The following is a 169,637-nucleotide window of genomic DNA, read 5'->3' as shown; positions in this document are numbered from 1 at the left end:
GTTGGCTAGTGCTGGTTGGCTACGTACGGAAGGGATAACCGCTGAAAGCATCTAAGCGGGAAGCCTGTTTTAAGATGAGGTTTCGTTAAGGTCCCCTAAAGACGATAGGGTAGATAGGCCAGACCTGGAAGCACTGTAAGGTGTGAAGGCTACTGGTACTAATTGACCACAACAAACACCAACACACTAAGTGTGTACCGACAAAAACAAATAGGAAAAGCAAGAAATAGTCACTGTCGTGACCGCGTCCACTATGCAGTATCTGACACAACACCCACCCACAGGGTGGGCACCCAAAAAAAGGGGTGTGTGCTTCGCATGTTTGTCGGTGGTCAATAGCTGCAGGGAAACGCCCGGTCCCATTCCGAACCCGGAAGCTAAGCCTGCACACGCTGATGGTACTGCAACCGGGAGGTTGTGGGAGAGTAAGTCACCGCCGACACCAAACAACAAAAACAACTCAATAACCCAAGAAAGGGAAGAGAACGGAACACCACCGTCCTCTTCCCTTCTTTCACGTTTTACGGACGCAGGCGTCATGCAACAGTACTCGTGGCGAGCTGCACGCCGCCGCCTTTCGTCGGCGTTAAAGTTTTTAGCCATCAGGCGCCCTAGGTGAACACTTCAGGACTCGCAACTTGCTGCGTCCCCGCACCCAGCTGTGCTTATTGTCAGGGATTTACGGGACAGGGAATGGCTCGGTGACTTTTCTTTATCCACTCCTAGAATGCGCCCGCTATGGTCCTACGTTTCCCGACGTGACAGTTCTACGGTCAACGCAATATGACGGCTAGGGGTGATCGATTTAGTGGTGCGTATAGAAAGGGGCCCGACCCCTGGAAAGTAGAAACAGGGGTTTCATCAGGAAGCACGTTTTAGGATAGCAGGACCTTGAGTTTCAAATCCCGCAGGCGCGAGATAGCCACATCAGGAATGCCTAGGTTTTGTGTTGTACCTGGTGCACCATCGAAATACCTCCCGACGGCGCACAAGCTAATTGGCAAACGTTTTGGTATTTTGCATCACTTCCCGTTTGAGCGTGGCATTAAACGACTCCGCCAGCGAATTATTCGCACGGACCTGACTTGGTGTAAACGACACAAAGTTGTCCCATAAAGCTATAGTCGAACTACCTATCTCTGTAGCTCACCCTGCTTCGGCGAGTCCGTACTGGAATTCAAACAAAGCGATAAGGTAGCGTGCTCAATCTTCTTTGATCAGCATGTTTATTAATCTCCCAGCAAAGATTTCTCTAAAAACTGCCATTCTAAGATTCAAATACTCGCGTTAACTGCGGGTATTCTTATGCCCAAAACGCGGGAAGCAAAAAGTGCTGAAACCAAGCGCATGCTTAGAAATTGAGATTCCACCCCCGAAAAGTGCTGAAACCTAGCAAAGGAATCTTCATAATCCCAGGTTAAACAGGCGTTTTAGTCCCCGCTATATGCCCGATAGGACATAAAGAACATATAGAACCGGTAGATCCTTCAGGAATTTGAGGGGAATACACAATCGCTAACCGCAGCACAAATCAGTTGGTTGCGTCCCCTAACGTGGTGTATCTGTAGCCCGCGGTAAGTCTTGTGCCGGTGTGCATGAAGGCGACCATCGCGGGTACCTTTCGAATCAACTCTTACCTATCCTCGAAAGGAAGTACCCTGCGATGGCCGCTGACCCTCATCATATCGATCCGACCGCGTATCTCGAAGAGCTACTGACTCAAGCGTCCCCAGATTTGATGCGCCAAATGCTCACTGACTTCATCAACCAGATTCTTTCCGCCCAAGCAGACACCGTCTGCGGGGCTGATTACGCCACCGTGTCAGCCGAGCGCACCAACACACGTAATGGCTACCGTCATCGCCAACTTGATACCCGAGTCGGCAGCATTGATGTGGCAATCCCGAAGCTACGCACCGGCGCATTTTTTCCTGACTGGCTGCTAGAGCGCCGCAGCCGCACCGAGCGTGCCCTGACCACAGTCATCGCCACCTGTTACCTGAAAGGAGTCTCCACTCGCAGGATGAACGACCTGGTGGCCACCCTTGGGATCAACAACTTGTCGAAGTCTCAGGTCAGCCAGATGGCCAAAGAACTCGATGACATGGTCGATGACTTCCGCACCCGCCGGCTTGACCAAGGCCCCTACCACTTTGTCTCCTGCGACGCGCTGACAATGAAGGTGCGGGAAGGAGGACGTGTCGTAAAGACCAGCGTGTTGCTGGCCACAGGTGTCAACGCTGACGGCTACCGAGAGCTTTTGGGCATGCAGGTTGCCACCGCGGAATCTACCGCGTCGTGGACCGGGTTCTTTCGGGACCTCATCGCCCGTGGCCTGACCGGGGTATTCCTCGTTACTAGTGATGCCCATCTTGGTATTCAAGCAGCCGTGGGTGACTGCCTGCCGCAGGCTTGTTGGCAGCGGTGTCGGACGCACTTCGCGAAGAACCTCTCGGCCCAGGTTCCCAATACCCAATGGCCGACTCTGTCAGCGATGTTTCACACAATCTTTCAGCAACCCGATGCCGCTAGTGTGTGGGCCCAAGCTCGTGAGGTTATTGAATTCTGCCAGCAGAAATTCCCTCACGTTGCCACCTACCTCGAGGAGTGTCTCGACGAGCTGTTGGCGTTTACCGCTGCGCCGAGAGCGGTGTGGACCAAAATCTGGTCGAATAACCCCACTGAACGGCTCAATAGGGAGATCCGCCGGCGTACCGATGTCGTAGGAATCTTCCCAAACCGAGACGCTGTTGTGCGCCTTGTTGGGGCGGTTTTGGCCGAACAGCACGATGACTGGATCCAACAGAAGCGTTATATGTCACTGACCAGCCTGGCACAGACCAAAGAGATCATCGCCGCTGGGGTCATCGACGAGGACCGCGACAACAACCAGGAGATCGCCGCGTGAATACCCTCACCCCTTATCCCCGAGATGGCCCCTAAACCACCGCCATGAAACTAACCCCAGATTCGAAAACAGATACACCACTACCCAGGACTTGACCAATCAGTTTTACAGAGAATGCTCCATTCATGCTGGTGATAGGCATAAAATGAAGCTTTAACCTAAGTTGGGTGAGTTTAAGCAACTAGCGCAAAGCGCTGCCAGTAAGTTCACTGACAGCGCTTACATTCAACCTGCTATACCGAGGCTTACACGTTGGGTTCCACTATTCTTTAGCGATTTGTTCTACGCCTTTCTTTACAGCAGGCTTAACAGCGGCCTTGACCGGTTGCGTGAGGGTCTTCTTAAGAGATGCAGTAATCACACCGCCTGGCACAGCGCCAAATACACAATCTACGGCTGCTCCAACAGCAATATCCGTAGCTTCATCTACAGAAGCTCCTTCTTTAAGAGCATTCTTAATTTGGGTTTTCCCTTCCCCAACAACTACACCTCCGGCACAGCCAACAACTGCAGCTGCTGCCCACAAAGGCAGGGCTCGCGTGCTTGTACCATCGTTGTCACCAGAGTCTGGAGACTCCGCGAGTTCCAGCATTTGATTCGCTTCTTCTTCGCTTACTTCGCCTGACTTCTGGGCTTCTTCTATGCCACGGACGTAGTCCTGAGTCATCTTATCGGCATCTGCACGGGTCAATCCAGCTTCTGCGAGATCAGCTTCGCTTGGGTTCTTAGGAAAATCATTTCCTGCTTCGTAAGATCCTTGACTCTCAGTACCTTCATTTGCGTGTGCGACAGTTGAGCCAGAAATAGCAAGAGATGAAGCGAATACTATTGCCAGAGCCTTACGTCGCATTGAGGTTTTTCAAGAATCCATATGAAGTCAATCCTTTCTTCGGAGGTTGTGTAACGTACGACACCACCGTAACGTTCCGTCTAATGGAAAAGGAGCTCACTATGCAGAAATGTTTCACCTTTGTTGTACTACTGTTATCTTCGTTCTCTCTCGGCTTGCTCTACACAACTGTCACTATGATGATGGATTCTGACCCTCGAGCCCCCATCCCTCTAACCACTTTTCTGATAGCAGCACCTGCAACGATATTCCTCTATTTCGGCGGAAAACTCCTTGATAGAAATGTCAACATCGGTACTGTAATCAGCAGCAATCTGCAACTTTTTATGGTTTCTGCGAGTTGCTTAATGTTAGTCTTTCTCCCCTCTTCGATTGCGCATAATCAGACACTGCAAGACTGGGGAATTGATGCAATATTTGCAGTCATTTTATCGGCGCTTGCGACCTTTACTGTCTCACGCTTTATTAAAAAAATCGTGAGTGATGGCCTATAGACCGTTACCTCCCGACCTTCTCCAAGAGCCAATTCTCAAGGGACACGACTGTCATTTCACTATTCGTTCACTCTGGCCCACATCTTAAGAACCCGAGGCTGTCTCTACTATCCAGTAGCCCTGAAGCGCCCCGAGTTTTGTTCCTAGGCATTTGCCTTGATTTCTATTATTTCCTGTGGCGGGTTCTGCCTTCAAAATTCGGGTTCCACCTCGACCGGGGTTCGGTATCCCAAGCTTTGGTGGAGCCTAGTCTCGTTCCACCATGACACCCACTCGAACGTCGCGATTTCTACCTCGACAACGTCTTCCCACCTGCGAGCATGAATCAGCTCATTCGTGTAGGAGCCGTTAACGTTTTCAGCTAGAGCATTGTCATAGGAGCCACCAACCGTCCCAGTAGAAGCGGCAATCCTGTGCTGAGCAAGTCGCTCGTTGTAGACAACGCTGACGTACTGCGAGCGGACCCGACCCCCGTTAGGTAGACACCTGATATCCAGCCCGGTTGGGTTGGGAAGAAAGGTAATCTACCACCATGCCTAGGTACTCCGAACAGTTCAAATGTGATGCTGTGGCCCTCTACGAAAACAATGAGGACCTCTCACTTCACACGGCTGCAGCAGAGCTAGGAATCAATGGTTCTTCACTTTATTCCTGACTTAAGCAGCACGCCACCGGCAAACGTGCCCGCTCGAAGAACATGCGTGACAAGGCCCAGGCGACGACTGATTCCGAACGAATCCGCCAGCGAGACAAAAGAAAACGCGAAGCTGCGCGAAGAACGTGACATCCTGCGCAAGGCCGCGAAGTATTTTGCCGAAGAGACACGCTGGTAATCCGCTTCCAGTTTGTCTATGACCACCGAACCGAGTACTCGGTCAAGCGGATGTGCCACGTGTTAAAGCTCAATCGCTCCTCGTTCTACAAATGGGTCAACACCCGCGCAAAACGCAGGTTAAAGACGTGCTCCGATGCCCTTCTTGGTGCGAGAATCAAGACCATTTTCGATGACGAGCACGGGCTTTATGGCGCTAAACGCATCGCTGCAAGCCTCAACAACGATACGGACTTTCCCCCGATAACCCATAAGAAGGTCGCACGCATCATGAAATCCATGGGACTGAAAGGCTTTACTAAACGGCGTCGATGCATCACCACCCGGCGCAAGCCTGGCCACCGAGTCATGCCAGAAAAGTCCGCGGAAGCCTTAAAGGGGCAATTTTCCATTCCGATCACGGCAGTGTGTACACCTCACAAGCATTTCGGGACCACTGCACCCAGCTTGGTGTACGCCAATCCATGGGAGCGGTGGGAACGAGTGCCGATAATGCCCTGGCAGAATCATTTAACGCCAGTCTCAAGCGTGAAGTTCTGCGTGATCGGAAAGTGTTTGACAATCACATCATCTGCCGCCAAGAAGTCTTCCGGTGGTGCATGCGCTACAACACGCGCAGACGGCACTCCTGGTGCAACCTTCTAGCCCCCGATGACTTCGAAGCGCTTAATTCAGCTACACTGACTCAAGCAGCATAGCTAACCCCCGACGTGTCTACTTTCCGGGGGTCAGGCCCGAGGAAGGGCGGACTCGAACGCCCGTTTCTTCCCGCTGATGGGGTCAGTAAATTCGATGTGGCTTGCTGTGAGATGCATTGGGATACGCATATCCTCCGCGTCCTCAGGATAGATTACTGGATAGACGGGATCACCTAGGATGGGTATTCCAGCTTGCCACATGTGAAGACGCAATTGATGGGTCTTGCCCGTGGTGGGTTTAAGCGTGTATTTGCCTAATTGCGGCAGGGCGCCATGGATCCTTTCATACGGGGCGTTGTCTATTAGTTCTACTGCGGCCAGAGTAGTAAAAGCGTTGGGGGTGCCACGACCTATTCGTCCTTGGATTTCGCCAGGGGTTTTGGTGAGGTGGGAGGCCCATTGGAGGGGCGTCGGAAAGCGGCGGTATTCGGCGATCGCCTGATAGGTCTTTTGTACCTTCTTTTCCGCGAAGAGGGTTTGGAAGGCGCCGCGAACCTCGCGATGTTTGGTGAATAGCAAAATTCCGGAGGTAAGTCTGTCTAGGCGGTGCGCTGGGGCAAGCTCGTCGTTACCTGTCATTCGCCGTAGCTGGACCGTAGCGGTCTGTACGATGTGGCGGGCGCGTGGCATGGTTGCCATAAACGGTGGCTTATCTGCGACGAGGATATGTTCATCCTCGAAGAGGATGGGGACGTCGTAAGGCACCGGTGTTTCAGGCGCCGGCATGCGGTAGAAAAAGACATCCTCGTCCTGGCTCAATATTGAGTCCGGACGGAGCTTGGTTTGATTGCGTAGGACAACCTCGCCGGAGTCGAAACGCGCCTGGAGTGCCGAAGCGTCGTCCTCGGGGTGTCGGTGGCGTTGTGCCGAGATGACTGCACTAAGAAACTCCCAGGCAGTTATGCCTGCCTCGGAGGTGCGCACGCGGGTTGGATTCAGGCCGTCTTTAATCGGTAAAGGCGTGAAACCTTTTCTGCGATGTATTAATGTTTTGTCCATGGAATTTAACTCTCTCATTGAACCGGTTGTCGCCTTTTTCTCTGAAGGCATTGGCGCTGTAATTCGTAACGTGCTGGAGTTTGTTTACACTGTTATGTTCCCGTCGAATTCCGAGGCTGCAACCGTCAACCCTCAAGCCTAATCCGTACTACAATTAAGGTATAACCACCGAAAGGACACATCATGGCTAAGGAAGACATTGTAGTCGTTGCCGTTGACGGTTCGGATGCATCGAAGAATGCAGTACGTTGGGCCGCAAATACGGCTATGAAGCGCGAGATTCCACTGCGAATCGCATCCAGCTACACCATGCCACAGTTCCTGTACGCAGAGGGTATGGTTCCGCCAAAGGAGCTTTTCGACGACTTGCAGGCCGAAACGCTCGAGAAGATCGAGGAAGCTCGCGCCATCGCTCATGAGGTAGCCCCAGAGCTGAAGATTGGTCACACTGTGGCCGAGGGCTCCCCGATCGACATGCTGCTAGAAATGTCGCACGATGTCACCATGATCGTCATGGGCTCCCGCGGCATGGGTGGCCTGTCCGGCATGGTGATGGGTTCTGTCTCCGCTTCGGTTGTGTCCCATGCCTCTTGCCCGGTGGTCGTCGTTCGAGAGGATAATCATGTTACGGACTCCACCAAGTACGGCCCTGTCGTCGTTGGTGTGGATGGTTCCGAGGTATCGCAGAAAGCTACTTCTTACGCATTCCGAGAGGCACAGGCCCGCGGTGCTGCTTTGATTGCCGTGCACACTTGGATGGATATGCAGGTGCAGGCTTCCTTGGCGGGGCTTTCGGCCGCCCAGTCCGAGTGGGCTGATATTGAAAGGGAGCAGAGCGAGCTTCTGACCGAGAATCTGAAGGAGCCGCGTGAAGAATACCCAGAGGTTGAGGTAAAGAAGCTCATTACCCGTGACCGTCCAGTGAGCGCTTTGACCGAGGCTGCAGAAGGCGCGCAGCTATTGGTTGTTGGTTCGCACGGTCGTGGCGGCTTTAAAGGTATGCTCTTGGGCTCGACCTCTCGCGCACTGTTGCAGTCCGCACCGTGCCCGATGATGGTTGTCCGTCCGGATGAGGAAGGCTAAAAGCTGCTGTCATAGAGCGCTTCGCCCCCTGGGCGGGGCGCTCTTGTTGTTCGGTATCCTCTTAGGTAGCCTGCGCTCGTGTAGGCTAAGGTTTACCCACTAATTTAGGAGGAATATATGAACTTGGGTTTGGGGCTTTTTAGCTCGATCATTATTGGTATCATCGCCGGCTGGTTGGCAGAAAAGATTATGAAGCGCGATCATGGCTTGCTGACCAACCTTATCGTTGGTGTGCTTGGCGGTGTTATCGGCGGCATGATTATCCACTTCCTGAATATTGAGGAAGGCGGTTGGATCTTCTCGTTGCTTGCCGCTACTGGTGGCGCCTGTATCCTGCTGTGGATTGTGGGGCTCATTAAGAAGTAACCCGAATATAATTCGCGTACATACCGGTTTGTCTATAAAGTATAGATGAACCGGCTTTGTCGTTTTAGAGAGGAACCCATGGCAGAGAAGAAGTCGCGCCGCAATCGGCCCAGCCCGCGCAGCCGGCTGCTGGAATCAGCGACCAAGCTTTTTACCACCGAGGGCATTCGCGTTATCGGAATTGACCGCATCCTACGCGAGGCAGATGTGGCTAAAGCTTCTTTGTACTCCTTATTTGGTTCCAAAGACGCGCTCGTTATCGCTTATGTAGAAGCTTTGGATGAGAAGTTCCGCCAAGATTGGGAACAGCGTACCGCGGAGATGACGGATCCGGATCAAAAGATCCTGGCCTTTTTTGATAAGGCGATCGAGGAAGAACCCACGCAGGAATTCCGCGGCTCCCACTTCTTGAATGCGGCCGGAGAGTATCCGCGCCCCGAAACCGAGGCGGAACACGGTATCGTGGCTGCCTGCGTTGAACACCGTAATTGGGTGCATTCCACACTGACCGCCTTGCTAACCGAGCGCAATGGTTACCCATCGTCCTCGCAGGCGAGCCAGCTGTTGATTTTCCTGGATGGCGGCCGTGCGGGTGCTCGGCTCACCAAGGAGATTGGGCCGCTGCAGACGGCCCGCGACCTAGCTACTCAGATGCTTTCTGCTCCCCCTGCTGATTATTCGATTTAAGGTACTTTCGCGCCTCCATACGTAGCTGGCTGACCCGCTTCTTCTCCTCCTTGGAGAGGGCGGGTTCTTTTTCGCGCTTGCGCCAGCGGCGAATGCTTTCGCGGCGCATAGCGTGGACATCCTCAGTAAGCGGGTAGTCGCGGTGCAAAATGATCTCAAAGATAGCGGTTTGGATCAGCATGAAGAGATAGGCGCAGCCCCAGTAAAGGATGATGGCCACTGGGATAGGTCCGGTTTGGGCTAGGTGCCACAGGAAGAATGGGATCACCAGGAGCAAAAAGCCCATGAGAATGAAGACGCGGCGGTTGACCTTCTGATCAAATTGAGTGGTGCGGAAACTGCGCACGAGGGAAATGACGGAATTAGCCATGGTAAAGGCGATGGCGGCAATGAGGATGGGATTGATGAGGTCGCCGTGCTCGCGGGCGAAATCCGTCAGCGGAGCGCCGTAAAAGGTGGTTTCGCGGAAGGCCGAGACGTCGGAGGCATTCAACATGCCCACGGTGGTGGAGCCGCGCTCAATATTGGACATGCGCAGGAGCACTTGATAGAGGCCGATGAAGGCCGGAATCATGATGAGCGGGGGAACACAACCAGCTGCGGGGTTGTAGTTATAGCTCTTCATGAGGTTCTTTTCCTCTTGCATGAGCTCCGCCATTTCCTCGGTGGTGGTGGCGTTATTCATCTGCTTTTTGATGCGGTTATTCTCCGGGCGGATGAGTGCGCCGATGCGGGCGGAGCGTACGGATATCCAGTTCAAGGGAACAACGACGCCGCGCACGGTGATAACCAGCAGGATGATGGAAATCAGCCAGGCCGTAGATTCACCGACGAAGCTGCTGATGAGCCAGTGCCAGAATTTCATGATTCCGGAAACTGGGTACATGAAGACTTCGTACATGCTCAACCTTTCATGGGCAGTATGGTCTAAGGCATGACTAAAGTTCTAGGGGAACTCATGCTAACCATTGGCGTGGTTCTTTTACTCTTTGCATTCTATGAAGCCTATTGGACAAATGTAGAATCCGGTCAGCTGCAGGAGGAGGCGAGCGCCCACCTCGACGAGCAATGGCGCAATCCGCGGCAGAAGTTGGAGCCGGAGTTGGGTGAGGCGTTCGCGCAGCTTTATATTCCCACGTTCGGTTCTGACTACCGCTTCGCCATCATTGAGGGCACCAATGAAGATGATCTGCTGCGAGGCCCGGGGCGCTACCTGGATTCCCAGATGCCGGGAGAGATGGGCAATTTTGCGGTTGCGGGCCATCGCGTGGGCAAGGGAGCTCCCTTTAATGACTTGGGCAAGCTAGAGACCTGCGATGACATCGTGGTGGAGACGCAGAAGGAGCGAATTACCTATCGCGTATTGCCCATCGATGGCGAGCAGGCGGATTGTTTCAATGGAATTCCGCCGGAGTATTCCCATGTGGCTGGGCGGCATATTACGACGCCTGGCGACGTCTCGGTGACCAACCCCGTGCCAGAGTCGGACGCCGAGCCGAGCCGCGAGATCTTGACCTTGACCACGTGTCACCCGCAGTTTTCCAACGCGGAGCGCATGATTGTGCACGCTATGGAAGTAGAAAAAGAGGAGAAATAATGTATCGCGCTTTGTGGAATCTCTTGCCGGGGCCCACACCGGTGAAGGTCATCTTGGCCATTGCTATTGCGGTGGGAGTCTTTTTCCTGCTGATGGAAGTGGTATTCCCGTGGCTGTCGCCGATGATGCCGTACAACGACGTCGCGGTTTAAAGGCCCAAGTTGGCGATCGCTTCGTGGGCGATCTGCTCTGATTTAACGGTTTGTTGCTGGTTGCTCCACACCAGCACCGCGTGCGTGTCCTTCTGGACGGCGTACACGGCGTGCTCATTGACTACGCCCCGGCCACCTTCCCAGCCGTCGAAGGAGGCCGGTTCGGTGGCGTCGATAGGCGCGGCCCAATCCACTGCGGCGCGGGCGTCGTCGACCGTGGGCATATCGCGCACGATGACGGTGGCTTGTGGGTCGTCCTGGTAGGACCAAAAGACGCAGGCCGGGGTGGGAAAGCGCGTGTCGATGCCCTGCTTGGTCAGGCGCTGGCCGTTGGTTTCTTCGAGCCAGCCAGGGCCGATGTAGGGGCAATCGCTCCAGTCATTGACTTCCGCGGTTTGGGCCACGTTAACCTCCGGTGCCTCCGAAGCCTCCGGAGTCACCGTAGTGGTTGGTGCAGGGGTGGGTGCGGATGAATCGCAGCCGGCGATCCCAAAAGTGGCTAAGGCGAGTAGGGGAAGTAGGCTTTTGCGCATGAGCCCCACAATAGACCGGGATACCGATGCGTTGCGCACCGGCATCCATATCCTGACCGCTGGCCTGCTGGTGGTAGGCATTTTTACCTCCGCACGAATGCCGCTTTCGCAAGCGATCATCAACCTGCTGCTCTTGGTGGGCTTTGCGGCCGTGTACTTCGCAGGCTCGGTATACGGGGAATATTGGGCCCGGCCTGTGCGCTACCTGTGGCTGTGCATACTCTCGGTGCTGTGGGTTGCGGATCTGTTCGTGGCCCCCGCGGCAATCTATTTGGTTTTCGCCATGTTCTTTTTGTACCTCACGGTGCTGGACATGGCGGCGGGCATCGCGTGCGTCATCGTTGCCTCGATCATCACCGTGGTGGTGCAGATTCCGCAGGGTCTGACCTTCGGCGGCGTCATGGGGCCGGCGGTCTCGGCGCTGGTGACGATAGCGATCACCTACGCCTTCCGGACACTGTCGCGGATGAATAAAGAGTTGATTGAAACCCGTTCGCAGCTGGCAGCCACGGAGCGCGATGCCGGCATGGTGGCCGAACGTCAGCGCATTGCGCACGAGATTCATGACACCCTTGCCCAGGGACTGTCTTCCATTCAAATGCTCCTGCATTCGGCGGACCGTGATCTGGATAAGCAGGACGCGGGCAAAGCGCGAGAGCGCATCGAGCTGGCCCGCAGGACGGCCGCGGATAATTTACACGAAGCGCGGGCAATGATTGCCGCTTTGCAGCCGCCGACGCTCAATGAGGCATCCCTTGAGGCCGCGTTGACCCGTATGGCGGAAAATTTCGGCGCTACCGGAGATATCCACGTCGAGGTGGAATCCGAAGGAGAGGTACAGCAGCTGCCCATGAAGGTAGAGGCGGCGCTGCTGCGGATTGCGCAGGGCGCTGTGGGGAACGTCGTCAAGCATGCAGAGGCAAGCCGCGCCCGGATCACGGTGACCTATGAGGGCGATGAGGTGCGCCTGGACGTGGTGGATAACGGCAAGGGCTTTGATCCAGCCGCGGTGGAAAGTACCCCGGCAGGGCTGGGGCATATTGGGCTGGCCGCAATTAGGCGCCGGGCACAGGAGCTAGGTGGGGAGGTCATTATTGAATCCGCACCGGGGGAGGGCACTGCCGTGTCAGTTAGTATGCCCTTAGGCAACCGGGTAGATTAAACTTTTGGTTGACAATGACATCGATAGGAGGAATGTCGTGATTCGGGTCCTATTGGCAGATGACCACGAAATCGTCCGCCTGGGTCTGCGCTCCGTGCTTGAGGGCGCAGAGGATATCGACGTCGTAGGGGAGGTCGCTACGGCCGAAGCTGCGGTGTCGGCAGCGCAGGCGGGCGGCATCGATGTCATTTTGATGGACCTGCGCTTCGGCGCGGGCGTGGAAGGAACCCGCGTTATGGGCGGCGCGGAGGCAACCGCGCAGATTCGCTCCGCGATGGCCACCCCGCCCAAGGTCCTCGTGGTTACCAACTATGACACTGATGCGGATATCCTCGGCGCTATCGAAGCTGGCGCCGTGGGCTACCTGCTCAAGGACGCACCACCGCACGAGCTGCTGGCCGCAGTGCGCTCGACTGCGGAGGGTGATTCGGCGCTATCTCCCATCGTGGCCGATAGGCTGATGACTCGCGTGCGTACGCCACGCACCTCGCTCACGCCGCGTGAGCTTGAGGTCTTGCAGCTAGTTGCGGCGGGTGCGTCGAACCGGCAGATTGGCCAGGATCTCATGCTGTCTGAGGCCACGGTGAAGTCCCACCTGGTGCACATTTATGACAAATTGGGCGTGCGCTCGCGCACCTCTGCTGTGGCGGCAGCGCGCGAGCAAGGCGTGCTTTAATTAGCGGCGTTATACGCCTCGATAACGTCTTGCCGGATCTTTCCGCGGTGCGCCACTGGCAGGCCTTGGGTGCGGGCCCATTCGCGGATTTGGCTGGGGTTTGCCCGCTGCGCATCGTGCGCGGGGGGCTATGCGGGCGGCGTCCACGTAGGGGGCGAGCAGATTATGGAAATGCCGAGCATTATCCGTGGAGAGATCGATAAGGTAATTTTGACCGTTTACGCTGAAGCTAACGACTTCTAGCTGGTCTTCGGGGATTAGGGTGTGGCCCAAGTCGTCGTAAAATTGGGTCACTTCACGGCGGGAAATATTTCCTCCACTTTTAAAAATTGCACCAAGCACAGAGAGCATAAACGGTGCTAAAGGGGTAGGGCGGTGAGAAGATTATCAGCAACTTTTTCTGGCCGAAAATACTTTTCCCGAAAAATCCCGGATCTTTATAGAAAAAAATTAAACGCCACCACCGAATAGGAGGCGGTGGCGGCGTGTATCTCTTTTACTGGGCCAGGCGCTGCTGGATTTCCGCAGTAATGGAGTCAATTTCCGAGCTAATGGTCTTGTGAGCGCGGCGGCGCTGCTGCTCGGTCATGAACTCGGCATTATCGATGGCGGAGTCCACTTCTTGCAGGCGGTCACGCACATCGCGCTTGAAGCCGGCCGGAACGTCCGTGTTATCGAGGGAGTTGCGGATGCCGGCGGTGCGGGCCTTGAGCGGCGCACCGTAGCCGGAGAAGGAAGCCATCTGATCCGAGCTCACGCCGGCCTTAGCGGCCTTGCGCTTTTCGCCCTCGGTCTTCAGGCCCACGTAGCCGCGGTAGAGGAGCGGCAGCAGCAGGGGTGCGGCGGTGCGCAGTGCACCGGCATAACGCTTGACATTATCGGAGTTAAAGCGGCCGGCCTTGAGCTTGGCCAGCTCGTTCTTGGCCATCTTCTCCTCATGCTTGCGGCGCTTCTTGAGGCCCTTTTCCTCCGACTTAATGAGGTGCTTTTCCTGCTTGGCCAGGAGCTTTTGCTGGCGGCGACGGTCCTTAGACTGGGCCTTTACCTCTGCCTTGGCACGGGTCTTGGCGGCCTTTGCCTGTGCGCGTGCTTCTTGGCGGGCCTTTTTAACTTTCTTCAGAATGCTCATAAAATTTCCCTCACGTTTGATCGAGTCTGGATTCAACTTTACCTTGCCGTTCTATTAAGCTCACCCGGTGTGGAGGATGTGGTTGTTGCTTCGGACCTTGTGGGGTGCCGCTACCGCTTAGTACAGCGGCGCGCGCACCCCGAGATGCCGCGTATCCATGCCTCGATTGCCCGAGCAGAACGCCACGCGGCCGCAGTGGAGGCCGTCATGGAGATGTTTCCCCGCAAGGGCTCTGCCCGGTTCCGCCGCATCGATCTGGAAGGCGATGAGTGGGAGCGCTCCATGCGCACCCTTGAGGCCTTAGCTTCCGGGTATACGCACATCACCAACGCGGTCTTCGCCACCGAGGAGTGGATGGTGCGCGTAGATTTGCTGCTGCGCGAGGGCGATAAGTACACCCCAATTATCGTGTCCAATCACCGTGTGGCCCGCAAGAACGACACCAAGACGACGCCGGCGGTGCCTACCCACCGCTTGGGCCTGAGTGAGCCGCTCGAGGCGCCGTATAAGCTGCGCCATCATGCGGTAGATGGTTACCGCTTAGCGTTTGCCGCCCGTGCTTTGCGGGATCTCGGACTCGATTCCGGCCGGGGCGGGGCCATCGGCCAGGACCGCACCCGGGCATTTTTTACGGAAACAGCCAAGTTTGATCTGGAACGCGCCTGGAATCAGCCGCTTCCTACCGCCCCGGTGCGGGTCAAGGAGTGTGCGAGCTGCCGCTTTTGGTCTTTGTGCGAGCAAGAGCTGGTGGCGGCGGATGAAATTTCGCTTTTCCTATCCGGCGACCGCGCTAAGCCTTACCGCGAGCGCGGGATTACTACCGTGCAGGCGCTTATCGACGCCGACCTGGGCGAGCCCTCCCGCCTTGCTGCTGCTTGGCGCGCCGGGGAAGTGTTGCTGCGCCGCGGCGACGTGCACGTTCCGCGCGCAGACGTGGAGGTGGACGTGGATATGGAAGCCTACCTGGACCAGGGCGCGTACCTATGGGGAGCCTGGCACGACGGCAACTACGTCCCGTTCGTTACGTGGGAGCCGTTGGGCGGGCGCGCCGAGGCGGAAAACTTTGCGGCCTTCTGGCGCTGGTTGATGGATGTGCGTGCTAAGGCCCATGCGGAGGGCAAAACCTTTGCTGCATATTGCTACTCGGCCCACGGCGAGAACCATTGGATGCGGATGTCCGCGCAGCGCTTCCGCGAGGTGGATGAGCAGGAGGTAGAAGAGTTTATCTCCTCACCGGAGTGGGTGGACATGTTCGCCCACGTCAAACGATCCTTCGCCGGCCCCTTTGGCCTAGGCCTGAAGGTAGTCGCTCCGGAAGCGGGGTTTACCTGGCCAGAAGAAGACTTCGACGGCGAAGAATCCGTGAACGCGCGCCGCGAGGCGCTAGCCGGTGACCTCGTGGCGCGGCAGCGTTTGCTGGACTATAACTCCGGCGATGTCCAGGCCACCCGCGCGGTCCGCGAGTGGATGGACGTCGGCGCGCCGGGTACTACAGCGCTGTAAATAGGGCGTAGACGACCGCGAGGATCGCTATGCCCGCATAGACCTGGTTCCATTCTGGCCCCGGCTTCGGATCCGGGCCCTCCGCCTTCTTCATCAAAACCTGCTTTTGGGCCTTGACCGCCCGGGCGATGAGCACGGGGTAGACCGCTAGGGGCAGGATGCACAAGAGGGAGGCGACCACCTTAAGCAGGGAAATATCGGTACCTATCCAGATGAGCAGCCCACCGTTGACGAAGGTGGCGCGCAGGAGACCGAGTTTGTCCAGCTGCTGCAAGCCCGCCCGGACGGCAGCGGGGCCGCCACCCATGGTGCTGGGCAAGAGGTAGCTCATCACGCCGATGAGCAGTTGGCCGGCAAACCCCACCAGCAAGGCGAGGGTGGGCAGCGCCGGCTCGGGCATAAAGAAATGCTGCACCGTGTAATACACCAAAGACAGCACCAGCCATAGCGAGGCCATGAGCACGGAGACTGAGGCAAAGGTGATGCGATCGCGCGGGTCCTTAGCCACCGTCAGTACATTAGCGAGCCACTGCTGCAAGCTCAGCGCCCAACCGCAGCAGTAGGCGATAAGTCCCAACTCGGGGAAGCCGAGGAAAGCGCCCACGATGGTGGCAACCACACCGACTGCGAGCAGCGCAAAGGAGGAGTGCATGTGGCGATTAATACCTTGGGTGCGCCAGATGGAGGGGAAAAGGATGGTGAGAGAACCGGCCGCGGCCAAGCCGATGAATCCTCCGATATTAGCGGCGATATGGGCGAGCAGTAGCGTGGGGTGGCCGGGGTAGACGGCCAGCAGGCCGCCAAAGATGGCACCCACCGGCAGGCACAGGGCGGAAAGAACATAAGCGCCCACCACGGGGCGGAAGCGCTTATCTTTGGCACCGCGCCATTGCTGGAAGAGCGATGCCGCATGCCAGAGCATCATCAGTGCAATGAGTGTGGCGCCCACCTGGGTGACAATCCAGTGCTGGGACCAGAACTCCATGAGGATTTGGCCGATTAACGCGAGGATGATTCCGGCATTGAGGCCATAGATGCGGGCCAATTGGGCAGGTCGAGTGGATTCGGGGAGGCGCTGTTGGGTGAATTTCTCCGTGAGGTGCTGGGACCACACGATGATGCTATTGCTCACCAGTCCGAGGGTGAATAGGTGGATGAGCACCCACCGGTAGTTCGGGACCAAGGTATGCGTTGCACCCACGAGGATGAAGACCATCATCCACAGGGATACGGGACGGGAGGCCTTGCGGTGCCATGTCCGCGCCGACCACTTATTCTCAGGCATAAAACCGATTTTAGTCGGTTTTAATCTTGGTCCAAGTCAGCGCAGTAAGGGCGAGGGCTACGGCGGTGAAGAAGGCGATGAAAAGGGGCCACGACAGGACGTCGAAAAGCAGGCCGGCACATGCGCCCACCACAGAAGAGCCAAAGTAATAGCAGAACACGTACATCGAGGAAGCCTCCGCGCGGTCGTGGGTGGCAATCTGGCCCACCCACCCGGAGGCGGTGGAGTGTACGGCGAAAAAGCCCACGGTAAAGGCGATCATGCCGAGAAGCGTCAGCGGAAGGCTACCGGCGCACAACGCGATGCCCACAGTAAAAAGCGCGGCCGAGCCGAACAGGGTTTTTCCGTGGCCGATTCGGGCCACTAGCGCTCCAGCTCGAGCCGAGGACCAGGTGCCAGAAAGGTAGAACAGGAAAGCCAAGCCGGCTAGCGAAGGGGCCAAGCCAAAATCATCGATGAGCCGGAAGGTTAAGAAGTTATACATGGAGACAAACGTGCCCATGGACAGGAATGCGGTGAGAAAGAGCAAGGCCAAATCCCGGTTGGCCCAATGACCCAAGAGCGCCCGGCTTTCGGTCTTGAGATGGATGGATTTAGGCCGGAAATTGCGTTGGGTAGGAAGCAGCAGCCACGACGTAATGGCAAAGGCGAGTGAGACCAGCGCCGAGCCGAAGAGCGCCCAGCGCCACGTGGAGATTTCCACCAATCCGGTGGGGATGAGGCGGCCGGTAAGGCCACCGACGGAGGTGCCTGCAATGTATAGGCCCATAGCCCGCGGCAGGGCTTTGTCATCGAGTTCTTCAGAAAGCCATGCCATTGCGGTGGCGGGGGGCGCCAGAGAGCAGCGCACCCTGCAGGCCGCGCACCACGATGAGCTGCCACCCCTCTTGGGCGAAGGGAACAATGAGCCCCACGCCGGTCGCGGCAACGGCCGAAATGAGCAGGATGCGTCCGCGGCCGAAACGCTCGGAGAGGATCGATGCGGGCACTACGCATAGGGCCAGCGCGCCCGTGGCGGCCGATACGGTCATGGCCGCCTCGGTGGAAGAAAGGCCCATGTTGTCTACCAGCGTGGGAAGAATGGCTTGGGTGGAATACAGGCTGGAGAAAATGGCCAAGCCCACAAGGAGCATGGCTACCGTGGCGCGCCGCGTTCGAGTCATAGCATTTAGCCTGCCCGGACATGCAGCATGTGTAAAATGTGGAAAATTACACTAATCGATGCGGAGTATGCATGAATGTGGAGGATGTCCGCGGCTTCCTCGCCGTGGTGGATCATGGCCGCGTGGGCGCTGCGGCCGATGAACTGGGGATCTCCCAATCCGCGCTGACCCGCCGCGTACAGCGCGTAGAAGCTAGTCTTGGCGCCCGTCTTTTCGAGCGCACTGGGCGCACCCTGCATGTGAACTCGCGCGGGAGGGCCTTCGCTGTGGCCGGGCGGGACATGCCCCGCGCCTACCAAGTTGGGCGGGACGATGTTGCCCGCCTCATGGATCCAGAACGCGGCACCGTGCGCCTAGATTTCATGCACTCGCTGGGCACCTGGCTGGTTCCGGACCTGCTCAAGAGCTATCGCGCGCAGCACCCGCACGTGGATATTCGACTGCATCAAGGCGCGGCGCAGGAGCTGGTGAGCAGGGTGGAAAACGGCGAATCCGACCTTGCCCTCGTGGGCCCGCGTCCTGATGCAGCCCTGGGCTGGCACCAGATAAAGGTGCAGCGACTAGGCCTTGCGGTGCCGGAAGGCCATTGGGCAGCGAACCGGCGGGAGGTGAAGCTAGCGGAATTCGCTGCAGAACCGTTCATCAGCATGCTCCCAGGCTATGGCACGCGCATGCTTCTCGATGCCCTCGCGGACGACGCCGGCTTTAGCCCCCACCTCGTCTTCGAGTCAATGGAGCTTACTACCGTTGCGGGGCTGGTAGCGGCAGGACTCGGGGTGGCGCTCTTGCCGCTGGATGATCCCTATCTGCAGGTGGGGAGCCTGATCCCCCTCACGCCGCCAGCGTACCGCGAGCTCGGTTTGGTGTGGCGCGCCGGGGACGATGCGCCCCCAGTGCGGCAATTCCGGGAATTTATCCGGGCATAGAAAAAGCCGCCCCCGGAGGGGCGGCCGAAGTAACTAAAAGGAGTTACTTGGTGGCTGCAGCGAAACGCTCAGCAACGTCATCCCAGTTGAAGACGTTCCATACGGCCTTAACGTAGTCAGCCTTAACGTTCTTGTACTGCAGGTAGAAAGCGTGCTCCCACATATCCAGCATCAGCAGCGGGGTGAAGTTGATGGAGGTATTACCCTGCTGGTCAGTCAGCTGCTCGATGATCAGGCGGCCAGCAATGTGGTCGTAGCCCAGAACGGCCCAGCCGGAGCCCTGCAGGGAGGTAGCAGCGGCGGAGAAGTGAGCCTTGAACTTCTCAAAGGAGCCGAAGTCGCGGTTGATGGCCTCTGCCAGCTCGCCGGTAGGCTCGCCGCCACCGTTCGGGGACAGGTTCTTCCAGAAGATGGAGTGGTTGGTGTGGCCACCCAGGTTAAATGCCAAGTTCTTGGAGAGGGCGCGGATGCGATCCGGGTTAGCCTCACCGTTGCGCTCTTCCTCGAGTGCCTCGAGTGCAGCGTTAGCGCCAGCAACGTAGGTTGCGTGGTGCTTATCGTGGTGGAGCTCCATGATCTCTGCGGAGATGTGTGGCTCCAGTGCGTCGAATGCGTATGGGAGGTCAGGAAGTTCGTAAACAGCCATTTGTTAAATCCTTTCTTCGGGTACGTGTCCCGATGATAGGCACGGTTGAAAGATTTCGCCATGATTAATTCGAAATGTGGAACTAGCGCGAATATTAACTGGCCGCGGAATAGCTTTTCGCAGTACAACGTTGGGAAGAAGGAATAAGGAAGGAGCTATACCTCATGTGGATGTTTAAGCCGGAGCCCAAACTCGTTGCTGCAGATGAGGCTCTGCCGGGTCGATCCGAGCCGATCCTAGCCCCCGCCCCGCACGCCGTTCTAGGGACACCGATTACCGGACCGTGGAAGGACGGGCAGCGTTCCATTCTCATTGCGTTGGGATGTTTCTGGGGCGCGGAGAAGATGTTTTGGGAGACCGAAGGCGTGGAATCCACCTCGGTGGGCTATGCGGGCGGTACCACCCCGAATCCCACGTATTACGAGGTCTGCCGTGGGTTGACCAACCATGCCGAGGCGGTGGAGGTGGTCTATGACCCGCAGCGCATCAGCCTGCGCGATCTTGTCGTACAAGCCCTAGAAGCGCACGATCCCACGCAGGGCTTCCGCCAGGGCAACGATGTAGGAACGCAATACCGCTCTGCTTTCTACCCACGCACGGAGGAAGAGCGGGCAGAAATCCAGGGCATCGTGGATTCCTATGCAGAAAAACTCAAGGAATTCGGATTCGGGGATACCACTACGGAGGTCAAACTCCTCTCCGATACTGATTCTGGGGAGTACTACCTGGCTGAGGATGAGCATCAGCAGTACCTATATAAGGTGCCCAATGGGTACTGCCCGCATCACAGTACTGGGGTGAAATGCGACTAAGCGTCGCGCCGGATAAAGCGGGCAATCTTCTTGGCCAACTTCGGCGTGAGCGATTGGCGGGATTGGGAGCCTAAGACCTCATCCCAATACCAGAGCATTTCCTCAAAATAGTTGTGTCCGTGCCCGCCAGGGACGTTGAGGGAATTGATCTGGTCCAAGCCAATTTGCCACCAGGTAATAAAAGGCACCCAGTGTAGCTGCCGGAAGGTATCCGCGTGCAGCGCTTCCGGCTGCGGCTCATGGATCCAGGTGGGCCTGCGCACGAGAAGGTTAAGATCCCACCACACGATGGCGTCGGAAGCATGCTGGGCAATGAGCATGCGGGGTCGGCGCCAGGTATGGGCGTAGTCATTGCCAAAGGCATCGTGCAGCGTATGGTCAGGAGCCGCCGCGTAGCGCACATGCTTGCCGCCATCGATAACGGGCAGGCGTTCTAGGGAACCAATATCCCGGCGCAGGCGCTGAGTAAAGTGCGTCATGCGCGGAGGCCCAGAAAAGACCGCGCCATTGCACGCGGAAAGTAGGTCCTCCACATTATGGTAATTATCCATAATGGCGTAGGCGCCAAGCGATTCACCTGCGAAATAAAGTCGCGGGCGGTTTTCTTCCGGCAGCCTATCTATTTCTTCTTGTACCACCCGAATCAATTCGCGGGCCGCTTGCTTCGGTGCATTCTTATCCACGAGGTAGGAGAAAACCGAAGGCAGGTAGGAGTACTGCATGGTGACGGTGACGCAATCACCACCGGTCAAAAACTCATAGGAGCACGCACCCCAGTTATTGATCCATCCCGAGCCGGCGGGCATCTGGATAACAATAGTCTCTCGCCGCAGGGCACCGGTGCGTTCGAGTTCGGCGCGAATCTTTTCCGCGGATTGTTGGAAGGAGCGCCCTGGAATGTATCCGGCGTAGATGCGGATGGGTTCCTTTGCATCGGTTCCCGTCACTGTGCGGATATCGCGGGCGCGGGGGCCATTGGAGACAAAGCGGCGTCCCTGTTGTCCCAACGCCGACCACGGCTCGAGAGACCATGGGCTGCCGGAGCGCTCCGGCTCCCACGGCATGGAGGTGCCGGGGAAAATCTGCTTATTTAACCGCTGCGCTTGGTGCGATAGCGAGCGCAGCCAGCGTCGAAAGACCACGCGGTCAGAAAGGGCAAACGCCGTAAGGCTCAGTCCCGCGGTAACCACCGGCCACGCAATGAGTGCAGGCACCCAGCGGCCTAGCTGGCGTGACAGTTTGGTGACGGCAAGCTGCGTGGCCTCCCCGATGAGTAGGAGCGTGCCGTAGCCTGCGGTGCCTGCGGCCAAGCCGATGGCCGCCGTTACGGGCCCGCGCACGAGCTGCTTATTGACCAACTCCGCCTGCTTTTTCTGGTTGCGCAGCGAAAGCACGGCATTAAATGCAGTCCCGGCGCCAATAGCAAGGTGCACAATTTGTCGATGTTGTGGGCCGAGGCGGTCCTGCGGGCGCTTGCCAATGCTATTGAGCACGAAGCTTGTCGACGCCGCGCCTAGATGCCCAATGCCTTGCCCGATTGCCACGTTGGCGGCGGTCACCCACCACGGACGGGGCAGTAAGGAAGGCGAAACAGCAGCCCACGTCGCTAATTCCGCACCCAAAATTCCAGCCGACATATTGGGCGGTAAGGTTTGCCGGCTGGTCATACGGACGATGGGCGTGAGATCCGCGGCTACGCCAAGAGCGATTAGTGCAGCGCGGCGGAGTGCGCGTTTCATAATGCCCGATTCTCCCAGATTTCGGTGGGAATTTCAGTGTGAGACTTAGCCCGTGCAAAAATCTCCACAAAGTTGCACAATGGGGTCATGGCAAATCATGTAGGAAACAAAGTCGTTCTCATCGGCGCCGGCGATGTGGGAGTCGCTTACGCCTTCGCTCTCATCAACCAAAGCATCGTTGACCACCTGGCAATCATCGATATCGATGAAAAGAAGCTAGAGGGCAACGTCATGGACCTCAACCACGGTGTTGTCTGGGCCCCCACCCGCACCCGCGTCACCAAGGGCACCTACGCCGATTGCGCAGACGCCGATATGGTCGTCATCTGCGCCGGTGCCGCACAGAAGCCGGGCGAGACCCGCCTGGACCTGGTGGGCAAGAACGTCAAAATCATGAACAGCATCGTCTCCGATGTCATGGCGAATGACTTTGATGGCATCTTCTTGGTTGCCTCCAACCCGGTGGACATCCTGACCTACGCCGTATGGAAGGCTTCCGGTCTGGACCACAAGCGCGTCATCGGCTCCGGCACCGTGCTGGACTCCGCTCGTTTCCGCTACATGCTGGGCGAGCTGGAAGATGTTGCACCGAAGTCCGTACACGCCTACATCGTGGGCGAGCACGGCGATTCCGAGCTGCCGGCCGTCTCCACCGCCAATATCGCCGGTGTCCCGATGTCCAAGAAGCTGGACTCGGATCCGGAGTATGCAGAGCGCATCGAGAAGATCTTCGAAGATACCCGTGATGCCGCCTACTCCATCATTGACGCTAAGGGCTCTACTTCCTTTGGCATCGGCATGGGCCTGGCCCGCATCACCGCCGCCGTCATCCAGAACCAGGACGTGGCACTGCCAGTATCTGCTTACCTGCAGGGCGAGTACGGCGTAGAGGATCTCTACATCGGCACCGCTGCCATCATCAACCGTTCCGGCATCGTGCGCGCGATTGAGCTGCAGCTCAGTGAGCACGAAAAGGAGCGCTTCGATGCTTCTGCTAAGACCCTGAATGACATCAAGGAAGAGTTCTTCGGCTAGTGAAGATTGTCGCTCATAGGGGATACTCCGGAAAATATCCGGAGCTATCCCCTCTAGCTTTTGAAAAAGCCCTAGATTTGCCAATTCACGGCGTCGAGTGCGATGTGCGCTTGACGCGCGATGGAAAAGTAGTGGTTCAGCACGATCCCACGTTGGACCGCACCGCGGGGCGCCCCGGCCGCATTTCCAAGATGGACTGGGAAGAATTGCGCGGCGTTGACATCGGTTCGGGCCAGCGCATGATGCTTCTCGACGAACTCTTGGAACTGCTCGAGGGCACACCGCACCACCTTTATATCGAGACTAAGCACCCCTCCGGGCAGGGCGACATCCTGGAGGAGCAAACGGTGTTGCGCTTGCGTTATGCGGGGCTTTTTGACGACCCCCGGATCCACGTCATTTCCTTTTCCCACCACGCCATCCGCCGCATGCAGAATTTGGCGCCGCACATGGACCGGATTTATCTTCGTCGCGATTGGGAGCGCCACGTCAACCGTCCCGATGTAATGCTGTCCAAGCCCACCGCGCTCGGTGTATCGTTGCTGCGCGCGAAGCTGCAGCCGGCAATTATCGGCGCGCAGGGATTGCCCACCTACTTGTGGACCGTAGACAAGCCGGAGGACATGAAGTGGGCGTGGGCTAACGGGGTAGATATGCTCGCTACCAACCAACCCGAAGTGGCCCTACATGCCATTGAGCTCTAGTAAGCAGGTATCTTGGAGGCATGGCCAAGAAGAAAAAGAACAAGGAACAGCTGCCTGAGGGCATGTCCCGCCGCCAGGCAAAGCTCGCTGCCCGCGCCAAGGAGCGCGCCGCCCTGGAAAAGGATCCCCGCCCCTACGGCGGACTTGCTGCGGAGGCCTCCCTGGTCGCCATGCAGGAGTTCGTCCCCTCCGCTTTTGCCAAGCTTGAGGTCAAAGGCTGCGATAAGAACGTGTATGTAGCCACCGTCCTGCCGGGTGCTTCTGCCGCGCTTATTCGGGACACCGAATTTGGCGGCGATGCTTTCGTAGGTCTGCAGGTGCAGTCCCACACCCACAACCCGGGCCGCGACCTCGCCTTTGCCCTTAACTGGGTGAAGAATAACGAGCCGGGCGCCACACTGGAATCCACCGCGGCCGACGGCTCGGAGCCGAAGCTGGAGGAGCTTATCGATGCCTCCGCTACCCTCGACGTGCAGGTTCACCAGGACTTCGAATGGTGGATTCCGGAGGGAGCACAGGTCACCCCGCAGATTGCGCAGTCCCTACGCGCGGCTAATGATTCCGTTATCGAGTCTCACCAGGTAGGCGAGAACATCACTGGTGCGGCCTTCTGGGCAAATGCCGGCGGCGGCAAGGCCCACATTCGTTGGGTCCGCCCGAATGACGATGAATCTGCATTCCTGAACGCACTGGCGCGCGTCGCTGCCCGCGGCGAGCTGAACTTGGGCGAGGGCACCAAGTTCGCTGGTGTTTTCCGCACCCACGGTCTCATCGCTCCAGTCTTCGACTTGGATCCAGAGGTTGACCACGCTTCCTATGAGGAGCACCTCACCCGCGTGGACAAGGCCTTGGAGGAAGAAATCTCTAATGATGCCCAGCTGAACGCCGATGAGCGCAAGCAGCTAGAAAACATCAAGTCCCGCCAGGTGACCCTGCGCTAAAGACAGGAAATGGCCCTTCCCCGGTAGAGGAAGGGCCATTTTTTAATCGCTATTTGAGAGAATCCCACAACCCGGCGGCTGCTTCATCGTCCCAGAGGACGACGTTGCCAACCTCGGTATCTTGGAAACCGCCGATGGGGACGGTTTCAGTGTCTACACCGGAGCCCATGGCCAGTGCCACGCGGGCGAGGTGCCAGACGTGGTCGCCCTCGTCCACGATGAACGAGGAGGCGGTGTGGTTGACCAAGGAGAAGGCGCGGAATGGGTTAATCAGGGTGGCTGGGGAAGCAACCTTATCCAGTAGGGCGGAGAAGAATTCGCGCTGTCGCTGCACGCGGTCAAGGTCACCCATGGCGGTAGCACGAGTGCGCACGTAACCGAGGGCGTCGCGGCCCTTGAGCTTCTGGCAGCCATCTTGGAGATCAATGCCGGCCAGCGGGTCATTGATGGGTTCCTTTACGCACACGTCTACGCCGCCGACGGAGTCGACCACATTGGCTAGGCCACCCATGCCGATCTCGGCATAGTGGTCGATGTGCAAACCGGTCGTGCCCTCAACGGTTTGGGCAAGCAGCTGCGGTCCACCGTAGGTAAAGGCGGCATTGATCTTGTCCATGCCAAAACCGGGGACTTCCACGTAGCTATCGCGTGGGATGGAAACGAGCTTGGCCTTGCCGGTGCGAGGGATGTGCAGCAGCATGATGGTATCGGTGCGGCCCTCGCCCACATCTCCACCGGTGCCTAGCTCCGCCTGCTGTTCCTCGCTGAGTCCTTGGCGGGAATCGGAACCGACGAGCAACCAATTGGTGCCGGCGGTATTAGACACTTGTTCTTCTGGCAGCGCCTCCACGCGGGTGAGGCGGGCATCGGTCCAGAACATGAAGACGAGGTTGAATACCAGCAGGACAACGAGCGCCAAGCCAACGCACCCGAGGGCACGCTTGGCCGGATTGACCTTTTTGCGCCGGCTATGCGGGCGCTGCCGGGGCGCCGGGCGCGGTTCGGTGCGACGAGGCGGGCGCTGCTGTGCGCGGTACTGGCTGGGGTAGCGGCTCGGTGTTGGCGGCGGAGTGCGACGCGGGGGCTGTTGCTGCCGCTGTGGTTGCGGAGCGCGGAAGGATTGTTGCTCGGATTCCACCCGCCGCGGCGCCGGGCGGGCGGAGGAACGGCGTCGAATGGGGCGGCCGTATCGATCCTTGAGGGGACGTCCATCGGCCCCAAGGACGAATTCAGTGGAGGCATCGTCGCCGGCGCGGCGGGCCTCCCTATGCGGATCTCGTCCTGATTCAGTCATGCGCTATACCTTACAAGGAGCAGGGAGCAACGCCTGCTTCGCGACGTCCCCTACAGGCATTTTCACAGGAAGGAATAACCCACGAAAGCGACGGCGTCGATAAGAAAATGCGCTATGACCAGCGGCCATACCCGCCCCGTGCGGTGGTAGTAGTAGCCGTAGATTAAACCCATGATGATATTGCCACATCCAGCGGAAACACCCTGGTAGAGGTGGTAAGAACCGCGGAGAATGGAGCTTGCGGCCAGCGTGGCTGGCAGCGACCAGCGGGCCTGGCGCAAGCGCGTCATAAGCCACATCACCACCACGGTTTCCTCCGCGAAGGCGTTGGCAGCGGCCTTGAGGAGGGAAACGGGGATTTCCACCCAAGCATTGGCGAAGTCGCCCGGGATGACTTCCTTGCTCCACCCCAAGTGCACCGCCGCGAAATACAAGGCGAGCCCCGGGATGCCAATGAGGGCGGCAAGCCCTGCGCCTTCGAGCCAGTCGCGGGCGCGGTGGGGCCGGGGCATTATGTGATCCTTGGCCAGCAGGAAAAGCGCTAAGGCTCCATAGGAAAAGAGAACAGCAGTGGAGCACAGCTGCAGGCCCATATCCACCCAGGCAAGAGGAGATTGGCTGGAATTGAGCGTGACCGATTGCTCGTTGAGCCGGTGCGGAGAGGCCAGGGAATTGATGAGGTTTAATACCGCCCGCACCCCGGAAATACCAAAGGTGAGGGTGAGGACGATGAGCAGCTCGGCACGTAAAGACTTGGTCATGGGTGCAGGATGTGGGCGAGGCCGAGGAGGGCGGCGTCGGAAAGCGTAATGCCTCCCAGGTGTACGCCCACCGGCGGGTGATTGGGTACGGCCCACGGTACGGAAATGGCTGGCAGACAGGCCATGTTGAACAGGGAACCCCACGGAGACCACCGGGTCTGGGCCGCGAAATTCTCCGCATGGGGCAAGGACAGGAACGAACCAATACGCGGCGGGTCCGTGGTGAGCATCGGGGTGAGGATGGCATCGACGCCCCATTCCTGGGCCAGCAAGTCGGGCAGCTGCCGGACATGCGCCCGCGCCGCGGCCAGCTCAGCGGCGCTTACGCGCCGGCCCTGCTGAGCAATCCACTCGGCGTAGCCTGCCGCCGGGTTGAGCCCCGCCAAACGGGAGGTAAAGGTCGTGCGGAAATGCGCAAAGGTGGCCCGGGCCTGCGGATACGGGGAAATGGGCACCACGGTGAAGCCGGCAGCCTGTAGGCGTTGGGCGGCCTCGCGGGCGGCGCGCAGGTGGTGGGCATCGACGTTGGCATCGCAAAACAGCGGCTCCACCAGCAGGCCGATGCGGGCGCGCGGGGTGATCATGCGGTGGCCATGCAGAAAGGCATTATCGGCCACTGTACGGGTAATAAAGCCTTGCACACCCAGTTCATCACCTGCCGGTTTGAAGCCCACCACGCCGCAGGCCGCGGCCGGCACTCGGATGGAACCGCCGCCATCGCTGGCGTGCGCCGCGCGCAGCAACCCCCTCGCGACCTGTACCGCCGCACCGCCCGAGGAACCACCCGGAGTGCAGCCGGGAAAGAGGGGATTATCGGGATGGGGCAGGCCTACTGGTTCCGTATCTACGCGCAGACCCAACTCCGGGGTGGAGGACTTACCGATGATGTGCGCACCCTGCTTCTCCAAGGCCTCAATAAAGGCATCGCTGTGCTCGGGGTAGTAAGTGCGATCGACATTTCCCAAGGTAGTAGGCATGCCGCGGACATCGCAGAGATCCTTAGCGGAGAGGACCCAGCCGCTCAGCCGGCCTCGGCCGGAGGGCTCGCGGTCTACATCCAGGTAGGTGAAACCGTGCTCCTCGGGGGTAAGGCCGTGCAGATCCGCGCGGAGTTGTTCTACGGAAAAGTCCATGGGGCACCAGTCTAGTGGGCTAAGGTGACGTGCATGACTACCACCATCGCCTTCCTGGGGCCGGCCGGCACCTTTACGGAAGCGGCCGTGCATAAGTTTGCCGCGCACCTGCCGCAGGCAGAGACCATGCCGGTTGGCTCGCCTTCGGAGGCCGTGGCCGCCGTGCGCGCCGGGCACGCCGAGTACGCCGGCGTAGCCATTGAAAATTCCGTTGATGGCGCTGTGACCACCACCTTTGATGCGCTGGTTGAAGCCGAACCCGTGCAGATTTACCGCGAGGTGGATATCCCCGTGGCTTTTAGCATCATGACCCGGCAAGGCGCGGGCGACATTGCGCGGCTGAGCACCCACCCGGTGGCATTCCAGCAAATCCGTGGCTGGGTAAAGGACAATCTGCCGGAGGTAGAGTTTGTGCCGGCCAGTTCCAATGCCGCCGCGGCCGAGGCTGTAGCCCGTGGGGAAGCGGATGCGGCCGCAGCGCCGGCGCGGGCCGCCGAGATCTTTGGGCTGGAGACCATCGCCCAGGACGTGGCAGATGTTGAAGGCGCCGCAACGCGCTTCGTCCTGGTGGGGCGTCCGGGAAAACCCACTGCAAGGACTGGCCAGGACCGCACCAGCGTCATCTTCACCTTGCCAAATGAACCGGGCAGCCTGGTGGGGGCGTTGCAGGACTTTGCGCACCGTGGGGTGGACCTGTCCCGGATTGAGTCGCGCCCCACGCGGGAGGCCTTTGGTACGTACCGCTTCTACGTGGACCTCATCGGGCACATTGACGATCAACCGGTGGCAGAGGCGCTGCGGGCCTTGTGGTTGCGGGCAGAGGACTTACATTTCCTCGGCTCCTGGCCGGCGGCAACGCCCGCGGGCAAGCCACCGCGCGATCTGGCGGCGGCGGATGATTGGGTAGCGCGGGCACGCAGGGGCCAATAATCTAGAAGCATGCCCGGAAGAATTATCCTGCTGCGCCACGGCCAGACCTATTCCAATATTTCCCGCTTCCTCGATACCCGTCCGCCCGGGGCAGAACTTACCGAGCGCGGGCGCGACCAAGCCACGGAGGTAGGCCAGGAGCTAGCGCAGTTGGTGGGCGAGCGCGAAGTGGAATTTAAATGCTCCATTGCGCTGCGCGCTCAGCAGACCGCGATGCTGGCGGCACGCGCCTTTGAGCAGGAGCGCGGCATGCCGGAATTTTCCCAGCGCGTTGACGTAGTTGCCGGCGTGCACGAAATTTTCGCCGGTGACTGGGAGATGGACGGTAGCGAGGATGCCCATAGGTCGCACATGGTGGCCATGCGTGGCTGGTGCGATGGCGAGCGCGGCGCCGGGATGGAAGGCGGCGAGACCTTGGATGATGTGCTGGCGCGCTACCAGCCGGTGCTGGAGGGCATTGCGGAGCAGCTTGCCGACGACCAGGATGTCATCCTTATCAGCCACGGCGCCGCCATCCGCGTGGTCACCAAGCACGCCACGGGTATTGACGCCGACTTTGCCTATACCGGCTACCTGGACAATTGTCGCTTTATGGTGATGGAACCGCGCGGCAAGGACTTTGGTGAGTGGACGTTAACCCGGTGGGCGGATACGGAGCTCTAGCCCCAGCCCAGGCGGTGCAGCTCCTCTTCTTCGAGGCCAAAGTAATGGCCGAGTTCGTGGAATACGGTGACCTTAACCTGCTCTGCCAATTCTTCCTCGCTGCTGGACCAGCGCTGCAGCGTGTTGCGGTAAATGAAGATCGCATCGGGCAGGAAACCGGTGTGATCGAAGGTGCGGTGCGGTAGTGCGACGCCCTCGTAGAGCCCTAGCAACATAGGATTATCGGGATTTTCATCTTCAACCAAGATGACGAGGTTGCGCATGCGGCGCACGAATTCCTCGGGGACTTGGTCCAGCGCCTCGTTGACCATCTCATCGAAGCGCTCTTCCGATACCTCCACCATTAGGGCGCTGGGGCCGGTGCGGGGGCGGCGGACTCGGGCGCCGGGTTATTGTCCTTGTTCTCACGCAGTGGATTGCGCTCAGGGCGTTCCTCCGGCGGTTGGCCGTCGATAGTCAGCGCTTGGCGGCCACCGGTAGCGGAACCGGTGATGGCAGAGAAACCGCCGCCTGCGCGGGCATGCACAAGGGAGCAATTGACGGACTTGGTGCCGCCATTCCACGAGGCTTCGGTGATAGAGCCCCAGAATGGTTGCAGCGTGGACTGGTAGAGCTGCTCCTCGCCGCCAAGGTAGTCCTCAGTAGCGGCGGTACACGTATCGGATAAGAACTTGTCCATATCCTTGCCGTCCGGGTAACCGTCAGGGAACTGCTTGCCCACATCGATGACGGAAACGGTCTCCATTTGGTGGGGCTTGGCGCAGTCGACGACGTGCGGAACCTGCTTGTCATCGATGGCCAAGCATTCGCCCGGCTTGGCGAGGTTAGCCTGCTCGGAGGCCTCGACGTTGCCGGTAGTAAGCTGCGGTACGCCGTGATCATCGGTGGTTTGCAGGCCGCACAGCAAGGTGCGGTCGCCGCGATCCCAGGCGGACTGCGGCGGCAGAATGGACGCCACATCGTACTTGCCATTCGGATCCCATTTACCGTGCAGGTAGCCCACAGTGGCGGATTCGCACAGCTCATCGCGCAATTGGTGTTGGCGGGTAAGCGCTGGGCGGGTGGCATCAGGGCCGAATTCGCTGGTGGGGTAGACGCTGAGGTCTTCGGTCTTGGAAACCTCGAAGCGGTGCTGATCGGAGCACGGTACTTCCTTGAACCCGGTGGCGGAGCCATCCTGGGCGATGTCCCACGTCAAGCAAGCGCCGGCGGCCGCAGCGGTGAAGGGCTCCGGTTTAGGAGCGGCGGTTTCTGAAGTATCCCCGCTATTGTGCTGCTGGGCAGCGGTAGTGTCTTCGCCGCCCGATTTGTGGGAGCTGATAACGCCATAGATGCCCATGAAAACGGCCGCCGCGATTGCCGCAATCAAGACAATCTGGACGGCCACAGCGGAACGCCACGCAGGTGATTTCTTCATAAGGCCTTTAATCTTACCTTTTAAGCAGGGTGCTGGCTAGATACTGTTCTCCCTAGCCACCCGGGTAGTCAGGCGGTAGCGGTCGGTGCGGTAGACGGAGGAACACCACTCCACCGGCCTATCGCCCGAGCGGGAGTAGCGCACGATGTGCAGCAGTGGGGTGCCCACGGGGACGTCGAGAAGCGGGGCAGTGTCCGCATCGGCTGAAATCGCCGAGACCGTTTGATCCGCATCGGTGATGGGGATATCAAAGACGGAGTCGAGGATGGCGTAGACCGAATTGTAGGTGTCATTTTCTAGCAGGCTGGGCGCATACGTGGAGTTATACCAACCGTCATCAATGGAGTAGGGCTCGCCATCGCCCAAGCGCAGGCGGCGCAGGTGAATATGTTCGGTTTGGGCAGGCGTATCAAAAAAGAGGGCGGCATCCTCCGGGGCGCTGCTGCGTCCGCTGGTAAGGATTTTGGAGGAGGCGGTGACGTCTTGTGCGCCCATCTCATCCGAGAATGAGGCCAGGTGGAGCCGGGAGACAAGGGGATTGGGCGCTACGAAGGTGCCCTTTCCGCGGACGCGGCGCAATTTTCCGGCCGCGACAAGATCCCCGATGGCGCGGCGGACCGTGATCCGTGACACGCCATAGGTTTCTTCAAGAAGCCTCTCGCCGGGCAGGATATCGCCGGGTTTGAGGGTCGTGCGGCACAATTCTTCGAGGATATCGTGCAATTGGGTGTGTTTTGGAACGGGACCGTCCGTAATTGTGCGGGCGGGGAGCTGAACGGCGGACATAAAGCCATCATAATTCGCTGGTTATTACCACCGCAAGGTGTTGCCAATACGCTAAACTTACATTCGTGATTGATCTCAAGCTACTCCGCGAAAACCCCGACGTTGTCCGTGCTTCCCAGGTGAACCGAGGTGAGGATCCCTCCCTCGTAGACCAGCTTTTGGAAGCTGATGAGCAGCGCCGCGCTGCTATCCAAAAGGCCGACGAACTGCGCTCCGAGCAGAAGGCTTTTGGCAAGAAGATTGGCCAAGCCTCCCCGGAGGAGCGTCCGGCACTGCTGGAGGGCTCTAATGAGCTGAAGGCCAAGGTCAAGGAGGCGGAAGAGGCACAGTCTGCCGCTGAAGCCAAGGTGGAAGAGCTGCAGTACAAGCTCGATAACGTGGTCGAAGGTGCCCCGGCCGGCGGTGAAGATGACTTCGTAGTGGTCGAAGAAGTCGGCCAGATTCCTGAGTTCGACTTCGAGCCAAAGGATCACCTTGAGTTGGGTGAGTCCCTCGGCCTTATCGACGTCAAGCGTGGCGCCAAGGTAGGCGGCGCTCGTTTCTACTACCTCACTGGCGATGGCGCCTTCCTGCAGCTGGGAATGCTGATGCTCGCGGCGCAGAAGGCGCGCGAAGCTGGCTTCAAGCTGATGATCCCGCCAGTTCTGGTTCGCCCAGACATTATGTCCGGCACCGGTTTCTTGGGCCAGCACTCCGATGAGATTTACTACCTACCGGCCGACGATATGTACCTGGTCGGTACCTCTGAGGTGGCCCTTGCCGGTTACCACAAGGATGAGATCATCGACCTCTCCAATGGCCCGCTGCAGTACGCCGGCTGGTCCTCCTGCTTCCGCCGTGAGGCTGGCTCTCACGGTAAGGACACCCGCGGTATCCTGCGCGTCCACCAATTCGACAAGCTGGAAATGTTTGTCTACTGCAAGCCGGAAGACGCGGAAGAAATGCACCAGCGCCTTCTGTCCATGGAAAAGGACATGCTTGCGGCCATGGAACTGCCCTACCGCACCATCGACATCGCCGGTGGCGACCTCGGTTCTTCGGCGGCCCGCAAGTTCGACAATGAGGCTTGGGTTCCTACCCAAGGCACCTACCGTGAGCTGACCTCCACCTCGAACTGCACCACCTTTCAGGCTCGCCGCCTGTCCACCCGCTACCGCGACGAGAACGGCAAGACCCAGACCGCAGCTACCCTGAACGGCACTCTGGCGACTACCCGCTGGCTCGTTGCCATTCTGGAAAACCACCAGCAGGCCGACGGCTCCGTCGTTGTCCCTGAGGCTCTGCGCCCGTTCGTGGGCAAGGATGTCCTGACCCCGCAGTAAGTCCGCCGTCGTCCTGGAGAGTTATGAACGCTGCGACGAATTTCCTGTACCGACAGATCACCCACATTGGCAGGGGGGTGACTCTGGCACAGGGATTAAAAATGCGCCTTTCGGGGGAAGAAAATATCCCCGATAAGGGCGGCGCGGTGTTGGTCTGCAACCACACCGGCTACATGGATTTCCTCTTCGGCGCCTTTTTGGCCTATCGCAAGAAGCGTCTGGTGCGCTTCCTGGCTAAGGCTGGAATCTTTAAAGCACCGGTGGCGGGTCCGTTGTTGAAGGCCATGCATCACGTGCCAGTTGACCGTATCGATGGCAGCGCCTCCTTCCGCCAAGCGGTACAGCTGGCCAAGGACGGCGAACTCGTGGGCGTGTTTTCTGAAGGCACAATTTCCCGCAGCTTTGAAATTCGCAGCATGAAAAGTGGCGCCTCCCGCATTGCCTATGAGGCGGGGGTGCCGGTAGTCCCACAGGTCATTTTTGGTTCGCAGCGCCTGTGGACCAAAGGACACAAAAAGAACCTGGGACGGACCAAGACCCCTGTCTTTATTACCGCCCTCGAACCGTACTATCCCACCGGCGATGCGGAAGCTGATACCGCGGAGATTCGACGCCGCATGCAAGAGGCATTGGAAGGGCTATGGGAACAGTACGAAGCCGAATTTGGGCCCATGCCTGCCGGTGAATACTGGGTGCCCGCCCGTAAAGGTGGAGGGGCTCCTACCCTTGAAGAGGCAGAAGCTCGAGATGCTGAAGTAGAAACCGAGCGTCACCGCGTACGCCGGTTGCGCGACGATCTAGTGGGCCTCAAGGAACGCGTCTCGGTTACTACGGTTGACTTGGTGCGCAACCACATGGCCGCCGCCAAGGGAGCGGACGGGGAGGAGCCAAAGAATAAGGCGCGGACCGCCCCGGAGACCCTGGAGTGGATCAAGAACAACCTCAACGCCGTGGTAGAAGAGGCAACCCGCGGCTTGGATGAAGGTCGCGATAAGGTCGCGGATATCATGGCGCAGCTGAAGTCGGATGTGGCGCAAACCCAAGCGTCCATCACGGCCAGCAGTAAGGAGATATGGGCTGGTTCCGTAGCAGAGCAGGGCCTGTTGGCGGCAGCCACCCAATCCCGGCTTATCGTTTCGCGCTTGCCGCACCGCATGAAGGCGCAATTTTCTTCCATCCCCCGCGTGGTAGTGGCGCAGAGCAGCGCGCTGAATTGGGAAGATGGCGCGCTAACTCCGCGATTGCACAAGGCTTTGGCAGATATCTACCCGGCGGCCGAAGTCCTGATCGTGATATCACCCGCCGGTGAAGTGGAAGTTCCGCAAGCCGTGTGGAGCGTTGTCGTTGATGAGGACGCTGTGCAGCCGCGACTCGATACCGATGCACTGTCCGTCACTGCCGCGACTGCGGTACAAGGCGTGGAGCGCATCCTCGAGGATCTGAAAGCTAAGCCGGAGGAGGCCCTGGTTTTTGCTAACGAGCCAGGAGATGAGGATTTCCTAGACCGGTTGCCGGTGGTGGCGTTGGAAACTGCCCCTATTGAGGTGGTCAAAGGCGCTCAGGCGGTCACTTATTCTGCCGAGAAAGCCGGAATGTCCGAAGTGCTTGAAGCAATGGCGCGGTTAGCGCAGAAATAGCGAAGGATTTTCGTCCGCTTTGCACCCCCGCGAGGGGGTGGTTTTTCTTTTTGAATGTCTAAGTATTTTAAGAAAACTGACTGCTTACGGGCCTGAAACTTACGTGTGAGTAACCACATGTGTAACTCGCGTCCGTGACTCCTAACATAGATTTCAGGAGATAAAGTCTCTGCAGCCGCGGTGTGATACTTTCCACCGAAACCACAATTCACTGCTTTTGGCTGTGCTTTTGCCATCTCATTCATGGATTTATGGCGCAGGCACATGCAAGCACCAAGGAAGGAGATGCGGTCAGTAATGACCCAGCAAAGCAACCAATCCTTTAACCCCGAATACTTTGAAAATCTATGGAATGGGTACGCGGATGAGGACTACGACGTAGTCATCATCGGTGGCGGTTCCGTAGGCGCTGGTGCGGCAGCGGACGCCGCTACCCGCGGCCTCAAGACCGCCGTCATTGAGGCGCGCGACTTCGCCGCAGGTACCTCTTCTCGCTCCTCCAAGATGTTCCACGGTGGCCTGCGCTACCTGGCCATGTTTGACTTCCGCCTGGTGGCGGAGTCCCTCAAGGAGCGCGAGCTGAACATGTCCACCCTGGCGCCCCACCTGGTGAAGCCGCTGAAGTTCATCTTCCCACTAACCCACCACGTATGGGAGCGCGTGATGATGTTCGGTGGCTTTACTCTTTATGACCTCATGGGCGGCTCGAAGAGCGTGCCAATGCAAAAGCACCTCACCCGCAAAGGCGTGCTGAAGGTGACCCCGGGTCTGAAGGACGATGCCATTGTGGGCGGCGTGCGCTACTACGACACCTTGGTTGATGACGCCCGCCACACCATGACCGTGCTGCGTACCGCCGCCGAGTACGGTGCCGACGTGCGTACCAATACCGAGGTCATTGGCTTTGACAAGGACCGCGGCGGCCGCATCGTAGGCGCCAAGGTGCGCGATACCGCCACCGGCCGCGAGACCACCGTGCGCGGCAAGGTCTTTATCAACGCCACCGGTGTGTGGAATGACAAGATTCAAGAGATGGCCGGCGTGGAGGGCAAGTTCACCGTGCACGCCTCCAAGGGCGTGCACATCGTCGTGCCGAAGGATGCGCTCGATGCAGACGCAGCCCTGTGCTTCGTCACCGAAAAGTCCGTCCTCTTCGTTATCCCGTGGGGCGAGTACTGGATTATCGGTACCACCGATACCGATTGGGAAAAGGGCCTATCTTTGCCAGATCCGGCACCAACCAAGTCCGATATCGACTACATCTTGGACCAGGTTAACCAGCGCGTTCGCCGCAAGATCACTCGCGATGACATCGTGGGCGTCTACTCCGGCCTGCGCCCGCTGCTGTCCGGCAAGTCCGATTCCACCACCAACCTTTCCCGCAACCACGCGGTTGCGCGCGTGGCCCCATGTATGGTCTCTGTCGCCGGCGGTAAGTACACCACGTACCGCGTCATCGGTAAGGATGCCGTGGACCTGGCAGTGGAGGAGCTGGATACCAAGGTCCCAGAGTCCATCACCGAGCAAACCCCGATCCTGGGCGCCGCCGGCTATCACGCCTTGGCCAACCAGGTCCCATCCTTGGCTCGTCGCTATAACCTGAGCGAGAAGTTCATTGAGCACCTGCTCGGCCGCTATGGCTCCCTGCTGGGTGAGGTTTTGGCACCGGCAGCAGAGGATGCCTCCCTGCTCGAGCCAGTTCCGGGTGCCGAGTCCTACCTGTGGGCCGAGGTCCGCTACGCCGTCACCCACGAGGGTGCATTGCACTTGGAAGACATCTTGTCCCGCCGCCTGCGCATCGCCATCGAGTACGGCGACCGCGGTGTGAATGCCGCCCCGGCCGTTGCTGATTTTGTAGCACCGCTGCTGGGCTGGAGCGACGCCGACAAGGAGCGCGAGGTATCCCAATTCAAGGCCCACACGCAGGCCGAACTTGAAGCAGAAGCTGCGGTAACTGACCGTGAGGCCAATGACATTTTGGTGCGCGCAGGATCCGCCCGACCCACCCAAAACGAGGTATAAGTTATGACCGGATTTGATGCATTCCTGTGGGAGTTTATCGGCACTGCGTTGCTGCTCCTTCTAGGCAACGGCGTATGTGCGCTGGTAAACCTGCGCACCTCTGGCGCACGCGGCTCCGATTGGATCGTTATCGCCCTGGGGTGGGGCATGGCGGTCTTCGTCGGCGCGAGCGTGGCCGATCCCACGGGCGGGCACCTTAACCCCGCCGTCACCGTAATGTTGGCCGTCAATGGCTCGCTCGAGTGGTCTCTGGTGCCGTACTACTTCCTGGGCCAGATCCTCGGCGCTATCCTCGGTGCCATCCTGGCATGGGCTGCCTTCAAGCAGCTTTTCGACGCCAATAATTACGACGACGCCGGAAATGTCACCGGCGCCAATAAGGACACGAACGGTATCTTCTTTACCAAGCCGGCACATCCTAAAAATGGCTGGAATGCGGTGACGGAGTTCATCGCTACCTGCGTGCTGTTGATGTTCATCGCCTTCGGCCCCACCGGCGGCGAGCTTGGCCCAATGAGCTACTTTGCCGTTGCTTTCGTTGTGGTGGCGATCGGCCTGTCCCTGGGTACCCCTACAGGTTATGCCATCAATCCGGTCCGTGACCTGGGCCCGCGAATTGCTTATGCATTCATCTTGCCCATCCAGGACAAAGGCAGCGCGAACTGGGGTTATGCTTGGGTCCCCATCGTGGCCCCATTGGTCGCGGCCGTAGCCGTTGGCCTGTTGTCCGTTGCGCTCTAATTCCATCTTCGTATAGGAGACTAGACACATGACTAACAAGAAATACGTCGCCGCTATCGACCAGGGAACCACGTCGACGCGCTGCATCATCTTTGACCACAACGGCGAGCAGGCTGCCGTTGGTCAGCTCGAGCACGAGCAGATCTTCCCGGAAAAAGGCTGGGTAGAACACGATCCGGAAGAAATCTGGAGCAATACTCGCCGCGCCGTCGGTGAGGCTCTTGCCAATGGCGACATCACCGTGGAAGACATTGACTCGGTAGGTATCACCAACCAGCGTGAGACCACCGTGGTGTGGGATAAGCACACCGGTAAGCCGGTCTACAACGCTATTGTCTGGCAAGATACCCGCACCACCTCCATCTGTAAGGAGCTCTCGGGAGAGGAAGGCCCGGAAAAGTGGCGCCGCCGCACCGGTCTTTTCATCAACTCCTACCCGGCCGGTCCGAAGGTGAAGTGGATCCTCGATAACGTCGAGGGCGCACGCGAGCGCGCCGAGGCCGGTGATCTGCTCTTCGGCACCATTGATAGCTGGCTGTTGTGGAACCTCACCGGCGGTGCCGAGGGCGATGCCGGCCGTGAGGCTCTGCATGCTACCGACGTCACCAATGCCTCCCGCACCTTGCTTATGGACATCGAAAAGCTGGAGTGGGATGAGGAACTGTGCAAGGAGATGGGCATCCCCATGTCCATGCTGCCGGAGATTCGCCCGTCCCTGGGTGATTTCCGTACCGTGCGTGAGCGCGGCTCGCTTTCCGGCGTGCCTATCCGCGCCATCCTGGGTGACCAGCAGTCCGCGATGTTCGGCCAGGGTTGCTTCCGCGCAGGTTCCGCAAAGAATACCTACGGAACCGGATTGTTCCTCCTGCTGAATACGGGTACCACCCCGAAGTTCTCCGAGAATGGCCTGCTGACCACCGTCTGCTTCCAGCGTGAGGGCGAGCGCCCCGTCTACGCTCTGGAAGGCTCCGTGTCCATGGGCGGTTCCCTGGTGCAGTGGCTGCGCGATAACCTGCAGATCATCCCGAATGCTGCCTCCATCGAAAACCTGGCGCGCGAGGTTAAGGACAACGGCGGCGTTTATATCGTGCCGGCCTTCTCCGGACTCTTCGCTCCGTACTGGCGCCCGGATGCCCGCGGCGTCATCGTGGGCCTGACCCGCTTTGCTAACCGCAAGCACTTGGCTCGCGCCGTGCTCGAATCCACCGCGTATCAGACGCGCGATGTCGCCGACGCCATGGTGGCGGACTCCGGCGTGGAGATTACCGAGCTGCGCGTGGATGGTGGCATGACCATGAATGAACTGTTGATGCAGTTCCAGTCCGATATCCTCGGCGTGGAAGTACACCGCCCGAAGAATATCGAGACCACCGCCACCGGTGCTGCCTTCGCGGCAGGTTTGGACCATGGCTTCTGGGATGACCTCAGCGTCTTGGGCAGCCAGACCGGAGACATGAAGGTATTCAAGCCGAAGCGCGAAAAGGAAGAGGTAGAAGGGCTCTACCGCGACTGGAAGCGCGCTATTAAGCGCTCCTTGGAGTGGGAGGACAACGAGGACGAGGACCTGAACATCTAAGTCCTGACGTAAACTCGCGGGTATGGAGAATTTCCCAGCCCGCGCGCCTCGCCTCATCGCGAGCGATATTGACGGCACCCTGCTGGACCGCAACCATCGCGTCCCGCGTCGCAACCGCGACGTCGTGGCGCGGGCGGTCCAGCAGGGTGCCTATTTTGCGCTATCCACCGGCCGTCCGTTCCGCTGGATTGCCCCGGTGCTGGAGCAGCTGCCCGTGCGGCCGGTATGCGTAACCTCGAACGGTGCTGTGTTGTATGACTCCGCGGAGGATCGGGTGATGTCTGCCCATGAGCTTTCGCCCGCCGCGTTGGCGGAAGTGGTGGACGTGGCCCAGACGGTACTGGGCACCGTAGGCTTTGGCGCGGAGCGGGCAGGGGGCTCGCTTGCCGACGCCGTCGAGGACCTCTTCGTAGTCGAGCGCCACTATTCCGAAAACGCCCTGTTTGAGGGCTTCGGCGTGGTCAGCATGGGCGAGCTAGTGGGGCAGCCGGCGGTAAAGTTCCTCATCCGCAACACGGACTACTCCGCCCCAGAGCTCTATGAGCTCATTGCGCCGCACATCGATCCGGAGCTTGCGCACCTGACCTATTCCATGCAGGAAGGAATCTTGGAGGTTGCCGCGCCCAATGTGACTAAGCGCCGCGGGGTGGAATGGCTGGCGGAGCACACCGGCGTCGCCCAGCAGGAGACTATTGCCTTTGGGGATATGCCCAACGATATAGAGATGCTGACGTGGGCCGGCTGTGGTGTGGCTATGGAAAACGCCCACCCGGAGGTTAAGGCGGCCGCGGATGCGGTCACCGTGGCTAACCACCAGGCGGGCGTCGCTAAGGTGCTAGAGCGCTGGTTCTAGTCGGTGAAGATGTCTACCTTTTCCGTTTCGGTGTTGTAGACAATCTCGCCACCCTGGAACTTCACGCGGATTTCCTTGCCATTCTTTTCCTCGTTGGAGGTAGGCAGGCCGAGCTTGGAGGCATTATCGCCCTCGGACCACTTCTTGGCAATCTCACCCGTCAACGCCTTGGTACCGGACTCCTTGGAGGAGAGCACCACGCCATTTTGGAAGAGCTGGTAGAGGATCTTGCCGCCGTCGGTGGTATCCGGGCCTCCGACTGCCAGGCCTAGGACCGGGCCGAAGGCATTGAGCACGGAGGTCCAGGATTCCTTCAATCCCTCGTTGTTGGAGACCTGGACAACCTTATTGACAATCTCCGGGATATCGCCGGTGGTCAGGTTGCCTGCCACCTTCTGATCGGTATCAGGCTTCTGCAGGCGCTCATTGGCGATGAGCACCCCGAAGACGGCGGCAGCGATGCCGGCAAGGGCGGAGATAGTGGAGACCGGTACCTCAAAATCGCCTAGCGAGGACATGATTTTCCCGCCCACTTGCTGCGGGGTCTTGGGGGTATTTGGCTTCGGAGACTCTTGCCAGTTCAGGTCCGTGCTGTTCTTGCCGGACTTGATGGCATCCGCCTTGCGCTTGGTGTTCTTACGGATTTCATCCCAATGGCGCGTGGTGTACTGGCCCGGGCAGGCCGTGTAGTGGAAATCATTATGGCCCGCGAAGGCCGGCACGGTGGCCGTGGTTCCTGCAGGGAACTTGGAGCCGTTGAATCCGCCGGAGTACAAGCTGGCCTTGCCCATTGGATCGATGCCAGAAATAGCGGCCTTCCAGCCGGCAATCTCCGCCACGGAGTTGAGCATCTCACGAGACGGCTCTGCCGTCTCGTAGTTGCCAATCATGGAAATGCCCCAGTTATTGGAGTTGAAGCCACCCACGTGGGCGCCCTGTACGGCCTTGTCCAGACCGCCGTAGCGGCCTTCGTAGATGGTGCCGAATTTATCCACCAGCACGTTGTATCCGATATCGCACCAGCCCAGGGTTTGCGCGTGGTAGTCGTAGGCACCGCGTACCTGTGCCGCTGCCTGTGCGCGGGTGTAATTATTGGTACCCGCGGTGTGGTGCAGGGTCAGGGCTTTCAAGCCATCGTCGTAGGTTGGCTGCTGGCAGCGCTTAGATTCGTCTGCTCCCCAGCCGGCGCGGGTGACTACCTTGGGCATGCCCGCGGTTTCTGCGGTGGGCTCGATGGCTTCGCCTTCTTGGGCGTTGCCGTCGATAAACACGGCGTCGAGATCCGCAACCTGGGTGCGCTCATCGGCCACGGGGGAGATATCGCCGACGTTGTACGCAAGCGGCGCGGGGCGGTTGGCATCAGCGCCCTTGGCGGCCTTGTCCAGGAGGGAGTCTTCCTTCTTATCCAGGTTGGAACCGGTCACGAGGTCAACGTTGGCCATAGAAACCTGCACATCGTTGGTATCGCCCACGAAGATGAGTTCGGTGCCGTTCTTGCCCTCGGTGTAATTCATTGCATCCATGGGCAGCCACTCGCTCCAGGAACCGTCCTGCTGCTTGGAGCGGACGAAGGAGTTGATATCTCGCTTGCCCTCCCAGGTGACGGCGAACATGTTGAAGGTTTCGTCGCGGTGGAACTGCTTGACCGCGCGGCGGCTTTCGCCGTCGCCCTGAGCGGCTACGGCTGGGTCATCGACGACGATGGATTCGCCGTCACTGAAGCTAGAGGAGGAATTTTTGACCTCAATGGGACCGCCGTTGCCGGAGTCTTGGGTCTTGAGAACTTGCTGTCCGCCGAATGCGGCCGTTACGGCGAGTGCGATGGAGGTGACCGCCGCGATGACGGGGGTGGACCACTTTGACCTGGTGGGTACTAGTCGACGTCGTTGTTGCACTGTTATCTCCCTGGGGTTGTGCAGCTGTAAAAACGGTTGCCAAAAGTTAAGAGTTGATAGTGATGGTACGTTTGTGACTTCTGTGAAATCTGTTGCGACACGCCGATGCGCCGTGTCGGCTGCCGTAGTGCAATAAAGTGGAGGCCATGACTTCTTATGACCTCATCGTTGTTGGCTCTGGATTTTTTGGTCTAACGGTTGCCGAGCGCGCCGCTAGCCAGCTGGATAAGAAGGTGCTCATTGTGGAGCGCCGCAATCACCTCGGCGGCAATGCCTACTCCGAGGCCGAACCCACCACCGGAATCGAGGTGCACAAGTACGGTGCACACCTCTTCCACACTTCTAATAAGCGCGTGTGGGATTACTGCAATAAGTTCACCGATTTCACCGACTACCAGCACCGCGTGTTTGCCATGCACGATGGCACCGCCTACCAATTCCCAATGGGACTGGGTCTTATCAACCAGTTCTTCGGCCGCTACTACTCCCCGGATGAGGCCCGCCAGCTCATTAAGGACCAGGCTGGCGAATTCTCCCCGGAAGAAGCGCAAAACCTGGAGGAGAAGGCCATCTCGCTCATCGGTCGCCCGCTGTATGAGGCCTTCATTCGCGATTACACCGCAAAGCAGTGGCAGACCGATCCGAAGGAGCTGCCGGCCGCGAATATCACCCGCCTGCCGGTGCGCTATACCTTCAATAACCGCTACTTCAACGACACCTATGAGGGCCTGCCGGTCGACGGCTACGCGGCATGGCTAGAAAACATGGCTGACCACGACAATATTGAGGTCCGCTTGGATACCGATTGGTTCGAGGTTCGCGAGGAGCTGCGCGCCGAGTCTCCGGATGCGCCCGTGGTCTACACGGGCCCACTTGACCGCTACTTTGATTTTGCCGAGGGCGAGCTGGGCTGGCGCACCCTCGACTTCGATCTGGAGGTGCTGGATACCGGCGATTTCCAGGGCACGCCGGTGATGAACTACAACGATGCGGACGTGGACTATACCCGCATCCACGAATTCCGCCATTTCCACCCGGAGCGCAAGGATAAGTACCCGAAGGACAAGACGGTCATTATGAAGGAATACTCGCGCTTCGCCGACAAAGGCGATGAGCCGTACTATCCAATCAATACCCCAGAGGACCGTACCAAGCTGGAGGCCTACCGTAAGCTCGCCGCCCAGGAGTCGAAGGATAATAAGGTTCTCTTCGGCGGCCGCCTGGGCACCTACCAGTACCTCGACATGCACATGGCCATTGCCTCCGCGCTGAGCATGTTCGACAACAAGCTGGCTCCGTTCTGGAACGAGGGTAAGGCGCTTGAGCAGGAGCGCGGCCACTAAGCCGAACTCCGTCAACAGAACACTTAACACTCAACACACCACCCAACACACCACACTATGGAGTGTTGGGTGGTGTGTTGTATGTAGTGTTGTGTAGTGTCGCGCAGACCGGGAAAATATGATTGACCTGCGAAATCATCCCGTACTGTGAGAATTTCGGACAAGGAACGCGCATGAACACTACACAACACCCCACAGTGTGTGTAGTGTTTGAGGGTGTTCAGGAGCGTTGAGCGCTGATAGGGGGTGAGTGATTGTGGTCTGGGACGATGACCAGGCGGAAATCGCCGAGATCATTGGAAGCCTGCGATCTCAGGACACCGATACGCGCGCCGTCGAGGTCAAGGCAGCTGCGGGAGGTTTTCCCAAGAAGCTCGTTCGCTCTATCTCTGCCTTTGCTAACGGGACCGGTGGAATCATCATCTTGGGGCTGGATGAAGACAACGGGTTCGTTACGGTACCAGGCTTTGATGCTACTGCCATGGCGGATGCCCTGGCTGGCGCATGCGCAGACCACGTGACCCCGTCGGTTCGCGCCCAGATCGACATTGTTGAGTGGGAGGGCGCGAGCATTGTCGTTGGCACCATTCCCGAATGTGCTCCTTTTGAGAAGCCTTGCTGGGTCGTTTCCCAGTCGAAGTATCACGGCAGCTATATCCGGGTCCATGATGGGGACCGCGTACTAAAGCCATACGAGATTGACCGGCTGGAGGAAAACAAGACCCAGCCGGAATGGGATCTGGAGCCGGTTCCGGCTGCTGACATCGACGATCTGGATCCTGACATTGTGGCCGAGATCTTGGCCCGCGAGCGCTCCATCCATGAACGCATTTTTGGACGGTTGAGCGATGAAGAGGCGATGTTAGCGCTCCACTTGATTACCCGGAACGACAACGGAAAACTAGTGCCAACTTTGGGCGGGCTAATGGTAGCGGGCACTTACCCGCAACAGTTTTTCCCGCGGCTCAACGTGACCTTTGCAGCATATCCCGGCACTGATAAAGCGGCCGGGATGGGCAAGCAGCGCTTCCTCGACAACGAAAGTCTGGTGGGGCCCATTCCGATGCTGGTCGCGGATGCCGTGCGGGCAGCCCGACGCAATATGCGCGTCGGAGGCGTAATCGAGGGAGTCTTCCGTAAGGACTTGCCGGACTATCCTCCGGAGGCCGTGCGTGAGGCAGTCGCTAATGCGCTTATGCACCGTGACTATTCGCCGCAGGCGCGGGGCACGCAGGTACAAGTGAACCTGTATGCCGACCGGCTGGAGATCCTCAACCCCGGTGGTCTTTATGGAACGGTCACCGTTGATCGATTGGGCACTGCGGGTATGTCTAGCGCGCGCAATCAGCATTTGTCTGCGTTGCTGGAGGTGACTCCTGCCGGTGACGGGGATGGGTACGTTGCGGAAAATCGTGGTACCGGATATATCGAGATTCTCGACCAATTGGAGCAGCAGCTGCTGCCGCCGCCGGTACCACGGGATTCATTGACCGAATTTGAACTCACCTTTGCGCGGCGAAATCCGACTACCCCGGAGCGCACCGCGGCGTCGGGCGGCGGAACCCGCGGGCGCGTGCTCGACTATCTTCGCGAACACAGGACAGCGTCCAGCCGCGAATTGGCAGGGGCTGCAGGGCTGTCCCTCAACGGAGTGCGCAGGATCATCAACGAACTTGTTGAGGAAGGCGTCATCGTGCGCACTGAGCCGCTGAAGAGCCCGAAGCAGCGCTATCGGCTGCAGGGCTAACCACGGTGTTCAACGTCACCTTGTTCGCGCGCCGCCGCTGAATACCGTGGCGCGAATTTCTCCATCTGTTCAAGCACGAACTTGATGGCCTCCGGCGCCTTGTCCGGTGGATACTTGTAGTCGCGTAGCAACCTGCGGACCGAGCGGCGTAGTTTCGCACGTACGTCGTCGCGTACTGTCCAGTCGGTCTTTGCATCGCGCCGCAGCATGGAAACGAGCTGGCGTGCGATTTCAGCAAGAACTTCGTCGTCCATGAGCTCGGTTGCGGATTCGTTTGTCGACACCGCGTCGAAGAAGGTGAGCTCGTCATTGCCTAGTGGCGGGGTGAATTGTTCACCGCGTTTGCTTTCCTTGACGATCTCCTTGGACAGGCGGATGAGTTCGGCGATGATTTCAGCGGCCGTGAGCTGCTGATTGGTGTACCGATTCATCAGCTCGGTGATCCGCTCGGAGAACTGCTTGGAGCGCAGCTCGTTGTTTCCTGTGGCGGTGCGGGCTTCCTGCTGGAGCTGGCGGCGCAACGCATCAATGAGCAACGAGACCTCCGAGGGGGATTGTTTGTCCTTGAACAGGTCGACGGTGAGATCCTGCAAGTTCGGAATCTCAATCCCGGCCTGGCGGTAGATGTCGATGACACCGGTGGCCTCAGCCGAATCAACGACCAGCTTGCCTAGGGCGTTGCGGATGGAGTCGCTAATTGGCTCGCCATTGGCCACGCGGTCGCCCGCATCGAGCTTGATGAGCCAGTTCTTGACCTCGGAGTAGAACCGCACGCTGTCGCGGTATTCCTCGGCGTCGGGGCTGCCCGAAGCTAGTGCCCAGGCACGCGCGAGTCTTCCAGCCTGACGTTTGAACTCATCAGCGACGGGACGCGCGTTTGGCTTCTCGGGGTCGTAGTTGCCTTCGGTTCTTGGATTGCGCAGGAAACCAGTGACATCGAGCAAGGCGCGGCGGAGGTTGGCGTCATCGATGAAAGCGGTGTTCTTCCATTCGATTCCCACAATGTCGTCGAGACGAGCCAGGAATCCCTTCGCCAGATTGAGCGCTTCCTCAACGTCCTGGCCTGTGACCTTGGTTCCGTCGTCGGAGGGGTTGAGCGTGAACTCAGCCAGCGCCTTCTCCAGGTTCTCGACCAACGGAGCATAGGCGACAAGGAGGCCATCCTGCTTGTCGCGGAACGTGCGGTTGACGCGAGCGAGGGTCTGCATCAGCAGCGCGCTCTTGAGCGAGCGGTCAATGTAGAGCGTGTGTAGCGGCGGCGCATCGAAACCGGTGAGCATCATGGACTGAACGATGGCGATTTCCAGCTCGTCGTCGACGTCCTTGATGCGGTTCTTCACGGCCTTGAGCGCACTCGGGCGGCGCATATGGACCTTGAGCTCATCCGGGTCTGACGGCGCGGCAGAGTAGATGACCTTAATTCTTCCCTTGTCATCGGCATCCGAATGCCACTCAGGGCGCAGCGCCACGATCTTGGAGTAGAGGCGTGCCGCAATGGAACGCGTGGCGGTGACAATCATCGCTTTGCCCGGTGCACCGATGAATTCCCGCATGTTTTCGCGGCGGTCTTCCCAGTGACGGACAAAGTCTTCTGCTAGGGCATCGAGGCGGTCGTCGGAGCCGTAGACGACTTCAAGGGCGGCGACAGAGCGTTGAATCCGCTCGCGCTCCAACTCATCGAGACCCGTGAGCACTTCCTCAGCGGTGTCATCAATCTCGTCATCGGTAATCCCAGCAATGCGCTTGAGTGGGATGAGGCGCGGTTCGAAATACACGGGAACGACGGCACCGTCCTCGACGGCGCGGTTCATGTCGTAGATGTCGACGTCATCACCGAAGACCTTGCGCGTATCGCGGTCCCATTCCTTGAGCGGGGTACCGGTAAACGCCAGCATGGTGGCATTCGGCAGCGCATTACGCAGGTGCTGTGCGTAACCGTCAGCCGCGGTGTCGCCAAAACCATAGTGGGAACGGTGTGCCTCGTCGACGATGACCACGATGTTGCTCCGGTCAGAGAGCAACGGGTGCTCGGTCTCACGCAACTCACCCTGGCCGTTCAAGCCAAACTTCTGGAGGGTAGAGAAGTAAATACCACCAGAGGTCTTCTGTGACAGCAGCTCACGTAATTCAGCACGCGACTCGATATTGCGCGGTGCCTCCGGCAGGATGGTGGACCGGTTGAAGGTCTCAAAGAGCTGCTCATCCAGTTCCGTGCGGTCATTGAGCACGATGACGGTCGGGCTGAGCATCTCCGACCGGCGCATGATCTTGGCGGTGTAGAGCTCCATCTCCATGGACTTGCCCGCACCCGTCGTGTGCCAGATGACGCCAGCGCGCTTGTCGCCGCGCGCCGCCGTGATCGTGGAACCCACAGCCTTGGTCACCGCGAAGTACTGGTGCGGCTTCGCTATGCGCATGACCAGGCCCTCGGCCGTGTCATCGAACGCCGTGAAGTCACTGTAGAGCTGCCCAAAACGCTCCACATTAAACAGACCATCAAGCAACAGGTCCAGCTGCGTGACCGGCTCGCCGGCCACAACCATGTTGTTGGGGTCTACCGGGCTGCCGTCCTCATCCACGTTCCACGGCGCAAAGTGGTTCCACGGAGTAAACGGCGTGCCGTACTTCGCGCTGAGGTCATCCGAAGGAATCACAATATTGGCAAAGCGGAAGGCCATGCCGAATTCCTTGACGTAGGTCTGCAGCTGGTTGTACGCGCCCTCGACGGAGGTATTCGCGCCCGTCTTCTTCAGCTCAATAAACGCCAGCGGCATGCCGTTGACGTAGCAGACCACATCGAAGCGACGCTCGCCGTCCAGGTTCGCAATGGTGACCTGGTTGAGTGACAAGTAGTCATTCTTGTGGGGCTGCGAGGACAGAAAGTAGATGGTCGGGTTCTGGATATTGCCCTCGTGGTCGATGTACTCGATACCGCGATAGCCTTCCACCAGAATCTGGTGAATGCGCCGATTCTCCGCAATCGCGGACTGTGACTTCGGCGTGATGACCTCACCGATCGCCTGGTCGAGGTACTCCTCCGGTACATCTGGGTTGAGGTTGCGCACGGCATTGCGCAAACGCCCGCGCAGCACGATGTCATTCCAGGCGTCGCGCTCGCCGGAGCCCGGCGCAAAGTCCGGGCCGTGGCCGGCCTGCCATTCCAGTTCCGCCAGGTGGTCCTGAACAATGAGTTCGAGGGATTCTTCGCTCAGCATGAGCTTCTCCTTAGGAGTTGTAGGGATAGGGGTGCTTAGCTTTCCGATGCCGCCGTGCCTGCAACGTCCGCAGCCTCCTCCGCTTCACCGACTGTGATCCGGCCGCTCATGAGTAGGGGGAGGAGCTCGTCGCGGGTGCGGGCGAGAACTTGGTTTTCATTCCGAAGCGTCGTTGCTTTTTCGACCAGCGCGTGGGCGAGCAGCCTGTACTCTGCCAAAGAACTCTCTGCGGGCCAAGGAACGGCAATTTCTTTGAGATCGCCGGCTGCAATTCGTTGGCGTCCCGAGGTACCGGTTAGCGCTTTATACCCAAATCCTCGGAACTCAGGACTAGCGATAATGGCATGGATTGCAGCGGCAGGGATGCCTTCCTTGGGACGGAAGACGATGTACTCGGTAGAGCCCATTCCCACTTCGTCATCCTCCAGGAAGTCGACAATTGCCATCTTGCCGTTCTCAAAACACGGGGTGATGCGCGCGAGAAGGACATCACCGTTTTTGAACTTGGTGCCTCCCTTAGTTGCACGGCTTGCCCAGTGGTCCACGATCAATCCGAATTCCGGAAGGTCCTTCATTTCCAGGAAACTGCATTCACCACGATGCGGCTTCGGCATGCGGGGATTGACATCAGCGATACTGGAAATTGGCTGAGTCGAACTAGCTCCGGTGCTGGTGATGGCGTGCCACTTTGCGTGTAGCAGAGCATGTATCTTTTCAATCACCAGTCGGTTTGCAACTATTTTGTCATCGAGTGCGCCTAGAACCTTTGCAATCCCAATTTGCTCCGAGAGAGGCGGAAGGTAAATCTCCAAGGCGTGGGCGTCGCTTCGATTGAGCCCAGGAACAGCGCTGTCGTTATTTAGTTCTCGTAAATGGAGCGTGTGTAGTAAGTAATAGCCGAAGCGAAGGTCACAGGCATCTGTTTCTGTTGCAAAGAATGTTGTATCGGTTGGCCAAACGGGATTGGGGCAATAGGTGAGGGAACCAATTGTTCCCTTTCTTCCGATGACTATGGACGGGACGTGTACATATGCCTCGTTGTGGCTATCGACAACACCTGCAGAAGTAACTACATCGAATTCACCTGAATGGCTGCGAGTTTTAGCGGGGAGATTCTTTCCGTAGGAAAAGGGAAGTGTCTCTCCAAGTGTGGTGGTGCGCCAATTAGAATGCATTACTTCAACCTCCCCAGCTGTTCGCGGACGACCTTGTCGAGGCGGGCGGCGTCGTCAAGCGCTGCAGTGAGCTCGCCGGTGAGGCGGGCAATTTTCTCGTCGATAGGCTCGTCGTCTTCTTCGGCCTCGGCGAAGCCGACGTAGCGGCCGGGGGTCATGGCGAAGTCGGCGTCGTGGATGTCGTCGAGCGAAGCGGACTTGCAGAAGCCGGCGATGTCTTCGTAGGCCTCGCCCTCAGGTGCGGAGGTGCGGCCGCGCCAGAGGCGGAAGGTGTTTGCAATCTTCTGGATGTCCTCGTCGCTGAAGGAGCGCTCCGTGCGGTCAATCATGTGGCCGAGCTCGCGGGCATCAATGAAGAGCACCTGGTTGGTGCGGTCGATGGTGCCTTTGGAACCGGCCTTCTTGTCCTTGGCGAAGAACCAGACGCAGACCGGAATCTGTGTGCCGCGGAAGAGCTGTGCAGGAAGTGCGATGACGCAGGAGACGATGTCGTCTTCGACCATGGTCTTGCGGATGTCGCCTTCACCGGAGGAGTTCGACGTCATCGTGCCATTAGCCATGACGACGCCGGCCTCACCCTGAGAGGTGAGCTTCGAGATGATGTGCTGCATCCACGCGAAGTTCGCATTGCGCTTGGGTGGGACGCCGTACTTCCAGCGAGTGTCTTCCTCGTTGCGCGACCAATCCTTGATGTTGAACGGTGGGTTGGCCATGACGTAGTCCATCTGCTTGTCCGGATGGATGTCGCGGGCGAAGGTGTCGGCCCAGCGCTCGCCGAGGCCAGCGGAGCTAATAGCGTGGATAGCCAGGTTCATCTTGGCCATGCGCCACGTGCGCTCGTTGAGCTCCTGACCATAGATGGCCAGAGCAGTGCGGTCCTTCTCCGTGGTTTCGAGAAACTTTTCTGCCTGCACGAACATGCCGCCCGAGCCACAGCAAGGGTCGTAGACGCGACCCTGGGTCGGCTCCAGGATTTCTACGAGAGTGCGGACGACGGGGCGCGGGGTGTAGAACTCGCCGCCACGCTTGCCCTCAGCACGGGCGAACTTCTCCAGGAAGTATTCATAGACCTCACCCAGCAAATCGCGGGCGCGCTCAGGACCCTCCGCGGTAAAGCGTGTGGTGCTGAACAAGTCGATGAGTTCGCCCAAACGACGCTGGTCAACGCTATCCGAGGCGAAGTTCGTAGGCAGGGTACCTAACAGCGACTCATTGTCCAGCATGAGCTGCTTCATCGCGTTATCGATGAGCTTGCCAATGGACTGGTACTCCTGGCCGGCGTCGGCCGTCTTACCCTTCGAGTTGTCGCGCAGGAAGGTCCAACGAGCGATGGGGTCGACCCAGAAAACGTTCTTCTCACGGTAAGCGTCGATATCCTCCAAGTCTTCCTGGATGTACTCTTCGCTATCGCCTCGCTCCTCGCCTTCAGCACGCAGCTCCGCGCGCCGGGCATCGAAAGCATCAGTGACGTACTTGAGGAACACCAGTCCTAGGACGATGTCCTTGTACTGGGATGCGTCCATGGAACCGCGCAGCTTGTCTGCTGCCTTCCATAAAGTGTCCTTGAGCTCTTTGAGGGTGGTGGCGGAGGCAGACTCGACGTTCTGCTCATCCTTGACTGAGTTAGTCATTTTTCTCCTTACATATAACGGTGTTTGTGTGTTTGAATGTTGAACTCTGTTATTAGCCTGGCGGGGATTGTCCACGAGATTCAGCGATGGTGACAGCCCCGGTACCTATCGACATGACGAGGCCGTGCTCAAGTTCATCGAGGCTATGTAACTGTTCTAAGAGCTGCTGGCGTCGTGCGCGGAGCTGGTGTTCCACCGAGCCGAGGTGCTTCGCATTCCCACGTGGAAAGACGGGGAAGTACAGCGAGCTCAGCTCCGAGGATGTGGCCTCGTTGATGGCTTTCGCTACGAGGTACGGGACGCAAACCTTCTCAAGGGGAGTCTTGCTGCGCCCGCGGAAGGTACGGCATCGTAGTGCTTGAGCCGGCGCAGTGACTAGCTTGCCGCCTTCCTCATCGATGAGCGCGCGTGGTCTTGGGCTCTTGATGAAGACCACGTCCCCTGGCTCTGTGAGGGTGCCGCGCGGTGCAATGTCTTCCAACCGGAGACGATCGATGCAACGCGCGCCCTGTGGAATGCTCCCCAGAATTTCGGGTTCACCGATGAGTTCCAGTTTTGCTACTGCTTCAGGGGCGAGATCACGTTCGGCAATGCGGGAGCCGCTGAGTTTCTGCAGTACTCCAGTGCGAGCGTTGGTTGCGGCCTTCCACGGTAGGTACTCAAGGCGCGTTGCCCCCGATTCAGCGCGCATACCAATCTTTGGCTGCGCGTCCTCCAACCCTGCTGAACTGATGTCTAATCCTGCTTGATGCGCGGTGTGCATGAGATTGGCGGCGGAGGACGTCGACGTAGAAGAAAAGACCGAGTCATCGAGAGAATGAGTACGACTGCGCCAGGCATCAGCGGCGCGAAGAATACGACCACGGACAAAGGTGTGCTTGCGCGCTTCATCCGGTGTGGTGAGCATGGTTGCCCAGTCTGAGACGAGACCGGGTGTCTTAAGGTCCGGCACGTCAGCGATAACGGCAGCAGCATCGGCAGGGTTGCCTATGGCCTTGCGATTAGGGCGCTTGAGAATCCATAGTGCGCCCTGCTGCTGTCCGCGGTCCGGAAAAATGCCTCGGGGCAGCCGTGCGCTGTAACGCAGCGGTGCAATTGCACCGGTTTCAGTCGGTGCGAGGAAGCTCCGTCGGACGACCTGCGCTAAAGAGTCCTCGATAAGCATGTCTGCGGTGGAAATGCAGAACATTGCGCCGCGCTCGTTCAGGTTGTCGAGCAAGTCCTGGAGGTGCTCGAAGTATTCGGGTGCATTCTTGAGAGGGGAAGGAGCAGCGTGGACGATGAGAGAATTCGCTGGGATCTCCTCGCTAGCGTCGATGAATTCCACGTTTCGGCACGCTAGTTCGGCCCAATAAAGAGAGTCTGGTGCGCAGTCCTTTCGATATCCGATGTTGAGCGCTAGCGTTTCCTCGAGTTCCCGGGCGAGTCCAGTGACGAAACCTAGGCTGTATTCATCAGTAGGGATGATAGGTGGAGTTGGGTCCTCTAGCGTGAGGGCTTCCGATACTGCTTGCATAGCGCGGGAAGTAAACCGGGAAGAGAGTGTTATTTGACGCTGAGCACTGAGGTCATCTGCAAGACGGGCGAGCGCGGTCGCGGGCCCGAAAGCTGCCTCGGCTACCTGCTCTGCGGCTTGTGCGATGTCAGCTTCAGGGTCATCAGAAGGAATGTTGTCTGCTGCGCGCTGGTACGCCGCGGTAAGAGAGTCGATTACTGCAGCAGAGGGCGAAAAATCCTGAGGGGAGAGAGCCGTGTTGCAGTTTAAAAGGCCCAAGGCCGCGCGTGCCGGATTGTGGAGCAGCATTCGGTAGAGCGAAGAATAGAAGAGGGCATCTTCAACGGCTGTGTCGCGGCGGCCGAGCTTAGTTGCTCGCAGCCAGTCTTGAATTTCGGTGATGGCGTAGTAGGGGTGGCCATCATGTTCTCCGTAAGGGGAGGGGAAGGGCGTGATGGATTCTGAGTTAAAGCGCTGAATCCACTCGTTGACCGCGGGGCGCGTAACGCCGGTCAGCCGGGCGACATCGGCGAGTGTCAGTGTTGCGGTCACTTGAGGCCTCCTTTCATAGGGTAGTGATGGGGAATAAGGGTGAGCGGTCATTGCTGATTGCTCTGCCCAATACGTTAAACGAACTCGAGTGGAGTGCCCAGCTTTTAGTCTGTTAATCGTCCTGAAGGGGTCTTAAGGCTGGGTAATTCAAACTACAAGAGTGTCGCCCAAGAGTGGTTCGGTTTTCGTGGGGATCGGGCTTCAAAAGCGCATGACTTGCTGACGTGTTCGGTCAGGTTCGGTGCTAAAGCGGGGGATTGATGTGCACTTTGTGGCCGATTTCCTGCTGGTGAACGTGTTGGCTCGGGCTGTCTGTCGACGTCGATATGTGCATGGTTATCGTCTCCGCGCTGAGTATGTTCGACAACAAGCTGGCTCCGTTCTGGAACGAGGGCAAGGCCCTTGAGCGGGAGCGAGGCCACTAGAAGCTATGCTTAATCACCTCTGAGGAAAGGAGGTGACGGTATGGCTGACCGCCGCATGTGGAAAATGTCGCCGGAGCGGCTGCAAGAGCATTTGAAATTGCGTAGCCGGGCATCGCGCATTCCCGATAAAAAGAAGGAACAGTCCAAGAAGGCCTGCCGGAACTCCCGGCGGGCCTTTCCGCTTTTCGGTGCAGAAAACTATTGGGTTATCCCCAACCGTTTGACTTTACCCAACGTTAACTATTAAAGTTAACGACAGGTTAACAATTAGCAAACGGGACAATAATCCGAGAAAGGGGATAACAATGAACCAGTTTGAAACCCTGCGCCAGGATCTGCACGAGAACTACGGCCACGAGTACACGGCCGCGGAAATCGATGCCAAGCTCGATGAGGTTATTGCCAAGCACACCAAGAAGGCGGAGCTCGATGAATTCGTGCCGCTTTTGGTGGAGCGTGAGGTGCGCGACTACTTCGGTGCTCACCGCCTGCACGTTCGCTTTGCTGCCGGTACCAATAATGCGCTGGCCCAAGCTGCAGCGGAACTGACCCGCAAGCACGCCGGCGATGCCCTCTTTGTAGATACCGCCGTTGCTCACCCAGAAAACGAAGCGGAAGGCCACCTTGCCCACGTCATGAACGAGCGCGGCATGGGTGAGGCCCCGAATAAGTACCTCGACGAGGTGCGCACGGTAGCGATGCCGGATTACATCGTGTTCTTGGGCCGCGAGGTAGAGCGCGATGAGGCGGGCAAGGACATCAAGATTTGGGATATTCCTGCTGCGGATACCGTGGAGGAGGCGCGCGAATTGGCTGATGACCTCGAAGCTCGCGTGCTCTACATGCTCAACAAGCTAGGTATCGATCCGGTGACCGAGCCGGTCAACGCCTAGAAGCGATACGGGTTGGGCAGCTGGGAGGAGACGTTATTATTAGCCACCCAGAAGCCCGCAAACCTATAGGGCATGTAGTGCGTGCCCATACCGGGGCGCCATTCCGGCGTGCCCAACAGTGGGGGAGTTTTGCGGTCGCGCTGCGGATATAGCCGTTCTGGCAGCGCGCCCACCATGGGGTGGTAGTCCTCGAGGACGCGAGCGAAGGCGGAGTCGAAGTCTTCCCGCGACAGTTCCTGGGACAGGTCATTGATGCGCTGCGTTATCTGGCGCAAGCTGGCGTTGTCGGGCTGGCGGGAGAGGGCCGCTTGGGCGTCGCCAAGCAGCCATTGCACCTCGTCCGCGCGCACCGCAGTATCACCGGCGCAGAAATTTTCCAGGGAATCTATCTGCGCCGCGGCCGTATTGATCTGCTTGAGCGCTTTGTATGCCTCCTTGATGGAGGCAGCGTGCAGGGAATAGTCCTGGATGTTCTCCAGCGCCTTGAGCGTCGGCCGCGCATCGGTGTACTGATTGACCAGAGAGCGCCACTGTACCTTCAGGTAGTCGCCCGCTAAGGGGGAATGCAGGGCGTCAATCCGTGCCTCCGTGCGCTTGATGAGTTCCTCAGCCCCGTCGCGAGCGCCCTTAATATAATCGAAGCGCGTGCGCACTCGGGCGCGGCGGATGAACAAGTAGGTAATGAGGCCAACCGCGCCCAGAACTACGAGCACCATAGTCGCTGCGATGAATACGGACCACGTGGGCACATCCTGCATAGATTGCCGGCGCACGGTAGTATCCGCGGCGGCGCGAGTGGCCAAGATCATGCCGACGGTATAGTCATCGTCCGCCAGCGCCGGCCGCATCTGGTCCAAGATGCCGTCCACGCGGCCCTCGTCATAAATCTTGATGTCCTGGCACACCTCTGTGCCGCAGTGCACGGCCATGCTATTGGGTTCGAAACCTACCGCGATGACGAGGACATTTTTCTGTAGCCCACTTCCGTTGATGAAATGCGGATGCTCGCGTTCCAAGTCATGGAATAGAGTGCGGGAAAATTCCTCGCCCGAATTCGGATACGTAGCGTAGAGGACCTCGTGCACGGAATCCGGCAAATGCATGGACTGTGCTTGCGATTTGATGGCCTCTTCGTCCGAAGTGCTGAGGATTTGGGCGTGGTCCAGAAACTCCACCGCGGGCTTTTCCTCTGCGAAAGCGACGGGCGCGCTGGCTACAGCGAGAAGACCTACTGCTGCCGCGCAAGGAACCCATCTCATGATGTTCCATAATACGGGCTCCGCGTGTAAACCGTAGTACATATGCAAAAGCAACTACGCTAAATCGCTGACTACTGTTTATACCGTTTGGAGAATCGAAGCTATCGTGACTGCCAACAACACCCAGGCCCATGAGCCCCTGCAGCGCATCCTGCTGCCTAAGCGCGGCGAGCCCTTTGATGTGCGGATGCTCTACCTCATCGAAGCCGAGCAAAACCGCGAACGCCTCAGCTGGTTTAACCGCACCTCCGTTACCATCCCGGCCGGTGAGGAAGCCTCTTTTGAAACCTACTTCAATGCCTTCCCAGCCTCCTACTGGCGCCGCTGGTCCCAGCTGCGCTCCGTAATCCTCAGCCTGGACATTGAGGGTCAAGCAAATATTTCCCTCTACCGCTCCAAGCAGGATGGCCAGCGCATTTCCGTGGCCAACCACCTGGTAGGCACCGGCCACCACGAGTTTGAGCTGCCGCTTAAAAACTTCGAGGACGGCGGCTGGCTGTGGTTCGATATCACCGCCGAGCAGGAAACCACGCTTGCCGACGCCGCCTGGTGCTCCCCCCACGCCCCCGGCCCACAGCTGCTGCCGAACGGCACCGAGCAGCCGGCGCAGGACAAGCGCGTGGCGGTTGGCATCCCCACCTTTAACCGCCCGACTGATGCCGTGGCAGCGCTCAAGGCACTGGCCGAAGACCCGGTAGTAGACGAGATCATCGACTTCGTCCTCATGCCGGATCAAGGCAACCAGCACCCGGCCGATGAGCCGGGTTACGACGAGGCAGTGGCCCACTTTGGCGAGCGCTTCCGCGAATTCCGCCAGGGCAACCTGGGCGGCTCCGGCGGCTACTCCCGCATCATGTACGAGGCGCTGGAAAATACCGAATCGCCCTTCATCCTGTACATGGACGATGACATCGCCATCGAGCCGGACTCCGTGCTGCGCGCGGTCCAGGCGGCCCGCTACGCGGCTAAGCCCATTATCGTCGGTGGCCAGATGCTCAACCTGCAGGAGCGCTCCCAGCTGCGCACTACCGGCGAGCAGGTTAACCGTGCCGATTTCATGTGGGGCGCGGCGCCGCACGCCGTCTACGACCACGACTTTGCCAAGTACCCACTGCGCGCCATCGGCACCCGCGAAACGCACCTGGATCCGAAGAAGTATGATTCCCGCGCGCTGCACCGCCGCGTTGACGTGGAATACAACGGCTGGTGGATGTGTCTCTTCCCGCGCATCGTGGCAGAAACCAACGGCCAGCCGTTGCCGCTGTTTATCAAGTGGGACGATACCGAGTACTCCCTGCGCGCAGCGCGCAACGGATTCCCCACGGTGACCTGGCCGGGCGCCGCTATCTGGCACATGGCCTGGGCCGACAAGGACGATGCCATTGACTGGCAGGCCTACTTCCACCTGCGCAACCGCCTCATCGTTGCCGCGATGTACCACGAGGGACCGGCCAAGGGCATTACCAAGTCCATCTTTAAGTCCACCCTCAAGCACACCATGTGCATGGAATACTCCACCATGGCCATCCAAATTGAGGCCATGCGAGACTTCCTGGCCGGACCGGACCATCTCTTCGACATCCTGGAGTCTTCGCTGCCGCGCATCGCGCAGATCCGCAAGAACTACTCCGATGCCGTCATCCTGGAATCCGCCGATGAGCTCCCAGCTCCCACCGGCGCGCCGGGCGTGCCCACCCGTAATATCGGCGGCCGCCTGGCCAAGATTAAGAAGATCCCGTGGGCCATCAAGGGCCTCAAGCACCTCGTCAGTAAGGAAGACGCTGCGCACCATGAGGCGCCGCAGCTAAACCTCACCCCGGACGAGGCCCGCTGGTTCACCTTGTCCCGCGTAGATTCGGCCACCGTCTCCACCGCGGGTGGCACCGGCGTCGCCTTCCGCAAGCGTGATCGCGACCTAGCCAAGGACCTCGTGACCCAGACCCGCGAGCTGCTGAAGGAAATCGAGGAGAACTTCGACGACCTGCGCGCCGAATACCGCGCGGCACAGCCGGAGCTGACTTCGCGCGAGTCCTGGAAGAAGGTCTTCGATGCCCAATAAGCTTTCCGTAGCAGAATCGCGCGTCCTCGAATCCATCCAAAATGCGGCCTTCGACGTGCCCGGTGTGCTTCCCACCGCCCGCGGGCTTAGCCACTGGGGCGAGCATGCCTTGGGCTGGATGGGCAGCGCTGCGGTAGGGGCGGGCATCGACAAGCGCCGCCGCGAAGGCTGGATCCGTGTTGGAGCCGCCGCCTTCCTCGCGCACGCCGCCAGCGTGGTGCTCAAGCGCATCGTGCGCCGCAAGCGCCCGGATTATCCCTACGTGCGCGTGGGTGTAAAAACGCCCTCCAAGCTCTCCTTTCCCAGCTCGCACGCGACTTCGACCACCGCATTCCTGGTGGCGGTAAGCCGCCTTACCGGCCGCAAGGCGCCTCTTCTCGGCGTGCCGGTAATGATGGCATCGCGTATGGTGCTCGGAGTGCACTACCCAACAGATACGGCCGTGGGTGCGGCCATCGGCGCTGCTACCGCGGAGGTCGTGATGAAAGGAATGAAGCATGAGTGATGATGGAAACCAGCACTTTTTCCATTCGGAACCGCACACCTCTGGCGTAGACACCGGCCGCAAGCGCAAGCCGCCGAAGAATCTTGCCGATGGCATGATTAAGGCCCTGCGCCCCAAGCAGTGGGTCAAAAACGTCCTGGTGCTGGCCGCCCCCGCCGCGGCCGGCGCCGAAGCGCTGTTCCATGGCCGCGTGCTTCTCGACGTCCTCTTGGCCTTCGTCGTCTTCTGCCTCGGTGCTTCCTCCATTTACCTGATTAACGATGCGAAGGATTGGCGAGAGGACCAAGAGCATCCGACCAAGCGCTTCCGCCCGATTGCCTCGGGTGTGCTACCGATCAAGCTCGCCTATGTCATGGCCGTGGTGCTCATCTGCCTGTCCATCGGCTTGTCTTTCCTCGCTACGGCCGGGCCGCAGCTGGCTATCGTGATGGCGATTTATATCGCACTGCAGTTGGGCTATTGCTTTGGCTGGAAGCATATGCCGGTGATCGATATTGCGCTGGTGTCCTCCGGCTTCATGCTGCGCACCATGGCCGGTGGCGTAGCCGCAGGCATCGAGCTTTCCCAGTGGTTCCTGCTGGTGGCGGCCTTCGGCTCGCTGTTTATGGCCTCCGGCAAGCGCTACTCGGAGATCCTGTTGGTAGAACAGACTGGCGCGAAAATCCGCAAATCCCTGGAGGGCTATACGCCCACCTACCTGCGCTTCGTGTGGACCCTAGCCGCCACCGCAGTGGTCATCTGCTACACCTTGTGGGGCTTCGAGCTCGCTAACGACGCCCAGACCGGTGGCGTGTGGTACCAGATTTCCATGGTGCCGTTTACTATCGCCATCCTGCGCTACGCGGCCGATGTGGACCGCGGCCAGGGCGGCGCACCGGATGAGATTGCACTCGAGGACCGCACTTTGCAGGTTCTCGCCTTGGCCTGGCTCGCCTGCATCGCAATGGCGGTTTATATCATGCCGTTGTTCTAGACACAGCGGAATCGATATAGAAATTTTCTGCGGGGCTGATAAACTTTCTCCCCGTGCTTAACACCGACCACAAGAGTATCGCCCGCTGGAGTGCCCCAGCGGTCGTTCTTGTGATCGGTGTTTTATCTTTCTGGGGCGGCTTCGCTCGCCGCTGGATTTCCGATGACGGCCTCATCGTCCTGCGTACCGTGCGCAATCTCGAAGCTGGAAACGGGCCCGTGTTCAATATGGGCGAGCGCGTGGAGGCCAATACTTCCACGCTGTGGCAGTACCTCATCTTCCTCGTGCGCTGGGTCTCCCACGCAAACCTGGAAGGCATCGCGATTTACTTGGGCCTCTTCTTGGCGGTAGCAGCAATGGTTGTCGGCACGGGGGCGTCGGCAAGCATGCGCTCTGGCGCCGTCCTTCCGGCCGGCGCACTTGTGTATGTGGCCCTGCCACCGGCCCGCGACTTCTTTACCTCCGGCCTGGAATGGGGCCTGTGCATCTTCTACCTTGCGGTGCTGTGGTGGCTGTTGTTGCGGTGGTCGCGCCCGCGTCGCCACTCCGGGAGCAATAGCGACGCCTATTGGCTCGCCTTCTGGGCCGGGCTGTCCTGGCTGGTGCGCCCAGAGCTCGCTCTGTACGGCGGCCTGGTGGGAATCGTGCTGCTCGTATCCCACCGCTGGTGGAAGATTCTTGCCGTCGCAGTGCCGCTGCCGTTGGCCTATGAGATTTTCCGCATGGGTTACTACGGCCTACTGACCCCGCACACGGCCGTGGCCAAGTCCGCGGCCGGTTCCGAATGGGGCAAGGGCTTTACCTACCTGGCGGACTTTGCCGGACCGTACTGGCTCTTCCTGCCGCTCATCGTGCTGGCCATTGCCGGTCTATGGAAGGCGGACCTGCGGCCCACTGCTCTGCGCTCCACCGCCACTGCCACGTATCTTTTTGTGGGCGCGGCGCTCATCCATACGCTCTACGTCTTGCGCGTGGGTGGAGACTTTATGCACGGCCGCATGCTGCTGCTGCCACTTTTTGCGATTCTGCTTCCGATCTTTGTCGTTAGCGTACGCATGTGGATCGTTTCCGTCCTCTGTGCGGTGTGGGCGCTGGTTATCGTTCTGCGCGGGCATCCGGTGGATCGCAGCATCTATGCGGATGAAATTTCCATCGTGGACGAGCGCGATTTTTGGACCTATGCCACCCAGCGCCAGGATCCTCCTATGCGGGCCGAAGAGTTCCTCGGCGCCAAGTTTATGGAGGACTACCAGGAGGGCATCGACGAGCTAGAGGCGGGCGACGCCATGACCTTCCGCTATATCAAGGGCGAAGATAGGTTCTCGTGGACGGCCACGCCTGCGGACCCTTCGCGCACCGATCCGCCGACCGTTTACCTGCTCAATTTGGGCCTGTCTTCCATGAATGCGCCGCTGGATATTCGCGTGCTGGACAATATCGGCCTCAGCAACCCTTTGGCGGCGCGCCAGCCGCGCATCGAGGGCGGGCGCATTGGGCACGACAAGAGCTTGGATATGTCGTGGCAGGTGGCAGATTCCGCCGCCGATATCGACGAGATCCCGGCGTGGATTGATAAGTACGAGGCGGCCAAGGCTCGCGCCGCGCTTGCCGACGCCGATTTTCAGAAACTCTTCGCCACATACAGGGAACCCCTAACTTGGGACCGTTTCTGGAAAAATATTAAATTCTCTCTGACCGATGGTCGGACCCTCACTTTTTCTTCTGATCCCTCTGACTACCTGCGCTAATTCCTTTAGATGCAGACTTTAGGGGGAACCTAAGTTACACTATTCTGTGACATTGTTATCGATCCGTGGCGTTAACGGTATACAGGTTCCGGACGATAGAACTTAGTGACAATCACCGAGTAGTTTGAAGGAGAAAGATGACTGCATCCATCAAGGGTCGCGTCCTTTCAGTCATCATGGCAGTTGCCGTAGCTTTGGGCCTGGCCGTCGTGGCAGGGTCCCAGCCGGCAGAGGCAGCCAACCGCGACTGGCTGCGCCGTGACGCCACTGGTACGTGTGAGTGGGACAAGGTCGGCTGGTGGGTCCAGCGTTGCGACGTATGGTCCCAGGCAATGGGCCGCACCATTCCGGTGCAGGTTCAGCCGGCAAAGCGTGGCGGCAATGCTGCCCTTTACCTGCTAGATGGCCTGCGTGCCACCGATCGCACTAACGCATGGGTAAATGACGTTAATGCTGCCAAGACCTACGAGCCGCACAACATCACCCTCGCTATGCCCGTCGGTGGTGCTGCTTCCTTCTACGCTGACTGGCAGGGTCCTGCTACCTACGACCTGGAAAATCCGGTCAACTATAAGTGGGAGACCTTCCTGACCAGCGAGCTTCCTGGCTACTTGGAGCGCAACTTCGGTGTTGCCCGCAACAATAACTCCATTGCTGGCCTGTCCATGGGCGCCGGTGCCGCCCTGACCCTGGCTGCAAAGCACCCGAACCAGTTCCGTCAGGCGCTGTCCTACTCTGGCTTCCTGACCACCACGGTCCCAGGCGCTCAGACCATGATGCGCTTTGCCATGCTGGATGCGGGCGGATTCAACATCAACGCTATGTACGGTTCCCTGTTTAACCCGAAGCGTTTCCAGAACGATCCGCTGCTGCTTATTCCGAAGTTGCGCAATACCAACCTGTACATCTCCGCAGCTTCTGGTGTCCCAGGCGCCGGCGATAGCCACTACCTTCCGGAGCACCAGGCCGCCGGTGCCGCGCTCGAGTTCGGCTCGAATATCACCACCCGCGTGTGGGAGGGAGCCGCTCGCCTGCAGGGCCTGAACCCGACCGTGGACTACCCGGCACAGGGTCTGCACAACTGGGAGCAGTTCGGCTACCAGCTCAACCGCTCTAAGCCACAGGTGCTTAACGTCATGAACGCTTGGTAATTCTTGCGGCCGAATCCCCTTTCTTAAGGAAAGGGGATTTTCTTTTGCGAAGGGTATCGAACAAATATACGTCTAACTATTGCGGGCGTCTCGGCATTGCGCTAATCTAGGCGTGTCAGTTCGATTGGGTGTGCGAAATTATTCAGAGGGGGAGCTTTCGTGACTACTGCTACCGCACCACCAAAACAGGCGTATTTTTCTACCAATGACATGGAAGACACCGTGTGTGTCATGGCCATGGTGCAAAGAATTCAATCATGGCAACTGTTCCAGGCAGTGCTGCCACAGTTAGAAGACGACGTTGATTGCACACTGGCCGTTTTGTCCAAGAGACTCGGTCTTTCGCGATGGCGGGTATCAAGTGCAATCCAAGCCCACTTTCGGATGCGCGAACTGCCGCTTACTACCGCAGTGCAAACGGAACACTGGATTTTGGACCTTCCGCGACTCCAAGTTATTGACGTGGAATTGCGTCCCCTCGGCGAGGACGAAGCGCAGATCCAACTAGTTGATGCGGCCTTGGCAGATTTCCTCACGCCCAAAGACCCGGGACAGCACGTGCCGACGGAACCGGAAATCCGAAATTTCCTGCGTGGATTCATTGATGGGCTGCTGAAGCCAGATTTATCGGCGCAGATCGAGCGCGCAGTGTCGGTGTCCTATTCGGGTGGACAGGCCACGATTGTGTTGAAGACAGATAAGGCCACTGCGGCGGCAATTTCTAGACATATTGATAAAGCGGCAGCACAAGAGGGGGTTTCAACGGCGGAGGCGCTGGAAAGTCTGATCTTCAACCGCACTAGTACCAAGGTGGTGATTAACACCTATCGCACCGGGGAGGATCCTTCCCGCGTCTTCATTCCTAGCGCAGGATGGTGCGATCTGGGGGAGGACCTGGCCCATGACTCTGCGGTGCGAACTCTTACCGCCGAGGACGTCAAAAAGTATGTTCCCTCAGAAGAAATCCGCGCCTGGGTGCAGGGACGCGACGCGACCTGCCGGTGGCCAGGGTGCTCGATGCCAGCACACTATTGTCAATTGGATCATCGCGTGGAGTACGGCGACAAAGGACCTACCAGTGTGGGAAATCTGGTGAGCTTGTGTCAGCATCACCATAACGTGAAGACGGATGGTCGGGTGCGATACATCATGGACCCGTTTACCGGAGATATTGTCTGGATGTTTGAGGATGGCACTTATGAGGTGGATCGAGCGGCAGGTCCATTGGCGCCCCGGAGTATTCATTGGAAACTGACGTGGGAGCGATTCCTCATGCTCAGGAGGGGTTCATTGCAAGGTATGTGAGTTGGGACTATACAGGGGCGCATGTTCGCTATTGAGAATCCAAACACAGGCAAGAGTGAAGACCAGTTTGAACGTATCGATGATTCGCAGCGCGATGACATCCTAGACCGCTCCACCGCGGCCTACGAGGCATGGCGTAGCACTCGCATCGAGGAGCGTGCTGCGGTTTTGTCCCGCGCAGCTGACCTTTATGAAGAGCGCATTGATGAGTTAGCAGATCACATCGGCCGCGAGATGGGCAAGCTGACCCGTTGGGCCAAGGCCGAGGTACAGATTGTTGCCGATATTTACCGCTATTACTCCGAGCATGCGCACGAGCTGCTTGCCGACGAGTACCTGCCGGCACAGAATGCCGACAAGACCGTAGTGCGCAAGGAGCCGATCGGTCCACTGCTGGGCATCATGCCGTGGAACTTCCCGTACTACCAGGTAGCCCGCTTCGCGGCGCCTAACCTGCTGCTGGGTAACACCATTGTGCTCAAGCACGCTTCCATCTGCCCGCTGTCTTCCCAGGCATGCCAGGACATCCTGGAAGAGGCTGGTCTGCCGAAGGACGCGTACATCAACATCTACGCTTCCGGTTCCCAGATGGATGCCTTTGTAGCGGATAAGCGTATCAAGGGTGTTTCGCTGACCGGCTCGGAGGGCGCAGGTGCTGCCGTGGCCAAGACCGCCGGTGAAAATTACAAGAAGTCCGTGCTGGAGCTAGGCGGCAACGACCCGTTCCTGGTTATTGATGATGAGAACCTGGAGTGGGTCCTGGATCAGTACAACCTGATCCGCATGTACAACACCGGCCAGGCCTGCAACGCACCAAAGCGCCTCATCGTTCTGGAGGACTTCTACGACCGCACCGTGGAGTACCTGGAAAAGAAGATTGGGGACATGAAGGTCGGCACTTATGACGACGAGAATGCCGACATTGGTCCGCTGTCCTCCATCGGTGCTCGCGATGAGATTGTGGAGCGCCTGGAAAAGGCCGCGGCCAATGGTGACGCCAAGATTCGCGTAGGCGGCAAGAAGATTGACCGCGAGGGCGCCTACATGGAGCCTGCGCTGCTTACCGACGTCGACCCATCCACCGACGTAGGCTGCAACGAGATCTTCGGCCCTGTGGCTATTGTTTACAAGGCCAAGGATGTTGAAGAGGCTATCGAGATTGCCAATAACTCGGAGTATGGTCTGTCCAGCTCCGTCTGGGGCACCGACCTGGATGCCGCGTTCGAGGTGGCAAACCAGCTCAACGATGGCATGACGTTTGTCAACGAGGCGTCGGTAACCGCAGCAGGCCTGCCTTTCGGTGGTGTGAACCGCTCCGGCTACGGCCGCGAGCTGGCACGCTGGGGCGTCGGCGAGTTTGTCAACGAGCACCTGTACCGCGTGAGCGGACAGGATAATCCGGGCAACTCCCCGGCCATGTAGCGGCGTGTCAGTCTAGCGTAAGTCTCAAGTTCAACTTAAACTTGAGCACACGATAGACAGCTCACGCCGCAGGCATCGGTCCGGGGGAGGGGAACCCTCGGAAAGGTACCGCGGCAAATCTTCAAGGACGTTTACCTATGCGCAAAAGCACTTCCCCGAGTAAAGCTCGCAAGGGCCTTGCAGTGGCCGCAGTACCTACCGCTATTGCCGTGGGTTTGGCTCTGCTGCCAAACGCCACCGCACAATCTTCCGTAGGCGATCTCTCTTCCGCAATCGGCGGCGATTCCAGCCTGTCCGATCACTTCGCACCGAAGGATCCGCCCGCCCGCACCCCGCTGAACACCGAATACCCGGATGTTAAGGGCCTGCCGGAGGGCGTGAAGATCAACCGCGTGGAGTACCTGACCAACCGCCACCTGATGGTCTACATCAAGTCCGCGGCTATGCCGGACAAAGAGCAGAAGGTGCAGATCCAGCTGGCTCGTGACTGGTACTCCCACCCGGAAAAGAAGTTCCCAGAGGTATGGGCGCTCGACGGCCTGCGTGCACGTGACGATGAGTCCGGCTGGACCATCGAGACCAATATTCTGAACCAGTACGCTGACCGTAACGTCAACCTAGTTATGCCGGTAGGCGGCGAATCTTCCTTCTACTCGGACTGGGAGCAGGCAGACCGCGGTAAGCGCTACATGTGGGAGACCTTCCTCACCAAGGAATTGATCCCCATCTTGGATAATGAGTACCGCTCGAACCACAAGCGTGCGGTCACCGGCCTGTCCATGGGCGGCACGGCCGCGATGAACTTGGCTGAGCGCAACCCGCACCTGTTCAACTTCGTGGGTTCCTTCTCCGGTTACCTGGACACCACTACGCGCGGCATGCCGGAAGCCATCATGGCTGCGCAGCGCGATGCCGGCGGCTATGATTCCCGCAAGATGTGGGGCGAGCCAGGTTCTCAAAACTGGATCGACCACGATCCGAAGCTGGGCATTGAAAACCTGAAGGACATGAAGGTCTATGTCTCTGCAGGTTCGGGCAAGGATGACTTTGGTAACGCCAACTCCGTAGCCAAGGGTCAGGCCAACCTTGCCGGTATGGGCTTGGAGGTCATTTCCCGCATGTCCACCCAGACCTATGTGGACTACGCAAAGCGCGCCAAGATTAACCCAGTGATTAAGTTCCGCCCATCCGGCGTGCACAGCTGGGAATACTGGCAGTTTGAGATGCAGCAGGCATGGCCCTACATCGCAGATGCCCTCGAGATGGACAAAGCTGATCGCGGTGCGGACTGTGAGGCCATCGGCGCCATCGCCAAGGAAACCAAGAGCGGCGTCATTGGCTCTTGCTTGAATAACGAGTACGACGTCGCCAAGAAGGGCAAGGCCCAGGACTTCGAGTCTGGTACCGCTTACTGGTCCCCGGATACCGGTGCGCACGCCCTCTTCGGCCGTATTGGTGCTCGCTACGCCGAGATCGGTGGACCTACCTCCTGGCTGGGCTTCCCTAAGACCGGCGAGTCTAAGACCCCGGACGGCAAGGGTCGCTTCGTGCACTTCGAGCACGGCTCCATCTACTGGTCCCCGGAGACCGGTGCTTGGGAGATTACCGGCGATATGTTCCAGGCCTGGGGCAAGAACGGCTACGAAAAGGGCGACCTGAAGTACCCGACCGGCTCGGTTAAGAAGGTCGGCGAGGGCTACATGCAGGAATTCCAGGATGGCGTCCTGACCCGTAACCCGGATGGCTCCAACCAGGTAGTCCACGGTGCTATCGGCGCCAAGTACAAGGACATGGGCGGCGCTGAATCTGCGCTCGGCTTCCCGACGTCCGGTGAGAACGCCGTCAACGGCGGCTTCTTCCAGACCTTTGAAAAGGGCAGCATCTACTGGTCCCCGAAGACTGGCGCGCACTACATCCTAAAGAGCAAGATCATGGACCGCTGGGGCCAGGCTGGCTGGGAGCAGGGCGAGTTCGGCTGGCCTACTTCTGACTATTCCGAGATTGCCGCTGGCGGCCTGAGCCAGGAATTCCAGCACGGCAAGATCAGTGAGGTCCTCGGCCAGGTTCGGGCCGAGAAGAAGTAGCTATGCGCAAGCTAGTAGTTGTGGGCGCGGCGCTGTGCTTGGGTCTTGCGGGCTGCGATTCCGCCACGGTGGATAGCGAACCGCCGCAAGAGACCGAGGTCGCGCCCCTCGAGCGCGAGTCCGAGGCCCCTTCCTCTTCTTCGGAGAGTGCCACCTCTAAGTCGCAAGAAGACCGCGGTGCGCGCGAGATCTCTGAAATCCCGTCCGCTGAGGTGCCGGAACCGGACGCCAAGTACTTGGACAAGCTCAAGGACGCCGGCGTTAACGTCGATGGCGTAGAGGATCAGCTCCTTGGCGCTGGAAAGGCGGCCTGTGACGAGAATGAGGTCACCATTTCTGCGGTTGCCGGCCAGCTCATCGAGCAGCAGCGCACCACGCTGAGTTTTGAGGAGCTTTCCCAGCTCATCAAGGATTCCGCGCGTTCAGGGATTTGCTAGGTTTAGCTGGTACAACTAATCCATGCGAAAAACTATTACCGTTGTCGCGGCCCTCGTCGTATTAGCTGTCATTGGCGTGGGCGCGTCGCGTTACCTCAACCAAGGCACTGATTCCCCGGCTCCGCACACCACGGAGCAGGCCGCGCCGCCGCAACCGCAGCAGCCTGACTGGTGCCCCCGTGTGGAGTTCATTTCTGCCCCGGGTACTTGGGAGTCCGCGGCTGACGACGACCCCATCAATCCTTCTGCCAACCCGCGCTCGTTCATGCTGTCTATTACGAAGCCGTTGCAGGAGGCCTACGGGGACGATGTGAAGGTCTGGACCCTTCCCTATACCGCGCAATTCAAAAATATTAATGCGCAACATGAGATGAGCTACGACGATTCCCGCACTGAGGGAACCGCCAAGATGAATGACGAGCTGCGTAGCGTTCATCAAAGCTGCCCGGCTACCAAGTTCATTCTGAGCGGCTTTTCTCAGGGTGCGGTGATTGCTGGCGACGTTGCCGATGAGATTGGTGGCGGCCAGGGCGTGGTTCCGGCGGAAAACATCGCAGGCGTGGCCCTTATCGCAGACGGCCGCCGCCAAAATGGCGTCGGGCAAAACCCAGGCCGCAAGGTGGGTGGCGTCGGTGCAGAAATTGCCCTTCAGCCCGTATCCGGATTGGTGCAGCCCATCGTGCCGGGTGCTTCCATGCGTGGTGCGCGCCAGAATGGGTTCGGTAGCCTCGCGGATCGCACCTTCCAAATTTGCGCGCCCAATGATTCGGTGTGTGATGCCCCGCCTAACGTGACCAATGCGCTAGAGCGCGCGCAGGGTTTGATTGCTGCGAATGGCGTGCATGCGCAGTACGCCTCCAATAGTGGCGTTATCGATGGCACGACTGCCAACCAGTGGGTAGTGGGCTGGGCCCGCCAGCTTATCGACGCCGCGTAACAACCATTCCCCCAACTCCGATAGTTTTATTAACGAAACCATTTACCTAAGGAGAATCGATGGATCTGAAAGCGCAGATGGGGCAGTTCTTAGCGCCCGAGTTCACCTTGGCCCAGTTGGCAGAGAAGCTCTTCCAGGCGGAGACCGACCCAGACCGCGTGGTCATGCGCCAGTGGATCTACGGTGAGGAAGAAACCTGCCGGGAGCTTACCCGCGCACAGGTTAATAACCGCATCAAGGTGGTGGCGGCGCGCCTGCAGCAGGTGGCAGAGCCCGGTACCCGCGTGGCCATCTTGGCTGGTAATTCACCGGAATACGTCTTCGGTTTCTTGGGGGCCCTTTATGCGGGCATGGTGCCGATTCCGCTGTATGACCCCAACGAACCGGGGCACTCGGACCACCTCAAGGCCGTATTTGGTGACTGTGACCCGTCCATCGTGGTGACTAACCGCGTATCGGCGGCGGCAGTGCGCCGGTACTTTTCTGCTCAGCGCGAGCGCCCGCGCATCATTTCCCTTGATGTCCTGCCGGATTCTTTGGCTTCCTCCTGGACTCCCGTGGAGGGAACCGCAGAGGATACTGCGTTCCTGCAGTACACCTCCGGTTCCACCCGCACCCCGGCCGGCGTGGAGCTCACCAATCGCGCGATTATCACCAACGTGGCGCAGATTTTCCAGGCCCTGCAGCTGCAGATGCCGGCCCGCATCGTTTCTTGGCTGCCGATGCACCACGATATGGGCATCATCTTGGCCGTATTTGTCACCATCTTGGGCCTCGACTTCGAGGTGATGACCCCGCGCGATTTCATCCAGCACCCGGATCGCTGGGTCCGGCGCGTGACAGCCGGCAAACAGGCCACCTATACCGCTATCCCGAACTTTGCCTTGGAACTTGCCGCGCGCCACGCCAAGGACGCGGATTTCTCCCACGTGGACGGCATCATTATTGGTTCCGAGCCGGTGACGGAATCGGCCGTGGACTCCTTCCTCGATGCCTTCAGCGTGGACCGTTCCGTACTGCGCCCGGCCTACGGTCTGGCAGAGGCAGCACTTATTGTGTCTACCCCGCAAACTGACAAGCGCCCGGTCATCGCGCACTTTAACCGCGCGGAGCTGGCCGCAGGTCGCGCCGTCATTGAGGATAAATCCGAAGATACCGTTGCCTACGCCTCCAATGGACAGTGCGTGCCGCACCAGCACCTCGCCATTGTGGATCCGGAAACTCGCACCGAGGTGAAGGACGGCGTTATCGGAGAAATCTGGGTCCACGGTCCCAATATGGCCACCGGCTACCTCAACCGCCCAGAGGAAACTGCTGCGACCTTCCGCAATACGCTGGGTGAGCGCCTGCAGGATGGCCTGCCGGAAGACGATTACTGGATGGCCACCGGAGACTTGGCAACCATCGTGGATGGTGAGCTGTACATTACGGGCCGCCTGAAGGATCTCATCGTCATTGCTGGGCGCAACCATTATCCGCAGGATATTGAGGGCACGGTGCAAGCAGCTTCCGCACAGGTTCGCCCGGATTCCGTTGCAGCCTTTTCCGTGGAAGGCAATGATTCTGAGTCCCTCGTCCTGCTGGTGGAGCGCGCCGATGATGCGCAGCCGTCCGGCGATGCCGAGGCAACCGAGGCCATTCGCACCGCGGTCACTGCCCACCATGGCATTACTCCGGATGACATCGTGTGGAAGGCACCTGGCGAAATCAACCGCACGTCCTCCGGCAAGATTGCGCGCCGCGTAGCCAAGAAGAATTATGTGGGATTCTGATATATCGCTAACAAAGTGACAAAATATAGCGATATACCCCTACGCCATTTAGTATTTTTCCGTAACGAAAGACCTTTTTATGACCATCGAGCAACTGCGAGCATGGCTGCGTGACTGGGTCGCCCAGGCCACCGGTGTTTCCGCCGAAGAGATCCTAGATTCCAAGCCTTTGGAAAATTATGGCCTCTCCTCGCGGGATGCTGTAGTGCTATCCGGCGAGCTGGAAAACCTTCTGGGCACCCGCCTCGATGCCACCGTGGCATATGAGTATCCCACCATCGAGCTGCTGGCGGACCGCCTGCTGAACGCACCGGCGGCGCCCCAGCCGGAAGAGCACGCGCCGCGGATCGCGCAGGGATCTGACGTTGCGGTCATTGGTCTTTCCGGCCGCTTCCCGGGTGCTAAGAATGCCCAAGAGTTCTGGTCTATGTTGGCGGAATCCCGCGCAGGCACCGGCCCGTTGCCAGTAGGCCGGTGGTCCGAGTACTCCGCTGATCCGGTCATGAGCGAGAAGATCGCCCAGCAAAATACCGACGGCGGCTATATCGAAGACATCGCGTCCTTTGATGCGGAATTTTTTGGCCTGTCCCCGCTAGAGGCCGCCAACATGGATCCCCAGCAGCGCATCCTGTTGGAGCTGGTGTGGGAAGCGCTAGAAAACGCTGGTGTTCCCGCCAATGAGCTGCGTGGCACGCAGACCGGCGTGTATATGGGATCGACCAATAATGACTACGGCATGCTCATCGGTGCCGATTCCGCCGAGATGCACCCGTATGCGCTGACCGGCATTTCTTCCGCCGTGGTGGCTAATCGCATTTCCTACGCCCTGGATTTCCGCGGCCCTTCCATCAACGTGGATACGGCTTGCTCCTCCTCCCTCGTGGCGGTGAACCAGGCGATGAAGGATTTGCGCACGGGGAGCGCGGACGTGGCGCTGGCAGGCGGCGTGAATATTCTGGCCGCCCCGCATGCGTCCACGGCGTTTTCGGAGTTGGGCGTTACCTCTCCCACGAGCGCCATTCACGCCTTTTCTGACGACGCCGATGGCATCGTGCGTGCCGACGCCGCCGGCGTCCTCGTGCTCAAGCGCTTGGAGGACGCGGAAGCGGACGGCGACGATATCCTGGCCGTCATCAAGGGCTCGGCCGTCAACTCCGATGGCCACTCTAATGGCCTGACCGCCCCGAACCCGGAGGCACAGGAGGATGTGCTGCGTCGCGCCTATGCTGATGCGGGCGTAAATCCGCAGGACGTGGACTATATCGAAGCCCACGGCACCGGCACCATTTTGGGCGATCCGATCGAGGCCTCTGCCCTGGGCCGCGTGCTCGGTGCGGGCCGCGGGGTCGAAACTCCTATTTTGCTCGGCTCTGCCAAGACCAATATCGGCCACTCTGAATCCGCCGCGGGCGTGGTCGGCCTCATCAAGGTCATCCAGGCCATGCGCAATGACGTGATTCCGGCGAATATCAATTACTCGGCGCCGAATCGCTATATCGATTTCGAGGCCGAGCATCTCGAGGTAGTGGAGGATCCGCGCGAGTGGCCCGAATACTCCGGGCGCAAGGTCGCTGGTGTGTCTGGCTTTGGTTTCGGTGGCACCAATGCGCACGTCGTGCTCACCGATTATCGCGGCGCCCCGGCCAAACGCGCGCCCCAGCTTTCCACCGAAACGGTGGCGTTGCCGGTCTCTGGCCTCTTGCCTTCGCGCCGGGCACGCGCTGCGGCCTTGCTGGCAGACTTCATTGAGGCGGAAAAGCCCGCGCTTGTCGACGTCGCCCGCACCGTCGCCCGCCGCAACCACTCCCGTTCCCGCGCCGTCGTGATGGCTAGCTCCACCGAGGAAGCGGTCAAGCGCCTGCGCCAGGTAGCTGAGGGCAAGGTTTCCGTTGGCATCGCCGCTGCGGATTCCCCGCAGGTCCCGGGGCCCGTATTTGTTTACTCCGGTTTCGGATCCCAGCACCGCAAGATGGCGAAGGACATGATTGCGCTCTCGCCGCAGTTCAAGGCCCGCTTGGAAGAGCTGGATGCCATCGTGGACTTTGAGTCCGGCTGGTCCATCTTGGATATCGTCAACGATGATGCCCAAACCTATGACACCGAGACCGCCCAGGTGGCCATTACCGCCATTCAGATTGCGTTGACGGACCTGCTCGCTTCCTTTGGCGTGCGCCCGGCCGGCGTAATGGGCATGTCCATGGGCGAAATTGCCGCGGCCTATGCTGCAGGCGGCATCTCCGCAGAGGACGCCATGGTTATTGCCTGCCATCGCGCGCGGTTGATGGGTGAGGGTGAGGCGTCGCTAAGCGATGCCGAGCAAGGAGCCATGGCCGTCGTAGAGCTCTCGGCCGAGGATATTGCCGCGCTCGACGGAAACATCGAACCCGCCGTGTACACCGGCCCCGGAATGACCACCGTGGGCGGCCCGCGCCAAGAGGTGCTGGACCTGGTGGAAAAGCTCGACGGCGAGGGCAAGTTCGCCCGTGCACTCAATGTGAAGGCCGCAGGGCATACCTCGGCCGTGGACCCCATCCTGGGTGAGCTGCATGCAGCCATTGCCGGCATGGAAGCCAAGCCGCTGCACACCCCGCTGTTTTCCTCCGTGGATAAGGGCGAGGTCTATCGCCCTGGTACCACCGTCCACGATGAGGATTACTGGCTGCGCATGACCCGCCACTCGGTCTATCTGCAGGATGCCACCGAGGCGGCCTTCAACGCCGGCCACACCCAGCTGGTAGAAATCTCGCCGAACCCGGTGGCGCTGATGGGCCTCATGTCCACCGCCTTCGCCGTGGGCAAGGCCGATGCGCAGCTGCTGTATGCGTTGAAGCGCAAGGTAGATCCCACCGAGTCGTTGTTGGACCTGCTCAGCAAGCTCTATGTCGCCGGCATGCCGGTGGATTTTGGCGCGGTCTTTGGCTCTGGTGCGCGCGTGGAGGCACCCTATACCCAGTTCAACCGCCAGCGCTTCTGGACCAACGCGCGTCCGTCGGCCGGCGTTTCCGGCCTGCCGGGTGCACGCGTCAACCTGCCAGAGGGCAAGGTTGCCTTCTCCACCAATGCGGATCAGGCGCCATCCGCGCTGGCCATCGTGGAGGCCGCGGCCGAGGCCGTCAAGCCTGGGGCGCGCATCATCGCCACCGAGGAGCACGCCGACCTGCCACCGCGCGGTGAGGTCACCACGGTGGTAAGCCAGTCCATCGGTGGTATGTCCGTAGCCGTCTACGCCGTCCGTGGCGCACAGACCGAGCTTTTGGCGGAAGGCTTTGCCTCCGCCCTGGACTTGGGCGCGGCGCCTATCCCGGGCGTGGCCGATGTGCCTGAAAGCGAGCCTGCAGCAACCGCAGAAGTTGATGCCGTGCGCTGGGATCCTGCGGAGGAAACCGTGGAGGATCGCCTCGCACTCATAGTGTCGGAATCCATGGGCTACGACGTCTCTGACCTGCCGCGCGAGCTGCCGCTCATTGACTTGGGCCTGGATTCCCTGATGGGCATGCGCATTAAGAACCGCGTGGAAAATGACTTCCAGATTCCGCAGCTGCAGGTGCAGGCGCTTCGCGACGCCTCTTTGGCAGACGTCATTGCCATGGTGGAAGAGGCCGTCGCTGGCGGCAGCGTGGATACCAGCGACATTGCTTCTGCGGATACGCCTGCACCAGAAGAAGACGAGCCCGGCCAGGGCGTCGGCGTTGCCCCGCGCGATGCCTCGGAGCGCATGGTCTTTGGTACCTGGGCCACCTTCACGGGAAAGGCAGCGGCGGGCGTTACCTCGGCGCTGCCTGAGGTGAGCGACGAGGTTGCCACCCAGATTGCCGAGCGCCTCACCGAGCGCGCCGGCATCGAGGTCACCGCCCAGCAGGTCCACGAGGCCGAGGCGCTAGAGACTTTGGCCGACCTCGTCCGCGAAGGACTGGAGACCGAGGTAGAAGGCAATATCCGCGTCCTACGCGAGGCTGATGGTCCTGCCGTATTCATGTTCCACCCAGCCGGCGGCACCACTGTGGTCTACCAGCCACTGACCCGCCGCCTGCCCGAGGACGTGGCGGTCTACGGCGTAGAGCGCATTGAGGGCTCGCTGGAGGAGCGCGCCGAGGCTTATATCGAGGACATCCTGCACTACGCTCGCGGCCGCAAGGTCGTGCTCGGCGGATGGTCCTTCGGTGGCGCGCTGGCCTACGAGGTGGCCTACCAGCTGCATCAGCGCACCCAGCGCGGCCAGGATTCGGCGGACGTGGCGTTCATCGCGTTGCTGGATACCACCCAGCCGTCGAACCCAGCGCCGGATACCCCGGAAGAAACCCGCGCCCGGTGGGAGCGCTACGCGACCTTTGCCAAGAAGACCTATGGCCTGGACTTCGAGCCGCCGTACGAGATGCTTGAGACCATGGGCGAGGATGCGCTCATGACCATGCTGGCGGAGTTCCTCGCTACTACCGACGCCTCTGAGCACGGCCTGGCCGCCGGCGTACTGGAGCACCAGCGCGCTTCCTTTGTGGATAACCAGATTCTGGCCAAGATCGACTTCCATCGCTGGGCCGATGTCACCGTGCCGGTGCTGCTTTTCCGTTCCGAGCGCATGCACGACGGTGCGATTGAGCTGGAGCCGCGCTACGCTGAGATTGACCCCGACGGCGGTTGGGGAGTTATCGTTAAGGATCTAGAAATTGTGCAGCTGCAAGGCGATCACCTTGCAGTGCCCGACGAGCCGGCCATCGGCATCGTGGGCAAGCATATGGACGAATGGATCGAGGAGAAGATACGTGGCGGCCAAGCAGACAACCGCTGAGAAACTCGCTGACCTGCGCGAGCGTCTTGATAAGGCGCAGGATCCAGGCAGTGAGCGCTCCCGCAAGCGCCGCGACGAGGCTGGGCGCACCACGCCTCGTCAACGCATCGATGAATTGCTAGATGAGGGTTCCTTCGTCGAGACCGGTTCCTTGGGTAAGACCCCGGGTGACCCTGACGCCATTTATTCCGATGGCGTGGTCACCGGTTATGGCCGCATCTCTGGCCGCCCAGTGTGTATCTACGCCCATGATAAGACCGTCTACGGCGGCTCTGTCGGCGTGACCTTTGGCAAGAAGGTCACCGAGGTCATGGACATGGCCATCAAGATTGGCTGCCCGGTTATCGGTATCCAGGATTCCGGCGGCGCCCGCATCCAGGATGCGGTGACCTCGCTGGCCATGTACTCCGAGATCGCCCGCCGCCAGCTCCCGCTGTCCGGCCGCAGCCCGCAGATTTCCATCATGATGGGCAAGTCCGCCGGTGGCGCCGTCTATGCTCCCGTGACCACGGACTTTGTCATTGCCGTGGACGAGGAAGCGGAAATGTATGTCACCGGCCCGAACGTCATCCGTGAGGTTACCGGTGAGGACATCACCTCCGCCGAGCTGGGCGGCGCTCGCCAGCAAGAGCTCAACGGTAACGTCTCGGCAGTCGTCCCCTCCGAGGATGACGCCTTTGATATGGTCCGCGATCTCCTCGACCACCTGCCGCTGACCTGCTTTGATGAGTCACCGGAGTTCGCTGCGCCTTCCGACGCCGAAGTGGCCGAAGACGAAGACCTCAATGCCTTCATGCCGGATGACACCAATGCTGGCTACGACATGATGGACTTGTTGACCCAGTTGGGCGATGACGAGGATCTCATTGAGATTCAAGAAAACTTCGCGCCCAATATGATCACCGCCTTCGGCCGCATCGATGGCAGGACCGTCGGCTTTGTGGCCAATAACCCCATGCACCTTGCGGGCTGCATTGATGCCGACGCCGCCGATAAGGGCGCGCGTTTTATCCGCATTTGCGATGCTTACAATATTCCGCTGGTCTTCGTAGTGGATACCCCGGGCTACCTGCCGGGCGTGGAACAGGAGAAGGTGGGCCTTATCCACCGCGGCGCCAAGTTTGCCTTCGCCGTGGTGGAAGCCACCGTGCCGAAGGTCTCGCTCATCGTGCGTAAGGCCTACGGCGGTGCCTATGCGGTGATGGGCTCGAAGAACCTGACCGGCGATATCAACCTGGCGTGGCCGACCGCGCAGATCGCCGTGATGGGCGCGGCCGCTGCCGTGGTGATGATCGCCGGCAAGCAGCTCGAAGCCGCCGAGACCCCGGAACAGCGCGAAATGACCAAGAAGATGTTCATGGACTTCTACGATGAGACCATGACCGCTCCCTATGTTGCCGCCGAGCGCGGTTACCTAGACGCTATGATTCAGCCGAATCAATCCCGGTTGGCTCTCCGCCAAGCGCTGCGGCAGCTAGCAACGAAGCAGGAAAGCGATCTGCCGAAGAAGCACACCATTGCCCCGATGTAACGTCGTGTGCTTGGATTAGCGATAGGAATATAAAGTCCCAATCCTAGGCAAGGAGTTATTTATGATTCTATCTAGTGCTGTAGATATCATCAGCGAGATCATTGGTTTCGTTGTCGATATGCTCAACCAGGCAGGCGTACCGGTAAGCTCCAAGTAAAACGAGCAAAAAATGAGGAGGGTTAAACCCTCCTCATTTTTATTTGCGGGCGAAAAGCCGCCAGCCAAAGAAGAATAGCGCGGACATGACGGTTGCCACGATGAGGAAGCGCCAGTCCGGCAGGCGGTCATTAACCAGCATCCACAGGGCCATGCCACCCACGATGGTGCTTAACCAGACGATGCCGCCTTCTTTCCACTTTCCCTGCACCTTGGCGGCTAGGATGATAGCCCAGCCGAGGAGCGCGCCGATGGCCCAGGGCCAGAAAGCATCAACCCAAGTGGAAAAACTTAGTCCGCCGTGGGCGAGGCGGGCGGCCACAGCAAAGAGCATCAGGGCGATGATATCGATGATGGGGGCGGTTCTCATGCGTTTTCCTTTCGATTCAAGGCGGCGTAGGTAATGCCCTTGCGAGCATAGTGCCAGAAGTAGATTATCCAGCCAATGATGGTGATCAGGGCAAAGGAAATCAGGCGATAGATGATTGCCGCCCCGGTTGCATCCACCGCGGTCATACCGGTGGCAACCAGGGTGGCAATGATGGCGGCCTCTACTGTACCGAGGCCGGCGGGCGTGACCTGGGTGGAGCCGGCCAGCTTGGCAGTGAGATACGCCAGTGCTACGCCGGCCATAGTCGTTGTGTCCTCACCCGCGTGCAGGGCAGGTAGGTGGCCGGTTACGGCCCACACACAGCCCCACAGCGAGACCATATCGATGAGGCGGTTGGCCAGGGAGTAAAAGGAAACCCAGGCGAATTGCCGGCGGGTGAGGTGAACCTCTTCCAGATTCTTCACCTGGTCCACGAGGGCTTCGCGCTTGGAGCCTTTAATGAGCCTCTGGCGGTTAAGCCAGCGAATGATGGTATCTGGGTGATTGGTCAGCCAGAAAAGGCCGCCGGAGAGTGCCAGCATGAGCACCAAGGTGCCAATGAGGGACCACAGTGCCATATCGGCATTGAGGAAGAGTACGCCGCCTAAGCCGATGAGTACGAGCCACATGGTGGAAATGGCCGAAGACAGCACGAAGAACCAACCACAGAGCATGACGGAAGCACCCCACGTGCGTTGCACGTAGAAGGTGAGGATGGCGGAAAAGGCCGGGCCCGCTGGAAGCGTGGTGGACCAAGCATTAGCCGCCAGCGTAAGGGCGGACGTTTCCGAGGCCGGCACATCTACGCCGCCGGCGCGAATGAGCAAGCGCATAACCTCACCCATGGCAAGGACCGCCAGAATAGAGGCGACGACTACCAGTGCTACCGCGGCTGGGTCGGAATGAGACAGCCGCGAGAAGCCTTTGCGCAGGAAGTCCAACTCATCGCGGAAGACATAAATCAGGATAAGCAGGACGATGAGCGAGGCGATAAGCCGCAGCCAGTTTTTCACTTATTTATCTCCTTCGAGGCGTTGTTTGAGCTCAGAGAAGGGAATAGTTTTGCCGCGGTGTCTTGCACCGCCGGTCAAAACGGTGGTGGCGTGGCGCAGCCAGCTAGGTGCCCACCAGTTATCTTCGCGCAGCAGGTGCATGACGGCGGGAACGAGGAGCATGCGGACAATGGTGGCGTCGATAAGCAGGGCAAAAATCATGCCATAAGCGATGTATTTCATCATCACGATATCGGAGAAGCCGAACGCGCCAGAGACCACGATCATAATGAGCGCCGCCGCGGTAATAATGCCGCCCGTATGCGCGGTACCGGCCGCGATGGCCTCGTCGGTCGAAGCGCCACGCCGTCGCGCCTCCACCATGCGAGAGACCAAGAAGACCTCATAGTCGGTGGACAGGCCGTAAACAATGGCGATGATAAGCACCAAGATGGGGCTCATGAGGGGGCCAGGGGTGAAGTTGAGAGCGCTCGAGCCAAGGCCAGTAACGAACATCAGGGTCAAGATGCCCAGCGTAGCCCCCAAGGTCAAAAGCGTCATCACGATGGCCTTGAGCGGCAGCACAAAGGAACCGAATACCAGCGCCATGAGCAGGAACGTGGCCAGCACCACGTAGAGTGCCATCCAGGGCAGCTTGTGGAACAGCGCATCAAGGGATTCCACTTCCATGGCAGGCGTGCCGCCCACATAAAGGTTTACGCCCTCGGGTGCCTTTATTTGCTCCAGTTCGTGGACAATCTTCGCGTAATCATCGCGGTCTTTAATGCCGGCGGAAAGGACGGTGGTTCCCTCCTTGGTTGCCGTTGTCGGCGCCATGGGCTCGGTGAGGCCTTCGAGGCCGCGGACTTGCATGACGACGTCGACAAGCTGTTGGTTCGATGCATTCTCCACAACGAGCTTGACTGGCTCCGTGCGGAAGGCGGGGAATTCTTCGTTAAATTTATCCTGTGCCACGCGGGTGTCCTGGTCCGGTGGCAGGTAGGACTCGTTGATGCCGCCGAAGGTGATGCTCATGATAGGCAGGGTCAATGCGATGAGCAGGCCACACACGGCGATGGTTAGCCCGCGGGCATGGCGCATCGCCCAGCGCGGCAGCTTGTACCACCAGGTGTCTTGAATCGTGCGTGCCGTTCTAGAGGTGCGGCGTACAGACCAGGTATCGATCTTGGGGCCGAGCATGCCAAAAATGGAGGGCAGCACGGTGACCGAAAGCAGTGCTGCTAGCCCCACAGCGGAAATGGAGCCATAGGCCACGGACTTCAGGAAGGCCTGGGGGAAGAGGAAGAGGCCGGAGAGCGCAACGGCGACCATGGCCGCGGAGAAAACCACGGTTTGGCCGGCGGTTGCGGTGGTGGTGGCCACGGCCTCCTCGGTGGAGCGGCCCTTGTCCAGCTCCTCGCGGAAGCGCGAAACCATAAAGAGGCCATAATCGATGGCTAGGCCGAGGCCCAGCAGCGTGACGACGGCCTGGGCAAAGACATTGACCTGCGAGAACCCGGCCAGGATGGACAGGATGCCCAAAGAGCCCAAGATGGAGAGGCCGCCGACCACCAGCGGCATGCAGGCCGCAACGACGGAACCAAAGACCACCAGCAGGAGGATGCCTACCAGTGGAAGGGCGGCCTTTTCGGCGCGGGAGATATCGTGGGACATTCCCTCATCCAGGGCATCAGCAACTGCGGTGGCACCCGCAATCTCCACCGGTGCGGTGGTATCCGTGAGCGCGCCCTCGATGGCGCGGAAATCCTTCAGCGTCTGCTCATCATCACCCTTGAGCCCGATGGAGGCGAAGGCCAGCGAATGATCAGCATTGACCAGGTTCGGGTTCTTCGTGTCGAAGTAGCTGGTCACGGAGTCAATCTGGTCCGGATACTCCGATTTCAACTGCGCCAAGTGCTGCTTGGCGGCGTCGAAGTTCTCATCGGGGGAGTGGAAGAGCAAGATGACATCGCCGGAGTTATCGCGGCCGAATGCTTCCTGCTCGATTTGGGCCGCGCTTGTCGACGCCGCATTGGGATCCTCCCAGCCCTCCTGACTCATGCGGTCTTCGAGCTGTAAGCCAAAGCCGATGAAGAGCGCAAGGATGGCGGCGACGATGATGGCGGGGATGAGCCGGCGGTGCGCATAGGAAAAACGTCCCCATTTTTCAAACATTGGGGCAGCCTCCTAGCGGTTATTAAGCAGCGCAGCCAGGGGACGGAATGGCTGCAGCCATGCACCACCCTCGGGCAGGTTATCCAGGTTCACGCGCGGTAGCGGTTCGCGGAATACACCCTCGATATCTTCCAAGTCCACAAAATTGATATCTGCGTGGCCTACGGCCCACGCGGCATGCTCGTGGAAACCGAGGACTGTTACCGGAAGGCCTTCCGCCATGAGCTCTTCCAAAGGTTCCTGGAAATTCTGGCCATCGGCGGAAGCAACAATCACGCCGGCTAGATCCTCACGGAGGCTTTCGATGTGGTCAAGCATATCCGGATCCACGTCGTCGTCTTCGTGGATTTTGGGCTTGGCAAAAACGCCGAAGCCCACGTTGCGGATGGCTTCTACCCATGGGCGGATGACATCGGCGCCGCCCGGGGTGACATTAGTAAAGACATTGGCGCGCGGTTCCGCATCAACGTCCTGGGCAAGGTGTACCAGCCAGCGGCCGATGGCGTCGAAGCGCGGGCGGTGTGCGGCGGTGGGGCGGCCGCCGAGCAGGGAGCCTAGGCCCATGTCCATATTGGGCGCATCCCAGACAAGTAGGTAGGTGCTCATTTATTTCTTCTCCCAGAGATACTCCGTGATGACGTGTTCTTTATCTAGGCCCTTGCCCTCAAACTTGGTGATGACCTGACGGTCCACCAACTGCGGGCACTCTGGCCACGGCCAGCCCTTGTAATCCAGGCTCGGCTCTACGTCCACAAGCTCATCGATCCACTCGGCGTATCCGGCGTGGTCGGTAGCAACGTGCAGCACGCCGCCCTTCTTCAGGCGGGAAGCAAAAAGGTTGAGTGTGCCCGACTGGATGATGCGGCGCTTGTGGTGGCGGGCCTTTGGCCAGGGATCTGGGAAGAAGACGCGGATGCCATCAAGGGATTCCGGTGCAAACATGCGCACCATGACCTCGATGCCATCGCCGCGAATCATGCGGATATTGTCAATGCCCTCGCGCTCGATCTGGCCCAGTAGCTTGGCCAGGCCCGGCTTGTAGAGCTCGACGGCGATGATATTGGTATCGGCCTCCTTCGGCGCCATGGCGGCGGTGGAGGTACCCGTGCCGGATCCAATTTCCACGATGGTCTTGGCGCCGCTGCGGCCAAACCAGGCGTCGAGGTCAATGACCTCGTCTTCCAGTGTGCGGCCTAGTTCTGGCCAGCGCTTTTCAAAAAGCTCATGCTGATTTTCGGTCAGCGTGCCGCGGCGGAAGGTGACGTTGCCTAGGCGTGGGTAGTCAAGCTCGTTGTCGAATACGGCATTGAAGTCGGTCTGTGGTGGGCGCCCTGGAGGCATTTCTCCAGCGCGGATGTTTTGAGAGTTATCTGTGTTATTCATTGCGGCCTATTTTTCCCTGCTTAGCCTTGCCAAGCAATACGCCGCGCCGTGGGTCACGTGTGGCGAGGGTAATCCGGGTATAACCAGTGGGCCCGGTTGGGGGTGGAAGATGATTGTTTTGGTTGCCGCTGGGGAGGGGAATAGACCCCCAGACAGGGGGATGGGAAAAGGCGATTTTTAACACAGTATCTGTGGTTGCGCTTGGTGAAGTTCTGGTAAACGCGGTGGATATAACCGGTGTGACAAAATCTGCGCAAATTATTCGGACAAGCACGTTAATCTTGAGGTGGAAGGCACAGTTGGGGCTTTATTTCCCCAATTTTCACACCCACCCTCAGGAGAATTACTAATGACCGCCACTATCCCAGGGCTCGTCGGAGAGCTGCCGACTAAAAACGAAAAGCTTATCGGCTGGATCAGCGAGAACGTTGAGCTTTTCCAGCCGGACCAGGTGGTCTTTGTAGACGGCTCCCAGGACGAGGCTGACCGTTTGGCCGCAGAGCTGGTGGAAAAGGGCACGCTTATCAAGCTGAATGAGGAAAAGCGCCCTAATTCCTACCTGGCTCGCTCCAATCCTTCGGACGTCGCCCGCGTGGAATCCCGCACCTTCATCTGTACCGAGAATGAAGATGGCGCCGGCCCGACCAATAACTGGGCGCCGCCAGCTGCGATGAAGGAAGAGATGACGGAGGCATTCCGTGGTTCCATGAAGGGCCGCACCATGTACGTGGTTCCCTTCTGCATGGGCCCTATTAGCGATCCGGAACCAAAGCTGGGCGTGCAGCTGACTGACTCCGCTTATGTGGTGCTCTCCATGCGCATCATGACCCGTATGGGTGCGGAAGCCTTGGAGAAAATCGGCGCTGACGGCAACTTTGTCCACGCCCTGCACTCCGTGGGCGCCCCGCTAGAGCCAGGCCAAGAAGATGTGGCGTGGCCATGCAATGACACTAAGTACATCACCCAGTTCCCTGAAACTAAGGAAATCTGGTCCTACGGTTCTGGCTACGGCGGCAACGCCATCCTGGCTAAGAAGTGCTATGCGCTGCGCATCGCTTCGGTTATGGCCAAGGAAGAGGGCTGGATGGCTGAGCACATGCTCATCTTGAAGCTCACCAACCCAGAAGGCAAGAAGTACCACGTTGCAGCTGCCTTCCCTTCGGCATGTGGCAAGACCAACCTGGCCATGATTACCCCAACCATCCCGGGGTGGAAGGCTGAAGTTGTCGGCGACGATATTGCCTGGCTGCATCTGCGTGAGGATGGCCTCTACGCCGTAAATCCGGAAAATGGATTCTTCGGTGTGGCTCCTGGTACCAACTACGATTCCAACCCGATTGCCATGCGGACCATGGAGCCGGGCAACACCATCTTCACCAACGTTGCGCTGACCGACGACGGCGATGTCTGGTGGGAGGAGATGTCCAAGGAGGCGCCAGAGCACCTCATTGACTGGACCGGTCAGGATTGGACTCCGTCTTCCTCCACTAAGGCTGCGCATCCGAACTCTCGTTACTGCGTGCCGATTTCCCAGTGCCCGAGCGCCGCACCAGAGTATGACGACTGGCAGGGCGTGAAGATCGACGCCATCCTCTTCGGCGGCCGCCGCAAGACCACCGTCCCGCTGGTAACCCAGGCCTTTGACTGGAACCATGGCACCATGATCGGCGCTCTGCTGGCTTCCGGCCAGACCGCTGCCGCAGAAGGTAGCGTCGGCACCCTGCGCCACGACCCGATGGCTATGCTGCCGTTCATTGGTTACAACGCCGGTGACTACCTGCAGCACTGGATCGATATGGGTGAAAAGGGTGGCGACCGCATGCCGTCTATCTTCCTGGTTAACTGGTTCCGCCGTGGCGATGACGGCCGCTTCCTGTGGCCGGGCTTCGGGGAGAACTCCCGCGTGCTCAAGTGGATCATTGACCGCATTGAGGGCAACGTTGAGGCCGAGGAAACCGTTGTGGGCCACACCGCCCGCGCCGAGGATATCGACCTCGAGGGCATCGACTTCGATATCGAGGATGTTCGCGCCGCTCTTGCCGTCAACCCGAAGGATTGGGAAGGCGATATGCAGGATAACGCCAGCTACCTCAACTTCTTGGGCTCCCGCGTGCCGTCCGAGGTGTGGGACCAGTTCCACGCCCTGAAGGAGCGTGTAGAGAACGCCTCTTAAGCTCTAAGCTCAATAGCACCCAGCGACAGCACTGTTGTTGGGTGCTATTTTTGCAGCACTAGCGTCAAGTTAGAAACCGCGAATTCCCGCACCCCTGGCACACGGGTGAGCCACCAAGCCCAGCTGGGGTGATAGCGGGGGAAGGCGAGTTGGAGCGCGCCGGTGCGCTGGGCCCAGGCAAGGCCGGCGGAGCAGGGGACGTCGAAAAGCGAAGTGCCAAAGACATTTTTGGGCGGATGGCCGTGGTGGCGGGTATAGCGATCGCGGGCAAAGCCACCCCCAATGTAGTGCTCCCACAGGCCGGTCTCGTGGCCGCCAAAGGGGCCGAGCCACACCGTGTAGCTCAGGATGGTAAGTCCGCCGGGGCGGGTTACGCGCAGCATCTCCTCGCCCATATCCCAGGGATTGGGGATGTGCTCGGCCACGTTGGAGGAATAGACCACGTCAAAGGAATTATCGGCAAAGGGCAGGTTGGTGCCATCGCCACGCACGGAATTGCTTAAATGGATGCCGGCCGCAGACATCTCGCCGGCATCTGGCTCCAATCCCACATAGCGGGCGCCGCGCCGGGAAAAGGCGTCCGCAAAATAGCCCGGTCCGCCGCCGACATCGAGCACCCGTGCTCCGAAAAGCTGCACGCCCAAGTCGCGGCCGAGGTTATCCACCAGCGCGGCCGTATCCTCCGCGAGCCCGCCGTAGAAAATCTCCGGGCGCGTCTGCTCAAAGCGGAAGGAACGCAGCAGCTGAATGGAGCGGCGGAGCGTGGCCATCTCACGGGTATGTCTCATAACCCACTAGGCTAATACCTCACGATGAAGATTCTTTTACTATGCTGGCGCGATACCACCCACCCGCAAGGCGGTGGTTCGGAGCGCTACTTGGAGCGCGTGGGCGAGTACCTGGCGTCCCAGGGCCACGAGGTGGTCTTTCGCACCTCCAAGCACATGAATGCCGCGCGCCGGGAGGTGCGCGACGGCGTGCGCTATAGCCGCGGTGGCGCCAAATTCGGCGTGTATCCGCGTGCCTGGGCGGCGATGTTGGCCGGCCGCCTGGGGTTGGGAGACCTGCGCGGAGTGGATGCGGTAATCGATACCCAAAACGGCATCCCCTTCTTCGCTCGCCTGGTGTCTGGAGCACCGACGGTGCTGCTTACTCACCATTGCCACCGCGAACAGTGGCCGGTGGCGGGCCCTCTCCTCGGTCGGCTTGGTTGGTTCCTTGAGTCCCGAGTGGCCCCGCGCGTCTACCGCGGCGCTCCCTATGTCACCGTGTCTGAGGCCTCCCGCGAGGATTTAGAGGCGCTGGGCATTAAGGGCGCGCACATCATCGCCAATGGCCTGGACCCGGTTCCGGATCACGTTCCTTCCTTGGAACGAGAGGCCGAGGTGCATCTAGTCACGCTTTCGCGCCTAGTGCCGCATAAACAGATCGAGCATGCCATGGATACGGTGGCGCAGACCCCGGGCGCGGTCTTGGACGTCATCGGCTCCGGCTGGTGGGAGGCTAACCTGCGTGCCTATGCCGAGGAGCATGGCGTGAGCGATCGCGTGCGCTTTCGCGGCCAGGTGACCGAGGACTATAAGCACGCTTTGCTGGCCCGAGCCGATGCCTTGCTCATGCCCTCGCGCAAAGAGGGTTGGGGGTTGGCAGTAATGGAGGCGGCCCAACATGGGATACCCACCGTTGGCTATACATTTGGCCTGCGTGACAGCGTTATCAACGGCAAGACCGGCATCCTAGTAGAGCGCGAAGAGGATTTCGTGGCGGCCACCAAGCAGCTGCTTGCCGACGCCCCCCTTCGCCGCACCCTCGGCTCCAACGCGCGGGATTTTGCCGCTAGCTTCTCGTGGGAGAAGACCGGCGAGCAGTTCGCGGAATTGCTGCAAGGGCTAGTAGCGGACACGCCATCCACAAAGCGGTAAGCGCCCACGGAACCTGCGGCCGCGGCGCGTTCGTTTCCGCGGCAATGGCACCGTCCACCACGACCACACCGACGCCGATCTCGGCCAGACGATTCATATCCTGCTCTTCCCACGCGCGCAGCGCCGCCCGGTAGTGCGGCGAGGCTTGGTCCACCACGGTCCCGTCTACGCTCAATTCTCCTGATTCCACCATGGCCACCGCCTTGGAGTACGGGTCGACGGCTACGCCTCTGGGTACCTCCACAAGATTGGCGCGCTCCGGAAAGAAGGCCACGCGGCCGTCAATCGCGCGCACCAACTGCTCATCTACTCCCGTATCTCGCGGCGCGAGCACCGCGAGGCGTCCCGGAACGGGCAGCAGCTGCACGGTCGCCGCCACGGTGGCCAGTGCCGCCGGCAGATTCGGCAGCGCCCCCAGCGAGGCAACATAGAGCGGCAACGCCAACATGGTCAGTTTCCCGCTATCGCGCAGCAGCGCCGCCCCCGGTACGTGATCGATGGACCACACTAGAGCGCCGGGAACCAGCCAGAAGAACATCGCCCCGCCGAGCCCTATCGCCGCGAGGACGCTTAACCGCGCGGAAACTCGCCACGCCCCGAACAGGGCGATGACCGCCACGATGACGCCGCACACGGCGAACCCGATGGCCGCTTCCGCATTCCAGATGCCGCCGAGCCGCAGCAGCGCGCCCGCGGTGCCGACGTAGTCTTCTGCCCGCGGGCCAAACGCGGCCACCGCCGCTGCGCTATCGCCGGGCGCGGCGGGATTGAACATGCCCGGAATGGCCCACGGCAAGCACAAAACCACGCCGCCGAGGGCTACCCGCTTGCGGCAGGTCACCGCCGCGGTCACCACGGCAAAGAGCCCGCCCGTAGGGGTAAGCGATGCTCCCCACATGGCCAGCCACGCCACCCAGCTGTGCCTCCTTCCTGCCCACGCGATGACCGGCAGCAGCCACGCAGCCACCGCAAGCGACCACTGGCCCTGCAGGAGACGCTCGATGACGAAGGGATTGGCCACCGCCACCGCCATCGCGCTCACCGCGGCGACTGTAGAGCGTGCCCAGCGCGCCGCGGTGAGCGCGGAGGACGCGGCGGCGGCAAAAATGAGCACCCGTGCCGCCCACGCGCCGCCCCCGAGAGCAAGGAAACCGTCCTGCGGTGCATTGCGGGCGGGCAGACTGCCGCCACCAAAGGCAGAAGGGGAAAGCGCCGGATGGTCAAGCAACGCCATATCGCGCCACAAGAACTCGCCGGGCAAGGCAAAGGGCCAGCACACCGCGGCCACGAGGAGGGTGCCCCAGATGAGGAGTAAAAGACGCCTAGCCTTCACGGTGGCGGCGCATGTACATATAGGCGGCACAGAGCAATAGACCAACGCCGATGGCCTTGCCGGCCCAGCCGACCACCATCAAGGCGCGAATGGTGCGAATGACCGGACGTACCTCATCAAGGCGCTCCGCGCGGGTCTCATCGGACCAGCGCAGATCGGCGGCGAAGATGGAGCGGTCTTCTGTATCGTCATTCGCCACCATGGTGCCGGCTTGCTTTTCGTCCGCGGCAAAGAAGATCTTGATGTTCTCGCGCAGGTCCACCATGGTGCCGGTGGTGGGCTCGACGGAGATATCGCGGCCGATGGTATAGAAGGGCTCCACCGTGACTCGGTCAGTGGCATCTAAGCCGAGGAGTTCGCGCGACTCGGCGTCGTAGAACCGCTTTGCCGGCCCGGAGATGCGGAAATCCTCGGCCGCTAGTTGCTTATCGCCAGTGCCGGTATCGACCTCGGTGGTAATGCTCTTGCGCATATCAGCCAAGGAAATGGGCTGGATATCGTGGTGGAAAGAATAGGTGGGGATACCGTCGAGCTTTTCCGTCGTGGTGAAGTCCACCGCCGTGGAGGATTGCGTCGCTAGATCGAAAAACGGATAGGAGCGCTGCTCGGTACCGGAGGGAAAGAAGTAGTTGATTCCATCGCGCTCGAAGTCGGTGCGGGCCATGCCGGTATCCAGCGCCGGTAGCACAAACTTCCATTTATCCTTTGGCGCAGCAACTGGGTAGGTGGACTCGCGGTTCAACACGGAATGCTCGGTGATTTGGGCAAGGGGAGTATCGCCGGCGAGCAGGCGAGAGAGCGAATCGGAGTTAGCGAGCGCATCATCTTCTGCCACCTCAGAGGTGGTGGTATTGCGCTCGATAGTAAGCAGGTCGTGGTGCAGGTAGCACCACATGGGCGCCTGCTTTTCTTGGCACTGCGGGTCCTTGCTATCGCCGGAGGCTTTGGCCCCGGCGATGAATTCGGGCGCTTCCATCCACACGCCTGACGACGGCGCGGTGACGGTGTTGATGTTTTGGTCGAAGGCCAGCGGCCGAGTCTGATTGTTATACAGCGGCGGCACCACGGTACCCAGCACCAAGAAAATGACGGCGGCAATGACAACCCACGCCAGTGGCGAGCGTGGCCAAAGGTAGCGTTTCATTGCAGTAGTATGTCCAATCAGTTTCAGGTCGATCCGGGGTTAGGAGCAAGCGTGCAGCCGCAGGCATCTGTGAAAAGCGTACCCCAGCATCTGCCGGAGCTGGACGGTCTACGCGCGGTCGCCTCCCTTGGAATCATTGTCACCCACGTGTCTTTTCAGACCGGAACCGGGTGGGGGTTTGCCGGGCGCTTTGATTATTTCGTCGCCGTCTTCTTTGCGCTCAGTGCCTTCCTCTTGTGGCGTCGCCGCGGCTTGCACACCTTATCCGGCTATGCGCGCTCGCGCGTGGCCCGCCTATTGCCAGCCTATTATGCCTGCGTGGTGGCCGTGATGCTCCTGCTTCCCGACGCCCACTCGCTCACCCTCACCCAACTGCTGAGCAACCTCACCTCTACCCAGATCTATGTGGTGGACGGGCTAGCACCGGGGCTTACCCACCTGTGGTCGCTATGCGTGGAGTTCTTCTTCTACCTTGCCTTGCCTTTGTTGGTGTGGCTCCTCGGTACGCTGCCGCGGCGCTGGCGGGTAGCGGCCATCGCGCTGGGCGCTGTGATCAGTTGGGCTTGGGGCTTCGTTCCCTTTGTGGCCGATTACGCCAAGGACCAGGTCAATTCGCAGATTTGGCCGCCGGCATATGCTTCGTGGTTTGCCGTGGGAATGCTGGCCGCGGAATGCGAAGAAGCTGGTGTTAGCCGGCGCGTGCAACGCGCGCTGCGGCCGCGCTGGGCATGGTGGCTCGTGGCAGCGGTGGTGCTGTGGATTTCCAGCCGCGAGTGGTTTGGGCCGCAGGGACTGGTGCATCCAGAACCGGGCGAATTTTCCCGCCGGATCATTGCGGGAGCGGCCTTCGCCGCAGTCGTGGTGGTACCGGTGGCGCTCGCCCCACGGGATAAGTCCTGGCTGACCAGCCCGCTCATGCAGGCACTGGGTGCGTGGTCCTATTCCATCTTCTTGTGGCATGTGGCCATTCTGGGACTGGCGTTTCCGCTTACCGGGGTGCCGCTGTTTAGCGGGAAACCCCTGGACTTTTGGGTGATTCTGGCCGTAACGGTGGTGGCCACCGTGGTGGTCTCGGCCGCGAGCTATACGCTCATCGAGCGTCCCGGCCGGGATCTTCTCCTCGGTCGGAGGCGAAAAGACAGGCCACGCCCGCGGCACACAAGCAGCTAAGTAGGAGCGAATCGCCCGCATAGGATCCCGATGTCCACGGCGCGCGGGCAAGGATCGCCCCGGCCGCCGCCACGACACCAGGCGCGAGGTAGGCGCGCGGGATGGTGGTCCAGCGCAGCACCAACCAAGCGGCAACGGCCGCCACCGCAGCCGGCCAGCCGGTGAGGGCCAGTGCGCCGAGTGCGACCACAGCCGAGGCAGCGCCGCCGCGCGGCGCGCGCCAAGTGGGCTGAGGCGGACGGCGCGTGGCCGCCAGGATGCACAGGCCGAGGGTAAGTAACCCCAGCGCGCCGCCGAAGAGGAGGGTGGCGAGGTAAACCGGTTGGGCGCTAAAGGTCATGCGGAAGTCACCGGAGTGGCCGGCCGGAATGACAAAAGCTTGGGTGGCCGCATCGATTTCGCGCGGGGTGAGCTCTTGATCGCCTAGGTAGCCGCGCAGTCCCTTATTGAAGGCGCGACCGGTGACCAAGAGGCGATCCTCATCAGCGGCTGCAATCGAGTACCCGGTGGGCTCGGAGGATCCCGCTGGTTGCCAGCCCTCCTCGCGCAGGCTCACCCACGGCCCCGTGGTGCGCACGCGGTGTGTGCCAGGGCTGAGGGTGAGGGATTCGCCGGGGGAGTAGCGGTGGGCGTCGATAAGCACGGGCTTGGTGGAATCCACCGTCACCCGCATGGAGCGCGGTGCCGTGAAATCGCGGATGAGCACGCCGGTATCCTGCAGCATGCGCTGGAAGAAGAATTGGTGCACATTGGGGGAGGTATCCGGGACGGTCACCACACGCTCGACCGGCTGGCCTTCCACCCCTAACTCCGCGATCCCGGTGCGGTGGGATAGCTCCACGCGGATGGACTCGGTATCGCCGCCGGGAACGCGGACTTCTTGCGAGCGGAAGGGCTGTAAGTCCACGTCTACGGCCGCGCTGCCAGAGCGCACGGTTACCGTGGTGGCGCTGGTGGCCATGAGCTTGAGGCGCGGCTGGGTGAATTTACCGCGCAGTTCAATCCACCCGGCATCATCGCCCGGCGCGGGCCACCAGGCGGTGGAGTTTTCCCCATCCACCGCGGCCGTGGCGGACTTTTTGGGCTGGGCCCCGCCAAAGGCCGTGGCATCGGCGGCCGAGGAGGAGACTGCTACCGAACCGCCGTGGGTTTCCACCTGGGTAAGCGGCCCAGCGGAGGGATAGTCGCGCAGGCGGTTATTCACGTGGCTGGGGTCGTCCGCGGCCAGGGGCGCGGAGATGGGGCCATCGAGGGTGCCGTAGTTGCGGTCCGTGAGCGTCGGGGTGTCGGTGACGATATCGGCGTCGCGATCGACGAGCTGTCGGGTGGTGGGGGTGGAGTGGGCGTCGAGAAGCGCCAAGGCTTCCCCGCCGCCGGCCACGCGGACTGGCTCTGTCGGCCCTAAGGACATGCCGGCGTGGTTGAGTAGGACGACGTCGACGTCGCCGAAGCGATGGACCTCGCCGCCAAACTTGCTGGCCAGGGCCTCGTCCTCGCCGGTGAAGAGATCATGGCGCACCATGACCGCGCCGATGCCCAGGCGCTGCAGGGAGCGCACGCCCGTGGCCGGGTCCTCCTTGAGCGCGGCCATGACGCCGTCGAGCCCGCGGATGGCCTCTGGGGGCACGAGCGGAATGGCATCGCGCACGGCCCAGGGGACATCGAGCAGCGGCTGGGCCGGCTCGTCGCGCGTCCATCCCCAGGTCTGCCGGGCAAAGGACGCCTCCGGGTAGATAAGGGTGCGGGTATCGGCGGCATGGGTATTGATAAAGTCCGTGGCCTCGTGCCAGTAGGAGGGCACCTCTTTATAGGCACCCAGCGGCAGCAAGCGCTGCGACCATGCCGGGGAGACCACCGCGATGCACAACAGCAGCGTCAGCGCACCCACCGTCTGTTTCTTGGTGGGGCGCAAGCTCCTCGGAAGTGGAAGATTGGCGCAGGCGCGCGCCACGCCCAGAAGCAGCGGGATGCGCACCAGCGGATCGAATTTATGCAGGTTGCGCAGCGCGGCCAGCGGTCCATCGAGCGCATCGAGGTACCACGCCACCTGGCAGCCCAGCACCGCGATGCCCACCACCAGCATGACGGACCACACGCGCGGCAGCTTGGTGAGCCCGTAGATGCCCACGGCCGCGATGCCCATGGTGACCAGCACAAAGAAGGACTCGGTGGCTAGCTCATAGCCGGCTACGCGTTCGGTATCGACAAACGGCGTCCAGCTCGTGGTTCCGCGCAGGATCTCGGGCAAGTTGAGCCAGCGAGTGGTTACGCGGGCGGATTCGATGAATTCCGTAAACGGCGGGGCATAGCGGCCAAGCACGACGAGCGGGCCGATCCACCACGCCGACACCGCCAAGCACCCTAAGAGCCAGGCCGCGCCGGGTCTGAAGGCGCGGCAGTAGAGCAGGATTACAGCGGCCGGGATACACGCCGCGATGGTCGCGGTGGCATTGACCGCACCCATCAGCGCCACCGGGATGGTGGCCGCGGCGGCATCGCGCCAGGTGAGCTTGGCATTGAGGAAGGGCAGGATAACCCAGGGAGCGAGCATGACCGGCCAGGTCTCAGAAGAAATGGCGGTCAGGGTAGAAAGAGTGCGCGGCGAGAGCGCGTAGAGCATCGCCGCCACCCAGACCCACCAGCCACGCAGGCCCACCTTGCGGCCGAGCTTATGGAAGCCGATGAAGCCGACGCTTAAGACCAGTAGCCACCAGAGGCGCTGGGCCACCCAATCGGGCAGGGGCTGGGTTAAAACGAAGAATGGTCCCTGGGGAAAGAGATAGCCATAGGCCTGATTCTGTAGCTGCCCCAGGGTAAAGGTATCCGTATAGGCGCTGAGCGCCCCGCGGAGAAAGTGCAGCGGATCGGCCGCCAGATCATGCTTGGTATCGGCCGCCGTCAGCCCCCACGGCTGCACGAGGAGGATGAGCGCTAGGGCAAGGATCCCCAGCGGGTAGGGGCGGGCAAGCCGCCCGCGGAGGGTACGCACACCTAGTTGCGGGATCCGTACTCAGGGCCGCCCAAAACCGCATCGGAAGCAGAAACCGCATTGCCTTCCGGCACGGTATCGGTGCCGGAGAATTGTGCGATGCCGATGATGGTGATGACGCCGAGCGCGATGCCCACAACAGCGCTACCGATGGCAGGGCCAAGGGTGCGCTTGTTCAAAGAATCGGTTTCCAGAGCCATGGCTAAAGATACTAGCAGCTATTTAGAAGTATTCTGCCTCATCATCGTCCGCGTCATCCTCGTTTTCCTGCGGCACGATGAAGACGGGAAGGCCGGCGTTGCGCACAATCTGATCGGCGGTGGAGTTGGTCCACCACGCGCGGAAGCCGGTCAGGGCGCGGGTGCCGGTCACGATGACGTCCACGTCCAGCTCGTGTGCTGCATCAATGATGGCGGAGGAGATGGTGGTGGCGGATTCCACCAGGTGGGCGCGGCCGGCTAGGCCCAGGCTTTCGGCCAGCTCGATGCCCTGGCGGCAAATCTTTAGCGCCTCTTCATAGGCCGGATCCTCTTCGACGCCGTCCGGGGAGACGGTGGACTGGTGCATTCCGGTGCGGCTGACGGCGCGGGCGGTCTGCCGGGCTACCGGCTCCCAGGCGGTGAGGATTTCTACCGTGGTGGGCCGCAGCAGCTGGGCCGCGTACTCGAGGGCGCGGCCGGCTCGTTCGGTGCCATCGTAGGCAATTAGCATTGTCTCGCCGTTACTCATGTCACTAGTCTACCCACCGCTTGCGACAGAACGCGAGGAATATTGCACACTAGAAGGCATGAAAACTCCGCGCATTCTCGCCAGCCTCGCCCTCGTGACGGCCCTGGGCGCCTGCTCCACCTCCGACCAAGAAGGCAACGAGAGCCAGGACTCCACCACCGCGGCCGCGTCGAGCTCAACTTCCGCGACGCACGAGACGCAAGAAGAAACGTCGCAGGAAGAAACCCCGCAGCAGGACATCCGCGCCATGGCTGCTTCCGTGCTGATGCCCCCAGTCACCAATTACGACGATGCTAAGGCCAAGTTGGATGCCGGAGTGGGCGGAATCTTTATTCCTAGCTGGGCGGATCCAAACCTGCTGCAAGAAGAGGGCCGCGATATTAACGCCCTGCGTCAGGAAGTAGGACGTGACTTTGAGGTCTCTATCGATTTTGAGGGCGGGCGCGTGCAACGTTTCTCGGAGATTTTGGGCGAGTATCCCGCGCCGCAACAGATGGCGGCCGAGCGTTCCCCACAAGAGGTGGAGCAGCTTGCGCACGAGATTGGCACGAGCCTCAAGGCGCATGGCATCAACGTGGATTTCGCGCCGGTGCTCGACGTCGATGGCAATGGCCTGGAAGTTGTGGGCGATCGATCATTTTCCACCGATCCGGTCCAAGCAGGCGAGTATGGTGCGGCCTTTGCACGCGGGCTGGATTCCGCTGGGGTCAAGGCCGTGTTCAAGCATTTCCCGGGCCACGGCCGTGCTTCTGGCGATACCCACCTGGCCGAGGCCGTTACCCCGCCGCTAGAAGAACTAGAAGGCCACGAGTTCATTCCCTTTAAGGCTGCCCTTCCCCAAGCACCCAATGCCGCACTGATGATGGGCCATCTCGCCGTGCCCGGCCTGGGCGATGGTCAGACTCCCGCTTCCATTCTGCCGGAAGCCTATGGCCTAGCCCGCGAGACCCTGCAGTACGACGGGCCCATCTATACCGATGACATCGGCGGCATGAAGGCGATTGCGGATTCGCACCCGCTTGCCGACGCCGTCGTGGCCTCCCTCAATGCCGGTGCCGACATGCCCCTGTGGTCCACCGAAGGCGACATTAATGCGGTGATCGACGCCGTTGTTGGCGCCGTCGACCAGGGCCGCCTGCCACTCGAACGCCTTGCAGATGCCGCCCGCCATGTCAGCGCTCCCCCGGCCGGCGCTGCACCCGAGCCCGCACAGGACTAGGAAAAATGCCACTAAAACCGTTAACCTTTAAGGCGTGAAAAAGGCAGAAGGAAAAAACGGTGCTAAAGGCTGGCTCATCGCGCTCGGCGTATTGGTTGGCCTTGTCCTGATCGCGGGCATTGCTTATGCCTGGGATGTCGCAGCCAACCAGGACAAGATTCCGCGCGCCGTTTCCGTCAACAGCGTGGATATCTCCGCCATGGATCGCACCGCCGCAGTAGAGAAGCTCGAAGACGAGCTTGCGGGCGTAGAAACCGAGCCCGTGAGCGTTACCTCCGGCGACCTGCACACCGATTTCGTTCCCTCCGAGTCGGGCCTCGCCCTGGATAACCAGCGCGCCGTGGACAATATTGAGGAGCCTTCCCTCAATCCTTTTACCCGCCTGTATAGCTTCTTCCGCTCCACCCGGGATATTCCGGTAGAAACCAATGTGGATGAGGCCCAGCTGCAACCGGCTCTGGACCGCGTGAAGAAGGATCTCTCCACCGATCCAGTCGATGGCATGCTGGAGCTCAACAATGGTGAGCTCAAGGTCACCGACCCCAAGCTCGGCCAAACCGTAGATGCCGGCACCCTGCACAATGCGGTTACGGATAATTGGCTCGATTCCGAGGGCGTAAACGTGGACCCAGAAGAGGTAGAGCCGGCCATCAATGATGAAGCTATCGAGGCCATGCGCACTGGCGATGCCGCCAAGGCGCTGGATAATCCCATTACCTTGAAGGCCAAAAATAATGTCAGCGCTACCCTGAATAAGCCGGAAATCTCCCAGTTCACCAGCATTGAAAAGAAGGACGGCAAGCTTAAGCTCGCCGTGGATACCAACCGCGCGCAGGAGCTGCTGGCCGAGCGCTCCGAGGGCGCCGATGTCCCTGGCGTAAATGCCAAGATTTCCTTCAACGGCAACGACAAGCAGATCACCCCGTCCGAAGATGGCGAGATCATCGATTGGGAGCCGACCATGAAGGACTTTGACAAGCGCGTGACCGGCGACGACCGCGAGTGGGATGCTACCTACAAGCCGGACCCAGCAGAGTTCACCACCGACGATGCCAAGAAGGCGACCTTCAACGACACCGTGGGCGAGTTCACCACTGAGGGCTACTCCGCTGCCTCCGGCAAGAATATCGAGCTGGTAGCCCAACAGGTCAACGGCGCCGTGGTCAACCCGGGCGAGACCTTCTCCCTCAACGGCCACACGGGCCCTCGCGGCACGGCACAGGGCTACGTTGAGTCCGGCATCATTATCGATGGCCACTCCGGCTCCGCCGTGGGCGGCGGCATCTCCCAGTTCGCCACCACCTTGTACAACGCTGCCTACTTTGCGGGCATGGAAGACACCGCCCACACCCCGCACTCGTACTACATTTCCCGCTACCCAGCCGGCCGCGAGGCCACCGTGTACGAGGGCGCCATCGACCTGCAGTTCACCAATACCTTCAATACCCCAGTCCGCATTGAGACCGACTTTGGTGGCGGCAAGATCACCGTGCGCCTGAAGGGCACTAAGACCGTCGACGTTGAGTCTGTGAACAACGGCCGCTGGGCCAAGACGGAGCCGCAGCGCAAGTCGGTGAGCGAGGATTGCTCGCCGTCGTCTGGCGCGCCGGGCTTCACCACCTCGGATACCCGCGTGATCAAGGACCTCTCCGGCAAGGAGATCTCCCGGGAGACCACCACCACGGTCTACGACCCGCAGCCCATCGTTACCTGCGGTTAAGCCATGACCCGGCCGATGCACACCGCGGTGAAGGACCCGGCGGACATCGATCAGCTGGCCCAGCACCCGGTTGCCTTCCGCCGCGTCGCCGGCCTGTTTCGCCCGCACCGCGGCACGCTGTTGCTGGTGGTGGCACTCATCATCGCCACCTCCGGGCTGACGGTGGTGCAGCCTTTCCTGGTGCGCCGCACCGTGGATGAGGCCATTCCTGAACACGACACCGCGCTGCTGCTGTGGCTCGTCGGCGGCATGCTGGCCATCACCGTGGTCTCCCAGGCCATCGGCGTTATCCAGTCCTTTCTGTCGGCGCGGGTGGGGCACACCATCATGCACGAGCTGCGCACGCAGGTCTTTGCCAACCTGCAGCGCCAGTCCCTGCAGTTCTTCACCAACAACCGGGGCGGGGAGATCCAGTCCCGCCTCACTAACGACATCGCGGCCATGCGAGGCATGGTCACCACCACCGCGACCTCCGTGGCGAGCAACCTCACCATGACCGTGGCCACCCTGGTGGCCATGGTGGCGCTCTCGCCCACGCTGTCCCTGCTGTCCCTGATTGTCCTGCCGCCCGCGGTGTGGCTCACGCGCCGCGCGGCCGTCCTGCGCCGCAGCCTCATGGAGAAAAACAGCCAGGCCCAGGCGGAGCTCCAGCAGACCATTTCGGAGAACCTCTCCGTCTCCGGCATGCGGCTGGCCTCTACGTTGGGCGCGCAGGAGCGGGTCTACGCCGGTTTCGCGGACACCTCGCGCTCCCTTATCCGCCTGGAGCTCGAGTCCCAGCTTGCCGGGCGCTGGCGCATGGCGCTCACACAGGTCATCTTCGGTGTTATGCCGGCGCTCATCTACCTGGTGGCCGGCCTGCGCCCGGGCATTACCATCGGCACGCTCATCGCTTTTTCCACCCTGCAGACCCAGATTTTCCGCCCCATTACCGGCCTGCTCAACGTGGGCGCGCAGTGGGTAGCCTCCATGGCGCTGTTTAGCCGCATCTTCGAATACCTGGACCTTAAACCCGAGCTCACCGAGGCCACCGAAAACGCCCAGCTTGCCGACGCCTCCCTCACCCTCGACCACGTCACCTACCGCTACCCGGGCACGCATGCTGACGCGCTTGTCGACGTCTCCCTGCACATCCCCGCCCACACCACCACCGCCCTGGTGGGCCACACCGGCTCCGGCAAGTCCACCATCGCCGCGCTCATGGCGCGCCTGGCCGATCCCACCGAAGGTTCCGTGCGCCTGGGCGGGGTGGACCTGCGCGAGGTGCCCGCCGAGCAGCGCTCAGGTGTTATCGGCGTGGTCTCTCAGGAGACCTACCTCATCCACGGCACGGTGCGTGAGAACCTCCTCTTTGCCCAGCCGGACGCGACCGAGGAGCAGATGTGGTCCGCCCTCACCGCCGCCAACGTGGCCGACGTTGTTCGCGACCTTCCCGACGGCCTCGAGACCCTCGTGGGCTCGCGCGGCTACCGCTTTTCCGGCGGTGAGCAACAGCGCCTCTCCCTGGCTCGCACGCTCCTGCGTCGCCCGCAGGTGCTCATCCTCGATGAGGCCACCTCCGCTCTGGACAACGAAACCGAGCGCGCCATCCAGGAGGCCGTCTTCGGCGCACACGCCACCCGCTTGGTCATTGCGCACCGCCTGTCCACGATTTACGACGCCGACCAGATCGTCGTCCTGGACCACGGCCGCATCGCCGAACGCGGCACCCACGCCGAGCTGCTTGCGCGCGGCGGTGCCTATGCGGCGCTTCTTCGTGCCGCCGACGAGGCTCAGAGTACGTAGAGAGCTCTTGTCAGGAATCTTAACGCTATTAACTCTTTGGTACGTGGGCTGTTGAAGGCTGAGAATCTAAATGAGTTCAGGGTACCTTGAGCGCCCTTGGTGACGCTTCCTTTTATGGGTCATCAAAGGGGATGTTCTATCTGGTGGTATCGGCAGCATATATGGTTCGTTTCGCCGTCGTTGGAAGGTGCTCTCTGGGAAGCTATTCTCCTGCGTGAAGCTTGCATTCTATGTAACGGGTGTAAAATCGAACAGGCCTACCCCTTAAATGGGCAATGTGTTCAATTTCACACGAAACTAGATGACGTCTCGAAAACATTAGTTGAACTGCAGAAGGAGTCTTCACGTTTGGGTGGACCGTGCGGATTCTTGAGAAGTTTAGCCGGATTTGCGGGGGAGGAGCTTTAGTCGGGGACTTTGCCCAACACGCTGGGGGTAGAATCTAGTTATGTAATCCACAGGCTATCGTTAGTTAAGGTTGGGGCCTGCGTAGACGTTTCCGCCTGAAAAGTACTCTCGGCAGGCGAAAGATTCTTAGCAACGAGTCAGGTCATGGTGCGTGAACCGTGGGGAGTGGATTGCACACAGCCAATGAGGCGCGGTGCCTCATTTCAGAACTCGTGTAAAGGACCAGTTTCCGTGAACAAGATCTCTCGTACCGCTCGTTCGGTTACTTTCGCTGCCGTCGTTGGCTTCTCTATGGGTATCTCCGCTCCGGGGGCCCTGGCGCAAGACGGTGCTGCCGATGCGCAGCCTGCTGCTGAGCAGGGCGCCGTGAACAAGGCAAACATCAATTTCAACAAAAAGGGCTCGATCACCCTCCACAAGAAGAAGGGCGCCGAGACCGATAATCGGGCCACTGGTAAGGAAATGACGGGCGTCCCGGGTGAGGCTCTGCCTGGTGTGACCTACAAGATCACCAAGCTCGATTACGATCTGCAGAACGGTGATTGGGCGACGTTCCCGAAGACCGCTGCTGACGTCAAGGACGACAAGAAGACTGCGGAAACCAAGGAAGCAACCACCGGCACTGATGGCAAGGCAGCTTTCACTGATCTGCCATTGGGTATCTACTTGGTAGAGGAAACTAACGCTCCGGCCGGCATCGTTGCTGGTGCTCCGTTCATCGTGTCGGTCCCGATGGTCAACGAGGCTTCCGATGCCTGGAACTACGACGTCATCGCATACCCAAAGAACACGGAGACCAAGACCGAGAAGACTGTCAAGGATGCAGATAAGAACATCCAGGACGCGTACTCCTACACCATCAATGCGGATGCTCCGACTTGGGGAGCAGGCAAGAACCTGACTGCTTTCCGCTTCGAGGATCGGCTGGATCAGCGCCTGGACTTCCAGAAGGTCACTGAAGTAAAGGCTGGCGATACGGTTCTCACTGCGGGTGACTACACGGTCAATGACCCGAAGGCCAACGGCAACAAGCTTGTCGTAACCCTTACCGAGCAGGGCCTTGCCAAGGTCAAGTCCGGTGCCAAGATGTCCCTGACCTTCGAGGTTAAGCGCAAGGCGGTTGGCGACACCACTGAGCTGAAGAACCAGGCTGATGTCATCTTCAATAACCCGAACACCGGCAAGGAAGTCAATAACCAGACCAACGAGGTCGTGACCTACCACGGCAAGCTCAAGGTTGTGAAGAAGGACGGCAAGGAGGCCGGCAAGGTCCTGGAAGGCGCTGAGTTCGAGCTCTACCAGTGCACCTCGGCCACCGACCTCGGCGAGAAACCACTGACCGTTAACGGTGCCGACAAGTGGACCACCGGCGCTGACGGCACCTTCACAATCGACGGCCTGCACGTCACCGACTTCGAGGACAGCAAGGAGGTCTCCCCGGCAACCAAGAAGTTCTGCCTGAAGGAGACCAAGGCACCGGCTGGTTACGCCGAGCTGGACAAGCCGGTGGAGATTGACTTTACCCGCGAGAACATCGCGAAGACTGGTGAGCTCAACGGTGACGACAAGATTACCCTCGTGTCTGTGATCGACAACATCAAGCAGGACACCCCGAACCTGCCGATGACTGGTGGTGCTGGTGTCGGCATCCTGGCCGCTATTGGTGCAGCCATCGTCGCAGCTGGTGCATGGTTCGCTCGTCGTACCGCGCGTAACTGATAGCCGGGCGTAGTTCCGGTAGCGCAGACTGTCCATGGTGGTCTGCGCTGCGGGTCGGGTAGCCAAGGTAGGCCGCCCGACCCAATGAGGGGACTGGACTAGGCGTAGATTCCGGTCCCTATCTTTATCTTTCGTTGTAATCCCGGTCGCGCTGCGCTAGCGCGTGGGGCATTATTTTGGGTGGTGCGGGTCGTTGACTTCGGTGGTAGGCCAGGAAATGGGCCGGCGGCACAGGCGCCGTGGAGGCTTAGCTCTTCCGGCGGTAATCGTTGTCGTCGGGTTGTTGGTGATGCTGTACCCAGTGGTCTCGACCGCCTGGAACAACTGGAATGCCTCACGGGTGGCGCAAGAGTATGCGCGACTGGACAAAGAGACACCGGCGCAGGTGCAGGACTCCGTATGGGATGCTGCGCATGCGTACAACGAGGAGCAGACTTCGGGTCCGATCTTGGATCCGTGGCTGAACCGTATCGGTGTGGATAATCCCGATTATGAGGCTTACCTGGAACAGTTGGGTGAGACCGAAGCGATGGCTCGCCTCGTGTTTCCAGCAATAGACGTCGATCTGCCGGTGTTTCATGGCACCGCGGATAAGACACTGCAGCGTGGACTAGGACATTTATATGGCTCTGATTTGCCGGTAGGCGGACCAGGAACTCATTCCGTCATTACGGGGCATACGGGTCTGGCAAATTCGACGATGTTTGATCACCTCGACTCTGCCACCGAGGGAGATGTGTTCTACATCCAGGTTGCTGGCCACAAAATGAAATACGTCGTAGACGACATTCAAGTTGTGCTGCCGAGCGAGGTAGATGGCCTACGGCCAGTCGCTGATCAGGATTACGTCACACTGATTACGTGCACCCCGTACGGGATCAACACGCATCGCTTGCTGGTGCGTGGCCATCAGGTTCCTTTGGAGCCGGGAGAGGAGTCGGTATTTGAAGGCTCCCACGGCCCGGGTTGGCAATGGTGGATGTACGCACTGTTGGCTGCGGTGATTGTCATTGGTTGCTGGCTGGTGTGGTGGCTGCGACGGCAGAAGGCGGCCGGAGCACATGAAGTTATTAATGAGAAAAGTAGCGTGCGGGAGTAAGGCGATGAAGAGGTTGACAAATACATGGTCGGCCCGAATGTTTGCCGTCGGAGTAGCGTGTGCAATCGCGTTCGCGGGGCCGGGCATGGTTGCTGCGGAAGCGGTGCAGGTTGCCGGGCAACAGACTACTGGTGCGGAACGCACCGTAGATACGGATACGGTGACTGTTCGGCTTACGCAGGGCAATCCCGACGACGATGGGCAGGCACCTTCGGGAAAGATTCAGGGAGTCACGATACATCTGGCCCGGCTCGCCGGCCTAGATCCAAACAACGCTGACGATGTAGCACGCGTGCAAGACGCGGGTCTGGCCGAGGTTCGTGAATGGCGTACCGACGTGCACGTGGACCAGGTCACCGATGCCAATGGAGAAGTGACCTTTGACGGTCTAGCGGATGGCTTCTACGTAGTGACGTCGTCGGCGCCAGATAACTCCTACCGGGAGATCAACCCATTTGTGGTAGCGGTTCCATTCCACACTGTGGCGGACAATCCGAAACCAGTGCCAGGAGTAATTGTGGCCAAGACTCACAAACCGGGTGAAACACCAACGCCGCCCACGACGCCGACTACTCCGCCGTCGCATCCGAACACGCCGCAAACAACTCCAAACTATCCACCGACTAAGCCTGGGAATCCGCCACACCAACCCGAGACAACACCGTCGAGTACTCCAGGTGCAGGTAAGACCTCCACTCCGGCAGCTCCGTCGGGGAACAGTGGCTCATTGGCGATGACCGGTGCGCAGGTACTCGGTGTGGTTGCCGCAGCGATGGTGTTGATCGCCACTGGTTTCGTGATGATTGCCTTTAGCCGTAGGAAGAATTCAGAAAGCGAGGGACGCTAATGTCCTGGACAGATGCTCACCCGGCCGAGCCGGTAGTGTACCGCTGGCGAGCTTTTGCGGCGTTCATTGCTGCACTGGCTCTCATTGTTGGTGTTGCTGCACCGGCTGCCCTGCCCGGAATCGTTGGTGCCGTCGCCGAAGCACAAACCACGGCTCTGCGCACCGAGCTCGATTCTGCAGACCAGCTGAGCCTGACTGCTGGCGACTCCGCAACATTTGAAGGCCACTTTGTTGACGCCGGAACCGTGGAGGAGTTGGAGTTCACTGTTGAGACTGCAGGACTGGAGTTCGAAGGCTCGGCCTACACACTGACTATCGACGGCGAAGAGATCCCCGTCCGCGAAGGAGACAACCTCGTTGTAAAATCAACCAGCTCTTCAGTGACTTTCCGAATCACTGGCCTTTCTACTGACGTGCCAGCAGGAGCAGCTTTCTCATTGAAGACCCCAGCGGTCGCAGAGGATTCCGAACTTAGTGGGATGTCCGTCGATGTGCGGGGAGTAGCCGAGGAGACGCCCAGCACGTCTTCAACGGAATCCAGCGAAACCCCAGAAGCTCCTTCGGAAGTGACTGAGCCGCTGGAAATTGCTGACGTTGACGAGGCTCCAGCTCGCCTGATGGCAGCACCGAACATTACCCCGTACGCTGCAGGCGACCGAACCATCACGATGCAAAACGATGGTTACGTGCTCAAGGGAAGCCGCTATATCCCGAACTTTAAGATTCCGTCCGATGAGCTTTTTGGCGGCCAGCTGTCCATTCCGCAAGGCACGGTGGTTACCCTCAAATCCAGCGTTAACAGTAATTTATCGACTAACCCTGAGGACCTGACGATCTATTACACCGGTGCTAATGGCGGCTGGTACGAGGCCAAGGCAACCTATAAGAAGATCAGTGCTAAGGAATACCAAGTCACCCTCCCACGGATCACTATCGGCGGTAACGCCCAGATTCAGTTCAAGGGTGTTCACCGCGGGCCAGTCAATACAGTGTTTACAGCTTCCTTCACTGTTCCTGCGAAAGAGGAGTGCCAAGATCCGGTTACAAGCAGACAGCCAAAGCGCGATCTCACCCCAGCTGAATTTGCCGACGGTAGCCCTGTCTACGTTGTAACCAGTGAACCTAAGGATCTTCGCCGAGACACTTCCATTCTGAGCCGTCAAGTCAAACAAGGCCGAGACTTTCGCCAGGTGGGAGAGCCCACTCCCTGGGTGTACAATGCTCTAGCCTTTGATTCGAGTGATAACTGGCTCTATGCGGTGAGCCAGAGTCGCGGCCGAAATGGTGATCCTTGCTACCCGGCAGGAAATCTCCTTCAGATCAATCCGGCAACCGGTGAAGTATATAATCTTGGGCCTATTTTAAAGGCCGGAAGTACCGGTACCCCGTTTGAAACGAGCGGCGACCGGGATCTCCTCAACGCTGGCGTGTACACCAGCGAGGGATTCTTTGTGGGCAACACGTCCACTTCTGGTAGCCGTCACCTTTATAAGGTCGACGTCGACAAAGTCACGGCTCAACGCGTGCTAGGAAGCCAGAAGTCCTACTCGGAGGACTGGGCGGTGCTCCCGCAAGCCCAGAAGTATATGTGGGGTTTCCAGAGTGAGGCTCAGGCAGGCGACAAGCTTATCCTTGAACGCATTGACACACAGACCGGCGACATCAGGACCTGGGATCTCACCGGCATCAAGACCTTGGATGGGCGCACGATCTCGAACCCCTCTGCTTCTTGGGGCAAGGCGTGGACCTACTCCAATGGAAACCTGGGTTTTGGCTCGGGTAGTGCGAATGCGAATCAGCTGGGCTTTGAGCTAAAGATCACCAACCCAGATGATGATAGCCCGAAGTTCGAGCTGGTCAACATAATGAACAACCTGCCTGCTTCATTTAACACGGACGCGGCCTCCGACCTAGTTCCGCCGCCGCCAGCGCTGCAATCAAACATTGCGGTGAAGAAGCAACGCTCCGAGACCAAGATAGTAAACGGTGAAGTGCGTACTTTCTGGACCATCTCCCTGGAAAACACTACGGACAATGCCAGCTCGGGTGGTACGTTCTGGGAATACCTACCAACGGATACTCACTATGGTGTGAACGCTACCGACCCCAAGGCAAAGTTTGAGGGCTTTGGTCCGGGATCTACCGTGGTCAACGGCCGTGGTCCGGGGCCCAATGAGATCAAACCTGAGAGCGGCATTTACGCCGGGATGGACGTGCCGTCAGCCACAAGTGGTGAGGTGGGGTACATGAAGGGTTACGTGGGTACCCTTCCCGGACACGCGAAGGTAGAGTACGTCGTCTCTGCGCCGGTGCGAAAAGATGAGAACGGCAACCTCAAGACGGTGTGTAGTCCCAACAAGGTGGCCTTCCAGGCCACGGACGGGGAATCGAGTCCGGCTGAAGATGACAACGTCGCTACTGAAGCCTGTTTCAATAAGGTTGCTGTCGACAGCAAACCGCAGCCCGTTCCGGGTGCGGCGAACGAATACACCGCGAAGTACAACGTCGTAGTTGAGGCACCGGACGCGCCTGGCTTCGACACCAACGAAGTGATCTACGGCAAGCTTACGGACACCCCGAAGTTCGTTGGTGCTGCCACGGTTACTGGCGCCTCCGTGGTATTCAAGGACGAGTTCAACAAGACCAGCCAGCCGCAGTCGTACCCGGGCACCGGTCCGTACGAACTCAACAAGAATGACACTCCGAAGATCATTAAACCTAAATCCAAGGGTGTTGGCGGAAGCACTGGGCAGCATGTCTACGAGGTGACGGTGCGTTTCAAGCTGGATCGTTCAAAACTGGACAGCACCTCCGTCCCAGCCGGCTACCCGAGCCAACCTGCAGGTAACTCGCGCTGCTACACCAAGGGTGGCCTGCACGAGCCTAAATTTGGCCTCATGAATGAGGCAGAAATGGGTGGCTGGAAGGATACTGACTGTATCCCGCTGGAGACCAAGGAAATGGATGTCCTGCTCGAAAAGGCGAGCTACAACCCGGACAAGCCGAACGAGATCCAAACCGATAGGTTGCTCGATGGTGCGGAGTTCACTGTCCACCGCGGTGACGCTGACGGTAACCTGAAGCTAAACGCGGATGGCAGCGTCAACGTTGATGCTAACCCCGTGGTGAAGCAGTCCACGACCACCACCACAGGCCGCGTCAAGCTCGAAGGCTTGGATGCCCCTGGCGTTTATTACCTCATCGAGACGAAGGCGCCGAACGGCTATAACCTGCTGCCCGCGCCGATCAAGTTCTCGACGGAGTGGGATCAGAATGGCAATGCAGTCATCAAGGTGCTCTCCGGAGGGACCGCGATCACCAGTAATAGGTGCGCTGAGTCTGACACCGCTGCCAACTGTGTGAAGAAGATCGGCGTCCTTCAGGTCGCTGACATCACCAAGGGTGCACTGCCCAAGACCGGTGGTGAGGGCGTAGGCCTGTGGGCGCTCGCTGGTGGCGCGATTGTCGCGGCAGGGTGCCTCGCTTTGCGACGTCGCCCGGCATAGAACCACCGCTTGCGGCAACTTTAGAAAAGGCCCGCTCTTCCAATAACCAGGGAAGGGCGGGCCTTATTGCATGCTCATTGTCGGTTAGGAGTCCTGCGGGTCGTCGTCAATCACGGTGTCCTTGGCATTGCTGACATATTTGCGCCACCAGTAGATGAGAAGAAGCACGATGATGGCAGCGGCAGCCAGAATGGCCCACATCCACCACTGCCAGTGAATACCAGAGCTGTTGAATGCGGCCTCGTCTTTCGGATCCATCGGCACTCGGTGGCCAGTGACGAGCAAGCGGTGGGTATTTACGCCGTAGGGGGTGCAGGTAATGAGAGTGATGAGGTCCTGATCAGCCTCGCGGTGAAGAGAGCTGGTGTCAGCAGGTTCGACTACGCGAACGTCGTGGACCTCGTATTTCAGCTTTTCGCCACCAGCTGCGATATAGAAAACATCGCCCTCCTTAACCTTGCCGAGATTGTCCCACAACGTGGCATTTTGTAGGCCCGTGTGAGCGGAAAGTGCTGCGTGCCGACCCTCGCCCTCACCTACGCCGCCGACAGGTAGGTCCGTGCCGTAGAGGTGGCCAGCGCCGCGGGAGAGTGCTTTTTCTGAGGTGCCATGATAAATGGGCAGATCGGAATCGATGGAGGGGATAACAATGCGGCCCATGGCATCGGTCTCCGACAGCACAGACAGGTATTGGCGGTAGCGCTGGTACTTGGGGGAGTCTTCGTCATCGGTGGTGGTCCAAGCGTCTTCCACACTGATTTGGCCCAGCTGCGCGTTGTAAGACTGCGCCTCGTCCCACGCGGTGTGCAGTACCTCAGGCGGGGCTTGCTTTTCCAGCTTGGCGTATTCCTCCGCGGCGCGTGATTGGGTGTGGTTGTTCCACTGCGTGGCCACGACGGGGTAGAGCAAGACACCGAGGCCGACGAGAATCAGGATCAACGCGATGATGGCGTTGTGGTTGGTGCCTTTTTTCTTGGCTGCGTCGGTGTTTTCCGCTGGTTCCTGCTTGCCCATTGTGTCCTTCCTGTGTGGGGTCTGTTGCGGTGCGTCCTGGTATTGGCGTGGGGGTAGTTTTTGAATCTCAGGCTAGGGAAGATGTAGCTCTGAGAGAAAACGTGTCTGTCTAGTCGCCGATAACAAAGCACAGGGCTTCATACCGATTCAGAGTTGCCTCGTCGATGACCAAGATTTGATCAACCGCGCGCTGTTCGTGGAGCTCATCGATTGTGCGGGGCGCAAGATCTTGAAGTACATGCTCACGCTCAGCGCGAAGATCCGCTGTGGTTTTAGGCGTGAAGATAGGGGCTGTCATGGTCCATCCTGTAGGTATGAAATTAGTCCATGAAATGGGAAAACAAGTGGAGCCGACGACGGGAATCGAACCCGCGCCAGCAGCTTGGGAAGCTGCAGTTCTACCATTAAACTACGTCGGCACTGCGCGTTTGTACGCTCCGGCCTACTATACACCGCGGCCTTTAGCATGAGTAGAATTGGGGCCGTGCTTCTTTCAGATCGTGATATCCGTGCCGCCATTGACACCGAAGAATTGGGCATCGAGCCCTTCGACAGCGAACTTATCCAGCCCTCGTCCGTGGACGTGCGCCTAGATAAGTATTTCCGAGTCTTCAATAACTCGCGGTACACGCATATTGACCCCAAAGAGGAAATGCCGGACCTCACCACCTTGGTGGAGGTAGAAGAAGATCAGTCCTTCATCCTGCACCCAGGCGAGTTCGTGCTCGGCGCCACGCTGGAAAAATTCACCCTGCCGGCAGACTTGGCCGGCCGCTTGGAAGGCAAGTCTTCCCTCGGCCGTTTAGGATTGTTGACCCACTCCACCGCGGGCTTTATTGACCCAGGCTTTTCCGGTCACATCACGCTCGAGCTTTCTAATACCGCCAACCTGCCCATCGCCCTGTGGCCGGGCATGAAGGTGGGGCAGCTGGCTATCTTCAAGATGACTTCACCAGCGGAAAGCCCATATGGCACCGGCTCGCTGGGCTCGAAGTACCAGGGTCAGCGCGGACCGACGCCATCGAAGTCTTACCTGAATTTTCGATAGGCTTAAACCGGCATTCACATAGAGCCTCTAATATGGGGCTTTATGCGTATGACTGTAATCGGCACCGGATACTTGGGTGCAACCCATGCTGCCTGCATGGCCGAGCTTGGCCATGAAGTACTAGGCGTGGACGTAGATGACAATAAAATTTCCGCTCTTAAATCGGGCAAGGTTCCGTTCTATGAACCGGGCCTACCGGAGGTTCTCGAGCGCAATATCGAGGCCGGCCGTCTTGACTTCAGCACGGACTATGAAGAAGCAGCCGCGTTCGGCAACCTGCACTTTTTGGGCGTAGGTACCCCGCAGCGCCGCGGTTCCTACGCAGCGGATATGACCTACGTGAAGGCCGTCATCACGGATCTGGTGCCCAAGCTCAAGGGTGATCACATCATCTTTGGTAAGTCCACCGTTCCGGTGGGAACGGCTGCAGAGCTCCAGGAGTTGGCCAATGAGCTTGCCCCAGAAGGCACCACCGTGGAAATCGCATGGAACCCGGAGTTTCTGCGTGAGGGCTACGCCGTCAAGGACACCATCACCCCAGACCGCATCGTTCTCGGTGTGCGCGAAGGCGAAAGTCGTGCCGAAGAGGTAGCGCGCGAGGTTTATGCTCAGCCGCTATCGCAGGACACCCCATTCATCGTGACGGATTGGCAGACCGCCGAGCTGGTCAAGGTCTCCGCTAATGCGTTCCTGGCCACCAAGATCTCCTTTATCAACGCAGTCTCCGAAATCTGCGAGATTGCTGGTGCAGACGTTACCGCTCTTGCCGACGCCATCGGGCTCGACGAGCGCATCGGCCGTAAGTTCCTTGGCGCTGGCCTCGGCTTTGGCGGCGGTTGCCTGCCCAAGGACATCCGCGCCTTCATGGCCCGCGCCGGCGAGCTCGGCGCCGACCAAGCGCTGACCTTCCTGCGCGAGGTGGACGCCATTAATATGCGCCGCCGTGACCGTGTGGTGGACCTAGCCAAGGAAGCCTTCAATGGCTCCCTGCTTGGCCACCGCGTGACCGTATTGGGTTGCGCGTTTAAGCCGAATTCCGATGACGTGCGCGATTCGCCCGCCCTTGCCGTAGCCGGTTCCCTGTCGCTGGCTGGCGCGGCAGTAACCGTCTATGACCCAGAAGGCATGGACAACGCGAAGAAGGTATTCCCCACCTTGGATTACGCCGCGGACACTGACAATGCCCTGCGCGAGGCTGAGCTAGTTATTCTGGCAACCGAGTGGAAGCAGTTCAAGGAATTGGATCCGCAGCAAGCGGGCCAGCTCGTGGACAATAAGCACATTATCGATGGCCGCAATGTGCTGCCTGTTGCAGACTGGCAACAGGCGGGCTGGAAGGTCGATGCCTTGGGGCGCACCCTCTAGGTCCTCTACTTCTGAGATACAAAGGCTGAGCAGCGTGATTATTGCGCTGCTCAGCGTTCTGCATAAGGGCCCTAAGATTGTGCGCGCTGTGGCACTGTGAAAGCTGCAATGGCTGTAGTGATGGGAACCGCGAGGGTCAATGCCATCGCACCTACTCCGGAACGCAGCAGCTCAGTAGCGACGAGATCGCTGCTCAAAATCTGGCCGGCAGGGCGTTCTGCTGCGGTAATCAGCATGAGCAGCGGCAAGGCCGCGCCGGTATAGGTGAGAATCAACGTATAGACCATGGAGGCGATGTGATCGCGGCCCACCTTCATTGCGGAGAGGAAAAGCTGTGTAGGGCGGGCATCAGGGTCCGCTCCGTGGAGTTCGGTAATGGTGGATGCTTGGGCCACGGCGGCGTCGGCAAGGCTGCCCAAGGCACCGACTACAAAGCCGCATAAGAGCACGCCCACGATGGACACGTTGGGCATATAAAGAAGTAGCTTCAGGTTGTCCTCGGAACTGTAGCCTTGAAGCTGCGAACTATCGATAGCGGCCCACGCTAACGCTGCTGCAAGAATGAGAGCGCTAAGGGAGCCGCCCACCGCCGATGCCGATTTCCAATTCAGTCCGTGGACGAGAGGAACGGCGAGCAGAATGATAGCGGAGCAGGCAACGAGTGCTGACCACAGGGGATTATGGGCGTCGATAAGAGCGGGGACGAGGAACGCAAAGATCACGCCTAGGCTGAGCGCCAAGCCGATAAGGGCGCGCACGCCATGCCAGGCCGCAAAAGCGATAATGACGACGGCTATGATTACTGCCCACAGAGCTAGGCTTCCGGTGCGCTGATAGTCAGCGAAAGCATAGGACACAGTACCGGAAGGGTCATTAGCCTTGGAAAGAACAATTTTGTCGCCCGGTTTGAGCTGCGGATCGCCGGCATTTCCGTAGGTGACCAATTGAGTCATGCGTCCTTCGTCCTCGCCGGAGGTGATGTTGACCAAGGCGCGGTCGCACTGCACTTGCTCAGTCCCTGGAATGAGCGGCGGTTTATCAAAGGCCTGTCCAGTAAGTTCCGATTGGCAAGCCGAGTGATCTGTCGTGTCGACCGTGCCCTCGACCTGTGGGTGGTTGAGGGCATAGGTTTGCTGAAAATCAGTGGAGGTGTGCTCGGAGGCTGGACTCTGAGGCCACAGCACTGCCATGCCCGCAATGGTGGCAATAAGCGCTGTGACGAGCACGCCGAGCAAGGTTGATCGCCATGGATGGTGAGTTATCGAAGTAGAAAGCCGACCCCATGAACTAGGGGTCGGCTGAGATTTAGGTCCCGCAGAATGTCTTCCCATGCACCATATTGTTATGGATTATCAGTATCATTAGCAACTGGCGGGGGAGAAAGCTACTGCTTATAGCTCACCAGGAAGTTACCTAGGCGCTCGATGGCGTTTTCGATCTGGGATGCCCACGGCAGCGTGACTACGCGGAAGTGATCTGGGTTCGGCCAGTTGAAGCCGGTTCCCTGCACCATGAGGATCTTTTCCGCCTTCAAAATATCCAGCATGAGTTTGGCATCATCATGGATTTCATACACATTCGGATCCAGGTGCGGGAAGAGGTAGAGCGAGCCCATAGGCTTTACCGCGGAAACGCCGGGAATCTCATTGAGCTTCTCGTAGGCGATATTGCGCTGGCGCAAAAGACGCCCGCCGGTACCGGTGAGCTCAAAGATAGACTGCCGGCCACCTAGCGCCACCTGGATAGCGTGCTGCGCTGGCACATTCGGGCATAGGCGCGTTCCGGCGAGCAACTCCAGTCCCTCGATGAAGCCACGGGCGTGGTGCTTAGGGCCGGTAAGTACCATCCAGCCGGCACGGTAGCCACACACGCGATAGGCCTTGGACAAGCCATTAAATGTGATGGTGAGCAGGTCTGGGGCGAGCAAAGCGATGGAGATGTGCTGCGCGCCGTCGTAAAGAATGCGGTCATAGATCTCATCGGCCAAGATGAGCAGGTTATGTTCGCGGGCGATGTTGACAATCTTCTGCAAAACTTCGCGCGAGTAGACAGCACCCGTTGGGTTATTCGGGTTGATGACCACAATGGCCTTGGTCTTATCCGTGATCTTGGACTCGATGTCCTCGATCGATGGGTTCCAGTCGTCCTCCTCATCGCACAGGTAGTGCACTGGGGTGCCGCCTGCCAGGGAAGTAGCTGCCGTCCACAGTGGATAGTCCGGCGCCGGGATGAGAACCTCATCGCCATTATTGAGCAGCGCCTGGGTGGTCATGCTGATGAGCTCGGAGACGCCATTGCCCAAGAAGACATCGTTGATATCAAAGGGTGGGAAATCTTCAAGCTCGTAGCGGGTAACAATGGACCGACGAGCAGAAATGATTCCTTTGGAGGTGGAATAGCCCTGGGAAGTAGGCAGGGCAGCGATCATATCGCGCATGATGACATCGGGAGCCTCGAAGCCAAAGACGGCTGGGTTACCGGTGTTGAGTTTCAAGATGGTGTGCCCATCGAGCTCCATGCGTTCCGCTTCCGCAGAGACCTCGCCGCGAATGTCATACGCGACGCCTTTGAGCTTGTCGGACTGGTCAAAGATGCGGTGTTTCGGAGAAGTCATGGGAATATTGTGCCACGATCACAGCCACACAAAACGCTTTAACAGCGGCAATGACTATTTTTTATTCCACTCGCTGAACTTGCGCTTGGCCAGATCCATAGCCTGTCCGGTAATTTCGCCGGCTTGCATGCGGCGATCGGCCCACATCTTTTCTTCGATCATTTTTTGCTGTGCGCGCTCATGCGCCGTGAGCGCGCGAATCTCGCGCAATTGCTCTTTTTCAATTTGGCGCACGGATGGGGCGTGCCACGAGGAAGGGCCCACCTTGGCAACGTAGAGCAGAATCCACAGGATAGGGATGAGCGCGGCTGCTACCGCGCCTCCCAGCAAAAGCCATGGGCTGCTCAAGGTCGCGCTCATCACGATAAGCGTTGGGCTGGCAACGGCAAGCACCACCGAGCCGGAAAGTGCGGTCGCAAACTTTGGCTTCTTGCCCGCATTATGGGCGCGCGTGACCTCACCGCGGGAATAGACCTTGACCTCGTGGGAACCACGCGCCGGAATGTCTTGGAAGACGGGCACGAGGTCTTGGTGGGTGTGGGCGCGCATGACGTCGTCCGAGCGGTCTTCGAACTCCTCCATGGTTAACCGGCCTTCACCCACGGCGCGGGCGAGGTCATTGATGGCATCGTTGCGCTCGGAATCGGACAGACGCATCGTACGACTGATAGGGGAAGAACCAAAGTTATTACTCACATTTTCCAGTCTAGGAAAATTCTTCCCTTCCAGGGACGTGCTCTCAGCGAACGCGTCCTATAGGTCCTTCGTTTCAGCGTTAGGGGTCTTCTCGTCTTTCTTTTCTTGCTCGTTTCCGCCCACCAGGCTGGCCAAGAACGGGAAGATGGCGACAGTAAGCGCTCCACCAGAGACGAAGATCGAGGCATTTTCCGCCTCCATGATTCCGGAATTGACCGCCAGGGACGTTACCGCCACGATGATCGGCAGACCGGTGGCGGAATACAAACCTACTTGGAGGCGCTGGCGGAAGGTTTCAATATCAGATCCGGTATGCCCAACATTTTCGCGCAAGAAGACGGGCAGGCCACGGGTTACCAAAATGAGAGCTGGAATGCCCAGTACCTTCCACGGATTATTGGCGATGGTATCCCAGCTAATGCTCATGCCAGAGACCACAAAGAAGACTGGGATAAGCATGGAATAAAACACCACATCGAGGCGGTGCTCTAGGCGGCGGTGAAATTCATCCGGGATAATACGGTTCAAGATGATGCCGGCAGCAAAGGCACCGAGCACAATATCGAGTTCAAAGACTGCGGTAACGGCCATAAGAATGGCCAGAATCAGGATGATAAGACGCAAGATCGTCTGATTGGTGGAGCCCGCACCGGAGATAAAGGCGGTCTTCACCCAAGGGATGGTCGAGGCGATGGCCGCTGGCATGACGGCGACGGCAACGGCGATGATGATGAAGAACAACAAAATGATCATCGTCGTCAGCGTGGAACGAGTACCCAGTAAGAGTGCCATTGCGGTAATGGGGGCGACCTCACCAATGGCACCATGAATCATCACGGAGTTGCCCACCTTGGTGCCCAGAATGCGGTCCTGTTTCAGCATCGGCGTGAGCGTGCCGAGCGCCGTTGATGTCAGTGCCAAGGCGACGACGATGGCACCTGGCACGTTATCTACCAGGAAGTAGGCGCCCACACCACAGGCGAGGGCACAGATTGCCCAAGTGGATAGCGCCGTTCCGGCTTCCTTGGTTTTGAGGGTGGAGATTTGAATCTCAAAGCCGGCGAGGAGGAACAGCGCGCCCACGCCGAGTTCCTTGAGCATTTCGATTCCTTCGTCCTCGGCCGCGAGGTCGAGTACGGAAGGGCCAATAATCATGCCGAAAATCAGCAAGAGGGCCACCGACGGCAGGCGGTAGCCCAACATATAAGAGACCAGCGGCGCGAGTAGAGCCGCGGCCATAATCCAGGCGAAAGAGACGAGGGAATTTGTATTTTCAGTTGCGCCTGCCGCCAGCAGCAGGGCATCGGTGGCGAGTCCCGCATTAAAATGCATGGACTACAGCGTACGCACCAATGCCCCTGCGTGCCTACTCAGATTCAGGTGGCTTGGGCACGCTTTCCGACGCCGGCGGTGCCGGAGGCGCCGGAGGTGCTGGCGGCGCAGCCTGTGGGGGCTTCGGAGCAGCTGGCGCCTGTGGTGGTTTCGGCGCCGCTGGGGGCGTCGGTGCTGCGGGCGCTGCGGGTGCGTTTGGCGGTGTTGGAGCAGCTGGTGCTTTTGGTACAGGTGCTGCCGGGGCGCACGGTGGGGTAGGCGCGCTTGGCGCTGCGGGAGCTGCCGGTGCTTGGGGAGTCTGCGGTGCAGCTGGCGGGGTCGGTGCCGAAGGCGCAGAAGGTGCACTTGGCGCGGGCGCAGCCGGTACTGCGGGTGCGCTTGGTGGTGTTGGAGCGGCTGGTGCCTTTGGCGCAGGTGCTGCTGGAGCACTTGGAGGGGTGGGTGCGCTCGGTGCCGCGGGAGCGGCTGGTGCGACGGGTGCCGGTGGTGCTTGTGGAGCAGTTGGTGCGGCTGGTGCCGCTGGCGCTGCAGGTGCGCTAGGCGGGGTCGGCGCGGTTGGTGCCTTGGGCGCAGGTGCTGCCGGGACGCTCGGTGAGGTAGGCGCGCTTGGTGCTGCGGGTGCAGCCGGTGCTTGAGGAGCTTGCGGTGCAGCCGGCGCTGCGGGTGCGGCCGGTGCTGCAGAAGCGGCCGGGGTGTGGGTGGTGTTTGGGGTGGCGGAAGTGGGGGCGTCGGCAAGCGGGGCTTCATTGGTGCCCGCGGACTTCTGGTGGCGCACCGGGGTAGCAAGGAACGTCTTGGGGCGGGGCTCCGGCAGGGTGCCGGACTCGTCGAGGGAGATGGAATTGCGCAGCATCACTGCCACGTCATTGACCTTCGTGGTGGGAGCGGAATCCTGAGCCAAGGACTTCACACCGCCGGTCATCATGACATTGCAGAAGGGGCAGCCGGTGGCGATTTCTTCCGCGCCGGTCTCTAGAGCCTGCTCGGTGCGGAAGTCATTGATGCGGGTGCCGAGCTTTTCCTCCATGAACATGCGGGCGCCGCCGGCGCCACAGCAGAAGGCCTCGTCGCGGTTCTTGTCCATCTCGCGCAGCTCCACGCCGGTGGCCTCGAGCAGCTCGCGTGGAGGATCGAAGACCTTATTGTGGCGGCCGAGGAAGCAAGGATCGTGGTAGGTAATGGGCTTGCGGTTTTCCGGCGTGCGTGGCACTGGCTTGAGCAAGCCTTCGCGCACCAGCCGGTTGAGCAACTGGGTGTGGTGGAAGACGTCGAAGTGCCCGTCAAAGTCCGGGTACTCATTGCGGATGGTGTTAAAGCAGTGCGGGCAGGTGGTGATGATCTTGCGCTGGCCCTCCGGCACGCCGTCAAAGGCGTTGTTGAGGGTTTCAACGTTTTGCTGCGCCATCATCTGGAAAAGGAACTCGTTGCCGGCGCGGCGGGCAGGATCACCCGTACAGGTCTCACCCGTGGAGAGCACGCCAAACTTTACGCCTGCGGTATGCAGCAGGTCTACTACGGCACGAGTGGTGCGGCGGCCATCGTCATCATAAGCGCCAGCACAGCCCACCCAGAGCAGGTATTCCATATCGGAGAAATCGGCCTCGTCCTCACCGATGATGGGGACATCGATGCCATCGGCGCGGGCCTCATCGATCCAGGCGCGGCGCTCAGAATTATTCCGGCCCCATGGATTGCCCTTGTTTTCCATATTCTTAAACAAGCCGGTGAGCTCGGAAGGGAAGTCCGATTCTGCGAGCACCTTGAAGCGGCGCAGGTCCGCAATGTGGTCGATGTGTTCAATATCGGTTGGGCACTGATCCACGCAGGCACCGCAGTTAGTACAAGACCACAGCACGTCATCGTCGATGACGCCGGCCATGGACAGCACATCCAGGCCTTCGTGCGGGTTGTAATTATCCAGTGCGCCCTGACGCAGATCCATCATGACCTTTTTGGGGCTCAGAGGCTTTTCGGTATTCCACGCCGGGCATAGTTCTTGGCAGCGGCCGCACTCGGTACACGAGGTGGAATCCAGCAGCATCTTCCAGCTACCTGGGGTGATGTCTTCCTCCAAGTCCGGGGTGGGCAGGGATTGTAGGGCCTTTTCACCGGTGGCGTTGCGCTGGAAGAAGATATTGAAAAAGCTGGTGAAGCGGTGCCACATCACGCCCCATTGGAAATTGCGGGAAATGAAGACGATAAACAGCATGCCGGACAGCAGCTTGAACAAGGCGAAGAAGCTCACCAATGCCGGGGATTCGGGGAAGAGCTTGGCCAAGTGGATGCTCAAGAAATCCGCCCAGGCGGAACCGCCGCCGTAGGTGGCGATCTTGGTGGATTTCACCAAGATCATGCCGAGTCCCTCAGAAAAGACAATGAACTCTACCCAGCGTGCTGAGGCGGTCTGAGAATTGAAGAAGCGGCTGCCCCGCTCAGTATCGCCGAGTTTGAAGCGCACGCCGATAAGGAAGCCAATACCTAGGACCGTCGCGATGCCCAAAACTTCCTCGACGAAGTGGTAAACCGGCCAGTGGCTGAGCCACGGCCAGCCCTTATCCGGCGCGAAGGTTTGGATATAGGCCTCAAACCACACCAAAATGCCAAAGAGGAAGCCCACCATTACCAGCCAGTGGGCGGCATTGACCAGCGGTTTACCCTTGAAGTGGGAGTGGCCAAAGACCTCTGCAATAACGCGCCATAAACGCTTGCCTATATTATCGGTGCGCTTGAGCTGGTTAGGTCCGCCGGAGCGGATGAACTTAAAGAGGGCCCATACGCGGGTGAAAAAGTACAGCCACACCGGAATCGATGCAGCTATAGCGATCCAACCGAACACGGTGGTCATGCGTGCTCCTTTATTACTGATGCTCCACGTTGTTATCTACCTTAAAGCCTCGGGGCAAAAATCCCAGAGTCTGCATTCAGTGCGGTGCCGCGGCGGGGTGGACTGTACACTGTCAAGATGAGAAACTCGGCCGTCACATTCTTTTGAACGTGCTGTACACGGCGGCAGAGTAAAGCCAGTGCCGGTGCCTGCAGCGTGGCCTAACCTGGCAAGAAGAGAGCCTAAACCGCCGTAGAAAGGGCAAACCGCCATGGGCAAAACGAATATCACCAAGGCCGCGGTGGCCTTGACCGCAGGCCTTGCTGCCTTTGGTGTCACCGGATTTGCCGTGGCGCAGGGCGGTTTGACAGCAAACCTGGCCCTTTCCGGTAGCTTTTTCAAGATCACCATGGGGCACTTGGACGGAGAAGGCTTTTCGCTTTTTGTTGATGACGATCAAAAGGGCGAAGAACACCTTCCCGTTGCCCGTATCAAGCTGGACCACGCGAAGGTCTCTGATCTTTGTCTTTCGGTGACTGTCCCCAAGGTGCCCGGCGTGGGTGAGGCGACACTCGCGCTCAAGGCTGAGGGTGAGGGCAGTACAGAGTCCGATAGCCTGCTGGTCGGTGCGACCGACGTGGATGGTTCCTTGGTGATGCAGGATGTCAACGTGGGCATCGATGCGAATCAGCTCAGCGATACCGCCGATCCTGGCGCCTGGGGTCTCTATTCCAAGCAAGTTTCCCTCAAGGCTGATGATGTGAAGGCCACCTCCGTGGGCGCGCAGCGCCTTTCTGCCAAGAATGTGGGAGTGACGGTGAGGAGGGGGTCCGATAATGGCTGCTGAGTCCAGCACGGAAGAAACACAGACCCTCCCGGCGGCGGAGGCAACGGGCGAGGAGGAATCTAAGCCCAGCCTGTGGCAGCGCTTCCGCCGCTGGCGCAACGGCCGGCCCTTCTTTCCCGGACTGTTGCTCATCTTGTCCGGCATCATCATTGCCGCGCCGGCCTATATCACCATCCGGATCTCTGACCTTTTGGTCATGATCTCCACTATTTCTGGCGTATCTACGCTGCTTATCGGCGTCTTGCTAGCCATGTTCGGCCTTGGTGCGTGGTTCCAGCCGGCAACCTCGAATTATGTCGGGGTGCTAGGCATCATCGTGGCCATTATCGCCTTGCCGACGTCCAACTTGGGCGGCTTCATCATCGGCTCCCTGCTCGGCATCATTGGCGGGGCCTTTACCTTTGCGTGGCAGCCGGGGGAGCAAAAGCGCCGCACCAAGGAAGCAGCAGAGCAATGATGAGGGCGATGCCGCGGGCGGCGCGTAGCTGCTTGGCCGTACTCACCTGTGCCCTGGTGGTGGGTGGTGTGAGCGGTTCCGAACGGGTTAATGCGCAAGATGCCCCGGCGGTTCCGTACTTCAGTACCGTCTTCGCGGATAAGGTGACGCTGACGAAGAATGTCACCGTGTCCTTGGGCACTTTCCCCACCGCCAGCGGTGATGTGCGGGTTCTAGAGCTGAAGGGCGAGAACCTCGACATCGATAATCTGGGGATTACGCTACCCGGCCGCTACGGCGATGGCATGTTGACTACGGGAGGGGATACCACCGAGGTACGCGGCGGACCGGTGACCATTATGGCTACCGAGCTCACAGCCACCCCGGCGGTGGGTAAGGTTTCTGCACCCCGGGCGGATATCGATTTAAGCCGCGACGATATCAATGCCGTGTTGGACAAACTTGGTGTTCCAGAGCCACACCCCGTCCCAGATGCGGAAGTGCCCGATGTAATCATGGAGCATCTCGAGCTGCGCGATGTCACCCTTGAGCTGGTAAACCTCAAGGGTGCTCACTTTAACGCGCCGACCGTGACGGTAGGGCTGGAATAGCTCACGGCCGGCGAAGACCTACCCTTGAGCGAACTGGGACTGATGTAGGCGCCAGTATGCGCCTTGGGCCGCAAGGAGATCGTCGTGCGAGCCTTGTTCCACGATGGTGCCGTTTTCCATGACGAGGATGAGGTCAGCATCGCGAATGGTGGACAAGCGGTGGGCAATGACGAAGGAGGTGCGGTCCGCGCGTAGCGCGTTCATCGCCTCTTGGACGAGGACCTCGGTACGGGTATCGACCGAAGAGGTGGCCTCATCAAGGATGAGCAGCGCGGGCTGGGCCAAGAACGCGCGGGCAATGGTGATGAGTTGGCGCTCGCCGGCCGAGATAGCACCGCCGTCTTGGTCGATGATGGTGTCGTAGCCATCGGGCAGCGCGTGCACGAAGCGGTCTACATAGGTCGCCTTTGCCGCAGCGATGACTTCTTCGTCCGTCGCATCCAAGCGGCCGTAGCGGATGTTCTCCATGATCGATCCCTTGAAGAGCACGGCGTCCTGGAGCACCATACCCACCTGGGAACGCAGGGTATGGCGAGGCATACGGGCGATATCGTGCCCATCAATGCGAATCTGACCGCTATCTAGCTCATAGAAGCGCATGAGTAGGTTGACCAGGGTGGTCTTGCCGGCGCCGGTGGGGCCGACAATAGCCGCGGTTTGGCCGGGCTCCACGCGCAGGTTGAGGCCAGTGATGAGCTTCTTATCCTCTGCGTAGGAGAAGCCAACGTCTTGGAACTCCACGAGTCCTTGGGCGCGGCCGGGAAGGTCTTCATCGATGGTGTCGGGGGCTTGCTCTTCGGCGTCGAGAAGCTCAAAGACGCGCTCGGCCGAGGCCACGCCGGACTGTACCTGCTGCATCATGCCGCCGAGCTGGCCTAACGGCTGATTGAACTCGCGGGAGTATTGGATGAAGGCAGTGGCAGCGCCCAGAGTCATGTGTCCATTGGCCACGCGCAGACCACCCAGGACCGCAATGGCCACATAAGACAGGTAGGACAGGAACTGCATGATGGGCATCATGATGCCGGACAGGAACTGAGCCTTAGCTGCGGAGCGGTAGAGCTCCTCGTTGCGCTTGTCGAATTCCTCCGTCATCGCCTCCGTACGGCCAAAGACGATGGCTAGGTCGTGGCCGGAGAAGGATTCTTCCACTTGGCCATTGAGCTGACCGGTGGAGCGCCATTGAGTTTTGAATTGGCGCTGCGAGCGGGTGCCGATGACGCCGATAACTAGACCGGTAAGCGGCAGGGACAGCAGGGCGATGAGAGCGAGTTGCCAGGAGACGCTGAACATCATGATGGTGATGCCAATGACCAGCAACGCGTCATAAAACAGCTGCGATAGCGCCTGCTGCAGGGCCTGCTGCACGTTGTCGATGTCATTGGTGGTGCGCGAAAGGATATCGCCGCGCTGCTGGGAATCAAAGTAGTTGAGAGGCAGCGCATTAATCTTCGCCTCTACGCGCTCGCGCAGGTCAAACACGATATCCATGCTTAACTTGTTGAGGATGGCTCCCTGCCACCACTGGAAACCTGAGGAGACGATATACATCGCGATTACGGTGATGATGAGCGTGCCCAGGTGGTTAAAATCGATGCCTTCACCGGGGACGAAGTCCATTGCGGAAGCCATATCCGCAAAGCGGTCCTGGCCCCCAGCGCGCATGCCCGCAATGGCTTGCTCGGCGGAAATATTAGAGGGCAGGTTGCGCGAAATGACGCCGGCAAAGATGACGTCCATGGCTTTGCCCATGATCTTCGGGGCTACCACGGCTAAGAAGATGCAGACGATATTCATCGCCGCGACAGCCCAAAGACTGCGCTTGAAGGGAGCAAGCAGGGAGAAAAGGCGTTTGGTGGAGGGCCAGAAATTCTTGGCTTGGCGGGGTGCGGAGCCGTCCATGGGATCAAGGCCGGCGTCCGTGGACTCGGTGGTAGAGGTGGTGTTTTCAGCCATTAGTTTTCGCCTCCTGCAACACCGGCGGTTTCTTGGGAATCAACGATTTCTTGGTAGACCGCGCAGCGGCCAAGGAGCTCCTCGTGCGTGCCGCGGTCAACAATGCGGCCGGCATCCAGCACCAGAATCTGGTCGGCATCGCGGATTGACGCCACGCGCTGGGCGACGATAATGCTGGTCACCGGCTGCTCGCGCTCGGCAAAGGAGGCGTGCATTGCGGCGCGCACCTTGGCATCGGTGGCCACGTCCAGCGCGGAGAAGGAATCATCGAAGAGATAGATCAGCGGGCGGGCAACAAGCATGCGCGCGATGGACAGGCGCTGGCGCTGGCCACCGGAGACATTCGTGCCGCCCTGTGCGATGGGCATGTCTAGGTCTTCTACGAAGTCCGCCTGAGCCACGCGCAGCGCCTCCCAGAGCTCGTCATCGGTGGCTTCGGGGCGGCCCAAGCGCAGGTTGGAGGCCACAGTGCCGCTAAATAGGTAAGCCTTCTGCGGGACGAGGGAGACGCGCTGGACGATGTCCTGGCGGGCCAGGGAGGTGGTAGGGGTGGCGTCGATAAGCACCTGGCCTTCCGTCGGCACGTACAGGCGTGGGATGAGGGAAACCAGGGTGGTCTTGCCCGAGCCCGTCGAACCGATGATGGCGGTGGTGGTGCCGGGCTGAGCGGTAAAAGAAATGTCTTCTAGCACCGGCGCATCCGCACCGGCATAAGAAAAGCCCACGTTGCGAAATTCCACCGTGCCCGCGCAGGTCTCCGGAGAGGTGGTGGAGCTGGGTGGGGTAATGGAGGGCTCGTGCTGGAGCACCTCGGTGATGCGGCGGGCACAGATGATGGCGCGCGGCAGCATCATCGCCATGAAGGTACCCATCATGACCGCCGCCAGAATCTGCAGCAGGTACTGCAGGAATGCGGACAGCGAGCCGACGTTGACCAAGCCTTCATCCACGCGGTGTCCGCCGAACCACAGGACCGCGCCTGTGGCCACGTTGAGGATCACCGTAATGAGCGGGAACATCACCACGAAAAGCCGGCCGATGTTCAAGGACAGGCGGGTGATGTTTTTATTTTCCTCGGTAAAGCGCTCGGACTCATAGGCCTCGCGCACGAAGGCACGCACCACGCGGATGCCGGTGATCTGCTCGCGCAGGGTGCCATTGATGGAATCCAGCTTGTCCTGCATGGAACGGAAGAGCGGCATGAGGCGGGAAATGATAACGGAGATGGTACCGAGCAACACCGCTACGGATACCCACACCAGCCAGGACAAGCCTGCGTCTTCGCGCACGGCCATGATGATGCCGCCGATGGACATGATGGGTGCGGTCACCATGAAGTTCAGCATCATCATGTAGACCATCTGCACCTGCTGGACGTCATTGGTGCCGCGGGTAATGAGCGTAGGTGTGCCAAAGCGGCTCATGTCCTCAGTGGACAGGGAATTAACGTGGCGGAAGACCTCGCCGCGTAGATCTCGGCCGACGCCCATGGCGGTGCGGCTGCCGCACCATACCGCGCCGATGGCGGTGATGACTTGGGCAAACGCGACGGCCAGCATGATGCCGCCGGTGCGCCAAATGAAGTCCACATCGCCCTGAGACACACCTTCATCGATGATCTTGGCATTAAGCGATGGAAGGTACAGCGTGGCGGCCGTAGATAAGGCCTGCAGGACAAGCACCGCGATGAAATACGGCGTATATGGCGCCGACCGTGTAACGAGAATGCGAACCAGATCCATGGACTCGCGCCCCTTTCCTTGCCGTGGCTGGGTAGCCGTGCAAGTTTATACCGGTGGTGGGTGGGGCGCTAGTCGGTAATTGCTGCTAAATCCCCACGTGAGCCAGCTGCGCGCGGGTGATGACGCTGCGCCAGTCTTCAAAATCCTGCAGTGGGGCGCATAGGCCTTCCCACGTGGTGACGGTCACGCCGCGGGCCTTGAGTTCCAAAACGAGGAGCTCGCGGTCGCCAGAGGCGGCCAGGCGCTGGATTTCGTTATGCGTGATATCGCCGTCTGGTCCTACCCGCACGTTGCCGATAAGGCGCAAGCGGGGAGTGGTGCCGGGGCCGCAGTGAGAGCCCGTGACGGCGTCGCCCAGCACGCCTGCCAAGCCCGCAAAGCGGCGGAGTAGACCGAATGGTGCGGTGCACTGGGTAATGAGGTCCACACACATGCCAGCGCTGATAAGCTTCTCGGTGGTGGATAGGGCTGCCGGGCCCTCCCCGATGATGGCTATACGCTGCATGAAAGTGCCTCCTTGTGCGGGGCGCGGACGCCCGCAATAGACTGTCTTGTCTGTAAATCTAGTCCGCTTGGTACGGATTGGAAACTTTTTATTCGCACCTCCCGCCAAGCTCAGCGGCTTTTCGCCCAGAATCCGCTGCGCCGCCTCGGGGTTTTGCCTAATGTGTGACGGCATGAACCCAACGACGAACCTGCTGGACGGTGGCAAGAACTACCGCGACCCCAGCATCTCCCCGGAAGGCACGCGCGATACCGCGCCGCTGGACGCCGAGGTAGCCGCGCGCAACCAGCAATTGGTGGACCAGTGGGCGGATAAGCTTTATGACGCCTCAGCGGAAACCATTACCGAATGGGCCGCCGAACACGCACCCGGCCGCCTGGCCGTGACCATGTCCATGGAAAACACGGTCTTGGCCGAGCTCGCTCACCGCGCCGGGCTCGATGCAGACCTGCTTTTCATCGATACTGGCTGGCACTTCCAGGAAACCCTGGAGGTAGCCGACGAGGTAGAAAAGCGCTACCCGGACCTACCCCTAGTACGGGTGCTCCCGCTGCTCAGCCCAGAGGAACAAGACGAGGTATACGGCCCGCGCCTCTACGCCCGCGATACCGCGGCCTATAACCGCATGCGCAAGGTCGAGCCGCTGAACATGGCCATGGACCCTTATGCCGGCTGGGTCACTGGCCTGCGCCGCGCCGATTCCGAGCACCGCGCCACCGCCCCGGCGCTGAGCCTCGACCGCACCGGCCGATTGAAGATCTCGCCCATCATCACCTGGGATCTAGACGATACGGACCGCTATATCGAGGACAACGACCTCATCATCCACCCACTCACCCTGCAGGGATACCGCTCCATCGGCTGCGCACCGCTGACCTTCCCGGTTGGTGAAGGCGACGATGCCCGGTCCGGGCGCGTATTTGCAGACGGCAAGACAGAATGCGGGTTACACGAATAATGAGCACACTTTCTCCACACTTAAAAGACCTAGAAAACGAGTCCATCCACATCCTGCGCGAGGTGGCCGGGCAGTTCGACAAGGTAGGCATCCTCTTTTCCGGCGGCAAGGACTCCGTTGTCGTCTTCGAGCTAGCCCGCCGCGCCTTCGCCCCGGCCACGGTGCCGTTTGAGCTGCTCCATGTCGATACCGGCCACAACTTCCCTGAGGTCATCGATTTCCGCGACCGCCTCGTGGAAGAATCCGGCGCTCGCCTCCACGTCGCCCGCGTCCAGGACTGGATCGACCGCGGCGACCTGCAAGAGCGCCCCGATGGCACCCGCAACCCGCTGCAATCCGTGCCGCTGGTAGAGACCATCGCCGAGCGCGAATATGACGCCGTGTGCGGTGGCGCCCGCCGCGACGAGGAGCGCGCCCGCGCCAAGGAACGCATCTTCTCCATCCGCGATTCCTTCGGCGGCTGGGATCCCCGCCGCCAGCGCCCCGAGCTGTGGGACCTGTACAACGGCGGCAAGATGGCCGGCGAAAACGTCCGCGTCTTCCCCATCTCCAACTGGACCGAATCCGATATTTGGGAATACATCGGCGCCCGCGAACTGGAGCTGCCCTCCATCTACTACTCGCATAAGCGCGAGGTATTCAAGCGCAATGGCATGTGGCTAGCACCTGGCGAATGGGGCGGCCCGGCCAAAGGCGAGGAACTGGAAACCCGCACCGTGCGCTACCGCACCGTGGGCGATATGTCCTGCACCGGCGCTGTGGAATCTACCGCGTCGACCCCGGATGAGGTACTCGCGGAGATCTCCATTTCCACCCTTTCCGAGCGCGGCGCCACCCGCGCCGATGACAAACTTTCCGAGTCCGCCATGGAGGACCGCAAGAAGGAAGGCTACTTCTGATGACCACGACCCTCACGCCGAATGTCGGCGCCCTCAAGCAGCGCGATACCCTGCGCCTGTGCACCGCCGGCTCCGTTGATGACGGCAAGTCCACCTTCGTCGGCCGCCTGCTCTATGACACCAAGTCCGTGCTTGCAGACCAGGTGGAGTCCATGGAGCGCACCTCCACCGACCGCGGCTTCGATGGCATGGACCTTTCCTTGCTTGTTGACGGCCTGCGTGCCGAGCGCGAGCAGGGCATTACCATCGACGTGGCCTACCGCTACTTCGCCACGGATAAGCGCACCTTCATCCTCGCCGATACCCCCGGCCACGTGCAGTACACCCGCAATACGGTCACCGGCATGTCCACCTCCCAGGTGGTGGTGCTTCTTATCGACGCCCGCCATGGCGTTGTCGAACAAACCCGCCGCCACCTCAACGTGGCCGCGCTCTTGGGCGTGCGCCACGTGGTCCTCGCGGTGAACAAGATTGACCTGGTGGATTATGACGAGCAGGTCTTCCGCGATATCGAGTCCGAGTTCAACCAGATCGCCACCCGCCTGGGTATCACCGATATCACCGTTGTCCCGATTTCCGCGCTCAAGGGCGATAACGTGGTTGAGCGTTCTGCCAATATGGAGTGGTATACCGGCCCAACCGTCCTCGAGGTGCTTGAGACCGTCCCCGTGGCCACCGGCCGCGCCGATGAGCTGGACTTCCGTTTCCCCATCCAGTACGTCATCCGCGAGCATGCCTTCGATTACCGCGGCTATGCCGGCCGCGTGAAGGCAGGCTCCATCTCCGTGGGCGACGAGGTCCGTCTCCCTGAAGGCCGCACCAGCACCATCACCCAGATTGACACCGCTGACGGCCCAGCCGACACAGCCGCCACCGGTGACTCCGTCACGCTCCTGCTTGCCGACGACGTCGATCTCGCCCGCGGCGATCTCCTCGCCGGCCCCCAGCGCCCCGCGTCCACCCGCGAATTCGACGCCACCGTTGTGGGCCTGACCGAAAAGGAGATTAAGCCTGGCCAGATGCTCAAGCTGCGCTACGGCTCTTCCCTGGTCAAAGCCCGCGTCGCCGCCGTCACCCGCACCCTGGATCTTGATGGCGTTTCCGACGTCGAGGACCCCGAGTCCGTCGCCATGAACGACATCGCCCACATCACCATCCAGACCCAGGCCGAGCTCCCCGTCGAGGACTATGCCGCCCGTGGCGCGGTGGGCAACTTCCTGCTCATCGATCAATCCTCCGGCAACACCCTCGCCGCCGGCTTCGTAGGCCACCGCCTGCGCTAGTCACTCTTTGCGCTGCTGCTGTTCTTTTCACCGCGCATCATTAGGATGCCCGTGATGCCGAGCAGCAGCGGCGTGGAGATACCGAACACCGTAGGCCCTACTACGGTCAAGTTCACGATCGGCAGGACAACCGCCGCCACCAGCGCGAAAGCCCCGAACTTCTGCTGAAACGTCTTCTCGCTCATTCTTATCTCTCCTTCGGCTACGTTACAGCCACGATAACCGCCCCTAGCTCCCCGCGAAAGCCTAGAACGCGGCCATTTCTTGGCTTCCGTGCTCCCCTCGAAGCACCGCTCCGCCGCACCGCGGCCGCCTCCGCAAACAAAACAAGCACGTTTCGCCGCCTAACTGGTGAAGTTTTAGCGAAACGTGCTTGTTTTACATCGAACTATTGCATAGGCGGAACGTCGCCGGACATGACTACCTTTTGCGCACCTTCATCCCAGCGGAAGCCGGCTTGTGTTGTCCCCGATGCTTCAGCGTTGCCCTCACCCTCCTTTGGCCAGCGGTAGGTAACTGCAATCTCGGAATCATCCACTCGGCTGACCTTTGGCGAAAACCCGTATGCCTTTGCAGTGGCCGTTCCTAGGTATTCGCCATTGTGGAAAAGCAGGATGTGATATGGCGAGGAAGCGGTCGCTCCTTCAAGCGTGACGGTTATCCACGAAAGATCTGCGCACGGGTCAAAATTGGAGTCAAAAGGCCTCCACGGCCTATTAAGTCCTGGATATGGTTCAACCTGAGCGATTGCCTTTTCATAGGCACTCTCGTCATTGTCGGAGCTGCACTCAGAAGAGCCACCATTGTCTTGACCCCGGCTAGGTGCACTCTCGTCCTGCTTCTTCTCTGGAGGAGTTTCGACGACGGTAGTGGTCTTTTGCGCGGGCTTTTCTTCAGTATTTCCGTCGGTGGAAGAGGGAGCTTGATTCGCTTCTGGAGCGCTTTCCTTTGCAGCAGAGAAAGAAGGCGAATCTTCTGGATCCGCAGAATCACTTCCACAGGCTGTTAAGGAAAAGCAGAGAACACCGGCGCTAGCCACTGCTGCTGCGGAACGCAGTTGAAGCAAGAAATGGTCGAGGCTGTTGAGCATGGTCGAGTTTCCTTTCGCGGGACTATTAGCAGGAAGCCGAGTCAAACCCGACAATAGCAACAGCGCTGGCCAAGACAAGCCGAAATGACGATCCTAGACTTCTTATCCCGTTGGCGGTACGTCGCCGGACATGATGACCTTTTGCTGTCCTTCATCCCACCGGAAGCCTGCGTCGGTTGTGCCTGAGCGGTTGGCATTGCCTTCACCTTCGCGCGGCCAGTGGTAGGTTACCGCGATCTCGGAATCACTCACACGCTCAATAGTGGGGGCGAATCCATAGGGCTTTGCCGTTGCGGTGCCTAAGTATTCGCCGTGATTAAACAGCATGATGTGGAAAGGAGAAGAACTAGTTCCTCCCTCAATCATCAGGGTTTCCCACGATAGGGATGCGCAGGGGTCATAGCCGGAGGAATCAAAGAGCTCCCATCCGATGGTGCCCCACGGAGCGACTTGGGATACTCCCTCGGTGAATGCTGTTTGGGCATCAGCTGCGCCACACGACGAAGTGGTGTCGGCTTCTGGACTCGGCTGCTCGTCATCCATCACGACGTTCGGAGGCACCGGCCGAGTAGTTTCTTCTTCCGTCGCAGCAGAGTCAGTGGGCGATTCTTCCGGCTTGGCATCGCTGTTTTCTTCTGTAGCGGACATAGTCGCTGTCTCAATCGTAGGCTCTTGGCCTGTGGTGTCCGTGGAATTCTCAGTGCAGGCGGTCACGACTAAGCCCGCTAACACAATGCCTGCCGTGAAGCGAAGTCTATGCATTATTGGCGCCCTTTAGACCGAGGGTTTTGCGGATAGACCAAATGAACTCTGCCAGGACAAGCAGAAGCGGGGTAGCGATAACAGTCTTGATCATTGAGGCGGTGAAGTTTGCGGTCTTTGCTTCGAGATCGGAAGAGCCCATAATCAGGCTCATTGCGGTGGCATCGTTGGCTGTGCCGGCTAAGGAGAGCCCGCGGATACCGGCGATGAGCCACATCAACAGTAGGATTCCCCACACCACGCACCACATTATGGACTGGCAGCGTTGGCGGGCAGGTTCAACCGGGAATGACATATTGCTGAAGTCAACAGTGAACTGCTTTTTAGAGCTGCTGAAGCCGGTGCTATTGGATGGAGCCGGGGTCTGGGAAGTGGTTTGAGTAGGCCAACCGTGTTGTGACGTACGTGCAGCGGTATATCCGGGGGCAGGGGTGTATGCGCTATTGGCTTCAGGGGATGGGGCCTCATGCGTGGGAGTAGATATGCCTGTAGCTGTTCCAGCAGGGGAAGCTGCAATTTGGCGAATGCGTGCGATATCTACCTCTGGACCGGTCGGGTCTGCCAGCTCTTTGTCATATTGCGAGCGGCGACTTTCAGCCGAGAAAATCTCACGAGCAGTGGTGAGCTCGTCTCGAGCTGCTGCGTTTTCCGGACTTAACTGAGCTAGCTTGGCCTCGACATCGGCGACTAGCTGGGAAGACTCAGCGGAAGGATCCAGGGAGAGGGAGTTGTAGAGATTGTAGTGAGCCACGGCAGGGTCCTTTCTGGTGTAAATAGGCCGTGAAAATGCCGGAAGGAGAGTGATAGGGGAGGGGTATAGGGGGATTAACAGGGATCGGAGAAGTCTCCTTTATCGTTTAGGGAACGAGCATTGCCGCCATACTGGGCCTTAAGGGAACAGACCTTGTCCACGCTATAACCGGCGTCATAGTAAATGGCGTAGACGGATTTGCCGTCTACCGTTTCACGTAGAGAGCTGCAGGCCCCGCCGCGAAGGATCTTGGAACCGGGGTATTTATCCTGGACGCGAGAGGTCTCAGTATATGGTTCTGGCCCATCGATCAGTGCGGATTCAACGATGAGGATATAGCGACCATCGCATTTGCCGTTCCAGTCGCCGGCCCACGCAAACTCGTCTGCTGCGGGGTCTTCTTCGGTGTCTTCGGCTTCTGTTGAAGTGTCGCCTTCATCGGTGCAAAGTGCGACCTTGTCAAGGAGGGGAAGCGGTGCTCCTGCTTCTTCAAGCTTGTCTTGGTCATAGCATCCGATATCAGAGGGCCAAGCTGTTCCATCCGTTTTGTATTTGTGCCACGCATTGTCAGTCCAATAGAACAACGTTAAGTTTGAAGTCCCGTCTTCACCGGCAAAAAGCCATGAGTCATCGCAATACTGCTTAACTGGTCTAGTCAACGAGCTGAGCTTTTCATCTGCGAAGTCATTGCACTTTTCGTATTTGGTAGGAGCATCCGCTGCGGCAGCGTTCTTGTCCTTGCCTTCGGACTTCTCTTCTGTAACTTCTTCGGACTCGGTTGAAGAAGCCTCTTTGGAGGCCGCTGAACCTGAAGGCGTAGAAGCTGGGGCTGAAAGAGTGGAGCCTGGGTCGTCTGTGGAATCGTGATTATTTAGCAGCGCCCATGCACCAGCGCCTACAAGAGCGAGTGCCGCCAAGACGGCTACCACAATTATGGCTAGGCGTTTGCCCTTGCCAGTGGATTTGGGATCTGGTTCCTGCGTAGGGGATGCGGGGGAGGGCGCACCCCAGGTTTGGGCGCTGCCCGAGGAGCCGGAGTCTGGGGAGGAGGGCTCCGGTTGACCCCAAGCGTTGTTATTAGTCAAGGTTTGGACTCCAATGCACGCAGAGTGGGAAACGAATGCGAAAGAGAGCGGAAAGCTGAGAATCAATCCGCGTCATACTATAGACACACGGATTGCATGAATTCTTCTGAATGATGCCCTGAAGGGGTAGTTTCAATGTATGTAAAAGGAGAAAAATGTAACGCGTAAGGCTTAAGGGAAACATTGCTGCACGGATCTGTATAAGCTACGGAGGGCACCATAGTGGCTTTGCCGTCTGGAAAACGCCCTCATCACGTTGCCAAGAAACATTCAGAAGGCGCACAGGAAAGGTCGGCCTCCTACAACGCAAAGACCAATGTCCGGCTTAATCCCAAGCATGACCAAGAATTAAATCCCCGATGAGGGGGAGGAAGGAGCCCTCGTGGGCCTGGACCGCAATCTCAACGCCGCGGAATTGCACGCGACACGAAACCGGGTGAGCGTGTCTCCGGATCTCATCCGCCGCTTGGGCGGTGCGCTGGGATATCACGCAATCGAGGCTTTTGGCTCAGAGGCGCAGACGGAATTGAGCAAGGTTTTTGATTTGGGAGACATCATCGATTTGATGCTGCTGAGCCAGCTGCCGGAGATGGAGGTCGCGCCGGGTGTGGAGCAGCAGGTAGAGGGGGACGTCGCTAAGCAGCTGCTGCGGCGCATCAGCGCGGGTGATTATCTGACGCGGCAGCAGGTGCACGACCGCCTGCCGCGGGCGACGGTGATGCTGTATCGCATGGGGCATCCGCGCCTGTGGGCCTTTGCCGCCCGCCAGCGCCTGCCCCAGGATGCGGAAAGAGCCGTGCCGGATTCCTTCCACCGTGATATCACCGGCCCGTACACCACTCCGGAGGAAGCGTGGCTGGGCATGTACGTGGCCGATGCCACGCGGCTAGGGGAGCTAAACACCCAGGTAGATGGTGCCGGGTTGGACGAAGACAGGCAGCAGCGCCTGCGTCTGGGCATGAGCTTGGCCGATACCTACCGTCAAGTCTGGAGTTCCGCGCGCGGCGATTGGCGCGTCAGCCCCCAGACGCGCTATATCGTGCCTTCGCGCTTTGGCTACTGCCCCTTTGTCTTCCGCGTGGCCGAGGGCGGGTGGCGCCGCGATTCCTTCGAGGGGAGCCACGATCGCTTCATGGCCACGGAGGGCTATTGGATCGACGTGGAGCGCGAACGGCTCATTCACCTCGGCGCGCCAGACCCGCACGATGCATGGCTGCCTACGGCGCGGGTCGCGGCCGAAGCACCGACGGAAGAGGACCTGGCCGTCGCCCGGGTGCTCAGCGGGAAAATCATTGCCCTCGGCGCCGGACAGAAAAACATTACGATTCGCCTGCGTCAAAAGAACCGCACATTGAACTTTGACTAGGGCGGGCAGGTATTCTCGCAGGCATGGAGAATCTCAACGGACGCACCCTTTTCGTCGCCGCCGTGGATGCGGAAGCCGCCCACATTCCGGAAGGCGAACCCCTGCTCATTACCGGAATCGGTACGGTTCCGGCGGCCATTGCGCTGACGGAAGCTCTTGCCGACGCCCGCGCTAACGGCGCCCTTCCCGATCGCGTGGTCAACATTGGCACGGCCGGCGCGCTTATCGACGGCATGGCCGGCGTCTTCGAAGTCAATAAGGTCACCAAGCATGACTTCAAGCTAGAAGTGCTTACCGATATCAACCGCTACCTGCTGCCAGAGGCCATCGAGCTCGAGACCTCCGGCCGCCTTCCGGTGCGCGGACTGGCCACGGGCGACATGTTTGTCTCCGATACCGCCCTGCGCACCGAGCTGGCCAAGAAGTCGCAGCTGTGCGACATGGAAGGCTATTCCATCGCCGCAGTATGCCAGCGCTTCGATGTGCCCTGCACCCTGCTTAAGCAGGTGTCCGATTCCGCCAATGAGGAATCCAAGGGCACCTGGGCCAACGTCCTGGACCGCGGTGCGCGCCAGCTCGCCTCGGCGGCTACGGACCTAGGTTTCCTGCGCTAAAAACTAAAAGCGCGCCGGAGAGGGCCGGCGCGCTGCTAGTGGGGGCTGAGTCTTAGCTCAGCGGACTCATGGACTGGTAGAGCTGCTCTACCTTGTCGCGCGGAGTCTCATCGTGTTCGTAGGTGACGTCGCTGAAGTCTTCGGGGTCGTCCTTGGAGCCGGTGATGATGTCTATATCGGAGGGCTCGACTTCGCCGGAGCGCAGCGCGGCCATCTCGGCGTGGTAGCGCACAACAACAGCGATGGTTGCGGCCACGGGGACGGCGAGGAAGGCGCCGACGATGCCGGCCAGGGTAGAGCCGACGGTGACGGAGAGCAGGACAACGGCCGCGTGCAGGCCCATGGCCTTGGACTGCAGCATCGGCTGGAGGACATTGCCTTCCACCTGCTGGACGATGATGATAAGTGCGAGCGCCAGCAGCGCGTTGGTCAGGCCATTGGAGACCAGCGCGATGATGACGGCGAGGGCGCCAGCGGTGACCGCACCGATGATCGGGATGAAGCTGGCGAAGAACGTCACCACAGCGATGACGAGCGCAAGCGGAACTTGCAGAACCCACAGGCCAAGGCCAATGAGGACTGCGTCCACCATGGCCACGGCGGCCTGCGCCTGGATGAAGCCGGACAAGGTCTTCCAGATGCGGGCACCGAGTTCAGTGACGTGCCAGCCGGTGGAATTGCCGGTGTACTTGCGCAGCCACGGCAGGAACTTGTCGCCGTCTTTAATGATGAAGAAGGTGACAAAGAGCATGATCAGCGCGGCCACGACGATGGAGCTGGCCATCGAGAAACCAGAGATAACGCCGGTGGCGATGGTGGAGGCTTGGCCCTTGGCAAACTTGACCACGTCCTGGAGCACGGACTGTAGCTGGTCACTTTGGATATCGATGGGGGACTTTTCCACCATCTCCGTGAGCTGGTTGATGCCGTCTTCGGCCTGATTAATGAGCGTTTGGCTCTGGCTGGTGACTACGGGGGCCATGGCGGCAAAGACGCCGCAGAAGACAATGATGAGGCCGAGCAAGGTGCTCACCGCCGCAAGCGAGCGCGGGAATCCCTTACTGCGCAGCCACGCGCTGATGGGGTAGAGCACCGTGGAGACGAGGATGGCGAGCAAGACCGGCAGCAGGCCTACCCAAATGAACTTGAGCAGGTAGCCGGCCAGCGCTAGGCCGGCGACGATGAGGATGAAGACTACCGAGACCTTGGCCATGGTGCGGAAGTCCTTGGCCAGGACGGCGGATTTATCGTCGCGCTCGGCAGGGTGCTCGCTGGCAGCCTCTGCACCAAGGTGCGCGTCATCATAAGCGACGAGGGTATGCGAATCTTCCTCGCCCGGCTTTTGGATCTGTGTTGCGTTGCCTTTTTCCTGCGCAGACGGGCGCTTGGCCTCGTCGCGGGAAGACGAATTATGTGACGTAGACATTGTCTACCACTATGCCACATAAAACTCGCAGCGCATATACGAAAAAGGAGGTAGCGGCCCAGGGGCGGGGCGCTACCTCCCTTCAGTACCTTTAACGCGTCCGCTGACGCGGCCGGGGATTACTCGTCGCGCAGGTTACCTACGTTGCGGATAATGCCGAAGCGGTGCATGGTAACCGAAACTGCCTGCTCAAGCAGGTAAGGCATGAGCTCACGGCGGCCGTCGGCAAGCACGGGCTGGTCCAGCACCACGGAGTTGGAGCGTACCGCGGCCTCGTAGATGGAATCCGGCACGGTGCCCAGAGCACGCACGCGGGAGGAGGCGTCATTGGCCACGTCGGTAGCAAAAGCCTCGTCGGTGATGGCCTTGACGTCGAAGCCCAGGTCCTGCAACTGGGTGGCAACCTCCGGGGTGGCGGAAATTTCCGTGGCGGTGCCGGTAATTGCGGCGGCCAGCACCTGGCGAGCAACCTCGCGCAGCTCGTAGCCTTCGCCCACGCGCACGCGCAGCTTGGTCAAAAGTGGGCGATAGCGGAAGATATTGGCCTCAGAAACCAAACCGGTGCGGTCGTGGTTGCGGCCAAACTCTTCCTGCCACGCTACCTGGTCCAGCTCAGCGGCGCGCCACAGCCAGGTGATGTCCTCCTCGGTGAGCTTGCCGGAAAGGTTATCGCGCAGGCGGTGCAGCGCGGCGAGGCTAGCTGGGGCAATGTCCACGTTGCGTGGTTTGAGCTCGCCATCGGCCCACTCACCCATCTGCGCCACGTAGTTCGGGCCGCCAGCCTTGGCACCCGGGCCCATGACGGACTTCTTCCAACCGCCGAAGGACTGGCGCTGGACAATCGCACCGGTGATGCCGCGGTTGACGTAGGCATTGCCCACCTCAACGTTGTCGATCCAGTACTCGATCTCGGCGTCGTCAAGCGAGTGAATGCCGCCGGTCAGGCCATAGCCGGTGTCGTTCTGCCAGGCAATGGCCTCTTCCAAGGTATCGGCGTACATGATGCCCAGGACGGGGCCGAAGCACTCGTTCTTGTGGTACCAGGAGCCCGGCTGCACATTATCGCGGATGCCCGGGGACCACAGGGTGCCTTCCTGGTTGAGCTTTTCCGGCTTGAGCAGCCACTTCTCGCCCGGCTCGAGCTGGGTCAAACCGCGCAGGAGCTTCTCGCTCGGCGCTTCCGCCAGGCCGTTCATGGTGGTGGTGATATCGAAGCCCGGGCCCGGCTTAAGGGTCTTGACAGCATCCAGCAGCTGGGTACGCAGGCGCTCGGACTTGCCGGCCGCGCCGACGAAGATGACCAGGGAGGCCGCCGAGCACTTCTGGCCGGAGTGGCCAAAGGCGGAGTTGTAGAGGTCATCGATGGCCAGATCCGGGTCCGCGGCTGGGGTAATGATGAGAGCGTTCTTGCCGGAAGTCTCCGCCATAATGTTCATCTTCGGCTTCCAGGAACGGAAGAGCGCGCCGGTATCGGAGGCGCCGGTGAGGATGACATTGTCCACGTCATCGTGGGAGAGCAGGGCCTTGCCGGCCTCGGCTTCATCAGTGAGCACCAGCTGCACCAGATCTGGGTCCAGGCCCTGTGCCTCGAGGGCGGTGCGGAAGGCCTCCACCACGAGCTTGCCGCAGTGAACCACCTGCGGTGCAGGCTTGACGATGACCGCCGAGCCCGCCGCCAAGGAAGCCGCAAGGCCGCCAGTCGGGATGGCAATGGGGAAGTTCCACGGCGGGGTTACCACGGTGACGGTGTGCGGGGTGAACTCGGAGTAGGACTCTTCCAGCAGGCGCGCGGACTGGCCGTAGTAGGTGCAGAAGTCAATCGCCTCAGAGACCTCAGGGTCGGTCTGGGTAACGGTCTTATTGGCTTCATACGCAGCCACGGAGATGAACTTACCGCGCTGGGAAGCAATCTCGTCCGCGACCGCCTCGAGGGCCGCGGCGCGCTCGGCGGCAGGGCGCTTGCCCCACTCGGTGCCCAGCTCCTTGGCGCGGGCGATATGGCCTTCTACTGCGGCTGGGTCGGTGACCTCCCCGATGCCGTGCTCGCCCGGATTGCGCTTGAGCGCTTCCTGCGCCCACTGGCGGTTCGGCGCGAGCGCCGGGTCAGTATCAGCCTCGTTAGTAAAGCGGCCGGTACGCGGTGCCTGGCGGCCGTCTTCCTCAAGGCGGTTCTGGGTGCGACGGGCACCAGCGAAGGTGTCCCAGCGCTTGGCGACGGCCCGACGGAACGTCTCTTCCTGATCCGCAAGCGGCTCCTCGCCTGGAGCAAAGAGCGCGTAGAGGAAGTTCTGCGGCGCGGAGTTTTCCTCCAAGCGGCGTACCAGGTAGGACACGGCGACGTCGAAGTCTTCTGCGTGGACAACCGGGGTATAGAGGATCTGGCGGCCGTCAAAGACCTTGCGCACCGCTGCCTGCTGTGCTGGGGACATGCCCTGCAGCATCTCCGAATCCATCATGTGCAGCACGCCGCGCTTCTTACCCAGCTCATAGGCCATTGCCGCGGTGTAGAGGTTGTGGGTTGCTACACCGATGCGGACGCTATCGGCGTACTCGTCGCGCAGGATGAAATCCAGTAGGCGGTAGTAGTTAGCGTCCACGTCGAGCTTGTTGGTGTAGGTAGCCAGCGGCCAATCGTGGACCTCACTTTGCACGTTTTCCATGGATAGGTTTGCGCCCTTAACGATGCGCACCTTAACTTTTGCGCCGCCTTCAGCGACGCGTTGCTTAGCAAACTCCGCGATGTCCTTGAGGGCATCAAACGTATCAGGCAGATAGGCCTGCAGGACGATTCCGGACTCCAGATTCTTAAATTCCGGCTCGCTCATCAGCTCCTTGAACAGGCGGATGGTCAGGTGGAGATCGTGGTATTCCTCCATGTCCATATTGATAAACACCTGCGGATTGCGGCGCGCTGCTTCTTCATAGAGTGGACGCAAGCGCTCTTTGAGCCGCTCCACCGAACCGTCGATGTCCCACTGGTTAAGCTGAGCCACCATGGAGGAGGCTTTCACGGAAACGTAGGTCACGCGCGGATTTTGGATGAGCTTGAGGGTGCGCTCCGCGCGGGACTTAGCCTCTTCCTCACCGAGTACGGCCTCACCCAGCAGGTTGAGGTTGAGCTGCTCGCCGGATTCGGCGGCCTTGTCCAGAATCTTGTTGAGTGCATCAGACTCGGCGTCGAGAACGAGGTGGCCAACCATCTTGCGCATGTACAGGCGGGCAACCGGCATGACTAGGTTGGGCAGGATTGGGCCGAAGAAACCACCGGCGCCAACGAGCGCACCATTGATGCTGCCCAGGAACGACGGATCATAGTGAGAGGAAATATCCTTCAATGCGTGTGCGGCAACCTTGTCATCTTCTGGGCGCATGACGCGGTCGACGAAGTCCATGGTGAACTTCACGCCGTCCTCATCGCGCAGCAGGTCCGCGAGTTGTTCGGTGGCCTTATCTTCTTCGTCCGCAGTGGACTTCAACCAGTCGTGGGCGCGGCTGATAGCTGCAGGCAGGACTGCTTCCACATCATCAGAGATGGGCAAGCGGGTATTGGCAGGAGAAGTCATATGGGTTCTACCTCTTTTTCAAACGGGTCACATCCTAGAAACCACTTTTCACATGGCAGTGAAGGGCGATGTATCTGCGCCGGTCTGGAACTGCCGGCCGATACGGCGTCTGGATGATGAGCAGTGAGCTATGTGGTGCTGCAGGGCGCAGCTGGGTGAGGAGCGAACACGCGGGTGCGCGCGACGCAAAGTGAGGGTCGCAGAGGTTCGTGGTGAAATGCGATGTCAGCGGGCCATTATGCGGGCCGAATGCGGACGGGAGGCCTATCGCTGCTACGACGAACGCGCGCCAAGTTGGTGTTCAACTCTCACCTGCTTTCTATGACGTGGCTATGGGGGGCAGAGGAAGAAACGTGAGCGGCTTAGCGCTCTGACGTACGGCAACCCTGCAGGTTCAGGCTCCAATTGTTGCCTAGGAAATATTATTAACTTTTGTGTTGCTGTAATTATAGGGAAGCGCCAAACGTGATGCTAGTCTCCTTCGGTAAATGGCAGACGGGGGTAGAAAAACAAAAAATAAACCCCAGCATGTGGGGTTTAGAGGGGGCATTGGCTCATCCGGGGGTATTCCACCCCCGGGTTGGCCAGCAATCGGGGTTTAAGAACCGTAGCCAGCCTTGAGCGCCTTCACCGCCAGCTCGAGCCGGGACTTGGCGTGGAATTCACTGAGCAGGGTGGACACATACTTCTTCACCGTGCCCGGTGCATAATGCGTGCTCTTGGCAATCTCTTCGTTGGACTTTCCTTGGCAGACCAAGTCCAGGACCTGCTCTAGCGCAGGGGAGATATGGTGATTGTCCTTGATCTTGGCGGTTGCAGCTGCCGCATCGGCGCTGGTTCCCTCAGCGTTCCAATCGGGAAGCTGCTCAAACAAGCGGGTAAGCGACTGTGGGGTGACAACCGTGCCGCCGCGCACGGCCTCGCGCACGGTATCCAAAATGTAGACCGGCTTGGAGCTTTTTAAAATATAGGCCGCGGCCTTATTAGACATGACCTCTTTGAGGGTCTCGTCATTGTCCATCGCGGTCATCGCAACAAAGACCGGCGGGTCTTCCAGCTTGTTAACCTCACGCAAGAGGGTCGTGCCATCCATCTCGGGCATATGGATGTCCGCGACAATGACGTCAAAGTCCTGCTCTTGCAAAAGCGCGAGAGCGACCTTGCCATTTTCTGCGGTGGCGCGCACCTCCATGTCCTCAGCCGAGGCGAAGTAGCGCCCCAAGGCCTCAAGGACAAGTGGGTCGTCATCGACGACTAAAAGGGATGTCTTTACTTCGACTTCGGGCACCATGGTGCGGGGCATCCGAATGCAATATCCACGGCAGACTTGTACTCAGTTGTGGAGGAAAGGTCTCCAGGTGCGAGACCACCCAGGAGTGAAGTTGACAGCATTAGTGGTGCGAGGAATGTAGCGAGTGCGGCCTGCATCTGCGGGCTCCTTCAATAAAAACTAATTTAGTTAGAAACAAGCGATAGCTTAATGGACGAACTCAGTGTTTGCTAGATAGAGTGCTGGATCTAACGTGCCTTGTGTGTGCTCGGAGGTAGGGACAACGTCAAAACCCACCTGCCCTTGTCTAGGTTGGTGTCGACACGAGCGTCGATAGTAGCGGCTATACGAGTCATTGAGGATAGTCCAATCCCGGAGGACATATCAGCGTTAGTGGTTGTCGGCTTCGCTACAGGGTTAGCAATGGAGACCAGCGTCCACCCCAGATGTGGGCGGACAGAGATGATAATTTCTGCGCCAGGTGGTGAATACTTCACGGCGTTGAGACATGCCTCAGTAGTAATAGCTGCAATTGGATCCAGAATTTCTCGGGGAAATTCTGGCGCGAATTCTTCACCGGAAACTTCTACAACAGGTGCTCGGTTGAGCCGGGACAGGCGTCCCTGTTCTTCAGATAAAAGCTGAGCAAAGCTCGCAGGCTTTGTGGTGGTTGCAAAACTTGTACCGTCGTTGATCCCATTGATGTCGTTTCGCAGAACCTTGGTAAGCGCACGGACTTCAGACATTGAAGAGCGCATAGAATCGCTAAGCTCATTGAGCTTCTTGGCTAGCTTTGGCTGCTTAGAGTACTCGAGGCTTAGCGCCTCTAGCTGCATGGTATTAACAGTAAGGTTAGATACAACCGAATTGTGCAAAGTCTCTGCGAGGTCGGATTGGCGGCGCTTGACATCATCGTTCCATTCCAGCATTGCGGATTTATAGCGGTCAGCAGAATGGGCGAAAGTGCCACCGATGACTCCGCCAATAGTGATTAGCATGGCCCAAGTAAAGGCTGGTGCAGGATCTATATTCATGCTGGGTTCTGTTGGGTCAATTAGACCACCCAGCCACAGCACTATTCCGATCAGGAAAGTGCGCCCATGATGTCCGTGGTATGCAATCACGGCAAGAAATATTGGTGCTAAGAATACTGAGCTAATAAATGGAGTCTTGGTAAGTAGTGTTGCAGTTACCCAGACGACAATAAAAGTCACTGACATGCTGATAGGCCAGCGGTAAGCGCAAGTCGTGATAACGGTGAGGACAAGGCCAAGCACTGCGGACGACAGCTGGTCTTCGGTGGGAGAAAAGAATGCGCCGAGTAAAGCGAGTACTACACAGAAAAAGGCGGTCAATGCAGCGGTTCGCTGCAAGGTCATGGCTTCGCGAATGCGTTGGTAAATATGTGGCTGTGAAAGTTTAGGCACGGTGCGGCACACGCTTCCTGGTTGCTAAAGCTCGATGGGTTTGTCTCCTTAGTGTAAGTACAACGGCCGCCAAGTAGCCATTGAAAACAGCGGAACCCCCGCACCTTCGTGCGCGGTTCCTTGTGGTGGGTTCCGAGCGGAGGAAGAAGGTGGGGGGTTAGCTGGTCTTCATGAAGGAGTGCAGATTGCTAATTACTTAGCTTCTGCGGCAGCCTCTGCTTCATCCTTGGAGGACAGGCCCTCGAATACGGAGGACAGGCCCTCGGAGTCGGTGTTGGACTCGGAGGAAGCCTCGATGAGGCCCTTGATGCCTTTTACGAGTGCCTCGAAGTCGATGGCGGAGCTGAGGTCTGCGAGGGAATCGAACATATATTTTCCTTTCGGATAGGCGGAGTAAAACTACAATCTCTCTCTGGGGTAGCAGCTCTTGGCTGCTGTGATTCCTAGTATGCGGTAGCGGAGGTGGGCTGCCAATCCTCTTTTGGATCCTTTCTGAGGTAACTTTTGTATCCTCTTAATAAGATTTAAGGATTTCCATTTGGATGCAGTTTGGATTGCGAGGGTAAATCTGTATGGGTGGGCGAGGGGGCGTCGGAAAGAGCTGTGCTGAGCTGGGTAAAAGCAGGAATTTTGAGAAAAGTTGAGTCGCGGGGAATAACTTTTGTGGGCTTCCGGTTGTAAGAATTGAGTGACACAGGCTCAAGGTTGTGTGACTGGATGTGGAAATTCTGTTACAGTAGCGCTCGGACACAACGAGAAGTTGAGTCACTGACAATCAACTTTACTAATTACCCCAAGATAAAAGGAGAAAAAATCATGGGACGCGCAGTAGGTATTGACCTTGGTACGACGAACTCTGTCGTTTCCGTGCTGGAAGGTGGCGAGTCCACCGTTATTGCAAACTCTGAGGGCTCCCGCACCACGCCTTCCGTTGTTGCTTTTGCAAAGAACGGCGAAATCCTAGTTGGTCAGTCCGCTAAGAACCAGGCGGTGACCAATGTTGACCGCACCATCCGCTCCGTCAAGCGCCACATCGGCACTGACTGGAAGATCAACATTGATGACAAGGACTACACCTCCCAGGAGATCTCCGCCCGCACGCTGATGAAGCTGAAGCGCGATGCGGAGTCTTACTTGGGCGAGGACGTTACCGACGCCGTTATTACCGTCCCGGCTTACTTCGAGGATGCACAGCGCCAGGCCACCAAGGAAGCCGGCCAGATTGCAGGCCTGAACGTGCTCCGTATCGTTAACGAGCCAACCGCAGCTGCTTTGGCTTATGGCCTGGAAAAGGGCGAGCAGGAGCAGACCATCCTGGTATTCGACCTGGGTGGCGGCACCTTCGACGTCTCCTTGCTGGAAATCGGCGATGGCGTCGTTGAGGTTATGGCCACCGCCGGCGATAACGAGCTGGGTGGCGATGACTGGGATCAGCGCATCGTCGACTGGCTGGTAGACCGCTTCAAGACCTCCCAGGGCGTTGACCTGACCAAGGATAAGCGCGCCGTGCAGCGTCTGCGCGAGGCTGCAGAGAAGGCCAAGATTGAGCTGTCCTCCTCCCAGCAGGCCAACATTAACCTGCCGTACATCACCGTTGACTCCGACAAGAACCCGCTGTTCTTGGATGAGACCCTGACCCGCACCGAGTTCCAGAAGATCACCCAGGATCTGCTGGACCGCACCAAGGCTCCGTTCAACCAGGTCATTAAGGACGCTGACCTTTCCGTCGGCGATATCGACCACGTTGTTCTCGTTGGCGGTTCCACCCGTATGCCAGCCGTATCTGACCTGGTTAAGGAACTGACCGGCAAGGATGCCAACAAGGGCGTTAACCCGGACGAGGTTGTTGCTGTGGGCGCTGCCTTGCAGGCAGGCGTGCTGCGCGGCGAGGTTAAGGACGTGCTGCTTCTCGACGTCACCCCGCTGTCCCTCGGCATTGAGACCAAGGGTGGCGTGATGACCAAGCTTATCGAGCGCAACACCACCATTCCAACCAAGAAGTCCGAGACCTTCACCACCGCGGAAGACAACCAGCCTTCCGTACAGATTCAGGTCTTCCAGGGCGAGCGCGAGATGGCTACTGCCAATAAGCTGCTGGGCTCCTTCGAGCTCGGCGGTATTGCTCCGGCACCGCGCGGTGTTCCGCAGATTGAGGTCACCTTCGATATCGATGCCAACGGCATCGTCCACGTGACCGCAAAGGACAAGGGCACCGGCAAGGAAAACACCATCAAGATTCAGGATGGTTCCGGCCTGTCCCAGGAAGAGATCGACCGCATGGTCAAGGACGCTGAGCAGCACGCCGAAGAGGACAAGAAGCGCCGCGAGGAGCAGGAGCTGCGCAATAACGCAGAGTCCACCTCCTACCAGACCCGCAAGTTCTTGGATGACAACGCTGACAAGGTATCCGAGGACGTGAAGACCAAGGTCACCGAGGCTGCTGACGCCGTCGATGAGGCCCTGAAGGGCGATGACCTCGAGGCCATCAAGTCCGCAGTGGAGAAGCTGTCCACGGAATCCCAGGAGATGGGCAAGCAGATCTACGAGGCACAGGCTGCTGAGGCCGGCGCTGAGGGTGCTGCCGATGCTGGTGCTGAGCAGGGTGACCCGAACGTTGTCGACGCTGAGGTCGTTGACGAGGACGAGAACAAGGATGGCGACAAGTAATGACTCAGGACAGCGGAATGCCGCAAAACCCAGGCGACCCGGAAAACACGGATCCGGAGGCTACCTCGGCTGACCGCGCTGAGGCTGCCGCCGAGCAGGCTGAGGAGGCCCAGGCCGCGCAAGAAGCGCAGGCTGATGCCACCGAAGAAGCCGAGCTGGATCCCTCTCTCGATGCTGACCTCGAAGAAGCGCTGGCAGATGTCAACGCTGATGAGGTAGAGGCCGAAGCCGCGGGCGAAGAGCCCGCCGGTTCTGGCGCCAGCGATGTAGAAGCACAGTTGGCAGAACGCACGGAGGACCTGCAGCGTCTGAATGCGGAATACACCAACTACCGCCGCCGCACCGAGCGTGACCGCCAAGCCGTCATCGAGACCGCCAAGGCCAAGGTCATCGCAGATTTTCTGCCTGTCCTTGATGACCTGGAACTGGCCGATGAACACGGTGACTTGGAAGGCCCGCTCAAGGCGTTTGCGGATAAGCTCCAGGACACTCTGGCAAAGCACGAACTCGCGGCCTTCGGTGAAGAGGGCGATGCCTTCGACCCGGAGATCCACGAGGCCGTGCAGGATTTGTCCTCAGGTGATGAACAGGTGCTCGGTACCGTGCTGCGCAAGGGTTACCGCGTGGGCGAGAGGTTGGTACGCAATGCCATGGTCATCATCGCGGACCCCAGCGATGAGGCCGGCAGCTCGGAAGATTCCGAATAATTAACCAAAAAGGGCGCCCTGGGAACTTAACTTTCACCTTCCCGTGGCGCCCTTTTTACTTAACTTGTATCGATTCTCTTTGAAAGGAGGAGATGCCCAGTGAGCGCTAAACCCGAATGGGCAGACAAAGATTACTATGCGGATCTGGGGGTCTCCTCGTCCGCAGACCAGAACGAGATTAAGCGTGCTTACCGCAAGCTAGCACGCGAAAATCACCCCGATACCCACCCGGACGACCCCGCGGCAGCGGAACGGTTCAAGAAGGTTGCGGAAGCCTACGACGTGCTTTCCGACGCCACCGAGCGCAAGGAATACGACCAGTTCAAGGCCATGCTCCGCAATGGAGGCGGCTTTGGACGGATGGGAGGCGCCGGATTTCCCGGCGGGTTTCGATCCACGCGCATGGGTGGACAAGGTGCGCAAGAATTCGACCTCTCGGACCTCTTCGGAGGATCCGCTGGAGGATCGGCTCAAGGCGGCGGTGTTGGGGATATCTTCGGTAGCGTTTTCAACCGCGGCGGTAGTGCTGGCCACTCAGCTAAACCGTCGCGGGGGGCCGACGTCGAAACGGAAATAACCCTCGACTTCCGCGAGGCCGCTAAGGGAACCACCATTCCCCTGGCACTCAGCGGCAATGCGCCGTGCACCACGTGCCACGGCTCGGGTTCCGCTTCCGGCAAGACCTCTACCTGTGGCACCTGCAGTGGTACCGGTTTTACCTCGGAGAACCGCGGCGCTTTCGGTTTCTCTGCCCCGTGTAAGGACTGCGATGGTACCGGCCGCCGCATCACGGATCCGTGCAAGGATTGCCACGGCACCGGCACGGTTCACCGCACTCGCAATATCACCGTGCGCATCCCCGCCGGCGTCATCGATGGACAAAAGGTCCGCCTCGCCGGTCAGGGCGAAGCAGGTCCCAACGGCACTCCGGCCGGTGACCTCTTCGTGGCGGTGACCGTAAAGCCGGACAAGGTCTTTACCCGCGAGGGCGATGACCTGCATGTCACCGTTCCGGTTTCTTTCACGGAGCTGGCCTTGGGCGATACCATCGCGGTTCCAACTTTGGATAACCCGGTGCGCGTGAAGATCCCCGCTGGAACGCCGGATGGACGCACGCTGCGGGTGCGCGGAAGGGGCATCGCCAAGCGCGGTGGCAACTCCGGTGATCTGCTGGTTACCGTGCAGGTGACCGTGCCCACCAAGCTCGATGCCGCTGCCTCCAGCGCCCTGCGCACCTATGCTCAAGCGGAAAAGGACTCCGGTTTCAACCCGCGTGCGGGTTGGGCCGGCGCCGAGAATGCTTAAGGCAGGAGGTGTGTTAAAAAATGAGCACTGGAAAGGCAGAAGATTCCGGCACCGCGGTCTACGTCATCTCCGTAGCTGCGGAACTATCCGGAATGCACGCCCAAACCCTGCGCACCTATGACCGCATGGGCTTGGTCTCCCCGGCCCGCACCCGTGGCGGCGGCCGCCGCTACTCCGACCGGGACATCGAGCTGCTGCGCAAGATTCAAGCATTATCCCAAGACGATGGCGTCAATCTTGCCGGCATCAAGTCCATCATCGAGTTGACCGAGGAACGCGATCGACTCGAGGCCGAGCGCGACGCTTTAGCTGAAGAGGTCCGAGCCCTGCGTGAGCAGGCCGCTGGACGTCGCCCGCAGTGCAGTGGTGAGCTTGTCCATGTACCACGGTCCACCTCCGTGGTGATGTGGAGCCCGCGCACCGCGCGCGAACGAAAACGCTCCCGCGGTCGTGGATACGGCCAAGACTAACTCTCGCTCTGCAGACGAGTACACCCAACCCCGCAGCCAGCTTTCCCGCTGGCTGCGGGGTTTTCTTTGGCCTTGGCCGTGAGAACCACTTGATGATGCTGGGCCACTATCAGGAGACTAAGAATATGTTGGTTTCCTATTCGGACCAGCCGGCCGGCCTGTTCTAAAGGCCTTACCCCTCGGATTAGTTCGCGCGTGCCACTTGGCCTAGGCCACGCAAGAACCGTGGGTCCTCCCAATAGGAGCCATGATCGCCAGGGAGGCCATCCGCACCAGGAAGGGGAGTGGCACCAAAGGTATCAATGGTCGGATCGGGGCCATGGATGCCGGCGTGAGGCCCCGTCGCAATAGCGATGGGGTCGTTGGCGTTTGTGGCTGCCCAGATGCGGCCATGCAGTTCTGAGGCGTGGCCAGCGTCGGTGCCGGGACTGCCGACGAGCACTACGTCATTAGCAATTCTTTCCTGCTTTGCGGCATGCCCGGTGACTACTGAACCATAGGAATATCCCACTACGGTGCGCTTGGCCTGTGGATAGCGTGCACCGAGCGAGCGCTGAAACCGGGCGAGTTCTTGACTGGCAGTTCGCGCGGGAGTGGCGTGAACTGCACGGGGCAGGGAGGAGGGCGCCTGGTAGCCCAACCACACGACCGCGGGACCGCCGCTGGCCTTAGCAAGATTGCGGCCGCGGTCTACCGCACGCTGCCAGGTTTCTGGATCGGAGGAGTGAACCCCTTCCACGAACGTGGTAAGTGATGCCGGTGTGGTCCGGAAGCCGCCGGGGTCCACCATGGCTACGAGCCGGCCGTCGCTAGTTTCTAGCACTCGCATATCTGGGTTCTGCGCGGCTAGCTGAGATACGTGCTCGCTGGCGTGGGCAAGATTAATCTCGTGGACGGTATCCACTGGAAGATCGGAGAAGTCTTCCAAGCGAACGGGTGGGGCCACCCCGCTAGGCGTACATAGGGCATCGATTTCTTGGGAGCATAGCCAGTCGAGGGAATCGCCCAGCGCCCGCACTTGATTCAACAAGAGTCCAGCGGCGCTGGCCGCGGCGCCATTGCGCTCATCCACTTGTCCTAGAAATGCGATGATGCGGTCCTCGAGTTCCTCGCGGCGGGCCTGCAGGCTGGCGTGGAGCTCAAGGGTGGTGGCAACCTGCTCCATCTGGTGCAGCGGTTGGGCCAGCCAGTCGGTGTAGCCCGCCAAACTGGTGCGGGCGGCGTCACCGGCGGGGCCACCCAGTGATAGGCCACGCCAATCCTGGTGTGCATCGATAAAACGAAAGCGCAGTTCAGCGCGTTCGCTATGCAACATACTGGCGCCATGTCTTAAAGCCACGGATAGGGTCATCGCGCATCTCCCAATGCCTGGCCCAGGTGGGAATCCACCCCGGCGGCAGTGTTGAGGAAGGCCTCAATGGAGCGCAATTGCTCGGCCGTGGCGTCCTCCGTTGCGGCCACGGCGCTGGACCAGGTGGCACGGGCTCGCTCTAGTGCGGCCGCGGTGCGGCAGGCGGTATCGAGCGTGGCCGTCGGCGGTGGCAGCGGAGGGCGCGCCATGAGGGAGCGGACGTAATCGGGCAGGTGCGTGGGAATTTCTACATAACTCATGCCCCTAAGCCTGAAGGACCACACAACGCCGCGCTAGGGGTACAGACGCAGCCTGTGGATAACTTCGCCCTGCTTCATTATTTTGGGAGGCATGAAGGTAGCAGCAGTGCAGTTAACGTCCACCGGTAATATTACCGAAAACCAGGAATTGGCCCTCGCCAAGATCCGTGAGGCGGCCGGAAACGGGGCGCGGTTAATCGTGCTGCCGGAGGCCACGGCGCAGAATTTCCACTCCGGGCGCCTTGATGAGCAGGCGCAGACGCTCGAAGGCCCGTTCGCCACGGCGATCCAAGCGCTCGCAGAGGAGCTTGAGGTCACTGTCGTGGTCGGCATGTTCTGCCCGGCCGATACCGTGGAGCGCGACGGCAAGACCATTAATCGCGTGACCAATACGGCGCTCATTGCAGGCCCTGGCGTGCTGGGCGGCTACGACAAGATCCATACCTATGATGCCTTTGACTACCGCGAATCGGATACGGTCTTGGCCGGCGAATCGCTGGTGGCCTTCGACGTGGATGACCTTATTGTGGGTGTGGCCACCTGCTATGACATTCGTTTCCCGGAGCAGTTTAAGGAGCTGGCGAGCCAGGGCGCGCAGCTCATTGTGGTGCCCACGAGTTGGGCGGACGGCCCCGGAAAGCTGGAGCAGTGGCGCCTGCTCACGGCCGCGCGTGCCTTGGACTCCACCAGCTATATCCTCGCGGCCGGCCAATCGCGCCCAGGCGGTGACGCTGAGGCGGGCAATCCTTCCGGCCCAACGGGCATTGGCCATTCCACCATCGTCGATCCGAATGGCGTGCGCATGGCCGAGGCCGGCTACGAGGATGACATCCTCTATGCCGACATCGATCCGAATGAGGTAGCGAAAACCCGCCGCGCTTTGCCGGTTGTGGCCACTGCGGACTAGGTCAGCGCCGCGTAGTCTTCCGGCTGCCAGCGCCCGTCGCGGCCCCAGCTAAGGACGTCGATCTGCTGCTTGCCGACGCCCCTTTGAACCAACCCTTCTTCACCTTCCACAACCTCGTCGGCCGGTCCGACGAGAAGGAAGCGCGGGGGAGTGCCTGTGGATAACTCCACCTCGTTGACTACTACATCGGTCGGTTCCCCGGAGACTACGTAGTCGGCGCCGGGTGCCAATTCGCGGGCATTGAGCAACCACGGGTCTTGTTCTTCCCGCACGATGCGGCGCACCGGTGCGCCAAGGGCTGCCAGGTTTTGCTGGAAGTAGGTGTCATAGTGGGCGCCGGGGCTGCCCGCCACGGCAAAGAGGCGCGGTACTCGGCTGCGGTCTTTATCGCCCAGCGCGGCGAGCGCCGCGCAGCGGGCCGTGGCCCAGCCGGTGCCGTAGGCAATGATGACCAGTTCACCTGCGCCCGCGTTCTGCAGGCTAATGCCGCCGGCGGGTTGGCCCAAGGTCCACCAGTCTCCGGGCTGCGCGTGCGCGAGGGACCGGGAAGCCTCGTCCGCGGTGGAGACGTGAAAGACCACTTGGCCGGTTCCGTCGCTAGGCTGCGCAGGGGTGAGCATCCGCCATTGCCCGGGCAAGTACTGCGTGGTTACCGGAAAGTGCTGCCCCGGTTGATAGGGCACAGCCAGGCCAGCCTCCACGCGGATGATGGACGTCTCGCGGGTGGGATGATCCACCGCCACCACTTGCGCCGAGTGCGCCGGTGCCTCGCCGGCGGCGTCGGACTCCCGTGCGGCGTCGGCCATCGTGGCGCACACCTGGTGGATGACGTCACAGGCAAAGTTGTATTGATACTGCGTCAGCGCCAAAACCCGCAGGCCGGCCACGAGGGCATCATCGAAGCGGGAATAGATTTCGGCCGGAAACCCATGCCGGCGGTGATCGCGGGCGAGCTGGGTGAGCTTTGCGGAGACGTCGGCAAGCAGGGGCTCCCCAGGCTCCGTATGCTCAATCACCCATGCCAGCGCAGGCACCATCGAGGTATGGGTATCGCGCATCGACAGGGCAAAAATCTGCCGGGATTCAGGCACCGCGTTAAAGAAATGCTCGTGCACCGCATCGCGGTACTCGTCTGCGTAATTTCGAAAATGCTCGCCCAATTCCCACATGTTTGACCATCCTAATGCGCGCCATGGGCGGAATGGGGCAGCGCGGTAGACGCTACCCACGATTTTCTTGCCGCGGAGGACCGCCAACGCATCGTAGAAAACCTCATTCCCCATTACTTTCCCGCGGTAGAACTCTGCGGGGCCGAACTGGACGGCGAGCTCGTGGGCTTTTATCGCAGCTACGGGTTCGTTATCACCGGCAGGGACGAGACCGATGCCGATGGCAGGCCCTATCCCATCCTGCACATGCGGCTAGCCCCAGAGTTCCAGTCATAGGTCGAGGGCGGCACTGCCGATCACGATGCTGAGGTAAGAAGCCACGCCTCCCATAGTAAGCGGGGGTGAAAAAGGGATCCTATGTTGTGGCTCACTTGTCGGAAGGTATTGTATTCCCTATCCGTCTGCCCTCTAACGGGGGCAAGCCGCCATAATTGCACAGCTAGAAAGGGTCCTCATGGAAGATTTTTCCGCTTATACGCTCATGTTGGATGTGGGCTGGATTTCTTTGCTCATGGTCATCGGCAACGTCCTGCGCCACCAGGTGAAGTTTATCTTCCAGGACCTGCTGCTGCCTGCCCCGATTACCGCCGGCCTTATCGGCCTGCTGGTAGGTCCAAACGTGCTGGGCTGGATCAACTTCTCCGATAACTTGGGTGACTACACCTCCATCCTCATCGCGGTGGTCTTTGCGTCTATGGCCTACTCCATGGAAGTGGGCGGCAACATGGGCAAGGGCGCGCGCAATATGTGGGGCTATTCCACCATGATGTTCACCGGCCAGTGGGGCCTGTTCATCGTGCTGGGTCTTTTCCTCTTTGCGCCGCTTTTCGATACCCCGAATTGGTTCGGCATGATGCTGCCCGTCGGCTTTACCGGCGGCTTCGGTACCGCCGCGGCCGTGGGTGGCGCGCTGGAGGGCGTGGGCGCCGATGCCGCCTCCTCGCTGGGCTTTACCTCTGCGACCGTCGGCACGCTGGCCGCCATCATCGGCGGCGGGATCGCCGGCAACTGGGGCATCCGCAAGGGCAAGGTCTCCCACGTGCCGAAGGAACTGCCGGAAGAACTGCGCCGCGGCTACATCAAAAACATCGATGAGCGCCCGTCGCTCGGCCGCGCTACTACCAACCCTTCCTCCATCGAGCCGCTCGCATTGCACTTCGGATTCATCATCCTGACCGTGATGACCGCTTACGGCATCAACCAGGGCCTGAGCAGCATCTGGGAAAACGTCTCCGTGCCGCTCTTTGCTATGTCCATGGTGGTGGGCCTTTTCTTCCGTGCGCTCATGAACTTCGTCGGCGCAGAGGATTACTTGGATAAGGACTCCATTTCTTCCATCTCCGGCGCGGCCACGGACTACCTCATTGCCTTCGGTGTTGCCGCCATTGTCCCGGCCGCTATTGCCTCCTACTGGCAGGCACTTCTCCTGCTCTTCGTCCTGGGCACCATCTTCTGCGTGTTCTTCTTGCTGTGGTTCCCGGCCGAGTTCTTTGGTGAACGCTGGATTGAGCGTGGCATCTTTGGCTGGGGCTGGGCCACCGCCACCGTGGCCACCGGCATCGCCATCCTCAAGATTGTGGATCCTAAGCTCAAGTCCGGCACGCTGTCCGAATACGGCATGGCCTACATCGGTTTCGGTCCCTTCGAAATCTCGTGGACCATCATCGCACCTATGGCCGTCATGTACGGATTCACCGGCCTCTTTGGTGCCATTTCCCTGGCCATTTCCATCGGCGTCTACATTGCCTTCAAATCCATGCGCCTTATGCCGCCGCGCGGCACTATCTTCCAAGAGGGCATTGGCCATGTAGGTCAGAAGCAGGTATAGCTGCGCTTGCCGACGCCCCCCCCTTGCCAACCCCGCTGCAGAACCTGTGGCGGGGACTTTTTATCAAGACTGTGCCTTCTAAGTGTGTCTTGACAGCCGAAATCTTGACTCCTGCACTGCCGCCCCTCGGTGTAGAAGGTTAAGAAAACCGCTAAACGTTAAGTATTCTCAGGCTATGTTTATATAAACAAATAATGATTGCATTGACCTTTCTGAGGGATTGACCCTGCTGTTACTACTGTTCACATTTAAAATCTGGAGTCACTTGAAGCGTTAACCATTAGCGGGTATTGATTTACCTTAGAATTTGTTATAATTTCAGGGAATCAATCTTTGTCTTGATGAGGAACTAAATGTATGAGCTGGACGGCGCTTCCGCGCGAGTAGAAATTTTGGAAGCGGCCTTAGGTATCGCTGGGACGCGAGGTGAACCTGCAGTAACTTTGGAGGAAGTTGCAAAATCCTTGCAGCGCCCGCTCTCGGATATTGAGGAAGAGTTCTCTTCCAGCTCAGAGATCCTTGATGCGATGCCCAATTTTCTGGATTGGCGTTTAACCAATTACATGGAAAAAGTGGTGGACCACCTTCCCGAAGGCGCGGGTGCCGCAGAGATTTTGAAGGCCTTGGGTGAAGGGTATTTCTTCTATTGCCAGGAACAGCCAGAGCTTTATGGCTATCTCTTTGAGAGATACCCGGCCTTGGACGATGTTCAGGTATGCAATATGGCCAAAGGTACGCATACTGGAAACTCGGGCGCAGATTTCGTAGTAAACGTGCTGAAGCAACTGGCTCAAGAACAGGGCGCCGTTGTAGGTGAAGATATTGCCCTTGGCGATATTGGTCGCATTGCTCTTGCAATCTGGTCAATTATTCATGGCCTAAGCCATCTCAGTACCAAGGGCGTGGTCCGTTTCCAGCATTCGGTCATTCGCATTGCCAACCTGAGGCAGACTGTCCAGCTGGTATTGGAAGCGATTATTGATTGGTTTGCCGTCAAAGATATTCCAGAGCGTCGGCCAATTATGTATTCCGCGCGCGAAATTGTAGAGCAGGCAATGGGGCAGTGGGAAGATCGTCCACTCGTTGCCCCTCAGAGCGTTGAGTCCTTGGAGTTTGAAAAGGCCAAGGATCTAATTATTGAAACGGCGCTCCACGTGGTGGCCCGAGAAGGCGTTAGTCGTTCCTTCTTCAAACAGGTGGCTCAAGAGTTGAATACCACTACGGATTTTCTCAACTCCGTGATCGACAATGACTTCGCGCTGCGGGAGTATGCCGAAGAGCGAGTAACCCTGGAAATGGCCGAGATGTTTGAAAAGGCAATCGGTTCTTTGCCGGCGGATACCGCTATCGTGGATCGCCTTCATATCGTGGCCTCTGTATATTTCAATTTTTCGCTTCGCCATACTGAACGGTTCTGCGCGATTATCGGCCTGGCTAATGGGTCGATCGTTCCGCATAGCGGTGACGGCAGCCCGCATGAAGGTATGACGGAAAATTTTGCCATCATGATGAAGCTTTTGCGCGAATTCATTATGGAGGCAGGAATTCAGCCGACAGATCAGCTGGTTTACTTGAGTGCCTTGGCTATGTGGGCGGGTGCTGACGGCGTATCCCATCTGTGCGCTTTGGGAGACTTCAGGGAGTACGAGGATGACCTGAAGTGGGGTCTCTTCTCCCAGGCGTTGACCTCTTCCTTCTTTGCGGTGGCGCATGGTCTGCAGTTGGTGGACAAAAATCTCCCATAGGTTGAGTGGAATAGACTCAACTTTGGGTGCGTTGTGCTAAGTGAAGCCCTACAGTGGGGTGAATAAAACTTAGAAGGAGCAACGCACGCATGAACTCATTTAACCCGACCACTAAAACACAGGAAGCCCTGCAAGAGGCCCTGCAAACCGCCTCGTCTAATGGCAATCCGGATATCCGCCCCGCCCACCTGCTGGCGGCCATTCTTAGCCAAGAAGGCGGCATCGCCGCGCCAGTACTTAAAGCCACTGGCGTAGATCCGGATACCGTGCTCAAAGAAGCCCGCGAGCTCGTTGACTCGTATCCGAAGGCGGAGGGCGCCAATATGGCCAATCCGCAATTTAACCGCGATGGACTTAATGTCTTGACCAAGTCGCAGGAGTTGGCCGGTGAACTGGGCGATGAATTCGTCTCCACCGAGGTCCTTCTCGCCGCTATTGCTGGCTCCAAGACCGACGCCGCCGAGCTGCTTACCGGCCGCGGTGCTACTTATGACGCCATCAAGGGCGCCTTCCCCTCCGTTCGCGGCGCTGCCAAGGTGACCTCCGAGAACCCAGAGGACCAGTTCCAGGCGTTAGAAAAGTACGCCACGGACCTCACCGCGCGTGCCCGCGAGGGAAAGATCGACCCGGTCATCGGCCGTGATCAGGAAATTCGCCGCGTAGTCCAGGTGCTCAGCCGTCGCACGAAGAATAACCCGGTGCTCATTGGCGAGCCCGGCGTGGGCAAAACCGCCATCGTGGAGGGCCTAGCCCGCCGCATCGTGGCTGGCGACGTCCCCGAGTCCCTCAAGGGCAAGACCCTCATCAGCCTTGATCTAGGTTCCATGGTCGCCGGCGCGAAGTACCGCGGCGAATTCGAGGAGCGCTTGAAGGCCGTGCTTGATGAGATTAAGTCCTCCGAGGGCGAGATCATCACCTTCATCGATGAGCTGCACACCATCGTCGGCGCCGGCGCTACTGGCGACGGCTCCATGGACGCCGGCAACATGATCAAGCCCATGCTGGCCCGCGGCGAGCTGCGTTTGGTTGGCGCCACCACCTTGGACGAATATCGCAAGTACATCGAAAAGGACGCCGCCCTCGAGCGCCGCTTCCAGCAGGTCTACGCCGCCGAGCCTTCCGTGGAAGACACCATCGGCATCCTGCGTGGCTTGAAGGAGCGCTACGAGGTCCACCACGGCGTGCGCATCATGGACTCCGCGCTGGTGTCGGCCGCAGAGCTATCCAACCGCTACATCACCAACCGCTTCCTGCCGGATAAGGCCATCGACCTCGTCGATGAGGCAGGCTCCCGCCTGCGCATGGAGATCGATTCCTCCCCACAGGAAATCGACGAGCTCGAGCGCATCGTTCGCCGCATGGAGATCGAAGAGCTGGCGCTGAAGAAGGAATCTGACGCTGCCTCCCAGGACCGTCTAGCCACCCTGCAAGGCGAGCTCGCGGACCAGCGCGAGAAGCTCGGCGAGCTCAAAGCCCGCTGGGCCAACGAGAAGAAGGCCATCGACGATGTCCAAAACATCAAGGAAGAACTCGATGACCTGCGCCGCCAAGCCGAAATCGCCGAGCGCGACGGCGACCTCGCACTCGCCTCCGAGATCAACTACGGCAAGATTCCACCGCTGGAAAAGGAACTCGCGGCCGCGGAGGTCAAAGCCGCCGAGCAGCGCAATACGATGCTCGATGAGGAGGTGAGCCCAGACACCATCGCGGAGGTCGTTTCCGCCTGGACCGGCATCCCAGCCGGCAAGATGTTGCAGGGCGAGACCGAGAAGCTGCTCAACATGGAATCCGTGCTGGGCAACCGCGTGGTCGGCCAGAAGGAAGCCGTCACCGCGGTTTCGGACGCCGTGCGCCGCTCCCGTGCGGGCGTGGCCGACCCCAACCGCCCGACCGGTTCCTTCCTCTTCCTCGGCCCCACCGGTGTGGGCAAGACCGAGCTGGCGAAGGCATTGGCGGACTTCCTCTTCGACGATGAATCCGCCATGGTGCGCATCGATATGTCCGAGTACGGCGAGAAGCACTCCGTTTCCCGCCTCGTCGGTGCCCCTCCGGGATACGTCGGCCACGAAGCCGGCGGCCAGCTCACCGAGGCCGTGCGCCGCCGCCCCTACACGCTCGTGCTTTTCGACGAAGTGGAAAAGGCCCACCCCGACGTCTTCGACGTCCTCCTGCAGGTCCTGGATGAAGGCCGGCTTACCGACGGCCAAGGACGCACCGTCGACTTCCGCAATACCGTCATCATCCTGACCTCCAACCTGGGCGCCGGCGGCACCCGCGAGGAGACCATGGACGCGGTGAAGAAGGCCTTCAAGCCCGAATTCATCAACCGTCTTGATGATGTGGTCATGTTCGAGCCCCTTTCGGAGGAGCTCCTGCGCGGCATCGTCGACATCCAACTGCGCGGCCTGTCCGAGCGCCTCGACGCCCGCCGCCTGACCCTGCAGGTTTCGGATTCCGCCAAGTCCTGGTTGGCCGAGCGCGGCTACGACCCGGCCTATGGCGCCCGCCCGTTGCGCCGCACCATCCAGCAGGCCATTGGTGACAAGCTCGCCAAGAAGCTGCTGGCTGGCGATATCGTTGATGGCGACACCGTCCACGTGGACGTCGCCGATGGCGGCGCCGAACTAGACATCGCCGCCCGCTAGTCGGCCGCGCAGCGCCCGCCGCGCCAAATCCTGCTCATGCCCCTAGACTCGGGGGCATGAGCATTTTGGTCTCCCCGCAAGAACTCCGCGAATCTATTTATCACGGCGAGCGTTTCACCCTCTTGGCCACCCACTGGCAGCCGCAGCTGCGCCAGAGCTACAACGAATTTACCTCCCTGCACATCCCGACGGCACTGTTTAGTGATACCGCCAATTCCTTCGCCGGCCTGCCCGGCTCCCAAGTAGGCCGCAACCCGCTGCCGGATCCGGATAAGCTGCAGGAGCACTTCCGCCAGTGGGGAATCCGCGAGGATCGCCCAGTCGTGGTCTATGACGAAGGCCGTGGCCTTTTCGCCGGCCGCGCCTGGTGGACCTTGCGCTGGGCTGGTCTGAACAACGTCCGCATCCTCGACGGCGGCTTGGCCAATTGGCGCCACCTGGGCTATACCACGCTCACCGGCCCTGGCAACTTCGCCGTCGGTGCCACCGCCGAGGTCAACCCCGGCCAGATGCCCGTGGCCACCATCGATGACGTGCGCAATCACGATGGCCTGCTCATCGATACCCGCACCCGCAACCGCTTCGCCGGCCGTCGCGAGAACCTTGACCTCAAGGCCGGCCACATCCCCGGCGCCGTCAATGTGCCGGAGCGCCTGTTCCACAACGATGGCCTGCGCACCTGGAAGTCCGCGGGCGAAATCCGCGAAGTGCTTTTCGACGCCGGCCTCACCCCCGACAATGTCCAAGGCGCCATCATCTACTCCGGTTCCGGCAACCACTCCGCCCTCGCCCTGGCCGCCATGGAAGACGCTGGCTTCACCGGCCTGCGCCACTATGTCGGCGGCTGGTCCCAGTGGTCCGCCAACCCCCACAACCCCGTAGAGCGCGGCGACTGCCTCACCGTCAACGGCTAATCGCCCCAGCCCGCCCCTCGCCTTCGCCCTCAGCCTCCCGCGTCCGCGCGCCGAGCGCTGAGGGCTTGCTCGTTCCTACTACTATCGTGGGGTGATGGCTTTTCTAATCCTTGCTCTCGCGGTTCTTCTCGGCATTGCCGGCGGTGCCTTGCTGCTTTACGACGGCAAACAGCGCACCTCCACCCCTACACCCTCCGCGGACGCAGACACCGCTTCCACCGAGCCGGCTTCCACCGAGCCGGCCTCCACGGACCCAGCTTCGGCCGCGCCCGCCGATTCCAGCTCCGCTGACGCCGAGTCCGCCGAGACCGACTCTGCTCTCGCCGAGCGCAGTTCCACCGACGTGCAAGCAGAAGCCCTTCCCGTCGATGCGCCACACGACACCGCGAGTCCCGCCGGCGACGCGCCCAACCTGGATTCCGATACTGCCCCCAACTCAGCTCCCTCATCCGAGCCCACCCCCGAGCCGGATTCTAAACCGGAACCGGTCCGCGAACCGGAGCCTGACAAGGATTCCGAGTCCGCGTCCAGCGCAGAATCCACACCAGAGCAAGCCCTGATCCACAATCTAGCCCACGAGTCGGACCGCCAATCAGCAAGCGATCCAGAAAGCGAGCCACGCCCGCATTCGAAGCCGCACACCCGCCATCGGCCGGTTCTGCCAGGAACCATGCGCCGCGAGCGCCGCAATTGGGCAGAAGCCAAAGGCTTTGAATTTATGAAGTCCGATCCTTATCTCGTAGACGAATGGACCAGGGGAGTGGCCTCCACGGGCGCGGCGCCCAAAGACATTGTTGCAGGCAATGTGTACGGCCACGAGATGCTGTTGATGGATATCGATGGCGTCAACGTCATGGCCATGCGTACCGGAGCGGCCTCCGACATGGTCGTGGATTTCCGTCGCTTCGACCGCGACGATGCGAAGGCCTCCGAGGACCTGCTGTTGGCGATGACCATCGAGGGTTTCGATGTGTATTCCTCGGATAGCGCCGTGACCGAGCGCATGGTCGACGAGCGCGTGCATGTTGCTCTGCAGCAAATGCCCGAGGCCGTTACTGCACTGTGGATGGAAACCGAGTGGGTCCTGGCGCAGACCACAAAGCAGGCGCGCTCCGCGGAATGGGACGCGATGCTGCCGCCTCTTGCCCTGCTTGCCGACGCCGCCCGCGTCCTCCCACCGCGTTCCTCGGCCACCCACGTGGTGCGCCTCGAGGAATTGGACCCAGCCCGCGAGATTCCCGCCCAGCCCATCGTCGAGGCCGTCGGCGGCACGCCGGCCGCCGGCGCGCCCGAATTCGAACGACCCGTCATTCAACGGCCGGAGGAGCCGTTGCAGATGCCGTCTCGGGCCTACTCTGAAACCCGCGGCCCAGTCGAGCACACCGCTCTGGGCGGCGACGAGGTCGACGCGATTGCCGACGGCCGCGAGCGCCCCACCCCCGATTCCCATACCGCCCGCCTGCCGCGCCAGCAGTTCCGCGCCGCCTCCATCTTCGATAGCCCCTCCGCCGACTCCACCACCGACGGCTCCCGCGCGGCCGACCCCAACCCAGTCGACCCCAACCCGGCGAGCGAGTCCGCGGCCGAGGAATCGGACCCGCGCCGGGGAGAGTAGCCTAGAGTCCGATACTGGCGGCCGGCCGCCGCCCACGAACCACGACAAGGAGCAGATGACTGTGGATTCTCACACCACCAACGCCCAGAATGCGCACGCCCAGAACCTGGACGCCGAGAAGAAGGCCCGCCTCGCTGAACTGGTTAAGGAACTGGCCGTCGTCCACGGCAAGGTGACCCTGTCCTCGGGCAAGGAAGCTGACTACTACGTGGATCTCCGCCGCGCTACCTTGCATCACGAGGCCTCCCGCCTTATCGGTGCCCTGCTGCGCGAGCTGACCGCGGATTGGGATTTCGCGGCCGTCGGTGGCCTGACCCTCGGCGCCGACCCGGTTGCTACCTCTATCATGCATGCCGACGGCCGCGATATCGACGCCTTCGTCGTGCGCAAGGAAGCCAAGAAGCACGGCATGCAGCGCCGCATCGAGGGCGCCGACGTAGAAGGCAAGAAGGTCCTCGTCGTAGAGGACACCACGACCACCGGCAACTCCCCGCTGACCGCCGTGGCCGCGCTGCGCGAGGCCGGCGCCGAGGTCGTGGGCGTGGCGACCGTCGTGGACCGCGAGACCGGTGCCGGCGACGTCATCGCCGCAGAAGGCCTCGAGTACCGCTCCCTGCTGGGCCTGGGCGACCTTGACCTCGCCTAACGCAGATAGCGCGGCCGACCAGGCCAAGCCGGACGAGGTTAAGCCGGACGAGGTCAAGGGACCGACCGAGTGGAACGAGGGCCGCCATGGCGTAGGCCCCTGGGAAGGTCCGCTGCCGCAAGGGCCGGAGGCCGCGAAATACGACCCAGAGCTGCTCGCCGAAGGCGACCGTCGCAACGTCGTCGACGCCTACCGCTACTGGAGTAGGGAAGCGATCAAAGAGGACATCGATAAGCGCCGGCATAGCCTGCACATCGCCATCGAGAACTTCGAAAACGACGCCAATATCGGCACCGTCGTGCGCACCGCCAACGCCTTCGCCGTCGATACCGTGCACATCGTCGGCCGCCGCCGGTGGAATCGCCGCGGGGCAATGGTCACGGATAGGTACCAGCACTTGATGCACCACGAGAGCGTCGAGAAGCTTATTGCGTGGGCAGCCGAGGAGGGCCTTACCGTCGTTGCCATCGACAACACCCCCGGTTGCGTGCCCCTGGAAACGGCCGAGCTACCGGAGCGCAGCCTGCTGCTCTTCGGCCAGGAAGGCCCCGGCGTGACGCAAGCGGCCCAGGATGCTGCGGTGATGACCTGCTCCATCGCCCAATTTGGCTCCACCCGCTCCATCAACGCGGGTGTCGCGGCCGGCATCGCCATGCATGCCTGGATCCGCCAGCACGCCGATCTGGCCAACTCCTGGTAGGAAGATCGTTACACTAGCTATATCTACCCGTGCGACTGGAGTGATTGAGGAACCGTGGAAGAAAAGTGGGCCCACCGCGCCGAACTCGCAGAGGCCGCCATCAACGAGCGCCACGCGCACTCCGTATGGGGCCTGCCGCGCACCAATCTCGCCGTGGTCAGCTGGCCGCCCACCACGAAGGAAAAGCTCTTTGTCCACTGGCACTACTGGTGGCAGGCCCACTACCTGGACTGCCTCGTCGATGCGGCGCTGCGCAATAACACCAAGGTGCGCCGCCACCGCATCTACGACACCTTGCGCGGCATTCGCATCCGCAACCTCACGCAGCTGACCAAGAATAAGTACTACGACGACAAGGCCTGGCTCGCGCTGGCTTTCGGCCGCGTGGAGGGCCTGAAGAAGGCAAAGACGCCCAAGCGTCTCGCGGCCCTGCAGCGCAATATCCACGAAGGCCTCGATGAATCGCTTGGCGTGCTGCCATGGCGCCTGGGCGAGAATTTCATGAACGTGCCCTCCAATGGCCCGGGCGCCATCATGGTCGCGCGGATGGGGCGCATTGAGGAAGCGCGCCACATCGTTGACTGGATCTATGACCACCTGCTTGACGACGACGGCTACATCATGGACGGCGTCCGCATGCGCATGGACGGCCCTGAGGTGGTAAAAAACATCCACCCCTACTGCCAGGGCGTAGTGCTCGGCGCGTGCCTGGAAATCGTGCTGGCGCTGCGGGAAAAGGCCGGCGTGGGCGATTTGGAGCAGATCGACAGCGTGTACGAGGCCGAGATGGCTTCCGAGATGATGGACTACATCATCCGCATCCGGGGCTTGGTGCAGACCGTGGCCTCGGGCATGGCTACGCCTTCGGGCGTGGTGGACTGGGAGACCGGCGATGGTGACGGTGGCCTGTTTAAAGGCATTTTGATGCGCTATCTTGCCGACGTCGCCGTGCGCCTGCCCGGCGATTCCCCCGCCAACCGTGCGACGAAGAAGCTGGCCGCTCGCATGGTGGTGGCCTCGGCCGAGTCGGTGTGGGAACACCGCCTCGAGGTCGACGGCCTGCCGATTTTCGGATCCGACTGGCTGTCCGATGCGCGCCTGCCGCATAACTACGGCTTCGGCCGGCGCACCATGAGTGAGAAGGTCGGCATCATTCGCGTAGATGAGCGCGATTTGTCCGTGCAGCTTTCTGGCTGGATGCTGATGGAGGCCTGCGCCCGCGTGGTGCGATATTTGGCTAAATAACCCACGCTTGTCGGAGTGGATTGGTCCCGGAAATGACTGGGTTGAAAATGTCACATGGTTTTTGCGGCAGAAATTCCGTGAAACGGGCATACTTGGCTGTTGGAACGTGTTTGACCACAAACCCACTTTTTAAGGATGGAAACTCATGCCAATTGCAACCCCTGAGGTCTATAACGAGATGCTGGACACCGCGAAGAAGAACGGCTTCGCGTTCCCAGCAATCAACTGCACCTCATCTGAGACCATTAACGCAGCTCTGAAGGGCTTTGCTGAGGCCGAGTCCGACGGCATCATCCAGTTCTCCACCGGCGGTGCCGCCTTCGGCTCTGGCCTGGCACTGAAGGACAAGGTCAAGGGTGCTCAGGCACTGGCCGCATTCGCTCATGAGGCCGCCAAGCACTACGGCGTGAATATCGCGCTGCACACCGACCACTGCCAGAAGGAAGTACTCGATGAGTACGTCCGCCCGTTGCTGGCTATCTCCCAGGAGCGCGTCGACCGCGGCGAGAACCCACTGTTCCAGTCCCACATGTGGGACGGCTCCGCTATTCCTATCGACGAGAACCTCGTCATCGCCCAGGAGCTGCTGGAAAAGGCTAAGAACGCGCACGTCATCCTCGAGGCCGAGATCGGCGTCGTCGGCGGCGAAGAGGACGGCGTCCAGGCCAAGGCAGGCGCTAACCTCTACACCTCCCCAGAGGACTTTGAAAAGACCATCGATGCCCTAGGCACCGGCGAGAAGGGCCGCTACCTGCTGGCCGCAACCTTCGGTAACGTTCACGGCGTCTACAAGCCAGGCAACGTGAAGCTGCGCCCAGAGGTCCTGCTCGAGGGCCAGAAGGTGGCACAGAAGAAGCTCGGCCTGGGTGAGGACGAGTACGCCTTCGACTTCGTCTTCCACGGTGGCTCCGGCTCCGAGAAGGAAAAGATCGAAGAGGCTCTGGGCTACGGCGTCATCAAGATGAACGTGGATACCGATACTCAGTACGCCTTCACCAACCCGATTGCTCGCCACATGATGGAGAACTACGACGGCGTCTTCAAGATCGACGGCGAGGTTGGCAACAAGAAGGTCTACGACCCACGCTCCTACCTGAAGAAGGCAGAGCAGAGCATGTCTGAGCGCGTCATCGAGTCCTGCCAGGACCTGCACTCCGTGGGCAAGTCCATCTCCAAGTAATTGCCCTTAGCTGCTCCACACTGCTTTGAGTTGAGGCAGCCTCGTATATAGGCATGCCGAATGAGCCGCTTCCCCCGCGTGGGAGGCGGCTTTTCGTACTTTCGGCCGGGGTGGTTCCGGGCGAGGGATCGATGATCGGCCGGTGCAGTTAGGGGTTTTGTGTGGGGCTGGGGACGAAGCGTGGGGTGTTGCTCCACGGCGGTACCCAGGCGACGCGGCCATCGATGCGCACCATGCGGCCGCGCTCGGTGGGGCGGGAGGGGTCGTCTTGGTTGACGGCATTGTGGTGCGCGCACAAGGTGACCAGATTTTCTTGGTTGGTGGGCCCGCCGGCGGACCAGGCGGTGAGGTGGTGGACTTGGGCGTCGTCGGCAGGCGTATTGCAGCCCGGCCACGCGCACACGGGGTGCTCGGCCGCGGCGAGCATGCGCTGTTTCCAGGTGGCCATGCGCTCGGTGCGGTACAGGTTCACCGGGCCGTGCTCCGGGTGGACCAGGCTGACGTAGCCGCGCTGGGCTAAAGCGCGGGCGACGAGCTGCGCGCCGGTCATGCGGGCGCCGTTGGTGAGCTGGAGGGTGATATCGGAGGCGTCGGCAGGCGCGGCGACGATGCGGTCGAGCTGGTCCAGGGTGAGGATGACGTTGGTATGCACGGCCGGCAGCGCGCCGGGGTTGCCCTCGAGGAGGACCTTCTTGGCGGCGGCGAGGGGATCATCTTTGTTGACGGAAGCGAGCACGCCCTTGATATCGGCGATATCGGTGGGATCGGCCGTAATGGAGATGGTGTGGGGTCCGTCGGGGCGGCGGGTATAGCGCACGCCGGGCTCGGGGCGACGGGGCGGATTGAGCTGCTTGAGGAGCTTCTTGGCCACAGAAGGGATGAAGCGGGACTCGGTGCGGCACAGTTCTAGGCGCAGGTCCCAGGCGCGGTTGGTATCGCGCACGCGGCGGGTATAGGACTCGATGCTATCGAGTGTGGCGAGGTCGTGAGCGCGGGTTCGGGCGGCGTCGCGAGCGAGGCGCTGCTTGCGGGTATTGGACGTGCGGCCGAAGTAGACGTGCTGCAGGCGGGCGAGCTGGGCAGCCAGAAGGGGGCTGGCTCCGGCCTCGAGGAGCGAGTCTTCGGAGCAGCCCTGAAATTCGGCGATGAGATCGACGCCGCGGCGGCATAGCGAGAGAAATTCTGTGTTCACATGGCCGAAGCTAAAGGGGGCTCGAGGGCCGAACAAGCGGTGCGCGGCCGGGGAGGTGGAAATTGTGGATAGGTGGGGGAAAAGGGGGCGTCGGCAAGAGCTATCCACAAGCCGGCCGACGGCCGAGATGCGCGGGGCCGGCGGCGATGGTAAGGGCGGTCTTCTATGCTGGAGGTCATGTCGGAAGCGAAGGAAAGAGTCTCAACGCGGCAGAAGCTGCGGGTGATTGACCGCTCGGTGCTCTCGCGGGTCAACCGCATCCGCTCGCGGTTTGTCTACATCATCCAGGCGACCATTGGCGCGGCGCTCGCGTACTGGGTGGCCAGCGATGTGGTGGGGCACCCGCAGCCGTTCTTTGCGCCGATTTCTGCGGTCATCATTCTGGGGATGTCCGGTGGGGACAGGATGAAAAAGGCGCTGGAGATGTCGATTGGCGGCATCATTGGCGTGGCCGTGGGCGACCTGCTCTTCCAGATAGTGGGCCAAGGGCCGTTCCAGATTTTCTTCATTGTGGGCGCGGGCCTGGTGGTGGGCTCGTTTCTGACCAAGTCGCCGCTGGTGACCAACCAGATTGTCTTTGGCGCGATTTTGATCGCCACGATTTTCCCACCCACGGAGGGCCCGGGCGGCCTGCACCGCGCGATTGACGCGATGATTGGCTCGGGCATTGGCCTGATAACCATTGCGTTGATTCCCAATTCCCCGTTGGTGGAAGCGCGGCGCGAGGTGTCGAAGGTGCTTAAGGTTGCCTCGAGCATTCTTGCCGACGTCACTTATGGCATCCGCCACCAAGACCCCGGCGTCATCCGCGACGCGCGCGAGGCGGTGCGCGGTACCCAAAATAGCGTCAATACCCTGCTAAGCGCGGCGCAATCGGGCAGGGAGGCCTCGGAGGTTTCGCCGCTGTTGTGGGCCTCGCGGCGCAGCATTCGCTCGCTGGAGCGCATCCTGTTGCCGGTGGATAACGCGGTCCGCGGCGTGCGCGTGCTCTCCCGCCAGGCGCTGGGCCTGACGGAGGACCGCGACAAGGTTTCGGACAAGCAGGTGGAGTTGCTCGATGAGCTTTCTGAAATCATGCTCGCGATTAGTGAGCTCTACGGCCAGGGCAAGAAGCATGGGCACGATGAGGCGATTGAAATTCCGGACCTTGTGCAGCGTCTGCGCATCGTGGGCGGGCGCGCCGGGCTGGACATCATTGACAGGGAAGGCACGCTATCGGCCTATATGATTCTGGGCCAGACGCGCTCCATCGTGGTGGACATGCTGATGGTGTGCGGGCTTTCGCGCGAATCGGCCGTGGCGCACCTCGTGCCGACCTCGCAGCACCCGGCCTACCCGCCGGAAGTGTGGGGGCGCGAGGACTAAGGGCGGACGATCTGGAGGTCGCGCAGGTGGCGGTAGAACGTCACGCGGGTCACCGGGCGCTTGTGGGGGACGGAATCGACGATGACGCGCAGCTGTGGGCCGCCGGCCTGGACGGCGCGGCCGGTGCTGACGGATTCGGGGTCGAGCTGGCCGGGCTTGCGCAGCAGCGAGCGCAGGCGGCCCTGCGACTCGACGGGGGAGGTGGCGCGGGCGGCGAGGATGCCGGGGGCGTCGGTCATCGGGACGAGGCGCGCGCCGAAGGTTTTGGGGGAAGTGGCGGCTAGGGTGTGGTCGTCGATGATGACTTCGCCGGTGAAAGAGCCATTGGAGGCGTCGGAGATGGTGGCGGAGCCGGCGACGGCGAGGCCGGAATCGTTGCGGATAAGCGGCGCAGGGCGGACCGGGGCCGTGCGGGCGAAGTCGAGGGCCTCGGCCGGGGAGGTGGGAATCCCCCAGTTCTGGGCGGCCGCGGACGGGGTGGACGGAGTGGAGGCGGCCGGCGCGGTGGTTGAGGGGGTGGAGGCTGCGGCTGAGGAGACGGGGATGAAGGCGACCTCGGCCCAGAGGCGGTCGGAGCGCATGAGGCGGGTGAGCACGGCCGAGAGGGCGGCGTCGGAGCCGACGACGACGATGCGGGCGGGCTCAGCTAAGTGCGGGGCCTGTGGGGCAGGTTCGGGGGCGCCGAGGTGACGGACGTCGGGTTGCGCGGCAATGTCATCGAGCGAGGGAGTGGGGTCTGTGGGGAGGAGAGGGTTGAGGAAGGCGTCGATAAGCGCGAGCTCTTTGCGGGTAGGGATGGGGGAGAGATCATGGGCGTCGGCAGGCATGGCCACGCCCGGGGCGCCGCAACGGAGGAACAAAAAACGCATGCGGACAATGCTACGCGGGCTTTTTGCGCCGGGAAAGTGTAAAGTTGGAGAGTATTTTGGCTTCAATAATGAGGAAGTGACTAAACAATGGCAGCGATCGTCATTGTCGGCGCCCAATGGGGCGACGAAGGCAAGGGCAAAGCGACCGACATCCTCGGCGGCAAGGTTGACTACGTGGTCAAGCCGAACGGCGGCAATAATGCCGGCCACACCGTCGTGGTAGGCGGCGATAAATATGAGCTGAAGCTCCTGCCAGCCGGCATCTTGTCTGAGAACGCTACCCCGGTGCTGGGCAATGGCGTAGTGATCAACCTTGAGGCGCTCTTTGATGAAATTGATGGCCTTGAGGCCCGCGGCGCGAACGCCTCGCGCCTGAAGATTTCCGCCAATGCGCACCTAGTGGCGCCGTACCACCAGACCCTGGACCGCGTGCAGGAACGCTTCCTGGGCAAGCGCGCTATCGGCACCACCGGCCGCGGCATTGGCCCGACCTACGCCGATAAGGTTGCGCGCATTGGCATCCGCGTGCAGGACATCTTTGATGAGTCCATCCTGCGCCAGAAGGTGGAATCCGCGCTGGATATCAAGAACCAGATGCTGGTGAAGATGTACAATCGCAAGGCCATCGAGGCGGACCAGATTGTGGAGTACTTCCTGAGCTACCGCGACCGCCTGCGCCCGATGGTTATCGATGCTGAGCTGGAGCTCAACAAAGCCCTCGAGTCCGGCAAGCACGTGCTCATGGAGGGCGGCCAGGCCACCATGTTGGATGTGGACCATGGCACTTACCCGTTCGTGACCTCGTCTAACCCGACCGCCGGCGGTGCTTCCGTAGGTTCCGGCATCGGCCCGACCCGTATCAAGACTTCGCTGGGCATCATCAAGGCCTACACCACCCGCGTGGGCGCTGGCCCGTTCCCCACCGAGCTTTTTGATAAGTGGGGCGAGTACCTGCAGACCACCGGCGGCGAGATTGGTGTGAACACTGGCCGCAAGCGCCGTTGTGGTTGGTACGACTCCGTCATTGCGCGCTACGCCACCCGCGTGAACGGCTTTACCGATTACTTCCTGACCAAGCTGGACGTTCTTACCGGCATCGGTGAGATTCCGATCTGCGTGGCCTACGACGTCGACGGCAAACGCTACGACGAACTGCCACTTACCCAGTCCGAATTCCACCACGCCGAACCCATTTTCGAGACCATGCCCGCCTGGGACGAGGACATTACGGAATGCTCCACCTTTGAGGAGCTACCGCAGAAGGCCCAGGATTACGTGCTGCGACTGGAGGAGCTGTCTGGCTGCCGCATTTCCTACATCGGAGTCGGTCCGGGCCGCGACCAGACCATCGTGCGTCACGATGTCATGGAAGACCAGCAAGGATGTAGTCCTTATTAGCGTGGTGTGAGAGCCCCACTCTCCAGCACAGCTGAACTGGCTCTCTGCACGATGTTTTTCTAGCCCTCCTAGCAGACAACAAAGGTTCCTATCCCTACCTAGCTCTTGGTCCCCTCTAAGGGATTTAGCCCTAATTGAGCGAAAGCGCCCGTGTACCGCCCCCTGAGACGGAGCACGGGCGCTGTGGCATTTCAGTGCCCTTTAAGCTGCCCGCAAGACCGTGACATGCCAGCATAGGTCCTTCCCTGTTGAACATAACCAAAAACTCATCTAAAGTTAAGTTCTTTTTAAGTACAGAGAGTTTTCAGCTTCCGCGGGCCCTATTCCCGCGTATTACTACACAGGGAGTTACTTCAATGATCATCAAGCTTGTGAGTGGCCTGCTTGCCACCATTATGGGATTCTTCGGCCTGGGCACCCCGGCACAGGAGGCTGCGCCGGCACCTGAGTCAGAGCAGGTTGCTGTTGCTGAGCAGGGCAACACCGACGACGTGCAGGCTCTTATCGACGCCGCACATGCCGAAGCCGGCTACGAGTTCATCAGCGTCCGCTACGAGGGCGACACCGCCAATATTGCCCTGAACCCGGAGACCTACAACCCGGACAAGGACGGCGATGCTTTCGGGGCAGTTTCCCAGCTCCTGCAGGAAAAGGGCTACCAGGTTACTGCCGTTCTTTAAGGCTTAGTTCATTCCAGGATCCGCACTGCGGCCTCGGTAAAGCATCCGCTTGCCGACGCCCGTGCGGATTTTTCTTTGCCCAATTCTCCCTCGACCTTGTGCGAGACCCCTAAGCGTGACTGTGATGACCCTAGGCAGAGTTTTCGCTCACATATGCCTTCTTGAAGGTGAATGGCAAAAGGTTAAGGATTACTACGCCTCCTATGCACCGAACGTGTGTGCACCCCTATTGAGTGCTCTCCAGTCACACCTGTAACACCAACTTTCTATGGATGGTCCCGGAGTAACCCGAAGAAATTGCACGCAAATCAAACCCTTGAATTTGCACGAAATTAGACAAAACGTAGCGCATAGAAGTGTTCACACGGCTTTTGTCAAAACTAATCTTAGTATTGATTAAGCCATTGGCGTGGCGCCCCGACCTTAGGAAAGGCCTAGGGCACATCGAACATATGTATTTAACACTAGGTTGACCGTGGAAATAAGCGCATCTACCTGTGGGTATGAAATTAGAAATCCTGCATAACGTGCAGTTTTCTAAAATTTTCTGGCTGGCGCCTTAAATTTTCCCGTGGTATTATCCTGAGAGCACAATAAGAGTTAATCCAGATTCGGGTTCAAAACCCTAATTAACTGCAGTGTGTTCAAGTCTCAATTTCAGGTCCTGCTCAGCGAAAACATTCGCTGTACAGGAAAACGAATGTAAGTATTTGTACCGCTCGAAGAGGAAAGAATGAGTAAATTAAAAAACATATCCCGAGAGGGGTGGATGGTCTTTACCGCAGTGCTTGCTGCAATTGCGGTAGTTGCGGCCATGGTCACCGTTCCCGGGGCTAAAGCTGAGGGTGTAAGCGGTGTAACTGCCGATGACACTCTGGGTGAGGAATCGGCAAAGCCGGCGGGTATGGATGCCACTTGGGGTGAACTCGTCTGGGCGGGTAAACCTGTGTATTCTGATGCCTTCGCCCGCATCGGCAATAAGAAGAACAACGCTGGTTGGGCTTGGTGTATTGACCTAGGTAAGCCGATTCCAATTCGCAACTCTGGCGTTTATGACATTAATGCCGCGGGAAAACTGCCTGCGTTGGACTCCTCGAAGATCGTTGAGGGTGTTACGCTGGAGACGCGAGAGTCTATGGATGCAGCACTTCATGACGCTGCAGTGAATGTTGCGACGAAGCTGAAGGAGTCATACGACAAAAAGGACTCTGTGGCTGGTTCGAACTATGCACGCTACCTCAGCGCGATTGTGGGCGACGCTACTGCCGGCAAGATTGCGCGCGATGCGTTTGTGAACCCAGAAAAGGCTCAGAACGACCTTGTGATTCGAAACTTCTATGATAACTTTACTGGCTCTATTGAAGAGTTTACGGAGCTGACAGGCTTTACTATTAGCAAGAGTGAGCCTTATAAGTTGGTAAAGGACCCTAACGTAGACGCTCCAAAGGCGCCCGAAGGTTCTTACTTGACTATCGTGGCTCCAGACGGAGCTTTGGCTGGTAACGTCAAGGGTCAGCGTGTGCTGACTCCAGACCAGCCCGGTCTTCCGGACAATCCGGACAACGGTGGTGGCTCTGAAGAGCCGACTACTTCTCCGGAGAATCCAGATACTGAGGAGAATACGACCGAAGAGACTACCTCTGAAAATCCGGAAGGGGAGACTTCTTCTACCGAGACGACCTCTGATTCTGAGCCGTCTGACTCTGAGGAAACCACTACGGAGGATACTGACGAGCCGACTCCGGGTAAGACTACTGGTGTAGTACCTAATCCTGATCCGACTCCGACTACGGAGGAACAGGAGAAGAACCTTAATCCGAAGCTCGAGACCGAGGCTTCCTTTGATGGCGACAAGCAGCAGGTTGTTGCTGGCGCTACCGTTAAGGACAAGGTTCACTACGAGGACCTTGTAAAGGGTAAGAAGTACACCCTGAAGGCAGAGCTGCGTAATAAGGCGGCTGACGCGAACGGCGAGCACGCTATTCTTGGCACCGGTTCTAAGGACTTTGTAGCTGAGGGTGAGTCTGGCGACGTTGAGGTAGAGATTGACGTCGACAAGCAGCTGGAGAAGCCAGTTGCTGCTGCCGTTGCTTTCGAGAAGCTGTATTCCCACGAGGTGGACGAGAACGGCAAGGGCGCCCCGAATGATTCCGGTGATGGCAACTTCATTACGAATCACGAGGACATTGATGATGAGGCGCAGACCGTCAATACCAAGTGGAACCCTGAGATCCATACGGAGGCCAAGATCAAGGATGGCGACCGTGTAGAGAAGGGCGCCACGATTATTGACACTGTGACGTATAAGGACCTTGTTCAGGGCAAGAAGTACACCCTGAAGGCAAAGCTGATCTCCAAGGCCGATGGCAAGACCGTACTGGGTGAAGGCTCTGCGGAACTCGTTCCGGAAGAGTCCGCCGGTGAGAAGGAAGTTGAGATCACCGTCAACGAGAAGGCAGATCCTGCTGTTGACGCTGCGGTTGCCTTCGAGAAGCTTGTATCTACCGAGGTAGACAAGGATGGCAACGAGACCACTGGCTCCTCCGATGAGAACGAGATTGCTACTCACGAAAACATCAACGATGAGAAGCAGACCGTTAACACCAAGTGGACCCCGTCTATCCAGACTAAGGCTGAATTTGACAAGGCTACCCAGGTAAAGGCTGGCGTCACCGTCAAGGACACCGTTACCTACACCGACTTGGTGCCGGGTAAGGAATACACCCTGAAGGCTGAGCTGCGTAACAAGGCTGAGAATGATAAGGGTGAGCACGAGGTCGTCGGCAAGGGCGATGTAACCTTCACTCCGAAGAAGTCTTCCGGCGAGCAGGTTGTTGACATTAAGGTCAACGATGACGTTGAAGGCGTTATCAAGGCTGCCGTCGCATTCGAGGATCTCTATTCCAAGCAGGTCGATGAGAACGGTAAGGACACTCCGAACTCTGACGAAGAGAAGAAGATTACCGAACACCGCGACATCGATGATGAGGATCAGACTGTAACTTCTAAGAAGACTCCGAAGATCAGCACGAATGCTGATTTTGAGGATGGTTCTCATGAGGTTGTTGCTGGTGCCAAGATTGTGGACAAGGTTTCCTATGAGGGTCTGGTTCCGGGTAAGGAATACACCCTGAAGGCTGAGCTCATTTCCAAGAAGGACGGCGAGTCTGTTCTGGGTGAGGGTGAAGAAACCTTTACTCCGAAGGAGGCCGATGGTTTTGTTGATGTTCACATCACTGTGAACGATGATGTGACTGAGCCGGTTGAGGCTGCGGTTGCTTTCGAGGAGCTCACCTCTACTGAGGTCAACAAGGATGGCAAGGAGACTCCGGATACTAATCCGGAGAAGCCGAACCACGTTGCTGAGCACAAGGACATCAACGATAAGAACCAGACTGTGCCTAAGGATGAGCCTGGTGAGAACCCGGGTGAGAATCCGGGTGAGAACCCTGGTGAGAACCCTGGTGAGAATCCGGGTGAGAACCCGGGTGAGAACCCTGGTGAGAACCCTGGTGAGAATCCGGGTGATGAGCCTGGTGAGAATCCGGGTGAGAACCCTGGTGAGAACCCTGGTGAGAATCCGGGTGATGAGCCTGGTGAGAACCCTGGTGAGAATCCGGGTGATGAGCCTGGTGAGAACCCGGGTGAGAATCCGGGTGATGAGCCTGGTGAGAATCCGGGTGATGAGCCTGGTGAGAATCCGGGTGATGAGCCTGGTGAGAACCCGGGTGAGAATCCGGGTGATGAGCCTGGTGAGAACCCTGGTGAGAATCCGGGTGATGAGCCTGGTGAGAACCCGGGTGAGAACCCTGGTGAGAACCCTGGTGAGAACCCTGGTGAGAATCCGGGTGATGAGCCGTGGATTACCACCAACGCTGACTTCGAGAAGGGTTCTCATGAGGTTGTTGCTGGTGCCAAGATTGTGGACAAGGTTTCCTATGAGGGTCTGGTTCCGGGTAAGGAATACACCCTGAAGGCTGAGCTCATTAACAAGAAGGACGGCAAGTCTGTTCTGGGTACCGGTGAAGCTACCTTCACCCCGAAGAAGTCCAAGGGCATGG

135 protein-coding genes, 1 tRNA gene, 2 rRNA genes and 5 pseudogenes are annotated in these 169,637 nt (G+C 59.7%); 82 read left to right on the top strand and 61 right to left on the bottom strand.

Annotation, left to right across the window (positions count from 1 at the left end):
• Together MHX61_RS01780 and rrf are read left to right on the top strand one after the other, a co-directional pair.
• A 23S ribosomal RNA gene (locus tag MHX61_RS01780) occupies window positions 1-182 on the top strand; the annotation flags it as partial.
• Window positions 183-324: 142 nt separating this feature from the next.
• Window positions 325-442, top strand: a 5S ribosomal RNA gene (rrf, locus tag MHX61_RS01775).
• 419 nt (window positions 443-861) lie between these two features.
• On the opposite strand, the pseudogene MHX61_RS01770 reads toward rrf, so the two are convergent.
• Window positions 862-1,074 (bottom strand): annotated as a pseudogene (locus MHX61_RS01770) (integrase core domain-containing protein); the annotation flags it as partial.
• A 589-nt stretch (window positions 1,075-1,663) separates the two neighbouring features.
• Here MHX61_RS01770 and MHX61_RS01765 point away from each other — a divergent pair.
• Complete coding sequence (locus tag MHX61_RS01765; protein WP_239191918.1) at window positions 1,664-2,908, top strand: IS256 family transposase; 1,245 nt, start codon at window positions 1,664-1,666, stop codon at window positions 2,906-2,908.
• 262 nt (window positions 2,909-3,170) lie between these two features.
• On the opposite strand, the gene MHX61_RS01760 is transcribed toward MHX61_RS01765, so the two are convergent.
• Window positions 3,171-3,758, bottom strand: a complete 588-nt coding sequence (locus tag MHX61_RS01760) for a hypothetical protein (protein ID WP_239191916.1) — start codon at window positions 3,756-3,758, stop codon at window positions 3,171-3,173.
• Window positions 3,759-3,841: 83 nt separating this feature from the next.
• On the opposite strand from MHX61_RS01760, the gene MHX61_RS01755 reads away from it, so the two are divergent.
• The gene (locus MHX61_RS01755) at window positions 3,842-4,252 is read left to right on the top strand and encodes a hypothetical protein (protein WP_239191914.1); all 411 of its coding nucleotides are present in this window, start codon (window positions 3,842-3,844) and stop codon (window positions 4,250-4,252) included.
• Between the two features lie 191 nt (window positions 4,253-4,443).
• Here the strand turns inward: MHX61_RS01755 and MHX61_RS01750 are convergent.
• A pseudogene (locus MHX61_RS01750) lies at window positions 4,444-4,710 on the bottom strand (integrase core domain-containing protein); the annotation flags it as partial.
• Window positions 4,711-4,784: 74 nt separating this feature from the next.
• Between MHX61_RS01750 and MHX61_RS01745 the strand changes: the two are divergent.
• A pseudogene (locus MHX61_RS01745) lies at window positions 4,785-5,782 on the top strand (IS3 family transposase).
• Between the two features lie 30 nt (window positions 5,783-5,812).
• Here the strand turns inward: MHX61_RS01745 and MHX61_RS01740 are convergent.
• A complete protein-coding gene (locus tag MHX61_RS01740) occupies window positions 5,813-6,799 on the bottom strand; it encodes a pseudouridine synthase (RefSeq protein WP_370658396.1) in 987 nt (328 codons plus the stop codon).
• Here MHX61_RS01740 and MHX61_RS01735 point away from each other — a divergent pair.
• The 4 genes from MHX61_RS01735 (at window position 6,780) to MHX61_RS01720 (ending at window position 8,917) form a co-directional block, all read left to right on the top strand.
• Entirely contained in the window at window positions 6,780-6,923 is a 144-nt protein-coding gene (locus MHX61_RS01735; RefSeq protein WP_239191909.1) for a hypothetical protein, read from the top strand. The genes MHX61_RS01740 and MHX61_RS01735 overlap by 20 nt on opposite strands.
• A gap of 41 nt (window positions 6,924-6,964) precedes the next feature.
• Window positions 6,965-7,864: a universal stress protein gene (locus tag MHX61_RS01730; RefSeq protein ID WP_239191906.1), complete on the top strand. Its 900-nt coding sequence runs from the start codon at window positions 6,965-6,967 to the stop codon at window positions 7,862-7,864.
• A 117-nt stretch (window positions 7,865-7,981) separates the two neighbouring features.
• Window positions 7,982-8,230, top strand: coding sequence for a GlsB/YeaQ/YmgE family stress response membrane protein (locus MHX61_RS01725; RefSeq protein WP_239191905.1), 249 nt, complete (start codon window positions 7,982-7,984; stop codon window positions 8,228-8,230).
• Window positions 8,231-8,308: 78 nt separating this feature from the next.
• Window positions 8,309-8,917, top strand: coding sequence for a TetR/AcrR family transcriptional regulator (locus tag MHX61_RS01720; RefSeq protein WP_005327015.1), 609 nt, complete (start codon window positions 8,309-8,311; stop codon window positions 8,915-8,917).
• Here MHX61_RS01720 and yidC read toward each other — a convergent pair.
• Window positions 8,874-9,818 (bottom strand): membrane protein insertase YidC, encoded by a 945-nt coding sequence (yidC, locus tag MHX61_RS01715; protein ID WP_005325343.1) that lies wholly within the window; start codon window positions 9,816-9,818, stop codon window positions 8,874-8,876. The genes MHX61_RS01720 and yidC overlap by 44 nt on opposite strands.
• A gap of 33 nt (window positions 9,819-9,851) precedes the next feature.
• On the opposite strand from yidC, the gene MHX61_RS01710 reads away from it, so the two are divergent.
• Both MHX61_RS01710 and MHX61_RS01705 read left to right on the top strand, forming a co-directional pair.
• Window positions 9,852-10,514, top strand: coding sequence for a class E sortase (locus tag MHX61_RS01710; RefSeq protein WP_005327018.1), 663 nt, complete (start codon window positions 9,852-9,854; stop codon window positions 10,512-10,514).
• Window positions 10,514-10,666, top strand: coding sequence for a hypothetical protein (locus MHX61_RS01705; RefSeq protein WP_049377502.1), 153 nt, complete (start codon window positions 10,514-10,516; stop codon window positions 10,664-10,666). Before MHX61_RS01710 ends, MHX61_RS01705 begins: the two co-directional genes overlap by 1 nt.
• Here MHX61_RS01705 and MHX61_RS01700 read toward each other — a convergent pair.
• Entirely contained in the window at window positions 10,663-11,199 is a 537-nt protein-coding gene (locus MHX61_RS01700) for a DUF2020 domain-containing protein (RefSeq protein ID WP_204610750.1), read from the bottom strand. The two genes, MHX61_RS01705 and MHX61_RS01700, sit on opposite strands and share 4 nt — an antisense overlap.
• On the opposite strand from MHX61_RS01700, the gene MHX61_RS01695 reads away from it, so the two are divergent.
• Window positions 11,198-12,361: a sensor histidine kinase gene (locus MHX61_RS01695; RefSeq protein ID WP_239191892.1), complete on the top strand. Its 1,164-nt coding sequence runs from the start codon at window positions 11,198-11,200 to the stop codon at window positions 12,359-12,361. The two genes, MHX61_RS01700 and MHX61_RS01695, sit on opposite strands and share 2 nt — an antisense overlap.
• 37 nt (window positions 12,362-12,398) lie before the next feature.
• The gene (locus tag MHX61_RS01690) at window positions 12,399-13,037 is read left to right on the top strand and encodes a response regulator transcription factor (protein ID WP_005327021.1); all 639 of its coding nucleotides are present in this window, start codon (window positions 12,399-12,401) and stop codon (window positions 13,035-13,037) included.
• Here the strand turns inward: MHX61_RS01690 and MHX61_RS01685 are convergent.
• Window positions 13,034-13,388: pseudogene (locus MHX61_RS01685) on the bottom strand (Lsr2 family protein). The gene MHX61_RS01690 and the pseudogene MHX61_RS01685 overlap by 4 nt on opposite strands.
• A gap of 145 nt (window positions 13,389-13,533) precedes the next feature.
• The gene (locus MHX61_RS01680; protein ID WP_005325356.1) at window positions 13,534-14,166 is read right to left on the bottom strand and encodes a DUF6474 family protein; all 633 of its coding nucleotides are present in this window, start codon (window positions 14,164-14,166) and stop codon (window positions 13,534-13,536) included.
• Window positions 14,167-14,235: 69 nt separating this feature from the next.
• On the opposite strand from MHX61_RS01680, the gene MHX61_RS01675 reads away from it, so the two are divergent.
• Window positions 14,236-15,669, top strand: a complete 1,434-nt coding sequence (locus MHX61_RS01675; protein ID WP_239191887.1) for a TM0106 family RecB-like putative nuclease — start codon at window positions 14,236-14,238, stop codon at window positions 15,667-15,669.
• On the opposite strand, the gene MHX61_RS01670 is transcribed toward MHX61_RS01675, so the two are convergent.
• Together MHX61_RS01670 and MHX61_RS01665 are read right to left on the bottom strand one after the other, a co-directional pair.
• A complete protein-coding gene (locus MHX61_RS01670) occupies window positions 15,656-16,954 on the bottom strand; it encodes a copper oxidase (RefSeq protein WP_239191885.1) in 1,299 nt (432 codons plus the stop codon). The two genes, MHX61_RS01675 and MHX61_RS01670, sit on opposite strands and share 14 nt — an antisense overlap.
• A gap of 10 nt (window positions 16,955-16,964) precedes the next feature.
• A pseudogene (locus MHX61_RS01665) lies at window positions 16,965-18,117 on the bottom strand (MFS transporter).
• Window positions 18,118-18,188: 71 nt separating this feature from the next.
• Here MHX61_RS01665 and MHX61_RS01660 point away from each other — a divergent pair.
• The gene (locus tag MHX61_RS01660; protein ID WP_239191882.1) at window positions 18,189-19,043 is read left to right on the top strand and encodes a LysR family transcriptional regulator; all 855 of its coding nucleotides are present in this window, start codon (window positions 18,189-18,191) and stop codon (window positions 19,041-19,043) included.
• Between the two features lie 43 nt (window positions 19,044-19,086).
• On the opposite strand, the gene MHX61_RS01655 is transcribed toward MHX61_RS01660, so the two are convergent.
• On the bottom strand, window positions 19,087-19,689 hold the full coding sequence (locus tag MHX61_RS01655) for a superoxide dismutase (protein ID WP_005325362.1): 603 nt from the start codon (window positions 19,687-19,689) through the stop codon (window positions 19,087-19,089).
• Window positions 19,690-19,853: 164 nt separating this feature from the next.
• On the opposite strand from MHX61_RS01655, the gene msrA reads away from it, so the two are divergent.
• Complete coding sequence (gene msrA, locus MHX61_RS01650) at window positions 19,854-20,501, top strand: peptide-methionine (S)-S-oxide reductase MsrA (protein ID WP_239191879.1); 648 nt, start codon at window positions 19,854-19,856, stop codon at window positions 20,499-20,501.
• Here the strand turns inward: msrA and MHX61_RS01645 are convergent.
• Window positions 20,498-22,240 carry an alpha/beta-hydrolase family protein gene (locus MHX61_RS01645; RefSeq protein ID WP_239191876.1) on the bottom strand — a complete coding sequence of 581 codons (1,743 nt, stop codon included), beginning with the start codon at window positions 22,238-22,240 and terminating at the stop codon, window positions 20,498-20,500. The two genes, msrA and MHX61_RS01645, sit on opposite strands and share 4 nt — an antisense overlap.
• An 87-nt stretch (window positions 22,241-22,327) precedes the next feature.
• Here MHX61_RS01645 and MHX61_RS01640 point away from each other — a divergent pair, with 87 nt between their 5' ends.
• From MHX61_RS01640 to MHX61_RS01630, 3 genes are read left to right on the top strand one after another with little or no spacing between them, the layout of a single operon-like run.
• Window positions 22,328-23,275, top strand: coding sequence for an L-lactate dehydrogenase (locus MHX61_RS01640; RefSeq protein WP_179387159.1), 948 nt, complete (start codon window positions 22,328-22,330; stop codon window positions 23,273-23,275).
• The gene (locus tag MHX61_RS01635) at window positions 23,275-23,979 is read left to right on the top strand and encodes a glycerophosphodiester phosphodiesterase family protein (protein WP_239191872.1); all 705 of its coding nucleotides are present in this window, start codon (window positions 23,275-23,277) and stop codon (window positions 23,977-23,979) included. The genes MHX61_RS01640 and MHX61_RS01635 overlap by 1 nt, the downstream gene beginning before the upstream one ends.
• A gap of 20 nt (window positions 23,980-23,999) precedes the next feature.
• Window positions 24,000-24,920: a DUF5926 family protein gene (locus tag MHX61_RS01630; RefSeq protein WP_239191868.1), complete on the top strand. Its 921-nt coding sequence runs from the start codon at window positions 24,000-24,002 to the stop codon at window positions 24,918-24,920.
• Window positions 24,921-24,969: 49 nt separating this feature from the next.
• On the opposite strand, the gene MHX61_RS01625 is transcribed toward MHX61_RS01630, so the two are convergent.
• The 3 genes from MHX61_RS01625 to MHX61_RS01615 form a co-directional block, all read right to left on the bottom strand.
• The gene (locus MHX61_RS01625; RefSeq protein WP_239191864.1) at window positions 24,970-26,214 is read right to left on the bottom strand and encodes an LCP family protein; all 1,245 of its coding nucleotides are present in this window, start codon (window positions 26,212-26,214) and stop codon (window positions 24,970-24,972) included.
• A 62-nt stretch (window positions 26,215-26,276) separates the two neighbouring features.
• Window positions 26,277-26,975 (bottom strand): CPBP family intramembrane glutamic endopeptidase, encoded by a 699-nt coding sequence (locus tag MHX61_RS01620; protein WP_239191863.1) that lies wholly within the window; start codon window positions 26,973-26,975, stop codon window positions 26,277-26,279.
• On the bottom strand, window positions 26,972-28,108 hold the full coding sequence (locus MHX61_RS01615) for an amidase (RefSeq protein ID WP_239191862.1): 1,137 nt from the start codon (window positions 28,106-28,108) through the stop codon (window positions 26,972-26,974). Before MHX61_RS01615 ends, MHX61_RS01620 begins: the two co-directional genes overlap by 4 nt.
• A 33-nt stretch (window positions 28,109-28,141) precedes the next feature.
• On the opposite strand from MHX61_RS01615, the gene pheA reads away from it, so the two are divergent.
• On the top strand, window positions 28,142-29,038 hold the full coding sequence (gene pheA / locus MHX61_RS01610; RefSeq protein WP_239191861.1) for a prephenate dehydratase: 897 nt from the start codon (window positions 28,142-28,144) through the stop codon (window positions 29,036-29,038).
• Between the two features lie 9 nt (window positions 29,039-29,047).
• Window positions 29,048-29,701, top strand: a complete 654-nt coding sequence (locus tag MHX61_RS01605) for a histidine phosphatase family protein (protein WP_239191860.1) — start codon at window positions 29,048-29,050, stop codon at window positions 29,699-29,701.
• Here the strand turns inward: MHX61_RS01605 and MHX61_RS01600 are convergent.
• Genes MHX61_RS01600 through MHX61_RS01590 form a run of 3 tightly spaced genes read right to left on the bottom strand, consistent with a single transcriptional unit; the run spans window position 29,698 to window position 31,904 of the window.
• Window positions 29,698-30,045 (bottom strand): metallopeptidase family protein, encoded by a 348-nt coding sequence (locus MHX61_RS01600; RefSeq protein ID WP_239191859.1) that lies wholly within the window; start codon window positions 30,043-30,045, stop codon window positions 29,698-29,700. The genes MHX61_RS01605 and MHX61_RS01600 overlap by 4 nt on opposite strands.
• Entirely contained in the window at window positions 30,045-31,118 is a 1,074-nt protein-coding gene (locus tag MHX61_RS01595) for a septum formation family protein (protein ID WP_239191858.1), read from the bottom strand. Before MHX61_RS01595 ends, MHX61_RS01600 begins: the two co-directional genes overlap by 1 nt.
• A gap of 36 nt (window positions 31,119-31,154) precedes the next feature.
• A complete protein-coding gene (locus MHX61_RS01590; RefSeq protein WP_239191857.1) occupies window positions 31,155-31,904 on the bottom strand; it encodes a GntR family transcriptional regulator in 750 nt (249 codons plus the stop codon).
• 65 nt (window positions 31,905-31,969) lie between these two features.
• On the opposite strand from MHX61_RS01590, the gene serS reads away from it, so the two are divergent.
• From serS to MHX61_RS01560, 6 genes are all read left to right on the top strand, one after another.
• Window positions 31,970-33,226, top strand: coding sequence for a serine--tRNA ligase (gene serS / locus MHX61_RS01585; RefSeq protein ID WP_150850412.1), 1,257 nt, complete (start codon window positions 31,970-31,972; stop codon window positions 33,224-33,226).
• A gap of 101 nt (window positions 33,227-33,327) precedes the next feature.
• Window positions 33,328-34,863, top strand: a complete 1,536-nt coding sequence (locus tag MHX61_RS01580) for a 1-acyl-sn-glycerol-3-phosphate acyltransferase (protein ID WP_239191855.1) — start codon at window positions 33,328-33,330, stop codon at window positions 34,861-34,863.
• Between the two features lie 297 nt (window positions 34,864-35,160).
• Window positions 35,161-36,885, top strand: a complete 1,725-nt coding sequence (locus MHX61_RS01575; RefSeq protein ID WP_239191852.1) for a glycerol-3-phosphate dehydrogenase/oxidase — start codon at window positions 35,161-35,163, stop codon at window positions 36,883-36,885.
• 3 nt (window positions 36,886-36,888) lie between these two features.
• A complete protein-coding gene (locus tag MHX61_RS01570) occupies window positions 36,889-37,626 on the top strand; it encodes an MIP/aquaporin family protein (protein WP_239191849.1) in 738 nt (245 codons plus the stop codon).
• 28 nt (window positions 37,627-37,654) lie between these two features.
• Complete coding sequence (gene glpK / locus MHX61_RS01565) at window positions 37,655-39,202, top strand: glycerol kinase GlpK (RefSeq protein WP_239191846.1); 1,548 nt, start codon at window positions 37,655-37,657, stop codon at window positions 39,200-39,202.
• A 22-nt stretch (window positions 39,203-39,224) separates the two neighbouring features.
• The gene (locus MHX61_RS01560) at window positions 39,225-40,055 is read left to right on the top strand and encodes an HAD family hydrolase (RefSeq protein WP_239191844.1); all 831 of its coding nucleotides are present in this window, start codon (window positions 39,225-39,227) and stop codon (window positions 40,053-40,055) included.
• Here MHX61_RS01560 and MHX61_RS01555 read toward each other — a convergent pair.
• Entirely contained in the window at window positions 40,052-41,950 is a 1,899-nt protein-coding gene (locus tag MHX61_RS01555) for an N-acetylmuramoyl-L-alanine amidase (protein WP_239191842.1), read from the bottom strand. The two genes, MHX61_RS01560 and MHX61_RS01555, sit on opposite strands and share 4 nt — an antisense overlap.
• A 146-nt stretch (window positions 41,951-42,096) precedes the next feature.
• On the opposite strand from MHX61_RS01555, the gene glf reads away from it, so the two are divergent.
• Window positions 42,097-43,293 (top strand): UDP-galactopyranose mutase, encoded by a 1,197-nt coding sequence (gene glf, locus MHX61_RS01550; RefSeq protein ID WP_225746292.1) that lies wholly within the window; start codon window positions 42,097-42,099, stop codon window positions 43,291-43,293.
• Window positions 43,294-43,543: 250 nt separating this feature from the next.
• A complete protein-coding gene (locus tag MHX61_RS01545) occupies window positions 43,544-45,040 on the top strand; it encodes an ATP-binding protein (RefSeq protein ID WP_239191839.1) in 1,497 nt (498 codons plus the stop codon).
• Here the strand turns inward: MHX61_RS01545 and MHX61_RS01540 are convergent.
• From MHX61_RS01540 to MHX61_RS01525, 4 genes are read right to left on the bottom strand one after another with little or no spacing between them, the layout of a single operon-like run.
• Window positions 45,037-48,255, bottom strand: coding sequence for a type I restriction endonuclease subunit R (locus MHX61_RS01540; protein ID WP_239191838.1), 3,219 nt, complete (start codon window positions 48,253-48,255; stop codon window positions 45,037-45,039). The two genes, MHX61_RS01545 and MHX61_RS01540, sit on opposite strands and share 4 nt — an antisense overlap.
• A 35-nt stretch (window positions 48,256-48,290) precedes the next feature.
• Window positions 48,291-49,430, bottom strand: coding sequence for a restriction endonuclease subunit S (locus MHX61_RS01535; RefSeq protein ID WP_239191837.1), 1,140 nt, complete (start codon window positions 49,428-49,430; stop codon window positions 48,291-48,293).
• The gene (locus MHX61_RS01530) at window positions 49,430-51,061 is read right to left on the bottom strand and encodes a class I SAM-dependent DNA methyltransferase (RefSeq protein WP_239191836.1); all 1,632 of its coding nucleotides are present in this window, start codon (window positions 51,059-51,061) and stop codon (window positions 49,430-49,432) included. Before MHX61_RS01530 ends, MHX61_RS01535 begins: the two co-directional genes overlap by 1 nt.
• Before the next feature lie 52 nt (window positions 51,062-51,113).
• Window positions 51,114-53,108 (bottom strand): AlpA family transcriptional regulator, encoded by a 1,995-nt coding sequence (locus tag MHX61_RS01525; RefSeq protein ID WP_239191835.1) that lies wholly within the window; start codon window positions 53,106-53,108, stop codon window positions 51,114-51,116.
• 465 nt (window positions 53,109-53,573) lie between these two features.
• Here MHX61_RS01525 and MHX61_RS01520 point away from each other — a divergent pair, with 465 nt between their 5' ends.
• Window positions 53,574-53,780 (top strand): hypothetical protein, encoded by a 207-nt coding sequence (locus MHX61_RS01520; protein WP_049377535.1) that lies wholly within the window; start codon window positions 53,574-53,576, stop codon window positions 53,778-53,780.
• 58 nt (window positions 53,781-53,838) lie between these two features.
• Window positions 53,839-54,426 carry a three-helix bundle dimerization domain-containing protein gene (locus MHX61_RS01515; protein WP_239191834.1) on the top strand — a complete coding sequence of 196 codons (588 nt, stop codon included), beginning with the start codon at window positions 53,839-53,841 and terminating at the stop codon, window positions 54,424-54,426.
• Here the strand turns inward: MHX61_RS01515 and MHX61_RS01510 are convergent.
• On the bottom strand, window positions 54,423-55,685 hold the full coding sequence (locus MHX61_RS01510; protein ID WP_239191833.1) for a hypothetical protein: 1,263 nt from the start codon (window positions 55,683-55,685) through the stop codon (window positions 54,423-54,425). The two genes, MHX61_RS01515 and MHX61_RS01510, sit on opposite strands and share 4 nt — an antisense overlap.
• 106 nt (window positions 55,686-55,791) lie before the next feature.
• Between MHX61_RS01510 and MHX61_RS01505 the strand changes: the two genes are divergently transcribed.
• From MHX61_RS01505 to MHX61_RS01445, 13 genes are all read left to right on the top strand, one after another.
• Window positions 55,792-57,744, top strand: coding sequence for a glycosyltransferase (locus MHX61_RS01505; RefSeq protein ID WP_239191831.1), 1,953 nt, complete (start codon window positions 55,792-55,794; stop codon window positions 57,742-57,744).
• On the top strand, window positions 57,734-58,249 hold the full coding sequence (locus MHX61_RS01500; RefSeq protein WP_204610779.1) for a phosphatase PAP2 family protein: 516 nt from the start codon (window positions 57,734-57,736) through the stop codon (window positions 58,247-58,249). Before MHX61_RS01505 ends, MHX61_RS01500 begins: the two co-directional genes overlap by 11 nt.
• Entirely contained in the window at window positions 58,242-59,222 is a 981-nt protein-coding gene (locus MHX61_RS01495; protein ID WP_204610781.1) for a decaprenyl-phosphate phosphoribosyltransferase, read from the top strand. The genes MHX61_RS01500 and MHX61_RS01495 overlap by 8 nt, the downstream gene beginning before the upstream one ends.
• 53 nt (window positions 59,223-59,275) lie before the next feature.
• Window positions 59,276-60,970: a hypothetical protein gene (locus MHX61_RS01490; protein WP_239191829.1), complete on the top strand. Its 1,695-nt coding sequence runs from the start codon at window positions 59,276-59,278 to the stop codon at window positions 60,968-60,970.
• A 137-nt stretch (window positions 60,971-61,107) separates the two neighbouring features.
• Window positions 61,108-62,121 carry an alpha/beta hydrolase family protein gene (locus tag MHX61_RS01485; RefSeq protein WP_049377543.1) on the top strand — a complete coding sequence of 338 codons (1,014 nt, stop codon included), beginning with the start codon at window positions 61,108-61,110 and terminating at the stop codon, window positions 62,119-62,121.
• Window positions 62,122-62,280: 159 nt separating this feature from the next.
• Window positions 62,281-63,426 carry an HNH endonuclease signature motif containing protein gene (locus MHX61_RS01480; protein WP_239191826.1) on the top strand — a complete coding sequence of 382 codons (1,146 nt, stop codon included), beginning with the start codon at window positions 62,281-62,283 and terminating at the stop codon, window positions 63,424-63,426.
• A 21-nt stretch (window positions 63,427-63,447) separates the two neighbouring features.
• Entirely contained in the window at window positions 63,448-64,848 is a 1,401-nt protein-coding gene (locus MHX61_RS01475; RefSeq protein WP_204610785.1) for an NAD-dependent succinate-semialdehyde dehydrogenase, read from the top strand.
• Window positions 64,849-64,985: 137 nt separating this feature from the next.
• Window positions 64,986-66,932: an alpha/beta hydrolase-fold protein gene (locus tag MHX61_RS01470; protein ID WP_239191821.1), complete on the top strand. Its 1,947-nt coding sequence runs from the start codon at window positions 64,986-64,988 to the stop codon at window positions 66,930-66,932.
• Window positions 66,933-66,934: 2 nt separating this feature from the next.
• The gene (locus MHX61_RS01465; RefSeq protein WP_239191819.1) at window positions 66,935-67,369 is read left to right on the top strand and encodes a DUF732 domain-containing protein; all 435 of its coding nucleotides are present in this window, start codon (window positions 66,935-66,937) and stop codon (window positions 67,367-67,369) included.
• Between the two features lie 22 nt (window positions 67,370-67,391).
• Entirely contained in the window at window positions 67,392-68,306 is a 915-nt protein-coding gene (locus tag MHX61_RS01460) for a cutinase family protein (RefSeq protein ID WP_239191817.1), read from the top strand.
• Window positions 68,307-68,365: 59 nt separating this feature from the next.
• Window positions 68,366-70,078: an AMP-binding protein gene (locus MHX61_RS01455; protein WP_239191814.1), complete on the top strand. Its 1,713-nt coding sequence runs from the start codon at window positions 68,366-68,368 to the stop codon at window positions 70,076-70,078.
• Window positions 70,079-70,157: 79 nt separating this feature from the next.
• Window positions 70,158-74,864 carry a type I polyketide synthase gene (locus tag MHX61_RS01450; protein ID WP_239191811.1) on the top strand — a complete coding sequence of 1,569 codons (4,707 nt, stop codon included), beginning with the start codon at window positions 70,158-70,160 and terminating at the stop codon, window positions 74,862-74,864.
• Window positions 74,839-76,395, top strand: a complete 1,557-nt coding sequence (locus tag MHX61_RS01445) for an acyl-CoA carboxylase subunit beta (protein WP_239191808.1) — start codon at window positions 74,839-74,841, stop codon at window positions 76,393-76,395. The genes MHX61_RS01450 and MHX61_RS01445 overlap by 26 nt, the downstream gene beginning before the upstream one ends.
• 196 nt (window positions 76,396-76,591) lie before the next feature.
• Here the strand turns inward: MHX61_RS01445 and MHX61_RS01440 are convergent, their stop codons facing one another.
• Genes MHX61_RS01440 through trmB form a run of 5 tightly spaced genes read right to left on the bottom strand, consistent with a single transcriptional unit; the run spans window position 76,592 to window position 81,471 of the window.
• Window positions 76,592-76,921 (bottom strand): DUF3054 domain-containing protein, encoded by a 330-nt coding sequence (locus MHX61_RS01440; protein WP_239191806.1) that lies wholly within the window; start codon window positions 76,919-76,921, stop codon window positions 76,592-76,594.
• A complete protein-coding gene (locus MHX61_RS01435; RefSeq protein WP_239191803.1) occupies window positions 76,918-77,934 on the bottom strand; it encodes a YbhN family protein in 1,017 nt (338 codons plus the stop codon). The genes MHX61_RS01440 and MHX61_RS01435 overlap by 4 nt, the downstream gene beginning before the upstream one ends.
• The gene (locus tag MHX61_RS01430; RefSeq protein WP_239191801.1) at window positions 77,935-80,088 is read right to left on the bottom strand and encodes an MMPL family transporter; all 2,154 of its coding nucleotides are present in this window, start codon (window positions 80,086-80,088) and stop codon (window positions 77,935-77,937) included.
• Between the two features lie 12 nt (window positions 80,089-80,100).
• A complete protein-coding gene (locus tag MHX61_RS01425; RefSeq protein WP_239191799.1) occupies window positions 80,101-80,694 on the bottom strand; it encodes an NYN domain-containing protein in 594 nt (197 codons plus the stop codon).
• Window positions 80,695-81,471 carry a tRNA (guanosine(46)-N7)-methyltransferase TrmB gene (gene trmB, locus MHX61_RS01420; protein ID WP_239191797.1) on the bottom strand — a complete coding sequence of 259 codons (777 nt, stop codon included), beginning with the start codon at window positions 81,469-81,471 and terminating at the stop codon, window positions 80,695-80,697.
• Between the two features lie 349 nt (window positions 81,472-81,820).
• On the opposite strand from trmB, the gene MHX61_RS01415 reads away from it, so the two are divergent.
• Window positions 81,821-83,644 (top strand): phosphoenolpyruvate carboxykinase (GTP), encoded by a 1,824-nt coding sequence (locus MHX61_RS01415; RefSeq protein WP_239191795.1) that lies wholly within the window; start codon window positions 81,821-81,823, stop codon window positions 83,642-83,644.
• Window positions 83,645-83,688: 44 nt separating this feature from the next.
• Here the strand turns inward: MHX61_RS01415 and MHX61_RS01410 are convergent, their stop codons facing one another.
• On the bottom strand, window positions 83,689-84,432 hold the full coding sequence (locus MHX61_RS01410) for a bifunctional 2-polyprenyl-6-hydroxyphenol methylase/3-demethylubiquinol 3-O-methyltransferase UbiG (RefSeq protein ID WP_239191793.1): 744 nt from the start codon (window positions 84,430-84,432) through the stop codon (window positions 83,689-83,691).
• A 24-nt stretch (window positions 84,433-84,456) separates the two neighbouring features.
• Here MHX61_RS01410 and MHX61_RS01405 point away from each other — a divergent pair, with 24 nt between their 5' ends.
• Window positions 84,457-85,566: a glycosyltransferase family 4 protein gene (locus MHX61_RS01405; RefSeq protein WP_239191790.1), complete on the top strand. Its 1,110-nt coding sequence runs from the start codon at window positions 84,457-84,459 to the stop codon at window positions 85,564-85,566.
• Here the strand turns inward: MHX61_RS01405 and MHX61_RS01400 are convergent.
• Window positions 85,481-86,899 (bottom strand): hypothetical protein, encoded by a 1,419-nt coding sequence (locus MHX61_RS01400; protein ID WP_239191787.1) that lies wholly within the window; start codon window positions 86,897-86,899, stop codon window positions 85,481-85,483. The genes MHX61_RS01405 and MHX61_RS01400 overlap by 86 nt on opposite strands.
• Window positions 86,889-88,043 (bottom strand): DUF3068 domain-containing protein, encoded by a 1,155-nt coding sequence (locus tag MHX61_RS01395; RefSeq protein WP_239191784.1) that lies wholly within the window; start codon window positions 88,041-88,043, stop codon window positions 86,889-86,891. The genes MHX61_RS01400 and MHX61_RS01395 overlap by 11 nt, the downstream gene beginning before the upstream one ends.
• Window positions 88,044-88,052: 9 nt before the next feature.
• Here MHX61_RS01395 and MHX61_RS01390 point away from each other — a divergent pair, with 9 nt between their 5' ends.
• Complete coding sequence (locus MHX61_RS01390) at window positions 88,053-89,213, top strand: acyltransferase (RefSeq protein ID WP_239191781.1); 1,161 nt, start codon at window positions 88,053-88,055, stop codon at window positions 89,211-89,213.
• On the opposite strand, the gene MHX61_RS01385 is transcribed toward MHX61_RS01390, so the two are convergent.
• From MHX61_RS01385 to MHX61_RS01375, 3 genes are read right to left on the bottom strand one after another with little or no spacing between them, the layout of a single operon-like run.
• Window positions 89,134-92,202, bottom strand: a complete 3,069-nt coding sequence (locus tag MHX61_RS01385; RefSeq protein WP_239191778.1) for an alpha-(1->3)-arabinofuranosyltransferase family protein — start codon at window positions 92,200-92,202, stop codon at window positions 89,134-89,136. The two genes, MHX61_RS01390 and MHX61_RS01385, sit on opposite strands and share 80 nt — an antisense overlap.
• Window positions 92,203-92,204: 2 nt before the next feature.
• Window positions 92,205-92,402, bottom strand: coding sequence for a DUF2613 domain-containing protein (locus MHX61_RS01380; protein ID WP_005325448.1), 198 nt, complete (start codon window positions 92,400-92,402; stop codon window positions 92,205-92,207).
• Between the two features lie 22 nt (window positions 92,403-92,424).
• The gene (locus MHX61_RS01375; RefSeq protein ID WP_049359996.1) at window positions 92,425-92,931 is read right to left on the bottom strand and encodes a universal stress protein; all 507 of its coding nucleotides are present in this window, start codon (window positions 92,929-92,931) and stop codon (window positions 92,425-92,427) included.
• Window positions 92,932-92,989: 58 nt separating this feature from the next.
• On the opposite strand from MHX61_RS01375, the gene MHX61_RS01370 reads away from it, so the two are divergent.
• From MHX61_RS01370 to MHX61_RS01340, 7 genes are all read left to right on the top strand, one after another.
• Complete coding sequence (locus MHX61_RS01370) at window positions 92,990-94,150, top strand: glycoside hydrolase family 3 N-terminal domain-containing protein (protein WP_239191776.1); 1,161 nt, start codon at window positions 92,990-92,992, stop codon at window positions 94,148-94,150.
• A 34-nt stretch (window positions 94,151-94,184) separates the two neighbouring features.
• Window positions 94,185-95,870 carry a VanW family protein gene (locus MHX61_RS01365; RefSeq protein ID WP_239191774.1) on the top strand — a complete coding sequence of 562 codons (1,686 nt, stop codon included), beginning with the start codon at window positions 94,185-94,187 and terminating at the stop codon, window positions 95,868-95,870.
• Window positions 95,871-95,873: 3 nt separating this feature from the next.
• The gene (locus MHX61_RS01360) at window positions 95,874-97,655 is read left to right on the top strand and encodes an ABC transporter ATP-binding protein (protein WP_239191772.1); all 1,782 of its coding nucleotides are present in this window, start codon (window positions 95,874-95,876) and stop codon (window positions 97,653-97,655) included.
• Between the two features lie 639 nt (window positions 97,656-98,294).
• Entirely contained in the window at window positions 98,295-99,782 is a 1,488-nt protein-coding gene (locus MHX61_RS01355) for a SpaH/EbpB family LPXTG-anchored major pilin (RefSeq protein ID WP_239191770.1), read from the top strand.
• Between the two features lie 217 nt (window positions 99,783-99,999).
• On the top strand, window positions 100,000-100,881 hold the full coding sequence (locus tag MHX61_RS01350) for a class C sortase (RefSeq protein ID WP_301715515.1): 882 nt from the start codon (window positions 100,000-100,002) through the stop codon (window positions 100,879-100,881).
• Window positions 100,844-101,728, top strand: a complete 885-nt coding sequence (locus MHX61_RS01345) for a surface anchored protein (protein ID WP_239191768.1) — start codon at window positions 100,844-100,846, stop codon at window positions 101,726-101,728. The genes MHX61_RS01350 and MHX61_RS01345 overlap by 38 nt, the downstream gene beginning before the upstream one ends.
• Window positions 101,728-105,234, top strand: a complete 3,507-nt coding sequence (locus MHX61_RS01340) for a SpaA isopeptide-forming pilin-related protein (RefSeq protein ID WP_239191766.1) — start codon at window positions 101,728-101,730, stop codon at window positions 105,232-105,234. Before MHX61_RS01345 ends, MHX61_RS01340 begins: the two co-directional genes overlap by 1 nt.
• Window positions 105,235-105,318: 84 nt before the next feature.
• Here the strand turns inward: MHX61_RS01340 and MHX61_RS01335 are convergent, their stop codons facing one another.
• The 3 genes from MHX61_RS01335 to MHX61_RS01325 all read right to left on the bottom strand — a co-directional run bounded on the left by MHX61_RS01335 (window position 105,319) and on the right by MHX61_RS01325 (window position 106,667).
• Window positions 105,319-106,248: a class C sortase gene (locus tag MHX61_RS01335; RefSeq protein WP_239191764.1), complete on the bottom strand. Its 930-nt coding sequence runs from the start codon at window positions 106,246-106,248 to the stop codon at window positions 105,319-105,321.
• 109 nt (window positions 106,249-106,357) lie between these two features.
• The gene (locus MHX61_RS01330; RefSeq protein ID WP_005325457.1) at window positions 106,358-106,546 is read right to left on the bottom strand and encodes a hypothetical protein; all 189 of its coding nucleotides are present in this window, start codon (window positions 106,544-106,546) and stop codon (window positions 106,358-106,360) included.
• Between the two features lie 47 nt (window positions 106,547-106,593).
• Window positions 106,594-106,667 (bottom strand) — tRNA-Gly (locus MHX61_RS01325).
• A gap of 65 nt (window positions 106,668-106,732) precedes the next feature.
• Here MHX61_RS01325 and dcd point away from each other — a divergent pair.
• Together dcd and MHX61_RS01315 are read left to right on the top strand one after the other, a co-directional pair.
• Complete coding sequence (gene dcd, locus MHX61_RS01320; RefSeq protein ID WP_239191762.1) at window positions 106,733-107,296, top strand: dCTP deaminase; 564 nt, start codon at window positions 106,733-106,735, stop codon at window positions 107,294-107,296.
• Between the two features lie 42 nt (window positions 107,297-107,338).
• A complete protein-coding gene (locus MHX61_RS01315) occupies window positions 107,339-108,661 on the top strand; it encodes a UDP-glucose/GDP-mannose dehydrogenase family protein (RefSeq protein WP_239191760.1) in 1,323 nt (440 codons plus the stop codon).
• 71 nt (window positions 108,662-108,732) lie between these two features.
• Here the strand turns inward: MHX61_RS01315 and MHX61_RS01310 are convergent, their stop codons facing one another.
• From MHX61_RS01310 to MHX61_RS01290, 5 genes are all read right to left on the bottom strand, one after another.
• Window positions 108,733-109,896, bottom strand: a complete 1,164-nt coding sequence (locus MHX61_RS01310; protein WP_239191757.1) for a YibE/F family protein — start codon at window positions 109,894-109,896, stop codon at window positions 108,733-108,735.
• A 149-nt stretch (window positions 109,897-110,045) separates the two neighbouring features.
• Window positions 110,046-111,275, bottom strand: a complete 1,230-nt coding sequence (locus tag MHX61_RS01305; protein WP_239191754.1) for a pyridoxal phosphate-dependent aminotransferase — start codon at window positions 111,273-111,275, stop codon at window positions 110,046-110,048.
• A gap of 54 nt (window positions 111,276-111,329) precedes the next feature.
• Window positions 111,330-111,932 carry a DUF1707 domain-containing protein gene (locus MHX61_RS01300; RefSeq protein ID WP_204611400.1) on the bottom strand — a complete coding sequence of 201 codons (603 nt, stop codon included), beginning with the start codon at window positions 111,930-111,932 and terminating at the stop codon, window positions 111,330-111,332.
• A gap of 96 nt (window positions 111,933-112,028) precedes the next feature.
• The gene (locus MHX61_RS01295; RefSeq protein ID WP_239191747.1) at window positions 112,029-113,303 is read right to left on the bottom strand and encodes a cation:proton antiporter; all 1,275 of its coding nucleotides are present in this window, start codon (window positions 113,301-113,303) and stop codon (window positions 112,029-112,031) included.
• 34 nt (window positions 113,304-113,337) lie between these two features.
• The gene (locus MHX61_RS01290) at window positions 113,338-116,148 is read right to left on the bottom strand and encodes a (Fe-S)-binding protein (RefSeq protein ID WP_239191744.1); all 2,811 of its coding nucleotides are present in this window, start codon (window positions 116,146-116,148) and stop codon (window positions 113,338-113,340) included.
• Window positions 116,149-116,398: 250 nt separating this feature from the next.
• On the opposite strand from MHX61_RS01290, the gene MHX61_RS01285 reads away from it, so the two are divergent.
• The 3 genes from MHX61_RS01285 to MHX61_RS01275 are packed head-to-tail and all read left to right on the top strand — an operon-like array spanning window position 116,399 to window position 118,021.
• The gene (locus MHX61_RS01285) at window positions 116,399-116,974 is read left to right on the top strand and encodes a DUF6230 family protein (protein WP_049378970.1); all 576 of its coding nucleotides are present in this window, start codon (window positions 116,399-116,401) and stop codon (window positions 116,972-116,974) included.
• Window positions 116,964-117,431 (top strand): DUF6114 domain-containing protein, encoded by a 468-nt coding sequence (locus MHX61_RS01280; protein WP_239191739.1) that lies wholly within the window; start codon window positions 116,964-116,966, stop codon window positions 117,429-117,431. The genes MHX61_RS01285 and MHX61_RS01280 overlap by 11 nt, the downstream gene beginning before the upstream one ends.
• The gene (locus MHX61_RS01275; protein ID WP_239191736.1) at window positions 117,428-118,021 is read left to right on the top strand and encodes a hypothetical protein; all 594 of its coding nucleotides are present in this window, start codon (window positions 117,428-117,430) and stop codon (window positions 118,019-118,021) included. The genes MHX61_RS01280 and MHX61_RS01275 overlap by 4 nt, the downstream gene beginning before the upstream one ends.
• A gap of 18 nt (window positions 118,022-118,039) precedes the next feature.
• On the opposite strand, the gene MHX61_RS01270 is transcribed toward MHX61_RS01275, so the two are convergent.
• The 3 genes from MHX61_RS01270 to MHX61_RS01260 all read right to left on the bottom strand — a co-directional run bounded on the left by MHX61_RS01270 (window position 118,040) and on the right by MHX61_RS01260 (window position 122,224).
• On the bottom strand, window positions 118,040-119,977 hold the full coding sequence (locus MHX61_RS01270; RefSeq protein WP_304504359.1) for an ABC transporter ATP-binding protein: 1,938 nt from the start codon (window positions 119,975-119,977) through the stop codon (window positions 118,040-118,042).
• Complete coding sequence (locus MHX61_RS01265; RefSeq protein ID WP_239191733.1) at window positions 119,977-121,719, bottom strand: ABC transporter ATP-binding protein; 1,743 nt, start codon at window positions 121,717-121,719, stop codon at window positions 119,977-119,979. The genes MHX61_RS01270 and MHX61_RS01265 overlap by 1 nt, the downstream gene beginning before the upstream one ends.
• 85 nt (window positions 121,720-121,804) lie before the next feature.
• Entirely contained in the window at window positions 121,805-122,224 is a 420-nt protein-coding gene (locus tag MHX61_RS01260; protein WP_239191729.1) for a methylenetetrahydrofolate--tRNA-(uracil-5-)-methyltransferase, read from the bottom strand.
• Window positions 122,225-122,396: 172 nt separating this feature from the next.
• Between MHX61_RS01260 and MHX61_RS01255 the strand changes: the two genes are divergently transcribed.
• From MHX61_RS01255 to MHX61_RS01245, 3 genes are read left to right on the top strand one after another with little or no spacing between them, the layout of a single operon-like run.
• Window positions 122,397-123,182 carry a phosphoadenylyl-sulfate reductase gene (locus MHX61_RS01255; protein ID WP_239191725.1) on the top strand — a complete coding sequence of 262 codons (786 nt, stop codon included), beginning with the start codon at window positions 122,397-122,399 and terminating at the stop codon, window positions 123,180-123,182.
• Window positions 123,182-124,081: a sulfate adenylyltransferase subunit CysD gene (gene cysD / locus MHX61_RS01250; protein ID WP_239191722.1), complete on the top strand. Its 900-nt coding sequence runs from the start codon at window positions 123,182-123,184 to the stop codon at window positions 124,079-124,081. The genes MHX61_RS01255 and cysD overlap by 1 nt, the downstream gene beginning before the upstream one ends.
• Window positions 124,081-125,364 carry a sulfate adenylyltransferase subunit 1 gene (locus MHX61_RS01245; RefSeq protein ID WP_239191719.1) on the top strand — a complete coding sequence of 428 codons (1,284 nt, stop codon included), beginning with the start codon at window positions 124,081-124,083 and terminating at the stop codon, window positions 125,362-125,364. Before cysD ends, MHX61_RS01245 begins: the two co-directional genes overlap by 1 nt.
• Here MHX61_RS01245 and MHX61_RS01240 read toward each other — a convergent pair.
• The 5 genes from MHX61_RS01240 to MHX61_RS01220 form a co-directional block, all read right to left on the bottom strand.
• The gene (locus tag MHX61_RS01240) at window positions 125,361-125,549 is read right to left on the bottom strand and encodes a hypothetical protein (RefSeq protein ID WP_204610837.1); all 189 of its coding nucleotides are present in this window, start codon (window positions 125,547-125,549) and stop codon (window positions 125,361-125,363) included. The genes MHX61_RS01245 and MHX61_RS01240 overlap by 4 nt on opposite strands.
• A 203-nt stretch (window positions 125,550-125,752) precedes the next feature.
• Window positions 125,753-126,454, bottom strand: a complete 702-nt coding sequence (locus MHX61_RS01235) for an LppP/LprE family lipoprotein (RefSeq protein ID WP_239191716.1) — start codon at window positions 126,452-126,454, stop codon at window positions 125,753-125,755.
• 102 nt (window positions 126,455-126,556) lie between these two features.
• Window positions 126,557-127,102 (bottom strand): LppP/LprE family lipoprotein, encoded by a 546-nt coding sequence (locus MHX61_RS01230; protein ID WP_204610841.1) that lies wholly within the window; start codon window positions 127,100-127,102, stop codon window positions 126,557-126,559.
• Between the two features lie 106 nt (window positions 127,103-127,208).
• On the bottom strand, window positions 127,209-127,967 hold the full coding sequence (locus tag MHX61_RS01225) for a hypothetical protein (RefSeq protein WP_204610843.1): 759 nt from the start codon (window positions 127,965-127,967) through the stop codon (window positions 127,209-127,211).
• A gap of 74 nt (window positions 127,968-128,041) precedes the next feature.
• Entirely contained in the window at window positions 128,042-129,052 is a 1,011-nt protein-coding gene (locus MHX61_RS01220; RefSeq protein ID WP_204610845.1) for a hypothetical protein, read from the bottom strand.
• Between the two features lie 382 nt (window positions 129,053-129,434).
• Here MHX61_RS01220 and MHX61_RS01215 point away from each other — a divergent pair, with 382 nt between their 5' ends.
• Both MHX61_RS01215 and MHX61_RS01210 read left to right on the top strand, forming a co-directional pair.
• Window positions 129,435-130,418, top strand: coding sequence for a hypothetical protein (locus MHX61_RS01215; RefSeq protein ID WP_239191713.1), 984 nt, complete (start codon window positions 129,435-129,437; stop codon window positions 130,416-130,418).
• Between the two features lie 23 nt (window positions 130,419-130,441).
• Window positions 130,442-131,032 carry a nucleosidase gene (locus tag MHX61_RS01210; protein WP_239191710.1) on the top strand — a complete coding sequence of 197 codons (591 nt, stop codon included), beginning with the start codon at window positions 130,442-130,444 and terminating at the stop codon, window positions 131,030-131,032.
• Between the two features lie 52 nt (window positions 131,033-131,084).
• Here MHX61_RS01210 and MHX61_RS01205 read toward each other — a convergent pair whose 3' ends face one another.
• The 5 genes from MHX61_RS01205 to MHX61_RS01185 all read right to left on the bottom strand — a co-directional run bounded on the left by MHX61_RS01205 (window position 131,085) and on the right by MHX61_RS01185 (window position 139,087).
• On the bottom strand, window positions 131,085-132,458 hold the full coding sequence (locus MHX61_RS01205; protein ID WP_239191707.1) for an AI-2E family transporter: 1,374 nt from the start codon (window positions 132,456-132,458) through the stop codon (window positions 131,085-131,087).
• Between the two features lie 119 nt (window positions 132,459-132,577).
• Window positions 132,578-136,021: a bifunctional proline dehydrogenase/L-glutamate gamma-semialdehyde dehydrogenase gene (locus tag MHX61_RS01200; RefSeq protein ID WP_239191704.1), complete on the bottom strand. Its 3,444-nt coding sequence runs from the start codon at window positions 136,019-136,021 to the stop codon at window positions 132,578-132,580.
• Between the two features lie 598 nt (window positions 136,022-136,619).
• Complete coding sequence (locus MHX61_RS01195; RefSeq protein ID WP_239191701.1) at window positions 136,620-137,324, bottom strand: response regulator transcription factor; 705 nt, start codon at window positions 137,322-137,324, stop codon at window positions 136,620-136,622.
• Window positions 137,325-137,539: 215 nt separating this feature from the next.
• Window positions 137,540-138,718 carry a histidine kinase gene (locus tag MHX61_RS01190; protein WP_239191698.1) on the bottom strand — a complete coding sequence of 393 codons (1,179 nt, stop codon included), beginning with the start codon at window positions 138,716-138,718 and terminating at the stop codon, window positions 137,540-137,542.
• Between the two features lie 192 nt (window positions 138,719-138,910).
• Window positions 138,911-139,087 carry a hypothetical protein gene (locus MHX61_RS01185; protein ID WP_239191695.1) on the bottom strand — a complete coding sequence of 59 codons (177 nt, stop codon included), beginning with the start codon at window positions 139,085-139,087 and terminating at the stop codon, window positions 138,911-138,913.
• A 447-nt stretch (window positions 139,088-139,534) separates the two neighbouring features.
• On the opposite strand from MHX61_RS01185, the gene dnaK reads away from it, so the two are divergent.
• The 4 genes from dnaK (at window position 139,535) to MHX61_RS01165 (ending at window position 143,867) form a co-directional block, all read left to right on the top strand.
• Entirely contained in the window at window positions 139,535-141,385 is a 1,851-nt protein-coding gene (gene dnaK, locus MHX61_RS01180) for a molecular chaperone DnaK (protein ID WP_239191692.1), read from the top strand.
• Complete coding sequence (gene grpE / locus MHX61_RS01175) at window positions 141,385-142,092, top strand: nucleotide exchange factor GrpE (protein WP_239191688.1); 708 nt, start codon at window positions 141,385-141,387, stop codon at window positions 142,090-142,092. Before dnaK ends, grpE begins: the two co-directional genes overlap by 1 nt.
• Before the next feature lie 99 nt (window positions 142,093-142,191).
• Complete coding sequence (dnaJ, locus tag MHX61_RS01170) at window positions 142,192-143,397, top strand: molecular chaperone DnaJ (protein WP_179387050.1); 1,206 nt, start codon at window positions 142,192-142,194, stop codon at window positions 143,395-143,397.
• A gap of 20 nt (window positions 143,398-143,417) precedes the next feature.
• On the top strand, window positions 143,418-143,867 hold the full coding sequence (locus tag MHX61_RS01165) for a heat shock protein transcriptional repressor HspR (RefSeq protein WP_239191685.1): 450 nt from the start codon (window positions 143,418-143,420) through the stop codon (window positions 143,865-143,867).
• A gap of 184 nt (window positions 143,868-144,051) precedes the next feature.
• Here MHX61_RS01165 and MHX61_RS01160 read toward each other — a convergent pair whose 3' ends face one another.
• Entirely contained in the window at window positions 144,052-145,182 is a 1,131-nt protein-coding gene (locus MHX61_RS01160) for an alpha/beta hydrolase (protein WP_239191672.1), read from the bottom strand.
• A gap of 32 nt (window positions 145,183-145,214) precedes the next feature.
• The gene (locus MHX61_RS01155; protein ID WP_204610864.1) at window positions 145,215-145,478 is read right to left on the bottom strand and encodes a hypothetical protein; all 264 of its coding nucleotides are present in this window, start codon (window positions 145,476-145,478) and stop codon (window positions 145,215-145,217) included.
• A 91-nt stretch (window positions 145,479-145,569) separates the two neighbouring features.
• Between MHX61_RS01155 and MHX61_RS01150 the strand changes: the two genes are divergently transcribed.
• Window positions 145,570-146,385 (top strand): carbon-nitrogen hydrolase family protein, encoded by an 816-nt coding sequence (locus tag MHX61_RS01150; protein WP_204610865.1) that lies wholly within the window; start codon window positions 145,570-145,572, stop codon window positions 146,383-146,385.
• Here MHX61_RS01150 and MHX61_RS01145 read toward each other — a convergent pair.
• The gene (locus MHX61_RS01145) at window positions 146,382-147,800 is read right to left on the bottom strand and encodes a 2-polyprenylphenol hydroxylase (protein ID WP_239191669.1); all 1,419 of its coding nucleotides are present in this window, start codon (window positions 147,798-147,800) and stop codon (window positions 146,382-146,384) included. The genes MHX61_RS01150 and MHX61_RS01145 overlap by 4 nt on opposite strands.
• A gap of 208 nt (window positions 147,801-148,008) precedes the next feature.
• Between MHX61_RS01145 and MHX61_RS01140 the strand changes: the two genes are divergently transcribed.
• The 9 genes from MHX61_RS01140 (at window position 148,009) to fbaA (ending at window position 160,072) form a co-directional block, all read left to right on the top strand.
• A complete protein-coding gene (locus MHX61_RS01140; RefSeq protein WP_239191666.1) occupies window positions 148,009-149,382 on the top strand; it encodes a sodium/glutamate symporter in 1,374 nt (457 codons plus the stop codon).
• Window positions 149,383-149,735: 353 nt separating this feature from the next.
• Window positions 149,736-151,127, top strand: a complete 1,392-nt coding sequence (locus MHX61_RS01135) for a TetR family transcriptional regulator (protein ID WP_239191663.1) — start codon at window positions 149,736-149,738, stop codon at window positions 151,125-151,127.
• A gap of 89 nt (window positions 151,128-151,216) precedes the next feature.
• Window positions 151,217-153,772 carry an ATP-dependent chaperone ClpB gene (clpB, locus tag MHX61_RS01130; protein ID WP_239191661.1) on the top strand — a complete coding sequence of 852 codons (2,556 nt, stop codon included), beginning with the start codon at window positions 151,217-151,219 and terminating at the stop codon, window positions 153,770-153,772.
• Window positions 153,773-153,828: 56 nt separating this feature from the next.
• Window positions 153,829-154,686 (top strand): sulfurtransferase, encoded by an 858-nt coding sequence (locus MHX61_RS01125; protein WP_239191659.1) that lies wholly within the window; start codon window positions 153,829-153,831, stop codon window positions 154,684-154,686.
• 94 nt (window positions 154,687-154,780) lie between these two features.
• Window positions 154,781-156,301, top strand: a complete 1,521-nt coding sequence (locus MHX61_RS01120) for a hypothetical protein (RefSeq protein ID WP_239191657.1) — start codon at window positions 154,781-154,783, stop codon at window positions 156,299-156,301.
• A gap of 55 nt (window positions 156,302-156,356) precedes the next feature.
• Window positions 156,357-156,947, top strand: coding sequence for an orotate phosphoribosyltransferase (gene pyrE, locus MHX61_RS01115; RefSeq protein WP_049377135.1), 591 nt, complete (start codon window positions 156,357-156,359; stop codon window positions 156,945-156,947).
• A complete protein-coding gene (locus MHX61_RS01110; protein WP_239191655.1) occupies window positions 156,934-157,647 on the top strand; it encodes a TrmH family RNA methyltransferase in 714 nt (237 codons plus the stop codon). Before pyrE ends, MHX61_RS01110 begins: the two co-directional genes overlap by 14 nt.
• Before the next feature lie 54 nt (window positions 157,648-157,701).
• Window positions 157,702-158,892 carry a glycoside hydrolase family 76 protein gene (locus MHX61_RS01105; protein ID WP_239191653.1) on the top strand — a complete coding sequence of 397 codons (1,191 nt, stop codon included), beginning with the start codon at window positions 157,702-157,704 and terminating at the stop codon, window positions 158,890-158,892.
• Between the two features lie 145 nt (window positions 158,893-159,037).
• Window positions 159,038-160,072: a class II fructose-bisphosphate aldolase gene (gene fbaA / locus MHX61_RS01100; RefSeq protein WP_239191650.1), complete on the top strand. Its 1,035-nt coding sequence runs from the start codon at window positions 159,038-159,040 to the stop codon at window positions 160,070-160,072.
• Window positions 160,073-160,220: 148 nt separating this feature from the next.
• Here fbaA and MHX61_RS11360 read toward each other — a convergent pair whose 3' ends face one another.
• Window positions 160,221-161,264, bottom strand: coding sequence for an HNH endonuclease signature motif containing protein (locus tag MHX61_RS11360; protein WP_239191648.1), 1,044 nt, complete (start codon window positions 161,262-161,264; stop codon window positions 160,221-160,223).
• Between the two features lie 165 nt (window positions 161,265-161,429).
• On the opposite strand from MHX61_RS11360, the gene MHX61_RS01090 reads away from it, so the two are divergent.
• A complete protein-coding gene (locus MHX61_RS01090; protein ID WP_239191646.1) occupies window positions 161,430-162,629 on the top strand; it encodes an aromatic acid exporter family protein in 1,200 nt (399 codons plus the stop codon).
• Here the strand turns inward: MHX61_RS01090 and MHX61_RS01085 are convergent.
• Window positions 162,626-163,498: a hypothetical protein gene (locus MHX61_RS01085; RefSeq protein ID WP_204610882.1), complete on the bottom strand. Its 873-nt coding sequence runs from the start codon at window positions 163,496-163,498 to the stop codon at window positions 162,626-162,628. The genes MHX61_RS01090 and MHX61_RS01085 overlap by 4 nt on opposite strands.
• Window positions 163,499-163,585: 87 nt before the next feature.
• Here MHX61_RS01085 and MHX61_RS01080 point away from each other — a divergent pair, with 87 nt between their 5' ends.
• The 3 genes from MHX61_RS01080 to MHX61_RS01070 form a co-directional block, all read left to right on the top strand.
• Window positions 163,586-164,896 carry an adenylosuccinate synthase gene (locus tag MHX61_RS01080; RefSeq protein WP_239191641.1) on the top strand — a complete coding sequence of 437 codons (1,311 nt, stop codon included), beginning with the start codon at window positions 163,586-163,588 and terminating at the stop codon, window positions 164,894-164,896.
• 356 nt (window positions 164,897-165,252) lie between these two features.
• Window positions 165,253-165,576: a malonyl-CoA-ACP transacylase gene (locus tag MHX61_RS01075; RefSeq protein ID WP_239191640.1), complete on the top strand. Its 324-nt coding sequence runs from the start codon at window positions 165,253-165,255 to the stop codon at window positions 165,574-165,576.
• A gap of 733 nt (window positions 165,577-166,309) precedes the next feature.
• Window positions 166,310-169,637: VaFE repeat-containing surface-anchored protein (locus MHX61_RS01070; RefSeq protein WP_239191639.1), on the top strand; the 3,328-nt coding region annotated here is incomplete at its 3' end.

This window comes from Corynebacterium sp. ACRPF (assembly GCF_022347395.1).
GTDB lineage: Bacteria > Actinomycetota > Actinomycetes > Mycobacteriales > Mycobacteriaceae > Corynebacterium > Corynebacterium tuberculostearicum_D.
Note: the sequence above shows the minus strand (reverse complement) of the source record. Positions and strands in the feature narration are given on the sequence as shown.

Excerpts from the sequence above, each read along its gene's own strand:
- MHX61_RS01765 (WP_239191918.1), top strand. The coding sequence starts at position 1,664 with ATGGCCGCTGACCCTCATCATATCGATCCGACCGCGTATCTCGAAGAG.
- MHX61_RS01760 (WP_239191916.1), bottom strand. The coding sequence starts at position 3,758 with ATGCGACGTAAGGCTCTGGCAATAGTATTCGCTTCATCTCTTGCTATT.
- MHX61_RS01755 (WP_239191914.1), top strand. The coding sequence starts at position 3,842 with ATGGAAAAGGAGCTCACTATGCAGAAATGTTTCACCTTTGTTGTACTA.
- MHX61_RS01735 (WP_239191909.1), top strand. The coding sequence starts at position 6,780 with ATGGAATTTAACTCTCTCATTGAACCGGTTGTCGCCTTTTTCTCTGAA.
- MHX61_RS01740 (WP_370658396.1), bottom strand. The coding sequence starts at position 6,799 with ATGAGAGAGTTAAATTCCATGGACAAAACATTAATACATCGCAGAAAA.
- MHX61_RS01730 (WP_239191906.1), top strand. The coding sequence starts at position 6,965 with ATGGCTAAGGAAGACATTGTAGTCGTTGCCGTTGACGGTTCGGATGCA.
- MHX61_RS01725 (WP_239191905.1), top strand. The coding sequence starts at position 7,982 with ATGAACTTGGGTTTGGGGCTTTTTAGCTCGATCATTATTGGTATCATC.
- MHX61_RS01720 (WP_005327015.1), top strand. The coding sequence starts at position 8,309 with ATGGCAGAGAAGAAGTCGCGCCGCAATCGGCCCAGCCCGCGCAGCCGG.
- yidC (WP_005325343.1), bottom strand. The coding sequence starts at position 9,818 with ATGTACGAAGTCTTCATGTACCCAGTTTCCGGAATCATGAAATTCTGG.
- MHX61_RS01710 (WP_005327018.1), top strand. The coding sequence starts at position 9,852 with ATGACTAAAGTTCTAGGGGAACTCATGCTAACCATTGGCGTGGTTCTT.
- MHX61_RS01705 (WP_049377502.1), top strand. The coding sequence starts at position 10,514 with ATGTATCGCGCTTTGTGGAATCTCTTGCCGGGGCCCACACCGGTGAAG.
- MHX61_RS01695 (WP_239191892.1), top strand. The coding sequence starts at position 11,198 with ATGAGCCCCACAATAGACCGGGATACCGATGCGTTGCGCACCGGCATC.
- MHX61_RS01700 (WP_204610750.1), bottom strand. The coding sequence starts at position 11,199 with ATGCGCAAAAGCCTACTTCCCCTACTCGCCTTAGCCACTTTTGGGATC.
- MHX61_RS01680 (WP_005325356.1), bottom strand. The coding sequence starts at position 14,166 with ATGAGCATTCTGAAGAAAGTTAAAAAGGCCCGCCAAGAAGCACGCGCA.
- MHX61_RS01670 (WP_239191885.1), bottom strand. The coding sequence starts at position 16,954 with ATGCCTGAGAATAAGTGGTCGGCGCGGACATGGCACCGCAAGGCCTCC.
- MHX61_RS01660 (WP_239191882.1), top strand. The coding sequence starts at position 18,189 with ATGAATGTGGAGGATGTCCGCGGCTTCCTCGCCGTGGTGGATCATGGC.
- MHX61_RS01655 (WP_005325362.1), bottom strand. The coding sequence starts at position 19,689 with ATGGCTGTTTACGAACTTCCTGACCTCCCATACGCATTCGACGCACTG.
- msrA (WP_239191879.1), top strand. The coding sequence starts at position 19,854 with ATGTGGATGTTTAAGCCGGAGCCCAAACTCGTTGCTGCAGATGAGGCT.
- MHX61_RS01645 (WP_239191876.1), bottom strand. The coding sequence starts at position 22,240 with ATGAAACGCGCACTCCGCCGCGCTGCACTAATCGCTCTTGGCGTAGCC.
- MHX61_RS01640 (WP_179387159.1), top strand. The coding sequence starts at position 22,328 with ATGGCAAATCATGTAGGAAACAAAGTCGTTCTCATCGGCGCCGGCGAT.
- MHX61_RS01630 (WP_239191868.1), top strand. The coding sequence starts at position 24,000 with ATGGCCAAGAAGAAAAAGAACAAGGAACAGCTGCCTGAGGGCATGTCC.
- MHX61_RS01625 (WP_239191864.1), bottom strand. The coding sequence starts at position 26,214 with ATGACTGAATCAGGACGAGATCCGCATAGGGAGGCCCGCCGCGCCGGC.
- MHX61_RS01620 (WP_239191863.1), bottom strand. The coding sequence starts at position 26,975 with ATGACCAAGTCTTTACGTGCCGAGCTGCTCATCGTCCTCACCCTCACC.
- MHX61_RS01615 (WP_239191862.1), bottom strand. The coding sequence starts at position 28,108 with ATGGACTTTTCCGTAGAACAACTCCGCGCGGATCTGCACGGCCTTACC.
- pheA (WP_239191861.1), top strand. The coding sequence starts at position 28,142 with ATGACTACCACCATCGCCTTCCTGGGGCCGGCCGGCACCTTTACGGAA.
- MHX61_RS01605 (WP_239191860.1), top strand. The coding sequence starts at position 29,048 with ATGCCCGGAAGAATTATCCTGCTGCGCCACGGCCAGACCTATTCCAAT.
- MHX61_RS01600 (WP_239191859.1), bottom strand. The coding sequence starts at position 30,045 with ATGGTGGAGGTATCGGAAGAGCGCTTCGATGAGATGGTCAACGAGGCG.
- MHX61_RS01595 (WP_239191858.1), bottom strand. The coding sequence starts at position 31,118 with ATGAAGAAATCACCTGCGTGGCGTTCCGCTGTGGCCGTCCAGATTGTC.
- MHX61_RS01590 (WP_239191857.1), bottom strand. The coding sequence starts at position 31,904 with ATGTCCGCCGTTCAGCTCCCCGCCCGCACAATTACGGACGGTCCCGTT.
- MHX61_RS01580 (WP_239191855.1), top strand. The coding sequence starts at position 33,328 with ATGCGCCTTTCGGGGGAAGAAAATATCCCCGATAAGGGCGGCGCGGTG.
- MHX61_RS01575 (WP_239191852.1), top strand. The coding sequence starts at position 35,161 with ATGACCCAGCAAAGCAACCAATCCTTTAACCCCGAATACTTTGAAAAT.
- MHX61_RS01570 (WP_239191849.1), top strand. The coding sequence starts at position 36,889 with ATGACCGGATTTGATGCATTCCTGTGGGAGTTTATCGGCACTGCGTTG.
- glpK (WP_239191846.1), top strand. The coding sequence starts at position 37,655 with ATGACTAACAAGAAATACGTCGCCGCTATCGACCAGGGAACCACGTCG.
- MHX61_RS01560 (WP_239191844.1), top strand. The coding sequence starts at position 39,225 with ATGGAGAATTTCCCAGCCCGCGCGCCTCGCCTCATCGCGAGCGATATT.
- glf (WP_225746292.1), top strand. The coding sequence starts at position 42,097 with ATGACTTCTTATGACCTCATCGTTGTTGGCTCTGGATTTTTTGGTCTA.
- MHX61_RS01540 (WP_239191838.1), bottom strand. The coding sequence starts at position 48,255 with ATGCTGAGCGAAGAATCCCTCGAACTCATTGTTCAGGACCACCTGGCG.
- MHX61_RS01535 (WP_239191837.1), bottom strand. The coding sequence starts at position 49,430 with ATGCATTCTAATTGGCGCACCACCACACTTGGAGAGACACTTCCCTTT.
- MHX61_RS01530 (WP_239191836.1), bottom strand. The coding sequence starts at position 51,061 with ATGACTAACTCAGTCAAGGATGAGCAGAACGTCGAGTCTGCCTCCGCC.
- MHX61_RS01520 (WP_049377535.1), top strand. The coding sequence starts at position 53,574 with ATGGCTGACCGCCGCATGTGGAAAATGTCGCCGGAGCGGCTGCAAGAG.
- MHX61_RS01515 (WP_239191834.1), top strand. The coding sequence starts at position 53,839 with ATGAACCAGTTTGAAACCCTGCGCCAGGATCTGCACGAGAACTACGGC.
- MHX61_RS01510 (WP_239191833.1), bottom strand. The coding sequence starts at position 55,685 with ATGAGATGGGTTCCTTGCGCGGCAGCAGTAGGTCTTCTCGCTGTAGCC.
- MHX61_RS01500 (WP_204610779.1), top strand. The coding sequence starts at position 57,734 with ATGCCCAATAAGCTTTCCGTAGCAGAATCGCGCGTCCTCGAATCCATC.
- MHX61_RS01495 (WP_204610781.1), top strand. The coding sequence starts at position 58,242 with ATGAGTGATGATGGAAACCAGCACTTTTTCCATTCGGAACCGCACACC.
- MHX61_RS01485 (WP_049377543.1), top strand. The coding sequence starts at position 61,108 with ATGACTGCATCCATCAAGGGTCGCGTCCTTTCAGTCATCATGGCAGTT.
- MHX61_RS01475 (WP_204610785.1), top strand. The coding sequence starts at position 63,448 with ATGTTCGCTATTGAGAATCCAAACACAGGCAAGAGTGAAGACCAGTTT.
- MHX61_RS01470 (WP_239191821.1), top strand. The coding sequence starts at position 64,986 with ATGCGCAAAAGCACTTCCCCGAGTAAAGCTCGCAAGGGCCTTGCAGTG.
- MHX61_RS01465 (WP_239191819.1), top strand. The coding sequence starts at position 66,935 with ATGCGCAAGCTAGTAGTTGTGGGCGCGGCGCTGTGCTTGGGTCTTGCG.
- MHX61_RS01460 (WP_239191817.1), top strand. The coding sequence starts at position 67,392 with ATGCGAAAAACTATTACCGTTGTCGCGGCCCTCGTCGTATTAGCTGTC.
- MHX61_RS01455 (WP_239191814.1), top strand. The coding sequence starts at position 68,366 with ATGGATCTGAAAGCGCAGATGGGGCAGTTCTTAGCGCCCGAGTTCACC.
- MHX61_RS01450 (WP_239191811.1), top strand. The coding sequence starts at position 70,158 with ATGACCATCGAGCAACTGCGAGCATGGCTGCGTGACTGGGTCGCCCAG.
- MHX61_RS01440 (WP_239191806.1), bottom strand. The coding sequence starts at position 76,921 with ATGAGAACCGCCCCCATCATCGATATCATCGCCCTGATGCTCTTTGCT.
- MHX61_RS01430 (WP_239191801.1), bottom strand. The coding sequence starts at position 80,088 with ATGTTTGAAAAATGGGGACGTTTTTCCTATGCGCACCGCCGGCTCATC.
- MHX61_RS01425 (WP_239191799.1), bottom strand. The coding sequence starts at position 80,694 with ATGAGCACCTACCTACTTGTCTGGGATGCGCCCAATATGGACATGGGC.
- trmB (WP_239191797.1), bottom strand. The coding sequence starts at position 81,471 with ATGAATAACACAGATAACTCTCAAAACATCCGCGCTGGAGAAATGCCT.
- MHX61_RS01415 (WP_239191795.1), top strand. The coding sequence starts at position 81,821 with ATGACCGCCACTATCCCAGGGCTCGTCGGAGAGCTGCCGACTAAAAAC.
- MHX61_RS01410 (WP_239191793.1), bottom strand. The coding sequence starts at position 84,432 with ATGAGACATACCCGTGAGATGGCCACGCTCCGCCGCTCCATTCAGCTG.
- MHX61_RS01405 (WP_239191790.1), top strand. The coding sequence starts at position 84,457 with ATGAAGATTCTTTTACTATGCTGGCGCGATACCACCCACCCGCAAGGC.
- MHX61_RS01395 (WP_239191784.1), bottom strand. The coding sequence starts at position 88,043 with ATGAAACGCTACCTTTGGCCACGCTCGCCACTGGCGTGGGTTGTCATT.
- MHX61_RS01390 (WP_239191781.1), top strand. The coding sequence starts at position 88,053 with ATGTCCAATCAGTTTCAGGTCGATCCGGGGTTAGGAGCAAGCGTGCAG.
- MHX61_RS01380 (WP_005325448.1), bottom strand. The coding sequence starts at position 92,402 with ATGGCTCTGGAAACCGATTCTTTGAACAAGCGCACCCTTGGCCCTGCC.
- MHX61_RS01375 (WP_049359996.1), bottom strand. The coding sequence starts at position 92,931 with ATGAGTAACGGCGAGACAATGCTAATTGCCTACGATGGCACCGAACGA.
- MHX61_RS01370 (WP_239191776.1), top strand. The coding sequence starts at position 92,990 with ATGAAAACTCCGCGCATTCTCGCCAGCCTCGCCCTCGTGACGGCCCTG.
- MHX61_RS01360 (WP_239191772.1), top strand. The coding sequence starts at position 95,874 with ATGACCCGGCCGATGCACACCGCGGTGAAGGACCCGGCGGACATCGAT.
- MHX61_RS01350 (WP_301715515.1), top strand. The coding sequence starts at position 100,000 with ATGGGCCGGCGGCACAGGCGCCGTGGAGGCTTAGCTCTTCCGGCGGTA.
- MHX61_RS01345 (WP_239191768.1), top strand. The coding sequence starts at position 100,844 with ATGAAGTTATTAATGAGAAAAGTAGCGTGCGGGAGTAAGGCGATGAAG.
- MHX61_RS01340 (WP_239191766.1), top strand. The coding sequence starts at position 101,728 with ATGTCCTGGACAGATGCTCACCCGGCCGAGCCGGTAGTGTACCGCTGG.
- MHX61_RS01335 (WP_239191764.1), bottom strand. The coding sequence starts at position 106,248 with ATGGGCAAGCAGGAACCAGCGGAAAACACCGACGCAGCCAAGAAAAAA.
- MHX61_RS01330 (WP_005325457.1), bottom strand. The coding sequence starts at position 106,546 with ATGACAGCCCCTATCTTCACGCCTAAAACCACAGCGGATCTTCGCGCT.
- MHX61_RS01315 (WP_239191760.1), top strand. The coding sequence starts at position 107,339 with ATGCGTATGACTGTAATCGGCACCGGATACTTGGGTGCAACCCATGCT.
- MHX61_RS01305 (WP_239191754.1), bottom strand. The coding sequence starts at position 111,275 with ATGACTTCTCCGAAACACCGCATCTTTGACCAGTCCGACAAGCTCAAA.
- MHX61_RS01300 (WP_204611400.1), bottom strand. The coding sequence starts at position 111,932 with ATGCGTCTGTCCGATTCCGAGCGCAACGATGCCATCAATGACCTCGCC.
- MHX61_RS01295 (WP_239191747.1), bottom strand. The coding sequence starts at position 113,303 with ATGCATTTTAATGCGGGACTCGCCACCGATGCCCTGCTGCTGGCGGCA.
- MHX61_RS01290 (WP_239191744.1), bottom strand. The coding sequence starts at position 116,148 with ATGACCACCGTGTTCGGTTGGATCGCTATAGCTGCATCGATTCCGGTG.
- MHX61_RS01285 (WP_049378970.1), top strand. The coding sequence starts at position 116,399 with ATGGGCAAAACGAATATCACCAAGGCCGCGGTGGCCTTGACCGCAGGC.
- MHX61_RS01280 (WP_239191739.1), top strand. The coding sequence starts at position 116,964 with ATGGCTGCTGAGTCCAGCACGGAAGAAACACAGACCCTCCCGGCGGCG.
- MHX61_RS01275 (WP_239191736.1), top strand. The coding sequence starts at position 117,428 with ATGATGAGGGCGATGCCGCGGGCGGCGCGTAGCTGCTTGGCCGTACTC.
- MHX61_RS01270 (WP_304504359.1), bottom strand. The coding sequence starts at position 119,977 with ATGGCTGAAAACACCACCTCTACCACCGAGTCCACGGACGCCGGCCTT.
- MHX61_RS01265 (WP_239191733.1), bottom strand. The coding sequence starts at position 121,719 with ATGGATCTGGTTCGCATTCTCGTTACACGGTCGGCGCCATATACGCCG.
- MHX61_RS01260 (WP_239191729.1), bottom strand. The coding sequence starts at position 122,224 with ATGCAGCGTATAGCCATCATCGGGGAGGGCCCGGCAGCCCTATCCACC.
- MHX61_RS01255 (WP_239191725.1), top strand. The coding sequence starts at position 122,397 with ATGAACCCAACGACGAACCTGCTGGACGGTGGCAAGAACTACCGCGAC.
- cysD (WP_239191722.1), top strand. The coding sequence starts at position 123,182 with ATGAGCACACTTTCTCCACACTTAAAAGACCTAGAAAACGAGTCCATC.
- MHX61_RS01245 (WP_239191719.1), top strand. The coding sequence starts at position 124,081 with ATGACCACGACCCTCACGCCGAATGTCGGCGCCCTCAAGCAGCGCGAT.
- MHX61_RS01240 (WP_204610837.1), bottom strand. The coding sequence starts at position 125,549 with ATGAGCGAGAAGACGTTTCAGCAGAAGTTCGGGGCTTTCGCGCTGGTG.
- MHX61_RS01235 (WP_239191716.1), bottom strand. The coding sequence starts at position 126,454 with ATGCTCAACAGCCTCGACCATTTCTTGCTTCAACTGCGTTCCGCAGCA.
- MHX61_RS01230 (WP_204610841.1), bottom strand. The coding sequence starts at position 127,102 with ATGTCCGCTACAGAAGAAAACAGCGATGCCAAGCCGGAAGAATCGCCC.
- MHX61_RS01210 (WP_239191710.1), top strand. The coding sequence starts at position 130,442 with ATGGAGAATCTCAACGGACGCACCCTTTTCGTCGCCGCCGTGGATGCG.
- MHX61_RS01205 (WP_239191707.1), bottom strand. The coding sequence starts at position 132,458 with ATGTCTACGTCACATAATTCGTCTTCCCGCGACGAGGCCAAGCGCCCG.
- MHX61_RS01200 (WP_239191704.1), bottom strand. The coding sequence starts at position 136,021 with ATGACTTCTCCTGCCAATACCCGCTTGCCCATCTCTGATGATGTGGAA.
- MHX61_RS01195 (WP_239191701.1), bottom strand. The coding sequence starts at position 137,324 with ATGCCCCGCACCATGGTGCCCGAAGTCGAAGTAAAGACATCCCTTTTA.
- MHX61_RS01185 (WP_239191695.1), bottom strand. The coding sequence starts at position 139,087 with ATGTTCGATTCCCTCGCAGACCTCAGCTCCGCCATCGACTTCGAGGCA.
- dnaK (WP_239191692.1), top strand. The coding sequence starts at position 139,535 with ATGGGACGCGCAGTAGGTATTGACCTTGGTACGACGAACTCTGTCGTT.
- grpE (WP_239191688.1), top strand. The coding sequence starts at position 141,385 with ATGACTCAGGACAGCGGAATGCCGCAAAACCCAGGCGACCCGGAAAAC.
- MHX61_RS01165 (WP_239191685.1), top strand. The coding sequence starts at position 143,418 with ATGAGCACTGGAAAGGCAGAAGATTCCGGCACCGCGGTCTACGTCATC.
- MHX61_RS01160 (WP_239191672.1), bottom strand. The coding sequence starts at position 145,182 with ATGTTGCATAGCGAACGCGCTGAACTGCGCTTTCGTTTTATCGATGCA.
- MHX61_RS01155 (WP_204610864.1), bottom strand. The coding sequence starts at position 145,478 with ATGAGTTATGTAGAAATTCCCACGCACCTGCCCGATTACGTCCGCTCC.
- MHX61_RS01150 (WP_204610865.1), top strand. The coding sequence starts at position 145,570 with ATGAAGGTAGCAGCAGTGCAGTTAACGTCCACCGGTAATATTACCGAA.
- MHX61_RS01140 (WP_239191666.1), top strand. The coding sequence starts at position 148,009 with ATGGAAGATTTTTCCGCTTATACGCTCATGTTGGATGTGGGCTGGATT.
- MHX61_RS01135 (WP_239191663.1), top strand. The coding sequence starts at position 149,736 with ATGTATGAGCTGGACGGCGCTTCCGCGCGAGTAGAAATTTTGGAAGCG.
- clpB (WP_239191661.1), top strand. The coding sequence starts at position 151,217 with ATGAACTCATTTAACCCGACCACTAAAACACAGGAAGCCCTGCAAGAG.
- MHX61_RS01125 (WP_239191659.1), top strand. The coding sequence starts at position 153,829 with ATGAGCATTTTGGTCTCCCCGCAAGAACTCCGCGAATCTATTTATCAC.
- MHX61_RS01120 (WP_239191657.1), top strand. The coding sequence starts at position 154,781 with ATGGCTTTTCTAATCCTTGCTCTCGCGGTTCTTCTCGGCATTGCCGGC.
- pyrE (WP_049377135.1), top strand. The coding sequence starts at position 156,357 with ATGACTGTGGATTCTCACACCACCAACGCCCAGAATGCGCACGCCCAG.
- fbaA (WP_239191650.1), top strand. The coding sequence starts at position 159,038 with ATGCCAATTGCAACCCCTGAGGTCTATAACGAGATGCTGGACACCGCG.
- MHX61_RS01090 (WP_239191646.1), top strand. The coding sequence starts at position 161,430 with ATGCTGGAGGTCATGTCGGAAGCGAAGGAAAGAGTCTCAACGCGGCAG.
- MHX61_RS01085 (WP_204610882.1), bottom strand. The coding sequence starts at position 163,498 with ATGCGTTTTTTGTTCCTCCGTTGCGGCGCCCCGGGCGTGGCCATGCCT.
- MHX61_RS01080 (WP_239191641.1), top strand. The coding sequence starts at position 163,586 with ATGGCAGCGATCGTCATTGTCGGCGCCCAATGGGGCGACGAAGGCAAG.
- MHX61_RS01075 (WP_239191640.1), top strand. The coding sequence starts at position 165,253 with ATGATCATCAAGCTTGTGAGTGGCCTGCTTGCCACCATTATGGGATTC.